At 56.4% G+C, this 230,686-nt stretch carries 209 protein-coding genes and 3 tRNA genes; 79 read left to right on the top strand and 133 right to left on the bottom strand.

The genetic code is table 11. From position 1 onward, the window contains the following. The first annotated feature begins 15 nt into the window (after positions 1-15). From ACFQUU_RS08535 to ACFQUU_RS08510, 6 genes are all read left to right on the top strand, one after another. Positions 16-942: a hypothetical protein gene (locus tag ACFQUU_RS08535; protein ID WP_382245498.1), complete on the top strand. Its 927-nt coding sequence runs from the start codon at positions 16-18 to the stop codon at positions 940-942. 287 nt (positions 943-1,229) lie between these two features. Continuing rightward, positions 1,230-2,024, top strand: coding sequence for a hypothetical protein (locus ACFQUU_RS08530; RefSeq protein WP_382245495.1), 795 nt, complete (start codon positions 1,230-1,232; stop codon positions 2,022-2,024). After that, a complete protein-coding gene (locus tag ACFQUU_RS08525; protein ID WP_382245492.1) occupies positions 2,021-2,734 on the top strand; it encodes a hypothetical protein in 714 nt (237 codons plus the stop codon). Before ACFQUU_RS08530 ends, ACFQUU_RS08525 begins: the two co-directional genes overlap by 4 nt. Positions 2,735-2,759: 25 nt before the next feature. Continuing rightward, the gene (locus ACFQUU_RS08520) at positions 2,760-3,350 is read left to right on the top strand and encodes a hypothetical protein (protein WP_382245489.1); all 591 of its coding nucleotides are present in this window, start codon (positions 2,760-2,762) and stop codon (positions 3,348-3,350) included. 19 nt (positions 3,351-3,369) lie between these two features. Beyond that, on the top strand, positions 3,370-3,597 hold the full coding sequence (locus ACFQUU_RS08515) for a DUF4224 domain-containing protein (RefSeq protein ID WP_382245486.1): 228 nt from the start codon (positions 3,370-3,372) through the stop codon (positions 3,595-3,597). Beyond that, positions 3,563-4,756 (top strand): hypothetical protein, encoded by a 1,194-nt coding sequence (locus ACFQUU_RS08510; RefSeq protein ID WP_382245483.1) that lies wholly within the window; start codon positions 3,563-3,565, stop codon positions 4,754-4,756. The genes ACFQUU_RS08515 and ACFQUU_RS08510 overlap by 35 nt, the downstream gene beginning before the upstream one ends. Before the next feature lie 8 nt (positions 4,757-4,764). Here the strand turns inward: ACFQUU_RS08510 and ACFQUU_RS08505 are convergent, their stop codons facing one another. From ACFQUU_RS08505 to ACFQUU_RS08495, 3 genes are all read right to left on the bottom strand, one after another. Further along, positions 4,765-5,688, bottom strand: coding sequence for a hypothetical protein (locus tag ACFQUU_RS08505; protein ID WP_382245480.1), 924 nt, complete (start codon positions 5,686-5,688; stop codon positions 4,765-4,767). Positions 5,689-5,784: 96 nt separating this feature from the next. Beyond that, positions 5,785-6,756: a hypothetical protein gene (locus tag ACFQUU_RS08500; protein ID WP_382245477.1), complete on the bottom strand. Its 972-nt coding sequence runs from the start codon at positions 6,754-6,756 to the stop codon at positions 5,785-5,787. Positions 6,757-6,998: 242 nt separating this feature from the next. After that, positions 6,999-7,074: transfer RNA gene (locus tag ACFQUU_RS08495), tRNA-His, on the bottom strand. Positions 7,075-7,253: 179 nt separating this feature from the next. On the opposite strand from ACFQUU_RS08495, the gene ACFQUU_RS08490 reads away from it, so the two are divergent. The 3 genes from ACFQUU_RS08490 (at position 7,254) to ACFQUU_RS08480 (ending at position 8,325) form a co-directional block, all read left to right on the top strand. After that, the gene (locus ACFQUU_RS08490) at positions 7,254-7,457 is read left to right on the top strand and encodes a hypothetical protein (protein WP_382245474.1); all 204 of its coding nucleotides are present in this window, start codon (positions 7,254-7,256) and stop codon (positions 7,455-7,457) included. A gap of 5 nt (positions 7,458-7,462) precedes the next feature. After that, positions 7,463-7,681: a hypothetical protein gene (locus ACFQUU_RS08485; RefSeq protein ID WP_382245471.1), complete on the top strand. Its 219-nt coding sequence runs from the start codon at positions 7,463-7,465 to the stop codon at positions 7,679-7,681. Between the two features lie 239 nt (positions 7,682-7,920). Then, on the top strand, positions 7,921-8,325 hold the full coding sequence (locus ACFQUU_RS08480; RefSeq protein WP_382245468.1) for a hypothetical protein: 405 nt from the start codon (positions 7,921-7,923) through the stop codon (positions 8,323-8,325). Between the two features lie 62 nt (positions 8,326-8,387). Here ACFQUU_RS08480 and ACFQUU_RS08475 read toward each other — a convergent pair whose 3' ends face one another. Then, on the bottom strand, positions 8,388-9,518 hold the full coding sequence (locus ACFQUU_RS08475) for an alanine racemase (protein WP_382245465.1): 1,131 nt from the start codon (positions 9,516-9,518) through the stop codon (positions 8,388-8,390). A 182-nt stretch (positions 9,519-9,700) separates the two neighbouring features. Here ACFQUU_RS08475 and ACFQUU_RS08470 point away from each other — a divergent pair, with 182 nt between their 5' ends. Further along, the gene (locus ACFQUU_RS08470) at positions 9,701-11,968 is read left to right on the top strand and encodes an ATP-binding protein (protein WP_382245462.1); all 2,268 of its coding nucleotides are present in this window, start codon (positions 9,701-9,703) and stop codon (positions 11,966-11,968) included. Between the two features lie 80 nt (positions 11,969-12,048). Here the strand turns inward: ACFQUU_RS08470 and ACFQUU_RS08465 are convergent, their stop codons facing one another. The 6 genes from ACFQUU_RS08465 to ACFQUU_RS08440 all read right to left on the bottom strand — a co-directional run bounded on the left by ACFQUU_RS08465 (position 12,049) and on the right by ACFQUU_RS08440 (position 18,769). Further along, the gene (locus ACFQUU_RS08465; RefSeq protein ID WP_382245459.1) at positions 12,049-13,707 is read right to left on the bottom strand and encodes a hypothetical protein; all 1,659 of its coding nucleotides are present in this window, start codon (positions 13,705-13,707) and stop codon (positions 12,049-12,051) included. Between the two features lie 85 nt (positions 13,708-13,792). Further along, positions 13,793-15,202 carry a glycosyltransferase gene (locus ACFQUU_RS08460; protein ID WP_382245456.1) on the bottom strand — a complete coding sequence of 470 codons (1,410 nt, stop codon included), beginning with the start codon at positions 15,200-15,202 and terminating at the stop codon, positions 13,793-13,795. Next, positions 15,199-16,248 carry a HEAT repeat domain-containing protein gene (locus ACFQUU_RS08455; protein ID WP_382245453.1) on the bottom strand — a complete coding sequence of 350 codons (1,050 nt, stop codon included), beginning with the start codon at positions 16,246-16,248 and terminating at the stop codon, positions 15,199-15,201. The genes ACFQUU_RS08460 and ACFQUU_RS08455 overlap by 4 nt, the downstream gene beginning before the upstream one ends. Beyond that, entirely contained in the window at positions 16,229-16,999 is a 771-nt protein-coding gene (locus ACFQUU_RS08450) for a YaiO family outer membrane beta-barrel protein (protein WP_382245450.1), read from the bottom strand. The genes ACFQUU_RS08455 and ACFQUU_RS08450 overlap by 20 nt, the downstream gene beginning before the upstream one ends. Then, a complete protein-coding gene (locus ACFQUU_RS08445) occupies positions 16,996-17,391 on the bottom strand; it encodes a response regulator transcription factor (protein WP_382245447.1) in 396 nt (131 codons plus the stop codon). The genes ACFQUU_RS08450 and ACFQUU_RS08445 overlap by 4 nt, the downstream gene beginning before the upstream one ends. 208 nt (positions 17,392-17,599) lie before the next feature. Further along, positions 17,600-18,769 carry a PilT/PilU family type 4a pilus ATPase gene (locus ACFQUU_RS08440; RefSeq protein ID WP_382245445.1) on the bottom strand — a complete coding sequence of 390 codons (1,170 nt, stop codon included), beginning with the start codon at positions 18,767-18,769 and terminating at the stop codon, positions 17,600-17,602. Between the two features lie 516 nt (positions 18,770-19,285). On the opposite strand from ACFQUU_RS08440, the gene ACFQUU_RS08435 reads away from it, so the two are divergent. From ACFQUU_RS08435 to ACFQUU_RS08420, 4 genes are all read left to right on the top strand, one after another. After that, a complete protein-coding gene (locus tag ACFQUU_RS08435; RefSeq protein WP_382245442.1) occupies positions 19,286-19,687 on the top strand; it encodes a YqjD family protein in 402 nt (133 codons plus the stop codon). A 132-nt stretch (positions 19,688-19,819) separates the two neighbouring features. Continuing rightward, entirely contained in the window at positions 19,820-20,191 is a 372-nt protein-coding gene (locus ACFQUU_RS08430) for a phage holin family protein (RefSeq protein ID WP_382245439.1), read from the top strand. After that, positions 20,188-20,628, top strand: coding sequence for a hypothetical protein (locus tag ACFQUU_RS08425; protein ID WP_382245436.1), 441 nt, complete (start codon positions 20,188-20,190; stop codon positions 20,626-20,628). The genes ACFQUU_RS08430 and ACFQUU_RS08425 overlap by 4 nt, the downstream gene beginning before the upstream one ends. Positions 20,629-20,751: 123 nt before the next feature. Continuing rightward, positions 20,752-20,856, top strand: coding sequence for an entericidin A/B family lipoprotein (locus tag ACFQUU_RS08420; protein WP_382245757.1), 105 nt, complete (start codon positions 20,752-20,754; stop codon positions 20,854-20,856). Positions 20,857-21,019: 163 nt separating this feature from the next. Here the strand turns inward: ACFQUU_RS08420 and ACFQUU_RS08415 are convergent, their stop codons facing one another. Then, positions 21,020-21,688, bottom strand: coding sequence for a hypothetical protein (locus ACFQUU_RS08415; RefSeq protein WP_382245433.1), 669 nt, complete (start codon positions 21,686-21,688; stop codon positions 21,020-21,022). A 316-nt stretch (positions 21,689-22,004) separates the two neighbouring features. Here ACFQUU_RS08415 and ACFQUU_RS08410 point away from each other — a divergent pair, with 316 nt between their 5' ends. The 4 genes from ACFQUU_RS08410 to ACFQUU_RS08395 are packed head-to-tail and all read left to right on the top strand — an operon-like array spanning position 22,005 to position 26,234. Continuing rightward, the gene (locus ACFQUU_RS08410; protein WP_382245431.1) at positions 22,005-22,739 is read left to right on the top strand and encodes a hypothetical protein; all 735 of its coding nucleotides are present in this window, start codon (positions 22,005-22,007) and stop codon (positions 22,737-22,739) included. After that, entirely contained in the window at positions 22,736-24,199 is a 1,464-nt protein-coding gene (locus ACFQUU_RS08405; protein WP_382245429.1) for a RimK family protein, read from the top strand. The genes ACFQUU_RS08410 and ACFQUU_RS08405 overlap by 4 nt, the downstream gene beginning before the upstream one ends. Then, a complete protein-coding gene (locus ACFQUU_RS08400; RefSeq protein ID WP_382245426.1) occupies positions 24,196-25,452 on the top strand; it encodes a glutamate-cysteine ligase family protein in 1,257 nt (418 codons plus the stop codon). Before ACFQUU_RS08405 ends, ACFQUU_RS08400 begins: the two co-directional genes overlap by 4 nt. Positions 25,453-25,460: 8 nt before the next feature. Further along, entirely contained in the window at positions 25,461-26,234 is a 774-nt protein-coding gene (locus ACFQUU_RS08395; RefSeq protein ID WP_382245423.1) for an N-formylglutamate amidohydrolase, read from the top strand. A gap of 158 nt (positions 26,235-26,392) precedes the next feature. Here the strand turns inward: ACFQUU_RS08395 and ACFQUU_RS08390 are convergent, their stop codons facing one another. Beyond that, positions 26,393-27,280: a succinylglutamate desuccinylase/aspartoacylase family protein gene (locus ACFQUU_RS08390; protein WP_382245420.1), complete on the bottom strand. Its 888-nt coding sequence runs from the start codon at positions 27,278-27,280 to the stop codon at positions 26,393-26,395. Positions 27,281-27,403: 123 nt separating this feature from the next. Further along, the gene (locus ACFQUU_RS08385; RefSeq protein ID WP_382245418.1) at positions 27,404-27,541 is read right to left on the bottom strand and encodes a hypothetical protein; all 138 of its coding nucleotides are present in this window, start codon (positions 27,539-27,541) and stop codon (positions 27,404-27,406) included. A gap of 148 nt (positions 27,542-27,689) precedes the next feature. Here ACFQUU_RS08385 and ACFQUU_RS08380 point away from each other — a divergent pair, with 148 nt between their 5' ends. Together ACFQUU_RS08380 and ACFQUU_RS08375 are read left to right on the top strand one after the other, a co-directional pair. After that, positions 27,690-28,364 (top strand): glutathione S-transferase family protein, encoded by a 675-nt coding sequence (locus ACFQUU_RS08380; protein WP_382245415.1) that lies wholly within the window; start codon positions 27,690-27,692, stop codon positions 28,362-28,364. Then, the gene (locus ACFQUU_RS08375; RefSeq protein ID WP_382245412.1) at positions 28,361-28,672 is read left to right on the top strand and encodes a 2Fe-2S iron-sulfur cluster-binding protein; all 312 of its coding nucleotides are present in this window, start codon (positions 28,361-28,363) and stop codon (positions 28,670-28,672) included. Before ACFQUU_RS08380 ends, ACFQUU_RS08375 begins: the two co-directional genes overlap by 4 nt. Positions 28,673-28,868: 196 nt before the next feature. On the opposite strand, the gene ACFQUU_RS08370 is transcribed toward ACFQUU_RS08375, so the two are convergent. The 7 genes from ACFQUU_RS08370 to ACFQUU_RS08340 form a co-directional block, all read right to left on the bottom strand. After that, a complete protein-coding gene (locus ACFQUU_RS08370; protein ID WP_382245409.1) occupies positions 28,869-29,471 on the bottom strand; it encodes a dienelactone hydrolase family protein in 603 nt (200 codons plus the stop codon). Between the two features lie 602 nt (positions 29,472-30,073). Next, complete coding sequence (locus tag ACFQUU_RS08365; RefSeq protein WP_382245406.1) at positions 30,074-31,645, bottom strand: FAD-dependent oxidoreductase; 1,572 nt, start codon at positions 31,643-31,645, stop codon at positions 30,074-30,076. Between the two features lie 14 nt (positions 31,646-31,659). After that, complete coding sequence (locus ACFQUU_RS08360) at positions 31,660-31,923, bottom strand: hypothetical protein (RefSeq protein ID WP_382245403.1); 264 nt, start codon at positions 31,921-31,923, stop codon at positions 31,660-31,662. Positions 31,924-31,943: 20 nt separating this feature from the next. Next, the gene (locus tag ACFQUU_RS08355) at positions 31,944-32,984 is read right to left on the bottom strand and encodes a UDP-glucuronic acid decarboxylase family protein (protein WP_382245400.1); all 1,041 of its coding nucleotides are present in this window, start codon (positions 32,982-32,984) and stop codon (positions 31,944-31,946) included. Next, on the bottom strand, positions 32,981-34,147 hold the full coding sequence (locus tag ACFQUU_RS08350; protein ID WP_382245754.1) for a glycosyltransferase family 9 protein: 1,167 nt from the start codon (positions 34,145-34,147) through the stop codon (positions 32,981-32,983). The genes ACFQUU_RS08355 and ACFQUU_RS08350 overlap by 4 nt, the downstream gene beginning before the upstream one ends. Beyond that, positions 34,147-35,862 (bottom strand): carbamoyltransferase, encoded by a 1,716-nt coding sequence (locus tag ACFQUU_RS08345; RefSeq protein WP_382245397.1) that lies wholly within the window; start codon positions 35,860-35,862, stop codon positions 34,147-34,149. The genes ACFQUU_RS08350 and ACFQUU_RS08345 overlap by 1 nt, the downstream gene beginning before the upstream one ends. Before the next feature lie 224 nt (positions 35,863-36,086). After that, a complete protein-coding gene (locus ACFQUU_RS08340; protein ID WP_382245394.1) occupies positions 36,087-36,467 on the bottom strand; it encodes a hypothetical protein in 381 nt (126 codons plus the stop codon). A gap of 296 nt (positions 36,468-36,763) precedes the next feature. On the opposite strand from ACFQUU_RS08340, the gene ACFQUU_RS08335 reads away from it, so the two are divergent. From ACFQUU_RS08335 to ACFQUU_RS08320, 4 genes are all read left to right on the top strand, one after another. Next, on the top strand, positions 36,764-38,566 hold the full coding sequence (locus ACFQUU_RS08335; RefSeq protein WP_382245391.1) for an ABCB family ABC transporter ATP-binding protein/permease: 1,803 nt from the start codon (positions 36,764-36,766) through the stop codon (positions 38,564-38,566). Between the two features lie 173 nt (positions 38,567-38,739). Continuing rightward, positions 38,740-39,876 carry a glycosyltransferase family 2 protein gene (locus tag ACFQUU_RS08330; RefSeq protein ID WP_382245388.1) on the top strand — a complete coding sequence of 379 codons (1,137 nt, stop codon included), beginning with the start codon at positions 38,740-38,742 and terminating at the stop codon, positions 39,874-39,876. Between the two features lie 145 nt (positions 39,877-40,021). Continuing rightward, positions 40,022-40,969 (top strand): glycosyltransferase, encoded by a 948-nt coding sequence (locus ACFQUU_RS08325; protein ID WP_382245385.1) that lies wholly within the window; start codon positions 40,022-40,024, stop codon positions 40,967-40,969. Positions 40,970-41,012: 43 nt separating this feature from the next. Then, complete coding sequence (locus ACFQUU_RS08320) at positions 41,013-41,510, top strand: hypothetical protein (protein ID WP_382245382.1); 498 nt, start codon at positions 41,013-41,015, stop codon at positions 41,508-41,510. A gap of 81 nt (positions 41,511-41,591) precedes the next feature. Here the strand turns inward: ACFQUU_RS08320 and ACFQUU_RS08315 are convergent, their stop codons facing one another. The 4 genes from ACFQUU_RS08315 to ACFQUU_RS08300 all read right to left on the bottom strand — a co-directional run bounded on the left by ACFQUU_RS08315 (position 41,592) and on the right by ACFQUU_RS08300 (position 44,427). After that, positions 41,592-41,891, bottom strand: coding sequence for a PRC-barrel domain-containing protein (locus ACFQUU_RS08315; RefSeq protein ID WP_382245380.1), 300 nt, complete (start codon positions 41,889-41,891; stop codon positions 41,592-41,594). A 56-nt stretch (positions 41,892-41,947) separates the two neighbouring features. Beyond that, positions 41,948-42,793 (bottom strand): hypothetical protein, encoded by an 846-nt coding sequence (locus ACFQUU_RS08310; protein ID WP_382245377.1) that lies wholly within the window; start codon positions 42,791-42,793, stop codon positions 41,948-41,950. 227 nt (positions 42,794-43,020) lie between these two features. Continuing rightward, the gene (locus tag ACFQUU_RS08305; protein WP_382245374.1) at positions 43,021-43,821 is read right to left on the bottom strand and encodes a mechanosensitive ion channel family protein; all 801 of its coding nucleotides are present in this window, start codon (positions 43,819-43,821) and stop codon (positions 43,021-43,023) included. 108 nt (positions 43,822-43,929) lie between these two features. Beyond that, a complete protein-coding gene (locus ACFQUU_RS08300; protein WP_382245371.1) occupies positions 43,930-44,427 on the bottom strand; it encodes a glycine zipper 2TM domain-containing protein in 498 nt (165 codons plus the stop codon). Between the two features lie 438 nt (positions 44,428-44,865). Here ACFQUU_RS08300 and ACFQUU_RS08295 point away from each other — a divergent pair, with 438 nt between their 5' ends. The 6 genes from ACFQUU_RS08295 (at position 44,866) to ACFQUU_RS08270 (ending at position 50,667) form a co-directional block, all read left to right on the top strand. Next, positions 44,866-46,149 (top strand): glycosyltransferase family 4 protein, encoded by a 1,284-nt coding sequence (locus ACFQUU_RS08295; RefSeq protein WP_382245369.1) that lies wholly within the window; start codon positions 44,866-44,868, stop codon positions 46,147-46,149. A 185-nt stretch (positions 46,150-46,334) separates the two neighbouring features. Continuing rightward, complete coding sequence (locus ACFQUU_RS08290) at positions 46,335-47,099, top strand: SDR family oxidoreductase (RefSeq protein ID WP_382245366.1); 765 nt, start codon at positions 46,335-46,337, stop codon at positions 47,097-47,099. 152 nt (positions 47,100-47,251) lie between these two features. Next, positions 47,252-47,854, top strand: coding sequence for a D-glycero-alpha-D-manno-heptose-1,7-bisphosphate 7-phosphatase (locus tag ACFQUU_RS08285; RefSeq protein ID WP_382245364.1), 603 nt, complete (start codon positions 47,252-47,254; stop codon positions 47,852-47,854). 50 nt (positions 47,855-47,904) lie between these two features. Then, positions 47,905-49,026, top strand: a complete 1,122-nt coding sequence (gene waaF, locus ACFQUU_RS08280; protein WP_382245361.1) for a lipopolysaccharide heptosyltransferase II — start codon at positions 47,905-47,907, stop codon at positions 49,024-49,026. A gap of 226 nt (positions 49,027-49,252) precedes the next feature. Further along, positions 49,253-49,855, top strand: coding sequence for a hemerythrin domain-containing protein (locus ACFQUU_RS08275; RefSeq protein ID WP_382245358.1), 603 nt, complete (start codon positions 49,253-49,255; stop codon positions 49,853-49,855). A gap of 62 nt (positions 49,856-49,917) precedes the next feature. Next, complete coding sequence (locus ACFQUU_RS08270) at positions 49,918-50,667, top strand: Ku protein (protein ID WP_382245355.1); 750 nt, start codon at positions 49,918-49,920, stop codon at positions 50,665-50,667. Between the two features lie 267 nt (positions 50,668-50,934). Here the strand turns inward: ACFQUU_RS08270 and ACFQUU_RS08265 are convergent, their stop codons facing one another. The 4 genes from ACFQUU_RS08265 to ACFQUU_RS08250 form a co-directional block, all read right to left on the bottom strand. Beyond that, a complete protein-coding gene (locus ACFQUU_RS08265) occupies positions 50,935-51,429 on the bottom strand; it encodes a DUF421 domain-containing protein (protein ID WP_382245352.1) in 495 nt (164 codons plus the stop codon). Between the two features lie 307 nt (positions 51,430-51,736). Beyond that, positions 51,737-52,309: a PRC-barrel domain-containing protein gene (locus ACFQUU_RS08260; protein WP_382245349.1), complete on the bottom strand. Its 573-nt coding sequence runs from the start codon at positions 52,307-52,309 to the stop codon at positions 51,737-51,739. Positions 52,310-52,537: 228 nt separating this feature from the next. Continuing rightward, positions 52,538-55,156, bottom strand: a complete 2,619-nt coding sequence (locus ACFQUU_RS08255; protein WP_382245346.1) for an FAD-dependent oxidoreductase — start codon at positions 55,154-55,156, stop codon at positions 52,538-52,540. An 890-nt stretch (positions 55,157-56,046) separates the two neighbouring features. Further along, positions 56,047-56,556: a hypothetical protein gene (locus ACFQUU_RS08250; protein WP_382245343.1), complete on the bottom strand. Its 510-nt coding sequence runs from the start codon at positions 56,554-56,556 to the stop codon at positions 56,047-56,049. A 161-nt stretch (positions 56,557-56,717) separates the two neighbouring features. On the opposite strand from ACFQUU_RS08250, the gene ACFQUU_RS08245 reads away from it, so the two are divergent. Further along, entirely contained in the window at positions 56,718-59,441 is a 2,724-nt protein-coding gene (locus ACFQUU_RS08245) for a PAS domain-containing protein (RefSeq protein WP_382245340.1), read from the top strand. Positions 59,442-59,637: 196 nt separating this feature from the next. Here ACFQUU_RS08245 and ACFQUU_RS08240 read toward each other — a convergent pair whose 3' ends face one another. Both ACFQUU_RS08240 and ACFQUU_RS08235 read right to left on the bottom strand, forming a co-directional pair. Then, positions 59,638-61,035 (bottom strand): sigma-54-dependent transcriptional regulator, encoded by a 1,398-nt coding sequence (locus ACFQUU_RS08240; protein WP_382245337.1) that lies wholly within the window; start codon positions 61,033-61,035, stop codon positions 59,638-59,640. A gap of 649 nt (positions 61,036-61,684) precedes the next feature. After that, positions 61,685-61,897: a hypothetical protein gene (locus ACFQUU_RS08235; protein ID WP_382245334.1), complete on the bottom strand. Its 213-nt coding sequence runs from the start codon at positions 61,895-61,897 to the stop codon at positions 61,685-61,687. A gap of 614 nt (positions 61,898-62,511) precedes the next feature. Between ACFQUU_RS08235 and ACFQUU_RS08230 the strand changes: the two genes are divergently transcribed. Continuing rightward, positions 62,512-63,462, top strand: a complete 951-nt coding sequence (locus ACFQUU_RS08230; protein ID WP_382245331.1) for a sigma-54 interaction domain-containing protein — start codon at positions 62,512-62,514, stop codon at positions 63,460-63,462. A gap of 78 nt (positions 63,463-63,540) precedes the next feature. Here the strand turns inward: ACFQUU_RS08230 and ACFQUU_RS08225 are convergent, their stop codons facing one another. The 3 genes from ACFQUU_RS08225 to dusA form a co-directional block, all read right to left on the bottom strand. Continuing rightward, entirely contained in the window at positions 63,541-64,401 is an 861-nt protein-coding gene (locus ACFQUU_RS08225) for an SDR family oxidoreductase (protein WP_382245328.1), read from the bottom strand. Positions 64,402-64,438: 37 nt separating this feature from the next. After that, positions 64,439-64,633 carry a hypothetical protein gene (locus ACFQUU_RS08220; RefSeq protein WP_382245325.1) on the bottom strand — a complete coding sequence of 65 codons (195 nt, stop codon included), beginning with the start codon at positions 64,631-64,633 and terminating at the stop codon, positions 64,439-64,441. Positions 64,634-64,765: 132 nt separating this feature from the next. Next, positions 64,766-65,791 (bottom strand): tRNA dihydrouridine(20/20a) synthase DusA, encoded by a 1,026-nt coding sequence (gene dusA, locus ACFQUU_RS08215; protein ID WP_382245322.1) that lies wholly within the window; start codon positions 65,789-65,791, stop codon positions 64,766-64,768. A gap of 137 nt (positions 65,792-65,928) precedes the next feature. On the opposite strand from dusA, the gene ACFQUU_RS08210 reads away from it, so the two are divergent. After that, on the top strand, positions 65,929-67,281 hold the full coding sequence (locus ACFQUU_RS08210) for an aspartate aminotransferase family protein (protein WP_382245319.1): 1,353 nt from the start codon (positions 65,929-65,931) through the stop codon (positions 67,279-67,281). A gap of 11 nt (positions 67,282-67,292) precedes the next feature. Here ACFQUU_RS08210 and ACFQUU_RS08205 read toward each other — a convergent pair whose 3' ends face one another. From ACFQUU_RS08205 to ACFQUU_RS08160, 10 genes are all read right to left on the bottom strand, one after another. After that, positions 67,293-68,216, bottom strand: a complete 924-nt coding sequence (locus ACFQUU_RS08205; RefSeq protein WP_382245316.1) for a DMT family transporter — start codon at positions 68,214-68,216, stop codon at positions 67,293-67,295. Positions 68,217-68,478: 262 nt separating this feature from the next. Further along, the gene (gene typA, locus ACFQUU_RS08200) at positions 68,479-70,314 is read right to left on the bottom strand and encodes a translational GTPase TypA (protein WP_382245313.1); all 1,836 of its coding nucleotides are present in this window, start codon (positions 70,312-70,314) and stop codon (positions 68,479-68,481) included. A 179-nt stretch (positions 70,315-70,493) separates the two neighbouring features. Next, positions 70,494-71,420, bottom strand: coding sequence for a tRNA pseudouridine(55) synthase TruB (gene truB / locus ACFQUU_RS08195; RefSeq protein WP_382245310.1), 927 nt, complete (start codon positions 71,418-71,420; stop codon positions 70,494-70,496). 51 nt (positions 71,421-71,471) lie between these two features. After that, on the bottom strand, positions 71,472-71,879 hold the full coding sequence (rbfA, locus tag ACFQUU_RS08190) for a 30S ribosome-binding factor RbfA (protein WP_057292821.1): 408 nt from the start codon (positions 71,877-71,879) through the stop codon (positions 71,472-71,474). 402 nt (positions 71,880-72,281) lie between these two features. Next, positions 72,282-75,113, bottom strand: coding sequence for a translation initiation factor IF-2 (gene infB, locus ACFQUU_RS08185; RefSeq protein WP_382245306.1), 2,832 nt, complete (start codon positions 75,111-75,113; stop codon positions 72,282-72,284). Positions 75,114-75,163: 50 nt separating this feature from the next. Continuing rightward, positions 75,164-76,723, bottom strand: coding sequence for a transcription termination factor NusA (gene nusA / locus ACFQUU_RS08180; protein WP_382245303.1), 1,560 nt, complete (start codon positions 76,721-76,723; stop codon positions 75,164-75,166). After that, positions 76,720-77,205 carry a ribosome maturation factor RimP gene (gene rimP, locus ACFQUU_RS08175; RefSeq protein ID WP_382245300.1) on the bottom strand — a complete coding sequence of 162 codons (486 nt, stop codon included), beginning with the start codon at positions 77,203-77,205 and terminating at the stop codon, positions 76,720-76,722. Before rimP ends, nusA begins: the two co-directional genes overlap by 4 nt. 271 nt (positions 77,206-77,476) lie before the next feature. Beyond that, positions 77,477-79,060 (bottom strand): 23S rRNA pseudouridine(2605) synthase RluB, encoded by a 1,584-nt coding sequence (rluB, locus tag ACFQUU_RS08170; RefSeq protein WP_382245297.1) that lies wholly within the window; start codon positions 79,058-79,060, stop codon positions 77,477-77,479. A gap of 10 nt (positions 79,061-79,070) precedes the next feature. Further along, positions 79,071-79,919: an SMC-Scp complex subunit ScpB gene (gene scpB, locus ACFQUU_RS08165; RefSeq protein ID WP_382245294.1), complete on the bottom strand. Its 849-nt coding sequence runs from the start codon at positions 79,917-79,919 to the stop codon at positions 79,071-79,073. Positions 79,920-80,077: 158 nt separating this feature from the next. Beyond that, positions 80,078-80,154: transfer RNA gene (locus ACFQUU_RS08160), tRNA-Met, on the bottom strand. Positions 80,155-80,373: 219 nt separating this feature from the next. Here ACFQUU_RS08160 and ACFQUU_RS08155 point away from each other — a divergent pair. Beyond that, positions 80,374-80,949 (top strand): NUDIX hydrolase, encoded by a 576-nt coding sequence (locus tag ACFQUU_RS08155; RefSeq protein WP_382245291.1) that lies wholly within the window; start codon positions 80,374-80,376, stop codon positions 80,947-80,949. 55 nt (positions 80,950-81,004) lie between these two features. Here the strand turns inward: ACFQUU_RS08155 and ACFQUU_RS08150 are convergent, their stop codons facing one another. Continuing rightward, a complete protein-coding gene (locus ACFQUU_RS08150) occupies positions 81,005-82,303 on the bottom strand; it encodes a cation:proton antiporter (protein WP_382245288.1) in 1,299 nt (432 codons plus the stop codon). 218 nt (positions 82,304-82,521) lie between these two features. Here ACFQUU_RS08150 and ACFQUU_RS08145 point away from each other — a divergent pair, with 218 nt between their 5' ends. The 3 genes from ACFQUU_RS08145 (at position 82,522) to ACFQUU_RS08135 (ending at position 87,654) form a co-directional block, all read left to right on the top strand. Continuing rightward, positions 82,522-84,612 (top strand): EAL domain-containing protein, encoded by a 2,091-nt coding sequence (locus ACFQUU_RS08145; RefSeq protein ID WP_382245285.1) that lies wholly within the window; start codon positions 82,522-82,524, stop codon positions 84,610-84,612. A 150-nt stretch (positions 84,613-84,762) separates the two neighbouring features. Next, on the top strand, positions 84,763-87,234 hold the full coding sequence (locus ACFQUU_RS08140) for an EAL domain-containing protein (RefSeq protein ID WP_382245282.1): 2,472 nt from the start codon (positions 84,763-84,765) through the stop codon (positions 87,232-87,234). Positions 87,235-87,471: 237 nt separating this feature from the next. Then, on the top strand, positions 87,472-87,654 hold the full coding sequence (locus ACFQUU_RS08135) for a hypothetical protein (RefSeq protein WP_057292830.1): 183 nt from the start codon (positions 87,472-87,474) through the stop codon (positions 87,652-87,654). Positions 87,655-87,686: 32 nt separating this feature from the next. Here ACFQUU_RS08135 and ACFQUU_RS08130 read toward each other — a convergent pair whose 3' ends face one another. Beyond that, on the bottom strand, positions 87,687-87,965 hold the full coding sequence (locus ACFQUU_RS08130; RefSeq protein WP_382245279.1) for a hypothetical protein: 279 nt from the start codon (positions 87,963-87,965) through the stop codon (positions 87,687-87,689). A gap of 569 nt (positions 87,966-88,534) precedes the next feature. On the opposite strand from ACFQUU_RS08130, the gene aat reads away from it, so the two are divergent. From aat to ACFQUU_RS08110, 4 genes are all read left to right on the top strand, one after another. Beyond that, on the top strand, positions 88,535-89,257 hold the full coding sequence (gene aat, locus ACFQUU_RS08125; RefSeq protein WP_382245276.1) for a leucyl/phenylalanyl-tRNA--protein transferase: 723 nt from the start codon (positions 88,535-88,537) through the stop codon (positions 89,255-89,257). A 103-nt stretch (positions 89,258-89,360) separates the two neighbouring features. Then, positions 89,361-90,095 carry an arginyltransferase gene (locus tag ACFQUU_RS08120; protein ID WP_382245274.1) on the top strand — a complete coding sequence of 245 codons (735 nt, stop codon included), beginning with the start codon at positions 89,361-89,363 and terminating at the stop codon, positions 90,093-90,095. A gap of 87 nt (positions 90,096-90,182) precedes the next feature. Then, positions 90,183-91,226, top strand: coding sequence for a quinone-dependent dihydroorotate dehydrogenase (locus tag ACFQUU_RS08115; RefSeq protein WP_382245272.1), 1,044 nt, complete (start codon positions 90,183-90,185; stop codon positions 91,224-91,226). A gap of 69 nt (positions 91,227-91,295) precedes the next feature. Next, positions 91,296-92,339 (top strand): aldo/keto reductase, encoded by a 1,044-nt coding sequence (locus tag ACFQUU_RS08110; RefSeq protein ID WP_382245270.1) that lies wholly within the window; start codon positions 91,296-91,298, stop codon positions 92,337-92,339. A gap of 170 nt (positions 92,340-92,509) precedes the next feature. On the opposite strand, the gene clpA is transcribed toward ACFQUU_RS08110, so the two are convergent. Both clpA and clpS read right to left on the bottom strand, forming a co-directional pair. After that, complete coding sequence (gene clpA, locus ACFQUU_RS08105) at positions 92,510-94,810, bottom strand: ATP-dependent Clp protease ATP-binding subunit ClpA (RefSeq protein WP_382245267.1); 2,301 nt, start codon at positions 94,808-94,810, stop codon at positions 92,510-92,512. Next, a complete protein-coding gene (gene clpS, locus ACFQUU_RS08100; RefSeq protein WP_382245264.1) occupies positions 94,807-95,121 on the bottom strand; it encodes an ATP-dependent Clp protease adapter ClpS in 315 nt (104 codons plus the stop codon). Before clpS ends, clpA begins: the two co-directional genes overlap by 4 nt. A 347-nt stretch (positions 95,122-95,468) precedes the next feature. Here clpS and ACFQUU_RS08095 point away from each other — a divergent pair, with 347 nt between their 5' ends. From ACFQUU_RS08095 to ACFQUU_RS08085, 3 genes are all read left to right on the top strand, one after another. Beyond that, positions 95,469-95,672, top strand: a complete 204-nt coding sequence (locus tag ACFQUU_RS08095) for a cold-shock protein (protein ID WP_057292838.1) — start codon at positions 95,469-95,471, stop codon at positions 95,670-95,672. 254 nt (positions 95,673-95,926) lie between these two features. Beyond that, a complete protein-coding gene (locus ACFQUU_RS08090) occupies positions 95,927-97,282 on the top strand; it encodes a cache domain-containing protein (protein WP_382245260.1) in 1,356 nt (451 codons plus the stop codon). A 14-nt stretch (positions 97,283-97,296) separates the two neighbouring features. Further along, positions 97,297-97,926 carry a response regulator transcription factor gene (locus ACFQUU_RS08085; RefSeq protein WP_057292840.1) on the top strand — a complete coding sequence of 210 codons (630 nt, stop codon included), beginning with the start codon at positions 97,297-97,299 and terminating at the stop codon, positions 97,924-97,926. A 130-nt stretch (positions 97,927-98,056) separates the two neighbouring features. On the opposite strand, the gene icd is transcribed toward ACFQUU_RS08085, so the two are convergent. Then, complete coding sequence (gene icd / locus ACFQUU_RS08080; RefSeq protein WP_382245256.1) at positions 98,057-99,310, bottom strand: NADP-dependent isocitrate dehydrogenase; 1,254 nt, start codon at positions 99,308-99,310, stop codon at positions 98,057-98,059. Positions 99,311-99,649: 339 nt separating this feature from the next. Between icd and ACFQUU_RS08075 the strand changes: the two genes are divergently transcribed. Then, the gene (locus ACFQUU_RS08075) at positions 99,650-100,207 is read left to right on the top strand and encodes a pseudouridine synthase (RefSeq protein WP_382245253.1); all 558 of its coding nucleotides are present in this window, start codon (positions 99,650-99,652) and stop codon (positions 100,205-100,207) included. A 40-nt stretch (positions 100,208-100,247) separates the two neighbouring features. Here the strand turns inward: ACFQUU_RS08075 and ACFQUU_RS08070 are convergent, their stop codons facing one another. Both ACFQUU_RS08070 and ACFQUU_RS08065 read right to left on the bottom strand, forming a co-directional pair. Further along, the gene (locus tag ACFQUU_RS08070; protein WP_382245250.1) at positions 100,248-101,375 is read right to left on the bottom strand and encodes a HupE/UreJ family protein; all 1,128 of its coding nucleotides are present in this window, start codon (positions 101,373-101,375) and stop codon (positions 100,248-100,250) included. Next, positions 101,372-102,550, bottom strand: a complete 1,179-nt coding sequence (locus ACFQUU_RS08065; protein ID WP_382245247.1) for a tetratricopeptide repeat protein — start codon at positions 102,548-102,550, stop codon at positions 101,372-101,374. Before ACFQUU_RS08065 ends, ACFQUU_RS08070 begins: the two co-directional genes overlap by 4 nt. 308 nt (positions 102,551-102,858) lie before the next feature. On the opposite strand from ACFQUU_RS08065, the gene ACFQUU_RS08060 reads away from it, so the two are divergent. Next, positions 102,859-103,074 carry a hypothetical protein gene (locus tag ACFQUU_RS08060; protein WP_382245751.1) on the top strand — a complete coding sequence of 72 codons (216 nt, stop codon included), beginning with the start codon at positions 102,859-102,861 and terminating at the stop codon, positions 103,072-103,074. A 91-nt stretch (positions 103,075-103,165) separates the two neighbouring features. Continuing rightward, the gene (locus tag ACFQUU_RS08055) at positions 103,166-103,615 is read left to right on the top strand and encodes a DUF192 domain-containing protein (RefSeq protein WP_382245244.1); all 450 of its coding nucleotides are present in this window, start codon (positions 103,166-103,168) and stop codon (positions 103,613-103,615) included. A gap of 254 nt (positions 103,616-103,869) precedes the next feature. Here the strand turns inward: ACFQUU_RS08055 and rpsT are convergent, their stop codons facing one another. Then, complete coding sequence (gene rpsT / locus ACFQUU_RS08050) at positions 103,870-104,133, bottom strand: 30S ribosomal protein S20 (RefSeq protein WP_057292846.1); 264 nt, start codon at positions 104,131-104,133, stop codon at positions 103,870-103,872. 207 nt (positions 104,134-104,340) lie between these two features. Between rpsT and murJ the strand changes: the two genes are divergently transcribed. After that, positions 104,341-105,891: a murein biosynthesis integral membrane protein MurJ gene (gene murJ / locus ACFQUU_RS08045; RefSeq protein WP_382245240.1), complete on the top strand. Its 1,551-nt coding sequence runs from the start codon at positions 104,341-104,343 to the stop codon at positions 105,889-105,891. Positions 105,892-105,995: 104 nt separating this feature from the next. Continuing rightward, positions 105,996-106,835: a SirB1 family protein gene (locus ACFQUU_RS08040; RefSeq protein ID WP_382245237.1), complete on the top strand. Its 840-nt coding sequence runs from the start codon at positions 105,996-105,998 to the stop codon at positions 106,833-106,835. Between the two features lie 56 nt (positions 106,836-106,891). On the opposite strand, the gene ACFQUU_RS08035 is transcribed toward ACFQUU_RS08040, so the two are convergent. Further along, positions 106,892-108,820: an ATP-binding cassette domain-containing protein gene (locus ACFQUU_RS08035; protein WP_382245234.1), complete on the bottom strand. Its 1,929-nt coding sequence runs from the start codon at positions 108,818-108,820 to the stop codon at positions 106,892-106,894. A 153-nt stretch (positions 108,821-108,973) separates the two neighbouring features. On the opposite strand from ACFQUU_RS08035, the gene ACFQUU_RS08030 reads away from it, so the two are divergent. After that, positions 108,974-109,048 (top strand) — tRNA-Arg (locus tag ACFQUU_RS08030). A gap of 99 nt (positions 109,049-109,147) precedes the next feature. Here the strand turns inward: ACFQUU_RS08030 and ACFQUU_RS08025 are convergent. Next, positions 109,148-109,675 (bottom strand): MgtC/SapB family protein, encoded by a 528-nt coding sequence (locus tag ACFQUU_RS08025; RefSeq protein ID WP_382245231.1) that lies wholly within the window; start codon positions 109,673-109,675, stop codon positions 109,148-109,150. A 16-nt stretch (positions 109,676-109,691) separates the two neighbouring features. Beyond that, positions 109,692-110,009 carry a DUF3135 domain-containing protein gene (locus ACFQUU_RS08020; protein WP_382245229.1) on the bottom strand — a complete coding sequence of 106 codons (318 nt, stop codon included), beginning with the start codon at positions 110,007-110,009 and terminating at the stop codon, positions 109,692-109,694. Between the two features lie 428 nt (positions 110,010-110,437). On the opposite strand from ACFQUU_RS08020, the gene ACFQUU_RS08015 reads away from it, so the two are divergent. Together ACFQUU_RS08015 and ACFQUU_RS08010 are read left to right on the top strand one after the other, a co-directional pair. Next, on the top strand, positions 110,438-110,611 hold the full coding sequence (locus ACFQUU_RS08015) for a hypothetical protein (RefSeq protein WP_382245227.1): 174 nt from the start codon (positions 110,438-110,440) through the stop codon (positions 110,609-110,611). Positions 110,612-111,154: 543 nt separating this feature from the next. After that, positions 111,155-112,006, top strand: a complete 852-nt coding sequence (locus ACFQUU_RS08010; RefSeq protein WP_382245224.1) for a fumarylacetoacetate hydrolase family protein — start codon at positions 111,155-111,157, stop codon at positions 112,004-112,006. A gap of 157 nt (positions 112,007-112,163) precedes the next feature. Here ACFQUU_RS08010 and maiA read toward each other — a convergent pair whose 3' ends face one another. The 8 genes from maiA to ACFQUU_RS07970 all read right to left on the bottom strand — a co-directional run bounded on the left by maiA (position 112,164) and on the right by ACFQUU_RS07970 (position 119,548). Then, complete coding sequence (maiA, locus tag ACFQUU_RS08005; protein WP_382245221.1) at positions 112,164-112,820, bottom strand: maleylacetoacetate isomerase; 657 nt, start codon at positions 112,818-112,820, stop codon at positions 112,164-112,166. An 82-nt stretch (positions 112,821-112,902) separates the two neighbouring features. After that, entirely contained in the window at positions 112,903-113,598 is a 696-nt protein-coding gene (locus ACFQUU_RS08000; protein WP_382245218.1) for a fumarylacetoacetate hydrolase family protein, read from the bottom strand. Between the two features lie 142 nt (positions 113,599-113,740). Further along, complete coding sequence (locus ACFQUU_RS07995; protein ID WP_382245215.1) at positions 113,741-114,466, bottom strand: ABC transporter ATP-binding protein; 726 nt, start codon at positions 114,464-114,466, stop codon at positions 113,741-113,743. After that, a complete protein-coding gene (locus ACFQUU_RS07990) occupies positions 114,466-115,236 on the bottom strand; it encodes an ABC transporter ATP-binding protein (protein ID WP_057292913.1) in 771 nt (256 codons plus the stop codon). Before ACFQUU_RS07990 ends, ACFQUU_RS07995 begins: the two co-directional genes overlap by 1 nt. A gap of 9 nt (positions 115,237-115,245) precedes the next feature. Beyond that, a complete protein-coding gene (locus ACFQUU_RS07985; protein WP_382245210.1) occupies positions 115,246-116,466 on the bottom strand; it encodes an ABC transporter ATP-binding protein in 1,221 nt (406 codons plus the stop codon). 17 nt (positions 116,467-116,483) lie between these two features. Next, on the bottom strand, positions 116,484-117,413 hold the full coding sequence (locus ACFQUU_RS07980) for a branched-chain amino acid ABC transporter permease (RefSeq protein ID WP_057292915.1): 930 nt from the start codon (positions 117,411-117,413) through the stop codon (positions 116,484-116,486). Positions 117,414-118,126: 713 nt separating this feature from the next. Further along, positions 118,127-119,059 carry a 4-hydroxy-3-methylbut-2-enyl diphosphate reductase gene (ispH, locus tag ACFQUU_RS07975; RefSeq protein WP_382245207.1) on the bottom strand — a complete coding sequence of 311 codons (933 nt, stop codon included), beginning with the start codon at positions 119,057-119,059 and terminating at the stop codon, positions 118,127-118,129. A gap of 33 nt (positions 119,060-119,092) precedes the next feature. Beyond that, positions 119,093-119,548, bottom strand: coding sequence for a peptidylprolyl isomerase (locus ACFQUU_RS07970; protein ID WP_382245204.1), 456 nt, complete (start codon positions 119,546-119,548; stop codon positions 119,093-119,095). Positions 119,549-119,738: 190 nt separating this feature from the next. Here ACFQUU_RS07970 and radC point away from each other — a divergent pair, with 190 nt between their 5' ends. The 3 genes from radC to rpmG all read left to right on the top strand — a co-directional run bounded on the left by radC (position 119,739) and on the right by rpmG (position 120,981). Beyond that, positions 119,739-120,413 (top strand): DNA repair protein RadC, encoded by a 675-nt coding sequence (radC, locus tag ACFQUU_RS07965; RefSeq protein WP_382245201.1) that lies wholly within the window; start codon positions 119,739-119,741, stop codon positions 120,411-120,413. Positions 120,414-120,553: 140 nt separating this feature from the next. Then, the gene (gene rpmB / locus ACFQUU_RS07960) at positions 120,554-120,790 is read left to right on the top strand and encodes a 50S ribosomal protein L28 (RefSeq protein ID WP_041296590.1); all 237 of its coding nucleotides are present in this window, start codon (positions 120,554-120,556) and stop codon (positions 120,788-120,790) included. 23 nt (positions 120,791-120,813) lie between these two features. Continuing rightward, complete coding sequence (rpmG, locus tag ACFQUU_RS07955) at positions 120,814-120,981, top strand: 50S ribosomal protein L33 (protein WP_057292919.1); 168 nt, start codon at positions 120,814-120,816, stop codon at positions 120,979-120,981. Positions 120,982-121,228: 247 nt separating this feature from the next. Here the strand turns inward: rpmG and ACFQUU_RS07950 are convergent, their stop codons facing one another. From ACFQUU_RS07950 to ACFQUU_RS07870, 17 genes are all read right to left on the bottom strand, one after another. After that, the gene (locus tag ACFQUU_RS07950) at positions 121,229-122,422 is read right to left on the bottom strand and encodes a fatty acid desaturase (protein ID WP_382245748.1); all 1,194 of its coding nucleotides are present in this window, start codon (positions 122,420-122,422) and stop codon (positions 121,229-121,231) included. A gap of 121 nt (positions 122,423-122,543) precedes the next feature. Continuing rightward, entirely contained in the window at positions 122,544-123,881 is a 1,338-nt protein-coding gene (locus tag ACFQUU_RS07945; RefSeq protein ID WP_382245197.1) for a mechanosensitive ion channel family protein, read from the bottom strand. Then, entirely contained in the window at positions 123,878-124,459 is a 582-nt protein-coding gene (locus ACFQUU_RS07940) for a phospholipase D family protein (protein WP_382245194.1), read from the bottom strand. Before ACFQUU_RS07940 ends, ACFQUU_RS07945 begins: the two co-directional genes overlap by 4 nt. After that, a complete protein-coding gene (locus ACFQUU_RS07935; protein WP_382245192.1) occupies positions 124,459-125,721 on the bottom strand; it encodes an RsmB/NOP family class I SAM-dependent RNA methyltransferase in 1,263 nt (420 codons plus the stop codon). Before ACFQUU_RS07935 ends, ACFQUU_RS07940 begins: the two co-directional genes overlap by 1 nt. A gap of 15 nt (positions 125,722-125,736) precedes the next feature. Next, positions 125,737-126,366, bottom strand: coding sequence for a phosphoribosylglycinamide formyltransferase (purN, locus tag ACFQUU_RS07930; protein WP_382245189.1), 630 nt, complete (start codon positions 126,364-126,366; stop codon positions 125,737-125,739). Positions 126,367-126,455: 89 nt separating this feature from the next. Further along, on the bottom strand, positions 126,456-126,914 hold the full coding sequence (locus ACFQUU_RS07925) for a barstar family protein (RefSeq protein WP_382245186.1): 459 nt from the start codon (positions 126,912-126,914) through the stop codon (positions 126,456-126,458). An 11-nt stretch (positions 126,915-126,925) separates the two neighbouring features. Continuing rightward, complete coding sequence (locus tag ACFQUU_RS07920; protein ID WP_382245183.1) at positions 126,926-127,300, bottom strand: ribonuclease domain-containing protein; 375 nt, start codon at positions 127,298-127,300, stop codon at positions 126,926-126,928. 333 nt (positions 127,301-127,633) lie between these two features. Continuing rightward, the gene (locus tag ACFQUU_RS07915) at positions 127,634-128,857 is read right to left on the bottom strand and encodes a patatin-like phospholipase family protein (RefSeq protein ID WP_382245180.1); all 1,224 of its coding nucleotides are present in this window, start codon (positions 128,855-128,857) and stop codon (positions 127,634-127,636) included. A gap of 121 nt (positions 128,858-128,978) precedes the next feature. Then, the gene (gene ggt / locus ACFQUU_RS07910) at positions 128,979-130,799 is read right to left on the bottom strand and encodes a gamma-glutamyltransferase (protein WP_382245177.1); all 1,821 of its coding nucleotides are present in this window, start codon (positions 130,797-130,799) and stop codon (positions 128,979-128,981) included. A 173-nt stretch (positions 130,800-130,972) separates the two neighbouring features. Next, positions 130,973-131,731, bottom strand: coding sequence for a 3-hydroxyacyl-CoA dehydrogenase (locus tag ACFQUU_RS07905; protein ID WP_382245174.1), 759 nt, complete (start codon positions 131,729-131,731; stop codon positions 130,973-130,975). Positions 131,732-131,949: 218 nt separating this feature from the next. Beyond that, positions 131,950-134,073, bottom strand: a complete 2,124-nt coding sequence (locus ACFQUU_RS07900) for a sodium-translocating pyrophosphatase (RefSeq protein WP_382245171.1) — start codon at positions 134,071-134,073, stop codon at positions 131,950-131,952. Positions 134,074-134,417: 344 nt separating this feature from the next. Beyond that, positions 134,418-135,074: an adenylate kinase gene (adk, locus tag ACFQUU_RS07895; RefSeq protein ID WP_057292928.1), complete on the bottom strand. Its 657-nt coding sequence runs from the start codon at positions 135,072-135,074 to the stop codon at positions 134,418-134,420. 138 nt (positions 135,075-135,212) lie between these two features. After that, a complete protein-coding gene (gene kdsB, locus ACFQUU_RS07890; protein ID WP_382245168.1) occupies positions 135,213-135,971 on the bottom strand; it encodes a 3-deoxy-manno-octulosonate cytidylyltransferase in 759 nt (252 codons plus the stop codon). 110 nt (positions 135,972-136,081) lie between these two features. Continuing rightward, the gene (locus tag ACFQUU_RS07885) at positions 136,082-136,270 is read right to left on the bottom strand and encodes a Trm112 family protein (protein ID WP_057292929.1); all 189 of its coding nucleotides are present in this window, start codon (positions 136,268-136,270) and stop codon (positions 136,082-136,084) included. Beyond that, positions 136,251-137,267, bottom strand: coding sequence for a tetraacyldisaccharide 4'-kinase (gene lpxK, locus ACFQUU_RS07880; protein ID WP_382245165.1), 1,017 nt, complete (start codon positions 137,265-137,267; stop codon positions 136,251-136,253). Before lpxK ends, ACFQUU_RS07885 begins: the two co-directional genes overlap by 20 nt. Then, entirely contained in the window at positions 137,264-137,698 is a 435-nt protein-coding gene (locus tag ACFQUU_RS07875) for a biopolymer transporter ExbD (RefSeq protein ID WP_057292931.1), read from the bottom strand. The genes lpxK and ACFQUU_RS07875 overlap by 4 nt, the downstream gene beginning before the upstream one ends. 9 nt (positions 137,699-137,707) lie before the next feature. Next, positions 137,708-138,313: a MotA/TolQ/ExbB proton channel family protein gene (locus tag ACFQUU_RS07870; RefSeq protein WP_382245161.1), complete on the bottom strand. Its 606-nt coding sequence runs from the start codon at positions 138,311-138,313 to the stop codon at positions 137,708-137,710. Positions 138,314-138,625: 312 nt separating this feature from the next. Between ACFQUU_RS07870 and xseA the strand changes: the two genes are divergently transcribed. The 4 genes from xseA (at position 138,626) to hpaI (ending at position 142,412) form a co-directional block, all read left to right on the top strand. Beyond that, positions 138,626-139,987, top strand: a complete 1,362-nt coding sequence (gene xseA / locus ACFQUU_RS07865) for an exodeoxyribonuclease VII large subunit (protein ID WP_382245158.1) — start codon at positions 138,626-138,628, stop codon at positions 139,985-139,987. A 165-nt stretch (positions 139,988-140,152) separates the two neighbouring features. Next, on the top strand, positions 140,153-140,731 hold the full coding sequence (locus ACFQUU_RS07860) for a superoxide dismutase (protein WP_382245155.1): 579 nt from the start codon (positions 140,153-140,155) through the stop codon (positions 140,729-140,731). 507 nt (positions 140,732-141,238) lie between these two features. Then, the gene (locus tag ACFQUU_RS07855) at positions 141,239-141,478 is read left to right on the top strand and encodes a hypothetical protein (protein ID WP_382245152.1); all 240 of its coding nucleotides are present in this window, start codon (positions 141,239-141,241) and stop codon (positions 141,476-141,478) included. Between the two features lie 127 nt (positions 141,479-141,605). Continuing rightward, on the top strand, positions 141,606-142,412 hold the full coding sequence (hpaI, locus tag ACFQUU_RS07850) for a 4-hydroxy-2-oxoheptanedioate aldolase (protein WP_382245149.1): 807 nt from the start codon (positions 141,606-141,608) through the stop codon (positions 142,410-142,412). Between the two features lie 62 nt (positions 142,413-142,474). On the opposite strand, the gene ACFQUU_RS07845 is transcribed toward hpaI, so the two are convergent. Beyond that, the gene (locus tag ACFQUU_RS07845) at positions 142,475-143,437 is read right to left on the bottom strand and encodes a LysR family transcriptional regulator (RefSeq protein WP_382245146.1); all 963 of its coding nucleotides are present in this window, start codon (positions 143,435-143,437) and stop codon (positions 142,475-142,477) included. 128 nt (positions 143,438-143,565) lie between these two features. Between ACFQUU_RS07845 and ACFQUU_RS07840 the strand changes: the two genes are divergently transcribed. Both ACFQUU_RS07840 and ACFQUU_RS07835 read left to right on the top strand, forming a co-directional pair. Continuing rightward, entirely contained in the window at positions 143,566-144,360 is a 795-nt protein-coding gene (locus ACFQUU_RS07840) for an HAD hydrolase-like protein (protein ID WP_382245143.1), read from the top strand. 83 nt (positions 144,361-144,443) lie between these two features. After that, positions 144,444-145,748 carry an NAD(P)/FAD-dependent oxidoreductase gene (locus ACFQUU_RS07835; RefSeq protein ID WP_382245140.1) on the top strand — a complete coding sequence of 435 codons (1,305 nt, stop codon included), beginning with the start codon at positions 144,444-144,446 and terminating at the stop codon, positions 145,746-145,748. 114 nt (positions 145,749-145,862) lie between these two features. Here the strand turns inward: ACFQUU_RS07835 and folE are convergent, their stop codons facing one another. Both folE and ACFQUU_RS07825 read right to left on the bottom strand, forming a co-directional pair. Next, on the bottom strand, positions 145,863-146,432 hold the full coding sequence (gene folE / locus ACFQUU_RS07830) for a GTP cyclohydrolase I FolE (protein ID WP_382245137.1): 570 nt from the start codon (positions 146,430-146,432) through the stop codon (positions 145,863-145,865). Positions 146,433-146,527: 95 nt separating this feature from the next. Continuing rightward, positions 146,528-147,409: a helix-turn-helix domain-containing protein gene (locus tag ACFQUU_RS07825; RefSeq protein ID WP_382245134.1), complete on the bottom strand. Its 882-nt coding sequence runs from the start codon at positions 147,407-147,409 to the stop codon at positions 146,528-146,530. 194 nt (positions 147,410-147,603) lie between these two features. Here ACFQUU_RS07825 and pobA point away from each other — a divergent pair, with 194 nt between their 5' ends. The 3 genes from pobA (at position 147,604) to ACFQUU_RS07810 (ending at position 150,634) form a co-directional block, all read left to right on the top strand. Next, entirely contained in the window at positions 147,604-148,785 is a 1,182-nt protein-coding gene (gene pobA, locus ACFQUU_RS07820; protein WP_382245131.1) for a 4-hydroxybenzoate 3-monooxygenase, read from the top strand. 181 nt (positions 148,786-148,966) lie between these two features. Then, positions 148,967-150,151 (top strand): ABC transporter substrate-binding protein, encoded by a 1,185-nt coding sequence (locus ACFQUU_RS07815; RefSeq protein ID WP_382245128.1) that lies wholly within the window; start codon positions 148,967-148,969, stop codon positions 150,149-150,151. A 177-nt stretch (positions 150,152-150,328) separates the two neighbouring features. Further along, complete coding sequence (locus ACFQUU_RS07810) at positions 150,329-150,634, top strand: hypothetical protein (protein ID WP_382245125.1); 306 nt, start codon at positions 150,329-150,331, stop codon at positions 150,632-150,634. Between the two features lie 67 nt (positions 150,635-150,701). Here ACFQUU_RS07810 and ACFQUU_RS07805 read toward each other — a convergent pair whose 3' ends face one another. From ACFQUU_RS07805 to ACFQUU_RS07750, 12 genes are all read right to left on the bottom strand, one after another. Beyond that, positions 150,702-151,895: a sensor histidine kinase gene (locus ACFQUU_RS07805; protein ID WP_382245122.1), complete on the bottom strand. Its 1,194-nt coding sequence runs from the start codon at positions 151,893-151,895 to the stop codon at positions 150,702-150,704. A gap of 457 nt (positions 151,896-152,352) precedes the next feature. Beyond that, positions 152,353-153,573, bottom strand: a complete 1,221-nt coding sequence (locus ACFQUU_RS07800; RefSeq protein WP_382245119.1) for a CynX/NimT family MFS transporter — start codon at positions 153,571-153,573, stop codon at positions 152,353-152,355. Positions 153,574-153,661: 88 nt separating this feature from the next. Further along, a complete protein-coding gene (locus ACFQUU_RS07795; RefSeq protein ID WP_382245116.1) occupies positions 153,662-154,363 on the bottom strand; it encodes an ABC transporter ATP-binding protein in 702 nt (233 codons plus the stop codon). Then, the gene (locus tag ACFQUU_RS07790) at positions 154,356-155,108 is read right to left on the bottom strand and encodes an ABC transporter ATP-binding protein (protein ID WP_382245113.1); all 753 of its coding nucleotides are present in this window, start codon (positions 155,106-155,108) and stop codon (positions 154,356-154,358) included. The genes ACFQUU_RS07795 and ACFQUU_RS07790 overlap by 8 nt, the downstream gene beginning before the upstream one ends. After that, positions 155,105-156,148, bottom strand: a complete 1,044-nt coding sequence (locus ACFQUU_RS07785; RefSeq protein ID WP_382245110.1) for a branched-chain amino acid ABC transporter permease — start codon at positions 156,146-156,148, stop codon at positions 155,105-155,107. Before ACFQUU_RS07785 ends, ACFQUU_RS07790 begins: the two co-directional genes overlap by 4 nt. Beyond that, positions 156,145-157,011 carry a branched-chain amino acid ABC transporter permease gene (locus ACFQUU_RS07780; RefSeq protein ID WP_382245107.1) on the bottom strand — a complete coding sequence of 289 codons (867 nt, stop codon included), beginning with the start codon at positions 157,009-157,011 and terminating at the stop codon, positions 156,145-156,147. The genes ACFQUU_RS07785 and ACFQUU_RS07780 overlap by 4 nt, the downstream gene beginning before the upstream one ends. A 215-nt stretch (positions 157,012-157,226) precedes the next feature. After that, on the bottom strand, positions 157,227-157,625 hold the full coding sequence (gene pcaC, locus ACFQUU_RS07775; protein ID WP_382245104.1) for a 4-carboxymuconolactone decarboxylase: 399 nt from the start codon (positions 157,623-157,625) through the stop codon (positions 157,227-157,229). 1 nt (position 157,626) lies between these two features. After that, on the bottom strand, positions 157,627-158,412 hold the full coding sequence (gene pcaD / locus ACFQUU_RS07770) for a 3-oxoadipate enol-lactonase (RefSeq protein ID WP_382245101.1): 786 nt from the start codon (positions 158,410-158,412) through the stop codon (positions 157,627-157,629). A 2-nt stretch (positions 158,413-158,414) separates the two neighbouring features. After that, positions 158,415-159,791: a 3-carboxy-cis,cis-muconate cycloisomerase gene (locus tag ACFQUU_RS07765; protein WP_382245098.1), complete on the bottom strand. Its 1,377-nt coding sequence runs from the start codon at positions 159,789-159,791 to the stop codon at positions 158,415-158,417. Positions 159,792-159,832: 41 nt separating this feature from the next. Further along, positions 159,833-161,035 carry a 3-oxoadipyl-CoA thiolase gene (pcaF, locus tag ACFQUU_RS07760; protein ID WP_382245095.1) on the bottom strand — a complete coding sequence of 401 codons (1,203 nt, stop codon included), beginning with the start codon at positions 161,033-161,035 and terminating at the stop codon, positions 159,833-159,835. 22 nt (positions 161,036-161,057) lie between these two features. Further along, positions 161,058-161,702: a CoA transferase subunit B gene (locus tag ACFQUU_RS07755; protein ID WP_382245092.1), complete on the bottom strand. Its 645-nt coding sequence runs from the start codon at positions 161,700-161,702 to the stop codon at positions 161,058-161,060. Next, the gene (locus ACFQUU_RS07750; protein ID WP_382245089.1) at positions 161,699-162,370 is read right to left on the bottom strand and encodes a 3-oxoacid CoA-transferase subunit A; all 672 of its coding nucleotides are present in this window, start codon (positions 162,368-162,370) and stop codon (positions 161,699-161,701) included. The genes ACFQUU_RS07755 and ACFQUU_RS07750 overlap by 4 nt, the downstream gene beginning before the upstream one ends. 231 nt (positions 162,371-162,601) lie before the next feature. Here ACFQUU_RS07750 and ACFQUU_RS07745 point away from each other — a divergent pair, with 231 nt between their 5' ends. Further along, the gene (locus ACFQUU_RS07745) at positions 162,602-163,444 is read left to right on the top strand and encodes an IclR family transcriptional regulator C-terminal domain-containing protein (protein WP_382245086.1); all 843 of its coding nucleotides are present in this window, start codon (positions 162,602-162,604) and stop codon (positions 163,442-163,444) included. Between the two features lie 111 nt (positions 163,445-163,555). Here ACFQUU_RS07745 and ACFQUU_RS07740 read toward each other — a convergent pair whose 3' ends face one another. Next, a complete protein-coding gene (locus tag ACFQUU_RS07740) occupies positions 163,556-163,831 on the bottom strand; it encodes a hypothetical protein (protein WP_382245083.1) in 276 nt (91 codons plus the stop codon). Then, complete coding sequence (locus ACFQUU_RS07735) at positions 163,828-164,286, bottom strand: DUF2778 domain-containing protein (RefSeq protein WP_382245080.1); 459 nt, start codon at positions 164,284-164,286, stop codon at positions 163,828-163,830. The genes ACFQUU_RS07740 and ACFQUU_RS07735 overlap by 4 nt, the downstream gene beginning before the upstream one ends. Positions 164,287-164,682: 396 nt before the next feature. On the opposite strand from ACFQUU_RS07735, the gene ACFQUU_RS07730 reads away from it, so the two are divergent. Continuing rightward, positions 164,683-167,232, top strand: coding sequence for an ATP-binding protein (locus tag ACFQUU_RS07730; RefSeq protein WP_382245077.1), 2,550 nt, complete (start codon positions 164,683-164,685; stop codon positions 167,230-167,232). 127 nt (positions 167,233-167,359) lie between these two features. Here ACFQUU_RS07730 and ACFQUU_RS07725 read toward each other — a convergent pair whose 3' ends face one another. Further along, positions 167,360-167,662, bottom strand: a complete 303-nt coding sequence (locus tag ACFQUU_RS07725; RefSeq protein WP_382245745.1) for an HU family DNA-binding protein — start codon at positions 167,660-167,662, stop codon at positions 167,360-167,362. A gap of 356 nt (positions 167,663-168,018) precedes the next feature. Here ACFQUU_RS07725 and ACFQUU_RS07720 point away from each other — a divergent pair, with 356 nt between their 5' ends. Then, the gene (locus ACFQUU_RS07720) at positions 168,019-169,152 is read left to right on the top strand and encodes a glycosyltransferase family 4 protein (RefSeq protein ID WP_382245074.1); all 1,134 of its coding nucleotides are present in this window, start codon (positions 168,019-168,021) and stop codon (positions 169,150-169,152) included. Positions 169,153-169,177: 25 nt separating this feature from the next. Here ACFQUU_RS07720 and ACFQUU_RS07715 read toward each other — a convergent pair whose 3' ends face one another. After that, the gene (locus ACFQUU_RS07715; RefSeq protein ID WP_382245071.1) at positions 169,178-169,711 is read right to left on the bottom strand and encodes a glycine zipper 2TM domain-containing protein; all 534 of its coding nucleotides are present in this window, start codon (positions 169,709-169,711) and stop codon (positions 169,178-169,180) included. A 215-nt stretch (positions 169,712-169,926) separates the two neighbouring features. On the opposite strand from ACFQUU_RS07715, the gene ACFQUU_RS07710 reads away from it, so the two are divergent. After that, positions 169,927-170,859: a YihY/virulence factor BrkB family protein gene (locus ACFQUU_RS07710; protein ID WP_382245069.1), complete on the top strand. Its 933-nt coding sequence runs from the start codon at positions 169,927-169,929 to the stop codon at positions 170,857-170,859. Positions 170,860-170,880: 21 nt separating this feature from the next. On the opposite strand, the gene ACFQUU_RS07705 is transcribed toward ACFQUU_RS07710, so the two are convergent. From ACFQUU_RS07705 to ACFQUU_RS07695, 3 genes are all read right to left on the bottom strand, one after another. Then, a complete protein-coding gene (locus ACFQUU_RS07705; RefSeq protein WP_382245066.1) occupies positions 170,881-173,148 on the bottom strand; it encodes a CHASE2 domain-containing protein in 2,268 nt (755 codons plus the stop codon). Between the two features lie 51 nt (positions 173,149-173,199). Beyond that, positions 173,200-174,831 (bottom strand): GAF and HD-GYP domain-containing protein, encoded by a 1,632-nt coding sequence (locus tag ACFQUU_RS07700; RefSeq protein WP_382245063.1) that lies wholly within the window; start codon positions 174,829-174,831, stop codon positions 173,200-173,202. 63 nt (positions 174,832-174,894) lie between these two features. After that, positions 174,895-175,662, bottom strand: coding sequence for an MBL fold metallo-hydrolase (locus tag ACFQUU_RS07695; RefSeq protein WP_382245060.1), 768 nt, complete (start codon positions 175,660-175,662; stop codon positions 174,895-174,897). 440 nt (positions 175,663-176,102) lie between these two features. Between ACFQUU_RS07695 and ACFQUU_RS07690 the strand changes: the two genes are divergently transcribed. After that, complete coding sequence (locus ACFQUU_RS07690; RefSeq protein WP_382245057.1) at positions 176,103-178,469, top strand: ATPase, T2SS/T4P/T4SS family; 2,367 nt, start codon at positions 176,103-176,105, stop codon at positions 178,467-178,469. A gap of 183 nt (positions 178,470-178,652) precedes the next feature. Here ACFQUU_RS07690 and ACFQUU_RS07685 read toward each other — a convergent pair whose 3' ends face one another. The 3 genes from ACFQUU_RS07685 to ACFQUU_RS07675 are packed head-to-tail and all read right to left on the bottom strand — an operon-like array spanning position 178,653 to position 186,354. After that, positions 178,653-179,534 carry a FecR domain-containing protein gene (locus ACFQUU_RS07685; protein WP_382245054.1) on the bottom strand — a complete coding sequence of 294 codons (882 nt, stop codon included), beginning with the start codon at positions 179,532-179,534 and terminating at the stop codon, positions 178,653-178,655. Then, on the bottom strand, positions 179,503-184,743 hold the full coding sequence (locus ACFQUU_RS07680) for a filamentous hemagglutinin N-terminal domain-containing protein (protein ID WP_382245051.1): 5,241 nt from the start codon (positions 184,741-184,743) through the stop codon (positions 179,503-179,505). Before ACFQUU_RS07680 ends, ACFQUU_RS07685 begins: the two co-directional genes overlap by 32 nt. A gap of 18 nt (positions 184,744-184,761) precedes the next feature. Continuing rightward, positions 184,762-186,354, bottom strand: a complete 1,593-nt coding sequence (locus tag ACFQUU_RS07675) for a ShlB/FhaC/HecB family hemolysin secretion/activation protein (RefSeq protein ID WP_382245048.1) — start codon at positions 186,352-186,354, stop codon at positions 184,762-184,764. A 508-nt stretch (positions 186,355-186,862) separates the two neighbouring features. On the opposite strand from ACFQUU_RS07675, the gene ACFQUU_RS07670 reads away from it, so the two are divergent. Then, positions 186,863-189,901, top strand: coding sequence for an EAL domain-containing protein (locus tag ACFQUU_RS07670; RefSeq protein WP_382245045.1), 3,039 nt, complete (start codon positions 186,863-186,865; stop codon positions 189,899-189,901). A 21-nt stretch (positions 189,902-189,922) separates the two neighbouring features. Here ACFQUU_RS07670 and ACFQUU_RS07665 read toward each other — a convergent pair whose 3' ends face one another. Further along, positions 189,923-190,522: a DUF938 domain-containing protein gene (locus ACFQUU_RS07665; RefSeq protein WP_382245042.1), complete on the bottom strand. Its 600-nt coding sequence runs from the start codon at positions 190,520-190,522 to the stop codon at positions 189,923-189,925. A gap of 48 nt (positions 190,523-190,570) precedes the next feature. Further along, complete coding sequence (locus ACFQUU_RS07660) at positions 190,571-191,467, bottom strand: Mut7-C RNAse domain-containing protein (RefSeq protein ID WP_382245039.1); 897 nt, start codon at positions 191,465-191,467, stop codon at positions 190,571-190,573. Positions 191,468-191,672: 205 nt separating this feature from the next. Between ACFQUU_RS07660 and ACFQUU_RS07655 the strand changes: the two genes are divergently transcribed. The 3 genes from ACFQUU_RS07655 to cydB all read left to right on the top strand — a co-directional run bounded on the left by ACFQUU_RS07655 (position 191,673) and on the right by cydB (position 195,084). Next, entirely contained in the window at positions 191,673-192,509 is an 837-nt protein-coding gene (locus tag ACFQUU_RS07655) for a universal stress protein (RefSeq protein WP_382245036.1), read from the top strand. Between the two features lie 176 nt (positions 192,510-192,685). Then, a complete protein-coding gene (locus ACFQUU_RS07650; RefSeq protein WP_382245033.1) occupies positions 192,686-194,080 on the top strand; it encodes a cytochrome ubiquinol oxidase subunit I in 1,395 nt (464 codons plus the stop codon). Next, positions 194,077-195,084 carry a cytochrome d ubiquinol oxidase subunit II gene (cydB, locus tag ACFQUU_RS07645; protein ID WP_382245030.1) on the top strand — a complete coding sequence of 336 codons (1,008 nt, stop codon included), beginning with the start codon at positions 194,077-194,079 and terminating at the stop codon, positions 195,082-195,084. The genes ACFQUU_RS07650 and cydB overlap by 4 nt, the downstream gene beginning before the upstream one ends. Before the next feature lie 55 nt (positions 195,085-195,139). On the opposite strand, the gene ACFQUU_RS07640 is transcribed toward cydB, so the two are convergent. Continuing rightward, positions 195,140-196,837: a methyl-accepting chemotaxis protein gene (locus ACFQUU_RS07640; RefSeq protein WP_382245027.1), complete on the bottom strand. Its 1,698-nt coding sequence runs from the start codon at positions 196,835-196,837 to the stop codon at positions 195,140-195,142. A gap of 379 nt (positions 196,838-197,216) precedes the next feature. Then, the gene (locus ACFQUU_RS07635; protein ID WP_057292970.1) at positions 197,217-197,543 is read right to left on the bottom strand and encodes a hypothetical protein; all 327 of its coding nucleotides are present in this window, start codon (positions 197,541-197,543) and stop codon (positions 197,217-197,219) included. 789 nt (positions 197,544-198,332) lie between these two features. Between ACFQUU_RS07635 and ACFQUU_RS07630 the strand changes: the two genes are divergently transcribed. Both ACFQUU_RS07630 and ACFQUU_RS07625 read left to right on the top strand, forming a co-directional pair. Beyond that, positions 198,333-198,602 carry a DUF2188 domain-containing protein gene (locus ACFQUU_RS07630; RefSeq protein ID WP_057292972.1) on the top strand — a complete coding sequence of 90 codons (270 nt, stop codon included), beginning with the start codon at positions 198,333-198,335 and terminating at the stop codon, positions 198,600-198,602. Between the two features lie 288 nt (positions 198,603-198,890). Then, complete coding sequence (locus ACFQUU_RS07625) at positions 198,891-199,160, top strand: GlsB/YeaQ/YmgE family stress response membrane protein (RefSeq protein WP_057292973.1); 270 nt, start codon at positions 198,891-198,893, stop codon at positions 199,158-199,160. A 309-nt stretch (positions 199,161-199,469) separates the two neighbouring features. Here the strand turns inward: ACFQUU_RS07625 and ACFQUU_RS07620 are convergent, their stop codons facing one another. The 7 genes from ACFQUU_RS07620 to ACFQUU_RS07590 form a co-directional block, all read right to left on the bottom strand. After that, the gene (locus ACFQUU_RS07620; protein WP_382245022.1) at positions 199,470-201,182 is read right to left on the bottom strand and encodes a long-chain fatty acid--CoA ligase; all 1,713 of its coding nucleotides are present in this window, start codon (positions 201,180-201,182) and stop codon (positions 199,470-199,472) included. Positions 201,183-201,309: 127 nt separating this feature from the next. Next, positions 201,310-202,074 (bottom strand): SDR family oxidoreductase, encoded by a 765-nt coding sequence (locus ACFQUU_RS07615; RefSeq protein WP_382245019.1) that lies wholly within the window; start codon positions 202,072-202,074, stop codon positions 201,310-201,312. An 8-nt stretch (positions 202,075-202,082) separates the two neighbouring features. Then, a complete protein-coding gene (locus tag ACFQUU_RS07610) occupies positions 202,083-203,300 on the bottom strand; it encodes an acyl-CoA dehydrogenase family protein (protein ID WP_382245016.1) in 1,218 nt (405 codons plus the stop codon). 83 nt (positions 203,301-203,383) lie between these two features. Next, positions 203,384-203,836 (bottom strand): PaaI family thioesterase, encoded by a 453-nt coding sequence (locus ACFQUU_RS07605; RefSeq protein ID WP_382245013.1) that lies wholly within the window; start codon positions 203,834-203,836, stop codon positions 203,384-203,386. A gap of 29 nt (positions 203,837-203,865) precedes the next feature. Then, positions 203,866-204,696 carry an SDR family NAD(P)-dependent oxidoreductase gene (locus tag ACFQUU_RS07600; protein ID WP_382245010.1) on the bottom strand — a complete coding sequence of 277 codons (831 nt, stop codon included), beginning with the start codon at positions 204,694-204,696 and terminating at the stop codon, positions 203,866-203,868. Between the two features lie 217 nt (positions 204,697-204,913). Continuing rightward, positions 204,914-205,684, bottom strand: coding sequence for an SDR family oxidoreductase (locus ACFQUU_RS07595; protein ID WP_382245007.1), 771 nt, complete (start codon positions 205,682-205,684; stop codon positions 204,914-204,916). 7 nt (positions 205,685-205,691) lie between these two features. Next, on the bottom strand, positions 205,692-206,399 hold the full coding sequence (locus ACFQUU_RS07590; protein WP_382245004.1) for a histidine phosphatase family protein: 708 nt from the start codon (positions 206,397-206,399) through the stop codon (positions 205,692-205,694). A gap of 105 nt (positions 206,400-206,504) precedes the next feature. Here ACFQUU_RS07590 and ACFQUU_RS07585 point away from each other — a divergent pair, with 105 nt between their 5' ends. Continuing rightward, the gene (locus tag ACFQUU_RS07585) at positions 206,505-207,407 is read left to right on the top strand and encodes a LysR family transcriptional regulator (protein ID WP_382245001.1); all 903 of its coding nucleotides are present in this window, start codon (positions 206,505-206,507) and stop codon (positions 207,405-207,407) included. 40 nt (positions 207,408-207,447) lie between these two features. Here the strand turns inward: ACFQUU_RS07585 and fumC are convergent, their stop codons facing one another. Together fumC and ACFQUU_RS07575 are read right to left on the bottom strand one after the other, a co-directional pair. Then, the gene (fumC, locus tag ACFQUU_RS07580) at positions 207,448-208,839 is read right to left on the bottom strand and encodes a class II fumarate hydratase (protein WP_382244998.1); all 1,392 of its coding nucleotides are present in this window, start codon (positions 208,837-208,839) and stop codon (positions 207,448-207,450) included. A gap of 183 nt (positions 208,840-209,022) precedes the next feature. Further along, a complete protein-coding gene (locus ACFQUU_RS07575) occupies positions 209,023-211,911 on the bottom strand; it encodes an EAL domain-containing protein (RefSeq protein WP_382244995.1) in 2,889 nt (962 codons plus the stop codon). Positions 211,912-212,440: 529 nt separating this feature from the next. Here ACFQUU_RS07575 and ACFQUU_RS07570 point away from each other — a divergent pair. Then, positions 212,441-213,064, top strand: a complete 624-nt coding sequence (locus ACFQUU_RS07570; protein ID WP_382244992.1) for a sodium:proline symporter — start codon at positions 212,441-212,443, stop codon at positions 213,062-213,064. 67 nt (positions 213,065-213,131) lie between these two features. Here ACFQUU_RS07570 and ACFQUU_RS07565 read toward each other — a convergent pair whose 3' ends face one another. From ACFQUU_RS07565 to rpsP, 7 genes are all read right to left on the bottom strand, one after another. Continuing rightward, positions 213,132-213,467 carry a DUF3579 domain-containing protein gene (locus ACFQUU_RS07565; RefSeq protein ID WP_382244989.1) on the bottom strand — a complete coding sequence of 112 codons (336 nt, stop codon included), beginning with the start codon at positions 213,465-213,467 and terminating at the stop codon, positions 213,132-213,134. Positions 213,468-214,005: 538 nt separating this feature from the next. Then, the gene (locus tag ACFQUU_RS07560) at positions 214,006-214,962 is read right to left on the bottom strand and encodes a CobD/CbiB family protein (protein WP_382244986.1); all 957 of its coding nucleotides are present in this window, start codon (positions 214,960-214,962) and stop codon (positions 214,006-214,008) included. Positions 214,963-215,044: 82 nt separating this feature from the next. After that, positions 215,045-215,716, bottom strand: a complete 672-nt coding sequence (locus ACFQUU_RS07555; RefSeq protein ID WP_382244983.1) for a CoA pyrophosphatase — start codon at positions 215,714-215,716, stop codon at positions 215,045-215,047. Between the two features lie 417 nt (positions 215,717-216,133). Further along, positions 216,134-216,520: a 50S ribosomal protein L19 gene (rplS, locus tag ACFQUU_RS07550; protein ID WP_057292987.1), complete on the bottom strand. Its 387-nt coding sequence runs from the start codon at positions 216,518-216,520 to the stop codon at positions 216,134-216,136. 108 nt (positions 216,521-216,628) lie between these two features. Next, positions 216,629-217,378: a tRNA (guanosine(37)-N1)-methyltransferase TrmD gene (trmD, locus tag ACFQUU_RS07545; RefSeq protein WP_382244980.1), complete on the bottom strand. Its 750-nt coding sequence runs from the start codon at positions 217,376-217,378 to the stop codon at positions 216,629-216,631. Between the two features lie 68 nt (positions 217,379-217,446). Beyond that, positions 217,447-217,998 carry a ribosome maturation factor RimM gene (rimM, locus tag ACFQUU_RS07540; protein WP_382244976.1) on the bottom strand — a complete coding sequence of 184 codons (552 nt, stop codon included), beginning with the start codon at positions 217,996-217,998 and terminating at the stop codon, positions 217,447-217,449. Then, complete coding sequence (rpsP, locus tag ACFQUU_RS07535) at positions 217,999-218,253, bottom strand: 30S ribosomal protein S16 (protein WP_382244973.1); 255 nt, start codon at positions 218,251-218,253, stop codon at positions 217,999-218,001. Between the two features lie 231 nt (positions 218,254-218,484). On the opposite strand from rpsP, the gene ACFQUU_RS07530 reads away from it, so the two are divergent. After that, positions 218,485-218,835 (top strand): NINE protein, encoded by a 351-nt coding sequence (locus ACFQUU_RS07530; RefSeq protein WP_382244970.1) that lies wholly within the window; start codon positions 218,485-218,487, stop codon positions 218,833-218,835. 10 nt (positions 218,836-218,845) lie between these two features. Here ACFQUU_RS07530 and ACFQUU_RS07525 read toward each other — a convergent pair whose 3' ends face one another. The 9 genes from ACFQUU_RS07525 to ugpQ all read right to left on the bottom strand — a co-directional run bounded on the left by ACFQUU_RS07525 (position 218,846) and on the right by ugpQ (position 228,596). After that, the gene (locus ACFQUU_RS07525; RefSeq protein ID WP_057292992.1) at positions 218,846-219,064 is read right to left on the bottom strand and encodes a DUF1059 domain-containing protein; all 219 of its coding nucleotides are present in this window, start codon (positions 219,062-219,064) and stop codon (positions 218,846-218,848) included. A 510-nt stretch (positions 219,065-219,574) separates the two neighbouring features. Further along, positions 219,575-220,012: a DUF4864 domain-containing protein gene (locus ACFQUU_RS07520; RefSeq protein ID WP_382244966.1), complete on the bottom strand. Its 438-nt coding sequence runs from the start codon at positions 220,010-220,012 to the stop codon at positions 219,575-219,577. Between the two features lie 153 nt (positions 220,013-220,165). Then, a complete protein-coding gene (locus tag ACFQUU_RS07515) occupies positions 220,166-221,956 on the bottom strand; it encodes an acyl-CoA dehydrogenase (protein ID WP_382244963.1) in 1,791 nt (596 codons plus the stop codon). Positions 221,957-222,111: 155 nt separating this feature from the next. After that, the gene (locus tag ACFQUU_RS07510; protein WP_382244960.1) at positions 222,112-223,041 is read right to left on the bottom strand and encodes an electron transfer flavoprotein subunit alpha/FixB family protein; all 930 of its coding nucleotides are present in this window, start codon (positions 223,039-223,041) and stop codon (positions 222,112-222,114) included. A gap of 39 nt (positions 223,042-223,080) precedes the next feature. After that, entirely contained in the window at positions 223,081-223,830 is a 750-nt protein-coding gene (locus tag ACFQUU_RS07505) for an electron transfer flavoprotein subunit beta/FixA family protein (protein ID WP_382244957.1), read from the bottom strand. Positions 223,831-224,091: 261 nt separating this feature from the next. Next, the gene (locus ACFQUU_RS07500; RefSeq protein WP_382244954.1) at positions 224,092-224,319 is read right to left on the bottom strand and encodes a sulfurtransferase TusA family protein; all 228 of its coding nucleotides are present in this window, start codon (positions 224,317-224,319) and stop codon (positions 224,092-224,094) included. Positions 224,320-224,472: 153 nt separating this feature from the next. Next, positions 224,473-224,988, bottom strand: a complete 516-nt coding sequence (locus ACFQUU_RS07495; protein WP_382244951.1) for an NUDIX domain-containing protein — start codon at positions 224,986-224,988, stop codon at positions 224,473-224,475. 25 nt (positions 224,989-225,013) lie between these two features. Further along, positions 225,014-227,641, bottom strand: a complete 2,628-nt coding sequence (alaS, locus tag ACFQUU_RS07490; RefSeq protein WP_382244948.1) for an alanine--tRNA ligase — start codon at positions 227,639-227,641, stop codon at positions 225,014-225,016. A 196-nt stretch (positions 227,642-227,837) separates the two neighbouring features. Beyond that, positions 227,838-228,596 carry a glycerophosphodiester phosphodiesterase gene (gene ugpQ / locus ACFQUU_RS07485; RefSeq protein ID WP_382244945.1) on the bottom strand — a complete coding sequence of 253 codons (759 nt, stop codon included), beginning with the start codon at positions 228,594-228,596 and terminating at the stop codon, positions 227,838-227,840. A gap of 82 nt (positions 228,597-228,678) precedes the next feature. Between ugpQ and ACFQUU_RS07480 the strand changes: the two genes are divergently transcribed. Further along, positions 228,679-230,583, top strand: coding sequence for a diguanylate cyclase domain-containing protein (locus ACFQUU_RS07480; RefSeq protein ID WP_382244942.1), 1,905 nt, complete (start codon positions 228,679-228,681; stop codon positions 230,581-230,583). Positions 230,584-230,686: the final 103 nt, after the last annotated feature.

Genomic DNA, 230,686 nt, shown 5'->3' with positions numbered 1-230,686 from the left:
AATAGGTGATCGAGAATGAACGCTTCAATAAACGAGAATAAGAGCAGCCAACCTCTATTTAATGAACAGGCAGACTTGCGCGAGCAGTTCGAGGCTTGGCACGCAAAGAAATACATCAGCTCAGAAGAACTTGAGTGGGATGGTGATGGATATGCCGACTTTGACCACAACTGCGCATGGAAAGCGTACCAGGCCGCCGCCCTAGCGCGGGAATCCGCCCCTGTAGAGCAGGCTGAACTTGTAGCCGCACAACGTGCGCCACGAAAAACATACGAACAGCAATTGGCCGAACTGCCGACGCTTCCAATCACGCATTACAACGGATACGCCGATGGAAGTGAGCCGCTTTATACCGCAGAGCAAATGCATGATTACGCGCTTGCAGCTATCGAAGCTGCCCCATCAGTAGGAACAAAGCCGGAATTTACGGTTTCGGACATTCTCGACCTTGCCATGCATTCGAATCTCGGCGTTGTGCAGCAAGGCTTGTGGATTGCGTTTCAAGCGCATCGGGAATGGGTACTGAAGTTCGCACTCGCCCTACTCCGCCAATCGCAACCAGTACACAGTGATGCAAAGGATGCGGAACGGCCGGTTATCAGAGAAATCGCGGCAGAGCGAGAGCGGCAAGTTTCGGCAGAAGGCTGGAGCGAGACGCATGACGATGAGCACGGCGATGATTCACTGCTGATGGCTGCTATCTGCTACGCAATGCCAACGGAACTCCGTCAACCTGTGAAGCCGCAGCATGTCGTAGTTGGTCGAGTAAGCACCCCTTATGCAGTGCCAATTTGGTGGCCGGAATCGTGGTGCGCCACTTGGTGGAAGCCGAAAGATCGCCGCCGCGACTTAATTCGCTCCACTGCATTGATCGTTGCGGAAATAGAGCGCATCGACCGCGCTGCCATTGCTACCGCTACTCAAGGGAGCGGGACACCATGAGGGCTGAAACCAAATTGCTTATCGAAGCCAGGACTGCTGAGGACTTGGTTAGCGATGCCGAACTTGATTCCGCATGGGGAAATGCCAACTTCGGCGGCACCCCTAAGCGTGAAGTTATCCGGCTAGGTACATTGAAGTGCTTGGCGGGATGGCATCAAGGCCATACCAGCCAGACCATTTGCACCGAACTTGGTTTGATCAATACCAAGTACCAAGTCACGGCGAAAGGCAAAGCATATCTTTGGCTTTCGTGTGCGGCAGGCAGCAACTTTTAGGGGATCAGGCAAATGAATGAAACCACATTAGATGCGCTGAAGGATGTCGATCGTCTTTTTGAGATGGCAAACCAGACGCCGATGAAGACCAATGCCAAGGCGCTTATCAGCGTCTACGAACTGGACGCCATCGCAAGCAGATTGCGGCTTGCATTACAGGCTATCGCTTCCCATGCCACTGCACCGACACAAGAATGCCATGATTGCCGCGTCACTCCCGAAGGTAAGCATGAGGCGCATTGTCCTGAAACCGCAGCCCGCAATCTTGATGCTATTAACGATCCTGACGATGACACCGCGTTCTGCAAATGGCGTGAAGATCACAATATCGACTTGGGCGACAAGTGGGTAGCGTGGGCTGGATGGTGCGCTGGCCGTGCGTCGATGGTGGCGCCGTCAGCACAGCCAGTAGACTTGATCTTGCATTGCCCGAACTGCGGCTTGCAGCATGTGGATGAGCCTGACGAGCGTACGCCTGGCTGGCAGAATCCCGCGCACCGCTCGCACCTGTGCCACGGCTGCAAACACATCTGGCGACCGGCAGATGTAGCCACAAATGGTGTTCGGATCATCAACACCAAGGGCAAGAACGATTGCGAAGCTACGCTGCAAGCAGAGCCGGCATTGCCAAAGCTGCCGCAAAGCTTGTTGAATCTCATAGGCGAATATGGAATGGCGAGGACCGACGGCGTGAATCAACTGGAGATCCAGCATCGTTGGTTAAGCCTGATCGACGGGATTAAGGGATATGCACGGAATGTTGCTGCTACACCTGACTCCGCCGCACCAGCAGAGGGGAAAGTATGAAAGAACGCCCTATTCTTTTCAGCGCCCCGATGGTGCGCGCACTCCTCGACGGGACTAAAACACAGACTCGGCGGATCGTGAAGCCACAGCCAGTTCTTAACGGTCATTTTTGGGAGCTTTTTGGCGCCGGTTGGTCGGATCGCATAACGAGTGTTCCTGCAGTGCCAGGCCATTCGCTCGCTGCAAACTGCCCCTATGGCCAGCCAGGTGACCGGCTTTGGGTGCGCGAGACATGGATGCCGGATCCGGAAAACGACGGAACTTGGGCGTACACCCAATGGGCAGGGAGCAAACACTCGCCGTTGTCTGACATCCCTAAACGATTCCAGACGCCGGAGCACTGCATCCATCGTGCCAGTTGGACAGGAAGCGAAATGGTTTGGACGCCGTCTATCCACATGCCGCGATGGGCAAGCCGCATCCTCTTGGAGGTGACCCGCGTGCGCATCGAGCGATTAGAAGAATGTAGCGAGAAGGACGCACGCGCGGAAGGCATTCATCGATACGAGTATTTCTGGCGGGATTGTGAGCATCCCCTTCCCGACATTGCATATCAGGCCACGAAAGACAGCAAGATTCGCTACTCGAATCCGGTCGACGCCTACCGCGAACTTTGGGAACAGATCAACGGAGCCGGCAGTTGGGAAGCGAATCCATGGGTTTGGGTCGTAGAGTTCCGCCGCCTCGACTCAAGAAAGCCCTCCATTTGAATTCGCGTAGTAAAGGAACATTGAAATGAGTGAATTAAAAGCCTTCCATGCCCAAGGTGACGAATACGGAAAGATCATCTTCGCAAAGAGCCATGTGGAAGCTCGTCGTCTGGCGGCCGGAGAACTCGGGTGCGAGTTTCAAGAGATCGAAAGTTGCCGCCGGATTCCGTCACTGGATCAATATGCAGCCACAGGGAAAATCCCGGCCAAAGACCTTATTGAGGATCACGGATGGTGGTTTGAATGCGCCGGCTGCAGTACGCGTGTCGATTCCGACAATTTCGATTACGCGAACGAACAGCGGAGAGAGGCTGTGTATGTCGACGATGTCGTCTACTGCTGCCAAAGCTGCAAGGCCAGCGAAGACGCTCGGGTAGCTGAAATTATGCGCCTCGAAGACGAAGTCACAGCGACTGCCCTCGAAAAGTGGCCTGGAATAACCATCGTGCATGCAAATGGCCATGTAAATAGATTTCAGAATGCCTTTGTCGATTTCAGTTACCCGGGAGGTAAATATTCGGCCAGATGGAACCTGGGTGAAGAAACGGTCAGTGTTGTGGCAACTGAACTAGAAGCATGGAATGCGTTTGCGTCCCGCCTGAAGCGCGCCGCTTAGCAAGCAACAAGGAAATGAAATGAGTGACAGGTTAAGCGCCAATGAAATTGCCGACCTGGTTGGCTGCAAACCAAACCAGAGATGCCGTATGGCTGCCTGGTTAAGAAAGAACCATTGGAAGCATGAGATTGACGGCAATGGACTGCCGATCGTCGCCCGGGCTTATCGTGATCGTAAGCTCGGGATCTCCGAAGACAAAAATCAGAGCAAATATGCCGACGCGCCAAACCGCCAAGCCTTCGCGTAAAGAATCGACTGGCGTCGACCGACTGTACAAGTACGTCGGAAAGACGAAGGTCTCCTTCTATTACCAATATCCAAACGGGACCAGCGAGACACTGGCCAGCGCCAAACTAGGCGATCGGCAAGCGATTATGGAGGCCGAGCGCACGGCGAAGCGCAAGGCCCTCGACATCCAGCAGGGCGTCATTGTTGCCGGATCCGTCGCCGACATGATTGATCGGTTCAAAACCGACATTGCACCGACCCACTACCGGGACCAGACCAAGGATGGCTTAGCCGTGCGCGAAAGTGCGTATCGCAACCTGACGTCCTTTTTCGGGAAGATGTCGCCAATGAACCTGAAGACGGTACATGGCTATCAGTACCTGGATGACCGGGCCAAGGCCGGCGCGCCTATCAAAGCCAATAAAGAGCTATCACTACTGTCGACCATCTGCCGATACGCGATTAGGTGGGGCGTTATGGAATCAAATCCATTCACGGAAATGATGCAGAACAAAGGAGACCGTGTCGTGCGTGCGGTATCGCGCCGGCAGATCGTCCAGTTCTATCTTTGGTCTCTCCGCCAGACTGCGACTATCCGCAATCTAGGATGCGCCGCGATGTTCACCTATTTGACAGGATTTCGAGCTGCCGAGGTGCGGCCGTTCCGAATTGCGGGGCTGACCCCTGATGGGGTCCGCGTGGTGAGCGCTAAGCGCAAGAAAGGCGAAGCGGAAATTGTTAAGCATCGGGACTGGTCCACCAGGCTGCGGGTTGTCGTCACTCGAGCAAAACAAACCTACAAGACAGAACGGATGTACCTGTTCGGCAACGCATCCGGTGGCCCGTACACTAGGAGCGGCTGGGGATCGGTCTGGCAGGACGCGATGTTCGAATGGATAGCATCTTTCGACAGCGTGGCTGCGGTGGCCTGGTCTGAATTGAAGGATTGGGAAGCGAAGCGCCGGGACGGGAAGGTCAATGGGAAATACGTCTCTACCTTCAAACTAGTAGAACATCCTGAGTATTTTTCGCTCTTAGACGTACGGCCGGCCGCCATCACAACGAAGATCGAAAAGCGCTCTGCGGATGCGTATGACTTTGCGGCACACGCAAACCCAACGACAACGCACAAACATTACGACAGGCGCAAAATAAAACGCGCCAGTGCGACAGAGTAGTAGCAGCGCTATTTTGATAGACCTGAATACAGAAGTATTGCCTGCGTTACAACCCCTGCGACAACTTCTGTAGTAAGGCCACCTAGGTGTTGCGCAGCCTTTATTTGAAGATCACCGAGCCAGTGCTTGACGCGAGCACCTAAACCTTTGCTTGATCCTGTGGATTCCTGTTCATCGGAATCGATCGCTGCGGATAGAGCCTGTAAATCTTCATCCTCTACACCCGCGCCCTTAAGAGATTTGAGAAGTGCACTTTTGTCACCGGGCGATATATGGAGATTTGCTGATTGTGTGACGTGGTTACTACCCGCAGCGAAATTCTGAACCGTACCGTGAATATGTGTCGTAATAATATGGCTCATTGCGGATTGACTTATGTTTAGATTTGTCGATGGGACATCACCGGCATTAGGGTCAGCAACTTCCAGATCCAGCGCCATAGACAAAATACGGGTCTTTACGGTATCAATTGCGCCAGCAATAAATGATGGATTGAGTTCTCTCCATGCTCTTACGCACTGCAGCTCAGAAACTTTCTGGGCATATTGTAGCGCTACGACCGGCCAAGGCAGCTGTAGTTTATTGTTGTTTTCCTTGCTACGGGCAAGCATGTCGATCAATTGGTTAATGGGCTGTTGCAAGATGGCATGTCTGAATCTCTCTTGATACTCTTCAGGAAGTACAAAAACAGGAACTTCAAGCGTTGCCTGTCCAACGAATCGATCGAAGAAATACCCGTACGACATTACGGTGGTGCGTCGGTATTCAGGCACTGATTCGGTATCTGGATAACCATTTAGCTCGTGACTAACCCAAGCTCGCAATTCATCATTTCGAAGTCTGGCGCCAAGCGCAAGAGTTTTCCGAAGGAGAGACGGTACATCGCACTCCGCACGTGTGGCTTCAGAAATAATTTCTTGTAGCAGCGCCATTCAATAATCCCCAATCCTGTAAAAATCGATCAGCAAAAGCGACCTGGTAGAAGCCGATACCACTTAGGCACCAATTTTAGTGACTTTGAAAGATGCTCATCTCGTGGCGGACAACTTCTGAGGTTTTTCTTTTGATACGGGTCTATCCATAAGCTCCTGCCCTTTTTTCTGTGCTGCTATGAGGGCCTGCAAGTCTTGATGAACCTGTTGAAGCTGCTCTTCTGTCTTTTTACCGCCTTCGCGTGCTTCTTTGAGTGTAATCCACGAAAGATAAGCAGAAACTAACAAACTGGCGGCGGCGATAAACGTTGCAATGAAAGTCGCGCGTCCAGATTTCTTGTTATTTACAACATAGTCTGTCTGCAGTGTGACGGCCGTGTCGTTTAGCGATTTAATAATTTGGGCGCTCTCGATTAGCAACGTCCGTGTTTCCCTGTGGTGCTCCAAAATCTCTTCGAGAGTGCCATTTGTTTGAGCGAAAGCACTACGAGGGGCGGCCGGCAGGTCACGGATTTTGACCGATCCATGCGCGGTTGAACGCATACCGTCAATAGTGCGTCCAAGGTTCTCAGAAACAGCCTCGTTGATCTTTAACGCTGCCAAACTCGACGCGGGGAGGACTTGCCCAAGGAATCGGCTCGCCATACCTTTAAAGTGCGTCTCCTTGTCTTTCCCGTAATGACGATATGCATTTACAAGAAAGTCCATGTTCGACTCATTAGGCTTCTTCTCGAGCTTCCCAAGAGTTTGGGACTTGAGCATGTAGCGACGGTGCTCGACAAATTTTTTGCAAAATGTGTCCAGTTCTTCCCAGGTCACGGAACCAACTTCCTCTTCGGTGAGAGCGTCACCCTTAGCATGTTTATCAAGCTTCTCGTCGCCAGTTCGCTTCCGTGCAGAGAAGGAAAACAGTTTCGAAGCGAATGAAAAGCTATCTAAATCGTTGCGGCGCAGTTCTTCATCAATCTCTTTTTGCTGCTCCTTGTCAGGCGTGGTGCAGCGAAGTTTTCCAAGACTTTGAGTATCAAGGTCGAAATTCTGAAGGGCAGCGAGTTCTCTAATGTCCATATGAGCCAAAAGCGACTGGTTTTTCCGAGGAAATTTTATCCCGGCATGGGTGGCCGTTGGAGATCGTTGCACACTTGAAAACCGGCTTGTGCAAGAGACGAAACGTACGGTATACGAAGGTTCAGAGATCTATGAAGATCTCACTTAACGCGTTACGCTCATTGGAAAATCGGCGACTGCGTTGGAAAATGTGGATAACTTACTTATCCACAGGCAGCAAGTGCCTGATTTGGAAGGGGAAATGGGGTGGCTGACGGGACTCGAACCCGCGACAACAGGAATCACAATCCTGGACTCTACCAACTGAGCTACAGCCACCAATGGAACTGCTTGCTTGAAGTGACATCAAGCAAGCCCGCCATTATACAAACTTCACTTCAAACTGGCAAATCCAATTGCGCCTCTTCCATCATTGCGCAAACTAACGGCCTTTCCGGCGCAGAACCGCGCGCGCTTCGCCGCGTCTAATGTTGATAAATTGTCTTTCCGGAGATGCCATGATTACCAGAATACTTGCAGTCGCTCTTGCCATGATCCTGGCCGGATGCGCCACCGCGCCGAACGGCGACAACCCGAGTCAGGGCGCCAACAGCGTCTACAACGATCCGACCTATCCCGGCGCCGGCGCCCGTATCGGCATAGGCGGCGGCACGTGGGGCGGTCGTAGTGGTGGTGGCATCGGTATTGGCCTGGGCTGGTGAACGCCATGACACGCCTGTTGCTGCCACTGGCCCTTCTTGTCACACTCAGCGCTTGCATGATCACCCGCGACGGTGCCCAGGTCAGCCAGCCACCGCCTGCGGTCCAGGGCTCCAATGATGTACAGGGTAATCCCCTGTCTACACCGGGAGCTGGCATGGGCGTCGGTTCCGGGAACCCCGCGGGGCCCGGCCCGAGCGGTCTTGGCGGCTCATCCAGGAAGTAAATTTCCGACCCCTTGCCTAGCGTTCCGGCTCGGTTGACGGGTAGATCGTACAGGTTGCCGCTAAGGCGCCGGGACGAATCATGCCCGAACGCATGCGACTGCCGTTCCCACAGGAAGTGCGGCGGCATCCCGGCGACAAACAGTGCCGGCAAGGCGGGCACTTATCACTTTCGCCATAGTCACACAAGTTCAGCTAAAGGCAACACGCCGGGCAAACTTGAAGAGGCAGGAGTACGACTATGGGAAATACACTGGTACGCGTTTACGATCATTTAGCCGAAGCAGAACAGGTACGTCAGCAACTATTGGGCAAAGGTTTTCCGGAATCCAGCGTTCATCTCAGCGCTACAGGAGATGAGGCGGGCGCCGTACAAGGCAACTTTGTTGTTGACCGGAAGGAAGACATGAATCCGGACAGCATGAGTTTTCTGGATAGGTTGCATGGCACCGATTCCGATGGAGGAGATAACATCAGCCGCCGGCCGGATACCAGCGCGCCGCAGGAAGCAGTCTACCGAGGCAACATCGTCCTGACCGTCGATGCTGAAACCGACGAGCAGGAAAACCAGGCAACCACCATTCTGAACCGCTCCGGCGCCGTGGACGTCGATGAACTGGTCTACCGCAGGAACCGCGAAGGCTGACTATGGCTTGCTGCGGCTCACCGTAACTGGCTCGGCGCTTATCGAAGGGTAAGCGATACGCTTTACCAGCCTGTTGCCTTACTCCATGTCTGCAAGGAGTGGCCATCGATGACGTGATAGGCATCGTAAGGCGCGACCGTCATGCATGCATGGTTTGGCAATACACGAAGGCGCGCGCCGACAGGAAATCGTTCAAAGTCCGGTACGCCGTTGACGCTTTTGACAAAGCCATGTTCCTGGTGCGCATCGGCGACATACATACCAGGAAGAGGACGACCGTCCAGGTCGCAGACAAGGCCATAGCCGACATGGTCATGAAACTCGCTGGCGCTCACGTCCTTGGAAAGCGCCAAGGCGCCGGCATCGATCAGCAAATGCCCTGCCTCGCGATGATGACCGATCACGGTTGCCAGCACACTCACCGCGATATCGTCGATGTCGCAGACACCCAGTGCGGCCTGTGCCAAATCAAAGAATACGTACACGCCGGGTCGGATTTCAGTGACGCCGTCTAGCGGGATGTCGGTCAGTGCCGTCGGTGTAGAACCAATGCTTACAGTAGGGCAGTCATGGCCAGCCGCGCGCAAGCGTTGCGCGGCCAGAACCGCAGCGTCGCGTTCAGCGATAGCGATCGCGGTCCTCGAGGCTGTATCGTTGGCATGATAAGAATGTCCGGCATGCGTAAGCACACCATCAAGCACCAGGTTGGGAGCGGATGCAATATGCTCGGCAATGGCGAGCAACTGTTCGCCTTGCGGTGAGACGCCGGCACGATGTCCGCCGCAATCGATCTCGATCAGCACCGGCATCTTATACCGCGAAGGCCGCTCGGCGAGCGCCGTAACGGCTTCCACAGAATCAAGCACGATACGAATCCGGGCACCCTGCCCGACCAGGCTTTCTATACGCTCCATCTTTCCCGGAACGATACCGACCGCGTAAGTCAGGTCGCGGTAACCGGCATCAAAGAAATACTGCAACTCCGCCAGCGTGGACACGGTAATCCCGCCACCCTGGCCTGCGGTTGCCAGCGCGGCGACTTCCGCGCATTTGGCGGTCTTGAGATGCGGCCGCAACTGCACCCCTGCCTGGCGTGCACGCGCGTTCATCCGTGTACAGTTGGCTTGCAAACGTTGCTTGTCCAGCAGCACCGCAGGCGTCGAAAGTCCGGAAAGTAACTGAGGAAGGTCCATGGATAGGCTCGTTGAACAAAGAAGGATGACACCTGCATCACAAGCACATGGCAAGTACATTGCAGGCACCTTGCATGGCGATGCTAGCATGACTTCGCTGCATCCGCGGCACGGCATCGCACTACAACGCTGTGCTACGCTATGCCCCTTCCCCGATGCCTGAAAATGCCTCCGCTTTTTGCATGAATATCAAAAAATCCATCTATGATCGCGGCCTCGGCGCCTATCTGGCGCTAGCGTTTTCTCTCATGACGGTCGTCCTCACCCTGATACTGGTGGAAGTGATCGGCGTATTCGCTACCCAGCAAGTGAAGTCGAATATAGGAAACGGGCTGGCGGAACTGGCATTGCAGACTTCGGACAAGCTGGACCGTGGCATGTACGAACGTTTCCGCGAAGTGCGCCTGATGTCGCTGCGCAGCGACCTGACATCAAGTCAGGTGGACGTAGCCGAGAAACGCCAGGTACTCGATGAACGGCAGCAAACCTACGGCTACTATGCATGGATCGGGCTCACCGATATCAACGGGAAGGTGCTTGTATCGACCCGGAAGATGCTGGAAGGCGCGGATGTATCGCAACGGCCATGGTTTCGCAATGCGCTGCAAGGCAAGAACGTCGGCGATGTGCATGAAGCCGTCCTGCTGGCCAAGCTGCTTCCCGACACAAACAATGAACCGAAGCGCTTTGTCGACGTGGCCTTTCCCTATGCCAACAGGGATGGCCAACCGCTCGGCGTGCTCGGCGTGCATCTTTCCTGGCAATGGGCACGCGAAGTCGAACAATCCATCATGCAGCCGCTTGCCACGCGCCGCCAGGTGGAAGCCCTCATCGTCAATGATAGCGGCACGATCTTACTCGGGCCGACGAGCTTGCGTGATACGCAGATCAGCATGGAGCCGTATGGGATAGCGAGCGATCTGAGCAGTGGTTTCCGGGTATTGAAATGGAGTGATGGTCGTGAATACCTGGTAGGGTTTAGCAAGAGTCAAGGCTACGCTGATTATCCGGGTCTCGGGTGGACTGTACTGGTCCGGCAAAACATTGATGATGCGTACGCGCCGGTCAAGCGCATACAGCGCAGGGTGCTGTGGAGCGGTATCGCACTGGCGTTACTGTTTTCACTCCTCGGCTGGGTAGTGGCGCGCCGTATCGCCCAACCGATGCGCGCGCTGGCGGATTCCGCGCAAAAGGTGCAGCTGCGCGAAGCTACCGAAATAGCAGTGCTTGATGCGAGCTATTCCGAAGTGCATCAGTTGACGGCCTCGCTGAATGCACTGGTCGACAATCTGCTGCACAAGGAAGCGGCGCTGAAGGAACTGAATCAGTCACTGGAACAGCGTGTCCAGCAGCGCACGCGGGAACTTGAAGACGCGCTCGCCAGCGTGCGGGCCAACGAGGCGCGTATACGCACCATCATCGAAACGGCGCAGGATGCCTTTGTCGGTGTTGACCTGAATGGCAGTATCACCGACTGGAACTCCCGGGCAGAACAGATGTTCGGCTGGACGAGCAAAGAAGCGATTGGCCGTCCCCTGATACAACTGGTGGTACCGGAACGTTTTCGAAACAGCTATGCCGGCGCGATGAATATTTTCCATCGCACCGGCGAAATCAATCTGCTCAACCAGCGGCTTGAACGGCTCGTGGTCAATCGCGATGGCAAGGAATTTCCGGTCGAGGTGACGATCGGTCTGGCAGGCGAAAAGGACACCGCTTTCTTCAGCGCCTTCCTGCATGACATTTCCGAGCGCAAGAAGGTCGAGCAAATGAAAAATGAGTTCATCTCGACCGTATCCCATGAATTGCGCACGCCACTGACGGCGATCCGGGCATCGCTGTCCATGCTGGTCGACGGCATGGCGGGCGAGTTACCGGCTGATGTGCAGGGTTTGCTCGACATTTCCTACAAGAGCTGCGAGCGCCTGGTACGCCTGGTCAATGACGTGCTCGACATTGAAAAGATCGAGTCGGGAAACATGGAATTCCATATCCGCAAGCAGCCCTTGCTGCCAGTGGTGCGACACGCCATGGAAACCATCGATGCCTATGCCAGGCAATATCGCGTGAATGTGCAACTCGATGCAGATATCGAGATGGACGTGCCGGTCGACCACGACAGAATGATCCAGGTCCTGCACAACTTGTTATCCAACGCCATCAAGTTCTCGCCGCCGGAAGCAACCGTGCAATTACTGATCAGGCAGATGAATGACCGTGTTCGGCTGTCCGTCATCGACCATGGTGCCGGCATTCCTGCCAAGTTCCGCAATCGCATCTTCCAGAAATTCGCACAGGCGGATTCGACCGATTCACGTCAGAAAGGCGGCACGGGGCTGGGACTCAGCATATGCAAGAGCATCGTCGAAGAGCATGGCGGGACGATCAGTTTCGAGAGCGAAGCGGGACAAGGAACCGTGTTCCATGTCGACCTGCCGATGGCGGTATAAGAAAAAGCATGCGCATGCCGGGTCGCTCGTTTACCGACTGCTTTCCGGCCCACCCCGGATCGTTCGGCGCGATCGCGCCGCTATTTCAGTTCATGCAGTGCCATGCCGGCAAATCCGGACCACGCCGAGAAATCACTTTCCAGCGTGGGCAGCAGATCCAGCATGCGGTCCGGATTACGATGAAACGTCGTCGCCGACCCGTCAATCACGCTACTCGATAGGAACCGAAACCCTCTCCCCGCCGGCAACGACTGCGGCTGCTTGAACAACACCAGGACCGGCGTCTGTTTCATCAGCTCCGTCTCTCCTAGTTGCAGCAGCCACAACTCCCCTGTGGACGATTTGCCATAACGGCGCTGCACTTCAGCTTCGATCGGCCCGGCTTCCAGCGCAATCCGTACCCGCTTGCCATACTTCGATGCCCAATCAAGGAAGGGTATGCCAAAGCGCAGTATCTGACGTTCATCGGTCCGGTAATCCATTACCGTCAGACCGGCGGCAAATGGTGCAACACCAGCCAGCAATTCGCTCTTGTCGGCCCACCAGAACGGCACAACGAACTCCAGCGGCATTCCCGATGCGACCTTGTTCAGTGTGCGGGCAAGTTCAAGGTAGCGACGATCCAGTTCGGCTGCAGCGGTCTCATAGCCGTCGATCAGGTAATGTTCGACATCGAGCTGCATGCCACGTAAGCGGGCGTCAGCGGCTACCGCATTGTTGTAGGAGACATAAGCACGCACACGTGCGGCCGCCGCAGGATGCTCTGACGGCAATACCATGCGCGGATCACCGTCGACGCTCCACACCTCGACACCTTCACGTCCCGCTGCCTGTGTGAAACTGGCCAGCCGCACCGGATCGGTTACCGCACCATTCGTTACCGGCACGGAAATGAAAAGTGTCTTGATCCCATGCGTGCGGGCATGCGTCAGCACAGCTTCGCTGCGCTGCTGCCAGTCAGCCGGCTTCCAGACCCAGGTCGAACGCCCCGTTGCCACCGTCGGCCCCGCGCGCGGGATCAGTTGCATGACATCGATCTCCAGTTCGGCCTTGTCGCGAGGGCAGGCAATGGAAAACGATTGCCATTTCTCCCGTTCAAATCCAGAGTCCGGCACGGCAAAACCTGATGACTGCCGCGACGGTGTGGCATTGAACTGCCCCAGCGTGGTTGCCGTACCCTTCGCCGCGGCATGGGCGTCCTGCACCTGCACTTCATAACGGCCAGTGCCTTTTGCTGACACCAGCAGTTCCGCACGCGCCCGGCTCATTGTCCAGGGTGCACTGAGAATGACGCCGGCGGGCTTGTTTCCGGCACGGCAATCCAGGTACAAGCGACCGTTGGCCTTGCGCGCCTGTATGCGCTCCTCGACACCGAAGGTGCGCACGCTCATTCCGGCGAGCAGGTTCTCACGCAGGGGCATGAGAGTGAGTCCGGGCTTCGCTGGCGCAGCGGTACCGCTGACGCTGCTGATCGTGAAACGCCCTTCCCGTTCCGGGCCCTGCAACAACACGGTGTCGCCGAGGCCGGAAGCCATGTCGGACGATATCGGCCGTACCGCGACAATCTCTTCGATGCCGACCGGGAGGGTCACGCTACGGCAACCGGGCGCAGCCGAGGCAGTCACGGACAAGTGCATGACCTTGCCGTCCGGCAGGCGCACCGTATTGGCATGCGCGTTCTGCGTCGCCTGCGCATCGGCGGGGCAAAGCTGAAGAACGGCTGCTTCAGAACTGCTCATAAGCGACAATCCAGGCAGCGTGGCAAGCAGAACCAGGACAAGACGGATCAGGCGCATGGGTTACAGCCATCCTGTGCAGCATCGCTCACTTCCTTTGCCAGGATCCCTTGCGCGTCATCGCGCCCCAGCTTGCTTCTTTTTGACGGGCCCAGCGCCATAATCCGACCAATCGCCAGTAACTGTTCAACTGGCGATACCCGAAGTTTTCGAGAATCACGATCAATCCCAGCCATGCAAGATGACGTCCTTTCGGATAGATATGAAACGACAGTTCTTCCAGCAGTATTCCCGACGCGGACAACAGGATGCCCAGTCCAATAGCGACAAACAGGAATACTGCCGCGGCTTCCCACGACACCCAGCCAAACACATAGGCAAGCGCCATGAAGATGTACCCGCCCAGTTCCATCAACGGCCCCAGCCATTCGAACAGCACCATGAAGGGAAACGCAATCCAGCCCGGCGTGCCGCCGTTGCGGTTGAACATGAGACCCCAGTTCGCGGACAGGCTCTCGGACAATCCGCGCTGCCAGCGTATGCGCTGGTTTTTCAGCGTCTGAAAATCCTCGGGCGCTTCAGTCCAGCAAACCGGGTCAGGCACGAATTCGATTCGATAACGCTGCTTGCGTTCACGCAGGATGCGGTGCATCCGCACGACAAGTTCCATGTCTTCCCCGATGGTCTTGGGCTTGTAGCCGCCGGCCATGATCACCGTATCCTTGCGGAACACGCCAAAGGCACCGGAAATGATCAGCATGCCATTGATGGTCGACCAGCCAAGCCGCCCGAACAGAAAGGCGCGCAGGTATTCAACCACCTGAAACAGCGCCCAGATATTATTGGGCAAGCCAACACCGGTGAGGAAGCCGCCCTTGACATCGCAGCCATTGGCGACGCGTACGGTGCCGCCGGTTGCCACCATATCGGGATCGTGGAGAAACGGTTTGACGACGCGCTGCAGGCTGTCGCGTTGCAGGATGGAGTCGGCATCCACACCGCAGAAAAGCGGATAGCGGGATGCATTGATGCCGGCATTGAGCGAATCGGCCTTGCCGCCGTTGACCTTGTCGATCACGCGCAGGTTGGGATAACGCCTGGAACGATAGATCCCGTTGATCGGCTTGGTCTCGATCTGCACACGATAGGCTTCCGGGAAAGGCAACAGCGAAAATTCCTCCTTCAGCACCTCCAACGTCCCGTCTTTGGAGCCGTCGTTGATGACGATGATTTCCAGTTCGGAATATTGAAGCTGCAACATCGAGCGGACCGACGCGGCGATGGTCGCCTCCTCGTTGTATGCAGGCACCAGCAGGCTGATCGGCGGTTCCAGTCCGGAATAGACCTGCGGCAAATTGTCGAGGATCTTTTCCTGCCCCTTGCGGCGCAAGGTCAGGATGGACATCAGGTTAAGCAGGAGATAACCGCAGTTCAGCAGGATGAAATAACAGATCACGAACCAGGTGATGAACGAGACAACGAGCTGGTGAGTGGTCATGCCGGCTCCTTTTCCGCAATGACCTGGGCCAGCATGTCGGCGGCGTAGCGGTCGGTGATGGAAGCCCGTAGGGAGTCGATTTCCGCAGACCGCAGAAAAGGCAATGCAACCAGGGCCTGGGCGGCACGGTAGCGCACCCACCATTGTGTATCGCCAAGCATGCCCATCAGCACGTCGATATCGGCGCGCTCGCCGATGCGGCCCAAGGCCTTGGCGACTTGCACACGCACCCGCCAGTCGTCATGTCCAGCGTAGATACGGATGTCCGGGAGCACGGCAGGTGTGAACGCTATGCGCAAGGCCGAAACCAATACATCCACCGAAGGATGACGGAGCATGGCTGCCAGCATCGCCGGCGGCAATTCGATACGTAGCGCTTCAGCCACATGCAAGGCACGCGGCAGACGCTCGGCGGGCAGGCCGGCAATATTGGTGACCAGGATATCGGCGCAGGCATCGCGTGCCCCCTCAAGTATCGCGACCACCTGCGACAGCGCCCAGTCGTTGCGCTCAATAAAAGCGCGCGTCATGGATTCAGCTGCTGTACGCGGGTCGACCTGCACCATCGCCCACAAGGCATGCAGTGATGTCGTACTGTCCCTTGCCGAGGCCTGGCGCAACAACTGCGGCCAGGCCGTCTTGTCGCGCAAGTGCCCGAGCGCCAGGATGGCGAGCAGGCGTTCGGCACGGTTGCGGCTGTTGACGAGATCGCGGGCGAGGCTGTCGCATTGCAGGCGGTAGCCCACCTCATTGAGCGCCTCGCTGGCCTGTCCGCGCACCGACTGATGCAGGTGAACCCAGTATTTGAAAAACATCAGGCGTTCGCTCTTGCGCAAGCGCGGCAGCGTGCCGGGCATGTCACCGACAACTGCGGCGTTCAGGATCGGACGCCATTTTGCAATCGTGGCTTGCTCGCGTCGCTCCCGCCTGCGCAGGGCCATGCGTAGATTGACGACTTCGCCGGCCAGGAGCAGCGTCAGTGCCAGTGCACCAAGCCCGGTCCAGAACGCGACGATCAATATCGGATCAGAAAGCGTATTGAACACCGAGCGTCATTCCGTTGCGAACGTAGAAATCCCCCTGTCGGGTGGAGCCGATGCCGTAATTGAGCGCCCATTCGCGGTTCAGCCAGTGCCGTCCCACGACGGCAGCGGAACGCAGATCGGTCAGCGTCACAGCATTGCCGATATTGGCTGCTTCCTTGCCGCCGGCGAGGATCACGCCGATTGTATTTTTATCGCCATAGTAATAGCTGGCTCGCACTTCGGCACTGTTGGCGTTGGTACCGAAAGCATGCGCGGGTCGCCAAGCAACTGCCCAGCTGAAGTTGGAAAAATAATGTTCCAGCATCAGCAGCGCCTGGTTGACGCGCACCGTATCGTAGCGGGTAGTCTTGACACCGCCGTGCACCAGCCATGCGGGGGCAAATTCGTATTGCAGTGTGGTGCCAAATGCGTTGCGTGCCAGCACTCGATGGGTGGAACTCGCGTTGGCCTCCAGCGAACCGGTCAGTTCCCTGGACAAAGGGGCGACATACAAGGCGCTGAGCTGCCGGTCCCGCAGGTCGAAACGCTCGGTGCGGGCGACTGCCAGCTCGAATGCGTGGCGCGGTGCCAGCGTATAGTTTAGTCGGACCCCGGTCTCGTTCCAGCCGGGAGAGCCATTATTGAGATGTTCATGATTGAACAGCATGCCGGCGGTTCCGGATGGAGCTGGGCCAGCGGCCGATGCCGCGGACATCACGGATGCCGCACTCACCATGCCGATGCACAGTGAGAGAACGACAAGGCGCGTCATTTATTATCTTTCAGGAAACGCCGGATACGCGCCAGCAGTTCATTTGGCTGGAAAGGCTTGACGATATAGTCGTTGGCGCCGGCATCCAGCGCACGCACGATATCCTGCTCCATGGTCTTGGCAGTCAGCATCAGGATGGGAAGCGTTTCCCAGCCAGGCTGTGCCCGGGTGATGCGTACCAGTTCAAAGCCGTCGATGTAGGGCAGCATGACGTCGAACAGCGCCATGCGGGGAGGAATACCGCCGCCCTCGATTGCAGTGCGGGCAGCCAGCCCGTCGGTGAATAAATTAACCTGATAGCCCTGGCGTTCGAGCATGAACTTGAGAACCTGGCCGATATGCTCGTCGTCTTCGACGACAAGGACGGTGCTGGATGCCTGATCTGTTGACATAGGGAAGCTAATAACGCAAACCGTGCCATCTTACCGAAGAATGCCTCGGCACGGCTTGCGTAGATCGGACTATGGACGATCAAATAACGAGCAGACAGGTGCAAGCAAGCTTGAAACGTGATCCACACCTGGTTTCGAAGGAGGTTTTATTAGCCGCGCTTGATTAGCCGTGCCTTGACTTTTACGCAACGGACAGCGGACCGGCAGTTCACTTCTTTTCTTCCTCGGCTTCCTTCTCTTCATCGATCGCGAGATTGAAGCCGGAAGCTTCTTCCCGCTGACCGCGCGTGGCGCGCAGCTTGATCTGCAGGCGCAGCTCGTTGGCCGAATCAGCATTGCGAATCGCCTCGTCGTAACCGATGTGGCCGGCGTTGTACAGATCGAACAGCGCCTGATCAAAGGTGCACATGCCGAGTTCGCGCGACTTGCCCATGATTTCCTTGATACCCTGGAACTGCCCTTTCAGGATCTGCTCTGCAATGGTCGGCGTGTTGAGCAGTATCTCGATGGCGGCCCGGCGGCCCTTGCCGTCCTCGGTACGCACCAGACGCTGCGAAATGATCGCGCGCAGGTTTGACGACAAGTCCCCAAGCAGCTGGTTGCGCCGTTCTTCCGGGAAGAAGTTGATGATGCGGTCAATGGTCTGGTTGGCATTGTTTGCATGCAGGGTACCGAGGCAAAGGTGCCCCGTTTCCGCAAAGGCGATGGCATGTTCCATCGTTTCGGTGTCACGAATTTCGCCGATCAGAATCACATCTGGCGCCTGCCGCAAGGTATTTTTCAAGGCATGGTGCCAGGACAGCGTGTCGACGCCGACTTCGCGATGCGTGATCAGGCAGGATTTGTTTTTATGGACGTACTCGACCGGGTCCTCGACCGTAATGATATGGCCGGAAGAGCTGGCATTGCGATGATCGATCATCGCCGCCAGCGTGGTTGATTTGCCGGAACCGGTACCGCCCACGACCAGCACCAGCCCGCGCTTGGTCATGATCACATCCTTCAAGACTTCGGGCAGCTGCAGCTTTTCAAAGTTGGGGATCTCGGCGGCGATCGTGCGAATCACCATGCCTGTCTGTTGCTGCTGCACGAAGACATTGACCCGGAAGCGGCAGACATTTGGCAGGGAAATCGCGAAGTTACATTCCAGCTCGGTCTCGAATTCATTGCGCTGTTTATCATTCATCAGACTTAGCGCAAGCTTCTTTGTAATATCACCGGTAAGCTTTTGCTGGCTCAGCGGTTTCATGGCGCCCTGATGCTTCATGCTCGGTGGGAAGTCTGCGGAAATGAACAGATCCGAGCCTCCCTGCTGATGCATTACCTTGAGCAGTTGATGCATGTAGTTACGCGCTTCGTCAGGGCCGAAGGTAGACATAAGTGCAGCCTTTCAATGCGGTGTGATTATCTGATTCAACAATTATGTTTCCTGGTGGCCATACTCGCAAGGAGTTTGTCCCGCGTTCTGTCCGACCGCGAGGCAACAAAGTCACATGCATAGGGCAACAGGTTGCAAGAATTACATGGCTTATGTACAAAAATAATGGTGCCATTTTTACATTCCGGTCGTTCAGAAAGGCAAAGCATGTTCTTTTTTCCGGTTTGCCCGGTGATCGCTGTGTTTGCTCAAATGTCCACACCATGGCACACCGTTTGCTGAGTCAAGCGGTGGACATCAAGGCGCCGGAGGCCGATGCTGTCTGCACCGTTGTAACGAATGATCACCGGGCTTGTGTCCTACAAGCTTCGGTATCGACGGTGCAGCCGGAATCGCAAGCTTGTGTCTCTCGTTTTTGTTGCGTTCCCCGCAGACATCCCCTGCGGGCCTGGCACGGTGACTGAGTTTTCTTTCATCGTCTTTCAAATCTGGTCAAACCTCGTCAAGGAGCGATTCATGGAAACTAATCCCACTACTTCAACAACCGGCAACGGTAGCGACAAGGCGTCGGCAACGATGCAATCAATGAAGGGCTCGATGAATGAAATCAAGGGCACTACCCAAAAATCGGCTGCATCGCTGCGCAGCGATCTTTCTAACCTAAAAAGCGATCTGGACTCCCTGGTCAACCGTTCAGCCAGCCTTTCCGATGATGAACTGACACAGGCCCATGCACAACTGATGGCGAAATTCAGCTCGGTACGTTACGCCGCCAAGGGCATCGCCAACCAGGCAAGCCAGCAACTCAATCGCGGTATGGAAACCACCACCGAATATGTAAAGGACAAACCGATGCAGTCAGTAGCCGTTGCCGTAGGCACCGGCCTGCTGCTCGGTCTACTGTTCAAACGTCGCTGATCGGTACCGCCGCGCTCCCTGGTTAGCCACAGCGCGGCCATTCATATCGCCGATGATTCTGGAGCCTACAGCCGCGCTTCGGAATCACTGGTATCCGATCGATTTTTGCGACCACCTGAAAGGACGACCGCGATGTTTGCAGCCCTTCAAAAATCCAAACAGCTTTACCTGATCACGCTTGATCGCATCGGGGATTACATGGACCTGTTGCGGGTGGAAATGAAGATCCGCGAACAGCAGCTTGCAATCCGCATCGCGGGCTTTACCGTCGCCCTGTTGTTTGCGCTGCTGGCAACCGTCTTCCTCGGACTGGCCATCATCATCAGCTTCTGGGACAGCGACTATCGCGCGTTGGCGGCCTGGTTCGTCGTCCTCCTGTATGGCGGCATCGCCGGCGCTGCAGTGGCGGTTTGCATGAAACAGTTCAAGTCACCATCATCGCTGACCAGCACCATCCGTGGTGAGTTGCAGCGTGATATCGATGTCATCAAGGGGAGCATATGAGCATACAGTCACTTGAAGCGGAAAGACAGGCAATCCTCGAGCGGATGCGCATGCGGCGCGAGAACTATCGCCGCATGCTGACTGATGGCGATGAGCTTGGCCAAATACCCGTCGGCCAGGCCATCCAGGTCGATCATAGCTTTGCACATAGCTACACGCCCGCATTGCGTCCCGTGGCGGCGCATCAAACGGTGCCTGATGTTTTTCCACGCAGCACTGTTGTACGTACACTGATGCAACATCCGATGTACATTGCCCTCGGGGTCGCGGTCATTCTTGCGATTGGCCCGAAACGCATCATGCGCACGGCCGTGACCGGTGCCACCGCCATGGCAACTTTGACCGCGCGCAACGAATCGAACGCAGACCTTGTTGGTCGACTCATAACAATGGCAGGGGCGTACTTGCAAGGCCATAGCAATTCCCAGTCGCAGTAGTGTTGCAGGGGAGCATGCTGAACGGGTTGAGCATGATCATTGCAGCGTTTTAGAAAACCCGTCTTTTTATTAACCTGAAAGGAAAAAATCATGAAAAAAATTATCTCCGTACTGAGCATCCTGATGGTCACTATCGGCCTGTCCGCTTGTAACACTATGTCTGGCTTCGGCAAAGACGTTGAGCGCGGCGGCGAGAAAGTTCAAGGCGCTGCTGAAAAGAACAAATAAGCCAGTCCTGGCTGTGAGGTAAAGGGCAGGGTCGGCCACCATCGGGCCGGTCCTGCCTTTTGTGTTTCAGGGCGCCACCGCTTCGCGTCTGTGGCGGCAATGAGACGCAATGAATAAGCAATGACGCACTACGCGACCTTAACCTGCGTCGTAGTGCCTTATTTCATTTTGTTCCCGTTCCGGTGTTACCCTGCGCAGACCCGGATTCACCCGACGTTACTGGCCCTGCCGGTGCCTCGGCCACCTGTTGCGGCCATACCAACACGGCCTGCGTAAGATGTCGACTGCCCTTTCGCTTCGCATCCACCTTCACCTGGCGCTGCAGCGAATGACCAGCCGCATCGGCAGTCACACGATAGCTTCCGCTTTTCGGAAGGTCTACCAGCAGGATGGGCGAATCACAGCGTGCCTGCAGCAACGAAGCGCCGTTCGGTCCGCTGATCGTCACATTGACATCGGCGAGATAGGCACCGTCGCGCGCGGCGAAAGTCAGCATCAGGTCATAGCCTTTCGCCTCCTGCTTCATGAAATTGGTTTCTTCCTCGCCTATACCACCGCACAAGTATGTAATGTCATTGGTCACTACCGGTTTAAGACGGTCTGTCGGCGATGGCAGCGTGGCCGTGTCGACGCCGGCTTCGGAGTTGGTTGCGTTGGCGCCACCCGACGACAATTCACGACTCGGCTCGGGAATGCCTTGCGATGTAATACCTGCTGCCGATGATTCTTCTGCAGGCGCAGGGACCGACGGCGAACCAGTTGTCGCCTGCGCGAGCGCAAACACGGGAGTCGCAAGCCCGATCATCATCAAACCGCGCATTCTTTCTCTCATGAGGCACCTCCGATCATTGTTGTGGCTGTCCAGCGACATCAAAGCACCATCCATGCCGTGTTGAACACTACGCCGTATCAGGCATGCGGCAGGGAGCGAGCAAAGACTTGCCATCGGCGCTTGCCATCGCTGGAAACTTTTACATGCGACCGGTATCAGTAGCCAAGTACATGAACTACGTAGGCCGCTCTGTCACCAAGCGTAATCGCGCATCCATGGGCCTACTTTGACTGGCACCAAAAATGCTACGTGCTAAGAAGGAGTGCCTGTTCCCATGAGACAGCTTAACCACCAAGACAGCCCAGCACAATTTCCCGTGAGCCATGCAATTTTGCAGTTGCCGGTAAACATCCTGCCGCAACCGGACGAAACCACCTGTGGTCCCACGTGCCTGCACGCCCTGTATCGCTACTGGGGGGACGATGAACCCTTATCGGAAGTTATCGCGCGTACCGGCAGGCTGGAGCACGGCGGCACCTTTGCGGTTTTTCTTGCCTGCGACGCGCTGCGCAAGGGATACATGGCCAGCATCTATACGTACAACCTGACGGTGTTCGATCCGACCTGGTTTACCGAACCCGGCGTCGATATTGCAGATCGGCTTCGCAGCCAGCGTGAACACAAGATGGATTATCGCCTGCAGCATGCGACCAACGGTTACCTGGAATTTCTGAACCTGGGCGGGCGACTGCGCTTGTTTGACCTGTCGCGCTATCTGATACGCAATATCCTACTGCGCAGAATGCCCATCATTACCGGGCTTAGTTCCACTTTCCTATATCGCGCAGCACGAGAATTCGGGCCTGAAGATGAACCTGATGATGTCCGGGGCCTGCCATCGGGCCACTTTGTCATTATCGGGGGCTACGACAGCGAAAGGCGCAAGGTGCTGGTCGTCGATCCCTACCAGGCGAACCCGTATGACAGCAACCATGCCTACTGGTTAAGCGTGGATCGTGTTGTCAATGCTGTGCTGCTCGGCATTGTCACCCATGATGCCAACCTGCTGATCATTCACCCCAAGCGCAAGCCGCGACAGGAAACGTCATGAACATTCTTTTCGTTGTGAGTCGAGAGCAGGACTGGCCCAACGACATTCCGGGCGTCACAGTCATACCCGCCCAGACCTATCTGATGGATCCCGCCTACGGCGACACCCGTTCCACCAAAGTCTTCAATCTCTGTCGTACCTACCGTTATCAAAGCAAGGGATACTACGTATCCCTCCTGGCGGAAGCGCGCGGGCACCAGCCCCTGCCGGATGCAGAAGCGATGAAAGACCTGCATTCGGAGACGCTGGTGCAGGACGTGTCGGACAAGCTTGGCAACCTGATCGATTGCTCATTCTCACGGACGGAGGAAGAGATGGTCGATCTCAATATCTATTTTGGCCGCGATGCCGACGGAGCGCATCAGCATCTGTGCGAACAGTTATTCAAACTGCTGCGCACGCCGGTGCTGCATGCGCGCTTCGAGCGCGCCAACGATCGTTGGCATCTATGCAGCATTCATGCTGGAAGCATCTGCGATATTCCTCCGCATCACCATGATCTGGCAACACGTGCTGTGATCGAGCACCTGAAAGAACAAAAGATCCGGACCAGCACCGCGTCGCGCAAGCCTTCGCTGGCGATACTGCACGACCCGCAACGTACCGAGTCGCCATCGAACGAAGAAGCGATGCATAAATTCCTGGATGCGGCCTCGCTGCTTGGCATGGATGGCGAACTGATCACGCCGAAAGACATGCGCCGCCTGACGGACTTTGATGCGCTGTTCATTCGCGACACAACCAATGTCGATCACTACACCTATCAGGTTTCGCGGCAGGCCGCCGCCGCCGGCATGGTGGTAATCGACGATCCCGATTCCATCCTGCGCTGTACCAACAAGATTTATCTGAACGAACTGTTGACGCGCCACCATGTTCCGACCCCGAAAACACTGGTGGTTCATCAGGGTAATGTCGATCAGATTGTGTCGGCGCTAGGTTTGCCCTGCATACTGAAGCAACCGGATGGCGCTTTTTCACTGGGCGTGGTGAAGATCGAATCGGAACAGGACTTGCTGGTGAAAGTGAACGAACTGTTGCAACAATCCGAATTGGTGCTGGCGCAGGAATATCTGCCGACGGAGTTCGACTGGCGCATCGGTGTGCTGGACCAGCGCGTCCTCTTCGTCTGCAAGTACTACATGGCTCCCGGCCACTGGCAAATCATCAAGCATGAACATCACAATACCAGCGAAGGACGCACGGAAGCGCTATCGGTCGGCGAAGTGCCGGACGACGTCATAAAGATCGCCTTGCAAGCCGCCAACCTGATCGGTGACGGCTTCTATGGCGTGGACCTGAAACAGGTTGGATCGCAGTACTACGTCATCGAAATCAACGACAACCCCAACGTCGATGCCGGCAATGAAGATGCCGTGCTCGGCGATGCGCTGTACCGCGAGGTCATGGGAGTGTTTCGCAAGCGCATCGAATCCCGCAAAGGAAACTGCACGCTATGAATGACGACGAAGAGGGGGAGCCCCCGTTATTGCACGCCTTCATGGGCTATGGCATTGAACTGGAATATATGATCGTCGACCGCGACAGCCTGTCAGTGCTGCCCTGGTCGGACCGGCTGCTGCGCGATGCACCTGGCAGCGAAAACAATGAAATGCGGCGTGGCCGCATGGGCTGGTCCAACGAGCTGGTGATGCATGTCCTGGAGGTCAAGAACCTGCGCCCTACCGTGTCGCTGTCCATGTTGCCGGAAGCATTCGATACGGAAGTGCGCGAGATCAACCGTCTTCTTCAACCCATGAACGCCAGGCTGATGCCAACGGCGATGCATCCCTGGATGGACCCGGTGCGCGAAACGCACTTGTGGCCGCATGGCAACGAAGAAATTTATCGCGCCTACGACCGCATCTTCAATAGCAAGTCGCATGGGTGGGCCAATCTGCAAAGCATGCATATCAACCTGCCGTTTGCCAATGACGATGAGTTCGAGCGGCTGCATGCGGCGATACGCCTGGTGTTGCCAATCCTTCCGGCACTCGCGGCCAGTTCCCCGTTTGCCGATGGACGCGCTACCGGCATGGCGGATTACCGCATGCATGTGTACAGCAGCAATGCGAATGCGATTCCTTCCATCGCCGGCAACGTGATTCCCGAAACGATCACCAGCTGCGCGGCCTATGAACAGCGCATCCTTACGCCAATGTACCGGGATATTGCTCCTTACGACCCCGAGGGGGTGCTCCAAGAAGAATGGCTGAACTCGCGCGGCGCCATTGCGCGCTTCGACCGTAACGCCATCGAGATCAGGGTCATCGACACGCAGGAATGCCCGCGTGCCGATCTTGCAGTGGCAGCCGCCACTGTCGATCTGGTGCGGCGCCTGTATCGCGTGAGGCGGGAAGAACTGCTCGCGCAGCAAGAGATGTCCACCGCCGCACTGGCGGCCGTGCTGCATGCCTGCATACGCGATGCCGAGCAAACGGTAATCGACAACGCTGCCTACTTGCGGCTGCTGTCCTATCCGGGCCAGCGCTGTACGGCACAGGAACTGTGGTATCACCTGATCGGAAGGATGCTGGACGAAGACGATGCCCATGCCAAGCACTGGAGCGTCCCGCTGCAGACCATGCTCGAGCGTGGACCGCTGGCGCGCAGGATACTGCGGGCAGCCGGAGATGGATCGGCCAGACAACTCCACGCGGTCTACCGGGAACTGTGCGACTGCCTGCAAGAAGGGAGGATGTTTCTGGCATAACGATCAGTGTGATTTCAACTTCAGCGATTGCTGGGTCATCCCCGGCCTGCGATTACGTCAACCGTGACATCAACTTGAGCCGACCCGACTTCTATCTCATCACCTGCGAACATGGCGGCAATCGCATACCGTCCCGTTACCGCGACTTCTTTCGTGGTCGCGAAGAGGTATTGCGCACGCACCGCGGTTACGATCCGGGCGCGCTGCGCATGGCACATGACATGGCAAGAACGCTCGGGGCGCCGCTGGTCGCCACAACCGTCAGCCGCTTGCTGATCGACCTCAATCGCTCGATTGGCCACCCCCATGTGTACTCGGAAATGACGCGCGCCGCCGAGCCGGAATTGCGCGAAGAGATTGCCCGGCGCTATTACCAGCCTTACCGTACCAAGGCCGAAAGCCGCATCCGGCAAGCGATCGAGGGTGGCGCGCGGGTGGTGCATGTGTCCTGTCACAGCTTTACGCCAGAGATGAATGGGGAAGTACGCAATGCGGATATAGGGTTGCTGTACGACCCCGCGCGCGTTGGCGAGGCGGAGCTATGTCGGCGCTGGCGTCAAGAGATGCGCGACACCTTGGCGGAAATGAAAGTGCGAATGAACTATCCGTATAGCGGAACGGCGGATGGGTTTACCGTGCATCTGCGACGGAGGTTTGCGGCTGGGAGTTATGTGGGGATCGAGCTGGAGATGAATCAGAAGCACGTATTTGAACGTGGGCGGCATTGGCGAGACTTACGTGCCGGGGTGATTGGAGCGTTTGTGCGGGCTTTGGGTTTGTAGTGGGTTTGGGTATGTTGCTTTCTAGGTTGAGCAATTGCAGTCGGCTGATCGACCTTCATGCCCCCACCCTAGCCCTCCCCCTAAAAGGGGGAGGGAATGTTACGGCGCGTGTGCGTGTGGCCGCCGTCACTATTGATCGTATCAATCGGTCGCCCGGCCTACTCAGGATACGCGGTCGCCGTCCCGAAGTAAAACCACTCTCCCCCTGTTGCCGCCGCTTCCTTCGGCAATACAATGAACCCGTCTTCCGGCGCTACCAGCTTCTCGCCATTGGCATAGCGTGCAATCGCCTCGCCTTTGGCAACCGCATCGAAATGCCGCCACGGCTTGCAGAAGCTGGCCCCCTCATCCCGGTAAAACACGCTTTTCATGCGTACGCAACGCAGGTCGGCTACCGCTGCGGGTTGACCCAGGCCGGACGCTGCCGGGCAGGATGGTTCCAGCATGTCGAAGTGTGCCAACGCCATCAGGATCGCGCGGTAACCGACGTCGGCCGCGTCCGCATTCAAGTGCTGACCGCATTCCAGCGTCACAGCCAGTGCGCCGCGCGTGCGGGCATACTCGGTCGTGCCCTGCGATTCCTTGCTGTCGCCGCCACCGTACGCTTCCGCCCAGCCATAGACGAAATCCGACACGCCAAGCGACTTGGCATAAGCCAGTTCATCGGGATTTTTTCCACTCAGGAAAATGAAGGGCCCGCCCGGCGACGCGAAGGAATGCAGGTCGAGCAGCACGTCGGTCCGGTCGAGCAGGCCGCACACTATCGGGTCGAGATGATCTTCGTAGTGGACTTTTTCGTCCTTAGGATACAACTGGCGGTTCAGGTTGCGTTCAACGAAGCGGACGTTCTGTGCATAGGCTTTCGGATTCACGACTGGCATCAGCTGCAAGCTGCCACGACTTAGCGCGACGGTGCCGTCTTCCACGTCGCCAATCAAGCGGCGGATGGCTTCGGGGCCGCAGCGTTCATTGCCATGAACGGCGCCCAGTACGGTCAGTGCGGGCCCGGTTTCCAGTGCATGAAAGACAACGGTTTTGACGGTCATGGTTTTCCTTCCCTTGCTTGTTCGGTAATGTTGCCTTTGCCGGTTTGCTAGGATGCGACAGACCGGTGGCGGGTAAAAAGGCGCATTGTCGCATTCCTTGGCAACGCCCGTCCAACCATGCCGCTAGAGCGCTTTCACCCTGACCGTACCGACGATGCCGGATGCTTTGTCCGCGGCACGGCGTTGTCGCGGGGCCGCCGAGGCCTCCTTGCCATGGCTCGCCATGTCGCGTCGGCGCGCCTTGTTCCGCAGCCAAATCACCTCAGCCTCGTCTGGCCCGGTCAGGGTGAAAGCGCTCTAGCGAAGCGGCGTGCCGGATGCGGGCAATGTCGCTGGAAACGGCGTTACAATTTCGCAAAACCTTTTTCAGGAGAGCCATTGTGTTATCCCGTGTAAGCCGCAGCACCTCATGATGATCCTCTATCACTGCATCAGCGCACGTTCCTTCCGTCCCTTATGGGCATTGGAAGAGCTGGGGCTGCCTTATGAACTGAAGATGCTGCCGTTTCCTCCGCGCGCGCTGGCACGGGAATACCTGGCGGTCAATCCGCTCGGCACCGTACCGGCACTGTTCGACGGTGAGCTATGCATGACGGAGTCAGCAGCGATCTGCCAGTATCTGGCGTCCCGCTTTGGCAAGGGCAGCCTCGATGTCGCTCAGGACAACCCGGATTACGGCCGTTACCTGAACTGGCTGCATCTGGGTGAAGCCACGCTTACCTTTCCGCAGACGCTGGTATTGCGTTATGGCCGGTTTGAAACACAGGATCGCAAGCAGCCGCAGGTTGTGGAAGACTACAGTCGCTGGTTCCTGGCACGGCTGCGTGCGGTGGACGCGGTAGTGGCGCACCAGGAATTCCTGTGCGCGCAGCGCTTCACGGCAGCCGATATTTCAGTTGGCTACGCGCTGATGCTGGCCGACTATCTTGGCATGGCAGAACGTTTTCCCGAGGCCGTGCTGCGCTACTGGCAACGCCTTCAACAACGGGACGGATTCCAGCGTGCGCTCGCCGCGCAGGAAAAAGCCGCGCTGGCCCAGGGCGTCTCCCCGGTCCCGGCACCGCTCGCCGGCCCCGCGGCATGAACAGTGACAAGCCCACCCGGCAATTCTCGGTATGTATCGAACCTTCCGGATGGCGCTTTACAACACCGCCGGACGGCTCCATCCTGACTGCCGCACGTACTGCAGGCATCGACCTGCCCGCCTCATGCCGAAACGGAACATGCCGAACCTGCCTCTGCAAACTGGTAGACGGCCGCATCCGCTACAGCATCGAATGGCCGGGCGTCAGCCCCGAAGAAAAGCGTGATGGCTACATTCTTCCCTGTGTTGCGGTAGCGGAATCGGATCTGGTCATCCATGTGCCGCATGCACGGCGTCTGCCCGGTTAGACGACTATTTTTTGTCGTCTTTGCGCCGTGCAATATCAACTAATGCCAATTGATACCAAGGCGGCCCATAACGCAACATGAAATCCTATTGATTTCATGTTGCTTTGCAGGTTGGCGCCGACATAGATCCCGCCGTGGAGCGGAAGCGATTACCGACGTCGCCGTCCGGATTTACACAACCGGCATTTAGCCAGCGTTACACCAAGGCGAAATGCGTATGCTGCAAGAACCAGCCACGCGCAAGTCTGGCCACCACTTCCAGGCTTCCCGGTTCATCGAACGAATGTGTGGCGCCGGGAATGATCTCAAGTCGCTTCTTGCACTCCAGTGCTGCGTACGCACTCCGGTTGGCATTGAGCACGCCGTCATCCAGGCTGCCGACGATCAGCAGTGTCGGCGCAAGGACTTTGGCCAGCGTCTGGCTGCCAAGGTCCGGTCGCCCTCCGCGCAACACGATGGCGCAGATATCACGCTGTCGTGACACCGCCAACTGCAGCGCCGCGGCGGCACCATAGCCGGAGCCGAACAAGGCAATCGGCAGCTCTCGTGTCGACTCATTAAGTTGCAGCCAGTCGCAGGCAGCCTGAAGACGCTCCGCGAGTAGAGCCACGCTTGGGCGAGGCTGATAGGTGCGGCGCTCATCCAGTGTGACCATGTCCAGCCACAGCGTGGCAAGGCGGGCATTGTGCAGGACGCTGCCGACATAGTCGTACGGCGGCTTGAGTCGGTTGCTGCCGCTGCCATTGGCGAATAACACAACGCCGAGATGATTCTCGGGAAGCCAGAGTGCGCCCTCCATGTGTATGTCTCCGCACGGGACGTGGATCGCCGTGCTTTGCATTGATAAAGCCATTGTTTTTCTCCAACAGGCCAAGGCCTGTGAAACGCGAGGATGACGGGCAGGACTGCGCTTGCCCGTTTGAGTTGTAGACGAAATGCCCGGTACCGACGGCTCGAAACTGCTGCACGGTGGAATGCAGCTGCCGAAACGGTTATACAGGCGTGTATGGTGTTGCGCTGCTGCTGCAGCACCGGGGCGAGGGACAAAGCAGGATATTCCCTGACAACTGAAATTCCTGCCGTCGCTGTGCGACGATTACATCGATCTGCCATTGCGCAAACAAAGGTATTTCTTCACGGTCTGCGATAACGCAAAGTTTGTGCCACCAGGACAAGGATGGACATAGCTCGGGGCGTCAGGAGCATGAATCGCTTGCGACGGGCGCAGTTGAAAATGGCGTGAGATGGAATGGAGTGTGTTGCAAGTCCGACGCATTCATCTGCTCGGCCCGCCAGCTCTCCTCCTGATGACCAGGATGGAGAGATGTTTTATGCTTCAGCAATGGAATCAGGGCCTCATGTCCAGGCAAGACATGCACACCTCATCATGATTATTTCCAACTATTCGCCGACTGTCCCCCCGCTCGGCTTCACCGGCTCCTCAGGCAATGCCAGCTTTTTCAGTCCGGATAAGGCCGGCCCCTCAAGCACCGTACCCTCGACCGAGAAGCGGCTGCCATGACATGGGCAGTCCCATGTGCGCTCGGCCTGGTTGAAATGCACCAGGCATTTCATGTGTGTGCAGACCGGGGAAACCACATGCAGCTGATACGCCTCGTCGCGATAGACTGCCAGCTTGTTGCCGGATACTTCGACAATTCGCCCTTCTCCCCGAGCGACTTCGGAAATCTCCTTGGCTTCCGGTGCCTTCAGGTAGTCCTTCACGTAATAGCTGGCGACGTTAAGGTTTTCCTTGATGAAAGTCGGTGCCGCCTTGATCGGATTGAAACGACGCGGCGTGTATAGCTCGGCGTATTGATTGTTCACCCCATTGATGTCGTCGGCGATCATCATGGCGGCAACGGTACCGTAAGTCAGTCCATCCGCGGCAAAACCGGTCGCATGCAGGAGTCGCGACCCGCTGGTCATTCTGCCGATGTAAGGCAGGCTGTCCGCCGGCCGGTATTGCTGTGCCGACCAGCGATAGGCGACGTCGCCGATATTGAAATTCCGGCGCAGCACCGCTTCAAGCTTCAGGTATTCTGCCTGCGCATCTTCCTTCTGCCCGGTCTTGTGCTTGCCACCGATAATCAACACATGCGGTGTGCCGCCAATGTCGACCAGGCGTGTTGAATGCTTCTCCGGTCCGGCACTCCAGAAAATGCCGCCGGAGAGCTGGGCTTCGCGCAAGGGCGCCGCAACTGCATACTCCCGGTACACGCCCAGCTCGGTATGCAACAGACTGATGCCCAGCGGGGTATGCGTTGCCATCACGATATGCTGCGCATGCACCCTGCCCTGCAGTGTCTTGATCAGGCCGGTGGCTTCATCGACATCGGTGACCGGACTCATTTCATAGATTTCGCAACGCCCCGACCGGATCGCCGACGCCAGTTGCCGCACATAGCTGAGGGGATGGAATTGCGCCTGGTTGGAGACGATCAGTGCCTTGTGCACAGGATAAGGAACCGGCAGGTCATTGCTGATCCTTGCTTGCAGGCCAAAACGCATGGCCGCCTGATATTCATGTTCAATGGTGTCATTGGCGGTCGGATCGGCATCCATGCTGTAGAGCGTCCATGGTTGCCGTGAAAAGCCGCACTGAATGTTGTGCTGCTGCACCAGGCCCTCGACCAGGTCAACCGCGCGGCGGCGCGAATCGACCACTTGCCGCGTCTTGAGCTCTCCCCATTTGGCGCTCAGCTTATGAAGATTCTGGTCGACCGTCGCATACAGGTTGCCGGTCGAGTGGCCGGTCGTGCCGGAGCCGATCTGCGCAGCTTCCAGCAATGCGACTCGCAGATTGGACTGCGCCAGCAAGGCGGCAGTCGTCATGCCGGTTATCCCGCCGCCAATAATCGCCACATCAACGTTGATCTCCGCCGCCAATGCGGGAAAATCAGGCTTCGGCGAAGCTGCTTCCCAGATCGGCCTGCGGGCCAGGGCAAAGCCGGTATTGTCGTCAAGGTCCATGATGTTTTCCTTGTTCAGATTAAACCAGGCACCCGGGGCATTGGCCGTGCGGGCACAATGAACGGTACGGTGACCACCTCGCCTTCCGGCACGCCGTTGTCATCGTCATCATCATCAATAGCCGGGATATGTACCGTGGGCCGTGGCATGGCCTGCGGTAGCGGCGGATCGGTCGGCGGCTCACTGCATGCGACGGTTGCCAGCGCCACTGCTGCAAGCAGAAGCAAGGACTTCCAGCTGATCTGATTTTTCTTCCAGGGGTCGGGGGAACGTTTCATGAGCTAGCCTTGCACTCTCGTTAAGCGGGTGTAGGTGATCCGCCATGCAAGCCCTGTTCCTGCATGCTGGACGCGAAGTCGGCCGGGACGTCAACGTCCTCATCATCGAGCCCGGCACGCATTCCCTTGAAGTAATCAATCGTGCGCCGCAATCCTTCATCGAGGCTGACCCCGGGCTCCCATTCGAGCATGCTGCGTGCGAGCGAGATGTCCGGCTTGCGCCGCACCGGGTCATCGCTGGGCAAGGGTTTGAACACAATGCTCGAGCGCGAGTTGCTCAGGGCAATCACCCGCTCGGCCAGTTCCAGCATGGTGTGCTCGGTCGGATTGCCCAGGTTGACCGGGCCGCAAAAGTCACCGGGGCTATTCATCAACTTGTCGAATGCAGCGATCAGATCATCGACATAGCAGAACGAGCGCGTCTGCGATCCGTCGCCGTAGATCGTCAGCGGCTCATTGGACAATGCCTGCATGATGAAGTTGGACACGACCCGCCCATCATTGGGGTGCATGCGCGGACCGTAGGTATTGAAGATGCGCGCGATCTTGACCTGGAGATTGTGCTGGCGCCGGTAATCCATGAACAGGGTTTCCGCGCAGCGCTTGCCTTCGTCATAACAGGAGCGGATGCCGATCGGATTGACATGCCCCCAATACTGCTCGGTCTGCGGATGCACTTGGGGATCGCCATAGACTTCACTAGTTGATGCCTGCAGGATCTTTGCCTTCACCCGCTTGGCGAGGCCCAGCATATTGATCGCCCCGTGTACGCTGGTCTTGGTAGTTTGTACCGGATCGTTCTGATAATGCACAGGTGACGCCGGGCAGGCCAGGTTATAAATTTCATCGACCTCGACGTACAGCGGAAAAGTGACATCGTGCCGCATCAGTTCAAATCGCGGATGCGCAAGCAGATTTGAAATATTGTGCTTGCTGCCAGTGTAAAAATTATCGACGCACAACACGTCGTGGCCCTGGCGCAGCAGGTATTCGCACAAATGCGAGCCAAGGAAGCCGGCGCCGCCGGTCACAAGAATACGTTTGCAGTCGGCTTCTTTCATGAATGCATTTCCCTTAGAGCGGATTTTGATGGGCCTGTTGAATCCAATGTGTTCAATCGGTTGGCGGGACTTGACAGGGTCGCCTGCTGATCAAGAAGACTGGCAGCCATCCCGATAACCTGGTCGGCAGTGACATCCTGCGCGCACTGGTGTCCGATCGGACATACCAGATGCATGCATGGCCGGCATGCGACCGGCGCCGCGATGACACGATGGCGCGAGCGGTCGAGCGGCGCCCAGCGGGCCGCATCCGAGCCGCAGGACACAATGACGCTGGGGGTCGCCACCGCCACCGCGACATGTGAAATGCCGGTATCGTTGGAAACCACCAGCCGCGCTTGCGAAAGCAAGGCGGCAAGGCCGCCAAGGTCTGTTTTGCCGCAGAGATTGCGGGCAGGCAAACGCATGGCGCGCTGCACGGCGTTGACCACCTCTGCCTCATCCGGCGATCCGGTCAACACCACCTGCAGTCCGGTCAGTGCGAGGCGATCGGCCACTTCCGCAAAACGCTGCGGCAGCCAGCGCCGCGATGGCAGCCGCGCACCGGGATGGACACAGACATAGGTGCCCGGCGCCGGCAGATCCGATACGCTCTGCTGCAAGGAATTGACATCAGTCTCGGTCAACGGAAATTCCAGCTGCTCACCCTTTGCCGGCGCACCAAGAAAGTCCATCAGGCGCAAGAACCGCAAGACCTCATGTTCGCGTTCATCCCACAGCGCGAAAGTTTGCGGGTCCGGACAATACTGGCCGGGCGCGATATAACCGGCAGTACGCTTCGCACCCATCAATACCGTCAGCGGATTGCTGAGGCCGCCGCTGCCATGCATCTGGATCGCCAGATCGAAGCGCCTGGCCTGCGCGTCGGCAAGGAAGGCGGGGAAGAGATCGATGCGGGCCTCCTGTTCCGGGAAACCCGGATAGCCGGGGAACACCAGCAGATCGTCGATGTACTGGCTGAAGCGGCTGACAAAGCTCTTGGCCCACGGCATCCCGATCAGCGTAATGCGTGCATCCGGCGCTGCTGCACGCAACGCACGCAAGGCCGGCACGGTGCATAGCATGTCGCCTAGCTGCAATGCACGGAATACCGCGATGTGCCGTACGGACGGATCGAATACCGCCTGCCTCTCCGGCAGGTCGATAATGTGCGTCTTCCCCATCATGGTTTCTGCACGATGAAGGAGCCGATGGCCAATGCATCGAGCGGTGTCGTGCAGAATGATTCGACCGCATCGCGCGGACTGCATACCACCGGTTCGCCGCGTGTATTGAACGAGGTATTGATCAGCACTGGCACGCCCGAACGTTCGGCAAATGCCGTGAGCAGATCGTAATAGGCCGGATTCTGCGAACGATTGATGGTCTGGATGCGTGCAGTGCCATCGACGTGACGCACCGCCGGAATCTTGTCTTCCTTGTCGGCACGCACGTCATACACAAAGACCATGAACGGCGATACATTGCCGTCGACAAACCAGTTGGCGGCTTCCTCCTCCAGCACCACGGGTGCGACGGGGCGGAAGTCTTCCCTGTCCTTGATGGTATTGAGGCGCTGCTGCATAGCCGGATCGAGTGGTGAGGCCAGAATGGAACGCGCACCGAGCGCACGCGGACCGAATTCCATGCGGCCCTGGAACCAGCCAATGACCTTGTTTTGCAGCAGCAAATCGGCAACTTCCTTCGACAGGTTATCGGCACGCCGGTAGCTGAGCTTGGCCTGCTTCAGGAATTCCTCGATTTCATCATCGTCATACGATGGGCCAAGGAAGGCATGGTCCATCTGCCAGCTACACTTGGACATGCCGCGCTGCTGGCCATCGATCCACAGCGCGGCACCCAGCGATGTACCCGAATCTCCCGATGCCGGCTGCACCCATACCTTCTTGAAAGGTCCGCGGTCGCGAACCCGCGCATTCATCACGCAATTGAGTGCGACACCGCCCGCCATCGCGAGATGCTCAGCGCCGGTTTCTTCGTGCAGCCAGTGCACCATCTTCAGCACCGTTTCTTCGAGCACGATCTGCAGCGATGACGCGATGTTCATGTGATGCTGGGTAAACTCCGCGCCGCGTTCGCGTGCCGGACCGAAAAGCTCGGCCCATTTCGCGGGATGGACTTCGTAGTCGCCATCGCCGCGATACTGCAGGATTACGTGAAACTGTTCGGCGAACACCGGCTTGCCGTAAGAGGCCAGCGCCATGACTTTGTATTCGTCGGAAGAATGCAGGAAACCGAGGTAGTCGGTGACGTTTTCGTAAAGCAGGCCTAGCGAATGCGGCAGGTTGACCTGCTTGAGCCGGTGATAGCGCCGGTCCTGGTAATAGCCGTAACTGGTGGTCGCCAGTTCGCCCCGGCCATCCATGGTAAGCACCGCGCATTCGTCGAAGGGAGCGGCAAGGAATGCGCTCGCCTCATGCGCAAGGTGATGTTCGACGAAGTGCCATTTGAACGGGCCATCATGCTGCACATCGCGAAAACGTTTGCGGATGTGATGGGGTGCACCGCTTGCCAGCTGGCGCGGCGCATTGACGATGGACGACAGGAACAAGGGATCCCAGGGCGACAGCCAGTCGCTTTTGTGCGCGGAGGGTTCCAGCGGCAGTGTGATGGTTTCATCACCCTTGCGTTCACCGAGCAGCAGCCATGGATTGTACGAATAAGCGACATGGTCCACATCAGCCAGTGCGATACCAGCTTCCTTCAGGCAATAGTCGATCGCATGGAAAGGGAGCTGCCATGTTGAAAACGGCACAGGTCGTTTGCCGTGCTTGATGCGAGTGAAGCGTTCCTCTTCCGCAGCGGCGATGACTTCACCATCGCGAACCAAAGTAGCAGAACAATCATGGTAGGCAGCATTGATTCCAAGCGTATACACATTTCCCTCCGGAGTTGGATTTGCCGTACAGGTAGTGCCCAGGCGACAGGATGCGCAGAGCCGACGGCGTGATGCAGGACGTCGCAATTTGTGAGCAATTAAGCAAGCGATATACCTATGCCGAAGGTGCGCCCTGCACCCATGGAATGCTCACCATCAGTCATGCGGCAGGCGAAATTTGCGCGTAACTTCTACAGGCGCATGTAATTAAGACCTCGTGGCATTTACCTCCCGGCTGCATGCACAGCGCCAGAAGGTTTTTCCTGGATAGTAGCCTGCCGCTGGGCATGTCGCTTGTTGCTGAGATAGATGATTTCACCCACGACGGCGGTCAGGAACATGAAAAAGTTAGTGAAGACAAACACCCAGTTATCCACTAGGTAACTGTAAATCGTAAAGCCGAACGATGCACTCAACTGACCAATAAATAGCCACTTCGATACACCATCCACACGCTTGGTGCGCCACTGTGTATAGACCTGCCTGGAAATCGTCGACACGAGTACGAGCGAACTGATCCAGCCGACAATATCGGCATTCATTGCGATTCCTTTCAAAAATGGAAGAGCTGATAACTTATCTGGCGTGCGCACCGCAATCGTCATGCCTGCTTGCCAGGTTTGCCTGAGGGAATGGTTTCCGTTATGCCCGTCCTGCAGTCCGTATCGGCTTCACGGACACACGATGACGTATAGAAAAGCAGGGGCTAGGAACTTGTGTGCCTGCACAAGTATCCCATTCCCTTGACCGGCGCCCACCCTCAATACCTGCCCTGCCTTAGCTTGATCTGAAATAGTTCCGGAAGAAATTTCAGCGCCCAGGTGTAAGGATTACAGTGATCATTACAGTTATCAAACCAGGGCGGCGAGCCGGAATTGCCACCCTGAAGGACACAAGCCTTATGTCGGATGCAAGCACGGAAAAAGGCGGTGATATCAACGTCGTGAAAGACCTGTGGCGAGTAGTGTCCGCCTTTCGCGGCAGGATTTTCCTCGCACTTTTTTTCCTGATCCTCGCCAAGCTGGCGGTCGTGTCGGTTCCACTGGCGCTCAAGCGCATCGTCGATGAACTGTCGCGGCCCGAGCATATCGTTGCCCTGCCTGTCGTCCTGCTGATCGGTTATGCGCTGCTGCGCTTTGCCAGCACCCTGTTCAATGAACTACGCGACCTGTCATTCTCGCGGGTGACCCAGCATACGGTAGCCACCTATGCACTGAATACCTTTTCCCATTTACATGCGCTCGGCGCGCGCTTCCATGCAAAGCGGCGGATCGGCGGCCTGCTGCCCGACATCGATCGCGGCACCAATGGCATCGCGTTTCTGCTCGGTGTCGGCCTGTTCACACTGGTGCCGACCCTGCTCGAAATCGGCATGGTCATCGCCATCATGACAGCCCGGTACAGTGACTGGTTTACCGTGATTCTCGGTGTGACCTTCCTGATCTATTGCGGTTTCACGCTGATCTTTACGCAGCGTCGTTCGATCTACCAGCGGCGCGTGAACCGGCTCGACTCGAATGCAAAGAGCTTGCTGGCCGACAGCCTGATCAACTACGACGCGGTCAAATACTTCACCAATGAGCGCGGCGAAGCACAACGCTTCCAGCACATCATGGATAACTGGGCAGAGGCAGCGGTGACCAACCAGCGTGCCTTGTTTATCCTGCATGTCGGCCAGAGCGCGATCATTGCAATGGGCGTTGCCTCTGTGATGCTGCTCGCAGGAAAATTCGTCCTCACGCGTGAGATGACTGTCGGCGACCTTATTCTGATCAATGCCTATGTGATCCAGGTCTGTCTTCCGCTCAATGCGCTCGGCTTCGTCTACCGAGAAGCAAAAGATGCACTGGTCAATGCGGAAAAGCTCTTCCAGCTGCTACGTGAAAAACCGGAAATCGATGAAGCACCCGGCCTGCCTTCACTGAAAGTTTCGCGCGGCGAGGTCGTCTTTGACAACGTCGTGTTTGCCTATGAAGCGGCGCGTCCCATCCTGCATGGCATCAGCTTCCGCATTCCGCCCGGCGGCACCGTTGCCGTGGTCGGCGGCAGCGGCTCGGGCAAATCCACGCTGGCGCGCCTGCTGCTGCGCTTCTATGAAGTCGGTGGGGGAAGCATCAGCATCGATGGCCAGGATATTCGCGGCGTCAACAGCAGCAGTCTGCGGCTTGCCATAGGTGTGGTTCCGCAGGAAGCACTGCTGTTTAACGATACCATTGCATTCAATATCGGCTACGGACGCAACGGCGCCACCATGGATGAGATTGTCGCCGCCGCCAAGGCCGCGCATGTGCACGAATTGATTGACTCCCTGCCGCACAAGTACGAGACCCAGGTTGGCGAACGTGGCGTCATGCTGTCAGGCGGCGAGAAACAACGTATCGCCATTGCGCGCGCGATCCTGAAAAACCCACCCCTGCTCATCTTCGACGAGGCGACTTCCGCCCTCGATACGGCATCGGAGCAGGCGATCCAGCATGAGCTGGACCAGCTTTCAGAGAACCGCACGACTCTGGTCATTGCGCACCGGCTTTCCACCGTTGTAGATGCCACGGAAATTCTGGTCATGGAACGCGGGCGCATCATCGAACGCGGCACTCATGCAAAGCTGTTGCAGCAAGGCGGTGCTTACGCGCGACTATGGCAATTGCAACAGCGCGAGGATGACCAGCAACGCATCGACCAAGTCATGCATTCAATGAACTGAAAGTTTTTCCCTACTTGCCTCGCATCCATGGGATTTGAGGCGGGTCAACACTGTGTAATGGAACAGGAATTGCATGTCAAACAAATCAACGTACAGCAGCGCACCGGCTCGACCGGCACCTTTCATAATTGATTGGCGTGACCCCATTTAATGGTTCTTGCAGGACAGATTCCATGTCAAAGATAATAGCTTTCGATCGAAACCGTAAGAACATTGCTGCCGAACATACAGATCGCGGCTTGCAAGCCGGCGGCGTGGTCATGCGTCGCCGTAACGGCGTGCCTGCAGTAACGCCGATCAACATCGGCACGAGCCAGGATGGAGCGACGGCCAGTATTGCTGCATCGATCGTGGTGCCGACACGCGGCCGGCCGCAACTTCTTAACCGCTGCCTTGCCAGCCTGGTACTGCAGAGCTTCGAACCCGATCGATTTGAAATCATCATCGTCGATGACGGGCCGAGCAACGACACCCGTGAAGTGGTCGCGGGCTGGGCCGCGCATACCGAAGAAAAAGGTGGTCCGCAGGTCACCTACATTCCGTCCATGGGTCCACACGGTCCCGCCGCCGCCCGCAACCACGGCTGGCGCGCGGCACGTGGCACGATCATCGCCTTTACCGACGACGACACCATTGCTCGCGCCGATTGGCTGCGTAACGGCCTGCAGGCATTTGCCGACAATGTGCATGCCGTCTGTGGCCGCATAGTGATGCCGCTCGAACATACACCGACGGATTACGAACTCGATGCGAAGAATCTTGAAACCGCGGAGTTCGTCACCGCCAATTGCTTCTGCCGCAAAAAGGTGCTTGAAGACCTTGGCGGTTTCGACGAACGTTTCAGGTTTGCCTGGCGTGAGGATTCAGACCTGCATTTCAGGCTGCTCGATTACCAAGCCAACATCGTACGCGAGCCCAATGCGGTGATGATGCACCCGATACGTCCCGCTGGCTGGGGCGTGAGTCTGCAGCAGGTAAAGAAGGTACAGTTCGACGCCCTGCTCTACAAGAAGCATCCAACGCTGTATCGCCGCAAGATCCGCGGCAATCCACGCTGGGATTTCTACCTGACAGTCGGTGCGCTGCTGGTCATGCTGGTGTCGCTGCCAACCGATGCCAAAGGTGTGACTGTCCTGTCCGGACTGGTGTGGGCATTCATGACGGGCCGTTTCTGCGTGCAGCGCCTGCGCAAAACCTCGAAGGCGCCAGGCCATGTCCTGGAGATGGTCGTCACTTCCGCATTGATCCCGCCCATGGCGGTATTCTGGCGCGCGGTAGGCGCCTTCCGTTATAAGGTGGGCTTCCTTTGAACTGTGCCACGCGGTCCGGCACGACGAGCCGGACCATCGACTGATCTTGCTCATCATCGCCGAATCGCCGTAACACCCCAACATGTGTCCGGCGCGATGAGCTTGCCGATTGAATTGCAGCTTCTGAATCACGGATATCCGGAACATGCAGCGACGACTCAAAATCCTCACTTGGCATACCCACGGCAGCTACCTCTACTATCTCACCCAGGCACCGCACGATTTCTATGTGCTGTCCAAGCCTGACCGCCCGCCCGGCTATGGCGGGCGCTGTGGACATATCCCCTGGGGCGATAATGTCATCGATATGCCGGTCAGCGAGGTCAAGGACCATGAGTTCGACCTGATCCTATTTCAGGATGACGACCAATACCTGAAGGACCAGCATTCCTATCTGAGCGAAGCGCAACGCTGCCTGCCCAGGATCTATATCGAGCACGACACGCCGCGCGAACACCCCACCGACATGCGGCATCCGGTTGATGATCCATCGATCCTGCTGGTACATGTCACGCCCTTCAATGCGCTGATGTGGGATAACGGCCGCACGCCAACCCGCGTGGTTGAGCACGGAGTGATCGTTCCACCGGATGTGTCTTATCGTGGCGACCTCGATCGCGGCCTGGTCGTCATCAACAACATCGCCACGCGCGGACGTCGTCTTGGCTATGACGTCTTCAAGCAGGCCCGGGAAAAAGTGGCGCTGGACCTGGTTGGCATGGGCGCACTTGAAGCGGGCGGTATCGGCGAGATTCAGCATGCGCAGCTGCCGGCGTTTTCCGCGCAATACCGTTTCTTCTTTAATCCCATCCGCTATACCAGCCTGGGGCTCGCCGTGATCGAGGCGATGATGATAGGCATGCCGATTGTCGGCCTGGCGACCACGGAGATGGCCACCGTCATCGATAACGGTGTCTCCGGCTATGTCAATACCGATGTGAATATTCTCATCGCACGTATGCAGGAGATGCTGGCCGATCCGAACCATGCGCGGCGATTGGGCAAAGGTGCACGCCGCTACGCCTGCGAGCGTTTCCACATCGATCGCTTCGTCCGTGACTGGAACGATACCTTCTATGCGGTGACGATGTAATACCCGCATTACCACTTTTCAGCAAGACATCAGAAAGGACAGCATGACAGCAAACAGCAGTTATCTCATCGATCGCGCCGCTGCCGAAAAGGCGGTGCGCCTGAGTCTGCCCATGATTGAAGAAGCTATGACACTCAAGGAAGTCGGAGAGAGCGGCTTTCTGTATATCGTGGTGATGGATCCGCTGCGCACACCGGCGAATTCGTCGTTCGAGGAAGCCGTTCTGTATGAACACGCAATCGGCGACCGCGAAAAATGGGATGCGGATTATGCAGGTTTTGCCCGGGCAAAGGCGCTGGTCGCCTGGCGTACCGGAATGGATAGTCACAAGGTGCAGGAACTGCAGCCTCACTTGCTCGCGGCTAAGGATACGGTCCTGTGGGGTAGCGTCGTGGTCGATGGCATCGTGGTTGGTGTGAGCGGTGCAAACGCCTGGTATGACGAGGCGTTTGCAGGGACGGTGGCGATGTGCCTGCGTGCGCTGGCGAAGGCCGGCGTTGTGGAAGCGCGAAAGTCCGGACTGTTCCTGTCGCCGCGCTGATTGGCTCTGTGGCTTATTCCGTAGCTTGACAAGAACTTCAACAGGCTTGCATCTTTTGAATGGGAGCAAGCCTGCCAACCTTTATCCCAGCGTATAAAACACCAGCCTCGCATTCGCCGCGTCAAAGTACAAGCCCTGCCAGGGCAACGCCACCACGGCACCGCTGCGCCTGCGCGACAGAATGACATAACGCAGCTGATGCGTTACCGCATCGATCATCAAATGATCGACATGTCCTATTCTTTCTCCACTCGCGGTCACGACTGCGCAGCCGGCCAGCAATTCCGCCGTGCTCGAATCCTGTCCCGACAGCCGCACGAAGCGCTTCGGCCCATTCCTGGGCGGATCATTCCGGGAACGGCCACATAAAGTACGCAACATGTCTGGCTCCTTGTCATTCACTTCGACGCTTTCCTGCCCTGCATTTTCTTGCGATTTCAGGCCCGCGGTCCTGCTCCGCCCGTTCCACCGGACCCGCCCGACCAGCTTACGCGACGTGAGCCGGCAGCGCCGAGCGCACCGCCGCCGATACCGATGGCAAGCGCCAGGGCAACCGCAAGAAAAACCACCCATGCCGCCGTTCCGGCATTCTGCATTGCGGTCTCGGCTTTTGCCTTGCCCTGTTGCGATGCGGCACCGGCTGAACCGGACACAATCAGTGCCTGGTCGACGATCGCTTCGGCACGCGCCTGCTCCACACCCATGGTGCTGGTGACCAGTTGCACAGCCTGGTCACGCTGGCCGTTCTGTATGTATTGCTGGAGCTGGCGCATGGCCTGCGGATCGACACGCCCACCCTGTGCGCGCATCATCGCCGCAAGGGGAGACTCGCCGCTGGCGCCACTGACCCTGGCCAGCTGACTCATGTTATTGAACACACCGCTGACAAGCGTGCCACCGATCGATGTGGCCAGTATCGCAAACATGATAGTGGTGACTGCCCACGATACGGCGCCGTGCAGAACGCCATCCGCCTTGCGTTTCAGGCCTGACATCCTTGCGGCAACATAGCCGCCGAAGAAGGCGGCGACCAGCATGCTGACGCCAGCCCAGATCAACGGTCCCATGCCGAAGGATTCACCTTCGGTGACTTCAATCGATGATAAACCAGTGGCAATGCCGAGCAGGGTCAGCGCAAGTTGCACGGAGATGCCAACCGCTACGCCCGCAAGCACTGCGCCCCAACGGATGGCCGGAAACACCTGCCGGCGCATGCCGTAATTGGCGACGTCGACCTGATGCACTGCCTCGCCATGAGGCGGACGCGGATCGTTGATTGCCATTTTTTTTACTCCTTATTAGACGTAACACCACCAGGACATACAACGACCGTATGCGCAGCACGCATACGGTTCCCCAAAGTGCCCTGGCGTCATGATGAAAACGCAACATTCATGCCCAGTCGTTGGGCGCAATGTTGTATGCAGTCCCTTCATGCCGCTGCATGCAAATTCGCCGCGAGGCTTTTACATACCCGGTAAAGACTTCTTACTTTTCCAGTGCATCAACGTCAGCTTGCAGTCGCCGGCGGTGCTTCTTCAACGGTATCGATCGCCTGCTTCATACGACGCAGAAACTCGCGCCGCACTTGCCATTGCTTGCCTGGCTGCACTTTCAGCCTGCAGCGTACCGTCACTGCCGCATCCTCCAGCTTCTCGACGCCGGCAATATCGATCTCATCCTGCATCAAGGGGCCAAGTACCGGATCCCTGCGCATACTTTCATCCACCTTGTGCATGAGATCAAACACGCGGCCGAGGTCATCTTGCCGCTTGACGTTGATATCCACGATCGCATAACCGAAATCACGGCTGCGGTTGGTAACAACGGTGATCATGCCGTTAGGAATAAAATGCACGCTGCCGTCGTCGTCGCGCATGCGAATGTGGCGCAAGGTGACTCGTTCGACGTAGCCGCTCTTTCCAGCCGCGTCGATGATGTCGCCTTCACTGACCTGATTTTCAAGGAGCAGGAACAGACCGGTAAAAAAATCCTTGACCAGGCTCTGCGCGCCAAAGCCGATGGCAATGCCCGCCACGCCAGCGGTCGCCAGAATCGGTGTGATAGAAATCCCAATCAGCCCGAGGGTCAGCATGATCGTAAGGCCAATGATCACGATATTCGCGGTATAGCGAAACACGTTCATCAATGTCTCTATGCGGCGCGAATCACGTATCTTGTCCGCATGCCGCAACACGTGCGCGTGCAATAGCCGAAGTACACGGCGTATCAGGCGCAATGCCACCCAGGCGAGCACCCAGACCAACAGCATATTGAACCATGGTCGAAGTGCATCGACCCATTGCTTCATGGTGTCCGGTTCAAGCGTCATAGTTTGGAAAGATAAAAGACATCGGCGGCGTACGCGTGTAGCACCTGCTGCACGCGTACGTCGCCTGCGACCGCAAGGATCGGGAGATTAACGGAAACGTTCGACGATTACACCATTCTCAAGGCGCACACGCTCGCCGACCTGTACGCCCGGTTGAACATCTTGCGACAGAGTCTGGATCGATCCATTGTCCATGCGTACTGCAACCCGGTATGACTGGGAGGTACTGGCAGCGCGGGAATTATTTTCCATGGCACGGCCTGCCAGTGCACCGCCGGCAACACCGGCAACCGTTGCTGCAGTACGTCCGCTTCCGCTACCGACCTGGTTACCAAGTACCCCACCTACGACTGCACCGGCGACAGTGCCGACACCGACGCCATTGGATGCCTGCTGGCCAGGGACAACATCAATTGCCTGCACCACGCCATAGCCGGTTGCGCTGCTCGCTGTCGTAACCGGGATCGAACTGGTGGTGGTTACTGGAATCGAGCTGTTGTTCGTGGTGGTTGGTGTGCTGCCGCAAGCGGCGAGCATGGCTACGGTGGCAACAGAGGCAGCAATCTTCATTTTCTGGATCCACATATTGATCTCCTTATTGTTAAAAGTCGAAAGCGGTTTCGATTCAGGTTGTATGCAACTCCGGCACCTGCCGAATGTGGCAGTTTCGCTCTGTAAGCGAAATGAATGATGCCGGTCCGGAAATGCTAAACATGCACTTCCTATGCCAGATCGCAAACACCGCTTGTCAAGACGACATCAGAATCGACACCATGATTTGCCCATGCACGGCATATCTTTTCATTTCTACACAGCTGTTGTCGCACTTTTTACATGGTCGCGTATTTCTTACTCGCATAAATTGCGAACGGCCAAAGAGAAACCAAGTGCCGATGAATTAAACACAAACGACTTCCTACACTTTGCCTTGCACTCACATCGAACGAGTATGGGTACATCATTTGCTTAATAAACAAGGTAGCAAAAAGCTGCATTTCGACAATTCGAAGAATCATCAAATCTATGCGAAAAATTGCCCTTATCAGCGAGCATGCCTCCCCCCTTGCCCAGATCGGCAGCACGGATAGTGGGGGACAAAATGTGTACGTTGCGCAGCTTGCGAGGCATCTCGCACGGCTTGGTTACCTAGTCGATATTTTTACCAGGCGTGACAGCGAAACACAGGAACAAGTCGTCGACTGGTATCCCGGCATCCGTGTCGTCAACGTTCCGGCAGGCCCCGCACATTACATACCCAAAGAGCAGATGCTTCCCTTCATGGAGCAGTTTGGTCGGTTCATGATCCGCTTTGCACGAAGACAGAAGCTGCCTTACGACCTTGTCCATGCCAATTTCTTCATGTCCGGCATGGTGGCGCGCCAGGTGCGCGATGCGCTCGGGATTCCGTTCGTCATGACCTTCCACGCATTGGGACGGGTACGCCGCTTGAGTCAGAAGGAAGCCGACGCATTTCCGGATGTGCGCTTTGCGATCGAAGAACGGCTGATGCATGAGGCGGACCGGATTGTTGCCGAATGTCCGCAAGACCAGCGTGACATGGAGCAGCATTATGGCGCGCCGAGCGATCGCATCGACGTCGTGCCTTGTGGATTTGATCCTGAAGAATTCTGGCCGGTCACCCTCGATGCGCGTCAGCAACTGGGGCTGGACCGCAGTGAATTCATAGTCCTGCAACTGGGGCGCATGGTGCCGCGCAAGGGTGTCGATAACGTGATCCGCGCGGCAGCGATCCTGCGCCATCAATACCAGGTAGCGGTACGCCTGTTGATCGTCGGCGGCAATGCGGAACAGCCCGACCCGGTAGCAACGCCGGAGCTTGGCCGCCTGATGGCACTGACCCGCGAACTCGGCATCGAACAATGCGTGACGTTTACCGGACAGCGCCAGCGCGGCCAGCTTCGTTATTACTATAGCGCCGCCGATGTATTCGTCACCACGCCCTGGTACGAGCCTTTCGGCATTACGCCGGTCGAAGCAATGGCTTGCGGCACACCTGTCGTCGGCACTGCGGTCGGTGGTATCAAGACCACCGTCGTCGATGGTGAGACCGGTTATCTTGTCCCACCCAACGATCCCGAATGCCTGGCCGAACGGCTCTTTGCGCTATACCAGAATCCGCATATGGCGCAACGCATGGGATGGGCTGGTATGCGCCGGGCCTATCAGCACTTTACCTGGCGCAGCGTGGCGAGCAACATTGCCGCCGTGTATGAAAACGTGCTCGAACCTGCAACGCAGTTCATGCATCGACCACTCGCTTCAGGAGAAATGAGCCTGCGTAGTTGATCAGCGGGAAAGCGTTTCAGACAAGAGTCGCAAGCTCAACCGGCCAGCGGTGTCTGCATTATCTGCCGTCTCTTGCCGGACCGTTCAAATGTCACATCGATACCGTTTGCATCAACAACGGCTGCGCCAATGCGGCGTAGCCTCAATGCGATCTTTACGATATATCTAACTTTACGGAGAGGGAATTGAGCAACGTGCAAGTATCCAGTTATGTAGCAGACCCGGCCGAGGCAAACCAGCTTACGGGCAAGACCATTCTCGTCACTGGCGGCGCCAGCGGCCTTGGCGCAGCGCTGTGTCACGTGCTGTCCTCGTCCGGCGCCAACGTGGTGGTCGGTGATCTTAATCTCGACAAGGCGCAGACCGTAGCGTCGCTGCTGGCAGAAGCAGGCGGCAAGACCCATGCACTCGGCTTCAATGTCGGGGACCCGGTGGCCGCCGAGCGAGCGATTGCGCAGACAGTCGAGCGCTTCGGTCAGATCGATGTGCTGATCAATAACGCCGGCACCGATGTCACCCAGTCCATTGATGAACTCTCCATCAATGACTGGGACCGCGTGATGCGTACCAACCTTTACGGTCCCTTCCTGCTTTCCAAGTTCGCGGCCCGACAGATGCAGAACGGCGGGCAGATCGTCAACATTGCATCGACCGCCGCCAAGCGCGCATGGCCGAATGCATCGGCTTACCATGCCAGCAAATGGGGGCTGCTCGGTCTGTCGCATGCATTGCATGCCGAGCTCCGTCCTAAGAAGATCAAGGTCACCGCGGTTCTGGCCGGCGGTATGCGCACGCCTTTCCTGCTTGACCGTTTTCCTGACATCGACATCAATACGCTGCAGGATCCGGTCAATGTCGCCAAGGCGGTCAAGTCGGTCCTGCTCCTGCCCGAACAGACCGTGATTCCGGAAATCATGGTACTGCCGATGCAGGAATCGTCCTGGCCGTGATCAACGGTGGAGACCGCTTCGGACAAGCCGCCATAACCTATGGCGGCTGCATCAAAGCACCGAGGCCCTCAGCAGCCGCAACGCTCGAAACTTCGATTATGCAAGGCTCGCGCTTAATGCAAAGACCTGCATGACTTCACCTCGGAATCCCCATGCGAGCAATATTTCTGGATAAGGACGGCACCCTGGTTGAAGACGTTCCTTACAACGTCAACCCAGGCCTCATAGAACTGACCTGGCACGCCGGCCAGGCGCTGCAACTGTTGCAACACATGGGCTATGCCCTTTTTGTCGTTTCCAACCAGTCAGGCGTTGCCAAGGGCTTGTTTACCGAAGCGGCTCTGAACCCCGTACATCAACGCCTGACGGAACTGCTCGCGCAATACGGTGTGGAACTGAGCGGCTTCTATTATTGCCCGCACTGTCCCGATGGTGTAATCAGCCGCTATGCGATTCCCTGCACCTGTCGCAAGCCGATGCCGGGCATGCTTTACCGCGCGGCGCACGAGCACGATATCGACCTTTCCCAATCATGGATGATCGGCGACATCCTGCATGATGTTGAAGCAGGTCGCCGTGCAGGATGCCAGACCATTCTGATCGATAACGGCAACGAGACCGAATGGAAACTATCAGCACAACGCACACCGCACTTCAAGGCATCGGATCTGTATGCCGCCGCTACCATCATCGCGGGCATGGAGATCGGACCAAGGGCCATGGGCGGCATGGACAGCATGATCCAGCAACTCTGACCGGCGCAGCGAAACAAAAACTGGAAATTTCAGACAGCAGAACCTGAACAATGAGCATGAAACCCTGGCATGACGTTCGGCGGATCCTGTGCATCCGTCTCGATTATCTCGGCGACGTGCTGATGAGCACACCCGCCATCCGCGCGCTTAAGCAGTCGCATCCCGGAAGTCACATTACACTATTGACCTCGGCAAGCGGCGCCGTCGCTGCACGGCATGTTCCGGAGATTGACGATGTCATCGAGTACGCGGCCCCGTGGATGAAGAGCAGCAGCCCCCATGAGCCTGCATGTGATCACGCCATGATCGAACGTCTCGCCGATGCCGGATTCGATGCGGCGGTGATCTTTACCGTCTATAGCCAGAACCCGCTGCCCGCTGCAATGCTGTGCTACCTCGCCGGCATCCCCTTGCGGCTTGCACACTGCCATGAGAATCCCTACCAGCTGCTGACGCACTGGGTACGCGATCCCGAACCCGAAGAGCGCATTCGCCACGAAGTGCGACGTCAGCTGGACCTGGTAGCAACTATTGGCGCCCATACCGATGACGAGCGCATGTCGTTCAATGTACCCTGCGACGATATGCGAGCTGCACGCAATCTGCTGAGCGCCATCGGGGTGGATTCAGAGCAGCCCTGGATTGTGCTGCATCCCGGCGCCACCGCCCAATCACGACGCTATCCGCCCGAGTACTGGCGCGAGGCCAGCCGCACCCTTGCAAGCAAACTCGGATGCCCGCTGGTGTTCACCGGGGGCAAGGATGAAACGGCGCTTGTCGAGCAGATTCGCGCCGATATCCCACATGCTTTCTCCCTGGCCGGCAAGTTGACGTTGGGAGAACTCGCGGCAGTCATCACTCTGTCGCCTTTACTGATTTCCAACAATACCGGCCCGGCGCATATCGCTGCTGCAGTAGGTACACCGGTCGTCTCCCTGTATGCGCTTACCAACCCGCAGCACACCCCGTGGCAGGTGAATAGCAGAGTTCTCTTTCAAGATGTCTCCTGCCGTTTTTGCTATAAGAGCGTGTGTCCGCAAGGACATCATCGTTGCCTCACAGGTGTAGCGCCACAGCAAGTCGTGGATGCGGCAGTCGAACTATTGCAACTGCCGCCTGCCGCGCAATCGCTTGTTACGTCGGAAACAATTATGTTTTTGCAGGTCGTCTGAACACGTCGTCTGTACGATTTACAGCGGATTGCAAAAACGGAATGAGGGCGTGCGGATGGCAAGGATTTGCCGTGACATCATACGGGAATCAATCCATCGCAAACCGGCGTATCGACTGGGATTGAATGCCGTCCGCCCTGTTGAATACTTGGTTGAACGCTTCCTTCACCGCTTGGCATAGAGCTTGCGATACTGCGAGCACGTAGCCAACCATAAGGAGATCACCATGCCACGTAACGCGACCTCAAAAACTTCTTCCAAGTCGACCAAGGCCGCACCTCGCGGCACCAAGGCTTCCGCGACCAATGCCATCAAGCTGCTCACCGAGGACCACAAGAAAGTAAGCGAGCTTTTTGACGAATTCGAAAAAATGAAAAAGAAAGGCGATGATGACGAAGAGGCAAAACAGCTGATCGTCGAGACCGTTTGCGCAGAGCTGACCATCCATGCGCAAATCGAAGAAGAGATCTTTTATCCGGCAGCACGTGATGCGATCGACGACATGGACTTGCTGGATGAAGCCGAAGTCGAACATGCATCCGCCAAGCAGCTGATCAGCGAACTGTCTGCCATGCAGCCTGGCGATGAACTGTACGACGCTAAATTTACCGTGCTGGGCGAGTATGTGAAGCACCACGTCGAAGAAGAAGAAAAGGAAATGTTCGCGAAAGTGAAAAAATCCGATCTTGACCTCGAAGAACTGGGTGCGGAACTTGAGCAGCGCAAGATGGAACTGCGTGAAGAGCTCGGCCTTGTATCCGACGATGAAGAACTGGAAGACGAGGAAGGCAGCGCCACGAAGTCCACTTCACGCAAGAATGTGCATTGATCCGCGACCGATGACATGCACAAGGTGACATCCATGTAAGTACGGGAGTGCAGTACGCCGCCATGCGATGCGGCGTACGAGCGCAAGTCGACGTAAAGGCGCGCCGGCTTGGGCTTCCATTTGCTATCTCTCATGTAGTAGACATTCCAGAAAGGCTTTTTGTGATTTCGCCAGATACGCAACGATACACGACCGCATCGCGAGCCACCCATGCCGTGGACATTCTCGCCTTCGTGGGAGCCCAGGAAATTCCTTCTGATTATTATGAAACACCGTACTATCTTCAACCTGCCCCGGGCGGGGAGAAGGCTTATGCGCTATTACGTGAAACGCTGCGCGAGAGCCGCAAGATCGGCATCGCCTATGTAGTCATCCGCGCGCGTCAGCACCTGGCAGCGCTGGTCCCAGAAGGACAGTCGCTGGTGCTCAACACGCTGCGTTGGGCAAGCGAATCCGGATCGGCGCAACACTTTGGCTTGCCGGAGGAAGAGGTGCTAGTCGCGCAAGAGCTCGCGATGATGGCCGCGCCGCTGGATACAGCGAGCTATCGCGGAAGCCTTGATATCGACGCGGCGGATCGGTCGCCGGACATGAATGCCTTTGTCGAGCAATCGGCGCTCGCCGGCGATGCGCCGGAAATCGTTGTAGAAGAACTGGACGACATGGTGGAAGACAACAACATGGCAGACGACTATCTTGCCTACGTGCTGAGCAGCAGCATCCATCCTCGCGGTGTCAGCGCGCGGCGTGACAGAACCTCTCATCAGCCCGCTTCGACTGTGCGCCGCAGAATGACCTCAAGACGTGGTTGAGCAGTGACCTTGTCCGCTTTATCAGTAACGGATCATCGTTTATCGGCCGCTTTAAAAGATGGCTGCGTTGGTGCGGTTTGGTTAGGCTTAAATGCATTTGATTCGGGCGTGAAATATGCTTGATCTGAGTTTGAATGAAGTTTGACGTGAGTTGTACCTAGGCGAAGCTGTGTGATGTTCGGCTTGCAGGGCGATGAAAATTGCCCTGCTTTTTTTGGCCGCCACATTGGCCGCACAGTCAAGGTAAGAGCATTATCGATGAGCTCATTATTTCTTTATCACGCTAATCTGGCCATCCGATTCCATATATGCCGTTTTGACCTCCTCAATAGATTCGATGCCATTCTCTCGAAGCTTGCTCCATAACTCGCTTTCGGTGATGAGTTCCCTACGCATATTGTGCTTGAGCATGCGGCCACTCTGGACCAATGGTAGCGGTCGTGGCTGTGCCAGCCTCTGAATCGCCGGAAACCGGAAGCTTAGCCAGTCCAGTAAAACATTCCAGCCAATCAGTGTCGAAACGAGAATCATGCCGTCTGTGATGGACGTGTATTCTCCTGACATGCCGTTTTGCGCGGCATCGGCAACGATCACGAGTACCAACAAATCGGCGATGCCAACAGCACCGACGTCTCGCCGTATCACAAAGCGGAACAACAAGAGCAGGAACCAGTACATCGCGGTACCGCGTATCAGAATTTCGGTGACTGGCAGACTTAGCCCAAACAAGGCATCCCAGTCAACGGACGTAAAAGCCTCCATGCGGCCTCCTGTATGCTGGTGTGCATTCGCATCTGTCGCAACTGCTGATCGCCAGCGACGAAGTGCGGATTGAGAATGCGGACGCAAACGTTCAGGAAAGGCAAGCCAACCGCTCGCTCCGGAACGTCCAATCAATCCATTGAAACATACTTGCCTCGGTACGGATTTGAAATGCCGCAGTCGAGGACAACAACATCGGAAAGCCCGCGCCTCGCAGGCAAAGGATTAATACGGATTGAAATGGCTCGCAGGACGTTGATGAACGGCCTGCTGAATAAGGCGTTGCAGCTGCTGCAAAGCAGCTGCTCTAGCGCCCGCTGCTCTGCATGTCGCTGCGCGGACCTGTGCCGACGCCGGTAGCCGGTGCATTGCCAGAGGCGGGTGCGGGATTGGGAACGCCGGATGTCAGTTTGTTGGTACCAAACGTACCTTTACCAACCATACGGCTCCAGTATCGGTCGATCTCGGCGCTCCACTTTTGGTCCGACATGTCCGGCCATCTTCCCTTGTCAAATGCCGGTGCCTGACTGATCGTTTCCCGATCCGCGTGGAGAACATATTGCCGAAGCTTGTCGCTCGGCTCCAGCGCCTGCCACGGCACCGCATGGAACTTGGGTCCAAGGCCCATGACGCCGCCAAAACTCACCACGGCATACGCGACTTCACCACGTCCGGCATCCAGGATGAGATCCTGGATGACGCCGATTTTCTTATCCTTGGCGTCGCGCACAGTGGAACCAATGATTTTCGATCCCCGATAGAGTTGTGCTTGCGGAGCACTCTCAGCCGATTGAGTAGCTGGCAGACTATCTGCATCAGCCGCACAGGTGGTTAGCGGCAGCAGTCCCGCGAGCAGAACCGCGGCAATCCCGGACTTCATAGTCCCTCCATCTCTCCAGACATCGATGAAATGTACTGCATTATTGCAATGGAAAACCGCAATGGAAGACGGCCATGCATCGCCGGCGCGTAGGGCGACCGGTTAGCGATCCTTCGCCACCGTCCAGAATTCGACCGTCTGAAAGCAACACCGTTCCCGGTGTTCGCCAGAAGCCAGCGTCAACAAGCAAACTGCCTGTCCAATCTGGCTCCCGGCACATACACCTGGCTACTCGGCCGCCAGAGCGCTTTTCTTTTCCACCCACTTCACGGCTTCCGCCGCCTTCTTGCCTGCGATGAAAGCATGGTCGGAGTTGTAGTACTCCCATTCGCTGTAGCGGCCTGCCAGGATGACGTCATACATCGCCAGCCACGACTTGATAGTCTCGACGTTCTTTGCCCGTGCATGGTCGTAGACCACATAGGCATAGGGCATGTCGACCTCGTTGGCGGCAATGATCTTATCGTCTTCCTTCAGCATGCCGACCTTGATGCAGTCGGCGATGCAGCGTTCGATCAACGCCTGTCCACTCAGCTGCAGCGGTTTCCATATCGGCGAGTAAGTGATCTCGCAGGTGATGCCGAAACCGCCGGGTGGGTTGCATTCAGGGCTGGCATTGCCCTGCACAAAGATACGATGAAAGATCGAGTCTTCCGGGTAGTAGATCCAGTGCTTGTCCGTGATGTTTTCCCGTGCGATCCCGAGGTTCACGCAGCGCACCGAGATATGCTTGAGCCCGGCGGCGGCCTCGCGCACTTCTTCCGGCGCTTCATCGCCGATCATTTTCACCAGTTGCGGCAATGGCATCGTGCTGATCAGGTTTTCATACTCGTAGCGCCGGCCATCCGCCAGCGTGATCAGGTGCTGCTTTGGCGATACCGCCACCACGTCGGCATTCAGTTCGATTGTTCCTTTGATATGCGGAACAAAGCCCGACATCAGCGCCTGAAATCCACCGCGCAAGGGATAACCGAAACGTGCATTGGGCCCCATGGGCTTGCCTGCCGGCTCAAGTGCGCCGCTGATCATTTCTTCCAGATTAGGCAGGGGCACACGTCCGCCCAGCCAAGAGGTTTCCATTTCGGTCAGTGGCACCGCCCATAGCTTGCGGTTGTAAGGAATAGCGAAATGCTTGGCTATGCCTGCACCCCAAACCTGATAGATGAACTCTTCAAAATTGGCCGGGCCACGCTTCTCAAGTGCGGCGACGTTCGATCCCGGCAGCGTGACGCCGCCATCGGCGCAACAGTCGCCGGCCCTGGCCGCGGTCGGCACAGGCGCCTGCCCGGGCTTGCCGCTACCATAGCGCGCCTCAATGGCGCCCATGATGCACTCCTTGATCACCTCGGGCGGAAGGCCGTGCAGTGCTCCCTGAAACGGGTAGCGCGTATAGACGTTCTTGCTGTAAATCCATGCTTCGCGATCCTGCCAGTGCATGTTGGAGCCAAGCAGAATGTCGTACAGTTCCAGCACGTAAGGGTCATTCGAAAACATGATGTGACCGGCATGATCGAAGGTAAAGCCGTTGTCCTTGATCGAACGGCACCAGCCGCCCACCATGTCACTCTTCTCCAGCAAAACCGCGTCATGGCCGAGATGATATGCGGCCGACAAACCGGTCGGCCCGGCGCCGATGATCGCCGTCTTTGCATAGCGGTTTGCGTCCTGCTGGCGCAAGCGGTTGACGTTAGGCGTCACATCAGCGACAGCCAGCGCTTCGACGTCGGGTTGCGGCAATGTCGCATCCTGCCGGCGCGGTGTTGTGTCAAGCAGTGTGCGCATCTGCTCGACGGTGGAATCCCAGGAGGTGGCCGCCAATACCCGGCGCATGCCGTCGACCCGGCGCGCGTGCTCTTCCGGCGGCGCCAGTAACGCCGCTTCGCAGGCCGCAATAAACGCATCGGCATCTGCCGCAATCGCAACAATATCGCTGTAGCAGCTGGCAACGTCCGCCACTGGTGTACTTACGATAGGCAACTCCGCGGCCATGTACTCCAGGGTCTTGGTTGGACTGATGAATCTGGTGGACTCGTTCATCGCGAACGGCAGCAGGCATACGTCCCAGCCGGCAAGAAACTGCGGCAATGCCTCATAGGGTTGCTGGCCGAGGTAATGGATGTTCGCGCGCTGGGGCAGCGTCGCCGGATCAATCTTGACTACCGGCCCCACCAGCACGATCTGCCACATCGCATGGGCATCGGCCAGCCTGCCGATCAGGTCGACATCAAAGCGTTCATCGATCACGCCAAAGAAGCCAAGCCGCGGCCCGGGAATTTCACGGTGCGCGGGATGCGAATTGGTACGATCGAGTGCCTGCAGGAAGTGCGCGGAATCAACGCTGCTGGGGAAACAATGGACGTTCGGATGTCGATCGCGCTTGGAGCGGTACAGGCTTTGCCCGCCTGTAAAGACGATATCGGCCACCTTCAGCAAGGCGCTCTCCCGTTGCAGGAGTTGCTTGGGCGCGTTCTTGAAAGAGGCCAGTTCATCCATGCAGTCATATACCACCAGGCGCGGTTGCAATTCCTGCAGCAGCGGCAACGCCATCGGCGTATAGAACCATGCCATGTGGTCGGGATAATCGCGCACCACCTGCTTCAAAAGCTTTTGCAAGTGCGGCAATTGATCGTCATGAAAGCCCGGCATGTTGACCGGCGTGTGCGGCTGGCATACAAGGACGTTGGGGATGGGTGAATACGTCTTCAGATAGGTACGCTCGGCATCATAAACCGGCTCTTCCACGATGACGACCGGATAATGCCTGGCCATGCGCGATAGCAGATGCTGTGGACGCTGAAACACGAAATCCCAACGCAGGTGTGAGAACACAATGATTGCAGAAGCCATGCTATCTCCTTGCCGCTAGGGCTTGAATTTGGGTTGAGAATGTCTGAGTGGACATGAGCTGGCAGAACGCGCCGATGGCATTTGCCGCTTCCCGCCGATGCTGTCGGCCATCGCACTCAGTCTTTTGAACGCAAGTCGGTCGAATGGAGAATGTCGTTGTCATTTCGTAGGCATGTGAGAACTTCCAAGTTGCGTGTTCGTGGCATCGGATGAATTGCGCTTACCTCCTCTTGCTGTCCTCCTGCTGAATTGTCGCGCTGCCGGCCTTACGGTTTTCGTACGATGCCACTACGGCATCGCTACTGCCTAATCGCTACTGCGTAATCGCTTCAATCTCGCGATCGTTGACGCAGGCGCGTTCGACGCATTGCTCTATACGAGAGCCTGTCTGCAATGCGTTGCTTTTATCACGTGCTGCGTTACAAGCTTGCGCGGAGCGCAGATAACGCATTACGACAGGCCGACGCAAAAGCTATGCCGACAACCGGACTTCGTGCCCTTGCACAGCGTGCAAGAAAACAGGATGACAAACGGCGTCGTGAAAGAATAAAGTGGGTAAATCGGAAATGCGCCGGCAAGTGGAATCCAGCGACAAGGACGGCCTGAACGGAGGCGATTGCCGGGATGGTAAGGATGGACGGGCGAAGCTTGCAGCAACTCAGCAACATGAAAGACGTTTTCCGAATCGGGTCAGGCAATGAGGCATGTTTCGATAGGGCCGTAATCGTGCAAGCCTTAAACCTGCAGTTGGGAATACCTTCTTCAGGCGTCTTGTACGAACTGCACCTACTATACGGAGCACAGGGGGAAGCGCGCTGATCTTTCTCAAACCAGCAATGGCGCAGACACCCGATAAATCATGCAATTTGCCTGCTCGGCATGTTTCGTGCTCAGCACTGACCAAACTCTTTCCTCGGCAAATCTGCCCTTTGGCCATTACCTGTGGCCATGCCGAAAAGCAATGAAATAACCATGTAAAAATGGCAAAACGGTGTAATCGTTACGTCATGGATCATGGCGTTATACCGAAGCCAAAGCGAGAAGGGTATGAACAGACTATGAAAATCATCAACCGACAATGACACACCAGACATGCGACAGACGATCTGCAAGCACAATGCACTAGGACTTCCCTTCCGGCGAAAGGAGCGCTTCTTGCTGACGCCGACGAGGAAGTCACCGCTTGACCGGCACAGCCACCCACCTACGATAGTGGAAAATATGGGCGTCGCCGGGCATGCCAATGTTGTTACTTTGAAGAACATCAAACGTGCTTCTGGTCTTGTGAATTTATTCCTGTGCTCAAGCAAGGCGGCACTTTCCCGGAGAGCTAGGATACGCTGGGGAATTACTCGCGGTTCTCGCACAAGGAAGGGAATCGGCACGTACTGTGCGGACATACCCTCCATCGTAGATGGAAGTCATCCCATGAGGCGGAGAAGAAAGCGTTTGTCAAAAGGAGTCGGTTTACATCATGGGTATATCGAGCAATCAACGATACACAATTCGCCGCGACGGTACCCCTTCTACGGCGTCGCAGTTGCATGCGATGCATCAGACAATGCCGCCTTTATTGGTTGAAGATACGCCGCAACAGCATGCGGAACGCCTGGGAAATTTGCTTGAACGCTGTGCCGACGCGATTCTGCTGATCCGCGATGGCCGCATTGTTGGGTGCAACCAGGCGGCGGGAGAGATGTTTTCGCCTGCCGGGAGCCATCTTGAAGGCCATACGCTAGACGAAGTCGTCAACGCATCGGAGGATGGCATACCTTCGCCTATCGCCCTCGCCTATTGCCCTGCCACCATGCATCGCACGCTGCAGCTGGCCGACGGAAGTCCTATCGACGCGGAAGTCACCGTATCGCCCTACATCGACGTCACGGTTTCCGATGGCAGGCTGCTGGTCATCCGAGACGTCAGTGCGCGCAAGCGTATTGCCGCTACGCTCCTGCAGCAGGACAAGTACATCCGCCTGATAACAGACACCGTGCCGGCTTTGATCGCGTACGTTGATAATGAAGAATGCTATCGCTTCGTCAATGCTGCTTACCAGCAGTGGTTCGGACGTCCACGTAATGAAATCGTCGGACGCAAGGTATGCGATGTTCTTGGCACGGCTTATCCGGCTGCAAAGCCTTTCATTGCACAGGCATTGAAGGGCCAGCCCGTCCATTTCGAGCTGGCGCTTGACAGCGTTGCCGGCGAACGGCATGTGATGGTGGTGTATAGCCCGGATCTGCAGGCGGATGGCCGCGTTGCCGGATTTTCCGCAATGGCCACCGACATCACGGACCGGCGCGACCATGAACAGGCACTGCGCGCGCAGGAACGCCAGTTGCGCCTGATTACCGAGGCGCTGCCCGTCTTCATTGCGCAATGCGACCGAGACTATCGACTCACATTCGTCAACAAGACCTATGCGGATCGCTTCGGTTTCCACCCCAAGGAGATCGTCGGCAAACGGATTCCCGAAATTGTCGGTGATGAAGCGTTTTCGACTGTACGTCAGTATATCGATGCCGCCTTGCGCGGCCAGCCGCAAGAACATGAAGTCAATGTTCCCTTGCCCAATGGGGGAAACCAGTTCATGCAAATGATGTATGTGCCGGACTTCGATGAGGAAGGCAACGTACGGGGACTGCTAGCGGCAATCAGCGACATCACGCGATTGCGCGATACCGAGGAGCAGTTGCAGCGCCGTGAGCTTGAGTTCAAAACCCTGGTAGAGAATTCGCCTGACATCATATCGCGCATTGATCGCAAGATGCGCCATCTCTACGTGAACCCCGCGGTCACGAAATTGGCGGCGCTGCCGCCGGAAGCGTACATCGGCAAGACGAAGGCTGAACTCGGCCTGCCAGAGACGGTGGTACGGGCATGGGACGAGGCCGCGTACGCCGCTTTCGACACAGGCACCGAACAACGACTGGATTTCGATCTGGAGATCGAGGGCCAGATCCACTACTTCTCCGGGCGCATTGTTCCGGAAGTCGATCGCTGGGGACAAATCGATTCAGTGATCGCCATTGCCTATGACGTAACCTCTCGAGCCCGCATGGAAAAGGAGCGCGACGAGTTGCTTGCCCGCGAACGCAGCGCACGCATCCAGGCAGAGACGGCTGCCAAGGCCCGCGATGAATTCCTCGCCATCGTATCGCACGAATTGCGCGCCCCGCTCAATGGCATTCAGAGCTGGGCCCATGTCCTGGAAAACTATGTACAGGATGTGGTCACGGTGCCGCTTGCTCAACGTGCCCTCCAGGGAATCAAGACTGGTGTGAATCAGCAGGTGCGGCTGATCGAAGACTTGCTTGATGTTACGCGCATGATGAGTGGAAAATTCCGGTTGATGAAGCAGCCGCTAGCGCTTCTTCCTGCCTTGCAGGCGGCGGTCAACAGTGTGCGCGCAATGGCGACATCGAAGAAGATCAGCCTTAGCTGCAATTACCGCATCACCAGCGAGCAGATCGAGGGGGATGCGGATCGCGTACAGCAAATTTTCTGGAACCTGTTGTCCAATGCCATCAAGTTTACGCCCGAAGGCGGCCATGTCTGGCTGACCGCATCGATCGCCGGCGAGCAGATCTGTGTGACGGTGCGGGATGACGGGGCCGGGATCTCCCCGGCTTTCCTGCCTCATCTCTTCAATCGTTTCAGCCAGGAAGACACGTCCAGCACACGTGATCATAGCGGATTGGGGCTGGGACTGTTCCTGGTACGCCACCTGGTCGAAATGCACAACGGCCAGGTCAAGGCGGACAGTGAAGGTGAAGGCAAGGGAACAACCTTTAGTGTGTACTTCAAGCTGCGCCCGCGTACCGAGCAATATCTGACGGTCGGCCCCGCCGAACCCGCTTCGAACATGCCGCTTCCCTCATTGGAAGGACGTTGCGTACTGCTTATCGACGACCAGGCCGAAGCGCGGGAATCGTTGACCGTGGTGCTGAGCGCCGCCGGCGCCGATGTGTTCGCTGCCGCTACGGCGGGTGAAGCAATTGAATGGCTGTCCGGGCTGGCACCGGATCGCTATCCGGACGTGCTGATTTCGGACATTGCGATGCCTGGCGAAGACGGTTATGCGGTATTGAGACGCATCCGCGCCTGGCAGGCACCGAATGGCAGCACCCCCCTGCAACGCCTGCCAGCCCTGGCACTGACTGCATTTGCAGAACGCGAGGACCGAATACGCGCACTGACTGCCGGCTTCCAGATGCACGTCACCAAGCCGGTCGCTCCCGAAGAGTTGATCATCGTGATCGACACGATGGCGGCACGCGATTAAAGCGAAACGGCACGAAGCGTGCATGAGTGAAAAGGGTGGAATACGCTAATTGCGTATTCCACCCTTTTCCGTTCCTTTACCGTTAGCATTGTTACCTGAAGCAGAGCCTCTTATTCTGTTCCGTCGACAGGAGACGGCTGAGGTCTGTCTCCACGCCACAGATGCTTAGAGCACTGTGGCCCTTAACAGAAGTCTGTTAGTGATAAGAGTCGCTGCTGCTACCCTGCATTGACGACTCGTCTTTCTTCTGTATTCCCTCGTAGGGTCCGTATTCCTCCAGCCGGTTATAAAGCGTCTTGAGACTGATTCCAAGAATATCCGCGGCACGCTTCTTGACACCGCCGCAGAGTTCGAGCGTCGCATAAATCAGCTTGCGGTCGACATCGGCAAGCGATGTGCCGACCGGGATCGCCAGAGTCAATCCGACCGGAGACTGAGTGGTGATCACTGGTGCCAGTGCCGCGGCATCAATGATATGGTCGGACAGAATGAAGGCGCGTTGCATGTAATTACGCAGTTCACGCACATTCCCCGGCCAGTGATAATTACTCAGGCAGGCAAGTCCGTCAGGAGACAACAGCTTGTTCGTGCCATGTGCGGCGTTAAGGTCATCCAGGAAGTGCTGCGCGAGCAATTCAATATCCGCACCACGTTCACGAAGCGGCGGGATCTTTAGCGGGAAAACATTCAGGCGATGGTACAGGTCAAGCCGGAGCTTGCCTTCCGCGACCGCGGCTTCCGGATCACGATTGCTCGCGGCAATGACACGCACATCGGTCTCGATTTCCTGGTTACTGCCGATTCGCATGAAGGAGCCCGTCTCAAGAACACGGAGCAGCTTCACCTGCAGTTCCACCGGCATTTCAGTGATTTCATCCAGGAAAAGCGTTCCGCCATTGGCACGTTCGAAATAGCCCTTGTGCTGGCGATCCGCACCGGTAAAGCTGCCCTTCTCGTGACCGAAGATTTCGCTTTCGATCAATTGCGGAGAAATGGCACCGCAGTTGACGGGAAGGAAGGGATGTTTCTGGCGAAGACTGAGGTCATGAATGGTCTGTGCTGCCAGTTCCTTGCCAGTGCCGCTCTCCCCTAACAGGAGCACGGTTGCTTCGGTAGGCGCAACGCGGCCGATGTGGTTGTAGAGCTTTTGCATAGCCGGTGCAGCGCCCAGCATCTGGCCGAAATGACCGAGGCGGCGCAATTCGCTACGCAGAACACCAATTTCTTCCTTCAGATCCACCGTGCGCGGAATGCGCGCCAGCAAGGACTTCAGGCGACGGAAGTTGATCGGCTTGGTCAGATAGTCGGCCGCGCCAAGGCGCAACGCCTCCACTGCCGTTTCGACACTGGCGTGTCCAGTGATCAATACGATTTCAGTGGTCGCACGGGACTCGATATCATTGAATAAATCCATCCCGCTGCCGTCCGGCAATTTAAGGTCAATCAGTACGACATCCGGGCGCTGTCGCATGATCTGTGTCTGAGCATCGCGAATATTGCCTGCTACGGCAGTGGTAAATCCTTCGGCCGCCGTAATTTCCATCAGCGCTTCGCGCGTGTTCACGTCATCGTCAACGATCAATACATGTGGCATATATCACTGTCTCGTACGGTGTTAATCCGAACGGAGATTGCCTATTGCTGCTTGCTGATTGCAATGGCAATACCGGTCGGCAAAAGCAGCAGGCGAGTCTTCATGAATTGAATCATGTCGGTAGCCCGCTGTCGTCAGAAAGCGATGGTGTTCGGGATGGCAACACCGTTACGCGCTTTCTGTGGCAGCCATTGCCGTCGTGCCCTGGGGTACGAACGTCAATATGCGTAAAAACAGTTATTGGAATTGTTCGAACTAGTTGACTCTGCTTTGGACAGCGATTTCAACAGAATATTCAGCATATGTCTTCGACTCTTATTGTCGGAGCACGTATGCATTTTCTTATTGAGCCAAAACAGTGATCCATGAAATTGCCTTCGTGTTCCCGCAATGAATTTAATGATGAGGGATACGCTTGCGGTTGCCACGTTGTGCAGCCTGACGGCTTGAAGCTATGGATCTGTTTGAACCGGTTGAGGAAGGTGCTGTACGCCAATACGCCCTTCAGCATTAGAGTAGATATGTAACGCTCGTGACGTGATAGCGCATTCACCAAGCGTTACGTATCCGGGTATGCCTACAATGCGCAAGTGGTCTGCTCGACCAGCTTGCGCACTACCTTGCGGCATGACGGAGTGCCTTGGGCGTATTACTTCGAACCAGTACCGCCCGAACCAGTTGTGCCGGAGCCGCCTGCGCCGCCCGAGCCGCTGGAACCCATGGAACCTGCACCACTGGAGCTGCTGCCTGTGGCGCCGCTTCCGCCCGAGGTGTCACCAGCGCGACGGTCACAACCCACTGCTGTCAGGCTCAGTGCAGCGACAACCAACAAAACTTTCGATGTCGTCTTCAGTGCATTCATTCTTGTTCCTTTCAAAAAAGTTAACGTTGTCTGTCACGTTCTTGACCGTACCTTTTGCGATAAGTTCTATGAAGCTTTTCGCAAGGTCAGATTCGATCTGACGCAGATTCCATGCCATCGCCTGCTGATGTAAAGCAAGTTCAAGCCTATCCCAGTCTCAGCTATACCCTGGATGGGTCCTAAGCGAGTGATCTATCCAGTGCGTGCATGGCTGGCAGAGGGCATCAAAGCCGGGGTAAAACTTACAGCGGCGACGTAAGGCTTACAGTTTTTATAATGAGAGTCATGACGTCGTTACATCGCAATAATTGCCGGCCATAAGCTTTGTCCGGTTCATTTTGAGTGAATATCAATCCTTGTAAGTAGCACACACACCACCACTTAGTTATCGTGTATCTTGAAGCTTGTCGTTCTTGTCGACCATCGATGCGTAACGCCGAGAGCAGGAGTCAGGCTGTACCGCATGCACCTTCAACCATGACTGGTTTGCGCACCGGAACTGAAATAGCGCAAGTGAGTCTTCACGCTTTGATGTAAAAATCATGACGTCTTCTTCGACGCTCACGCCTGAGCGCTACGACCGGCCACACGGGAGTGGCCAAACGGAACCACACATGGCCCTCGAAAAATCACTGAAGCACTTCGGCATCATGCACGGCACATCGCCGATCATGGAGCGGCTCTACCAGCAGGTGGACAAGGTGGCTGCAACCGAAGCAACTGTCCTTCTGGTGGGCGAGAGCGGGACCGGCAAGGAAGTCATTGCCAATGCGCTTCATCACTCCAGTGCGCGAAGCGAGCAGGCTTTTGTTGCCGTCAATTGCGGCGCGATTCCAGCACATCTTATCGAGGCTGCGTTGTTCGGCCACGAGAAAGGCAGTTTCACCGGCGCAGTACGCCAGCAGATCGGTTATTTTGAGCATGCATCCGGCGGCACCCTGTTCCTCGATGAAATTACGGAGATGCCGGTCGACATGCAGGTCAAGCTCCTGCGGGTGCTGGAGTCCGGCACCTTTCTGCGCGTCGGTGGCGATGAGGAGGTAAAAGTCGATGTGCGCCTGATAGCAGCAACCAATCGCGATCTTGATACTGCGGTCAAGCAAGGCAACTTGCGCGAGGACTTAATGTACCGGCTTGCCGTGTTTCCGATTCGGATTCCACCTTTGCGCGAGCGTGGCAATGACATCGAAGCGCTTGCCAATCATTTCCTCTCTGAACTGAATGAGAAAGACAAGGCAAACAAGGTGTTTTCCAAAAGCTCCCTCGACGTCATCCGTTCCTATTCCTGGCCGGGCAATGTACGTGAGCTGAAAAATGTCGTGCAACGTGCCTATATCCTGGCTACCGATACGCTCAATATCGAAGACTGCATTTCTGACCTGTCGACCAAAAAGCCGACCGTGCATGAAGGCTATCTGAATTTCTTCGTGGGAACGCCACTTGCCGATGCGCAAAAAGAAATCATCCTGGCAACGCTCAAACATTACAGCGGTAACAAGCGATTGACAGCCGAGGCGTTAGGGATCAGCTTGAAGACACTCTATAACCGCCTGAAAGAGTATTGAGCACATCGATTATCCGTTGCATGCCAGCACGTGCCAGCGCAATGCCGAAAACCGTACGGCATTGCGCTGACGGATGCGTCAGGCGTTGACGACTTCACCGCCATTCGGATGCAGTACCTGTCCCGTCATGTACGACGTATCCTCCGAAGCGAGAAACACATAGCAGGGCCCAACTTCATCCGGCTGTCCGGCCCGGCCCATGGGTGCCTGTTGTCCAAAAGTTGACACCTGTTTTTCGTCGAAGGTTGCCGGAATCAGCGGAGTCCATATCGGTCCCGGCGCGACCGCATTGACCAGGATTCCGCGCTCGATCAACTGCTGCGACAGGGAACGGGTAAAGGCGACGATTGCCCCCTTGGTCGACGAGTAATCGAGCAGATGCGAGCTGCCGCGATAGGCAGTCACCGATGTGGTGTTGATGATGCGGGCACCGGGCTTGAGATGGGGCAACGCCGCCTTGACGGTGAAGAACATTGAAAAAATATTCGTGCGGAAGGTTTTCAGCAATTGTTCTTCGGTGATGTCTTCAATGCTTTGTTGCGGATACTGCTGGGCTGCATTATTGACCAGAATGTCCAGCTTGCCGAATGATGACACCGCGGTGTCAATCATCTTGCTGCAAAATGCCGCATCGCCAACATCCCCCGCAATCAATACGCATTCACGGCCTTCCGCCTCGATATAGCGTTGCGTTTCCTTCGCGTCCTCATGCTCGTCGAGATAGGCGATAACGACATTCGCTCCCTCTTTGGCAAAGCCGATCGCCGCAGCGCGGCCAATGCCGCTGTCGCCACCAGTTACCAATGCCACCTTGCCTTTTAATTTTCCACTGCCTTTGTAATTTCGCATTTCGGCCTGCGGCTTCGGTGACATAGCCTGCTCCGAGCCCGGTTGCTTGTCCTGATGCTGTGGCGGGAAGGATTGATCCTGTGAAGCCATGATGTTCCTTTCAATATTAAAGCGTTCTGGTCCCAGCTTAATGTTTGGTCGATTTCGACTGCGTGCGGCTCTTGCCTGCTTTTTTCAGGGAGATCGCGACCGCCTGTTTGACAGCCTTCTTTTTGGAGTCGGGACGGCTGTTGCCTATGGTGCCGTCGTGTTCGTACTCATGCACGAGCGTTTTGATATTGCTTTTCACTGTTTGGTGACTCTTTCCGCCTTTCAATGGCATGGCATCCTCCTGTGTTGGTAGGTGAACGGTGTTGCCAATCAAAGATTGACATTGAAAGGTTAAAAGGCGAGCAGATTCTGTGCCATTTGCGATATGGCACAGAAGCTTATTGAAGGGGAATGAAACGCGGAATCAGGCGGCGATGGGCTGCGTTCTGGCGAACGCTTCCATCAATAAGGCGGGATCGCCAGCGGCGAGTTTTTTAGAATCGGACAAGGTCTGCCGGAATGCGCGTGCGCCGGGCGAGCCCGCCATCAGGCCGAGCATATGGCGGGTAATGCTATTGAGGCGCAAGCCACCGCCGACACTGCCCTTGCCATGGCGCGCAAGCTGATCGGCGATATATGGCAGCATGGCCTGCAGCACTTCGGCGCGCGACTTGACGGGAGACGTGTCACCGTAATAGCGGGCATCGAAGCCGGCCATCAGATACGGGTTGTGATAGGCTTCGCGTCCCAGCATGACACCATCCACATGCTGCAGATGCGCATCGATTTCCGCGACGGTCTTGATACCGCCGTTGATGATGATTTCGAGTCCGGGAAAGTCGCGCTTGAGTTGATAGGCGTAATCGACTTTCAGCGGCGGAATCTCGCGATTTTCCTTCGGACTCAGGCCCTTGAGGATAGCGTTTCGCGCATGCACGATAAACGTATTGCAGCCGGCGTCCGCAATGGTGCCAACAAAATCGCGGACGAAGTCATAAGACTCCACGTCATCGATACCGATGCGGTGCTTAACCGTCACATCAATCGAGACGGTATCGCGCATTGCCTTGACACAGTCCGCGACCAGTTCAGGTTCCGCCATCAGGCAAGCGCCGAATGCTCCCTTTTGAACCCGCTCAGACGGGCAACCGCAATTCAGGTTAATCTCATCATAGCCCCAGGTCTCGCCCAGCTTAGCGCTTTTGGCGAGGTCGGCAGGTTCGCTGCCGCCAAGTTGCAGTGCAACAGGATGTTCTTCGTCATTGAAGTCAAGATGGCGCGGCACGTCGCCATGGAGCAAGGCGCCGGTCGTCACCATCTCCGTGTAAAGCCAGGTATGCCGGGTAATCTGGCGATGAAACAGGCGGCAATGACGGTCGGTCCAATCCATCATCGGAGCAACCGATAGACGGCGGGCGGGTAACTTGGCGGAATGTGGAGAGCGGATCATAATAGGACGACATTTTACCGGGATGGCTTCCGGTACGTAACAAAGGTAAAAAGCTGCATAACCACGGGTCGGACCTTCCCGCCGCAAGCGGGCGGTTCGGGCAACAAACAACAATTTCTCCAAAAGGGAAACACGCTATGGCCAATACTCTGGACACCTCGCATTTCTGGATGCCATTTACGGCAAACCGCCAGTTCAAGAATAAACCGCGCTTGCTGGCTTCCGCTTCCGGCATGTATTACACATCGGACGACGGCCGCAAGATTCTCGACGGCACTGCCGGCCTGTGGTGCGTGAACGCGGGCCACTGCCATCCCAAGATTACGGCTGCCATCCAGCAGCAGGCAGCAACCATGGATTTTGCACCGACTTTCCAGATGGGCCATCCGAAAGTCTTTGAAGCGGCAAGCGCCCTGGTTGCAATTGCGCCGGAAGGCCTCAACCGCGTTTTCTTTTGCAACGACGGCTCAGAATCGGTGGATTCCGCGCTCAAGATTGCCCTCGCCTATCACCGGATGCGAGGCGACGGCTTGCGCACACGCCTGATCGGGCGGGAGCGTGGCTATCACGGCGTCGGCTTCGGTGGCATCGCGGTCGGCGGCATCGCCGGCAACCGCAAGCATTTCGGACCGACGCTGGCCGGTGTCGATCATTTACGGCATCCGCTCGATATCGGCAAGAATGCGTTTTCGCGCGGACTGCCAGAGCATGGTGCAGAAATCGCCGATGAACTCGAACAACGCTTGCTGGCTTTGCACGACCCCGCCACCGTTGCCGCAGTGATCGTGGAACCGATCCAGGGTTCTACTGGCGTTATCCTTCCGCCCAAGGGCTATCTGCAGAAATTGCGCAGCATCTGCGACAAGTACGGCATCCTGCTGATTTTCGACGAAGTTATCACTGGTTTCGGCCGCCTCGGTAGCGCATTCGCCGCCGACTTTTTCGGCGTCGTGCCGGACATGATTACCTGCGCCAAAGGTTTGACCAATGCTGCCGTTCCGATGGGCGCGGTCATCGTACGCCAGGACATCCATGACACCTTCATGGATGCGGCGCCGGAAAACGCCATTGAATTCTTCCATGGCTACACTTATTCCGGTCATCCTCTCGCCGCGGCAGCCTGTATCGCCACCCTCGATGTGTACAAGGAAGAAGGCCTGTTCGACCGCGCAGCCTCCATGGCGCCCTACTTTGAGCAGGCCGCTCACAGCCTCAAGGGCCTGCCTTACGTCAAGGATGTGCGCAATCTTGGTCTGGTGTGCGGTATTGAACTGGAAAGCGTGCCGGGCAAACCGTCGGCACGCGCCTTCGACGTATTCCAGAAATGCTTCTGGGACAAAGGCGTTTTGATCCGCACGACAGGCGACATCATTGCCTTGTCGCCACCGCTGATCATCGACAAGCAGCAGGTTGACCAGTTGTTTAGTGCCATTGCGGACATCCTGAAGAGCCAACAAGCCGTGCCACAGTCCGAACCTGCGGTCGCTTGAACCGCATCTTGTTACACCGTCGGCTCGACCCCCGGTCCGACGGTTGCCTTCTTGGCGCCTTGCGTTCGCAGGGCGGCAATCTCATTCAGTACCAACGCCGCCATCACTACACCGCCACCCAGCAAGGTTTCCCGGGCGGGAATTTCGCCGGCACCCAGCCATGCCCATAACGGGCCGAGCAACACTTCCAGCAACGATAACAACGCCACCTCCGGTGCGGACAGGCTTTTGGTTGCCTTGACCATCAACAGGCAGGGAACGCCAAGCTGAAAAAATCCGAGCACCGCCAATAGCCCGACGTCATGCAGGGATGCCTCCAGTGGCCAAGCGAATGGCAGCATGAGCAACGCGGAAAAAACACTTCCCAAAAATACGGCGGGCATCAGGTCAATGCCCTGTCCGGCACGCTTGAGAATAATGAGATTGACGGCGGAGGCGACTGGCACGGCGCCCCCGATCAGCATACCGATAAGGTGCTGCCCACCAACATTGCTCATGCCGTTGACGAACATCCACAAGATGCCGATGAATGCCGCGGCAATCGCCAGCCAGGTACGCTGGGGAATGCGCTGTTTCAGCACCACCCACGCAAGAAATGCCGTCAGCAATGGCGCGACGCTCATGACGATCAGCGTATTAGCCACCGTCGTCTTGGTAAGCGCAATCATGAAGCAGACAAACATCACGCACCACATCATGCCGCTCAGGACGCCGGTCAGGCCGGCAGAACGTATGGTGTTGGCCGCCCTGGCGACGCCTTGCTGACCGACCAAAACGATGGCGACCGCCATGGCTGAAAACAGGCTGCGCCAAAACGTTACTTCAAAACCACGTGCGGCGTCGAGGTGGCGCGTGATGACACCGGCGATACTCCAGAGTGTCGGCGCAATAATCATGAGCAGCAATGCCCGCTGATGAGTCGTCAAAAGTGACATGGAACAATTGACAAAAGTTTAGTTTGAAAAAACTTGGCCCGGCCCTCCAACTGGAGGACCGGGCCTTGGTATATCAATTCAGCTTAAACCAATCCAAAATGCGTTGCAGTTGCACCTTCGGTCATACGCATGTAGTACGTGCGCCGGTGCACCTGCCATCGTCATTTTGATCGACACGCTTGGCCAGAGCCATAGCGTGCGCCGCAAGCCGAATGCCCTGTTCCGCGGAACTTGCAAGTCAGGCTTGAAAGCATTGATGTGCTTATGCTGCTTCGCGCGACGCCTTCTTGCGCTCGTGCTCCTTCAGGAAACGCTTGCGCAGACGAATGCTCTTCGGCGTGATTTCAACCAGTTCGTCGTCCTCGATAAATTCAACTGCGTACTCCAGTGTCAGCTGAATCGGCGGGACCAGGCGCACTGCTTCGTCGGTACCGGATGCGCGCACGTTGGTCAGCTGCTTGCCTTTGATTGGGTTGACAACCAGGTCATTTTCACGCGAGTGAATGCCGATGATCATGCCTTCATAGACCGGATCGTTGTGGCTGACGAACATGCGGCCGCGATCCTGCAGTTTCCATAATGCATAGGCAACCGCAGCGCCATCGTCCTGCGAAATCAGCACACCGTTGCGACGGCCTGCCAGTTCTGGCTTGTTGCTGTCAATCGGCGAATATTCGTCAAAAATGTGACTCATCAGGCCGGTGCCGCGTGTCAGCGTCATGAATTCCGACTGGAAGCCGATCAGGCCCCGTGCAGGAATACGGTATTCAAGGCGCACACGGCCCTTGCCGTCCGGTTCCATGTTTTGAAGGTCGCCACGACGGCGGCCGAGTTCTTCCATCACGCCGCCCTGGTGAGAGTCTTCGACGTCAACGGTGAGCAGTTCGTAGGGTTCACACTTGACCCCATTCACTTCCTTGAACACCACGCGCGGACGGGAAACGGCGAGTTCGTAACCTTCGCGGCGCATGTTTTCCAACAAGATGGTCAGGTGCAGTTCGCCACGACCGGACACTTCGAATGTCGTATCGTCACCAGTATCGGTCACGCGCAACGCCACATTGGACTTCAGTTCGCGGTCAAGACGATCACGGATCTGACGGCTGGTGACAAACTTGCCTTCACGACCGGCCAGCGGGGAATTGTTGACCAGGAAGTTCATCGTCAGCGTCGGCTCATCAACCTTCAGCATTGGCAAGGCATCAGGCTTGTCAGGCGCGCACACGGTAGTGCCGATGCCCAGCTCTTCGATACCGTTGATCAGAACGATGTCGCCAGCGGTGGCCTCATCGACCAGCACGCGTTCGAGACCCTTGAACTTCAGTACCTGGTTGATCCGTGCCTTGGTCGGTGTCGAGTCGGGGCCATTCATGATGATCACATCCTGCAGCGCCTTGACACGGCCGCGGCTGATACGGCCGATACCGATCTTGCCGACATAGGAAGAGTAATCAAGCGAGGAGATTTGCAACTGCAGTGGGCCGTCCAGATCGTCGTCACGTACCGGGACATTTTCCAGTACGGAGTCAAACAGCGGCTTCATCGTGCCTTCGCGTACGTTCGGATCGAGGCTGGCGTAGCCATTCAGCGCCGAGGCAAAAACAACCGGGAAGTCGAGCTGCTCTTCGGTCGCACCGAGCTTGTCGAACAATTCGAATGTCGCGTTGATAACCCAGTCAGGGCGCGCACCCGGACGGTCGATCTTGTTGACCACAACGATAGGTTTGAGGCCCAGGCCAAGCGCCTTGCGGGTCACGAAACGGGTCTGCGGCATTGGGCCCTCGACCGCGTCGACCAGCAACAGTACGGAATCAACCATCGACAGTACGCGCTCGACCTCGCCACCGAAGTCAGCGTGGCCAGGAGTGTCGACGATGTTGATATGAGTGCCTTCGTATTCAACCGCGCAGTTCTTGGCGAGAATCGTAATGCCGCGCTCTTTTTCCAGATCGTTGGAGTCCATCACGCGCGTATCCACTTGCTGGTTTTCGCGGAAGGTGCCGGACTGACGCAGCAGCTGATCGACCAGAGTGGTTTTGCCGTGGTCAACGTGAGCGATGATGGCGATGTTGCGCAGAGCGCGTTTTGTGTTTGACATGGTGTGTGAGCGCGAGATTCGATGAACCGGAAATTATAGCATGCTGCGACGCAAGAAAATAATCAAAAATTCTTGTATTTCAATGGCTTGCGTCGGACGAAGAGGTATATGGACAAACAGAGTGTGAAAAAATTCGCGAAAATTCCATGCAATTTTATGTGTGTAATTTACACATTGAATCACATGGCGATGAGGCGCTCGGGAGCAAGAACGCCGTGGGCCAATAGCTGCGCGGTACCGAGTAATTGTGCACCTTGCTGACGGTAGACGCGTACCCTTCCCGGCCTGATATGTAAGGGATCATGGGTTTTGCCTGGCGGCAGTCGCTGCCCATGTATAAACCGCTCCGCAAGCTCTTCAGGCAAGGATACCGCTGGGAAAGTAGACAATAACGCGTCAACGGGTGCCAGCATGCTGGCCCGCTCTGGCTCTGTCGTTGCGGACAAGCGTTCGATGGTGACTGCATTATCGAGTGTAAGACCGCCCACTTCAGTACGCCGCAATCCTTGCAAATGGGCACCGCATCCGAGTGCATCACCGATATCCTGGCCGAGGACGCGGATATATGTTCCTTTGCTGCATTTCACGCGTAAGGTCAGCATCGGCGCCTGATAATCCAGAAGTTCCAATGTGTGGATGATTACCTGCCGGGCTTCGCGTTCCAGGGTAATGCCGGCACGTGCATATTCATACAACGGCTTGCCATCGCGCTTGAGCGCGGAATACATAGGCGGCACCTGGTTGATCGGCCCGCGAAAACGAGCGAGAACTTGTTCGATTTGCGCCAGATTGACCGCAACAGGACGAGTCTCCAGCACTGCACCTTCAGTATCGCCGGTTTCGGTGGTGATACCAAGATGAACTACGGCTTCGTAGGTTTTATCGGCTTCCAGCAAATCCTGGGAAAACTTTGTCGCTTCGCCAAAGCAAAGTGGCAATAAACCGGTGGCAAAGGGATCAAGCGTGCCAGTGTGGCCAGCCTTCTTCGCACTCAGTAGCCATTTGGCCTTCATCAGCACATCATTGCTGGAAGAACCGGCTGCCTTGTCGAGCAAGAGAACGCCATGCACGGGGATGCGAATTTTTTTCGGCTGAGTGGAAGCCATGTGAGCGGATAGATAATGTCGTGATGAACTAGCCGATGCAGGATGAAATGCTTATTCGGGCTTTGAATCTGTCTCGTTGTCCGCGTCCGCGGCACGTGTGGCATTGGCCTCATCGATCAGTTTCGACAGTGCCATCCCGCGTGCGGTGGAACGGTCATGGACGAAATGCAGCTCGGGTGTGGTGTGGATGGTGAGACGGCGCCCTAACTGACCGCGGATGAAACCGGATGCTTTTTGCAATCCGGACAAGGTATTCTGAATTGCTTCGTCGTTATCAATCAGTGTTGTAAAAAACACTTTTGCGTGAGCGTAGTCGGGCGTCACCTGTACTTCGGTGATCGTAATCATGCCTACACGCGGGTCCTTCAGTTCGTAGGCGATGATTTCAGCCAGGTCGCGTTGTATCTGGTCTGCGACGCGAACACCACGACCCGGAATCGATTTGCTGTGTTTAGCCATGCTTTGCTACTTTCTTCTTACTTTTATTGCTTATCAGTCGGAACGCACTGCGCGGTCCGGGTATGTGGCGGTTTGCGATGCGGTTGCCGTATAGGCATTGTGCGTCTACCCGTCACACCTGGACGGCGCAGTCTGAATCGAGAATTAGCCGAGGCTTTTTCTTGTGACCGGTAACAGTCCCCAATGTTGCATGGCGCTGCTTATGGTTTTTGGCGAATTGACCTATCGGGCTTCGAATTTTGCCGAAGTTTAAGGCATCGTCAAAGATGCAACTCTTGTACATCGATCTTCTTGAAACACAATGCGCCGCCGCACTTGTAGTACGGCGGCGCATTGGAGAAACAGCCATCATGCGTTAGGTATTACGCTCGGCGGCGTGCAGTGCGTTTCTTCCAGACTCGATTACAACGTACGTGCCACTTCCTGCACCTCGAAAACTTCCAGCTGATCGCCTTCATGGATGTCATTGAAGTTCTTCAGTGACAAGCCGCATTCAAATCCAGCCTTCACTTCCTTCACGTCATCCTTGAAGCGTTTGAGCGAGTCAAGTTCGCCTGTCCACACGACCACGTTGTTGCGTAGCAGACGTACCGAGGAACCACGCTTGACCAGTCCGTCGAGCACGTAGCAACCGGCGATCGAGCCAATTTTGCTGACATGGAACACCTGGCGAATTTCCACCAGGCCCAATGCCTGCTCACGCTTCTCCGGAGACAGCATGCCGGACATCGCTGCCTTGATTTCGTCTACCGCATCGTAAATGATGTTGTAGTAGCGAATGTCGATGCCGCTGGTTTCCGCCAGCTTGCGTGCCGAAGCATCGGCGCGCGTGTTGAAGCCAATAATGACTGCCTTCGAAGCGACCGCGAGGTTGACGTCGGATTCGCTGATACCGCCGACTGCTGCGTGCACGATCTGTACGCGCACTTCGTTGGTGGACAACTTTTGCATCGAATGCACGATCGCTTCTTGCGAGCCCTGTACGTCCGCCTTGATGATCAAAGGCAGATTCTTGACTTCGCCTTCGGCCATCTGTTCGAACATGTTTTCCAGCTTTGCTGCCTGCTGCTTCGCCAGCTTGACGTCACGGTATTTGCCCTGACGGAACAGTGCGATTTCACGCGCCTTGCGCTCGTCGCCCATGACCATAACTTCTTCACCGGCTGCCGGCACTTCGGTCAAGCCCTGGATCTCGACAGGGATGGATGGACCTGCTTCGTTGATTGTCTTGCCATTCTCGTCCAGCATTGCGCGAACACGACCGTACGACGAACCGGCAAGCACAACGTCGCCACGCTTGAGCGTACCGGATTGGACCAGCACGGTTGCAACCGGACCGCGACCTTTGTCGAGCTTGGCTTCGATGACCAGACCCTTGGCATGCGCGTCAACCGGCGCCTTCAGTTCCAGCACTTCAGCCTGTAACAGCACGTTTTCCAGCAAATCGTCGATGCCTTGTCCGGTCTTTGCCGATACCGAGATGAATGGCGATTCGCCACCATAGGCTTCAGGCACAACTTGTTCCGCAATCAATTCCTGCGTGACGCGCTCGGTATTGGCACCCTGCTTGTCGATCTTGTTGATCGCGACGACGATGGGCACACCTGCAGCCTTCGCGTGAGCAATCGCTTCCTTCGTCTGCGGCATTACGCCGTCGTCAGCCGCCACTACCAGGATGACGATGTCGGTCGCCTTCGCACCACGGGCACGCATTGCAGTAAATGCCTCGTGACCCGGCGTATCGAGGAAGGTGATGATGCCACGTGGCGTTTCGACGTGATAAGCGCCGATGTGCTGTGTAATGCCGCCAGCCTCGCCTGCCGCGACTTTGGCACGACGGATCGAGTCAAGCAACGAGGTCTTGCCATGGTCAACGTGACCCATGACCGTGACGACCGGCGCACGCGGCACTGCTTCGCCTTCGGCAGTTGCGCCAGTTTCCTCAAGCAGTGCTTCCGGATCATCCAGCTTGGCGGCAAATGCCTTGTGCCCCATTTCCTCGACCAGAATCATGGCCGTTTCCTGGTCCAGCACCTGGTTGATGGTAACCATCTGGCCCAGCTTCATCATGTGTTTGATGACCTCAGATGCCTTGACCGCCATCTTGTGCGCCAACTCGGCAACCGTGATGGTTTCAGGGACATGCACGTCGCGCACGACAGCTTCCGTTGGCACTTGGAAATTCGATTCATGACGGTCATCGCCATGAGAGGAGCGACGGCCTTTCGGACCACCACGCCAACCATCGCGTCCACCAGGCGTCGTCGAGGCGCCACCACCGCGTGTTTTGATGCCACGCTTTTTAGCGGCGTCGTCCTGCCATGTCGACGAAACGTTAGCCGACTTGATGGATTTCTTGTCGCCCGGCGCGGGCTTCTTGTCCGTGGGCTTTTCTCCTACCGCGGGTTTTTTGTCGGTTGGCTTGTGCAGCGTCCCTTCGGCGGCCTTGGCAACGGGAGCCGGTGCCGGCTCGGGAGCCTTTACCACCTTGCGCGGCTGGCTCATCATCGCTTTGATCTGAGCAACCTCGTCCGCTACGGCCTTGCGTGCGCGTTCGGTCGCGGCGGCACGCTCGGCGGCCTCCTTGGCCTCCTGCTGGGCGGCCTTCTTCTTCGCCTCGTCGTCGTCCGCACGCTTTTTCTCTTCAGCGACGGTCAGGTCAGCCTTGGCAGCCTGGGCAGCCTGCTCAGCAGCAGCCTTGGCAGCCTGTACCTTACGAGCTTCTTCGGCTTCGCGCATAGCCTTCGCTTGCGCTTCCTTCTCCGCTTCGAGTTTAGCGAGATGCTCCTGCTTCTCACGCAGCTCCGCTTCCTGTCGTGCAACCAGTTCAGCCTGACGGCGTGCTTCTTCAGCCCGGCGCGCTTCTTCGGCCTCGTCGACGACAGGGGCAGCCGGTGCTGGCGGCGCAGTATTTTCTTCGACTGCCGGCTCGTCGCGCTTGATGAAGGTGCGCTTCTTGCGCACTTCGACCTGAATCGTGCGCGACTTGCCTGTGGCGTCGGCCTGCTTGATTTCTGTCGTTTCCTTGCGCGTCAGCGTGATTTTCTTTTTCTCGCCATCCGGTATGGTGCCGTGCGAGCGACGCAGGTGGTTCAACAGCTTGTCCTTGTCTTCTTTGGACAAGGCATCGGACGCCGAACTTTTCTCGACGCCGGCAGCGCGCAGTTGCGTTAAGAGCAAGTCTGCGGGCATCTTCAGTTCGGTGGCAAATTGGGCTACGTTGTTACTCGCCATTCAGTCCTCTTTTCTATGTGGCACGACAGATGATATTGGAGCGTTCGCGATCATTTAGCTTCTGCCAGCTCCCGCGCTTTGGCTTGCAACGCCCGAGCACGATCGTCGTACTTGGCGTCGATCAGGCGCATCTCATCATCGGTCACATCTTCAAATTGGTTTTCAATCAGCTGACGGGCGCGTTCGATCGGCAATGCCAGGATCGAACCAAACTCGTCATAGGCCAGCCCGGCGAACGCGTCAAGCGTCTTGATACCGGCCAGGCCCAGTTTTCCTGCTGTCACGCGATCGATACCGTCAAGGTTGACCAGGGCATCATCCATGCCTTCCAGTCCTTCTTCGGAAGCGATCGCTTCGGTTACCAGCGCATCGCGTGCGCGGTTGCGCAGCTCGTTGACGGTGTCTTCGTCAAATGCCTCGATGTCGAGCATTTCAGTGATCGGTACATAGGCAATTTCTTCAAGACTGGAGAAACCTTCATCAACGAGGATGTCGGCCACTTCCTGGTCTACATCAAGCTTTTCCATGAACAACCCACGGATGACCGCCGTTTCAGCCGCAGATTTGTCTGCCGACTCTTCGGCTGTCATGATATTGATTTGCCAGCCAGTCAGTTCAGATGCCAGGCGTACGTTCTGTCCGCCACGGCCGATAGCGATCGCGAGGTTTTCCTCATCGACCACAACATCCATTGCATGCTTTTCTTCATCCACAACAATCGACGATACATTTGCTGGTGCCAGAGCACCAATCACAAACTGTGCCGGGTCTTCAGACCACAATACGATATCGACACGCTCGCCACCGAGCTCTCCAGTGACAGCCTGCACACGCGAGCCGCGCATGCCGACACAAGTACCGATCGGGTCAATCCGCTTATCGTTTGTAAATACTGCAATCTTGGCGCGTATGCCCGGGTCGCGTGCCGCTGATTTGATCACCAGCAAACCTTGCTCGATTTCAGGCACTTCCAACTCGAACAGCTTCATGATGAATTCTGGCGCGGTGCGTGACAGGATCACCTGCGGACCACGCGCATTGCGGTCGATGCGCAGAATGTACGCGCGAACACGATCGCCAATACGAAGGTTTTCCTTCGGAATCATCTGATCCCGTGGCAGACGAGCTTCAATCTTGCCCGATTCAACAATCGCGTCGCCACGCTCCATACGCTTGATGGTGCCTGTTACCAGCGCATCGCCGCGTTCCAGGAAGTCTGCAAGAATTTGTTCGCGCTCGGCATCACGAATACGTTGCAGAACGACCTGCTTGGTGTCCTGTGCAAAGCGTCGCCCAAAGTCGACCGATTCAATCGGCTCTTCGATGTAATCATCCACTTCAATATCAGGGATCTGCTCTTTTGCCTCGAAATGCAACACTTCCTGATCAGGCAACTGCAGGCCCGCTTCGTCCGGCACTACATGCCAGCGGCGGAAGGATTCGAATTCACCAGACTCGCGATCAATGGAGACGCGCACGTCCACTTCGCCGTCGTAGCGTTTCTTGGTCGCTTGTGCGAGCGCATGCTCGAGCGCTCCGAAGACGATTTCTTTATCGACATTTTTTTCTCGTGCCAGCGCATCGACCAACAACAGTACTTCGCGACTCATGCTTTGCGACTCCTAAAGTCCACTTTCGGCACCAACCGTGCCTTATCCACATCGGCAATAACAAATTCCAACATCGCCGGCCCATCTTTTCCTTCAAATTCCAACTTTAGCTTGTCGCCATCGGGCTCATGCAAAATCCCTTGAAAAGACTTGCGATTTGCCGCACCAGGCATCGGCATGCGCAGCTTGACGATCGCCTCCTGCCCGGCAAACCGGGCATAGTCGGCAGGCTTCTTCAACGGCCGGTCCAGGCCGGGCGAAGAGACTTCAAGCCGTTCGTAAGTTGCATTTTCGACCGTCAGCACATGGGAGAGCTGATGACTGACCTTTTCGCAGTCTTCGACCGTAATGCTCCCCCTTTCCGCCTCTTCTGGCGGAAAGTCAATGTATACGCGCAGCAGGCCATGCGCCGCCTGCTCCAGGTCAACCAGCTCATAGCCCATGCCTACAACGGTTTTTTCAACCAGTTCCAGCAACCGCAAACTTATTTCTCCATAAAAACAGGATAAACCCGCAATCTTCGCAAAGTGTTTAACAAAAAAAAAATGGGCATGTGCCCATCTCTTTTTATCGTTCCACCGCTTTGCGCGGCGCTCCCAACAAGGCGCACACTTGCGGATGCGACCTTTGTTAACTCTCTAATTATAAACAATTATTTAGCGCATCGCAATGCTAGAGCCGTCCTGCCGGCCTATGCAAGGCAGATATTTCCTTCGGCGAAACGATTTCAGGCTGCTCGAACTGGCCTTGCGATCAGCCGCGAGAACGTCTACGTGGCAAACCTTGCATTGCGGTCATGCCGCGACCCGGCGTCGCAGGCCCACGGCGTCGATGCTGACCCGCATCCGGAAAGCCCAAAGCGGTTTGCAGTGGATCCGGTTGACGGCTGCGAGTCTGACCTTGCTGCCCCTGTTGGCCTCGAGGGTTAGTCCGTCCTTGTTGCGGCTGACCACGCCTGCCGGGCACCGCTTTTTCGACGACATTGCCATTGCGCTCACCACGCGACTTGCCGTTTTGCATCGGCACCACACTCTTTTCAAGGCCGCTAAGGCTCATGAGCCCGCGCACCGCATTTTCATCCAACTCTTCCCATCGTCCCCGCTTGAGGTTACTTGGCAATGTCAGCGCACCATATCTGGTTCTGATTAGACGAGAAACGGTAAGACCGATGGCTTCAAACATACGCCTGACCTCCCGGTTGCGTCCCTCTCCGATCGTAACGCGATACCAGCGATTGACGCCTTCGCCGCCGCCGTCCGCAATTTTAGAAAATTGCGCCACGCCATCGTCAAGCTCCACTCCGGACAGTAGCTTTTGTCGCATACCTTCTTCGAGTTCGCCCAAAGTACGGACGGCATATTCACGCTCGATGTTGTAACGCGGATGCATGAGGCGATTCGCAAGGTCGCCTGATGTAGTAAATAACAGCAGACCTTCCGTATTGAAATCAAGCCGTCCGACCGCCAGCCATTTACCGGCTTTCATTTGGGGTAGACTTTCGAACACGGACGGACGGCCTTCTGGATCGTCATGGCTGACAATCTCTCCGGCCGGCTTGTGATAGATGAGCACACGCGGCGGGCGCTTGCTTACCTTACGCTGAATCAGTTTGCCATTGATGCGCACCTGATCTGTCGCCAGAATACGCTGGCCGATGTGCGCCGGCTCACCATTCACGGAAACGCGCCCGGCGATAATCAACTCTTCCATGTCACGGCGCGAACCAAGCCCGGCTTCCGCCAATACTTTGTGCAATTTCGGTGCGTCATCTTCTGCGGTCAGATCACGCCGTGCCGACTTGCCAGGCGCCGACCTGCCGTCGCGTCGCGCCTCGCCATCAACGGATGCATCGAACGCTCCCGAGGTAACCAATGCAAAAATGTCTTCCGCCCCGCCACTTCCGCCCCTTGCTTGGGGCTTGCCCGGCACATTGCCTTTTCGTCCGCCCTGCCTCGGCTTTTGCCCCTGGCCGCTGGAAGTATCCCTATGGCTGTCTTCGCGTCTGCCGGAATCGGCATTGCGGCGTGGGCGCTGGCTCTTCTCGCCACTGCCGGAACGGACAGGCATGTTGGCGCCACTTTCTACCTGAGCCGGGGCGGAACCGGCTTCAGTAGTAACGCCATCGGCGCCCCCATCCTGCTTCGGTACACGTGTACGTCTTAGGCTGCGCGGCCCTCGAACACCACGCTTTACCGGCTTTTTCTTGCCCTCCTCACCTTGGACGCCTTGAACATCAACAGTTTCAGAAGCCGATGTTGGACGTTCGCCGGACTCCGACCTTTGGTCGGCATCAGCAGCGACAAGCGCTGTTTCATCATTGTGGGAAGGCAGATTCATTGTTCGGTTCTTAGTTTTGCTGGCTTGGCGTTGCGTCATCCTGTGCTTCCGTGGCGGGTTCGGCCTCAAACGAGGAAATTCCGGTGTCCGCCTCCGGAATGACATCTTGAGATGCCGCGGGAACGGGGCTTGATTCGTTGTGCGTTTCAGCGTTTTCTGAAGCGGCTGGATCTGATACAGCGGCATCCCCAGAAAGTGGCGTCGCTTGTGCGGCCTGATCCGCTTCCACGTGTGCATCCGGGTTAATCGCTCCCGGGGCAAGCGTCGCTTGGATTTCACTCTGGAGAGCCTGCATCTCGGGCAGCATGCCACCCTGCATTTCTTCCTTTGTGACCTGCTGCAGTGGTGGCAACTGGTCCAGTGACGTCAATCCGAGATCATCAAGAAACTGCCGGGTTGTTGCGAACAATGCCGGTCGACCAGGAACATCTCTATGTCCGATAGCCTCAATCCAGCCTCGGTCTTCGAGCATCTTTATGGTTTGCGAGTTCACTGTGACGCCACGGATTTCTTCGATGTCTCCGCGCGTCACGGGCTGGCGGTAAGCAATAATTGCCAGTGTCTCGAGCGTGGCGCGCGTGTACTTGGGCGGCTTTTCGGGGTTAAGCCGCTCAAGGTATTTCTTCATTTCGGGACGACTCTGGAAGCGCCATCCGGTCGAAAGAGTGACGATTTCGATACCCTTGTCGACCCAATCGTTCCGTAACTCTTCCAGCATTGCCTTAATGGTATCGCCACCTACTTCTTCATGACCCTCGCCATCTTCCGCGAAGAGCTTTTTCATGTCATTGATGGACAGCGGCTCATGCGCGCAAAGCAACGCGGTTTCGAGGACTTTCTTAGCCTCAATAGTATTCATGTTTTTTGCGTATTGTTCTTCACTAACTCAGTGCAGAAGTTATCGTCAACGACAGGCGCCGCGAGACGCAGTCCGGCCAGAGAAAACCCGTTGATGCTTTCCGACGCCCGATTTATTGGAGTATTTATGAGGGCGGGAATAATAAGACTTAAAAGACTTGGTTGCGGGGACAGGATTTGAACCTGTGACCTTCGGGTTATGAGCCCGACGAGCTGCCAGACTGCTCCACCCCGCGTCTGAAGAGAAGAAGTATATCCTGTATCGACTAGCAACGCAAATGCAATCATCCCGGGCAATGATACACTTGGGCTGTGCATGCGCTTGTCTCAATTGTGTGAAACTTGATACAACAGATTCAATTTCGCTGCAAAAACCGGTATACACAACTCCGTGTAGCTGAATCATTTGTCAACCAGGCTTACCCAGGCCTTTCATCTTTTCGCGTCCGACCTTTATGAAATTCTGTTCTGAATGTGCGCATCCTGTGTCATTGCTGGTTCCACCGGATGACAACCGTCCGCGCTTCGTGTGCGAACAATGCGGCACCATCCACTATCAGAATCCGAAGATGGTGATTGGCTCCATTCCTGTATGGGAGGAAGATGGGACGACCCGCGTTCTTCTCTGCAAGCGCGCGATAGAGCCACGCTATGGTTACTGGACGCTACCAGCCGGCTTTATGGAAAATAATGAGACCACCACGGAAGCGGCACTGCGCGAAACGTTTGAGGAAGCCGGGGCACGCATCGAATTACATGGCCTCTTCTCGCTCCTGAATGTCCCGCACGTCCACCAGGTACACATGTTCTACCGCGCTACGCTGCTTGACCTCGATTACGAGGCTGGAACCGAAAGCCTCGAAGTGGGATTGTTTGCCGAGGAAGATATCCCGTGGAGCGATATCGCCTTTCCTACCGTCGGGCATACACTCAAGTCATTCTTCACGGATTTGGCACGCGTTCGCAGCGAAGGCGGCAATTATGGTTTGCACACGGAAGATATCCGCAAGCCGATGCGCCAAACCGATTGAGGTAATGCATAGGTGGCAAGGCGTCTAACTTACCCGCCCATTACTCATGGTTGTGCTAGTTTGAGCGCCAGAACCTGTCCATCAAAGGCTTGACGCTGGTTCCATGGATAAAGATTGACATCACTATGACGACGAGCGTGATGTGAGTCAACTCACGTCCGAGGTCATGCGGCAATCCATGCTGAATCGCATACATCAAGTAATAGACGGAACCAATACCGCGCACGCCAAACCAAGCGGTAATATTGCGTATGCGCCGGGTGGTGCTGGTTCCCGCAAGTCCGATCAACACGCTGACCGGGCGCGCCACCAGGAACACAAACAGGGCCACCCCAAACGATCGCCAGTTCCACGCGTCCAGCGATAGCATACCGCCCAATAGCAAGACCAAGGTCAGCTCCGACAACCGCTCCAGATGCTCCTTAAACACCAGCGCCCCCAGACTGACGGTAGGTGGCGCCTCGTTGGTCGGACTGTTGATGGCGGCCACCGATTTTGACGTATCCCCTTCCAGCATCCCCTGGCGATTTTTGGGTGCACCGGCCAGGGTGAGTTCGGTCTGGCGCAATGCCACTCCGGCAAAGAACACGGCAAGAAACCCCCATGCCTTCAAGCCAACGCTCAGGCCATACACCACGGCAATCAATCCTAGGCCGACGAGGTCGTCCAGCACTTCATGCTTGCTCTCACCGCTGCGCAACTTCCAGCCTAACTTTCCGAGAAGGGAACCGCAGAGCCAGCCGATCAGCACCGCGCCAAGCGTCGCCCAAATCACATCCACTATCACCCATTTTCCGCCGAAGGATCCGATCTCATGTAACCCAAGCAGACCAAGGCCGAGCATCACAAAGGGAAATGCGCTGCCATCGTTCATCCCCGCCTCACTGGTCAACGTGAAGCGCAACTGATCCATATCGCCCGGGTGACGGATCTGCACATCAGTTGCCAGCACAGGATCAGTCGGTGCGAGGATAGCGCCGAGCAGTATCCCGGCGCCAAGCGGCAAGCCGAGAACAAAGTAAGAAAAGACAGCAATCAGACCGACGGTGATGGTCATTGACACCCAGGCAAGCCTGATGGGAGGCCCCCAGCGCTTCAATGTCACGGGCACTGGCATCTTGACGCCTGCCGAAAACAAAGAGATCAACACAGCAATTTCTGTCAGCACTTCCAGCAGCGCGGATTGTTCCAGCGGATCGAAATTGAAGATGTTGAGAACTGTCGGTCCCAGTATGAGTCCTGCGGACAGATACACAATTGCCGAAGTAAAGGGCAGCCGAGCGATTGTTGTTGCGGCAAGCCCTCGTGCCAGCATCAGGACGCCGATCAAGAGAAACCATTGTGTATTTGTCATATTTTCAAATTAAGCCATTGGCACGTGGTTTGATCGTAGACCTTATCCATGTCAACTTATTCACTTTTGCTCGGCTTTCATTTCTAAAGCTAATTCCATCCATACGTGCGCATGGTCAGTTTTGCGCAAGCTTTGCGTCATAAAGTGTTTCATTAGCGAACTTAGCCTCTCGCCATGCAGTCGAATTGCACTGGAGTTACTTCGCCAGGATGCCGTCTATGGAAACATTACTCGACATGGATTTCAGCATTGCAGAGCACGCTGCCGACTCGATTTTTATCACTGATACTGAAAGCCGTGTCATCTATCAAAACCCGGAAGCCCGCCGGATGTTTCAGCTGGACGATAAGGAGATCCTTGGGTACTCGGTCATCGAAAAACTTCACCAACATCACCCCGATGGAAAGCCAATTAACCGTGAGCAATGCAAGGTATATCGCGCGGCTGCGTATGGCGAATCCGCTCGCGACTTTGTGTGGTTGATTTCTCGCGACGATGGATCACAATTTTATGTATCCGGCACTGCATCTCCTCTCTATGCAGATGACGTACGGATCGGCGCGGTGTTTTTCGGAACCGATATTACTGCGCGGCAAAATGCGGAAGATGCCTTGATTAAAAGCACCGAGAAACTGCAGCTAGCCATCGAAGCAGCGGAGTTGGGCATGTTTGACTTCTACCCCCAAACCGGCGAAGTCGTATGGTCCGAAAAAATGCGGGAGCATTTCGGTTTACCTCCGGACGCGTCAGTCGATGCCAACACTTTCTATTCGGGTATACATCCAGATGACCGGGAACGTGTGCGTGCAGTTATCCATGAAGTATCGCGACCCGACGCCAGTGGACGTTATCAGCTTGAATTCAGGACGATAGGTCTGATCGATGGCAAGGAGCGATGGATTTCACTGCGTGGACAAGTGCACTTTGATACAGATGGCAATGCGATTCGTCGCGTGGGTGTGACGGTTGACTTTACTGAAAAGCACGAAGCAGAAAAAAGAGTGCAAATCGCTGCGCAACACGACAGCCTGACAGGCCTGCCCAACCGCGCACTCTTGTTTGAATATTGCGAACATCTGCTAGCGCAGGCACAACGTATTGGGGCCAACAGTGCAGTCTTGTTCGTCGACCTTGATCGCTTCAAGCCGATTAACGATCTGTACGGCCATGAAACTGGTGACAAAGTGCTCCAGGAAGTTGCGCGTCGGCTCCTGCACTGTACGCGCAAAGAAGACGTGGTCAGCCGCCTGGGTGGCGATGAATTCATTGTAGTCCTGCCACGTGTCCATGGCACCGAAGATCCGGAAACCGTCGCGCAGCATATCCTTGATACCGTTTGCAAGCCCATCCGCGTCGAATCACTACATCTCACGGTGTCACCCTCGATCGGCATCAGCTTGTTCGAGAAGCATGCCAGCGATCTGGCTGGATTGATTCGTTGCGCCGATCTGGCGATGTACGCCGCAAAACGCGCAGGCCGCAATACCTTCAAGATTTACTCGCCTGAGCATCAACAGTTTGCGATCGAACAGGTCAAACTTGAACAGCATCTGAAGGAAGCGCTGGATGCGAACAAGCTTACGCTGCTTTATCAACCGGTCATCGATATTGCCACTGGCGAGGTGGTCGGTGCTGAAGCCCTGATTCGCCTGCCGGACGCGAACGGGACACTGTTGGGTCCCGATCAGTTTATTCCGATTGCAGAATCGGCCGGCTTGATTGACAGGCTTGGCCTGTGGGTGACACGGGAAGCCTGCCGTCAACAGCAGGACTGGACAGAATCGGGACTGACGGTACCAAGCATGGCCATCAACGTATCGGCCTCACAGTTCCGGCATCCGGAGTTTGCCTCGCAACTAACCAAGGCGATCGACGAATCCGGCATGGATCCCTGCCACCTGGAAATCGAGTTAACCGAAAGTACCGTAATGGACAATATTCCGGAAGCCATTGCAAAGCTGACGCACCTCAAGTCGCGCGGTGTGCGTATCGTGCTCGATGATGTGGGGACCGGTTACTCCAGCCTCAGTCACCTGAGCAACCTGCCGCTTGATAAGCTGAAGATCGACCGTTCCTTTACAGACAATCTGGAGTCCAATCAATCGAGTCAGTCCATTGCAGACACAATCATCGGCCTTGGGCGCGCTCTCAACCTTGAAGTCGTCGGAGAAGGCATCGAATCCGAGGAAGCCATGAGTTACCTGCGTCACCACGGATGCGATCAAGCACAAGGCTACCTGTTCAGCAAACCGCTCTCCGCCCATGACTTCGAGTCATGGTGTCGATCGCGGACCGGACATTATCACTGATTGCCCGGCGGGTGTTTTCCGCGGGACTGGCAACAGCAAGCCAGCTCAAACCTCAAACACGACACACTCCGATTCATCGCAACTGGCACCTGGAATCGGAATCATGCACCACTCATTTTCGTTTGCATGCAGTCATTAACGAAAAGACATATGAAACTATTGGAAACAATTGAAAACCGCGAGGCTTTGCTTGATGCAATGGTCCACAATGCATTGGATGGAATCATCGTGATCGATGCGCACGAGATTGTCCATGCATGGAACCCGGAAGCGGAACGCATCTTTGGCTGGCCGTCCGAAGAGGCAGTCGGCAAGGCCTTGAATGCTCTCGTGGGCCTATCAGGATTGTCGATGGGGAAGCGCCGCGATGCAGGTTTCGATCCGAGCAAACGCATGCACGCAGCAGCCCGCCATAAAGACGGGAAACCGCTAACGGTCGAGCTTGCTATTGCATCCGTAGATGTCGGTGCCCAAACGCTGTTTTGTATTGCGATCCGCGACATGACCCTGGCGATGGTGGCTGAAGCGAGGCTTCGGAACAATCACGCCCAACTGAAGCAGGAACTGGACGCGTGTCAGCGCATGCTTGATACCACCCCGGACGTGATTTGCGCCATCAATGCATCCGGCGCATTTGTGCAGGTCAGTGCGGCATCGCAGCGCCTGTGGGGTTATGCGGCGACAGAATTGATTGGCCGGCCGGCGTTCGAACTGGTACATCCGGAGGATCGCAAGAAATACAACGACACCATCCGCAGGCTATGCCTGGGTGAGACGACGTCGATACAGCCTTTCGAGAATCGGTTCGTTCATCAGGATGGCCATCCTATCCACGTAAGCTGGACCGCAAACTGGTCGGAATCCGACCAGCATCTGTATTGCGTTGCGCGGGATATCACCGAACTCCGACATTCGACGCGCCGGCTTGCTGAGCGGGAGCAGCGTTTTGAATCCTTGTTCGAGCATCATCCGGATGGCGTATTCGCATTTGATATCAATGGAAATCTGATATCGGCCAACAAGGCCTTCGCTCAGCTAACGGGTTATTCTGCGGCCGAACTCTCGACAATGTCATTGCGTGCCATGGTAGCGCCGGAAAGCCTGAAGATAGTTGATCAGCATTTCATCGAAGCAACCGAGGGCAATGCATCAAGCTTTGAAACGATGGGGTTACGTAAGGACCATAGCAAATACGACGCGCACATCACGGTGGTGCCGATTATCGTTGACGATGCAGTAGTCGGTGTTCATGGCGTCGCACGCGATGTCACGCACAGCAAGGATTATGAGCGCCGCATCGAGCATCTTGCCACTTATGATGGTTTGACAGGCCTTCCGAATCGCAACTTGCTTGATGACCGTATCAAGCATGCGATTGTGCAGGCCGAGCGTCAGGGTGGCCGGGTTGGTGTCCTGTTTCTTGATCTGAACCGGTTCAAGATCGTCAACGACAGCCTTGGCCACGATAAGGGCGATATCCTGCTGCGCATCATGGCAGACAGGCTGAAACAGTGCATACGTGAATCAGACACGGTGGCAAGACTTGGCGGCGATGAATTTGTCATCGTTCTTGAAGATGTGCGCTCACCGGAAGACGTGATCGGCATCGCACGCAACCTGCTCACCGTGATCGAAAAGCCCGTGACGCTTGAAGGTCACGACTTCAGTGTTTCCAGCAGTATCGGCTGCAGTCTCTACCCGAAAGACGGCAACGACGCGGCGACTTTGCTAAGAAACGCCGACCTTGCGATGTATGAAGCCAAAGCAAGTGGCGGCGGTTCTTTCAGGTTTTACAAGGCCGACATGAATGAGCGGGTCAAGGCACGGCTGATGCATGAACGCCAGCTTCGCCTTGCACTGGAGCGTGAAGAGCTGGTCGTCTATTACCAACCCCGCGTCGACATCAACAGCAATAAAATCGTCGGTGCTGAAGCTCTGGTTCGATGGCATCATCCCGAACGTGGCCTGGTGCCGCCAAATGAATTCATCCCGCTCGCAGAAGAGGTCGGCCTCATAAACGAACTGGGTGAATGGGTTTTGAAGACCGCATGCCAGCAAAACCGTTTTTGGCAGGAGGCGGGTTTGCCTGGTCTCAAGGTATCCGTCAATCTTTCTCCCTATCAGCTGGCTCCCGATTCGACCATTACCCATGCCGTACGTAAGTCGCTTACGCAGAGCGGTCTCGATGCGCGCTGGCTCGAACTCGAGATTACCGAAAGCAGCTTGATGCAAAATGTCGAATCGACATTGACCAAACTGGCTGAGATACGAGATGCCGGCGTATCGATTTCAATCGATGACTTTGGCACCGGTTATTCGTCTCTCAGTTATCTGCGTCGATTACCGGTAGACACCCTCAAGATCGATCAGTCTTTTATCCGGGATATTTCCGGAAGCCGGGACGATGCCGCAATTGTGTCGGCAACCATTGCACTGGCGCACACTATGCAGTTGAAGGTTGTGGCAGAGGGCGTGACGAGCGAAGAACAGATCCGGTTTCTGGAAGAACATGATTGCGACGAGATGCAAGGTTTCTTTCTCAGCCCTGCAGTTCCTCCCGATGAAATGCAACGATTATTGCACCGTGGCCGCGCCCCGTCAGTACCACGGGCGCATCGATAAGATCGTGGGTGCCGTTTAGCGGTATTTGCATCCCGTTTGAAAAATATAGCCGACTAAGGCCCGGTGAATGCTGCGGTACCAGGGGAAAAAGGACGTGATAAGCGTGGGTCAGGACTGGATAATGCCAATATCTTGGGCGATGCAGCGCCGATACTGAAGGCGAGGCGCAATACTCCCCCCCTCGGCACAGGACTTGCTCAAGACTGACGCATTATTCAATTTCCTCAGAAGACCGATATGTGCGCCTCAGATGAAATGATCGAATCGATGGTCGCTTCCTTGAGCGAAGAAGCAAGTGACACGGACCGGCGGCTCTTCAAGCATGCATTGCGGCAACTGGTGAAGGTAGCCCGCGAGGAACAGCTGGAAGCGATTCAGGAAGATTTTGACGTTGTCTACAACGTCCTCCGCTTTCGCTGAACAGAATCCCAAAAAGTGGGAAGTCGCCAGTATCAGACCACGGAACGTCGACAAGACGGGGAGCGCGAGAAGTAGCGGTGTGTCTGCTCACGTCTTGCCGGTCCGGCAATTAGCTCAATGGTATGCCTGCCTGCTACCAGTTGGTTTCGCTTTCGGCAGCAGAACTGATTTGGTGCTCCAGAGGTCGGCGCCATCGAATTCCTGTTCGGGATCGAGACGAATGCCACCAGCTTTTTCAGTACGCCATACCTGAGGGCATCTCCCAGTGCGGCAATGGCAATTCCCAGCAGCGCACTGATCAACTGCGACATGAGGACACGCCGCCGATGCCGCCAAGGGACGGTTGGCCAAAGATGCCAGCTGCAATTCAGCCGCAGGCTCCGCCCAGGTCGCGCAACGGTCATACATCCGACAACCCAACAGGCCGTCAATCTTCCATTTGTTTTGGGTAAGCGAAACATCCAGACGAGTACTGCGCCAGCGATGCCGTCGCTCAAGGCCATTTATTTTGTCGAGGGTCTGTGCACTCATGACGTTACAGCGAAGAAAGCCGTTTTTCTCGGCGAATAGGGACGCACCAGCCAAGAGGTGCAAACCACAAGCAATCGCATAGCCAACAAAAATAGGCAGTTGTCGTAACTGCAAAATCGACTAAGATTTGGACGAGCGCGCCGAGCGTATGAACAGTGCATCCATGCAAGAGTGCTCCCTGTTAATGTGCAATGTGCAAGAATGTCATTTCCTTGTAGCAAGAAATTCCAATTTGGTGCATTTTGCTAAATCTTGATCCCATGGCGCTACAATTCAGGGCCAAAAATAAAATAGCTTTTCATTTCTTACCGTTACCGTACAAGCCCGTGAACCAGTTTGAGGAAACTGCATGATTCCATGGCTGGAACCCGATTCCCCTTTTCCCGATGTCGCTTTTGCACTGACCGAAGAAGATGGCGCGGCTGGGCTGCTTGCTGCAGGAGCCGACCTGTCGCCAGAACGCTTGCTGGACGCTTACCGACATGGAATCTTTCCATGGTTTTCCGAAGGCCAGCCTATCCTGTGGTGGAGTACCGATCCTCGGATGGTGTTGTTTACTGAACGCTTTTCGGCCTCGCACAGTCTGAAAAAAACACTCAGAAAGGTACATAAGAGCAGCTTGACGGATGGGCGCTGGCAGATTCGTTTTGATAGCGCGTTCGAAGACGTGATGCGGGCCTGTGCTGCGCCGCGTCGCGACGGCGCAGGCACCTGGATCTCGGAAGAGATCGTTCGTGGTTATTGCGGCCTGCATCACCGCGGTTTTGCGCACTCGTCTGAAGTCTGGCTGGATGGACAGCTGGTGGGCGGTGCTTACGGTGTTTGTATCGGCAGAATGTTCTATGGCGAGTCGATGTTTGCCCGCAAATCCGATGCTTCAAAGATCGCCCTGGCTTATCTCGTGCACTTTTTGCACGCGCACGGAGTCGAGATGATCGATTGTCAGCAAGAGACTTCCCATCTTGCTTCACTCGGCGCCAGCCCGATTCCGCGTAGCGAATTCATTGCGCACTTGAAAAAAGCGACGCGGCAGGCCCCGATCATCAGATGGGAGCCCCTTGCTTTATTTTGAACACTGTCGAAAAAATTGTTATGCCGCCCGGGCATACGGTGTAAATTAGAAAGGCGCACTTGTCTGCAGCCTTCGAACCACATCGCAGTCGGGCATTACGTATATGACGCATTTAAAAGACCTGCCTTTCGCCACCCTGCAGTTTTACGCCACAGCGCCTTACCCGTGCAGCTATCTTGAAAACCGGCAGGCACGATCGCAAGTGGCGACGCCCTCGCATCTGATCAATGCCGATGTCTATTCCGAGCTGGTAAAGAATGGCTTTCGCCGCAGTGGCATTTTTACCTACCGCCCTTACTGCGATGGCTGCCAGGCATGCATCCCGGTGCGGGTGAAGGCAAATGAATTCATTACCAATCGCAGCCAGCGCCGCGCCTGGAACAAGCATTCGAATCTGGAAACCTGGGTCACAACGCTTGCCTACGTGCCGGAGCATTACGAACTTTACCTGCGGTACCAAGCGGCCCGTCATGCCGGCGGCGGCATGGATCAGGATAGCCGCGACCAGTATGCGCAATTTCTCCTGCAAAGCAAGGTCAACACCCGACTGGTGGAATTCCGTGAAGCCGACGGCACGCTGCGCATGGTCAGCATCATTGATGTGCTCAATGATGGCCTGTCCTCGGTGTACACCTTTTACGATCCCGACGTGCTGGGTGCCTCCTATGGCACCTATAACGTCATGTGGCAAATCGAACAGGCACGAAGGTTGGAAATCCCCTACGTGTACCTGGGTTACTGGATTCGGGACAGCCAGAAGATGGCTTACAAGGTCAACTTCCGTCCACTCGAAGCACTGCGGCATGGCACGTGGCAGGACTGGCACCCTGACCTTTGACCGGGTTTCCGTTTATCCCCATGGCTGGCAAGGGTAAAATAGCGCCTTTTTGCAAGGCCGACCCGGCCGCGCGTCTTTTCCACTGCCATGTCCGACAAACTTCTCTATTCGCTTGCCCGCCCTTTCCTTTTCTCGCTGGATGCGGAGGCCGCCCATAACCTGACCTTGCCTGCGCTGCGGCGTGCGGCGTCACTTGGATTGACCGGCGCGATTCCTCGACCGAAAAAAGATGTGCGCACAGTCATGGGCATTGCATTTCCAAACCCGGTTGGTTTGGCTGCCGGTTTGGACAAGGACGGTGCCTACATTGACGGACTTGCGGCATTGGGGTTCGGCTCGATTGAAATTGGCACGGTGACGCCACGTGCCCAGCCCGGCAATCCTATGCCGCGCATGTTCCGCCTTCCTGCAGCGAACGCGATCATCAACCGAATGGGCTTCAACAACGGTGGCGTGGATGCCTTTGTGAAAAATGTACAGGCATCAAAGTTCTATCAGAACCAGGAAGGCGTGCTTGGCCTGAATATCGGCAAAAACGCCGATACGCCAATTGAACGGGCAGTCGACGATTATCTGCATTGCTTGCAAAAGGTCTATCCCTATGCCAGCTATGTGACGATCAATATTTCCTCGCCCAACACAAAAAACCTGCGACAGCTCCAGGGCGCATCCGAACTCGATACCCTTCTGTCGAGCCTGAAAGAAGCCCAGCGGCGGCTCGCGGACCAACATAAGCGCTACGTTCCCATCGCATTGAAAATTGCACCCGATATCGATAGCGAACAGATCAAAACCATTGCCGACGCACTGATGCGACACAAGATGGACGCCGTGATTGCCACCAACACGACAATCACGCGCGATGCAGTCAAAGGCTTGCCGCACGCGGAAGAAACAGGCGGCCTGTCGGGAGCGCCGGTATTCAAATTGTCCAATGACGTGATCCGCGCGTTGAAAGCAGAGCTGGGTACGGCCCTGCCCATCATTGGCGTCGGCGGCATTCTCTCCGGGCAGGATGCGCAGGCAAAAGTTGACGCCGGCGCGAGCCTCGTTCAGCTCTACACCGGCCTGATCTATCGTGGCCCCGCGCTGATCCGGGAGTGCGCGGCAGCGTTGCGAAAATCGGTTTAAAGTCTGAAGTGCGCTTTGCCTCGAATCCGGCCGAGCACCTGCCAGGAGGGGCATACCAACAGGAGACGTATGGAAAAAATACAACTGGGAGACAGCGACCTCGCCGTGTCGAAAATCTGTCTCGGCACCATGACGTTTGGCGAACAGAATTCTGAAACGGAAGCGTACAGCCAGCTGGACTATGCGCTCGAGCGCGGCATCAATTTCATCGACACGGCGGAAATGTATCCCGTGATGCCACGGGCAGAAACCCAGGGTCGAACCGAAAGTTATATCGGCAGCTGGCTGAAAAAATCCGGCAAGCGCAGCGATGTCATCCTGGCCACCAAGGCGGCAGGACCTTCACGCGGGATCAGCTGGATACGTAATGGGCAAACGGATTTTGATGCGGCCAACCTGAAGATTGCCGTGGACGGCAGTTTGCAAAGGCTGCAAACTGACTACATCGATCTTTACCAGTTGCATTGGCCCAGCCGCAATGTGCCCATCTTCGGCGCCATCTCGTTCGATCCGGAAAAAGAGCATCCCCATGCTGCCATCGAAGACACGCTGGCGGCGCTCGGCGACCTGATCAAAGCCGGCAAGATCCGCCATATCGGTGTGTCGAACGAAACTCCGTGGGGCGTTTGTGAATTCACCCGGCAGTCTGAAGCACGTGGACTGCCGCGCATCGTGTCGATCCAGAATGCTTATAACCTGGCTAACCGCAGTGTTGAGGCAGGCCTGGATGAAACCTGTTTTCGCGAACGGATCGGATTGCTTGCCTACAGCCCTCTCGCCTTCGGTCAGCTGACCGCGAAATATATCGACGACCCGAAGGCAGCAGGACGGCTGACCAAGTTCCCGCCGACCTGGAGCCCACGCTATATGCGCGCATCGGTCCTTCAAGCCAGCCGGCGTTATGCCGACCTCGCGCGTGCCAACGGCATGTCTCCGGCTACCCTTGCGCTGGCATGGTGCTACAGCCGCTGGTTTATTGCTTCGACAATTATTGGTGCGACGAGCTTGCAGCAGTTGCAGGAAGACATCGATGCGCTGGCCGTTCAGTTGCCGGATGAAGTCATTGCGTCGATCAATGCTATCCATACCGAAATGACTAACCCGGCGCAGTAAGCAGCTGGTCGACAATGCAGCAGTAGTCGGAACACTTCTATGACCACATCACCATAGATTACACCAGCGTTCTCGAGGTGCCATCGGCACCGGATTCATAAAGAAAAAAGCCCGAACCATTCGTATGGTTCGGGCTTTTTTGCCGGCAGGGTTCACTACCGGTGTATCGCTTATTCGACTTCCAGCGTTTCTTCCGGAGCCGGAGGCGGGGTCGGATCGCCCTCGGTAAAATCGAGTTTGATCTGCTCGTTTTCGTCCATATCGACCGTAACACGACCACCTGTCACCAACTTGCCAAACAACAGCTCGTCGGCGAGCGCCTTGCGGATCATGTCCTGAATCAGGCGTGACATCGGGCGTGCGCCCATCAGTGGGTCGAAGCCCTTCTTCGCGAGGTACTTGCGCAAGCTCTCGGTAAAGACAGCTTCCACTTTTTTCTCGTGCAGTTGCTCTTCCAACTGCATCAGGAACTTGTCAACCACACGCAGGATGATCTCTTCATCCAGTGCCTTGAAGCTGATGATCGCATCCAGGCGATTGCGGAATTCCGGCGTAAACATACGCTTGATATCCGCCATCTCGTCACCGGCTTCTTTCTTGTCGGTAAAGCCGATCGAACGCTTCTGGAGACTTTCCGCACCTGCGTTTGTAGTCATGACAATGATTACGTTGCGGAAGTCAGCCTTGCGACCGTTGTTGTCAGTTAATGTGCCATGGTCCATCACCTGCAACAGGATGTTGAAAATATCCGGATGGGCCTTTTCGATCTCGTCAAGCAGCAATACAGCGTGCGGCTTCTTCGTGATCGCTTCGGTCAGCAAACCGCCCTGGTCGAAACCGACATAGCCCGGCGGCGCACCGATCAGACGGCTGACCGCGTGACGCTCCATGTATTCGGACATATCGAAGCGGATCAGCTCGATGCCCATGATAAAGGCCAGCTGCTTCGCCACTTCGGTTTTGCCGACGCCGGTCGGACCGGAGAACAGGAAGGCACCAATCGGCTTGTCGGTCTTGCCGAGGCCCGCACGTGCCATCTTGATCGCCGAACCGAGCGCTTCGATCGCCGGGTCCTGACCAAATACCACATTCTTCAGATCGCGGTCGATCGTCTGCAGCTTGGCTCGGTCGTCCTGATTGACCGACTGCGGAGGAATACGCGCAATCTTCGAGATGATGTCTTCGATTTCGGATTTGCCGATGGTTTTCTTCTGCTTCGACTTCGGCAGGATGCGCTGTGCGGCACCAGCTTCGTCGATCACGTCGATCGCCTTGTCGGGCAGGTGACGATCATTGATGAAGCGCGCGGCCAGTTCTGCCGCCGAGGTCAATGCGGACGACGAATACTTTACGCCATGGTGCTCTTCGAAGCGCGATTTCAGGCCGCGCAGAATCTGCACTGTCTGTTCGACGGTCGGTTCGTTGACGTCGATCTTCTGGAAGCGCCGTGACAAAGCATGGTCCTTCTCGAAGACGCCGCGGAACTCGGTGTACGTGGTCGCGCCGATGCACTTGAGCTGGCCGCTGGAAAGCGCCGGCTTGAGCAGGTTCGATGCGTCCAGCGTACCACCCGATGCCGAGCCGGCCCCGATGATCGTATGGATCTCGTCGATGAACAGAATACCGTTCGGGTTTTCACGCAGTTGCTTGAGTACGGCCTTCAGGCGCTGTTCGAAGTCACCGCGGTATTTGGTACCGGCCAGCAGCGCACCCATGTCGAGCGAGTACACCACTGCGTTCTGCAGCACTTCGGGCACATCGCCCTGAGTGACGCGCCATGCCAGGCCTTCTGCGATTGCCGTCTTGCCGACACCGGCTTCACCAACCAGCAACGGGTTGTTCTTGCGCCTACGGCACAGGGTCTGGATTACGCGCTCGACTTCGGATTCGCGGCCGATGAGCGGATCGATCTTGCCCTCGGCAGCCATCTTGTTCAGATTCTGGGTGAACTGATCAAGCGGACTTTCCTTCTGCTGGCCTTCAGCCTGCGCATCTTCCGTACCTTCCGGCGATTTCTGCGATTCCGCCTGCTGGTCCTTTCGGACGCCGTGCGAAATGAAATTCACCACATCCAGACGAGTGACGCCCTGCTGATGCAGATAGTACACAGCGTGGGAATCTTTTTCGCCGAAGATGGCGACCAGCACGTTGGCCCCGGTAACTTCCTTCTTGCCGTTGGAAGCCGACTGCACATGCATGATCGCGCGCTGGATTACACGCTGGAAGCCGAGTGTCGGCTGTGTATCCACTTCGCTGGTTCCGGGAACGGTCGGCGTGTTGTCGCTGATGAAGTTCGTCAGCGTCTTGCGCAGATCCTCGATATTGACTGCGCATGCACGCAGCACCTCTGCTGCCGACGGATTGTCGAGCAACGCGAGCAACAAGTGCTCGACTGTAATGAACTCGTGACGAGCCTGGCGAGCCTCGACAAAAGCCATATGCAAACTTACTTCAAGTTCCTGCGCAATCATGCTTCCTCCATCACGCATTGCAGGGGATGTCCTGCTTTTCGAGCGTGGGTTAACACTAATTCTACTTTAGTGGACGCTATGTCTTTTGGATAGACGCCGCACATACCTTTTCCGTCACGATGAACCTTGAGCATGATCTGCGTTGCGGTTTCACGATCCTTATTAAAGTACTCCTGAATGATCGCAACCACAAATTCCATCGGCGTATAGTCGTCGTTCAATAAAAGGACCTGATACATCGGTGGAGGCTTAAGCTTCTGCTCTTGCCTAGCAAGTACCGTACCGTTTTCATTGTCATGCTGAGTTGCCATTCGTTTATTCTAAAACGTTTAACCAGGCGCAACGCGCCCAAGTAAGGGAAATTCGAACTACATATGATCTGCATCTTGATCTTACGCCCTTTCTTTGTAGTTCGCAGATGATGCTCCTTCGCTGAATTTCAAGAAATCTATTGTGCATTACGCTTGTAAAAACTCAAAAACGCTCTGGGAACTACCTTGACTTTTAGATTTTTTGCAGGAACAATGGTATTTATTGACAATTCGAGCATTATCGTATTGTCAATATGAAGTGAGCAAGTTATAAGAGGGGGCAGCGTGTCGCGAGGCTTCTTGCTTTTACGGCTCGTGTGATTAGTTATTATTTGAAAGACGCTTTTATGGCAACAGGTACCGTCAAGTGGTTTAACGATTCCAAAGGCTTCGGATTTATCACTCCGGATGACGGCGGTGAAGATTTGTTCGCCCACTTTTCCGCAATCCAAATGAATGGCTTCAAGACTCTCAAAGAAGGTCAGAAGGTTTCGTTCGAAGTCACGCAAGGCCCGAAAGGCAAGCAAGCTTCCAATATCCAGGCCCCCTAATCACGTCGATTAGCAAGAGCACAAAAAGCCCCGCCCTGCGGGGTTTTTTTTCGCCCCGGGTAATTCCACTCCTTCCTATTACTGTATCGATCGACGTCGGCTGCAGAGCCACCCCGGGATATCCTGCACACATCATCACCCTTTTTACACGCTAGTGGTATTCCCGACATATGGCGCTTGTGAGGACGCCCTTTCGTGCCATCGGTAATATCCCGTACCCGATAAGTGCGAAAATAGCTGTAAAGTAACATCCTATGAAGCTCCGCCAGAAAATCCTGTTCCTTGCGATCGCACCGTTGATCGTTGCCCTGCTTGCCATTGCAATGGCTGTTCGGTATCAGGCTAACCTTCTGGCGCATCAACAACGTGCTTCGGTTGAAACTGCCTATCTCGTTAGCAAGGAAGCAGAACTCAATCATTACGTGACCCTTGCGTCCAGATCAATCGCTCATTTGTACGATTCCGGCCGTGACGATGACGCAACACGCCTGGAAGCTATCCGCATATTGTCAAAGCTCGACTATGGCGATGACGGTTATTTCTTCCTGTACGATCTGAACGGCAAAAACCTCATGCATCCCCGGCAGCCAGAGTTAGTCGGCAAAGATCTCTGGGAGTTGCGTGATACCGAGGGAAATCCAACAATTCAGCGACTTATTTCGCAAGCCAAGTCCGGCGGGGGACTGGTTCGTTACCTATGGGAAAAGCCATCAAGCAAGAAAGTGGCGCCGAAGCTTGGTTATGTCGTCATGCTGCCACGCTGGGGCTGGATGCTGGGCACAGGAATTTACCTCGATGACGTCGATAATGCACTTGCCAAGATTGACACCCAGATTCTCGCAAATATACGAAGCACGATGATGTGGATCGCCGGAATTGCCATTGCGAGCGCCATGGTTGTCGCCTTATCCGGACTGGCGCTAAATATCAGCGAGTACCGTGTTGCCGATGCCAAATTGCGCGTCCTTGCGCAACGCGTCGTTCGTTCGCAAGAAGAAGAGCGGGCACGCCTGTCACGCGACTTGCATGATGGAATCAGTCAATGGCTGGTATCCATCAAATTGCAGATTGAGTCAGGCATTGCCAAACTGGCAACGAACACCTCAAGACCCGAAATTGCCAAGGCATCATTCGACCGCGCCGCCGGTCAGCTCAACGATGTGCTCGGTGAAGTCCGCAGAATTTCACATGACCTGCGCCCCGCCCTGCTCGATGACCTAGGCCTCGCCGCGGCGCTGGATCACCTGACGCGCGAATTCACTGAACACACTTCCATTACGACACATTTCCACTACGATGGCAGCGCGGATGGCTTACCGGATGTCGCCAATACCGTGATGTTTCGGATTGCCCAGGAAACCCTTACCAACATTAAACGGCACGCCAATGCATCCACGGTCCAAGTAGAACTGCTTGGTTACAAGTCCGAGGTCAAGCTCATCATCGCTGACAACGGCATTGGTTTTGACGTAGCCGGCATTTCTCAGCATCCGAAGCGCGGCATTGGCTTGCGCAACATGCACGAACGTGTCAGCGCCGTGGGTGGCAAGCTTGAGCTGACATCGTCGAGTGATGGAACCCATGTCGTTGCCACATTACCTCGAGTTTAATTTATCCTGCTGACATGCTGACCGTACCTTTTGTTCATATTCTTCTGGTGGACGACCACCCTCTGGTGCGCGATGGCTTAAGAGCGCGCCTGGAAACCATTCCTCATTTCAGTGTGGTCGCAGAAGCCGGCAATGCGGCGGAAGCTCTCGATGCAGCATCACGAGAGACCATCGATCTCGTGCTGATGGACATTAATCTATCGGGGATGAATGGCATAGAACTTACGGGGCGCTTCAACACCCTCTATCCGGAAATTGCCATCCTGATGCTCAGCATGCACGACAAGGCAGAATACGTGATGCAGGCAATCCAGGCAGGCGCCCGTGGCTACGTTTTGAAGGATGCACCGGCGATGGATATCATTACCGCCATCGATACGGTAATGTCTGGCGGAATTTATTACAGTGCCGGACTGGCGAAACAGCTTTCCCGTCCCATGCCGCCTGCATTGTTGCTCACACCAAGAGAACGTGAGGTCCTGCAGTGCATTGCCACCGGCAAATCCAACAAACACATCGCGCGTGACATGGACCTCAGCGTACGTACGATCGAAACGCATCGGCTTAACATCAAACGCAAGCTGGGCATTGAAGGCCAGGCCGACCTGATTCGCTTCGCACTCGAGCAGACACAAATCAAATGACGATAATTCACCAAGGCATGTGCTGAAGCCTGTTTTGCGGCTTTGGACGTAGACTTGCCGCGCAAAGCATTCCAAAAACAAAAGGCCGGAATTTATCCGGCCTTTCTTTTTACTGCAGTATCACGTTAGATTACATATTGGAAATCATGACGTCGCCGAAGCCCGAGCACGATACCTGAGTTGCGCCTTCCATCAGGCGCGCGAAGTCATAAGTGACTTTCTTCGAGGTGATCGATTTTTCCATTGATGTGATGATCAGGTCAGCTGCTTCGGTCCAACCCATGTGACGCAGCATCATTTCGGCGGACAGGATAAGCGAGCCCGGATTCACATAGTCCTTACCGGCATACTTCGGTGCGGTGCCGTGGGTTGCTTCAAACATAGCGACGGAGTCGGACATGTTCGCGCCCGGTGCGATACCGATACCGCCGACCTGTGCTGCGAGCGCGTCGGAGATGTAATCGCCGTTCAGGTTCAATGTCGCAATCACGCTGTACTCATTCGGACGCAGCAGGATCTGCTGCAGGAACGCATCAGCGATTGAATCCTTGACCGTGATTTCCTTGCCAGTCTTCGGATTCTTGAACTTGCACCATGGGCCGCCATCGATCAGTTCAGCACCGAATTCCTTCTGAGCCAATGCATATCCCCAATCACGGAAGCCACCTTCGGTGTACTTCATGATGTTGCCTTTGTGAACCAGAGTCACAGACGGCTTGTCGTTGTCGATCGCGTACTGGAGCGCCTTGCGCACCAGACGCTCGGTCCCTTCACGGGACACCGGCTTGACGCCGATACCGGAAGTGTTCGGGAAACGGATTTTCTTGACGCCCATTTCCTTGACCAGGAATTCGATCAGCTTCTTGGCGCCATCGGAACCTTCTTGCCATTCGATACCGGCATAGATGTCTTCGGAGTTTTCACGGAAGATCACCATGTCGGTCTTCTCCGGCTCGCGTACCGGCGACGGAACGCCTTTGAAGTAACGGACCGGGCGCAAGCAGACGTACAGATCGAGTTCCTGACGCAGTGCCACGTTGAGCGAGCGAATACCGCCGCCAACCGGTGTAGTCAGCGGGCCCTTGATGGACACAACGTAATCTTTCAGGACTTGCAGGGATTCTTCGGGCAGCCACACATCAGGGCCATATACTTTGGTCGACTTTTCGCCAGCGTAGATTTCCATCCAGCTGATCTTGCGCTTGCCGCCGTATGCCTTAGCAACCGCTGCATCAACCACCTTGATCATGACCGGGCTGATGTCCACGCCAGTGCCGTCACCCTCGAGATACGGGATGATCGGATTGTCTGGCACATTCAAGGAAAAGTCGGCATTGACGGTAATTTTTTTGCCGTCGGCAGGCACTTTGATATGTTGATACATCGTAGGCTCCGGGGGTTAGGAGGAAAGGAAAAGACCGTCTCTTACTTTAAATTTTTGTTTTAAAGCGCAGTTTCAGTCTTATATAAGACATAAGACTACATTTCGTATTATGCACCACTATTTTACTGGATGCCATTGTTTTTGCCTTCGAACCAATTGCGCATCCTTGGCAAGCAAATCATTGATGCATGGCCGCCAATATATTGCGGCGACCCTATTCCCGATACCGGTTGTATTGCGAATACCAGATTAGTGCTAAAGCAGCGGACATACAAAGCGTAAAATACCGGCTTCCCGGGATCGCCGCCGCGATCCGCTATCTATCTGCTGCGAGCTTGCGTGCCACTGATTCTGTTTAACAAACCTTTCCAGGTGATGTGCCAGTTCTCCGCTCACGAGAGCAGGAAGACACTCGCCGACTATCTTGATATCCCCGGAATTTATCCTGCCGGCCGGCTCGATGCCGACAGCGAAGGATTGGTATTGCTAACTGATGATGGGAAATTGCAGCATAGGATCAGCCACCCGCTCAGCAAGCAGCCAAAGACTTACATTGTTCAAGTGGAAGGTACTGTGTCGGACGACGCGTTGGCGCGCCTTGGCGGACCACTCAATCTAGGCGATTTCGTCACCCAGCCCTGCGAAGTACGGCGCATCGAGACACCAGGCTGGTTATGGGAAAGAGACCCTCCCATACGGCACCGGGCCAATCTGCCAACCAGCTGGCTCGCCATCACGATAGCGGAAGGAAAGAATCGACAGGTCAGGCGCATGACGGCAGCGGTGGGATTGCCGACGCTACGCTTGATCCGCATTGCTATCGGTCCATTTGCACTGAGTACGCATCCACTTTGGCCGGGCGAATGGCGAGAAGTATCCGCCTCGGAACTGGCCTGATACTGCGGCGCTCATACCGAACGATCTCCCCGGCTTCTGATCAATACGGCAGCACTTTCATGTCGAATGCACGTTCGGCCAGCCAGATTGCAGCAAGCGTCGCGATAAGAAACGATCCACTAATGAGGACGATACGGCGGTAGAAAATCGTCCTGCGAAGAAGATAGGCAAGGGGTAGAAAGCCGGCCACGATGGCAAGTTGCCCCGCTTCGACGCCAACATTAAAGCCTACCAGTGCCAACACCAGCGTGTCGCCCGGAAGGCCAAGATCGGATAGAACGCTGGCAAAACCAAAACCATGGATGAGCCCAAATCCAAACGCCATGGCCCAGCGCCTGTCCCGGAACAGGGGGAATATGTTGTTAAGCGCCGCGATGATGACGGATGCCGCAATGACCGACTCGACCCATCGTGATGGCAAGCTGACCAAGCCCAGAGTGGCCAGCGACAAGGTGATTGAATGTGCAAGGGTGAACGCGGTGACGATTTTGAGAACACTGAAGAACGCCGGCTTCAGTCCATCGACAGCAAACCATTTTCCGTCCCGCCGATAGACAACCGCGGGTAACAAGAGCGCGAGCAGAAAAAGAATGTGATCAAATCCAATCCAGATATGCCACACTCCCTCGTGAAAGTAATCGACGAATTGTGCGAACTTCCCGACTGAACCCATCGCAAATTCCTGGCTTGCGCTTTCCGGCGTAAACACACCGGTCCGGGTAGAACCTTCGTACTCAAGTCGCAACAGGCCCTTGTGCTGTGGGTCGACATCGAACAGCAGCGAATACCTGGCCTGCAATCTGTCAATCGCCTGGCCGCAGTCAGCATTGAATCTCAACACTGCATAGGCGCCGTCAGTATGATCGTCGATCAGATGGTCAGTCACTTGTAGCGGACAATTATGTCCATCCGCGGCTACCGCCAGCCGTGAAAAGGCATACGCCGCAATGTCGTTGTGTTTCGCCTTGACCTCGCCCCAGGTGATATCGGCGTCTCCGTCGGCATCAAGCCCAATCGCAAAATCGAGGTCGCGTAGCGCAATATCCCATTGACCGTCGATCACCGAACCCGACACCTTCAAGCTAAGGTAACTATCGCTCGGTTTATGCGCATGGGCACTGCAGGCGAAGAACAAGCCGATACATAACAGGAACAGTTGCCTCATCATGGCCGGACTCCCCGCAACTGCTGTCCGAGTCGCAGGAGATGGGGATCTTCTATCTTGCTGTCATCCAGCCACTTCAGCACGGGCGTTGCCGATTCCCGGTCCTTCATGGCGATAGCAGCGCGTAGAAAAATCTCCGCGTCCCGTGGCTCGCGTTGAACCTTCCAGTTTTCGATCGCCAGGGCGAGAGACCCTTTTGCATCGCCTTCGACATCCAGCGCAAAGCGTGCCTCTTCCTGCTGGTGCACGGTTTCTCCGCGCATCTGCGCAGCAGCGTAGCGGGCCGCTAGGGTATTCTCCAGTTCTTTCGCGGTTGGCAGTTTGAGCGCTCGCTCGGCAAAAACCAGGCGCAGCAATAAGACGTCCGAGCGAGTCCGGTCCTTTAAGAGATTCAGCACGTCGCGCGGTCGATTTTGCGCAAGCAACAGATCGGCATAGGCTGCCAACAGAAAGGTATCGGTAATGCCCAGCGAGAGCGCTCGTTTGAAATGCATTTCCGCGCGGTCTGCCCGGCCCTGACGCTCCGCCAGCTCGGCAAGGCGGATTTCAAGCCATAGCCTTTTACTGGGGATAAGAGATGTCGCGCTTTCAACTATGGGATTAAGTGCGGCATATGCAGGGCCGGCTTTCCCGGTGAGGCCATCAACCATGGCTTCGCAGCCCTGTGCAATCAACGGATCGCCGCTCTGGTGCAACGCGCGGCAATCGGCCATTCCCTGTAGATACCGAGCCTGCACTATGTGAATGACGGCGCGTAACGAAAGCGCTTGCGGATTGTGCGAGTCACGCTGAAGTACTTCATCCAGGTCAGCGACCGCACCGCTGAAGTTATGGAGGAATTGCCTGAGACTGGCGCGCAAGATCTGGATATCCACGGGTGGGGTGGGCATGTCCCACCATGGTGCCAAGGCCGCCTGCGCATAGCCCAGATAACGCGGGTCGCCTTCTTCCGACACCATCTCGTAATAGCGGCGCGCCAGTCTGACCGCGACTTCCGCGTTGCGCGGATTGCGTTTTAGCTCTCCCCTCAGTTGCGCCAGCTCGCGCGCAATCGGGTCATTTGGTTTGAATGGGAGTCGCTCCAGCACCTTGGCATTGGAATCGGGGACGTAGGGTGCGGCGACGCCTTTCATACAGACGAGCGACGCGAACAGCACTGCAAGAAGACGAATGGGCATCAACGGATCCAAAAATAGGCGCCAAGGGAGCCAGTCCTCAAACTGAACAAGCAGGACAAAGACTCGGGATCATAGCAACAATGACATCAATTCCGCAATTAACCATGTCGCCGGCAGGAAGTGATAATGATCCAAACCGCGATTCATGTATTCCGTATACGGCGCGACCGTATCAACGGATGCGGGGCCGGAGGATATTTAGGCAATCTCGCTGCTCTCGGTGTCAACCATTGCCGTTGATGGTCGTTAATTCCATTGATTCGACCGAATCGCCGAGTTACTTACATGTCAATCTGAAGGACTATAAAATGAAAAACCTGATCGCTGCTCTCGTTGCTGGTTTGTTCGCTGTTTCTTCCTTCGCCGCTAGCCACGCCGCTGCACCGGCTTCGGCAGCACCTGCACCTGCTGCAGCGCCTGCACCTGCTGCTTCAACGGATGCTCCGGCCCCCAAGAAAAAAGCCAAGAAAGCAAAAAAAGCCAAGAAAGCCAAGGCCGCTGCCGCTCCGACCGCATCGAAGTAAGCAACACTTCGGATCTAATCAAGGCAGGCTCGACCTGCCTTTTTCTTTTTTATCGGCTAAGCTTCCTGTTTCGTCACTGTCCATACGTCCCATGAATCCAAGGATCTTCGTCCAGGCAGCCGTTGCAGCGCTGCTGTTTTCGGCTCTCCCAGCCATCACCTCTGCCCAGCAGGTGGCACGCTTTCCCACCATTTCGCTAACTGCCGGGATTCACGTCATCAAGGCGGAAGTCGCCGCGCGCGATGCCGATCGTCAGCAGGGTCTGATGAACCGCGAAAAAATGGGCGCCAATGAAGGCATGGTCTTTTTGTTCGACGCGCCGGCAAGCGTCTGTATGTGGATGAAAAATACCCTGATTCCGCTCTCGGTCGCCTTCATCGATGAAAATGGAAACATCGTCAACATCGAAGACATGCAGCCGCAAACGACCGATTCGCATTGCGCGAAAAAGCCGGTCCGTTACGCGCTTGAAATGAACCAGGGCTGGTTTAAACAGAAAAATATCAAGCCAGGCACCAAGATTGAAGGCCTGCCGAAGTAAGCGCCCAGTTACCACGCGGAGTGCCCAAAGCGCTCCTATCGCAGGAACACAAATATGTCGCTGCGCACGGCTCTCATCTGCGTGTTTCATGCCTGGCGTTGAATGAGGATTCCTCCTTGAATACCATCGCGGTCCTTTTGTATTAGGACAGACATCCAATACGCATGGACGAAAAAAACCCGCACAACACGTATGTCATGCGGGTTCTTAATAAATCTTCAGTGGCCGGCATCAGCCGGCTCACAAGCAACTAATTAGGCCAGCGCCTTCAGAGCTGCAGCCAGACGGCTCTTATGGCGAGCTGCCTTGTTCTTGTGAATGATCTTCTTGTCGGCGATACGGTCAATCGTCGAAACGGAAGACAGGAATACTTGCGACGCTGCGGCTTTGTCGCCTGCTTCAATCGCCTTGCGAACGGCCTTGATTGCGGTACGCAGGGTCGAGCGCTGGCTGGAATTGTGTGCGTTTTGCTTGACTGCTTGACGAGCACGTTTGCGCGCTTGTGCGGTATTTGCCATGAATATTTCCTAATTCGAAATCGGACTGCGTTCGCGGATTGCGAGACAGAATTCTGTAAAGCTGCGGATTATAACGCAGATTTTAGGGATTGATCAATCATTCCCGCAGATTGTCCGCGATGGCCTGTTTGTCCATCATTCCATGGCCACAGATAAACCGGTTCGAGCCATCTGCCCTCGGGAAACCAACGGCTATAATGGCGCCCCATGAATCTGCACAAAACGCTAGCCACCGTCTCCGGCATGACCATGCTTTCGCGTGTGACGGGGCTGCTCCGTGAACTCCTGTTCGCGCGGGCTTTCGGCGCATCGGCCTATACCGATGCTTTCAATGTGGCATTTCGTATCCCGAACCTGTTGCGCCGGCTTTTTGCCGAAGGCGCATTCTCACAGGCGTTTGTACCCATTCTGGCTGAATACAAAAGCAAGAAAGGTGAAGCCGCAACCAAGGAATTGGTCGACCACGTTGCGACCATTCTCATGTGGGCTTTGTTGCTCACATGCATAATTGGCATCATTGGCGCACCGATTGTCGTCTATTTTATTGCGACCGGACTCAAAGCCGACCCGCACGCTTTTGACGCGTCAGTGCTTATGACCCGGATCATGTTTCCCTACATTGGCTTTATGGCCTTTGTCGCGCTGTCCGGGGGCATCCTCAATACCTGGCGCCAATTCCGCGTGCCGGCCATTACCCCGGTGCTATTGAATATCTCTTTTATTGTTGCGTCGTTGTTCGCCGCACCATATATGCGCCAACCGGTGTATGCGCTGGCGGCAGCAGTAGTATTTGGCGGCATACTACAAGTAGCGGTGCAGTTTCCTGCATTACGTAAGATCGGCATGTTGCCCCGCCTCGGCATTAACCTCAAGCTGGCCTGGAGCGACCCGGGTGTGCGCCGCGTCCTGCGCCAGATGGTTCCGGCAACCGTTGCAGTATCGGTTGCACAGATCAGCATCATTATCAATACCAATATTGCATCTCGGCAGGTAAGTGGCAGCGTGTCTTGGCTGACCTATGCCGACCGCCTCATGGAGTTTCCGACCGCGCTGCTGGGCGTCGCGCTCGGTACCATTTTGCTTCCCAGCTTGGCCAAGGCCCATGCGGATGGGGACCCGGAAGAATATTCCTCTCTATTGGACTGGGGCTTGCGACTGACTTTCCTGATCGCCTTGCCATCGGCGGTCGGCCTGATTACGCTCTCCGAACCCTTGACCGCCACCTTATTCCACTATGGAAAATTTGACGTCCAGTCGGTCAGGATGACCGGCCAGGCCTTGATTGCCTATGGCGTCGGATTGATCGGACTTATCCTAGTCAAAATTCTCGCGCCCGGCTTTTACGCAAAGCAAGATATACGCACGCCGGTAAAAATTGCCGTGGGCGTATTGATCGCCACGCAACTCATGAACCTGATGTTCGTGCCGCACTTTGCCCATGCGGGGCTCGCGTTATCGGTAGGGATTGGCGCCTGCCTGAATGCGGGCTTTCTGTATTTTGGCCTGAAGCGACGCGGTATCTATACGCCAGCTCGTGGCTGGGGTGTTTTCATGCTGAGACTCTGCGGCGCCCTCTTCCTGCTTGCCGGCGTGGCCTTGTGGACTGCCGCGCAATTCAACTGGATCGCCTTGCAGGCCCAACCCTTGCTACGTGCCGGGGCACTGACCGTCGTCATGGCCGCCTGCGGCGTTACTTACTTCGGCGCACTGCTGGCGATGGGATTTCGATTCCAGGACTTCAAGCGTACGTCGAAGTAGCGGCGAATCCGAGTCCAAGTCTTGCGCAGCCCGGACGATGGAATGCAAGAACATTTCCATCCTGTCCTTTAATTGACGGCAGCATGGTTTATTATGGTCCTTGTATGGTGATCCAATCCCTTGAATATTTCGCGTCCCTGGTCCAACAAGACGATTCCATTCCGCTGTTTGAGGCGGCACTGGCCATCGCACAGGACGTGGAACCCCAACTGGACTTATCAGCAACCCAGGCTGAAGTCGATATTCTTGCTGCGAGGCTGCAGCGGCGACTAGCAGCGGATGCGTCCAATGTACAGAAGCTGCGCCTGTTAAATCATTTCTTTTACCGTGAGCTTGGGTTCGCCGGCAACGTCAATGACTATTACGACCCCGACAATAGTTACCTGCACCGCGTGATCAAGACCCGTCGCGGGATTCCGATTTCCCTGGCCGTGCTTTACATGGAACTGGCGCAGCAAATCGGTTTGAATGTCAAAGGGATTTCCTTCCCGGGACACTTCCTGATGAAGCTGTCCGTGCAATCGGGCGACATAGTGCTTGATCCGTTCAACGGTGCCAGTCTGTCACGCGAAGAGCTGGAAGAACGGCTTGAACCGTATTTTGAACAGCAGAGTTATCCAGGCGCCATTCCACTCTCGTATTATTTGCATGCGGCCCACCCGCGTGAAATTCTGGTGCGCATGCTACGTAATCTGAAGGCTCTGTTCCTTGAGCATATGCGTTGGCAGCGCCTGCTTGGCGTACAGCAGCGCCTGTTGATCTTGTTGCCGGATGAGGTAGCCGAGCGACGCGACCGCGGGCTCGCGTATGCCAATCTTGAGTGCCCCCAAGCTGCATTGGATGACCTTGAAGCTTATCTCGCTGAGCGTCCACATGCGCCGGACGCCGAGATGCTGCGCGAAAAACTTCCCGAGCTGAGAGAGGCAAGCAAGCGGCTCAACTGACCACTGCGTTGTGCACAGTTAACCCCAAGTCCGGATACCGCTTGCGCATTTCCCATTCAGGCTTTGGATTTAGCCTCGATCGCTTCCCATTTTTCCAGATTTTCCATCAACAGTTCATCAATCTCGGCAAAGCGCTGGTTGAGGCGCTTCACCTCGTCTGGTCGCTGACGATACAAGTCGGGATCGGCGAGCTGCTCCGAGATAGTTTTCTGTTCTGCCTCCAGGGAAGCGATGACACCGGGCAGAGTCTCCAGTTCACGCTGCTCCTTGTAGCTAAGCTTTTTCGCCTTGGTAGCACTGGAGGCATTCGGGCTATTCGCGGCCGGAAGTGCCTCCTTGACTACGGGTTTCGCCTCAGATTTTAGTGCTGACTTCGCCGACGCTGCGGCTGTATCGCGCACGCGTTCCCAATCGGTATATCCACCCACGTATTCGCGCCACATACCCTCACCTTCAGCGACAATTACCTGGGTAACCACATTATCGAGGAAAGTGCGATCGTGGCTGACCAGGAATACGGTGCCGCTGTACTCTTCGAGCAATTCTTCCAGCAGTTCGAGCGTATCAATGTCGAGGTCGTTGGTCGGTTCATCGAGCACCAGCGCATTGGCAGGCTTTGCAAACAGGCGGGCTAGCAGAAGACGGTTGCGCTCACCGCCGGACAAGGATTTGACCGGCGATCGCGCGCGTTCCGGCGCAAACAGAAAATCCGAAAGGTAAGTCATCACGTGTTTGCGCTGGCCGTTGATTTCAACCCAATCACTACCTGGTGAAATCGTGTCCGCAAGGCTGGCCTCTTCATTGAGCTGCGCACGCATCTGATCAAAGTAAGCAACCTGCAGGCGCGCACCTTGTTTCACTGTGCCGCTATCAGGCTGCTCTTCACCGAGAATCAGCTTGAGCAAGGTGGTCTTGCCTGCGCCGTTTGGCCCTATCAGTCCGACCTTGTCGCCACGCATGATGATGGCGTTGAAATCCCGCACGATGACCTTGTCACCGTAACGCTTGCTGATATCGACAAGCTCCGCAACGATTTTCCCTGATCGTTCGCCCGCTGACACATCGAGCTTGACCTGCCCTTGCTGGTCGCGTCGGGCAGTACGTGTTCGGCGCAATTCTTCGAGACGCTTGACACGCCCTTCGTTACGCGTGCGACGGGCTTCCACTCCCTTGCGAATCCAGACTTCTTCCTGGGCGAGAAACTTGTCGAATTTCGCGTTTTCAATTGCTTCAATTTCGAGCTGCTCCGCCTTGCGAGTCTGATAGGCGCTGAAATTGCCCGGAAAGGACAGGAGCCTTCCACGGTCGAGTTCAATGATCCGCGTTGCCACGTTATCGAGGAAGGAGCGGTCGTGAGTAATGAAAAGGATGCTGCCCTTGTAATCGCGTAACAGCCCTTCCAACCACAGGATGGAAGTGAAATCCAGGTGATTGGTGGGCTCGTCGAGCAGCAGCACATCTGGCGCACCAACCAGTGCGCAACCAAGCGCCACGCGTTTTTGCGTACCGCCAGAGAGCGTGCCCATCAAGGCATCCTTGTTCAGGTTCAGGCGATCGAGAATGGTTTCCACGCGATTGCCAATACTCCAGGCATCCGCCGCGTCAAGCCGGACCTGAATGGTATGCATGCGGTCCATGATCGCATCATCATCGGCGCCGCCCAGGCTGGTCGCCAGGTCGTTGTACTCGTTAAGCATCGCAGGCAGTTCGCCAAGTCCGGAGGCGACCGCATCAAACACCGACATCGTGCCCTCGAAATGGGGTTCCTGTTGCACGTAGGCGATTTTGATGCCCTGCTGCATCACTAGCAGGCCATCGTCCAGTTTGGACATGCCGGCAATGATTTTCAGGAGAGATGACTTGCCTGTGCCATTGCGGCCGATCAGGCCGACCCGTTCGCCGGCTTCCAGCGCGAATTCTGCATGATCAAGCAAGGCCACATGGCCGAACGCCAACTGGGCATTTGAAAGAGAGATGACTGCCATAGGAAAATGCGGTTGCAGCGGTTCGCGAAAAGCGTCCGCAAAATGAGAAGAAGCACGCATTGTACCCACTACTGCTGCAGGACAGGCATTTCATGCCCGGTCTCGGCTATAATCTCGGGCGGATGCAGTTCACGGCATCCATATCCCGCGTTTCTCGCCGTAGTTCAATGGATAGAACGAGTGCCTCCTAAGCGCTAGATACAGGTTCGATTCCTGTCGGCGGGACCAATCTGCGGCATCTACGAATAATCGCTGAAACCTTCCATGCGGCCCTACGGCTTACTTCTCTCGCGTTTTCGGCTTTTCCAGCCTTCTTGTTTTCTCCCTTCATTCCTTGTCAGTTGTATGTCCTGACATTGCGCCAGATTCATCGCTGCCCGGCTCCGGAATCTTTTTGCTATCCGTGTTTCTATGTGACAGAGCAAGAATGCATAAGGTAAGCAAAGTGCTCAGGATAGCGGTCGCTTCGCGCCCCATTCCCGCAGCAACGCCAATTGCGGCCGTGACCCAAATGGTTGCCGCAGTCGTCAGTCCGCGGATTTCCCGGTCCCGGGACAGTTTGATAATGGCTCCCGCACCTAGAAAACCGATGCCCGAGATTAATCCCTGCAGTACGCGACTCAGATCATCCACCTCCATACCGGCCTGCAATGGCACCAGGACAAAAAGTGCAGCGCCGAGCGCGACCAGCATATGGGTGCGAAGGCCGGCGCCGGTGCCTCGGTATTCGCGTTCGTATCCTAGTACCGCCCCGAGCAAAATGGCGACGAGGAGACGAACGCATACGCGGGTAAACTGGGTTAGATCCGGCAGATCGGAAAATTCCTGCTGCACCGTCACCCACACTTCATGCATAAGAATGCCTCGGCGATCAGTGACGCATACGGTCGAGCAGCAATGTAGTTTGCAATCCCGCAACTTCGTACATGGCCTTGTCCCAGGATTCGTGGAGAAGGTTCATGGAATCCTGCATCATCCGGAATGCGATGACTGCCGCATCCGCAGGGTCTTTGGCGCTGCTGCGGGCGACCTCGATCCGGTCGAGCAGTTTTTCGAGGGAGGGACGATGCTCGGCGGGTGCGGTATCGACCGCTTCACGCAGCAGATGCCGCCGAAATATTTCCAAGGCTTCCGGATCTTGCCGATGTAATGCTACCAAGGTATCGAAGTCGGGCATGGCGACGTTCATTGCGGCTCCAGTCAATGTCGAAGTTGTCGATATGACAGGTATAACCGTTTAGGGGCAAAAGCCTTTGTGACGGCTCAATGCCCTCCCCGACTCTCACTGTTACGCCTCAAACTTGCCAGCCTGAGGTGGTAATGTCAGGCTGTTTATTGCCGGTCCTCTATATCTTCGAGTCGCAGTAGCATATCGATGCAGGTTGCTGCCACAGCGCCAGCGCCTAGCATCGCCAACAAAGAAATAACAGCAATAATCATGATGATCCTCCGCGCAGTCTCAGCACATTGGAACATCCCTGGCTCAGCATTTCATTGACTCTACGCATTATCCGCATGTCCAGTTTTTATAGCCTTGGACACGAATGAGCAATCTCAACGTCGTTGCTTGCCAGGTAGGTAAGCTTTGAAGCATTCCTTTTACCAGCAGAGTGCGCGATGTCCAGACTGAATAATGATGAACATATCAGCCCCAATCCGGAAGATACCAAGCTGCCAGGGCAGGATCCGGTATCGGATCCCGACGATGAAGATGGCACTACCAATGTGTCGGATGTGACCATGCGTATCAATTTGCTTGGAAAACTGATCATCCCGCGGAATGCGCCCTGACTGAGCCTCACGCCATGTCACTCTGGCTCAATGTTTTCCAAAGAGGCACCAAGCCAGAGGTGTGAAATCAACTGCTAGTCACTTGCCCACAGCTATTGTGATTATCGTTGTGGATAAGTGTCTCATTGCTTTTCCAACGTCATGATTCTTAATGGAATTACTGCACTGCCCAATTTAAAGGCAGGCGGACTGTGGTCGATCACACTACGTGTGCGCCACCAGACGACGGCAATGTTCCGGTCAGGGTTAGCGGGCCGATTGTAAAAGATGCCAGCACGGAACCGAGCGGCTGCACGAAAGAATTCAAGTCCAACCTGCGAAGCGACCTGGCTCAAGCCAAAAACGCTTGTCAGCGTCAAACACGTCGGCAAATATTGTCATCCCCACTGAATTGATAAGCAGGTCTGCACGCTGATCAGTGTCTAGCAGCGGTGCCCCGGCCAGCGCAGACCTGTGGACAAACTTGCGTCGCCCACATATATTGCCAACTCCCCCTATTTTCCTGCGCGCAAGATCGCAGGCAAGACACAACAAGGAGATTGCATGAAGCTGGCGCGCTACGGCCGCATTGGCAAGGAAAAACCCGCATTGGTCGATGACCAGGGAAGACTACGTGATCTGTCAGCCATCGTAAATGACATTGGGCCTGAACAGCTTTCCCCGAAAATGCTGGCACGACTTGCAAAACTTGACCCGGAAAAATTACCCCTTGTACGCGGCGCGCCGCGGCGCGGCGTTCCGGTGAGCGGCGTCGGAAAGTTCATCGGAATCGGCCTCAACTACTCCGACCATGCGGCAGAGGCCGGAATGCCGATTCCCAAGGAACCGATCATCTTCATGAAGGCCATTACCTCCTTGTGCGGAGGCGATGATCCGGTCATGCTGCCGAAGGGCTCCAAGAAAGCGGACTGGGAAGTAGAACTTGGTGTCGTCATCGGCGGTGTTGCACGCTCCGTATCCGAGAAGGACGCCCTTGACTACGTTGCAGGCTATTGCGTCGTCAATGACGTTTCAGAGCGTGAATATCAGCTGGAGCGCGGAACACAATGGGATAAGGGCAAGGGTTGCGACACCTTCGGACCCGTTGGCCCATGGCTCGTTACCAAGGATGAAGTGCCCAACCCCCAGCGCCTTGAACTTTGGCTCGACCTGAACGGTGAGCGCATACAGACAGGTAACACGAAAACCATGATTTTTTCAGTCGCCAAGATCGTCAGCTATGTCAGCCGTTTCATGACGCTGATGCCAGGCGACATCATCACAACGGGTACGCCTCCCGGTGTCGGTATGGGCATGAAACCACCGCGCTTCCTGAAGCGGGGTGACGTCATGACATTGGGGATCCATAGTCTCGGGGAGCAGCGACAGGAGGTGATTGCTTTCCAAGCGCCTTAATTGCGCGGGAGCGATCGGAAAGACGCGCTTCCCAAAGCTTCCACATCCGCATGCCTCCAGATTTCGTTGTGCATGGAGGCATGCCGACACTCTCTTACCCTGTTTGAAATTGCATGTTCAACAGGCGATTACGTAAGTTTGCGCAACCGATGCAGGCCTATTCCGCGTCTGGCTGTTTTGCGGGAGACGCATTCACAAACGCGTCCAACGCCATGCACGCATCATGAATGCGCATGACGGTAGGCATCTTCGATAGATCGCTGTTGAGCCGCTGTGCATTGGCAATCTGTGGAACCAGGCAGCAATCAGCCAATGTTGGTGCATCACCATAACAAAAGCGCCCAACGCGTTTATCCGTCGACAGGGTTTGCTCAATCGCGGCAAGCCCTTGTTCACACCAGTGCCGATACCAAGCGTTCTTGTCGTCTTCGCTGACCTTCAGATTACGCACCAGGTAGCGCAATACCCGCAGGTTGTTGATAGGATGGATATCGCAAGCGATCGACAAGGCGATGCTGCGCACAAAGGCTTTATCCAATGGACTCTGGGGCAACAATGGTGGTTGCGGATGTATTTCGTCGAGATACTCGATGATTGCGAGAGACTGCGTCAGTGCAATCGAATTGTCAGCCTGTTCATCCACGAACGCAGGTACTAAACCATCGGGATTCAACTTTCGGTATTCCGGTGTCAGGTGCTCTCCGCCGTTTTTCAAAAGATGTACCGGTATGGTCTCGTAGGCGAGGCCCTTCAGATTGAGAGCAATTCGGACACGATAGGATGCTGAACTGCGAAAGTAACTGTATAACTTCACGCGATGTCCCGATATCAGGTTAAGGGATGGTCGCTGGCATGGATCAGCCATGCGACCAGCGAGGGTTGAATCGACAAAGTCTTTAGACGATCTTGACCTTGAGTTCACCGAGGCCGTCAATCGCTCCTTCCAGCACATCACCCTGCTTGACGGCGGCTACGCCTTCCGGTGTCCCGGTAAAGATAAGGTCACCCGGTTGCAGCGCAAAATACTTGGACAAATGTTCGATCGTTTCAGAGATATTCCAGATCAGCTTTTCAATACTGCTTTGCTGGCGCTCTGCCCCATTGACCTGAAGGCGGATCGAGGCGTGGGCAATATTACCGGCCTGAGCCGCCGGGTAGATCGGACCGATCGGCGCGGACTTGTCGAAGCCTTTACCGGTTGACCACGGACGCCCCTGTTTTTTTGCTTCACCCTGCAAATCACGGCGCGTCATATCTAGACCAACTGCATATCCCCAGACGTATTGCAGCGCATCGGCCGCTGCGATATTCGAACCGCCTTTACCAATGGCTACAACCAGCTCGATTTCGTGGTGCAGCTCGTTTGTCATGCCAGGATAGGGCATTTCCCCTATTGTGCCAGCTGGCACCGGGAGCACGGCATCCGCAGGCTTCATAAAAAAGAATGGTGCCTCTCTGCCCGTTCCTCCCATTTCTTTTGCATGCTCAACGTAGTTACGGCCAACGCAGTAAATACGATGTATTGGAAAGACGGACTCACTACCGGCAACCGGAACGGTGGCAATTGAAGGTTGGGGTATGGCAAATTGCATAGCTGTCTCCTAGATGTTTGGCAAATTATGCCATTGCTTGCCGAGGCATGCCTTCGCCGGTCTGCATGTGTGGATCAGAAGTAAAAAACGCCTTGTCGATGAATCGAACAAGGCGTTTTTTGTCAATGACAAGCAGAAAGAATCAGCCTTCGCCGAGGTAAGCTTCCTTGACCTTTGGATCGTTCAGCATATCCTTCGCGTTACCACTCATGGTGATGAGTCCGGAGTCCATCACATAGCCACGATGGGCGGCCTGCAATGCAAGTTTCGCGTTCTGTTCAACGAGCAAAATAGTGACGCCTTGTGCAGACACGTTGCGAACAACCTCAAAAATCTTTTCCACCATGATTGGCGACAATCCCATCGATGGCTCATCCAGCAATAACAGCTTCGGATGGCTCATCAGCGCACGAGCCATTGCCAGCATTTGCTGCTCACCGCCGGACAAAGTGCCAGCGAGTTGTGATGAACGCTCCTTCAAGCGGGGAAACACGCCGAACCATTTATCGATGTCAGCCTGAATAGCGGCCTTGTCATCACGGATGTAGGCACCCATGAGCAGGTTTTCATGGATGGTCATGCGGGTAAAGACCCCACGACCTTCCGGCACCATAGCAAGATGCTTCTTGACCAGAGAGAAGGATGTCGTGCCTTGAATCGGCTTACCGGTGTAATGAATCTGTCCTTCAACCCTGCAACCTGGCAGCGTATTGGTAATTGCCTTCAGGGTCGTGGTCTTGCCAGCACCATTGGCACCAATGAGCGTAACCAGCTCACCTTTATTGACTTCCAGGTCGATGCCTTTGACAGCCTGAATGCCGCCGTAAGCGATTTTGAGACCGCTGACCTTCAGAATATTTTCGTTCATTAATGCCCTCCTCCCAGATACGCCTCGATAACTGCCGGGTTGCTTTGCACCTCGGCCGGCACGCCTTCTGCAATTGGCTTGCCGTAATCGAGAACCGTAAGGCGGTCGCAGAGACCCATCATCAATTTCACATCGTGTTCGATCAGCAGAATTGTCTTGCCCTCTGCCTTGATCTTGACCAGCAATTCACGCAGCGCGAGTTTCTCGGTCGCATTCATCCCGGCGGCCGGTTCGTCGAGTGCCAGCAACTGAGGATCGGTTGCCAACGCACGGGCGATCTCCAGGCGGCGCTGGTCGCCATAAGACAGATGACGCGCAGTGCGATGCGCAAACTGGCTGATGCCGACGAAATCCAGCAACTCCATGGCGCGACGACGAATCGCCGCTTCTTCTTCGCGTGCCGCCTTGTGATGGAACACCGCACCAAACACGCCCTGATGCGTACGGACATGGCGGCCGACCATCACGTTTTCGACAGCGGACATCTCACCGAACAGGCGAATGTTCTGGAACGTACGTGCAATACCCGCCTTCGCCACTTCGTGTGGTGCGGACGGCGAATATGGTTTGCCACCAAGTTCAAAGGTACCAGTGTCGGCCTGGTACAAGCCGGTGATCACGTTGAAGAACGTCGTCTTGCCTGCACCGTTCGGGCCGATGAGACCGTAAATCTGCCCGCGCAAAATCTTGATGCTGACTTCCGATAACGCCTGCAGGCCGCCGAAACGTTTATTGACGCCCGCAATCTTGAGAATAGTTTGTTCGCTCATGAATTTTCCTTATGCAGCCAGCGCAGCAGGTTCTTTGTCGTCAAGACGCTTCTTCGCATTTGCGTCCATGCGGTCTTCATGCTTGGGCGATGGCCACAGACCTTCCGGACGGTAAAGCATGATGACAACCATGGCCAGACCGTAAAGCAGCTGACGCAGCACTTCAGCGTCGATCAGCACTGTGCCAAACAGCTGACGCTGCAGCGGTTCAACGACGTGACGCAGCACCTCAGGCAAGGCAGCGAGAATCACGCCACCCAGCACGACGCCGGGGATGTGGCCGATACCGCCAAGGACCACCATGGCCAGCACAGCGATCGACTCTGTCAGCGAGAACGATTCTGGCGACACGAAACCCTGGAAGGAAGCAAACATTGCACCGGCAACACCGCCGAAGGAGGCGCCCATGGCAAATGCGAGCAGCTTGATATTACGGGTGTTGATACCCATGGCTTTTGCAGCGATCTCATCTTCGCGAATGGCGACCCATGCACGACCGAGACGCGAATGCTGCAGACGAATCGAAATGAAGATAATTACCGCACACAGGAACAGGAACAGGAAGTAATAGGCGTTCACCGATGGCATGCCCCATTCGCCGAAATACACCGTCGCACGTGAACCTGGTTCGCCGGCAAGTGACACACCGAAAATGCGAATCGGATCGATCATGTTGATACCTTGCGGGCCGTTGGTGATGTTGACCGGCGCATTCAGGTTGTTCATGAAGATACGGATGATTTCGCCAAATCCGAGTGTCACGATTGCAAGGTAGTCGCCGCGCAGCTTCAGGGTTGGCGCGCCGAGCAATGCGCCGAAGAACGCTGCCAGCGCTGCACCAAGAGGCACGATCAGCCAGACCGACAGGTGTATCCCGTTTTTGGCAGCCTCCTCCCCGACTATCCATCGCAAGCCGTCGCCAATCAATGGATACTGATTGACGAATGACTCGAGCACGGTGGCGAATTGCGGCGATGCGAGCAGGCCTGTCATGTAGGCGCCCAGTGCATAGAACGCGATATAACCCAAATCCAGCAAGCCTGCCATGCCGACCACGATGTTCAGGCCGAGCGCCAGCATGATGTAGAGCAGTGCCAGATCCATAATGCGAACCCAGGAATTACCGAAATTGGACGCAATAAACGGAAAAGCGATCAGGACGATGCCAAGAATTGCAAAGCTGGTGTAGGCCTTGCGCGGGTTATGTTTGACGTCAAATAGTGCTGACATGGTTCTCTCCTTTTCGCTTAAGCACGATCCGCAACACGCTCGCCCATGATGCCGGACGGACGCAGTGTGAGCACGATGATAAGCACGATGAATGCAAAGATGTCCTGGTAGTGGCTGCCGAGGAAGCCGCCTGTAAGGTCGCCGATGTAGCCGGCGCCGAGGCTCTCGATGAGGCCCAGCAGAATGCCACCCACCATCGCGCCGTAAATGTTGCCGATACCACCAAGCACCGCAGCGGAGAACGCTTTAAGGCCGGGCACGAAGCCCATGGCGAATTGTGCGGAAGAGTAGTTTGCGCCCCACATCACTCCGGCGACAGCGGCAAGTGCGGCACCAATGGCAAACGTCATGACAATCACCTTGTTGGAGTCAACGCCCATCAAGCCGGCGACGCGGGGGTTTTCTGCGGTTGCTCGCATGGCACGCCCCATGCGGGTACGTTCAACCAGCAAGACCAGGCCAGTCATCGCCGCGGCAGCGAGCACAAGCAGCATGACCTGTGTCTGCGAGATCAATGCACCACCAACGTTGAAGGATTCTGCTGGCATCACCTGAGGGAAAGGGATCGGGCTGCGTCCCCAAATCATCATGGCGAAAGTCTGCAGGAGGATGGAAACACCAATAGCCGTGATCAACGGCGCCAGACGAGGCGCGTTACGCAAGCGTCGGTAGGCGACGCGCTCGATGATGACGTTGACCAGAATACATACCGGGATCGCCCCGATAATGGCAATGGCGAGCTTGACAACGCCCGGCAGGTCCGGAGCCACTGTTTGTACGATCTTGAGGATGGTGACGCCCACCATGGCACCCACCATCAAAACGTCGCCGTGAGCAAAGTTAATCAGGTTAAGGACGCCGTACACCATGGTGTAACCAAGCGCGACCAGCGCATACATACTACCGAGCACTAGTCCATTAATGATTTGTTGGATAAAGGTATCCATAGTTTGCCTACTCTCTATAAGGATCGTTCAAATCGTTTTACAAATTCGCTGCAAGAGTTAATGTGCGATGCAGCAAAACCTTTTCAGATAATAAAAACGGCACCCGGATGAAATCCTCAGGGGTGCCGCTTGGCGTAAATTATTGTTATCGGAAGAGGCATGCCGCGGTCTTGCGAGTGGCTCGGGCGTTAGTCATGCTCATATTCGTGTCTCCTGTTCCCGTTTTTGGTAAAAACTTTTTATAGTTGTATAGCCTTGTAAGCTTAACCCTAGTCGGGCGGCATTATACCCAACATGTTCCCCAAAGAAACGTCAATGTATTAGCTGACTGTTTTCATTTAACGACATCAGCCGCAAACCGGCAGCTCCTGATGACATAAGGTACGGATTTACACTCAAAAATATCAATGCCTGTGACAGCTTCGTAAACTTGGCTGACCTTAACAAGGTACTGTTTCGGAAGAAGGACAGGAATGTTTACGTTATAACCAAAATGGCACAAAAGTACTTGAAAATTTACAGGGGAGACTACAGGAGGCTAAGCCTTGACTGCTTTACCTGACAAATTCAATTTTTGAATTCGTTTTCAATCACCATCGTTGCCGGCAGCAATCATAACGAGGAAAGGAAAAAACAATTAATGGAAAAAAAGGGCGGGGTCTGAATATAATTCCGGGTATCCGTACGGTAACTTTTTATTCCTTAACTTCCATTCAATTTACCGATAGGCCTTTAGGCATTGGGAATGTGACATTTTCTTCTACCCCAGGCAAAGGCCGCACGCTCCGCGCGCCGAGCTCTTTCAGCCGGTCAATAACCGCCTGCACCAACACTTCCGGCGCGGATGCACCTGCTGTGACACCGATACGGCTTTTGCCCTCCAGCCAGTCCGGATTGATCTGGGCTGCATTGTCGACCATATAGGCCTGAGCACCCTTTTTCTGCGCTACTTCACGAAGACGATTGGAATTGGAACTGTTGGGGCTACCGACCACGATAACGACTTCGACCTGTGGCGCCATGAACTTGACTGCTTCCTGGCGATTGGTGGTCGCGTAGCAGATATCCGCCTTTTTCGGTTCGGCGATGTTCGGGAATTTATGCTTGAGCGCAGCAATGACGTCCGCCGTATCGTCGACGGAGAGTGTGGTTTGCGAGACGTACGCGAGCATGTCGGGATCGCGCACCTGCAGTGCCTCGACATCAGCCACAGTCTCAACCAGATACATGCCCTCTTCGGCCTGGCCCATCGTGCCCTCGACTTCGGGATGACCATCATGGCCGATCATGACGATTTCGCGGCCTTCGCGGCGCATTTTGGCGACTTCAACATGCACTTTGGTCACGAGCGGACAAGTTGCATCGAACACGCGCAAGCCGCGCCGGCTTGCTTCTACCTGCACCGCCTTGGATACACCGTGGGCAGAAAAAATGACCGTGTTACCCGCAGGGACCTCATCGAGTTCTTCCACGAAAATTGCGCCCTTGCTGCGCAAGTCCTCGACCACATAAGCGTTATGCACGATTTCATGTCGCACATAGATAGGGGCGCCGAATTGCTGGAGCGCGCGCTCTACAATATCGATCGCACGATCTACGCCGGCGCAAAAGCCTCGCGGTTGGGCAAGCAGGATTTCCTTATCCATGTTCTGTCCTTGAAACGATAGGCGCGAGCGCAGTTAAAGTATGCCAATAATTTTTACTTCAAACTTTAACGGCTGTCCGGCCAGCGGATGGTTGAAGTCAAATAGAGCGGTTTCGGCATCAATGGCACGCAAGATACCTGCAAAGCGGCCACCACTGGGCGCGGAAAATTCAACGAGATCGCCGATGACGTATTCTTCGCCAAAATTGGAGTTCTCAGTCAGCGTTGCCCGAGATACATGCTGGATCAGTTCCGGGTTACGTGGACCAAAAGCCTTTTCCGGAGGAAGCTCGAATGTTTGGTGCGTCCCTTCCGGCAAGCCGATCAAGCATGCTTCGAGAAACGGCGCAAGTTGACTCGTGCCGAGCTGCAGTGTAGCGGGATTGTCCTCAAACGTGCTGACGATATTCGTTCCATCCATCGCCGCAAGACGGTAGTGCAAGGTCAGGTAAGCGGATTCGGTGACGACGGGGTGGATAGCGTTCTGCATGGCATATTTGACTCAAAAGATAACCCGTTATTGTAAGCCACGACGGCACCGAATGCTTCGCCCTAAAGGGGGTGTGCCGTGCTGTGATGATGATAAAAATGGTCTTTAAACAGGGCAAATATTGCAAATTTAATAATTTTCCACTTTATAATCGCAGGTTGACTTAGCAAGCCTCATTAAACGGAATCACATGGCAATCAATCACTGGCCGGAAGACCAGCGTCCACGCGAAAGGCTCATCCGCTTCGGCGCGCAGCACCTATCTGATGCTGAACTCCTCGCGGTTTTTTTGCGAGTTGGCGTAAGCGGTAAAAGCGCGGTCGACTTGGGTCGTGACATGCTCAGCCACTTTGGCTCACTACACGGCCTCTTCAGCGCCTCGCTAGATCAATTTTCCCTGGTGAATGGACTTGGCCCGGCAAAGTTCGCACAGCTACAGGCAGTGCTTGAACTCGCTCGTCGCTCGACCAGCGAAGAACTAAAAAGAGGAGACGTCCTGAGTTCGCCGGAGGCTGTCCGTCAATACTTGCAGCTCATGCTTGCAAAGAAAGCATATGAATCCTTTGCTGTGCTGTTCCTCGACGTGAAAAATTGTCTCATTACTGCAGAAGAACTGTTTCGAGGGAGCCTCATGCATACCAGCGTCTACCCGCGCGAAGTCGTCAAGGCTGCACTGTCACACAATGCAGCCGGTGTCATCATCGCGCACAATCACCCTTCCGGCAGTCCTGAGCCTAGTCACGCTGATCGTACGTTGACAAAGGCTTTGCAGCAGGCGTTGGGCTTGATCGACGTTCGGGTGCTCGACCATTTTGTGGTGGCAGGCAGCCGTGTTTATTCGTTTGCTGAACATGGCGAAATCTGACCGGCAAGGCAAGCCGATGAGAATGTTAAAAGCACGAATTCATATAAGACACAATTGTTTTTCGCAAGTCATTGAAAATTCACATTTTTTTGGCTATACTCTCGTTTTTTCCAAATCTGGAATATTTTAAGGAGTGAACCATGGCACGTGTTTGCCAAGTGACCGGGAAGGGGCCGATGGTCGGCAACAACGTTTCCCATGCTAACAACAAGACTAAGCGTCGCTTTTTGCCAAACCTGCAAAACCGCCGTATCTTCGTTGAATCCGAAAACCGTTGGGTTTCCCTGCGCCTCTCGAACGCCGGCCTGCGCGTTATCGACAAGATCGGCATCGACGCCGTCCTCGCCGATATGCGTGCCCGTGGCGAAAAAGTCTAAGCGGACATCTTTAGGAAATTATCATGGCAAAATCTAACCGCGACAAAATCAAGCTGGAATCGACTGCAGGTACAGGTCATTTCTACACCACCACTAAAAACAAGCGCACCATGCCTGAAAAAATGGCGATCATGAAGTTTGATCCCAAGGCACGCAAGCACGTTGAATACAAAGAGACCAAGATCAAGTAATCTTGCCTTTGCAATTTTTAGTGCAACAGAAAAGCCGTTCGATTGAACGGCTTTTTTATTTTCTCTCTCCGTCTTTGGTAAGTTAGGGGAACGCTTTGCCGATTTACAAGCAGATAACTAATTGGTGCGCCAAGAAAACCCAATGCAAAGGTGTCGTGGATTTACGCCACGCAAAAAGAAAGCGGCCCCTAACGAAGAGGGGCCGCTTGTTTTTATACTGGGACGCAGTCCCTTATATATGACTACTTTATGCGTAGCTACGCAGGCGACGCGAAAATTCCTGCAAAGCGCGAATACCCGAAGCTTCTGCACGCGCACACCAGTCCTGCAATTGCTGTAGCAACTGTTCACGACTGGAGTTGGAACGCTCCCATATCGCACCGAGCTCGACACGCATTTCATGCATGGTCTGTAATGCCTTGCTGTGCGCGAATAATTCGCTCAATTGCTGTTTCTGCGGCGCGCCAAGTTTCGCCGGCTCACGCTGCAACAGTTTGCGTGACGATTTCAGGCGCTTGTATTCCAGCTTGCCCTTGCTCGCCAAATTTTCGGATTCATCACGCCATGCACTTTTCACCGATTTTGCGTACTTGGCCATCACGTCATAGCGATTAGCAATAACGGACTGCAGCGTATCAAAGTCGGCCACACTCTTTTCACGATTGAATTTCGGCTCTGGGGCCACCTTCTTGACCTTCGCCAGACCGACTGTTTCCAGGATACGGATATACATCCAGCCGATATCAAATTCGTACCACTTGGAGGACAGTTTGGCGGATGTACCAAAGGTATGGTGGTTGTTATGCAGCTCTTCACCGCCGATGATGATACCGATCGGGAAGATGTTGGTCGCGGCATCGGCGCAGTCATAATTCCGATAACCCCAATAATGGCCAATACCGTTGATGATGCCCGCGGCGGTCACTGGGATCCACAGCATCTGCACTGCCCATACACTCAGACCGACTACGCCGAACAGCATGAGATCGATAATCAGCATCAAGCCGACGCCCTGCCAGCTGTATTTGCTGTAAAGGTTGCGCTCGATCCAGTCGTCAGGGGTGCCGTGGCCATACTTTTCCATAGTCTCGGCGTTTTTGGACTCGGCACGATACAGCTCGGCGCCTTCAAAGAAAACTTTCTTGATGCCACGTGTGACAGGACTATGCGGGTCCTCTTCGGTTTCGCATTTCGCATGGTGTTTGCGATGGATGGCAGCCCATTCCTTAGTCACCATGCCGGTAGTCAGCCACAGCCAGAAACGGAAAAAATGGCTGGGGATCGCATGCAACTCCAGTGCGCGGTGTGCCTGGCAACGATGCAGGTAAATGGTAACAGCGGCAATCGTGATGTGCGTTGCAATCAACGTGAATGCAACGACTTCCCAACCGGAAGCACCGGAAAGGCCGTTGGAAAGAAAGTTAAGTACTGCGTCAAGCATGGTGGTTTCGATGATGGTTACTCCAGTTGAATACATCGGGGTTCTTGCTATTCATGTATTTACCGAGGTTTTTACTTGGAAAACAAGATCCTATCCGCATTTCGCAGCAGATTGTACGCTGTTATGGCGCCTCGGTGACGGGCATTTTGGGGGAAATCCTGGGTTCAATTCCAGGAGGCAGATCAAGGATACGCACTTCATGCTGCGGAGAAGGCACTTCGATGTGATGCTTTTGAAAACTTTTCCAGATGGCCCGGTTCAGATCAGACAGTACATTTGCACGTCCGTTCTCGGGATCCGCAATCCAGAAACCCAGCTCGAGTTCGATTCGGTCGACATCAAAACGACTCAGCAAGCCTTGTGGTGCCGGTTCTTTCAGAATTCGCGGAATACCGATTGCCGCGTCCTCAAGCAGTTTCAGCACCATATCGATGTCCGTTTTATAAGGAACCCCTATACGTGTAGCAAGACGCAGGCTACGGTCGGTCAACGAATAATTTTGAACCGGACTGGACAACAACATGTCGTTCGGGACGACAGTTTCAATACCATCAAAACTCCTTACCACCGTGTAGCGGGTATTTATTTGCGTTACCTGTCCGAAATACTTGTCAACATTGACAATGTCACCGATGGCGAGGCTGCGTTCGATCAAGATCACAAAGCCGGAAACATAACTGCTAACAATCTTTTGGAGACCCAGGCCGAGGCCGACACCCAATGCGCCACCAAAAACTGACAGCACCGTCAAATCGATACCGACCAATGAAAGACTGATCAAAACGGCAAGCAGGATCAATACGGCGCGTCCCATGCGCGCCATTACGGCACGCAAGGAGGAATGCACGCTATCCATTCGCATCAGCCGTTCTTCGAGCGCTGCGCCTGCCCACAGCGCGAACATCAGGGTAACCACTACCGATGCCGCGGCCTGTGTTACTACCAGCAGCGATGCCTTGTGTCGCCCGACCGGGATCATCGTCTGTTCGAGGTAAGCGATCAGTTCCGGCCAGAGCCCCGTAACATAGAGTGCGACCCCACTCCACACGACGGCGGCGAATACTTTTTCAAACAATGAAAGCAGCGCTCCGGCATCGCCACTGCGGGCAAACACACGACGCAAGACGTAGAAAGCGAGGCGAATTAGCGCAAAGGAGCCTACCAGCGGGATTGCGAGGCGCAATAAATTGACATGTATCGACTGTTCCAGCACCAACTTGGACACTGCGATGAATGCTAACGCAAGCAGCGGTGCGAGCACGCGGGAAAAGCTTTCCGCGCCCAGCCGCATGACACGCAACTGCACATCATGCGCCGTCAGACGTCCTCGCAGTACCCGGGCAAGCATCCACCCAAGCGCCAGACTTCCGATAAGTGCGATGACTTGCCAGAGCAGGTTGGGATCATGAAGGTCGGCCCAGAGATCCGACAACAGGCTGGAAAGCAAGTTTTGTTTCATTTCTTATAAGGTATTGCCTCGTTTTTATGGCGCTCCCAGTTGCTGGCGTAGCGCTCGGCTAGTGCCGGATTATTCCGCACAATCAGCAGGTTTTCCGCATTCTTATGTTGAGCTGTCCAAGTGAAGTTGAAACTGCCGGTGATAACTACTGCCTTCGGGCTGGCAGCATCGATCACCATGACCTTATTGTGCGCATTCTGGTATTTGGTCTCAAGCCAGACGGGAATACCGCCAGCGGCCAGTTTAGGTGCTACTGAGGAATCGACTCGTTCCAGCTGATCAGCATCGACCAGCACCTTCACCTCAACGCCGCGTCGATGAGCTGCGAGAAGCGTAGTGGCGATTTTCTTGCTGGTCAACAGGTAGGCCTGGACGAGAACCTGTTGGCGAGCGCTGGCGATCACCTCGATGATCGCCGCCTCAATGTTGTCCCAGGGTGCGAAAAGCGGTTGCAGGGTTCCATGCGCTGCAATGGGTGGCGGCGCCTCAGTAGCCGTTGCAGCGGCCGCTGCGTCCAGATGAAGGGCATTCAGGGCAAGTACCCATCCGATGGCGCAGCGCATCAGGCGGTTTTGCATCAGGCGACTTTTTTCCGTTGGAAGACAGCGGCAAAGAAGCCATCAGTATGATGAATGTGCGGAGAAAGCTTGAGATAATCCTGCATCTCCAGCGCCACTTTTTGCTCTTCCAGGATATCTTTCATCGGCACCAATTCAAATCCTTCATGGGTAGCCAGGAATTGCTGGGCGACCGCTTCATTTTCTTCATCCAGCAGGCTGCAGGTCGCATAGACCAACCGTCCTCCGGGTTTGAGCAGCCGCGCGGCACTGGCGAGAATGGACACCTGCTTCGCATTGAGTTCGACAATCGATTCCGGCGTCTGGCGCCATTTCATATCCGGATTGCGGCGTAATGTACCCAAACCGCTGCAGGGCGCGTCGACCAGGACACGATCAATCTTCGATACCAGGCGTTTGACCTTGGCATCGTTTTCATGGGCAATCACCACCGGATGCACATTCGACAGGCCGCTGCGAGCGAGTCGCGGCTTGAGCTTGCTGAGGCGCTTTTCCGACACGTCGAATGCATACAGACGACCGGTATTACGCATCGCTGCGCCCAGGGCGAGCGTCTTGCCGCCCGCGCCGGCGCAGAAATCCACCACCATTTCGCCCCGCTTCGCCCCCAAGATCTGAGCGAGCAACTGGCTGCCCTCGTCCTGCACTTCGATTGCGCCTTCCTTGAATAGCGGAAGATTTTGCAATGCCGGCTTTTTCATGACACGAATGCCGAGCGGCGCATACGGTGTGGGCTCGCACAGGATCGGCGCCTTGGACAGTTCGGCGATGACGTCTTCGCGTTTCCACTTGAGCGCATTGACGCGAAGGTCGAGTGGCGCAGGACGGTTGAGCGCTTCAGCCAGTTCGAGCGTTGCTGCTTCGCCGTCGCGCTCGACCAGTTTGTCGAACAGCCATTGCGGCAAGTTGGCACGCAGCGTCACCGGCAGGCTGTTGCGGTCGATTTGTGCAATTCGTTGCAGCCATTCGGTTTCTTCCGCGGACAGGCTGCCCAGGTTGTCGACGCCGACTGCGTCCGCCAAACCAAGCAAGGTCAAGCGGCGCATCGCCGGGCCATGGCCGGATTCGGCAAAACTCGCATACGCAAGCTTGTTGCGCAATACCGCATAGACGCCTTCGGCTATAGCGTTGCGTTCACGCGAGCCGAGTTTGGGATGTTCGCGGAAATAACGGGAAATGATGACGTCGGCAGGGCCGGTGAAACGCAATACTTCGCGCAAAACCTCTTCGGCGGCGCCTACGACCGCTGGGTGCAATCTCATGGAATTTCTTTCTCTTTATGCGGGTTGTGCCGCATCTGCAATATGGACCACGCCGTTGTCAATCGACAGCCGGCCTTCGACGTACCAGCGCACGGCCTTTGGATAAAGCACATGCTCTTCGACCAGCACGCGATCCGCCAGTGTGTCTTCAGTATCGCCGGAAAGTACCGGCACCGTTGCCTGTGCGATGATAGGGCCGTGATCAAGTTCCGCAGTGACGAAATGCACGGTCACGCCGTGCACCTTGACGCCGGCCGCGAGTGCCTGTCGATGGGTCGCCAGTCCCGGAAAGCTGGGCAGCAGCGACGGATGGATATTCAACATGCGCCCAGCGTAATGCTCGACGAAGCCGGGAGTCAGGATGCGCATGAAACCGGCCAGCACAACGAGGTCCGGCGCAAAGCGGTCGATCGTAGCCTGCAACCGGGCATCGAAGGCTTCACGCGACGGAAAATCCTTGCTGACGACAACTTCGGTAGCGATGCCTTGCTGTGCCGCGAATGCAAGGCCTTCGGCGTCGGCGCGGTTACTGATGACTGCCGCGATGCGGCATGGCCAGCCTTCCGCTTTGGCCGCGCGAACAATGGCTTGCATGTTGCTGCCGCGTCCGGAAATCAGGATAACGATATTTTTCATGGCGCGCATTTTACCGTACCGGCCTACCTGCCCCACCTGAATGAAATAAAAAAGCCGACCTGCGGCCGGCTCTCCAATGATTAAAAACCAAACTCCAGCTACTGGAAAGAATAAAAGACACGAAAGGCAACTTTCTTTTCTGCCCAGAAGTCGGCTGCGTCCCGAAATACATCGAGCAGCGTTTCGCGCGCTTCCTTGTCAAATTTCGGCGTGTTAGGGAGTTGTTCAATCACGACCAGAAAACCCGGTTGCGGCCCGGCCTTGTAGGGTAGATCGGTCAGACAATCGCTGAGCGCGTCGAAATTCTTGCCGAAGTGTTTCGGGAAATGAAAGGCTTGGGCAATGCACGCCAATACTTGCTGTTTTGTCGTTGCATCAGCGCAATAAGCATAAAGAAAATGCTGACCAAGACGCGCGGCCTCTTCCTGCAATTCCGTCACCCGGAATGCGCGGATGGACTGCACCAAATTGGGTGGCACGGTTTTAAACAGGCTCATGTCTTCCTCGGTACGGGGAATGAGGTTCATGGATTCTCTGTGCGATGGCTCGAATAGCATATTCTTGCTTCTTACTCTTTGATACGCCGGAAGGTTTCGTAATGGTCATCGGTATAGTAGTACTCGCCCGACGATTGCGGATCTCCGCCACTGACAATGCGCCTTGCGCCGCGGTTGCGCGCGCCAGGGGTCTTTACCGTGAATTCGTGATAATAACCGCGCTTCTGCTTGGGTAAAACTCCTTCAAAATTCCTGAAAACGCGGCCGTCGTTCGGGTAGGGGAAGGGTCCGCCGCGCTTGATGAGTTCCAGTGTCTGACGCCCTTCCCTGGGTAAACCCTCAACAGGAATAATGCCGATCGGAGCCGGTCCCTTGGCAAATAGGTGAAGGGAAAAGAACAGCGTTGCGAGAAACAGCAACCATCTGCTCATCAACTGCCGGTTCATGAGGTACTTTCCATTTTGTGAAGGTTTGACAATTCCGGTATCGGATACCGTAGGGTAACTGCTTGTTAAATGCGAATCAACCCTGAATACCCTAAATGTGGTATGTGATTTTCCTGGATGAAACTTTAGCAACGAATATCGTGAGAAGCATCCCAATTTGGGCGTCGTAATCTAAGACGAAAGGTTTTACGCCTGTGATACGAGTTTGAAGTTTGCCCTTGTTACGAGAAAGTTTCGTTCCTTGCGAAAAAAGCATTGAAAACCCCATCGCTAGCAAGGCGATGGCTGGTCATAGGCCGGCCTCCGGCGGTTTTGATCAACGTGTTGCGAGTGTCAGGTACTCCCAGTACACCATGCTTTCTCTTCGTTTTTTTGCTGCTCCTGCTTAGCCATACCAAAGAAGGCAAGAACGTCGTCACGACGGGCAAGCGCATCTTTCCGACCTAGCCGGATCAGCTCGCCGGTATAACTGGATTCAAACAACAGATAAGACGCCAGCGCCGCACCGCGCGCCTCGGTTGCGCCGATTCCTCCCAACAGCATCCGTATCGGACGCGGCAGGCTGCCAACTCGTCGGCTGGCAATTTCGTCAAGGCGCTCCGACGGAGCAATGATCAGCATCTGGATGGGGCGCAGTGGTGTCCGCGCCCTCTGCTCTTCGGTCAGCATCGAAAGGGTAAGATTCACGCGCGTCATGCGCTCAATGTCCACGGCAAGACTGTCGAGGAAGATGCTGGACAGGGCGTGGCCGGCGATCTGTGCAAGACTGGGATATTGCGGCGGACCGGGATTCTCCTGGGCGCGTTCATTGAGCCGTCCCGCGCCGATGACCAGTACCTTGTCGGCTCCCAGATGGATCGCCGGCGAAATAGGCGCGAGCTGGCGCATCGAGCCGTCGCCGAAGAATTCTCGTCGACCTTCGCAGTAAAGAGGTGTCGCCGGAAAAATCAGGGGAATCGCCGATGAAGCCAGCAAATGCTCCACTCCGATCTGGCTACGTAACGCCATCCGCTGTGAGCGCACCCAAGGCTCGATCTCGGCTTCGCTTTGAAAGAAGGTAATGTGGCGACCTGCCGTATAAGACGATGCAGTAACGGCCAGCGCATGCAGCTTCCCATCCATCAGCGCCGCATCCAGCCGTGGGAAGTTGAGCATGCGGTTCAGCAGCGTCACCAATGGCGTGTTGTCAAGCAGCGCATTTGGCGGACTGGCTTTCCATTTACGCAAAAGCCAGCCGAAGGACATCAGCGACAGCCATCTGGCGCCCGATCGCAAGACGCCGAGCGAATCGGCACGGTACACCTGCTCCGCGGCGAAGTGCTCCCACACCTGCAGGACCTTGTGCAGGCCTTCTTCGAAGTTATCGGCATGACAAGCCAGCGCGGTGGCGTTGATCGCACCAGCCGATGTGCCGCAGATAATGTCATAGGGATTGCGCGACGTCTCCCATCCTGCGTCGCGCAGGATGGACGAGACGCCATCCAGTACACCAACCTGGTAGGCTGCCCGTGCGCCTCCGCCAGTCAGGACGAGGCCAGTTTTTTTGCTCTCACTCATGACAAGAGATTAGCAGGCGACAATGCCCTTTGGGAAACAGAGACGCCGGGACCAACCTGAAAACAACGCGGCGTCATGTCGACGCCGGTTCACTGCGCTGTCCTTCCATGTCAGAAAGACATTAGTCACCCTTGACGATACCTTCACGGCGTGGGTCGGCGCCACCGAACCACATCTCTTCGCCATGGATATTCATGCGCATGATGCCCTGCAATCCCGAGGTCTGTTCCATGACACGAACATTGTGCCCTTTGGCCTTGAGCTGTTCGACCAATGCATCGCTTACCCTGCCCTGCTCCAGTTCGGTCGGCCCGTTGCGGCTGCCAAAATTGGGCAGGCTGATCGCCTGCTGCACATTGAGTCCCCAGTCGAGCGTTCCGACAAGGACCTTGCCGACATAATTGATGATTGCAGATCCGCCCGGGGAGCCTGTTGAAAGCACCAGCTTTTTCGTGCCCCGTTCAAACACGAAGGTCGGAGCCATGGAACTGCGCGGGCGCTTGCCGGACTGCACCCGGTTGGCAACCGGGCCATTGGCATCCACCGGATCGAAAGAAAAATCGGTAAGCTGGTTATTGAGCAGGAAGCCGCGCACCATCTGCCTGGAACCAAAGGCGTCCTCGATCGTGGTGGTCATCGAAATGGCATTGCCCTTGGCATCGACGATGGAAATGTGCGAGGTGGACGGCAACTCCGGAGAATTGTCGATGCCAAGTGCGAGCGCGGTAGCCGGTGGCACGCCAAATTTAGCCACGCCCATTGACTTGTCCGTAATCAGTGCTGCACGCTCAGCCAGGTAGCCTTTATCCAGCAGCGCCTTCGGGGTATTGCCGGGCAAGGGCACGAAATCGGTATCGGCGACGTAGCGGCCACGATCGGCATAGGCGAGACGGCCCGCTTCGGCAAACAAATGAATTGCATCGGCGCTGAGCGCACCATTCACGGGTGCGAGTGCGCGCATATTCTTTGCCTCCAGCATGCCGAGCATTTGCGCGATGGCGATACCGCCTGAAGAAGGCGGCGGCATGCCGCATACGGTCCAGGTTTTGTAGTCGGTACAGATCGGCTCGCGCATCTTGGCCTGGTAGCCAGCAATATCGGCTGCGGTCAGCAAGCCTGGATTGGTAGGATGGCTCTTTACCTTGGTTTCGATATCGCGCGCAATCTGGCCTTTGTAAAACGCATCGGCACCGCCTTTGGCGATATCGCGCAGAACCTGCGCCAGCTCAGGGTTTTTCAACACATGGCCCACTGGCCGAGGGTTGCCATCCTTATCGTAAAAATAGGCAGCCGCGACCGTATCCTTTTTCAGGAATTGTTCAGTTTTCAGCATGGCGTTCAAGCGCGGACTGACAGCGAAGCCTCGCTCCGCCAGTGATATTGCAGGCGCGAACAGCGATGCCCAGGGCAAGATGCCGTACTGCTTGTGCGCCAGTTCAAGCATGCGCAGCACACCAGGCGCGCCGACCGAACGTCCGCCGACGACGCCTTCATGGAAACTCATGGCCTTGCCTTCGGCGGTCTGGAACAATCGTTCGGTTGCAGCGGCGGGCGCGGTTTCCCGTCCGTCGAAGGCCTTCACGGTATTGCCATCGAAATGCATCATGAAGGCACCGCCGGCAATGCCGGACGACTGCGGCTCCACCAATCCCAGCACCATCTGCACGGCAATCGCGGCATCGACTGCGGAACCGCCGGCACGCAATACCCGGTAACCAGCCTCGGTTGCCAAAGGATTGGCAGCAGCGACCATGAATTTTTTGGCGGCCCAACCCGGCTTATCGGTAAAGCCGGAAGCGCTTTCCGGGGCCTGCATGCCGGGAACCGGGCTAGTTGCAACGGTTGGAGCTACCGGGGCGGCTCGTTGTGCGGTCTGATTGCTGGCACAAGCAACGAGCAGGAGGGATGCCGTGACGAGCAGGGAAATTTTTGTCTTGATCATGGCCGACTCCAGGGGAAAGGAGTGGCTAGTCTAATTTGACTGTGCGTGGCTGTCATGCGCTTGCCATCGCTAAATGCCGGATACTTGAGGTCGCTCACCGTACGGAAAGCAATGCTGCCATGCAAAAGGGCAAGCGATACCGAGGCATCGCTTGCCCTTTTCATGGGAAACAATTACTTGGGCTGCATACGGATAGCGCCATCCAGACGAATGGTTTCGCCGTTCAGCATCGGATTCTCAATAATCGAGCGAGCAAGATGCGCGTATTCGGCGGGCTTGCCGAGCCGCGGTGGGAACGGGACCATGCGACCGAGTGCGTCCTGCACCTCCTGGGGCATGCCGAGCAGCATCGGCGTCTCGAAGATACCTGGAGCAATGGTCATGACCCGAATGCCGTTACGCGACAGATCGCGCGCCATCGGCAGTGTCAGGCCTACCACACCGGCTTTCGACGCGCCGTAGGCCGCTTGTCCGATCTGGCCATCGTAGGCGGCGACCGATGCGGTATTAATGATGACGCCACGTTCACCGTATTCGTTGCCCTCGGTTTTGGACATGGCATCCGCGGCGAGACGCGCCATGTTGAAGGTCCCAACCAGATTGATGCTGACCACGCGCTGGAATACCTCCAGCGGATGCGGACCGTCTTTTCCGACAGTCTTGACTGCGGGCGCGACGCCGGCGCAATTGATCAGGCCGCGTAAGGTGCCCATGCCGGTGGCAGCATCAACGACCGCCTTGCCGTCGGCTTCGGAGGTGACATCGCACTTGACGAAACGCCCGCCCAGTTCCGCCGTCAACTTTTCGCCGGCATCTACCTGAACGTCGGCCAGCACCACCTTGCCGCCGTTATCGACGATCATGCGGGCCGTTGCCGCGCCGAGACCGGATGCGCCGCCGGTAATAATGAATACGCTGTTCTGAATCTGCATGTTCTCCTCTTTTCTAAACGGAAAGGTGATTGAGGTCTACGTCCAATGCACAGACCTGTCGGACTGGATATGGATGACGTTTACGTAAACGTAAGTCGTGCGATTGTAGCGAACTTTTTGCCGAAAAAGCAAAAAGACGACCGCGGCCGCCTTTTTGCCTGCTTCACTATTTAGTGAGTCCTGAAAACTCCCTATGTACCCTTATCTATTGCGTTGTTTTACTGCTTCGGCGCTGCCGAGTCCGTTGTCGGCGGCGTGCCTGCCGGCGCCGTGATCGAAGCAGGGCCGTGCGCACCGCCTGCCTGCGGCGCAGTTGCGGGAAGCAAGGGCACCAGCAGTAGTGCAACGATATTGATGATCTTGATCAGTGGATTGACAGCAGGCCCCGCTGTGTCCTTGTACGGGTCACCCACGGTATCACCAGTTACCGCCGCCTTGTGCGCTTCTGACCCCTTGCCGCCATGATGGCCGTCTTCAATGTACTTCTTGGCGTTATCCCAGGCACCGCCGCCAGTGGTCATCGAGATCGCAACGAAGAGACCGGTAATGATGGTACCCATCAGCAGTCCGCCAAGAGCAGCCGGTCCGAGCAACATGCCGACAAGAACCGGAACCACGACGGGGAGCAGCGATGGGATGATCATTTCCTTGATGGCCGACGCGGTCAGCATATCCACTGCCTTGTCATATTCCGGCTTGCCCGAACCATCCATGATGCCCTTGATGTCGCGGAACTGGCGCCGCACTTCGATAACGACGGCGCCTGCGGCACGTCCCACGGCCTCCATGGCCATTGCACCAAACAGGTAAGGAATCAGACCACCGATGAAGAGTCCAACGATGACCATCGGGTTGGACAGGTCGAAGGACGTACTCTTGCCAACCGAGTCAAGCGCGTGAGTATAGTCGGCAAACAGTACCAGTGCGGCAAGACCGGCGGAACCGATGGCATACCCTTTGGTGACTGCCTTGGTGGTATTGCCCACCGCATCGAGCGGATCAGTGATCGCCCGCACGGAATCCGGCAGTTCGGACATTTCGGCAATTCCGCCGGCGTTATCGGTAATCGGACCATAGGCATCGAGGGCAACGATAATGCCGGCCATCGACAGCATGGCAGTTGCGGCGATCGCGACGCCGTAGAGTCCTCCGAGCCAGTATGCGACGAGGATCGCCACGCAGACAGACAGCACCGGATATGCAGTCGATTTCATAGATACGCCAAGGCCGGCAATGATATTGGTGCCGTGGCCGGTGGTGGATGCTTCGGCGATGTGTCGGACCGGTTTGAAATCGGTTCCGGTGTAGTACTCGGTGATATAAACCATAAGTCCGGTCAGGACAATGCCAACCACCGCCGAACCCATCATGGGAACACGCATCGATTCGGGGAGAACCATCCAGGTGACGACGGCAAAGCCGATCAGCGACAGGCCGGCGGCCCACCATAATCCGGTATATAGCGCAGACATGATTTTCTTGCCAGGCTTGGCCTTGACCATCCAGCAGCCGATGATGGACGCCGGGATCGACACCGCAGCCAGGAGCAATGGATACAGCACCGCCTGCATTTCGGCGCCCTTGATCACCAGCGCACCGAGCAGCATGGTGGCGATCAGCGTGACGACATACGTTTCAAACAGGTCGGCCGCCATGCCCGCGCAGTCGCCGACATTGTCTCCGACGTTATCGGCGATGACCGCCGGATTACGCGGATCGTCTTCCGGGATGCCGGCTTCGACCTTGCCGACCAGGTCGGCGCCGACGTCCGCACCCTTGGTAAAGATGCCGCCGCCTAGACGTGCAAATATCGAGATCAGGGAGGCGCCGAAGCCAAGACCGATCAGCGGCTTGAGCACATCATGAACGGAGCTCGCATTTGCCCCCGAACTGGTGAGATACCAGTAGAACAGCACCACGCCTAGCAAGCCCAAACCGGCCACCAGCATGCCCGTGATCGCACCGCCACGGAAGGCAACGTCCAGCGCTTCATTCATGCCTTTGGTGGCGGCCTGTGCGGTGCGGACGTTCGCACGTACCGACACGTTCATGCCGATGAAACCGCAGGCCCCCGAGAGGACGGCGCCGATCAGGAATCCGGCTGCGGTTTTGAGGCCAAGGCCGGGAAGGATGGCTATAAGGATAAACAGGACAACGCCGACGATAGCGATGGTACGGTACTGTCGTCCGAGATAAGCGGCCGCACCCTGCTGAATAGCGAGCGCAATTTCCTGCATGCGGGCATTGCCGGCATCCTGTTTCAGGATCCAGCTCCGGGACATCAGTCCGTAGATGACGGCAAGCACACCGCATGCTACGGCAAACCACAATCCTGTTGCCATATCGACTCCTCCATATTGTTCACGACAAAGTTAAAACAACGACGACGTTCCGGAGGAGTACGACATTCGATGACGGCTACTTCAATAGCCGTTGTCTTATCCTTCGGGTACTACGCACTGCAAACTTTTACGCAACCTTTTGAAGCTCATCGCATCGGCAGCAAAACCTGCTCACTATTCAATATTCATTGCCCACTGTTCGCTGCCCGACAATCGTGTTTCAATTCCTCGCTGCACCCATCTCTAGCGGGCCATGCATGGCCGTTCCATTTTGGGCTCGATTGCTCCGATTAGGTTCAGCATGCCGAAAACAAAAAAGCGGACAATTGTCCGCTTTTTGATTCTTACTCAGCCAATGCTGCGAAGGCTCTGTCCCGGATGGTTTCAACCGGTCCGACTCCTTCAATTTTCCGATACTTTGGTGCGCCCGGCTGGCCAGACTTTGCCCATTTGTTGTAGTAGTCGACAAGAACTTCAGTCTGCTCGTGATAAACGGAAAGGCGCTTTTGCACGGTCTCTTCCTTGTCGTCATCGCGCTGGATCAGGTCCTCACCGGTGATGTCGTCCTTGCCGGCCACTTTTGGGGGATTGAAGGTGACATGGTAAGTACGGCCGGACGACTGGTGAACACGGCGGCCGCTCATGCGTTCGATGATAGCCGCATCAGGCACATCGATTTCAAGCACGAAGTCGATGGCCACACCGGCCTCCTTCATCGCGTCCGCTTGCGGGATGGTGCGCGGAAAACCGTCGAACAGATAACCATTAGCGCAGTCTGCCTGCTTCAGGCGATCCTTCACGAGGCCGATGATGATGTCGTCCGAAACCAGACCACCGGCATCCATGACTTTCTTCGCTTCGATACCGAGCGGCGTACCGGCCTTGACGGCGGCGCGCAACATATCGCCGGTCGAGATCTGCGGGATGTTGAACTTTTCCTTGATGAAATTCGCCTGGGTGCCCTTACCGGCACCGGGCGGTCCTAACAGGATGAGACGCATGACATTTTCCTAGACTGGTTTTAAATTTGGTGCAGTGCGAGATACGTTTCGTATGAAACAGCATGTTTGTATCACGCCAACTTTTCATGAAACTTACCACAGAATCTTGTTTAACCGGCAGGCTTGCCCGGAATTCTTCTATTTTCCTTGACCAAAATAAGCCTGTACTCTGGCGAGATCTTCCGGGGTATCCACACCTGCTGCAGGTGCGCCTTCGGTCACGTGGACCGCGATCGAATAGCCGTGCCACAGAACCCGCAATTGTTCGAGTGCTTCGATCTGTTCCAGCGGCGATATCGCCAGCCGAGGATAGGCCTGCAGGAAGGCATTGCGGAACGCATACAGGCCGATATGGCGCAGCGGCTGGTAACCCGGTGGGACGATTTCCCTGGACTGCGCGAAGCCATCGCGGTGCCAAGGAATGGTTGCGCGCGAAAAATAGAGCGCCCTACCCGACTTGTCGAGCACGACCTTGACGACATTAGGATTGAAGATGTCGGCAGGGTCATCAATTGCATGGGCCGCAGTCGCCATCGGCACATCGCTCTTGATCAGCTCACCGGTGGCCGCGATCAGTGCCGGAGAAATCAGCGGTTCATCGCCCTGGACGTTGACGATAACAGCATCGTCGCCAAGACCCATGGTGGCTGCGACTTCTGCAATACGGTCGGTTCCGGATGGATGGTCAGGGCGGGTCAGATGAACTTCAATACCGTGTGCCCGGCAAGCCGCAACGATGTCCTGATGGTCAGTGGCAACGGCGATACGCGCGGCACCGGATTGCGCTGCGCGTTCTGCGACGCGCACGACCATCGGTTTGCCGCCGATGTCGGCAAGCGGTTTATTGGGCAGGCGCGTGGAAGCTAGGCGCGCAGGAATAATGACGGTAAAGGACATGGGGGCATTTCCGGTAGACAAACCAAACGGATCGTTGGCGGAGCACCGTGCACCGGCGCATTCCGTCCAATATGCGGCTGCAGCGCCGGATTGATTGACCTGCCGTAGCGTTAGCTCGCCGCCGGCGTGCGGGGCGCATTGAGATCACGGGCTTCATCCGCCCACATGATCGGTATGCCATCCCGGATCGGATACGCCAGTTTGTCGGGGTTGCAGATCAATTCCTGCGCAGTCTTGTCGTACTCGAGAGGCCCCTTGCAGAGCGGGCAAACCAGGATATCAAGCAGTCGGGCGTCCACGACATTTCTCCACTATTCGTTTGGCGAGCGCACCGTCGACGCGCGCTGCCACAGGTACGACCCACAGGCGTGGGTCACTCTTTATCGTATCAATTTGGGTACATTTTACTGCATCCTTCTCCGTGACCAGGATGATATCGGCGGGAGCCTTCGCAAAAGGATTGTCCGCATAATCATAGTGATCCGGCAAGGGCAACGTCTGTATGGCAAGACCGGTCTTTTTCAGCATGGAGAAGAAACGTTCCGGATTGCCAATACCGGCTGCAGCAAGGATCCGTGGTGCGCGGATATTCGACAGCGGCACGGAATGCGATGGATCGGACAAGCGCACTGCGGAGTCGCCGGAGAGTTGCATCCGGAATGCCGGCTCGATCACCCGGGGAGGCAAATGTGGTGCATTGACGACCGTGAAGTCACGCGTCCGGCTGGCCGGTTCACGCAAGGGTCCGGCGGGAAGCATCCAGCCGTTGCCGTCCCCGCGTTCATCGCACAGTACGATTTCAATATCACGCTGCAACGCGTAATGCTGCAAGCCGTCGTCGGAAACGATGACATCGACGGACGGATGGACAGCAAGCAAAGCCTGCGCGGCAGCGACCCTGTTGCGCCCGACCATGAGCGGGCAGCCTGTGCGTAGGGCGATCAGCGTTGGCTCGTCGCCGACCTGGACAGGGGTGGTCCTTGCGGTCACTTCGACCGGACTTTCCGTGCTGGCGCCATAGCCGCGAGAAATCACGCCGGGCGTGAACCCCGCTGTGCGCAATTGTTCAATCAGCCAGATCGTGAATGGCGTTTTCCCGGTACCGCCGACAAATACATTGCCGACCACGATCACGGGCACCGGCAGCCGGGTACTGCGCAACCACCCGGCCCGGTATAGGCGCCGGCGCACCGAGACAAGCACACGAAACAGCAGGGAGACTGGCAGCAGCAGCCAAGCAAGCAAACCGCGCCGGCGCCAGGTGCGTGTCAGGAGTGATTCGGCAGCCGAGCTCATTTCCTGCCGCTGGTCTGGGCGGCGAAAGTAACTCTGTCGAAGCCGGCGATACGTGCCGCTTCCAGCACGTTGATCACAGACTGGTGCGCCGCAGTCGCATCGGCGTTGATGATGATCACGGGATCTTTTTTGGACTGGCCATGTGCATTAGATGCATTCTTCAGCTCTTCCGCGAGAGCTGCTGCATCGCGTGCGGCCACCTTGGTATTGTCGACTGCATAATGTCCTTGCGCGTCAACGCCGACGTTGATCTCCTGCGGCTGTTCCATGGCCTTTTCGGCGTCTGCGGTCGGCAGCGTGATTTGCAGCGCGGTGAATTTGCTGTAGGTGGTAGTCACCATCAGGAAAATCAGGATGACCAGCAGTACGTCGATGAAGGGAATCAGGTTGATGTCCGGTTCTTCCCTGCCCTTGCCTTTACGAAAATTCATGGCGCAGCCTTATTTGCGATTGCCGTGGACGATGTCGACAAATTTGACGGCCTGCTGTTCCATGTCGACGATAAAGCTGTCGACCAGCGCACGGAAATGACGATAAAACACGAGTGTCGGCATGGCGATGGCCAGACCGAAACCAGTGTTGTACAGGGCCACCGAAATACCATGCGCAAGTTGCGCAGGATTGGCGCCAGCCGCATTCTGCGACGCAAAGATTTCGATCATGCCCACCACCGTGCCGAACAGGCCCATCAGCGGTGCCAGCGTAGCGATGGTGCCGAGCGTGGTGAGAAAGCGTTCCAGCTCGTGGGCCGTGCCGCGTCCCGCTTCTTCTATGGTTTCTTTCATCACGTCGCGCGGCGCGTCGACGTTGCGTAGTCCGGCAGCCAGCACGCGGCCCAGCGGCGAATTCTGTTCAAGGTTCGCGATGACTTCCGGACCTATCTTGCCATTGTGATAAACACGGATGACGTCGCCGAGGAGATTGGCGGGAATGATGCGGCTGCGGCGCAGGTACAATACCCGCTCGATGATCAATGCCAGTCCGATAACGGAGGCAATTAGCAGCGGCCAGATGGGCCAGCCGGCAGCTTGAATAATGGCGAGCAAAACAGACTCCTGGTGTTCAATTCAGTCGGATGCAGAATGTATCGTGTTGAGCCTTCGCGGGCAAGGGCAAGGCCGTGGTAAAGCCGTCCTGTCGTTCGACCGAAGGTGTGGATAACTTTGTGAGTAAGTCTGTGGAATTTCGCAAAAGTGGTTGATTTTTAAGACTTTTTTCTTTCTTTGTAGAAATTTCCATGAATTAAGCATTCCTTACAAATCAAAGACTTAAGGATGACGAAAGTTGATTGTAACCAACTGTGACAGCAAGATGACGGTTTGGTGCGCCTGTGGACAGGTTTTCGTCTGGAGAGCCGCATGAACATTGACTCTTTAAACGAAGATACAAGCGCGGCGCCGTCCGTGCTCACGGTATCGGCATTGAACCAGGCCGTTGCACGGATGCTGGAGCGCAGTTTTCCACTGGCCTGGGTCTCCGGAGAGATCTCCAATTTCACGCGGGCAGCCTCCGGCCACTGGTACTTCACCCTCAAGGACGAAGGCGCCCAGGTACGGGCGGTGATGTTCCGTGGACGTGCGCAGTATGCCGGTTTCATGCCGCGCGAGGGCGACAAGGTCGAAGTCCGCGCCCTCGTCACACTGTATGCACCCCGCGGCGATTACCAGCTCAATGTCGAAGCGATCCGTCGCGCCGGCGTCGGCAACCTGTACGAAGCGTTTCTGCGCCTCAAGGACAAGCTGAATGCTGAAGGTTTGTTCGATCCGGCACGCAAGCGTCCGCTCGCCCTGTTTGCGCGCGCCATCGGCATCGTAACCAGTCCACAGGCGGCGGCGTTGCGGGACATCCTGACGACGCTGCGGCGCCGGGCACCACATGTCCGGGTGATCCTTTACCCGACCCCGGTCCAGGGCGAAGGCGCAGCCGACAAGATTGCCCAGGCGATCGCCACCGCCTCAGCACGTGCTGAAGTCGATACCCTGCTGGTGTGTCGGGGCGGGGGCAGTATCGAAGACCTGTGGTCCTTCAATGAAGAAGTGGTCGCTCGGGCCATCGTGGATTGCGCAATGCCGGTCATTTCCGGCGTCGGCCACGAAACCGATTTCACGATTGCCGATTTCGCTGCCGACTTGCGTGCGCCCACCCCGACCGCAGCCGCCGAAATGGCGGCCGCACCGCGCGCGGACTGGCTGGCCATGCTGGAATCCCATGCCGACGACCTGACGCGCGCCCTGCGCCGTCTCCTCTCGGATAGTTCCCAGACGCTCGACTGGCTGTCGCATCGGCTCGTGAGCCCGTCTGCGCACATCACCCATGAGCGACTGAAACTGCAGGGATTGCAGACCCGGCTTGCCCATGCCACGCGCACTCCCTTGCGGCAGGCACGATTCGCTGTCAGCCAGTTGCAAACCAGATTGAACGCACAACTGCCGCGTACCGGGCCGGTTCGCGCAAAGTTGACGGATGACGCACGACGGCTGGCGACGCGGATGACCACATTGACAATGCAGAGGCGACAGGCATTGGCCGCTCTCAGCGCCCAGCTTGAACTGCTCAATCCACAACGCACGCTCGAGCGCGGCTATGCGATGGTGTTGGATGGCAAGGGACGGATCGTGCGTACGCCGAAAGATCTTCGTCCGCGTGACGTCGTGACGGTAAGACTCGCCGACGGCGCAGCCGAAATCGGCATTGCCAGCGTCCAACCGACGCTGGAGTAAATAAGCGAATTGATCGGCCCATCTACCGCAAATCCGCGGCAAAAGTTGATGCAAACCTATTGGGGATGTATCAATACGCGCACATATGCAGGCTTGCCGCATCCGACATACAATTGAGCTCTTTCAAAAACAACATCAACCGCCCGAAAACAGAAAGGAAGCCAAATGGAACATACCCTGCCACCTTTGCCTTACGCGATGGACGCACTGCAGCCGCACATCTCCAAGGAAACGCTGGAGTACCACTACGGCAAGCACCACCAGGCCTATGTGACCAACCTGAACAACCTGATCAAAGGCACCGAGTTTGAAAACGCCTCCCTCGAAGACATCATCAAGAAGTCGTCGGGCGGCGTGTTCAATAATTCCGCTCAGGTCTGGAATCACACTTTCTTCTGGAACTGCATGAAGCCGAACGGTGGCGGTGCACCGACCGGTGCCGTGTCGGACGCGATCAACGCCAAGTGGGGTTCGTTCGACAAGTTCAAGGAAGAATTCACCAAATCCTGCGTGACCAACTTCGGTTCAGGCTGGACATGGCTGGTCAAGAAGGCTGACGGTTCGGTCGACATCGTCAACACATCCAATGCCGGCACACCGCTGACCACAGCAGACAAGCCGCTGATGACCTGCGACGTCTGGGAGCACGCTTACTATATCGACTACCGCAATGCCCGTCCGAAGTTTGTCGAGGCATTCTGGAACCTCGTGAACTGGGACTTCGTTGGAAAGAACTTTGCCTGACAAATCCTGATTGCCTATTGCCAAGGTAATAGACACGGGCCGGTGCCCTGAGGAACGACAGCGCGCCATCCCTATCCATGCCGCCCCGCGAAAGTCGGGCGGCATTTTATTTCGTGTCCCATTCCATTGACCCGGCCATCGATCTGACAGTACTCATAGAGTGGTGGATACTCTACAAATCCGCGTAGAAAATTTGTCGTTCATCGTTTGGGGCTTTATGGCATAAACGCAATTTATTGACGTTTGACGTAAAGCAAGCTTGCCAGCCGCAGCTACTGGCGACCTTCAATCGAAGGCTACCTGTTGTCGGCGCCAAAGCCGCCAATTCGCTGACGATAATGTTGGAAGCACACTAGCGGCTGGTGGCGTCATGGCCATAATGGAATGGAACTTGCACCGGTGCCGTATATGCCGGTAGTGGACGAGCTCAGGCAGAACTTTGTGATGGTGATGCAACTGGCGACCGGTCCGCGTCCTTTGATTCACTTTTAATAAGGAGTTAGTGCCATGGCTACGCAAGAACCGGGGGATAACCCTGCTCATTCCCCGCCTGAAGTCCCGGTAACGCCGAATCCGGCACCTGAGATCGCACCGTCCACCTGGCCGCAACCCGAAATTGTGCCGCCACAGGATCCGACAGGACCTACTGGACCGCAGGGTCCGGAAATCATTCCCGATCCTGCCCCACCGGAGTTTCCAACGACAATCGGTCCGGTTACCGCCATGTCTGCACCGGAAAGCAAGTAAGTCACGACGTTTCCCGCAGAGCGCTGGCAAGCCCATTGCCGGCGCTGCCGGCATAAGGGTGTAAAAGTTTCAATGCACTTACACAGTTCTCTATCGTTACAGACAGACAGTACAGACAGGCTCTCACATGCAAAATCCCGTCAACGCATTCAAGAAGGCTTTACAACAGCGGCAGGCCCAGATAGGCCTGTGGCTTGCCCTTGCCGATCCATACTGTGCGGAAATCTGTGCGGGCGCGGGGTTTGATTGGCTGCTGCTCGACGGAGAGCATGCGCCCAACGATGTGCGTAGCGTACTGGCACAATTGCAGGCGGTAGCTGCTTCGTCTTCGCATCCGGTGGTCCGTCCGCCGATCGGCGATACGGTGATGATTAAGCAGTTGCTCGATCTGGGCGTACAAAGCCTGCTGGTTCCTATGGTGGATACTGCGGAGCAGGCCGCCGCGCTGGTTCGCGCGACACGCTATCCGCCGGAAGGCGTACGTGGCGTTGGCAGCGCGCTGGCACGTGCATCCCGCTGGAGCCGCATACCGGATTATGTCGATCAGGCCAATGCGGAAATCTGCCTGCTGGTGCAAGTCGAGTCGGTAACCGGTCTGAACAACTTGGCCGCGATTGCGGCGGTCGATGGTGTCGATGGGGTATTCATTGGTCCGGCTGATCTCTCCGCATCCATGGGCCATCGCAGCAACCCGCATCATCCCGAAGTCTTGCGCGCCATTGATGACGCGATCAAGCTCATCATCAATTCAGGCAAGGCGGCAGGCATCCTTGCATCGGATGAAACGCTCGCCCGTAAATATCTTGAACTGGGTTGTGCTTTCGTCGCGGTCGGTGCTGATGCGACCCTGCTCTCGCGCGCCAGCAGCGCGCTGGCCGCCCGCTACAAGGAAACCGCCACGGCTACCACCTCGACCGGCAATTCGGTATATTGAATCAAGCTTCTTTCATTGCCGTTCATGGCGATCAATTGTGATTGATTATGATCGGTTGCGGCTCAGCGTGCCTTGCGCGTTCGATTGCGCCGCGTCGCATCTCGATGAAACGCTTCAAGCTGTTGGCGCACCACGGCCTGACCGTTTTCAATGACAAAATCCTGAAACGCTGCTGCCACCGTCGGAATCGGCTTGTCAGTCAGATGCATCACATACCAGTCAGCCTCCACTGGACTCTCGGTCATGGGCAGCATGCATGCGAGACCCGCCTCGAATTCCAGCGTGCAGGCATGCACCGACAGGAAAGCCACCCCGAGTCCTGCGACCACCATACGCTTGATCGCTTCATTGCTCGACATCTCGGAACCGATGCGCAGTGGATAGGATGCCTCCTTGAACAAGCGCTCCACCGCCGTGCGTGTGCCCGACCCGCGTTCGCGCACCAGCAGGTTAGCTTCCATGATATGCGCCAGAGAGACGCGCTTAAGCTTCATCAATGGATGATCAGGACTGGCGATGAAGGCCATCGGGTGCTTTGCAAACACCGCTGCATTAGTCCGAAGTTCGCGCGGCGGTGTACCCATAATGGCAAGATCGATTTCATGCCGGCTCAGCAGGCTGATGATTTCGGGACGGCTGCCGACCTGAAGCTTGATACGCACATCGGGACGCTCGGTGGTGAACTGCACCAGCATCGGCGGCAATAGATATTCCGCCGTGGTCACAGCACCAATGCGCAAGGTACCGCTGATCACGCCCTTCAGTGCAGCGACTTCATCAGTCGCCTCTTCCCACAGCCGAAGTATCCGGTCAGCAAAATCAACCATCACTTCACCGGCAGCAGTCAGCTGAATACCGCGACCCGATTTTCGGGTCAGCGGCGTGCCGGCCGCTTCTTCCAGCATGCGCAGCTGGAGCGAAACAGCGGGCTGCGTCACATGCAGCGCATCAGCCGCGCGGGATACGCTTTCATGTCGTGAAACGAGCAGTAGCGCCTCAAGCTGTTTAAAGCTCGCATGATTCATAAGCTATGCCTTATCAAATTTACAGAAAAATTAATTTTTCTTTTCAATTGCCTGCGCATATATTAACAGCCAACAGACGCACATAACGCACTCCCGCCTTCATTGGCGCAACCTAACCGCGATATCTTATGGGAATTGATTTGCTTATATTCGGCCTTGACGGCGTCATGTTCGACACAGACGAGGCACAGGTTAATGCATGCAACGACGCCTTTGCGCATTGCGGTATCGCGTTTCGCTGGACTACCGCCCAGTATCGTGAAGCGGCGCGTGCCCACGGTGCGTTCAATGCCATCTCCGCGATCATTGGAGGCATCGTTCCGTCACTAACAAACCGACAGTTTGATGAGCTTGTGTGCGAGAAAAATCGTTTGCTTCACCAATACGTGCTGGCAGGCATGGCGAAGCCGCATCAAGCTTGTGTGAGTCTCGCCAGCGAAGCTCATGCAAGCGGTTGCAAGCTTGCAGTCGTAACCGACATGCCGGCGCGCACCACGACCGTATTGCTGGAACAGAGCTTTGGGAATACGGTCACCGATATGTTTGCGGCCGTGGTCAGTGGTGCGGTATTCAACGACGCTGCCGGGAATGGACCGCACCATCTGGCGATGCGTACAGTCGGCGTCGACGGATCTCACAGCGCCGCCATCGATACAACGGCACCTGCCCTGCATGCCGCGCAAGCAGCCGGTATCTGGACCATTGCCGCGACACCGTATGCGAAAGACGTGGCACGCATTGCCGGCGCCGACCTATGGTGCCCGCAATTACAGGAACTGCGTGACCTGATCGGCCGGAAGCAAACACCGCGTGAACGCAGCAAGCATTTCGTCACATTCGATTCGCTGCGCGTGCTGAAGAAAAACCAGCTAGACGGACTCCCGGTCCTGCGTCCGACCTTGCCGATTCGCTCTAATGCCTGAAACCTAATACCTGATGCCTGATCGGCAAAGCGACGTGCGCAAGCTGTCTCATCACGAATTGTTAATCTGTCTGGAGGTACGAGATGCATACCATAGTCATTGCAGGAGGAGGAGCCGGCGGGCTTGAGCTCGCAACGCGGTTGGGCGACAGTCTCGGCAGGAACGGACGCGCTCGCATCATTCTCATCGACCGCTCACCCACCCATTTCTGGAAGCCGCTGCTGCACACAGTCGCGTCAGGCAAGCGCGACCCGCTAATGCACGAAGTCGCCTATTCGGCACAAGCAGCAGAGCATGGCTTCCAGTTTGTCTGCGGCGAAGTGCTGAGCGTGGACCGCACCCACCGTACCGTCAGCATTGGCCCTTTCCGCAGCGACGACGGACAGGAAATCTTGCCGGCGCGAAGCCTGCACTACGACAAACTGGTGCTTGCATTCGGCGCCGTCACTAACTTCTTCAACATCCCCGGTGCAGCCGAACACTCAATGACGCTCGACAGCGTCTGGCAGGCCGAGCTTTTCCGCAAGCGTTTTCTTGCCAACTGCATGCAGGCGAGTAGTCGCCGCCTGGCAGGCGCGAGCGAAGGCACGATTGTCAATATCGTGATCGTCGGAGGCGGCGCCACCGGTGTGGAGCTGGCCGCGGAACTAAGTCATACGGTACGCACGCTGGCGAAGTACAACGTGCATACGCTCGATCCCGATCACGATGTGCGGGTCAGCGTCGTCGAGCGCGGCGAACTCTTGTTGCCGCATCTGAATCCACGCTTGTCCAAGCGTGCTGCACGTTATCTGCGCTCGCTCGGCGTGGAAGTATGCACATCGACCACCGTGGCGCGCGTCGATGCGGATGCGGTGCTGGATACCAACGGAATAAGGCATGCAGCAGACATCACTCTATGGGCCGCGGGTGTAGAGGGTCCTGCGGTCTGTGCGACGCTGGGACTGCCGATGAATCGTATCAGGCAGATCATCGTCAACGCCGCTTTGCAAACGCCGGACGACGCCAGTGTGTATGCGATCGGGGATTGTTCGAATTATGTCTGCCCGGAGAAAGGCGCAGCCGTTCCACCGCGCGCCCAGGTCGCCCATCAACAGGCAATGTATCTCGCCGAGGTGCTGGCGAAAGAACCCGGCATCAAGAGTCCCGCCTTTCAGTATCGCGACTATGGCTCACTGGTTTCCCTTGGTCCTTTCGCCGCAGTGGGCAGTCTGCTGGGGGCTGCTCCGGGACGCGAGATGCTCGTAGGCGGTGTGATCGCACGGGTGTTGTATGCGCTGATGTACCAGAAGCATGTGATGGCCCTGCACGGCTTCATTCGCATGGCTGCACAAACAGTGGCGCACTGGCTACGCAGCAAGGTATCGCCGTCGGTAAAGCTGCATTAGAGATGAGTTGATCAAAAGATCATCTTTCAGCAGGCCTGCAGACATCAACGCCTGCGGCCGCTGTGAAGAGTCAAGGGACTGCCGCGGAAATACCGCCGTCCCGCATCGCTGACCTTAATCCTTTTCACGCGCCAGCGAAAGAAACTCGGTACGCAGGCCGAGATTGGTACGCATTTCACCGAGCAATGCGGAGGTGACGGTTTCTTCGCCCGGCGTCTGGATGCCGCGACTCTCCATGCACATGTGACGGCAACGCACCACAACGCCGACTGACAGTGGCTGGACATGTTCCATCAGCGCATCCGCGACCTGGATGGTCAAGCGTTCCTGTACCTGGAGTCGCTTCGAGAAACACTCGACAAGACGGGTCAGCTTGGACAGGCCGACAATCCTGCCATTGGGGGTATATCCCACGGTAGCGGTCCCGAAGAACGGCGCCAAGTGATGCTCGCAATGGCTATAGACAGGAATCCCGCGTACCACGATCAATTCATTGTATTTCTCGGCGCCATCTTCAAATACCTTCAGGATTTCTGCCGGGTCCTGCTTGTAACCGGATGTCCAATGCTGCCATGCCTTGTCGACGCGCTTGGGCGTTTCCAGCAAGCCTTGGCGCGCCGGGTCTTCGCCGATGTGGCGCAACAGGCGGCGCCAGTCTTTTTCGGAAAAGTCGTTTTCATCCATTTTCGGACTCCTTGATCGTGAAGGACGCATTGTATCTAACGTGCGCCGGCGCTGCTTGCCACGGGTCACCAAAAAAGATGTCTTTTTTTCACTTTTCAGGTGCCGGCATGACGTCGGAAGTCCTTTGGCGACTGACCTGTGCCTCGCTTGAAGAAACGCGTGAAATAGGCGGGGTCGGAGAAACCGATGGCGTAGGACACTTCGCTGATTGTCATCGAGGTATACACAAGGTTGCGCTTGGCTTCCAGCAAGACACGCTCATGAATCATTTCCAGTGCTGACTTTTGGATGGTCTGGCGACAAAGCAGGTTCAGGTGTGCAGCGGTAATGCCAAGCTGTTTTGCGTAATAGGCAACCGGAAAATGCTGGGTGTAATTGTCTTCGAGCAATTCAGAAAAGCGGACAAGGTGGCGGCTGCCGCGTACCGCCTCTTTCGAGCGCGCCGGAAGCGCCTGCATTGCGTGGCGGGTCAACCAGACAAGGATAGCACCCAGCAGTGCTTCAATCAGGATGTCGCGGTGTGGCGCCGCGCCACGGTATTCGGCATCAAGAGCTGAAAATGCCATGCGTATATGCCCACTCTCTTCGTCGTCGCCCAGCGTATGCATGCTGGGCGCGGTCAGTGCAGCCAGTCCGTCGGTCATCTGGCGCGTCAGCTTGCTGATCAATGGATAGGCCAATGTCACCACATGGCCGACGGTGTTTCGGGAAAACTCGAAGCCATGGATGCAGACCTGCGGCACCATCAGTACTTGCCCGGCGTGCATGGATCGGTGCGTGTCGTCGAGCTGGATGCGCGCACTGCCCTGGTCAAGGTACAGGATCTGGAACAGGCCATTGTGCTGATGCGGCTTGATATGCCAATTGTGCAAACGGCTGCGTGCCGCTATCGACTCGCAATGCACCATTTCCGGCGTCGGCCAAGGTGCGTGTTCACCGTACAGCTTGTAGACAGGGATCGTACCTACGTTGGCCATGGATCGTCGAAATGTTGGAGTGTTGCTCAGGAATGAACGAATCCTTATCTTAGCAAAGTCGGCCCAATAAATATGCGAAAAGTCCAATTTTTTCCTTGGAAAATCCATTCCCTGTGCAAGCACTGTGGACGAAGATACGTTGATATCACTGCTCAGACCACAACAATACGGATTCAGGAAGTCAGGAGACCGTCATGAAAACTCAGGTTGCCATTATTGGTGCCGGCCCGTCCGGCCTGCTGCTCGGCCAGTTGCTGCAGCGCCAGGGTATCGACAACGTGATTCTCGAAGTCAAAACGCCGGAATACGTCCTTGGCCGCATCCGCGCCGGCGTGCTGGAACAAGGCACCGTCGATCTGATCCGCGAATCTGGCGCAGGTGCACGTATGGATCGTGAGGGGCAAGTACATGAAGGCGTTACGTTAGCCTTCAGCGGCCGCCGTGAACGTATCGACCTGAAAGGCCTCACCGGCGGGAAGACCGTGATGGTGTACGGCCAGACCGAGGTCACGCGTGATTTGATGGAAGCACGGGCCGCCGCTGGGGGCATCAGCATTTATGAAGCACACGATGTCGCACTGCATGATTTTGAAGGTGAGCAGCCACGCGTGACCTTTGTGAAAAATGGTGAAACCGTGACACTGGAATGCGAGTACATTGCCGGTTGCGACGGCTTCCACGGGGTGTCGCGCAAGTCGGTCCCCAAAGACCAGCTTAATACCTTCGAACGGGTCTATCCGTTCGGCTGGCTCGGCGTGCTGTCGCGCACACCGCCGGTCGCGCATGAACTGATCTATGCCAATCATGAACGGGGTTTTGCGCTCTGCAGCATGCGCTCCGATGTACTGAGCCGTTACTACGTGCAGTGCTCGCTGGACGACAAGATCGAGCAATGGCCGGATGAGCGTTTCTGGAATGAATTAAAGTCCCGTCTGCCGAACGATGTCGCCGCCTCGCTGGTAACCGGTCCGTCGATTGAAAAAAGCATTGCGCCGCTACGCAGTTTCGTGGCCGAGCCGATGAAGTTCGGCCGCATGTTCCTGGTTGGCGACGCCGCGCATATCGTACCGCCCACCGGTGCAAAGGGCCTGAACCTGGCTGCCAGCGACGTCTATACGCTCTACCATGTGCTGCGCAAGGCGTACCACGAGGGCCGCACCGATTTGCTCGACAGCTATTCCGATATCTGCCTGCGCCGCATCTGGAAGGCGGAGCGTTTCTCATGGTGGATGACCTCGATCCTGCACAAGCTATCCGACGACCCATTCGGTCAGCGCATACAGCTCGCGGACCTGAATTACTACACCGGCTCGCTGGCGGGACGTACAACGATCGCGGAAAATTACGTCGGCCTGCCTTATGAAAAAATAGAGTGAGCAGATAGTTGTCAGAAGCCAGCGGCCGGCAGCGGCCTTACCCTGGAAACTGTTCGGCAACCGAACAAATCGCTATTGAGCGAACCGCTATTCAGTTATGATCGTTTTGACAGTGGCATTGACAGGCCAGTCCTGCCAATGCTGATATGAAGAGCTAACCGGCCACATACAGGAGACAAGCATGAAGTTCAGCAGGATACTGGCATCCATTGCCGCCATTGGCACCATCGGAACCCTCGGTTTGACCTCATTCAGCGCCTATGCACAGGAAACCATCAAGGTCGGCCTGATTGCACCTTTCTCCGGCCCCTTCGCCGATTATGGCAAGCAGATGGAAGGCGGCATCAAGGCCTACATGCAGCAATACGGTGACAAGGTCGCCGGCAAGAAAGTCGAAATCATCATCAAGGATACGACCGGTCCGGTACCCGAAGTTGCCAAGCGCCTCGCACAGGAACTGGTGGTGCGCGACAAGGTGGATTTCCTTGCGGGCTTCGGACTGACACCGGAAGCATTGGCGGTCGCACCGATCGCCGAGCAGGCGAAGAAGCCGATGATCATCATGAATGCGGCGACCTCGATCATCACGACCAAGTCGAACTACATCGCGCGGGTCTCGATGACACTGCCGCAGATATCCGCTCCGATGGCCACCTGGGCGGTCAAGAACAATATCAAGCGCGTCGTCACCCTGGTCGCTGACTACGGCCCCGGGATCGATGCGGAAACCGCCTTCAAGACCAATTTCGTCGGCGGCGGCGGACAAGTGCTGGAATCAATCCGCGTACCATTGCGCAACCCTGAATTCGCACCCTTTATCCAGCGTATCAAGGATGCCAAACCTGAAGCGGTGTTCATCTTCGTGCCGGCGGGCGAACAGGGTATCGCCTTCATGAAGGGCTATCGTGAACGCGGCCTCGCGGAAGCCGGCATCAAGGTCATCGCCACCGGCGACCTGACTGACGACCATGTGTTGCCGGCAATGGGCGATGCGGTGTTGGGTGTTATCACCAGCTTCCATTATTCGGCTGCGCACGAATCGCCGGAAAACAAAACCTTCCTGAAGAACTTCGCCGCTGCCAACCCTAACGGCGGGCGTCCGAACTTCATGGCCGTGGCTGCCTATGACGGCATGCATGTCATCTATGAAGTGTCGAAAAAGTTGAATGGCAAGATTGATGCCGATAAGGCGATGGCTGCACTCAAGGGCATGAAAATCAACAGTCCGCGCGGACCGATCACTATCGATCCCGCAACGCGGGACGTGGTTCAGACCGTGTATATCCGCAAGGTCGAGAAACGCGGCAATGAAGTCTACAACATTGAATTCGACAAGTTTGCGGATATGAAGGATCCCGGCAAGTAAAGGCCGGTCGTGGGCTGGTGGTCGGATGGAACCTGGAGCACCTAGCCTGCAGACGCAGGATTGAATCAAATGAATGAGAAGGGCTGGCCATTTCTGGTCAGCCCTTCTCATTCCTGCCAAGTAACCGGTTATACCAATTCCAACCTGTAACGTGACAAATGAGATCGATGGATTTTTTTGACTGGCAAGGCGCAGGAGGAGTCAATAGCCTTGCTATTGATGACGAGTGCAACGCAGGCAGGCGGAAAAAGACGCGATGTCATGGTGCGTTATGGGTTGGGATTGGTATTAGACCTCACCAAACCGATTCTCCCCAATTTATGGACCAACAAGCAATATTTCAGCCTGCCCGCCCGCGCCTCTACCTGGCTACCCATCCACGCTTTACCATCCCCTCCAAGCTTACATCCTCTGATCAAGCGCGAAGACCATGGCGGTCCGAAAACGCTTGGCAGCATCAATTCATGCTTCATGGCTCTTTAAACCAATCGGTTTTGTCCAGGTTAACTGACTATTGAGATCGTGCTCTGCGCAAGTTTGCAAATACCTTTTATGTGCCTTCCGCCGCTCGTGGCAGCTGCACCGTAAATACGGTGCCCATGCCTTCACTCGATTCTGCACTGATGGTGCCACCATGCGCGACCGTGATTTCGCGAGCTATAAATAATCCCAGTCCCAAGCTCGTTCTCGGCCGACCGTCGGGCTTGTCCTCTACCGCAAGCTGAACCAACGGGTCGAAGATTGCCTGAAGTGATTCCGAAGGGATGACCGGGCCATGATTTTGCACATGAATGGTAATCTTATCGCTCTCGCCTGCTGCAAAAAGCACGACCGGATGCTCTTTCCCCCGGTATTGGGCAGCATTACTCAATAAATTAGTCAACACTTGCTGAAGCCGTACCGAATCGAAGGAGCCAACCAGATCTCCTGACATCGCCAGCTCGAACGAACATTCCGGGCGCGCTGCGCCAACATCATGGAGCGCTGCCCTGCATACATCCTCCAGATCCACTTGACGACGTACTATCGGCATACTCTCACCAAGCTGTGTCCGGGAATATTCAAGCAGATCATGAACCATTGATGTCATGGTAGCGGCGCTTGTCTTGATGACGGTGCCTGTTTTCCTGATTCGTCCGGTTTCCATCTCCGCCGTCGTGAGCAAGTCGCCGGCCATTGTCATTGCAGCGAGCGGCGTCCTCAGATCATGTCCAAGGATGGCCAGGAATGTATCGCGCGTCCGGGCGTTCCGATCGGAATAGGTTACGGCGGACTCTGCCAGCGCTTGGTCGATCGCTTCATTGAAGCGGAGCATGTCGGTCGATGTCGCTTCGGTAAAGTGTTGAATTTGGGGCAACCACAACCGCAGGACGGTAGCACGGAGCGCGCGGAATTCTGCAAGAAGTTGGGGCAGCGAGAACCCGCTGTTTTCACGAAGCGTGCCATGTGTCGCTGCTGCCGTTACCTCATCGGTAACAGCAGGGTCAAGGCCCTTGGATTTGTTGTACTGCTGCTTTGAGCTTTGCTCGGTTTCGATATCCAATGCGATGGTTTCAAGCATCTGTTTCGCGTGGTCGCGAAGCGCAAGGTCCGACATGCCTGTTGCGGCAGGGAGTTGCGTCCGGGCAAACGCTTCCCATTCCGCGAGGATTTTCTCCATGTTGGTGGTAATAAACAGGGCTATTCTCATGGAGTCCTCGGATGAAGTTTTTGAACCAAGGTTCAGCATTTTTTGCACTAGCATGGCAGTTCAGGGGTCGCGATTATCCGCGATGCCTGATCGACCTTTAGCCCATAACCGGAAACCAATGAAGCCAATCGCTAACTGTCCGTTATAGCAGACGTTCGTGCAATCTACCTAGCGGGCAATGGTTCGCGTGCGGCATCTCTCGTCTTTTTGTTCGAAGGACCGCTCCCCCGCTCTTTTCCAGACATAAGCCCTTTTCCTGGATAGCCCAGCGCCGGAATCAGAATCTATTGAGAGTCGCCAATTGCATTTACATGGCGCCGGATCAGGTAAGTTGCACAAGTTTCAGTTCCGGTTGCTACATCCTGTAGCGCGGATGCTATTAAGTGTTTGATACCCTTGAATCGGAAAGTTGCGACTGTCAGCTCAGCAGCACCTTCCCATGCGGTGGAGCCGCGTGACACCTTGCTGAGCAACTACGTCAAGGATGCCCTAAAGAAAGGCTCGTTGCGTACTACGACGCCGCAATCTCTTCGACCTTCGCCTGTACATACACGCACTGCCCAGCGCCGATGCCCATCAACAAGGCTGCGACCGCCGTCACCATGAAGAACCCCGCCGCAAGATCCCAGTTGCCGGTCGCATCCCGCATCACACCGGCGACGAAGGGTCCAACCGCAGCCAACAGATAACCCACCAGCTGTGTCATGCCGGATAACGAGGCGACGATCTGCGCGTTCGGCGAACGCAAAACGACCAGCATCATGCCGACACTGAAGGTGCCGCCCTGCCCCAGGCCAAGCACCACGGACCAGAACCAGATCTGCGAAACCGGTGCATACATACATCCCATCAGTCCGGCCGCCGTAAACAACAACATCACCGTGACGACGAGTCGCTGGTCCTTGCCGCGGCTGGCCAGCGATGGCCCACCCAGGGCCGTTAGGAGTTGCGCCGCGATCGACGCCGACAGGGCGGCACCAGCGACGAGCGGCGTGAATCCACGATCGATCAGGATGGTGGGAAGCCAACCGAATACGCAGTACGCGAGCATCGATTGCAACCCCATGAACAGTGCGACGTACCCGGCGATACGGCTTGCGCGCAGACCGGTCACGCGATAACGCTTTTGCACAGAGGCCGCATTGCCATGCACACCGAATACACCCCAGGCGACCGCGCCAAGCAAGGCGGGTAATACCCAGAAGGCCAGCGACACGCGCCAGTCGCCATCTGCCAGTTGCTGAATTGGCACAGCAACGCCGGCGGCAACCGCCGCGCCAAGGCTCAGGCCCATGGTGTACAAGCCGGTCATGATGCCGGCGCTTTCCGGGAAATCCCGCTTGATGACACTCGGCAACAGGACCATGACTACGCCGATGCTCGCTCCTGCCAGAAAGGTACCGGCGAACAATCCTGGCAGGCCAAAGAAAACGCGCAGCACCACGCTGGCGGCGAGCGCCAGAAGGCCGAAAAGGATGGTGCGCTCCGCAGAATAACGTCCCGCCAGCAAGGGGCCAAGCGGCGCAATCACGCCGAAGCAAAGCACCGGCAAGGTCGTCAGGCTCCCTGCACCGGTGGCTGACAGGCCGGTCGTCGCACGGATCGCGGCAAGAAGCGGCGCAACACCCGACAGTGCGGGACGCAGATTGATGGCGACGAGAAAAAGGGTGAATGCAAGGAGCAGCGGTGACGCCGGACGGCTCGCCGTATTGCTGTTGATCGATGTTGTCATGGCCGTATTGTCCCGCACATCGGCATGATGTGCAGGAAAGTGCCTATCCGAAGTTCCGCCCTGCCCGGTGTCAGCGGCCCGGACAGAATCAGGCCACGGCCACCAGGCGGTTCAGCGTCTCCGGATCTTGCATCAGACTGCTGCTATCCGACTCGTGCACGATGCGTCCCCTGTCGAGAACGATCGCACGCTTGGTCAGTGACAACGCCAGTCGGGCATGCTGCTCGACGATGATCACCGACATGCCGCGGTCAGCGACCAGGCCCCGAATCACGCGGGTCAGTTCCTGCACGATGATGGGGGCCAGTCCCTCCATCGGTTCATCGAGTAACAAGAGTTTCGGATTGACCATCAGTGCACGCGCAATCGCGAGCATCTGCTGTTCACCGCCGGATAACTGGTTGCCCATATTGGAGCGCCGCTCCTGCAAACGCGGAAAAACGTCATAGATCTTTTTGACATCCCATTCGCCGGGGCGGGCCACGACCGTCAAATGTTCTTCCACTGTCAGTGAAGGAAACATGAAGCGTTCCTGCGGCACCCAGCCCAGGCCCGCATGGGCCCGCAGATGCGTGGGCACGCGCACAATGTCGCTGCCCTGCCAGCGTATCGCACCGCCATGCATACTCGTCAGCCCCATCAGCGTCACGAGCAAGCTGGTCTTGCCGACGCCATTGCGGCCCAGCAATGCAAGGCTGTCGCCATCCTGCATGGTCAGTGAAATGCCTTCGAGCACCACCGACTCGCCGTAACCTGCGGTGACGTTGTCAAGTGCGAGCAACTCAGCCATGTTCTGCTTCTCCCAGATAGACTTCCTTGACGCGCGGATCGGCCGCGATGTCAGTGGGCGTTCCTTCCGTCAGCACCTTGCCGCCGACCATGACCGTAATGCGTTCGGCAAAACGGAATACCAGTCCCATGTCGTGTTCGATGAACAGGATGGTGACATCGCGTGGCAGTTTGGCGATCACGTCGAACAATTCCTTGCTTTCAGCGGACGGGATGCCGGCCGCGGGTTCATCCAGCAGCAGCACCCGAGGTTTCGTCGCCAGCGCCAGCGCAATTTCAACCAGGCGCTGCTTGCCGTAGGGAAGACTGCGCGTCACGGTCGTCGCGTCACGCTCCAGCTTGAGCATGCCCAGCAAGGCCATTGCTTCGTCGATTTCCGCATGCTGCTGCGCGACGGTTTTGTACCAGGTGAAATGCTTGCCTTCACGTTCGCAGATCGCCAGCACCACCGATTCCAGCACGGTGAGCCCCGCAAACAATGTGTTGATCTGGAAGGTCCGCGTCATGCCGCGCTTGACCCGCTTGTGTTGCGGTAGCGCGGTAATGTCTTCCTCACCAAAAAATACCTTGCCGCTGGTCGGCGCGAGGCTACCGGTCAACAAATTGATAAAGGTTGTCTTGCCCGCGCCGTTCGGCCCGATCAACGCATGCCGTGCACCTGGTGTAAACGTCAGGCTGACATCGCTGTTGGCTTTAAAAGTACCCCATTGTTTCGACAAGCCCTGTGTGCGTAGGGTCGTGTTCATGACTTACCCTCCTTGTTGCGGGCCGATGTTTTTGTCATGTTGACCAGGCGTTCAGCGCCACCCAGAATGCCGCCGCGTGCGAACAGCACGATAACGATCAGCAGCAGGCCAATCCAGAATTGCCAGTAAGCCGGATTGAGGCCCGCGATGTAATCCTGCGCCAGCATGAAGACCAGCGCGCCGATGAGAGCACCGTACAGGCGGCCGGTGCCGCCAAGCACCAGGATGATCATCAGTTCCGCCGAGCGTGCGAAGCTAAGCGAATCAAGACCGACGAATTGCGTGGTCTGGGCAAGCAAGGCACCGGCAATACCGGCCACCGTTGCACCGACCGTGAAGATGACGGTCAGTCGCTTGTTGACATCGGCCCCGATGGCGGGCATGCGCTTTCCTCCTTCGCGAATGCCTATCAGGCCGAGCCCGAATGGTGAATTGACCATGCGGCGCAGCAGCACAAAGATGATAAAGAGCACACCAAAACTGTAGAAGAATGCAGTCTTGCCGTACAGGTCGAATTCAAACACCCCAAACAGCTTGTTCATCGACACACCGGACAAGCCATCGACACCGCCTGTCAGGAAGGCTGCCTTGTTGGCAGCCTCATATAACATCAGGCCGACGCCAAGCGTGACCATCAGACGTGTCAGGTCCTGTCCACGTACCACCAGAAAGCTGACAAGGAAACCAAACAGGCCCGACACGACAGCGGCAATCAGCAAGCCGCTGATCGGTTCGCTCCAGCCATGCACCGACAGCAAACCGGCGGTGTAGGCACCCAGGCCAAAGAATGCCGCATGTCCCAGCGACACGATGCCCGCATAGCCCAGAATCAGATCCAGCGATACCGCAAACAAGCCGACAATCATCATCTGGCTGATCAGTACGAGGTAGCCTGGAAACAGGAAATACGATGCCAGCGGCAATAGCCAGAACACGATTTCCAGTGGCTTCCAGCGATCGTTGGGCAGTGGGTGGCGAATCGGTTTTGCAGGCACAACCGGTTGCGGCTGGGCCGGGGCTGCGTAGGGAGCAGGTTTCATGAACGCCTCCCGATCAGTCCGGTGGGGAATAGGAACAGCAGGACCACCATCAATGCATAAATGACGAATGCGCCGACCGACGGGACATAGTATTTGCCGGCGACATCAAATACGCCGAGGATGATTGCTGCCAGCAGCGGCCCTTTGATGGTCCCTGCGCCGCCTACCGCGACGACGAGCAGGAAGTACACCATGTACTTGATTGGAAAGGTCGGGTCGAGGCCGAGTACGTCGATACCCAGGCCACCGCCGAGGCCCGCGAGACCGGAGCCCAGCGCGAATGTCAGGCTGAATACGCGATTGACATTGATACCCAGTCCGGCCGATGCCGCCTGGTTGTCGACCGAGGCGCGGATCTGCGCGCCGAAGCGGGTACGCTCGATCAGGTATCCCAGCGCCAGTGTAATGACGATGACCACCGCGATCATGAATAAGCGGTAAGCGCCCAGATCGAGACCGAATACCGATACCTGTCCGCGCAACCAGTCGGGCAAGGATACCGGCTGTTGCTGCGGGCCCCAGACATACGTCGCCATGGCGACCGCCATGAAAGTAAGGCCAATCGAAAACAATACCTGATCAAGATGGCTGGCCTTGTACAGGCGGCGATAAAGACTGCGCTCCAGCACGAAGCCAACTGCGGCGCTCGCAATGAAGGCAACCGGCAGCGATAGCAGAAACGGCAAGCCCATGCGCAGCATCAGCGTGACGCAGACATAGCCGCCCAGCATCGCAAACGCGCCGTGCGCGAGGTTGACGAAATTCATCAAGCCCATTGTGACCGACAGGCCGACACTGATCAGAAACAGCAGGCTGCCGTAGGCGATACCGTCAAACAGCACGCCGATGAAATTGCTCACCATGGCTGCCACCTCTGTCGTGTGGGATGCCGCATGATGTGTCTCCTTCTCTGTGATGACTGGAATGGCTTATTAATATATTTAACGGTACTGGTTATGCGGCATCTCTGTTCGATGTACTGAGTAGTCAGCGCGCATGGATAACTCCACAATCGTGTTAACAGACAGGATGTTGATTCAGGTTCTCTGATTCAAGGAGCTGAATCAACATCTCTCAGTCACCCGGCATTCTCGGCATCTACCTGCCGGAAAACTTCCTGCGCCATATGAAACGCTGAATTGGCCGCCGGCACGCCGCAGTAAATCGCCGCCTGCAGCAACACTTCCTTGATCTCGTCGCGCGTGACGCCATTGTTGGCCGCCGCACGCAGATGCAACTTGAGTTCTTCTTCACGATTCAGCGCCACCATTGCCATGATGGTCAGCAAACTCCTCGTATGGCGTGGCAAGCCGGGGCGGGTCCAGATTTCTCCCCATGCATAGCGCGTGATCAGATCCTGGAATTCGGCATTCAGTGCATTGGCATTTGCATTGGCTTGAGCGCGATTCACATGCGCGTCGCCCAGTACCGCCCTACGGATTTCCATGCCTTTGGCATGGCGTTCGCGCTCATCCATCTCAGGCTCCTTGCGTGAGGAAGTCGACCAGCGTGGCTGTAAAGCGCTCAGCCTGCTCCCAGTTGGAAAGATGGGCCGCATCCAGTTCTACATAACGGGCACCCGGAATGCTGTCAGCAACGGCCTTGCCATCCTTTGCGGGCGTGGCAAGGTCATGCGTGCCGGCAATGACAAGCGTCGGCGCCTTGATGCCGGCGATATCTGCGCGCTGATCCATGTCCCGTACCGCGGCGCAATTCGCGGTGTAACCGTCTGCCGGTGTCTGCAGCAACATGTCGCGCACCTGGGCAACTTCCTGCGGTGCACGCTGCTGGTAGGCAGGCGTAAACCAACGGTCGATCACTGCCGGCACAATAGCATCCATGCCTTCGCTATTCACTTTGGCGATACGCGTATTCCATACCTCGGCAGGACCAATCAGTGCAGAGGTATTGCACAGCACCAGCCGATCGATACGCTCGGCTGCATGTACGCCGAGCCACATGCCGGTCATGCCACCCATCGACAGGCCGCAGAAATGCGCACGTGCAATACCGAGCTCATCCATCAGGGCGACGACATCGCGTCCCAGTTGTTCGACGCTGTACGGTCCTTCCGGTACCGCCGACATGCCGTGTCCCCGTGTGTCATAACGCAGCACTCGGAAGCGACTGCGTAGCGCTGCCATCTGTGGTGCCCACATTTCCAGGTGGGTGCCGAGCGAATTCGACAGGATCAGCCAGGGCCTCCCCTCCTGTCCATCGACTTCGTAATGCAGGCGGGCGTCATTGATATCGATAAAAAGCATGCTTATTGTTCTCCTTTGCGTTGGCGGCCGCGGCAGGATTGCAGCACACGGTCGACAAAATAGCCTGCTTGTCCAAGGTAGTGAGCGGGATTGAGCAACTCATCGATCTTTGCCGGTGGCAGCACCTCAGTGATGGACGGCTCATCCGATAACACTTCACGCAGGTCTTGCCCGGTGCTTGCAGCTTTCCGGCAAGCGGCTTCAACCACCTGATGGGCAGCGAGCCGTCCCATGGCATTGCCAAGCGCCAGCGTGACTGCCTCGGCCATGATGAGGCCGTGGGTAAGGTCCAGATTGGCGCGCATGCGCTCCCCATCGACGCTCATCCCTTCCGCGATTTCACGCGTCTGCTGCAATGCCGCGGCCGATAACTGCACGATCTCCGGCAAGGTATCCCATTCTGCTTGCCATCCGCCGAGTGCACGCTCATGTTCCTGCACCATGCCCGACAGCATGGTCGATACCAGTGCCGGTACTCTCGTCGCACATGCGAGTATTGCGGCGCAACCAACAGGATTGCGTTTGTGCGGCATGGTCGAAGAGCCACCACGCCCTTCACCAGTAGGCTCGGACACTTCGGCGACATCGGTTTGCATCAGCAGCGAGATGTCGCGTGCCATCTTGCCCAGCGAGCCGGTCAGCATGCCGAGCACGCTTGCACACTCGGCCATGCGGTCGCGTTGCGTGTGCCATGGCGTGTCCGGCAGTTCCAGTTTCAGTTCTTGCGCCAGTGCCTCGGCGACTTGTGTGCCCTTGTCACCCAGGCTTGCCAGCGTGCCGGCCGCACCGCCGAACTGCAACACCAGCAAGCGCGGCCGCAAGCTCGCTATTCTTTCTTCATGGCGTAACAATGCATCGAGCCATCCGGCAAGTTTGAGTCCGAAGGTGATGGGCAACGCATGTTGCATCCAGGTGCGCCCGACCATGACCGTGTCTCTGTGACGCGACGCAAGACTGGCCAGTGCTGCGATAAGGCGGTCGAGATCTGCATCTAGCAGCTCAAGTGCGCCACGCAATTGCAGTACCAGTCCGGTATCGATTGCATCCTGGCTGGTTGCCCCCCAGTGTACGAACTTGGCGGCGTCCTTGTCGTAGGCGGCAACGGCTGCAGTCAGTTGCCTGACCAGGGGTATTGCTAGATTGCCGGATGTTGCAGCGTCTTGCGCCAGCTTACCGAGGTCGATCACCGATGCGTCGCAACCGCGGGCGATCGATGCCACGGCGCTGCCGGGTATCACACCGACATGCGCCTCTGCACGTGCCAGCGCGGCCTCGAAATCCAGCATGCCCTGCACGCAGGATGCGGCGCTGAATACCTGCTGCATCGCGGCAGTCGAAAACATGGTCCCGGTCAGGCTGGCAAGTGGCGATTCGGTCATGGCTGCAGGAAAATTAGGGTGGCGATGAGAGGAGAATACGCTTATACCCTCTCGATCACCATCGCAATACCTTGCCCCACGCCGATGCACATGGTGCAGAGTGCAAAGCGTCCATTCGTGCGGTGCAGCTGGTACATCGCCGTGGTGACCAGGCGCGCGCCGCTCATCCCGAGCGGATGGCCGAGCGCGATTGCCCCGCCATTGGGATTGACGCGCGGATCGTTATCCGCCACACCGAGTTCACGCAATACCGCCAGGCCCTGCGACGCAAAGGCTTCGTTCAGTTCGATCACATCCATCTGATCGATTGTCATGCCAAGCTGCTTTAACAGCTTCTGGGATGCCGGCGCCGGGCCGATGCCCATGATGCGTGGCGGAACGCCTGCGGTGGCCATGCCGACGATACGGGCACGCGGTGTCAAGTCAAAGCGCTTCGCGGTGTCTTCATTTGCCAGCAGCAGCGCACAAGCGCCGTCGTTGACACCAGACGCATTGCCAGCAGTGACGCTGCCATCCGGGCGTACCACGCCTTTCAGTTTGGCGAGCGCTTCGACGCTGGTGGCACGCGGGTGCTCGTCATGGTCAACGATGATGGCATCGCCCTTCTTTTGCGGAATGGTGACCGGTGTGATTTCCTGGGCGAGGTTGCCGTTCTTTTGCGCAGCGGCTGCCTTGTTCTGGCTGGCGACGGCAAACAGATCCTGGTCTTCGCGGCTGATCTTGTAATCGACCGCGACGTTCTCGGCTGTCTCCGGCATTGAATCGACACCATACATTTCCTTCATCAGCCTGTTGACGAAGCGCCAGCCGATGGTGGTGTCGTAGATCGCCGCATTGCGCGAGAACGCGCTGTCGCCCTTGCCCATGACAAACGGTGCACGCGTCATCGATTCGACGCCGCCGGCAATCATCAGGCTGGTCTCGCCGGCCTTGATTGCGCGGGCGGCGGTTCCGATCGCATCCATGCCGGAACCGCACAGGCGGTTGATGGTCGCGCCCGGCACGTCCTGCGGCAACCCTGCCAGCAGCAATGACATACGTGCCACGTTGCGGTTGTCTTCGCCGGCCTGGTTGGCGCAGCCGTATAACACGTCCTGTACCTGAGTCCAGTCAACGCCCTTGTTGCGCTCCATCAGCGCGCGCAGCGGCACGGCGCCGAGATCGTCGGCGCGCACATCCTTGAGCGCGCCGGCATAGCGGCCAATCGGGGTACGAATCGCGTCACAGATAAATGCGTCAGTCATGATGTGTCCTTGGCAGAAAAGGTCAGAGCCGGGCCAGCGTCAGTGGAACGCCGGTGATGCGTTGCAGGTCTTCAAATGGCAGTTCGTCGATGATCTCGCGCACCAGCAATCCCTGTGGCGTCACATCGATAACTGCGAGGTCGGTGAAGATGCGGTTGACACAGCCGATGCCGGTCAGCGGATAAGTGCATGCTGCGACGATCTTGCTTTCGCCGGCCTTGGTCTGGTGTTCCATCATCACAAACACTTGCTTGGCGCCGACTGCAAGGTCCATCGCGCCGCCGACGGCAGGAATCGCATCCGGCGCGCCGGTATGCCAGTTGGCCAGGTCTCCCTTTGCGGAAACCTGGAATGCGCCGAGCACGCAGATATCCAGATGTCCGCCTCGCATCATCGCGAAGGAATCGGCATGATGAAAATACGCGCCGCCGGTGAGCAAGGTAACCGGCTGCTTGCCGGCATTGATGAGGTCTTCGTCTTCCTCGCCGGGTGCCGGTGCGGGACCCATGCCCAGCAAGCCATTTTCGCTGTGCAGGAAAATTTCCCGTTCCTTTGGCAAGTGGTTCGCCACCATGGTAGGCAAGCCAATGCCGAGATTGACGTATGCGCCTTCCGGTATATCTTTCGCCACGCGTGCGGCGATCTGGTCGCGGCTGAATCGTTTCATGCTGGTTTTCCTTCCTGGACCACACGTTGCACAAAGATCCCTGGCGTGACGATCGCTTCCGGGTCCAGTTGACCGAGGTCGACCACTTCTACTACCTGCGCGATGGTGCATTTGGCCGCCATCGCCATGATCGGGCCGAAATTGCGTGCGGTCTTGCGATAGACAAGGTTACCCCAGCGGTCGCCGCGCAAGGCCTTGATCAGCGCAAAGTCTGCATGGATGGGGGTTTCAAACACATAGTTGCGACCGTCGATGACACGCGTCTCCTTGCCCTCGGCCAGCAAGGTGCCATAGCCGGTGGGAGAAAAGAAGCCACCGATACCAGCGCCGGCCGCGCGAATGCGCTCCGCAAGATTGCCTTGCGGCGTCAATTCAAGCTCGATTTCGCCGGCCCGGTAAAGCGCATCGAACACCTGGGAGTCCACCTGGCGCGGGAACGAGCAAATGATTTTGCGCACCCGCTTTGCCTTGAGCAGCGCTGCCAGTCCGGTCTCGCCATTGCCTGCATTATTGTTCACGATGGTGAGCTCGCGTGCGCCCTGCTCCAGCAGCGCGTCGATCAGTGCCGAAGGCATGCCGGCATTGCCAAAGCCGCCGATCATGACGGTCGCGCCGTCGTGGATATCGCTCACTGCTGCGTGCAGCGAGTCGCAAATTTTATTGATCACGTTGGTTCCTGTTGATGATAGGAAGCTTGCGTTGACTTTGTGCGATAAACGAACTAATGTCTGTTTATAGAACAACCATTGCAGTGTAGCTATCACGATTGGCAAGCGTCAAGGCGGGTTATACAAATGTGTTCGGTGGCCGAACGGAATACGCGATACGTATAACGGCAGAGCAATTGTCCGTTGGACAATACGGCAATGCGCTGCAGGCAGTAAACTTGGGAAAACAAGATGACAAGCAACAATCCGCGGACCGCTGAGGACAGCAGGGAACATGGCGGCAAAAAGGTATTGACCATCGCCGAAGAAATCGACGCGCTGACCGATCCCAGCTTTATGACTTCGCTGGCACGCGGGCTTGCTGTGATACGCGCCTTCAGCGATCAGCGGCGCAGCCTCACTATCGCGCAGATCAGTCACCGTACCGGAATTCCGCGAGCGGCCGTCAGGCGCTGCCTGCATACGCTGAGGCAACTCGGTTATGTCGATTCGGAAGCAAATAATTTTTCGCTCAAGCCCAAGATCCTGACGCTGGGTTATTCCTATCTGTCATCGACGCCATTGACCGTTTCGGCCCAGCCCTGCCTGAATGCCATCAGTCGCGCCCTCAATGAATCGTGCTCGCTTGCCATGTTGGATGAGGGCGAAGTGCTCTACGTATCGCGCTCAGCGACGGCGCGCATCATGTCGGTCGCCCTCAATACCGGCAGTCGCCTGCCCGCCTATTGCACATCGCTTGGCCGGGTCCTGCTCGCGCATTTGTCCGACGAAGCCTTGTCCGCTTACTTTGCCCGGGTGGAACTCAAGGCCTATACCGACAAGACCGTGGTATCGGAAGCGCGGATTCGCGAGATCCTTGCGCAGGTAAGGAACAGTGGATATGCACTGGTGGAAGAGGAACTGGAAATCGGTCTTCGCTCGATTGCAGTGCCAGTGAACGGCGCTTCGGGGAATGTGATTGCCGCGCTGAACATCGGTGCGCAAGCGACCCGCGTCAGTGCAGCGAAGATGCGGGAAGAATTTCTTCCGGCGCTATTGCGGGGTGCACAGGAGCTGTCGATCTTGCTGCCCTGAATATGGAATTTGCTGCGGACCTGCATTATGTATGTTGAAGAGCTTATATCCGACTCTAAATTTCCGACATTCCTTACAGCAGTGAAACGGTGCGTGGACCGCACCTTATGTTTACTGCAGTTGATGCGATCGCACGAAACGCAAAGCGCAGAAGGCCAGTACACTGGCAACAGCCAGCACGACCAAAGCAATCGTGAATCCGACCAAAAATTCCAGATCCGCGACCTCCTCCGCATTGCTGGATCCGTAGATTCCGTCCAGCCATTGCCACCACGACGCAGGCAGAGATAGTCCCGTATCTGGATTGCTCAGCCAAAGACGCGTCAAAAAAAGTGCCCCCGCTGCCCAGATCACAAGGGCAAACAACGCTTTCGCCACGCGCTTCATCTGACCTCCACCTTCCCGTAGGCCATATGCTTCGTACCCGGGATGGTAATCGGCCTGACACTTTTCAAAACACTTCTGACATGGTTAAAGTGGGCGCGATTTACCATCACAATGCAACCTTTGCTTAAACCACTTGGCCCCTTGGGGTGAAGGCGGAAATTTCCTCGCTCAACCTCCTTGCAATAGGTACGATCGTCGATGACGCTGTCAATCGCGTACAGCGCGAACCAGTCGGTTCGGCCCTTGATTCTGTCCCACAGCGGACCAAGCAATCCTCCTGACTCGCGATCGACGATGTAGTAAGTACCAACCGGAATCGGCCCGAGGTTTTGGAGGCATGCCGCACTGCGTTTATTGACTTCCCCTCCAAGCCCAGAAAATGCTGGATAGGATGCCGTGAGGATTTGAAACTTACTCATCGGCTGGTTGTTGAGCTCAAATCTGCAATCAAACATGGATTTTCTCTTAAAGCGACGTGTGAGTTAAAAGCAGCTTGGCAGTCTACAAAGGCATTGTGGAATTGTCTATTTGATAAATATAAAAAGCTTCATCAGAGGTGCCGACTCGATTCCGCCTGCTGAGTCGGCTCATCCTAAATATGCTGTGTTATGCGCAAAGACGTTCAGGGTGCAACCGTGCTTGCAGCGCCAGACATCGCCGAATCGGAACCCGAATCGGTGTAAAGACCTTGCGTAAAGAATTCCTCATCTCTATTTGGGCGCACCGGAGCTGTCGATCTTGCTGCCCTGAATATGGAATTTGCTGCAGAATAACGTATCTCAATTTGCACTCCGATTCCGTGATGCAACACTTGCTGCGAACTTTGTGCCATCCGTTGGAGCAGACCCGTTTTGAATAGCATTTTCATTGGCAATTTCGACTTCCTTTCAGGCGACGGCAAAATGCGCGCATTGATGCGCGAACATGACTGGAGCAATTCGCCACTCGGTCTACCGCAGCACTGGTCCCCTGCGTTGCGCACGGTGACCGGCTTGATGCTTGATTCCAAGTTTCCAATGTTTCTTGCCTGGGGTCCCGAGCTCGGCTTTCTCTATAACGATCCGTATATCGAAGTGCTCGGGGCCAAACATCCGGACGCACTGGGCCGCCGCTTCGAGGTTATCTGGACTGAGATCTGGCCAGTCATCAGTCCATTGATCGAGCGTGCTCTTGCCGGCGAAGCGACCTTCAACGAAAACTTGCCGCTGCTGATGCTGCGCAACGGGCATGAGGAGCAGACCTGGTTCACGTTTTCCTACTCGCCGGCCCGCGACGAAAACGGCAACATCGCCGGCATGTTTTGCGCCTGCACCGAAACTACCGCACAGATCCTCGCGGAACGCCGGCAAGCCTTTGAACTGAAGATCGCCGACCTGTTGCGCGACCTGGATGACCCTTACGAAATTACCGAAGTCGCCGCAGCAGCGTTGGGACAACATCTGCAAGTATCGCGCGTAGGTTACGCAGAGATCGATGCAAGCGGCCAGTTCGTCTCCGTCGCTCGTGACTGGACCGCGCCGGGGGGTACTAGTCTGGCCGGAGAAACTCGCCCGTTAGACAGCTTTGGTCCCGACATCATTGCCGAACTGCGTGCAGGGCGTGTGCTGCGGCTGGATAATATTGCAGACGACCCACGGTCCGCCCCCTATGCGGCGGGCTACGCCAGTATTGACACCCGTTCCCTGCTGATCGTCCCGCTGATCAAGGTAGGTCGCTTGACCGCACTTCTTTATCTGCATGAGCCGGGCACGCGTCGATGGACCAATGAAGATCAGACGCTGGCAGAGCACGTCGCCGAACGCACTTGGGCTGCCGTCGAACGCGCGCGTGCCGAAGAAAAGCGGCGCGCCGCGGAAGAAGCGCTGAGTTCACAACTGGCAGCGGAAGGCAATCGACTTCGCGCATTATTTCAGCAGGCACCGGGCTTCATGGCGGTGTTGCGCGGTCCCGATCATGTATTTGAACTTGCCAATGCGGCTTACATGCGCCTGATCGGCGCACGGGATATCATCGGCAAGCCGGTACGACTTGCCCTGCCCGAGATCGAAGGACAGCCCTTCTTCGCCAGGCTCGATCATGCGTTTTCTACCGGTGAGCCCTTTTTTGCGCAGCAGGAACGGGTTGTCTTGCAGAGAACGCCCGGCGGTCCGGCGACCGAGCGATTTGTCGATTTCATCTTTCAGCCGGTGATTGATACGGATGGAACGGTCGCAGGCATCTTTGTCGAAGGCTACGATGTTACCGACCGCAAGCTTGCCGACGAAGCCTTGCGTGCCGCCGATCGCCGCAAGGATGAATTTCTGGCGATGCTGGCGCATGAGTTGCGCAATCCGCTGGCGCCGATCAGCAATGCCGCACAAATTCTGAAAATGCTTGGCGCTGACCAGCCAATGGTACGCAAGGCCAGTGACATCATCGCCCGCCAGGCCGAACACATGACGAGCCTGGTCGATGATTTGCTGGATGTGTCCCGCGTGACCGGTGGACTGGTCACGCTGGAAAAGACAGTACTGGATTTGCATGATGTCGCAGCAGGCGCCATCGAGCAGGTGCGAACGCTGATTGACGCACGTCGGCACAGGCTGAAACTCGACATTCCGGACCACGCGCTTCTGGTGGTGGGTGACCGTACGCGGCTGGTCCAGGTGCTGGCAAACTTGCTGAACAATGCGGCGAAGTACACACCGGAAGGCGGCGAAATTCAACTCCGCATGCACGAAGAAGCAGACAGGATCGTCGTCAGCGTACGAGACGATGGTGTCGGAATCGACGCCAAACTACTGCCGCATATCTTCGAGCTTTTTACCCAGGGCGAACGTTCTCCTGATCGCGCTCAGGGAGGCCTCGGCCTGGGGCTCGCACTGGTGCGCAGCCTCGTTACGCTGCACGACGGCACAATCGAGGCAAGCAGCGGCGGTCAGGGACACGGCAGCACATTTACATTCTGCCTGCCTCGGCACGACGGAGCCGGCACCGGCGAGCGGACAAGGACAAAAGGCGCGATTCCTTCAGCGCCGCAGACTGGCCTGAAGGTCATGGTGGTGGATGACAATATTGATGCCGCGGATACACTTGCCATGCTGCTCAATGCCAGAGGCCATCAGGTCTACGTTGCGTATTCAGGCGCCGAGGCAGTGCAAAGTGCAAGGCAACAGAAACCCCAGGTATTTCTCCTAGATATCGGCTTGCCGGATATAGATGGTTATGAGCTGGCAAGACGCTTGCGCGAAGAGGAAGGTGGTAGCGAAGCAGTGCTGATTGCATTGAGTGGCTATGGCCAGGCTCAGGATCATTCGCGCTCGAAGGCGGCGGGTTTCAACCATCATCTGGTCAAACCAGCTGGCGCACTCGAAGTCACGGCCTTACTGGAGCAATTGGCTACGGATAAGGTGGGAAGATAAAGTGATTCAGCAAAGGTTCAGCAGGGATATCGCGAAATAAAACTGAAGCGGTTGTTCGCGGATACCTGCGTAGATGCAGCAGGCCCCGGAAAGCGGCGAGAACGCCCGAGGCGTCTCGCCCGAAGGATCAGCCGTTGACGGCGTCCTTGAATGCTTTGCCTGCGGAGAATTTCACAGTCTTTGCGGAAGCGATCTTGATTTCTTCGCCGGTACGCGGATTACGGCCGGTGCGTTCTGCACGTACGCCGCTACCGAAGCTGCCGAAACCGACCAGCTGGACGGTCTTGCCTTCTGCAACAGCTTTGACAATGTTGTTGATCACCGAGTCCAGTGCGCGTTGCGCAGCGGTTTTCGACAGATCGCACTCTGCTGCAATTGCATCTACCAGTTCAGTTTTGTTCATCGCATTCCTTTCAGAAAAGGAGCAGATTCTAACAAAAGAAATGGCGTCTGGCTGCGGGTTTGCGCGGAAAATTACTTTCTGGAACAAATAAATTTGCAATTGTGTGGGCTTTACACCCCAATCAAGTCAATCCTGTGTGATTTGGTGGTTTTTACCCTTACAGATCAACCCGAATCTGGTAGGCAGCTTCGTGCTGACCGTGTAACACCGGCATGGTGGCACAACCATTTGCCCCAAATTTGGGCAGTGGCGGTTTGCGGGTTGATATATCTCTGCCTTCGGGAGTGAAACATTGAACAAGCCGAGATAAACACGATCACACGTACTGCTTTTTGCAGGTGTTCACCGGAACAGTCGCCTTTCGCAATATGAACAGGTCAACGATGTTACGCATCTCTCTTGTTTCCAACGAATTACCGCCTTACCGTGTGCCGTTCTTTCAGGCGCTGGACCGCACACCGGGCGTCGCGCTGCAAGTCTTGTTTTGCACACGGCGCGAGCCGAACCGCCGGTGGGAAATTCCTTCGCTTGACTTCGGTCATGAATTCCTGCGCGAACGGATCATCACCATTCGCGGACGTTACATCCATAACAATCCCGGCGTCGTGCCTGCACTGCATCGCTTTGCGCCGCATGTCGTGGTCACCGGTGGTTTCAATCCCACACACTTGTATGCCTTTGCCTATTGCTTGGCAAAACATATTCCCCATGTCGCGATGACGGACGGCACAGATGTGTCGGAAAGGGGCTTGGGCAAGTGGCACAAGGCAGTGCGTCGCCTCGTGTATGCACGCAGTGCGGCTTTTGTATCAGCAAGCTCTGGCGGCCGCCGCTTGCATCGCAGCTATGGCATTGCCGATGAAGCCTGCTTCCGCTCCTGCCTGTGCATTGATAATGCGGTATTCGCGACTTCTGAAAACGCGCAGGAACGGGAGGTCGACTTTCTGTTTTGCGGCCGAATCGAGCCGGTCAAAAATCCCATGTTTGCATTTGATGTTGCCTTGCACACGTCGCGCAGGTTGGGGCGGAAAGTCAGCATCCTGTTTGTTGGCACTGGCGAACAGGAAGAGGCACTAAGGGCGCATGCCGCGCAGCATGCGGCGCAGGTCGATGCGCGGTTCCAGGGCTTTGTTGCGCATGCAGTGCTGCCCTCGCTCTATCATTCGGCGAAGATCTTCCTGTTTCCAACTCTGTGGGACCCTTGGGGTGTAGTGGCCAATGAAGCCTGTGCCGCCGGGTTACCGGTATTGGTCTCGCCACATGCCGGCGTGGCCAATGAGCTGATCGTACATGGCCGTAATGGATTGGTGGAAAATCTCGACACCGGCGCCTGGAGTAAGGCAGCCGCAATGCTGCTATCGGATCAATCAGCCTGGGAAAAGTTTTCACGTGCAAGTGTCAGTATGGCGAGCGACTACACTTATGCAAGCGCGGCGAGCGGGCTGGTGGCCGCCTGTCGCTATGCGACATCGAACACCAGCCGTCCATCAGCCTCGATGAATCATCGTGTCACTTAAAGTTTGTTAGCTCAAAGCTGATTTTCTATTGACGATACGCACGGTCGTTCTCGATACGTACCCGGCCACCCACGTACAGATCGGCGACATTGTCCTGCACCACGGTGCGGTAACTTCCGTTATCCATCCTCACGCCAACCTGATAGGCGTCGCGCGCTTGCCCATTGCGCTGTTCCATCTGGTTACCCACGACCGCGCCGCCGACAACACCCGCGACAGTCGCCGCTTTCCGGCCACTGCCGCTACCAACCTGATTGCCTAACAGACCGCCAACGACACCGCCTACTACCGTACCGAGGCCGATACCGTTGTTTGCGGCCGGCGCACCTTGTACAACCTGAATCGAATCCACGGTTCCATGACTATAGGCATAGGAGGGCGACGTAGCCGGGTAAGGCCTGGAAGGAGATGTTCCGGAAGGATAGGTTCCAGCCGGATAGCCACCTGCGCTCGATGGATAAGGTTGGGTAGCAACCGGGCCATAACCGGGGCTTGCGCAGGCGGTAAACATTCCGGCTGCGAGCAGGGAGGCGAGAGCTTTGGTAACGAAGGTTTTCATGATTTGTTCTCGGTAGAATTGATAAGCCAATTAAACGACAAAGCACGGTGTGACTCCAGTGTCGGCTCGTAATGGTTGCAACAAGTTGTATCCGCTTCGGCATGCGGCATCCGGTAGGGATTCACCTGTACAAGCTTGTGCTGGCGCATGGCAATGCCCATCGACCGCGCCATAATTGAACCAGGCTAATCCTTTCCAATTTGGCGCATTGACGCATGGAATCAGCAAACCTCGCTCCTCCTGCCAGTGTCCTTTCAAGACTGCGCCCGATGGTTGTAGGCGCAGTGGAGAACTGGGTCAGCGACCGCGCATCGAGCAAAGGTGCGGCGCTGGCCTTTTATACCCTGTTCTCGCTGGCGCCGGTGCTGGTAATGGTTCTCGCCATTGCCGGCGCGATTTTTGGCGAGGAGGCAGCGCGTGGCGCCATTTTCCATGAACTGGACGGTCTAGTCGGGAAGGCTGGCGCAGAGGCAATCCAGCTTCTGCTTGCCAGCGTACGCAACCCAACTAGTGGTCTGGTTGCTTCAATGTCGGCATTTGTTCTGTTGCTGGTCGGTGCAACCACCGTGTTCGGCGAGCTGAAGGACAGTCTCGATGAAATCTGGCACACCCCTCCTTCGCGCCAGTCAGGGATCGTGGCCTTCATCCGTACCCGGATACTGTCATTCAGCCTGATTCTGGTCCTGGCTTTTCTGCTGCTGGTATCACTCTCGATCAATGCGGCGTTGGCGGTACTGGAGAAATATGTCGGTGGCTACTGGGCCGACGCATCGGCCATTCTGCTACCGATATCGTCCGTCGTATCATTCGGTGTCATCACCAGCCTGTTCGCCGCCATCTTCCGGCTGCTCCCTCAGGTAAGGCTGCCGTGGCGTGATGTATTGATTGGTTCGCTGGTGACCGCCGCACTCTTCATCATCGGCAAAAATCTCATAGGCGCTTATCTTGGAAGCAGCAAGGTTGCGAGTGGTTACGGTGCCGCCAGTTCAATGATCGCGCTGCTGTTATGGGTCTATTACTCTGCGCAGATTTTTTTCCTCGGCGCGGAGATCACCCATCAGTACGCGCTCTGGTTTGGCAGCCGGCAACGGGAGCGAACACGACCGCAGCGATCATCGCAGTCCGAGCCTCGGTCGCTGCCGACTTGATTGCTTTCATTGCGGACCCGCTTATTTTGTTTCGAATGTCGTCACACCATCCCAATCCGGACCCGGCGGATGCTGTCGATAATACGCAACCCGCTCTAGGTAGAGCTGGTAGAGCCCGTTCTGCGGATCGCCTGTCAGCAGGCTCTGCAATGATTGTTCCGCGCTATCCCACTGCTGGCTGCGCACCATCGCGAGGGTGGCATGCCATTGATCCAGTTCTGCTCGCGTTGCTTCGTCGATCTCGGACTCCAGCGCAACCGGTTCGAAGATCGGCACCGGCTCGTTCTTCCCCTTGACACGCACGCGATCAAGTTCCCGATACGCGAACGCTGGAGCCGCAGCGCGAGTTACCGCGCCGACTGCAATGCCGACTCCATAAACCTTGGTAATCCCTTCGAGACGGGAAGACAGGTTCACCGCATCGCCCATCACCGTATAGGCGCGCCGGATTTTGGATCCCATGTCGCCGACCCGCATTTCTCCGGTATTGAGGCCGATGCCGATTTTCAGCGGCGGCCAACCGCGTGCCAGAAAGTCCCGATTCAGGCGGTGCGCGGTCTGCTGCATATGCAGTGCGCTGGCAACCGCGCGTTCAGCATGGTCCGGCAAGGCCACAGGAGCACCCCAGAACGCCATCACCGCATCGCCGATGTACTTGTCGAGCGTGCCACGGTTGCCGCGAATATCTTCGGACATCGCGGTCAGATAAATGTTGATGTATTCGCGCAAGGCGTTCGGATCCAGTCCTTCGGAAATCGTCGTGAATCCACGTACGTCGCAGAACAGTACCGTTAATTCGCGGCTTTCACCCTCCATGCTGTAGCTCTGTGGATTGGCGGCCATTTCAGCGACGAGTTCGGGCGCCACATATTCGCCAAAGAGGTTAACCATCGCCCTGCCCTTACGGTATTCGAACAGATAACCCCATGCAAGATTGAACACAAATAATGCGCCGATCAACAACAATGACACAGCGAAAGGAACGACCCAACTGAAAGTCTGGTACATCAGGTAGTTCCAGCCCACCACGGCAGCGGCGGCAAGCAAGGAGACAAAAATCGACAGTACCGGTGTCAGCACCGGCAACAGCAAACCAAGGAAAAGTCCGATTGCCACAACCTGCAGCAGTTCGATGGCAAAACTGAAATCGGGGGTCTGCTTGAAGTCTCCATCAAGGATCGAGGAAATAATATTGGCATGCAGTTCGACGCCGGGATAGTCGATATTGACTGGTGCCGCTCGCAGGTCCTTCAAACCTGCGGAGGTGGTACCCACCAGCACGATGGCGTCAGCAAGAGGCTCGCCTGGTGCCGTGCCGTTGATTACATCGACTGCGGAGATATAACGGTACTGTCCGCCCTGCGGCCCACCGGGCCCGCGGAAGTTGATCAGCGCAGTGAGGTTGCGTTCCAGCGGCACGATAGTGGTGTGGGGTTTGCTGTTCATGCGGATTGCCTTCAGCGCCCCGTATTCCTGGCTGATGCTGTCCGAAAACAGGGTTTCATCGCTGGAAAAGAAAACCGGCCGCACCACGCTCGCACCCAGTGCGACGCGCGCAGTCGCCAACGCCAGCGATTCATAGTAATCGTCGCCGACTCTTGCCAGCAGCGGCAGGCGACGGATCGTGCCATCGGAATCCGGCGTCGGGTTCATGAAACCGCCTGCCTTGGCCGCACGCTGCAATACGTCGAGGTTGCCGCTATAGGATGTATAAACGGAAGAGTCGATCTCCCTGCCCTTCAGATGCTGCTTGCTGAATACCGGCTGGGGTAGCAGTCCCTTGGTGACGGCGCTGCTTTCGTTGGACAGGTAATAACCGAGGACGGTAGGACGATCCCGCAATGCGGCGGCCATGCGTCCGTCATAGTCGAAACGTGGCTTAAGGGCACGGATGCGCGCTCCGAAACCATCGACATCCTTGAGTTCCTTCCTGGCCAGCGATTCCAGCGTTGCGTAACCAGAGCTGGTATCCGGCTCGGAAAAGATGACGTCGAAGGCAATGGTGCGTGCATGATATTGCTGGTCGAGCTTGTCGATCAGATTTGCAATGATGTCGCGGCTCCAGGGCCAGCGGCCAACTGTGGCCAGACTCTTTTCATCGATATCGACAATGACGATGCGCGGATCGAGTTCCCCCTTCTGCAATCGGAGCCGCACGTCGTTGGCGAAGACATCCATGCGGTCGACGATTTCGGTTGGCACGTAGTGCAGGATTTCCGCCGCCGCAAGCAGCGTCAGCATCATCGCGACAAACCAGCGTATGCCGTAGCGGAGCAGGACACCCCGCATACCTATGCTCCGCCCCTGTATCGGAGTGACAAAGTCGGCACAGTCCTCACCTCAAGGCACATAGCCCGGGATCTTGCTTTCGTCGACATGGTCAATCTGTGCCGGATCCATGAAGCGCCGCGCGTAATCGAGGTAAACCTTTTCGCGGATAAACACATCAAACAAATCCGGATCGATATGGTTGCGCAGCTTGAAGCCGCCGAGGATCTTCAGCGATTCGGACAGGCTCTTGCCTTTCTTGTAGGGACGGTCCTTGGCGGTCAGCGCTTCGAAAATATCCGCGATCGCCATCATGCGCGCCTGCACCGACATCTGCTCCGCGCGCAAGCCGCGCGGATAACCCTGGCCATCCATGCGCTCATGATGGCCGCCCGCATACTCGGGAACATTCTGCAAATGCTTGGGCCACGGCAGTGATTCCAGCATCCGTATCGTCACCGAGATATGGTTGTTGATGATGTCGCGTTCCTGCGCATTCAGGGTACCTGCGCGGATGTTGAGGTTGCCGACTTCCTCGTCATTGAGCAGATCCTGTTCCTCGCCATCCGGACCGATCCAACGATACCTGCGCGCAATATCGATCACGCGCTTCTGATCTTCGGCCGACATGCTTTCGCCACCGATATTGGCTTGTCGCAGAAAGCCGCGATCGCTGTCGATGGCAGCCAGTTCCGTGCTCAAGCGCTGGTTGATTGCGTCGTGGTGGCGCGTATCGCTGCCATAGGACAATTTTTCCTTGAGCGCGCGGATCTCGACATCACGTTTAAGCACTTCAAAGCGCGCATCGATCAGGTGAATCCGATCGAAAATGGTTTCCAGCTTGGTGGCCTTTTCAACGACATGCACCGGCGTGGTGATCTTGCCGCAATCGTGCAGCAGGCCGGCGATCCACAATTGCTTGCGGTCGCGGTCGGTCATGCGGAAGTCCGCGAAGGTGCCCCGCTCCGTCCTGTGCACGGCATCGGCCAGCATCATGGTCAGTTCAGGCACCTGTTCGCAATGACGACCGGTATGCGGCGACTTTTCGTCGATCCCAATATTGATTAGCTTGATGAAGGATTCGAACAGATTTTCGAGACGGGCGATGAGCTGTGAGTTGGTAATGGCGATCGCCGCCTGTGATGCCAGGGCCTCAATGAAGCGCTGGTCAGTGTCCGTAAAAGCGCGTGTCTTGCCGGTCGCCGGGTCTTTGGCATTGATCAGCTGCAGCACGCCGATGACTTCTTCCTCGTGGTCCAGCATGGGCACGGTGAGGAAGGATTGCGAGTGATAACCGTATTGCTGGTCGAAACTGCGCATCGCGGAAAAATTAAAGACGTCGACCTGGTAGACGTCCTGGATATTCACCGACACCCCCGTGTTGGCCGCGTACGCTGCGACCGCCCCGAGGTTCTTGCTTCCGCTTGCGGTGTACAGCGGGATGTCGGGAATATCGACCGAATGCCCGCTGGTGCCGCCCTGGTACATGCCAAGCGAATCATTGATCGAGATATGGAAGCTCAGGCTCTTCTTGTCCGCGCTGGTACGGTAAAGCGTACCGCCGTCGGCGTGAGTCATGCTCTTTGCCGCCTTCAGAATGCGCTCCTGCAGCAAGGCGATATCGTGGTTGGTGCTCAGCTCGACGCTCAGTTCGGTAAGCTGCTCTAGCCTTAGGGCAATGTCGGTGTAACTGGGATCGCTCATTGTTTTCCGCTGACGATACGTTTCTGTTTCTAGTGCCTGATGCCCTGATACCCTGATGCCTGCTCAGAATTCGAACACGTCTCCGCATTTCAGCGCGCGAAACGGACGCCCGCCCCCGCCCGTCTCGAGTTCCTGCATGATCAGATCTTCCTGGCCTGGTTTGAGATGGTAAATCAGGAACTCGATCGCGTCGTTCATCGCATGAATGTCTTCGATGAGCGAGGCCGGACAGAAATGCATCGATTTTTCGGCCAGCCAGCGTTCGGCATTGGCAAATGAACAGTCGACGATCACCTTGGACAATTTCACTTCATTGCCGATCGCGGCCCAGAGTTGCGGCGTCGATGCCATATCCCCGGTAAACAGGAAGCCGGAGCGGCCGTTCTGCACGAGATAGGCCGCCGATCCGACGGTGTGATTGACTGCGTGGGACGTCAGGCGCCGGCCACCGAGTTCCACCGTGTCGCCATGCCCGACTACCTTCCATTGCAAGGCCGGATGGGCGGCATCGGGAATCGTGGCGAAATCGGGCCAGAGGATCCAGTTGAACAGGTGCTGCTTCAGCGCGTTGATAATGGTTTCGGTGGCGTGGACGACAATCGGTGCGTTGCGCCTGCCTTGTACGGCATCGACCAGCAATGCCAGACCTGCCACATGATCGAGATGGCTATGCGTGATGAAGACATTATCGATGCGCGCCAGTTGGTCGACGTCCAGGCTGGTGAGTCCCGTGCCTGCGTCCAGGAGGAGATTGTCATCGACGAGCAGGCTGGTGGTGAACCGTTCACGGCCCCCTATGCCGCCTGCACATCCAAGTACTTGAAGCTTCATCGCGCAATGCCCGGCCGGTCCGGGCGGAATGGTAAGTACGGTGTAGTTACTGTCCGGGCGGTTTCATCCGGACCCCTGACTACTGCCGAAAGCATCCTCATGTACCACCCTCCCTTTGCTTTTTTGAATGATTGTAGACTGAATCGACTAAATTGCGGCTTTTTAGTCGTCACAAAGAGAGCGTGGAAAATTATGCCTGCCGCGGTGATACATTTACGCAACGCGATCAATTATGATTGAAGGCATCTTGTTACCGAGTGTCTGCATGGATTCAGCACGCCTGAAAACGCGGATCACGGATTTCACCAATCGAGCAGCAACACGATGACAAAACACCAACACTGGACTTTGCGAGGCTGCGCGGGTTTCGCGCGCAAGGAGACCTGCCAGGTGAGCTCATCTGTTGATTTTATTGAAACACACCGTATGAACGGGACCACATGAGCGCGGTTCTAGGCACCTCCAAGACTGCCGGCGCGGACGACACCAATGTCCGCCTTATTTTTTTCAAGAAGCTGCAGGCTGTCACCAACAAGATCCATGCGACCAGTAATCTCGACGAGCTCATGCTCGACCTGTCGCAGGACCTGTGCGACCTGTTTGATTGCGATCGTCTGACACTGTACGCGATGAGCGAGGATAAGACCTGCATCGTCTCACGGGTCAAAACCGGCCTGAATTCCTTCAGGGATTTCCAGTTGCCCCTGTCGCCGCAAAGCATTGCGGGTTATGCGGCACTGTCGCGCCGGGTAATCAACCTGCGCGATGTTTATGACGAAAGCGAACTGAAGTCGCACTCGCCCGAACTGCACTTCCAGCGGGGCGTGGATCAGCACACCGGCTATCGCACCAAGCAGATGCTGGTCGCGCCGCTGATCGATGCGCAGAGTAATGCTCTGCTGGGCGCCATTCAACTGATCAATAACCGCACCGGCGAAGCCTTTTCGGCGGTCGCCGAAGAAGGCATCAGGGAACTGTGCAAGACGCTGGCGATTGCCTATGCGCAGCGCCTCAAGCCGGCTCCGCTGATCCGTTCCAAGTACAGCGCACTGGTCTCGGAAGCGGTGCTGTCCGCTGCCGAACTCGAACTGGCCACGCGCTCCGCACGACGCAAGAGCGATGACATTGAAGAAATCCTCATCAAGGAATTCCAGGTCAAGCCGCAGCTGATCGGTCAGTCACTGGGCAAGTTTTTCGGCGTACCTTATGAGCCGTACAAGCCGGACCGGGTCAAGCCGGTCGACTTGCTGCGTAACCTGAAACGTGAATTCGTCGAGCAGAGCCAGTGGCTTCCGATCGAGGAAGGCTCCGAGGGCGTAGCGATCCTCGCCATCGATCCCGAGCATGTACGCAATGCACGCGTGATCAACAACGTATTCCCCAAAGCAAAGCTGACCTACCGCGTCACCACCATGCGCGAATTCCGGCAGACGATCGATCTTTTCTTCGGCGTCGAAGGCGATCTCACCTCCGTCGGCGACTTGTTGTCGGGCATGGAAGGTGAGGACGACGATGGTGTCGAACTCTCCGAGGCTGACTTGTCCGCCGCGGCGGAAAACGAATTGGTCAAGCTGGTCAACAAGGTGATTGTCGATGCCTATCGGCAGGGTGCCTCCGATATTCATATCGAACCACGTCCGGGTAAGGAAAAAACCGTCATCCGTTTTCGCAAGGATGGTTCGCTGGAACCCTATATCGAGATTCCGGCCAGCTACCGCAATGCGATTTCCGCGCGGATCAAGATTATGTGCGACCTTGATATTTCCGAGCGCCGCAAACCGCAGGACGGCAAGATCAAGTTCAAGAAATTCGGCCCGCTCGATATCGAACTGCGCGTAGCAACCATTCCTTCCGCTGGCGGCGTTGAAGACATTGTGATGCGCATCCTGGCGGCAGGCGATCCGATTCCCCTCGACAAGTTGGGTGTGCTGCCGCATAACCTTGAGCGCTTGCGTGCCGCCGTCAGCAAACCTTACGGCCTGTTCTTCGTATGCGGCCCGACCGGTTCAGGCAAGACGACAACCTTGCATTCGGTGCTGCACCACCTGAACACGCCGGAAACCAAGATCTGGACGGCGGAAGACCCGGTCGAAATTACGCAGAAAGGTTTGCGCCAGGTGCAGGTCAACCGCAAGAGCGGACTGGACTTCGCGACGGCGATGAGGGCTTTCCTGCGAGCCGATCCCGACGTCATCATGGTCGGCGAAATGCGCGACAAGGAAACCGTGTCGATGGGCATCGAAGCATCACTGACCGGCCACCTGGTATTTGCGACCCTGCACACAAATAGTGCGCCCGAATCGATCGTACGCCTGCTGGACATGGGCATGGACCCGTTCAACTTTGCCGACGCGCTGCTCGGCGTACTGGCGCAGCGCCTCGCCAAGCGCTTATGCGCCAATTGCAAACAGGCATATGAACCCAGCGCTGAAGAACTGCAGCTGCTGCTGGCCGAATACTGCGAAGAACTGCGCAATACCGAGACCTTCAAGAATCCGAAGGAAGGCCAGCAACGCGTCATCGAGGAGTGGACCGGGAGGTATGCGGACAGCAATGGCAAATTCAGGCTGTACAAGGCGGTTGGTTGCGATCAGTGCAGCGGCGGCTACAAAGGCCGTGTGGGCCTGCATGAACTGATGATCGGTACGGACAAGCTGAAACGCCTGATCCAGGAACACAGCCGTGTTGCAGTGATGCTGGCCGCTGCGCTCGAAGACGGCATGCTGACCTTGAAAATGGATGGTATTGAGAAAATCCTGTCAGGGATTACCGATATCAAACAAGTGCGGGCGGTGTGTATCAAGTAAGCTGGTGCAGGACTCTTCGACATGGTCGACACGTTCGACCGGGCAGGTCCTGCGTCATCAGCTATTAGATATTAGGCAACCCAGACCTGCAAGATCTGCTTACACCCTGCTCTACCGCCGGGTGCATCGAAAGCACCCGACAAGTCCTTGCAGCAAATTTTCATCGAATATTATTGCTCACACTCACCTGACTTCGCAGTCCACGTCATTGCTACCGAGTGGCGTATTGCCACGTCCAGGCTGCGGCCCTGTCGACAACGAGAATACCGGCGGTGGCGAGAACTGGATTCCCGGATTGCTCGGCACGATGATCGGAGGCAGCGTGTGGCTGCCTGAAAAGCCGAATTGTCCGCTGCTGAAATTCATGGCGCCGCCACGATTAGTCAGGTTAATCATACCATCCAGCACCTGCACATACAGGCCGGGCGGGCGCCCGCCGGGCGGTGCCTGGGCAACGAGTATCGATCCCGTGCCTCTGGCTGGCAGGACCGTCAGCGGAGCGCCAGACGTCGGCATATCGCTGACCGGCAGGTTATTTGCATATGACCGATCGATGGCCGCGACGCTGGCAGCCGCGTAAGAAGCTACATCTGCCTGTCCGCCCGGAATATATTCCGCGATAAAGGTAGTGCCACGAATACCGATTGTCGCGGTCGGCGTATTCATGCCAAAGCGCTCTTTGTTGCGCTTGCCCAGTGTCCCGGTAATTGCGCGCAACCCACCCTTGACCAAGTTGAAGGTCGCGCTGTCGTTTTCCGGTTTGTCTTCGTCGAAGGAAAAGCTGTCGATCTTCATCTGCGTACCTGGCCGCAACGTCATCTCGCTGTCGTCGGTGAACTTGATCCGTGCGTAGGTATCCTTTTCGGTGATCAGGGTATCGCCTTCTTCCACTTTCGACTTGGTGGAAAGCACCTTGACCGTACCGTCCGGCTTTTTGGCGATCAGCGGTCCGCTCAGGTGGGTCACCGTGCCAGCGACCTGCGCCGCGAACGCAAGCGCTGTCGCACCCAGAGCTCCGAGGAAAACCGCAGCCTTAGTTGCAGTAAAGTTTTTTTGCAATCTCATTTTTCTTTACTCCGTTATCGTCGGTACTGGCACTGGTTTTCTTATCGTCTTTCGCATCACCCTTCTTGGCCGACGTGGCGCTCGTCGACCCGCCCCCGGATTGAGACTGAGACTGGGATTGGGATTGCGTACTGACGGGTGACGATCCGGTAGTGGCGGTTGTGATCATCGTCACCAATGTGTTGGAAGTCGTTGTCACAGTGCTAGTCAGCGCGCTACGCATTATCGGCGGCACGGTTGGCAAAACGGTCTCACAGCCTTCCGCGGATGGGTTCGTCGTGCACTGGTTCGCAATCGGCAAGACGACCGAGCAGCCTTGCAGGGTTGGTGATGCCGTGCATTGCGCGAGGCTCGGCAGTACTGTGCTGCAGCCTGCAGTGGCCGGATTGCTGGTACAGGCTGACAAGGTCGGCAACACGGCGCTGCAACCGGCGGTGGACGGTGTGCCGGTGCACTGGCTTAACGTCGGCAACACGGCGCCGCAGCCAAGTGTTGCGGGTGCCGATGTGCACTGACTGATTGTGGGCAGTACGGCCGAACAACCTGTCGTGGCAGGCGCGCTTGTGCACTGGCTCAGGGTCGGCAATACAACGCTGCAACCAGCGGTGGACGGTGCAACCGTACAAACTGTTAGAGGTGGCAATATCACACTGCAGCCGCTTGCCTGCGGGTTGGTAGTGCATTGGGCAACTGTCGGCAACACCACGGTGCAGCCCAAGGTCGTTGGCATAGCGATGCAAGTTTCCAGTTTCGGCAGGACGACATTGCACCCTGGAGCGGTCGGTGTACTTGCGCAAATTTCCGGCTTGGGCAAAACAGCAACGCAGCCCGTCGTATCAGGATTGGAAATGCATTGCTCGAGCTTCGGCAGAACCACACTGCAGCCTGCGGTCGAGGGAGCCGTGGTGCACTGGTTCACAGTAGGAAGGACTACGCCGCACCCCTCGGTTGAAGGTGAAACGGTACATTGTGTCAGGGTCGGCAGCACGACGCTGCAACCGGCCGTCGCAGGCGAAGCAGTACACTGCGACAGGGTTGGCAATACAACGCTGCAGCCTGATGTCGATGGCGCACTGACGCAGGCGTCGATCGTGGGCAATACCATACTACAACCCGGGGTCGTCGGAGCGCTTGTGCACTGACTCAACGTTGGAAGCACCGCGCCACATCCGGGCAACTGGGGATTCGAGACGCACTGCTCAATGCTTGGCGGCGCTGGAGGCGGCGCGCTGGGCGGCGGAGACACAACAGTGTTCTTGTTTGCATCAATCGTCACCACACCGGGCGAGCCTGTAGCCGGTGAATTGCCGCTAATGGCACCGCCTGCGCGCAATGTGATATTGCCCGTCGCTGATGACACATTACCGCTGACCGTGACCGTATCCGCACTGCTGCCGGTTGCCTTGGATTCAATCAGGATATTGCCGGATGTGGTGGAGACCGTATTACCGGAGTGGACAATAACAGGGCCGGTATTGTTTATCGTGATATCGCCCGAACCAGTCTGCGACACGTCATACAGATAGAGTATGGGGGTGGACGTATTGACAATATTGATAGGGGAACTGGCGCCCGTGTTCGTTGCCTTGAGCGTCCCGGCCTTTGTCGCAGCCAGCATAATACCGGACTGGGCACTGAGCTCAAGATTTGCCACGGTAATCAGGCCATTGCCGCTGATATTGGTATTGGCAATCAGCTTTACATCCGCCGAGCCAGCGTTGATGGGTGCATTGACGTTCACGCTGCTTGAGCTTTCAAGTTGCACACCAAGACCATTCGGCGCAGCGGTTTCAATACCGGAATACCCGTGCGTGGTATCGGCAACGACGACAATACCGTTGGTGCTCTTGTACTTGAACGCCTCGCCAGTCTCGATACCGGTTGTCTTGCCCGCAACGATACCGGTCGGATTAAGTTGCGTCAGGTCGACGCGGGCGCCCTCCGCGAAAACCGCTTTGCCGCCAATCGTACTGCCTACGCTTTGCGTAATCGCTCCGTTGCTCTTGAGCTTGATTACACCCGACGCCCCTGTGGCGTAGGAGCCGGATATGTTGATCGAGATACCGGGCATACCGTCGATACCATTTTTGACGTTCAGGGCAGCCGCCCCGTTTGAAAACGCAAAGGTTCTGTTCGGATTGCTGGCGTCACCGATCCATGCTGCAATATTGGCGACGTCATTGGCCTGTGTCAGCGTGACATCGCCAAGGGCACGGATGCCAAGATTAGTGGCGGTGATAATTTTTCCAGTGTCTTGCTTGATCAAGCCACCTGCCTGCAAAATGAGCATGCCGGCATTGGCTGCCGCGATGGAATCTACGATATCGATGTCGCCCGTGATGCCGGTGTCGCCGATTTTGAGCTTACCGGCGGTGATGGCAGCCAGTTCGGCATTCGACAAGCGAAGCGCGTCGTCAGGAGTATCAACGTTCGAACCTAGTTCGATTTTTCGTGCCACGCTCATATTCCTGATTGCGACGGTCCCTGAACCGGCATTGATAGAACTGCCGGACTGGATATCCATCCGGTCGGCGCTCAGGTCGATATTCGCTCCTGCCAGCACTACGCTACCTGTGCCAGGCACTGTCAGCAGTTTACCTGCGGACAGCTTGAGGTCGGATGTACCTGTATTGATCGATGTGACCGAGAGGTTGTCGGACGCGCTAATCGCTACAGGGGCATTCGCCCCGATAAAAGACGATGCCAGCGTTGCTGCTCCGGTGTGGTTGATATACACCTTGTCTGGAGCGCCTCCAGCACTGCCAATATTGAAATCGGCATTTGCGGCCACACCGCCGATGCTTGCCGTGTGCAAAGGCGTGGTGGAAAGACCGATTCCGCCAATGCTGCCGCTTTGCAGATTAAACGTTTTTGCGCTCAGAGTGCCGGTCCCGCTGATTGCCCCGGAACTCCCGGCAACGATGTTCAGGGTCGAATTCGTTCCACCGGTGACGGCGCCGTTCACGTTGATGTTGTTGGCACCGGTGGTCGACAGGGAAATGCTGGCCGCACCGGTAGCTGCCTGGGTTATCGTCCCCAGCGTCAGCGCAGAGTTATTGACGAAACCAATATCACCGGCGGTACCGTCTGTCTGCGAAGCCGTCAGGATACCGACTGCATTGGCCGTTCCACTAAGATCGATGCCGGTTGCTGCCGTGACGTTCAGGGTACCGGTTGTCACCAGTTTGCCGGTCGTCTGCTGAACTTTCCCGGTATTCGCCACCAGCGTGATATTGCCTCCGCCAGTGGTGCTGACACCATAGCCAACAGTCCCGGATGAAGAATCCTCGATCGTGATATCGCCAATCAATGACGTCAGGCTGACCGGCTGATTGACCGAACGGATACCAAGCGACATGCCAGCCAAGGTGGTCGACACGGTATCTACTGTAAGCGAGCCATTATTCTTGAATGAAAATCCGCCGCCGCCTGAATATCCCGCAAGGGTTCCCACGGCATTGGTACTTGTGCCAAGCGCGACTGAACCTAACCCTGAATATGCCACCAAGCTGTTGGCAGTAATGGTACCGCCGGTTTGCGACACGTTGCCGCCGCTACCATCCGCCCTTAGTCCTAACGTGCCAGCGTTGATGGAAGCGTTCACCGTAACAGCATTCCCCTTCAGGTCAACTGTCCCGCTGCTACTGATCGCACCATTTACCAGCACATTCCCTGTGGTCTGTGCGCTTAACGAGCCTGGTCCGGTAGACACGGTTCCATTGATAATGACGTCGTCGCTTGCATTCAGGATTAGCTCCCTGATGCTGCTCCACGCCAAGGGATCGGTAATTTGAATCTTCCCGCTGGACGTTACGTTCACATTATTTAACGCAAGCGAATTCTGCAGGGTGGTTGTGCTGAGCCATGAATCACCATTGGTGGAACCAGTAAAACTGGTGCCTGGGCCGCTGCCAAGATTAGTGGACGAACCGGGATCAGTATCGGCAATATAAACGTCCATCGGGTCGAGCAATAACAAACCGGACTGACCATTCGGTGCACTGGTATCTACGCTTGCCTGCATATCGAGATAGTGCGCTGACGTTTCTACAAACCCGCCATTTCCTGTCTTCGCCCCGCCGCGCGCGCTGATCGCACCATAAGCCTGGGTCGATTGATCGCCCCAGGCAATGACCTTGCCGCCATTGCCATTCTGTATCGCATCGGCCTTGACGACCGATTCAGCGGACAGCAAGGTTTGCCGCGCATTCATGATCGCCGGATTTTTGCCCTGGTAATCGCCACCCAGCAGCACTGTTCCGCCGCCGGTGTCGCCGCTCACATCGATATGCGCATCACCGAGCAGCCCGACACGATCGCCTTGCACAATCACTTCGCCACCCTTGCTAGCACCACGCGCCGTGGTACGGCTGCCGGCTTCCAGCAAGGCATCGCCGCTGGCCTTGAATACCACCTTCCCGTTTTCGCCAATGACCGCGCTGTCTGCACTGACCACACCACGCTGGCGAATCAGCGATCCGAAGATACCGGCCGTTCCGCCCTGCGTGAGTACCTGACCGAGATTGAGTGCTTCATTCTCTGGTGCGCTCAGGACAACCTGCAGATTGGGGTCTAGCGAATCGACCAGCTGCACGGTATGTCCTGCTGCCAGCAGCACTTCACCCTTGGGGGACGTGATGATGCCGCTGTTCTCCACGTTTGGCGCAATCAGGTAGACCTTGCCGCCTGCGGGCGTGGTAATCGCACCCTGGTTTTTCAGGCCGGCGGCCTTGTCGCCGGTCTTGAACGACATGCGTCCGTTGATGAAGTCGTCGTTGCTGATATTGAGCGTCGATGCGACCAGGCCGTTGACATCCACCTGCGCTCCCTGGCCGAACAGGATGCCGTTGGGATTGACCAGGAAAACACGTCCGTTGGATTGCAAGGCACCCAGGATCTGCGACGGGTCCTGACCGACGATGCGATTGAGCACGCTGCTGTGTGGATTCTGCTGGATGAAGCGCGTGACTTCGCCGGGGTTGATGGAGAACGCCTGCCAGTTGATGATGGCGCCCGGTGTATTGGTGATCGAAAGGATATTTCCCTGGCTACTGAAGCTGGCGTTGCCGTTGACGACTTGCGGGCCGAGCGGATTGGCCACTGCCGCTGGAATAAAGCAGCCTGCGACCATCAAGGGAAGCAGCCTCTGCTGCAACACGGCGCGTGACGCCGCTTGTTGCCGGCGACGGAGAATGGCGTTGTTGTTCATAGATCTACCCTGCTTCCTTTAGTACGTCATCCCGAGCCGGACGTGCAGCCGGCTGTCGCCCTTTGCCTGTGTTACGCCGCCATCGATCACGCGCCCATAATCCATTTGCATGTTGAGGGACTTGCCCATGCTGAGTCGAAAACCGAGGCCCACGCTGGCAATCGAGGCACGCGTGTCTTCTCCGGGCAATGCCTTGTTGCGGCGAACATGAGCGGCATCGTAGAAAACAAGGACACGGCATTGCGTCGACACCGCGCTGATGCCCGCGCAATAGTTCGGGGTGAGCAGCTCGGCGCTGATCAGGTGTCCTGTGTCGTTGGATACGTCACGCTCGTTGAACCCACGGACAGTGGTCGCACCGCCGGCACCGAATTGCTCGCCGGGCACGAGTGGATCATTGGTGTGCTGGCCGGATAGGGCCACGCGCATCTGCCAGTCCCTGAACAGCGGGCGCGCATAGCCAGCGTTGTACCGCAGGATGGTGTAGGCGGCAGGCGCATTGGCGCGCACTCTCGCAAAATCGGCATTGCTGCCACGGTCACCGCCTGGAATATTTCTCAATCCGGTGACATTGAACGCGATTTCGCCTTGGCCGGCAGTCCAGTTGCCGCCATATCCGATGCTCAGTGGATGTACCGTGACGTCGTTGCCAAGTTGTACTCCGCTTAAATCGACATTGTTCTTGTAAGCCTTGTAATCCACACCGTAGATGATGCGTGATTCGTAGTCGCCCACGCGTTGCAGATTCTGGTTATAACGCGCTCCAACGACTGTTCCACGGCCGCTGACCTGCAGATTGAAGATACCGGCCAGCACAGATCCGGAATCAACATCGGAATAACTGGCAAACATATCAATCGAATCGCCAAGCGCATACAAGGGAATGTGGTAACCGACGCCGTATACGCTGACCTGGCTGGGTTTTTCCAGGGTGGTGGTGTATTGCAGGCTCAACACCTGGTCCAGTCCGGCAACATTGGCATACTGGAACTGCGTAGTGAATTGCGATCTACCGGTTGACTCGTTGCCGCTGTTATCAAGGGTAGCGGCCAACTTCCAGGGTGCTTCGTCGCTGACCTTGAGCACCGCATTGACTTCATCGTCACGGTCGCCGCCCTGTAGTTGCAGCGCGGTCTTCTTGGATGGGTTTTCATTGGCCAGTTTCAGACTGGACGACACCCTGCCGATGTTGGGCGACTCGCCTTCCCGCAGTCCGGGCAGGCTGCGCCGGATATTGGCTTCGTCAAATGTTGTATTGCCTTCCACACGTACCTTGCCGAGCCGGATTTCGTTTACCTGCAGGTGAACCACCCCGTGGTTGAGTTCCTGTTCGGGCAGGACTACCTGTACAACGTTGTAGCCACGCGCATGATACGCAGCTTCAAGGGTTTCCAATGCGCGCTGCACGTCACCGAAGTTGCGCTCTTTGCCGGTGTAGGGAGCCAGAATTCTGTTGATGTCGGGAGTTGCAAGCAAAGTATTGCCGTTAACCTGAAAACGCGTGATGTCGAAACGACCTATGCCGTCCGGTTCTTCCGCTGCCATGGCGGCCATCGATATCGCGGCAAGCGTAGCGCTTAAGGTCTTGAGACAGAATAGAGGTTTCTTCATAGGAGTCTTCTTGAAACAATGCTGCTTTCCCGCTTCCTGCCCGAGTCAATGTGAACCCGCAAGCACCAAGGATGGGGATTTCCAAGTAGAAACTATAGCTTACCGAATTGATAAAAATCAAAATAGTTGCATCATTGGAAATATAAATCTGCGTGCCGTTGTTGCGCTTAGTTGCGTCAAGGCTAGAACTTGCGCAAGCGCCAACACTGTCTATCAGGCGTCACGTTGACTTTCTGGCAATGTGACGTTTTGGCGGAGGGAAGTTGGTAATGCCGTGGAACCGTGAAGAAGTTAAAAAGTCCTACGTCGGATAGAGGTGCACAACATTCGCTTGAGAAGATTCAAACAGCCACGTCACTGCGGTGGCATAGTGGCTGCATGACTGCCGTCCTGCCTGCGCAGTTGGACTCTTCATGACTTCTCCAACGGAAGGCTTGAGATGGAGCGGATCAGCATCCTAAAAAATCGTACGGGCAGTTATACCTGGCGGGAGATTTTTACAGGCGGCATGTCTTACTTTGCCACGTTTTGCCTGCTGGCCGCCTTCTATTACTTAAGCTGTCAGATTTCTACCAAACTGGGTATGTTGCCCGGTACGGTCAGTCCTTTATGGCCACCCGCCGCCCTCGGCGTGTGGGCGGTACTCAAGCGCGGCCTCTGGATTGCCCCGGCCATTCTGCTGGGCGCACTGCTGAGCGTTTTAAGTACCGGCCTCCCCCTCCAATCCGCGCTGCTGATCGGACTTGGCGGCGCCCTGGAAGCTTGCGCAACGGCATTGCTGCTGAAAAGGCTTTACAACACGACACCCGGTTTCATACAGCGTGGGCCCATCTTCCGTTTTGTTGGCATTGCTGCCGCCTGCTCGGTCATTGGCGCTATCTTTGGCGTCACCGCCGTATCGCTGGCTTATCCGCACACCCCAAGAATGCTGACAGTCAGCTGGCTGACATGGTGGCTCGGCGACGCCACCGGCATGATCGTCGGCATTCCGCTCCTGATGGCATGGAATCCGTTTTCCGGCATGCGATTCAAAACGGCAAGAGTGGTCGAAGGGTTGGCGTTTTGTATCTTGTTGTTGGTCGTCAGCCAAGCAGCCTTTGGCGGTGCGCTTGGCAACCTGCCGGTTGCCTTTGCACCCATTCCTTTTATGTTATGGGCTGCGTTTCGATTTAATTTTTCGGCAGTCAGCTGGGCAACTGCCGCAATCTGCAGCATCGCCGTATGGAACACCGGACGCGGCCTGGGACCTTTTACGCTGGCTTCTGCACTTAATGTTTCAAGCAATGCGTCATTGACCTTGCTGATGGTCTACGTCGCCATCATGGGCATCACCGGGCTTGCACTGGCAAGCCTCGTCTACCGCAATCAATTCACCCAACGCGAACTGCGCGCGGAGCGTGACAAGCTCGAACAGCGAGTGGCCGAACGTACCGAAGAACTACTCAGCGACATCGAAGCGCGCAAGCAAGTCGAAAATATGCTCGCGATGCGCGAACGTCAGCTCGCCGATGCGCAGCAACTGGCAAAGCTCGGCAGCTGGAACTGGAATCTGCAAACGCGGGAAGTGACATGGTCGGACGAGCTTTATCGCATTATGGGAGTCGACAAGGAGTCATTCCAGACCACGCCGGAAAATTGTCGGCGCCCGGTGCACCCGGACGATTTCCCTGCGGTACAGATGGCCATCCACACTTGTCGCGCCACCCGCAAACCGTTTTATCTTGAACATCGCTTTCTTTTGCCAAACGGCGATGTCCGTTACATCGCCGCACATGGGAGATGCATCATCGACCCGGATGGGCACGTACGCGAGATGGCAGGCACCTTGCAGGACATTACCGATGCCAAGGCAGCGGAAAACCTGCTGCGTGAAGCAAACGAGCGCTATCGCACGGTGGTGGAATTATCTCCCGATGCGATTCTTGCACAGCAGGACGGCCGGTTTATTCTTGCCAATCGGGCCGCCATGAACCTCATCGGCGCGACGCGCATGGAAGACATCATTGGACACTCGGTGTTGTCCTTCCTTGATCCGCGCTTTCACGAACTTGTCCGCACGCGCATGAGGCATGTAAAAGAAGGGCAAGCGCTGCCCCCGGCCGAAGTGACCCTGGTGCGCTTTGACGGAACGACAATCGACGTGGAGATGAGCTCGTCAACCTTTATGCATTCCGGCAAGTTTGCATCGATGTTCTTTATCCGCGATATCACTGATCGCAAGCGGACGCAGGAACAGATGGCTTATCTCGCCCACTATGATTCGCTGACAGGCTTGCCTAACCGCGTGCTGTTTTACCAGCGGCTGGAACATGCACTCACGATTGCGGAACGGCCCGGCCGTTCACTGGAAGTGCTGTTCCTGGATCTCGACCGCTTCAAGCTGATCAATGACACCCTCGGCCATGCGATTGGCGACCTGGTGCTGAAGGAAACGGCAAAGCGCCTGCAGCACATCCTCCGCGAGTCGGATACCGTCGGACGGCTCGGCGGCGATGAGTTTGTCGTGCTGGTGGAAAATGTCGATGAACCGCATCGAGGTGGCGTCATTGCCGAAAAGATACTGTCCGCATTCAGGCCCCCGTTTGAAGTCGGACAGGAGCCGCTGCGTATCAGTACCAGTATCGGTATCAGCAGTTTCCCAAGCGATGGCGTCGACGCCGATACCTTGATCAAACATGCCGACAAGGCGATGTACTGCGCCAAGGCGCTAGGACGCAACAGTTATCGCTATTATTCGCCCGCGATGAATCGTGATGCGCAGGAACGGTTCGCGCTCGAATCAGCCCTCAGTACGGCAATCGAAAGAAACGAGCTGTCCATTTATTATCAGCCGAAGATCGACGTGCTAACCAATCGCATCAGCGGCATGGAAGCCTTGCTACGGTGGCGGCACCCGACACTGGGTGCGGTGCCGCCGCATCGCTTCATCCGTCTGGCCGAGGAAACGGGCCTGATCCATTCGATAGGTTACTGGGCGATTCGCACAGCCTGCGCACAGAACAAACAGTGGCAGCTTTCCAGCAGTGCACGCCTGAAAGTAGCGGTCAACCTCTCTTCACGCCAATTGGCGGATGACCGTCTGATCGAAAACCTGTCCGACATCCTGCGCGAGACCGGACTCGAAGCGCGTTATCTGGAACTCGAGATTACGGAAAGCGCGATCATGAGCGACCCTGAAAATGCGATCGATGTCCTGAACGACTTGCAGCGACTCGATATCAGCGTCGCCATCGACGATTTCGGCGCCGGCTATTCTTCGCTCTCCTACCTCAAACAGTTTCCGATACGCGCCGTCAAGATTGACCAGTCGTTTGTGCAAGGCTTGCCTTACAGCCGCAGTGACTCGGCCATTACCAAGGCCATCATCAGCCTGGCGCACAGTCTGGAATGCAGCGTGATTGCCGAAGGGGCGGAGACGCAGCAACAATTCGATTTCCTGCGCGAGAATGCCTGTGACAGCGTGCAGGGATATTACTTCAGCGAACCGATGCCGGCGGAAAATTTTGGCGACCTGTTACGTGCCCAGTCAAACCTGCATCTGCATTGATTGCCAAAGCCCGCGTTGCCATCAAGATGATCGTTTGCGAAAAACCAGCAGCCGGTTATTTGCCGGCATCGCATGGTCGTCTTCGAGATGCATGCCCTGCGCCGATGCGAGCGCCACAATCTTTTCGATATCCCGTATGCCGCGATGCGGCACCTGCGCACGCAACATCGCATCGAATTGCGCATTGCTTTCGCTGGTGAAGCGCCCGTTATAGTTGAACGGACCGTATATGCAAAACAAGCCACCTTCCGGCAACAGGTGCCCAGCCCCGGCAAACATGGCCTCTACGTCATCCCACGACATGATGTGACAGGTGTTCGCGGTGTAGACCGCATCGAAACCCTGCAGCGGCCACCCCTGCCCCGACGCATCGAGCAGCAGCGGCGGCAGGACGTTCGGCAGCCCCGCTTCATTTAGCCACGCGAGGATGCCCTCGTGGTTTTCAGGCAGATCGCTGGTTTGCCATACCAGGTGTGGCAAGGCCGCACCGAAATACACAGCATGTTGCCCGGTACCGCTGCCAATCTCAAGGACATGCCGGCAATCCCGCAAGGCCTCTTGCAGCACGACAAGGATAGGATCGCGATTGCGTTCGCAAGCGACGGAAAAGGGTTTATTCATCACGGGCAGGACGGATAGTCGAAACCTTGGTTATACCAAAAATAATTTCTACCCGTCCGTGCCCGGGGTGCCAAGCATCTTTTCTACCCGTTGCCGCATGCGCGTAACGTGCGAACCCTCCCAGTACACTTGCAAACATCCCTGACATTCGTAGAAGCGGTCATACACCATCCGGCTATGCAGCGGCACGCGGTGTTCGACATCGCGCTTGGGCACAACCTGCAGCAAACCATTGCAGTTGAGGCAGCGACTGAACGCTTGCGCCGAGCGCGCCAGTTCGAGGCGGGTCAGCACTTCAGCCAATTGTTCTTCGCAGCCGACCGAGTGCAAATAACAGCCATGCACAATTTCCTTCCTGATCAGCAGGTCACGGTCGCGCGTCAGCACCACCCGGTGTTCGCCGGCAGCGATGCGCGCCACCTCCGCATCGCTGTAATCATTGCGATAGAGGACATCGAAGCCCAGCATTCGAAGGTTGCGCGCAAGCTGACCGAGATGGGCATCGGCGATAAACCGCGCGGGCCTCGTATGCGGCGGACGCAAGCGAACCAGGGGGCTTACGTCAATGGTATTGAATGCGGGATAGACACTGACAAATTCACCATCCGCAAGTCGATGCGAAAAGTCAACCGAGAGGCCGTCGACAAGAATAAGCTCCACTTCGGTGTGCGGCACGCCGAGTGCCTCGATCATGTGTTTGACACTCGCATCGCGCGAACAGGTCTGGCTGAAGACTCTCGACCGCTGCCACGGCGCAAGAAAATCGTTCAGTTCGGCGTAGAACCGGAATTGCACCGTTGTCACCGACGGCCACCCGCTGTGGGTGCCGGGTGCGGGCGGCGTTGACTGTTTGGCCGGCACACAGGAGACATTGGAGGTACCCCGGACGGCCTTGCTGTTGCGCCTGGATTTGAGTTTGTCATGTTCATAATGGTCCACTTTCATTCTATGGTGCATTCACCTGAATTCAAGTGTTGCCACGCCGCAGCCTGCGCATCGTACGAGATGCATGAATACATAGCAGTAACGCTCGCGGAACTTTGACGCGAATCAATGGCGAGCGTATCCGTTCCGGCATTCGATTATCCATCCTGTCTAATTCCCCGAGGTGGCGCGACAGCCTCATTGCCTTCGTGCGAAAGAGAGCACCATGTCCTACAAAACAATCCTTGTCCATGTCGACGAGTCGACACGGGCGGGGGAACGCATCAAACTTGCGGCCGCTGTTGCCATGACGGAAAACGCGCACCTTATAGGCACCGCGATGACCGGCGCATCGCGGTTCCTGGTACAGGCCCGACTGCTGGTGGAGCTTGACCCGAACTTGCGGACGCACCTCGATTTTCTGCGTGAGCGCGCACGGCGGGGACTGGAGGACTTTGACGATACGGTGCAAAAACTTGGTCTTGCCTCATTTGAGAAACGCCTGGTCGATGACGAAGCCGGCGGCGGCATTTGCCTGCAGGCACGTTATGCGGACCTTGTCGTGATTGGCCAGAATGATCCAGGTGAAGTATCGCCGGTGGTAATGCCGGATTTTCCGCAGTACGTCGTATTAAATTCATCCCGTCCGGTGCTGATCGTACCGCACGCCGGACGTTTCGAGAATATCGGAAACCGTGTGCTGATCGCCTGGGATGCAAGCATGGAAGCAGCGCGCGCCGTGTCCGCCGCTCTGCCCTTGCTAAGGCGTGCGCAGCATGTCGATGTGGTGATATTCCGGACAGGGGCTGCAAGCCCGCACAGCGTTCCTGCGGGAAGCGAAATCGCCCAGTATCTGAAACGCCACGGCGTCCGCACCGAGACCCTGCAACGCAACGCTGTGTCGCCAGTCGGCGAGTCGCTCTGTTCGCTGGCGCTCGAAGCGGGTGCCGACCTCATCATCATGGGTGGATACGGGCATGCCCGCTTTCGGGAATGGGTGCTGGGTGAAGTGACACGCAACATGCTGGAAGCGATGCCCGTGCCAGTCCTGATGTCGCATTGATGCATTAACGCGCCAATACCGCGCTGATTTGCCGGTGTAAGGATATTGATGACCTGGCGGCTTTGGGTCGTTAGTGTTTGTTTTTGCAGTGATCTGTTTTTGCAGTGATCTGTTTTTGCAGTGCACCTGCGGTTCGCCGCTTCGGCGACCACGTACTGTCATTTTCGGAGAGGATAATGGAAACAATTGCCGGTGTCGACGCGACACTGCTGGCGCGCATACAGTTTGCCTTTACGATCAGTTTCCATATCATCTTTCCCGCGTTTTCGATCGGTCTCTCCGCTTTCATCGCCACCCTGGAAATTCTCTGGCTACGCAGCGGCCAACCCCATTTCCATTTGCTGGCGCGCTTCTGGACCAAGATCTTTGCCGTTTCGTTTGCCATGGGCGTCGTCTCCGGTATCGTCCTGTCCTATCAGATCGGCACCAACTGGAGCCGCTATTCGGAAGTGATCGGCAATACGATAGGCCCCTTGTTCGGCTATGAAGTCCTTACCGCATTCTTCCTTGAGGCCAGCTTTCTCGGCGCGATGCTGTTCGGGTGGAACCGGTTGCCGCCGTGGATGCATACCCTGGCATCGGTGATTGTCGCTGCCGGAACCGCCCTTTCCGGCTTCTGGATCCTCGCGGCCAATAGCTGGATGCATACGCCCGCCGGTTTCGCAGTGCGCGACGGCATTACCTATCCGGTCGACTGGATGCAGATCATCTTCAATCCCAGTTTTCCCTACCGCTTTACCCATATGATGATTGCAACCTACCTGACGACCTCGCTGGTCGTGCTGGCGACCGGCGCACGTTATGTGCTGGCTGCCCGCTTCGAGCGCGAGGCGCGCACGATGATACGGATGGGCCTCGGCATGATGGCAGTGCTCGCACCGCTGCAACTCATCGTCGGCGATTTCCATGGCCTCAATACCTTGAAGCATCAGCCGGCGAAGATCGCTGCCATCGAAGCCCACTGGGATGGTTCCAAACCTGCGCCGTTTGTGATCTTTGCATGGCCGGACGCCCAGGCCGAACGCAATCATTGGGAAGTATCGCTGCCCAACGTCGGCAGTCTTTTGCTTACTCACGAATGGGATGGCAAGTTTCCGGGGCTGCTGGAATTTAAACCGGAGAACCGGCCGCCGATCATTCCGGTGTTCTTCATGTTTCGCCTGATGGTAGGCATCGGCTTGCTGATGATCGCAATTGGTTTTACCGGCGCCTTCCTGTGGTGGCGCAAGCGGCTGTTTGTCACTGACTGGTATTTGCGCGCGGTTGGCCGATGCTGGCCCCTGGGTTTCATTGCGATCCTGGCAGGCTGGATGGTCACCGAGATTGGTCGCCAGCCCTGGGTCGTCTTTGGCGTACTGCGCACTGCGGACGCGACTTCTCCGATTGCGGCATCGACTGTTGCGATCTCCCTGGCAATGTTCGTGCTGGTCTACTGCGTGGTGTTTTCTGTCGGCATACGCTATATCCATCGCATGCTGGTCAAGGGCCCGCAGGTCGATCCGCACGAAGCCGAAGCGTTGCCGAACCGGCCGCTGTCTGCAGTGCAACGCACGGAAGGGGGACCGGAATGAGCGACGATATGCTTCCTGTCATCTGGGCACTGATCATCGGCTTATCGGTGGCGCTCTATGTCGTGCTTGACGGACTGGACCTAGGCATCGGCATCCTGTTTCCGTTTCTCAAGGATGAAGCGGAGCGCGACCTTGCGATGAACTCGGTGGCGCCTTACTGGGACGGCAATGAAACATGGTTGGTGATGGGTGGCGTCGGCCTCTGGGTGGCATTTCCGAAAGCGTATGCCATCATCCTTCCGGCAGTCTATCTGCCGATCATCGTGATGCTGCTCGCACTGATCTTTCGCGGCGTCGCCTTTGAATTCCGCTGGGTGGCAAAACCCACGCATCATCACTGGGATCTATCTTTTACAGCCGGGTCGATAGTGGCAACATTTTCCCAGGGAGTGGTGCTGGGCGCCCTGCTGCAGGAAATTCGCGTACAGGATGGCCAGTTCGCCGGCGGTGCACTGGACTGGCTCAGTCCCTTCAGTCTGATGTGCGGCGCGGCATTGGTAGCGGGTTATGGATTGCTGGGCGCGACCTGGCTGATGATGAAAACCGGCGGCGCGGTCGCCGATCACGCACGCCGTCTTGGTGAACCGCTGTTGTTTGCCATGCTGGCCTTTGTCGCGGTGGTCAGCCTGTGGACACCCTTGCAGATCGACAGGATCGCGCAACGCTGGTTCAGCCTTCCCAACCTGTACCTGCTGGCGCCGATACCGATCGCGACCGCGATCCTCGCGTGGCTTTGCTGGCGCGGCATGCGCCGGCATCGCGATGTAATGCCATTCGCCTGTGCGGCCGGAATGTTCCTGCTTGCCTATCTGGGCCTGGTCATTTCAAATGCCCCTTACCTGGTGCCGCCGTCGCTGACCATCTGGCAAGCGGCGGCAGATCCTTCGTCGCAGTTCTTCTTTCTGGTCGGTGCTGTTGTACTGCTGCCCATGGTGCTCGGCTATACGGTATTCGTGTTCTGGTTGTTCCGTGGGCGGCTGCAACCCGGCGAGGGGTATCACTGAGCCGATCAGCAAATACTCGATTCAGCGACGACCAGGCGACTAAGTAGCTGTAACCTCAGAACTCTTCCCAGTCACTGCCGGCTGCCGGCGAAAGGTTTGCGACCCGCTGCGCACGTGGTGCGGGAGTGGCTACGGCTTTCAGTGCCGGTTGGCGCACCAGCGGCACCAGCGGCACAATGTTTGCGCTTGCCGCGGACGTGTTTGCTGTGAGTTTGAACACGCTGACCACATGCGACAGACTGACCGCCTGGTCCTGCAGGGAAGCTGCCGCCGCAGCCGCTTCCTCAACCAGTGCGGCGTTTTGCTGGGTGACTTCGTCCATCTGCGTAATCGCCTGATTGACCTGTTCAATACCGTCGGTCTGCTCTTTGCTGGCGACAGAAATCTCTCCCATGATGTGGGTCACGCGACCGACGCTGTCGACGATTTCCTGCATCGTGGCGCCGGCCTGGTCCACCAGTTTTGCGCCGAGATCGACCTTTTCCACCGAGTCGTCGATCAACTCCTTGATTTCCTTGGCGGCGGCGGCGGACCGCTGCGCAAGCTGACGCACTTCGGTCGCGACAACCGCGAATCCCTTGCCCTGTTCGCCAGCACGAGCAGCTTCCACAGCGGCATTCAGCGCCAGGATATTGGTCTGGAAAGCGATGCTGTCGATCACGCCGATGATGTCAACGATCTTCCTGGCCGACGCATTGATCGACCCCATGGTATCGACCACCTGCGATACAACCGCACCGCCTTTGATCGCCACTTCCGAGGCTGACACGGCGAGCGAGTTGGCCTGTTGCGCACTGTCTGCATTCTGCCGCACGGTCGAGGTCAGTTCTTCCATCGAGGAAGCGGTTTCCTCCAGCGACGCAGCCTGGGTTTCAGTCCGTGCCGACAAGTCGAGATTGCCCGAGGCGATCTGGCTGGACGCCGTCGCGATGGTCTCGGTGCCGCCACGCACTTCGGTCACGATGCGCACCAGACTTTGATTCATTTCCTTCAATGCCTGCAGCAATTGCCCGGTCTCGTCGGACGAGGTGACGACAATGTCCTTGCTCAGATCACCGGCAGCGACACGTCTTGCCACGTCCACCGCATCGGCCAGCGGACGTGCGATGGCGCGCACCAGCCAGACGCAGATGCAGGTGCCCAGCAGGACGGCGAACACCATGCCGGAAATGCAGGAATTACGCACCCAGACATAAATTTCCAGGTTTTTTTCATAGTCCTTCCTGGCGCTCTGTTCCTGGTATTGCATAAAGGCGTTGGCTGCCTCGGTCACCGCCTTCATCTGCTCGGCCATCGGGCCGCGCATCAAGCGCGTTGCCTGCGCGATGTCAGCCGCACGCAAAGCTGCAGTGGCCGGTTCCAGGCCTTGCTCGACATAGGTCTTGCGGCTGCTCACGAAGCGATCGGCCAGTGCCTGCTCCTCGGGCGTGATAGTGTCCTTCATGTCCTGCATCAGCGAGTTCCAGCCAGCGCTGACTTCTTCAATGCGCCTGTCAACGGCGTCCATTTCGGCAGTGATTGCGGATGGCTCCGATGTCAGTGCCTGTGCCACGGCAAAATGGTTTTGATCGATCATCCGTACCAGGCGATCAAGACGGGCCAGCGGCACGAGGCGATGTTCATAATTGCTTTCCAGACCCTCATTGGCAATCAACAGACTACTCAGGCCGATCACTGCGCCGGAAATACACATCAGCGAAAGAAATGCCACAACAAAGATGAGGCGCGATTTGATGGACAGATTGCGTAACATGGCTTTCCCTGTAAGGAACCGCGCGGTCTGCCAGCATGGCGACTATCGTTCCGGTTCAATGTACGAGGAAAGCAGGATAGGCAGGCGAGATGCTAAAAACCTTGATCTCGGTCAACATTTCAATGAAGCAAGAACAGGGGCAAGGGAGGCGCCCGTTGCGATAGCTCCAGGAACGTTGCGAGGAGATAACTGCAGGATTGGAAAAGAGGAGAGAGAGAAGCTTGTTACGTCGGTCACTGCGAGAGGACCGACGTGCACGCGCCATGCATCATTGCCTGAAGACGATCGATTCAGCAGCCGGCACGCGCTGCATGCCGGGGCTTCTGCCTTGCATCAGCCTGCGATGCTGTCACAGGGCTGGTGCAAGACGAAATCGTCCTTAGTGGAAGCTGGGCTGGTTTGGCTGGGGCGCGTCGGCAGCCGGCTTCGGTTTGCCTTGTGCGTCGCTCAAGCGATACTTGGTACGACGATCGCCCATCAGGTCGCGCAGTTCGCGAATGCTCATCCCTGTGGTTTCATGCATACGGATCAGCAGCGAAGCGCCGATCGGCAGACGACGGTGACGGATCTTGCTGATGACCGGTGGGGCCACTTCCAGCATGCGGGAAAGAGCAGCGTCGTTCTTGAGATTCATCTTTTCGAGCAGAGTGTCGAGCAGTCGATTGGGATCGTAGCTTTCTTGTCCTGCCAGCGCGTGTTCAGTCATGATTTACTCCTGTAGTAAATGTTGTAACCGATCGTACTCGGGTGTAACAAATGACAACTTGACCCTGATTAAGTTTCCTGCTGCGCCAAGATTTCAGAGAGATTTTCTGCCCTTCTGCGACAGCGCAAAATTCCATTTAAAAAATTTGTCTCCTGCACTCTTCGTTTCTTTTGGGGCAAGACAGTTCCCGAAATCATGCACATTCATGCCGACTAAATATTCCCCTACGGAATACTGATGCCTTGCCTGTATTGTTTTCAACTGCGCTTGGAACATTTACACGAGCAAATTGCCAAAAGAACTATCAGCGCAACAAATCCCTCCATTTCGACACGGGCACAGGATTTGCACTAGCTCTCTCAGGCTTCAAGAATCGACTGACGGGTCTATCCTTTACATGTGAAAGGAAATCGTTATGCAGTACGAGACCATTGCAGACGACCGCATGCCGGAAAAACGAAGAATGATAGAGCAGTGGAGTGTCCGTAACCGTACTTCCCTCGTCATGTTTGCGTGTCAGCACTCCAGGCTGGCAGGAATCCTGCAATACCGGACAAGCCTTGGTGACGATAAAGCCACCAGGCAACTATAGAGGCGTGCACCTGGATATCTTGACCAGGTATGTACAACGATGAGTGACAGACCGAAGTTGGCAAACGAAAAGCATCAACATCCTTAGCACGAATTTGTATGCACGGAAAAGCGGACAGGCAAGCGTATGCGCTTATGCCATTACGGTGCGGTCCGGATGTAAAGCTTGACCTTTGTTTAAAGGCAGGAGGACAGGGAATGAGATTCGAGCAGCAAGAGACATTGGTGATCTACGTGTCTCCTGGCCTACATGGTAAATGGGATGTCGCAGAAAAAGGCTTTGATCAACCACTCGCTTCGTTTAATGGAAAGGAGGACGCCTATGCCTATGCCGCGGCGCTAAGGAGCGCCACACCGGGAGCCACAGCTCTGGTCGAGGACGACGATGGATTTTCGCCGCTCCCGATGCAGATCGATGGTCAACGCAACCTGGACGGGGCAAGCCGTCCGGGTGACAGCACCGGTTGACTGTCCGGCGCGGAAGCCTGCCGTAAGCAGATTCGTATGAACGCCAACAGCACCCCATCGCACGTTACTTGCATCCCGTCCCACAGGACTGGTCATGTGCGATCCGATTCTCGGGTTACGGGAGTGCTCACCGCGTTTGCACAGTCTTTTCGCAGCGGTCATGAGGACACAATACATCGCGTTTTCATGACACTGAACAAACTGAAGGACGGCGCCGGTGCATGAACCAATTCATTAACAGCTAGTCTATTGAAGTAGCCAGTCTATCAACATACATAGGAGGTAAAAATGAATTTTATTATCTGGATTGTTGTCGGTGGTATTCTCGGCTGGCTCGCCAGCCTGGTGATGCGTACGGATGCCAGCCAAGGCATGTTCCTCAACATCATCGTCGGTATTGTAGGCGCACTCCTCGGCGGTTGGCTGCTCGCACCGCTGTTTGGAACCGGAACCATCAATCAGAATGACTTTAGTATCTCGTCGCTGCTTGTGTCGTTCCTTGGCGCAGTGATCCTGCTGGCCATTGTGAACCTGCTCCGTCGCGGGACACCCCGCTAAGAGAGCTGGATAACATCAGCTCTCTGTGTCACCCGTGATTCATGCAATATGAATCATGATTAAACGGATCGCCTGGCTTGCACTCCAGCGCTGATTCGATGGCGCAGGATACTGGTCTCCCGACAGTGTCCTGCGCCACCTTCCTTCCCCTTCCGTTCCTCTTCTCCTCTCGATTAGGTCTCTGAGTTCTTCTTCCTTCGCTCGCTTCGGTCGTAACAAGCACACGCAATACAGGCCCCACAAGGCACAAGCGGCAAGCTCATGCCTGCCGCTTGATCATTTGCGTGTGTTATTGCGATGTGTCCAAGCTCAGGATGCCGAACGCTTGCGCGCTTCTTCTTCGTACAGGTCTTTCTTCGACAACTTGCCGACCGGCGTCTTGGGCAGCTCCTTGCGAATCTCGATGTCCTGCACCATCTCGTGCTTGCCGAGCCTGCGTTTGAGGAAGCTCTTCAGTTCATCCAGCGTCAGCTCCGGCGCGCCTTGCTTGAGCGCGATAAATGCCTTGGGCGACTGACCTCGGTACGCGTCGGGTACACCAATCACGCTGACCTCCGCTACGGAGGGGTGCTCGTAAATCGCTTCTTCAATAATGCGCGGGTAGACGTTGTAACCGCCGCAGAGGATCATGTCCTTGGTGCGATCGACGATGAAAACAAAACCGTCTTCATCCATGTAGGCGACATCGCCGGTGCGGAAGAATCCGTCCTCGGTCATCGATGCCGCGGTCGCTTCCGGCCGGTTCCAGTAACCCTTCATGACGTTCGGTCCCTTGATGCACATTTCACCGCGTTCGCCCAGCGGGACTTCCTTGCGCGGATCATCAACATTCACAAACTTGAGTTCCACGCCGACTGTCGGCATGCCGCATGAGCCTACTTTTTGCACCCCATACACGGGCGTGAACGTGCCTGTTGGGGAAGTCTCGGTCATGCCCCATCCTTCCACCAGTGAGCAACCGGTCAGCCGCTGGAAGTTCTGGTTGACCTCGACGGGCAGCGGCGCACCCCCGGACCCGCAAAACTTCAGCGAACTCAGATCATAGTTGCCGATATCCGGATAGTTGATGATCGCCGTGTACATCGTCGGCACACCGGGAAAAACCGTGACCCTTTTCTCGGACAGATCACGCACCACCGCCTCGACATCGAACCTGGTATGCAGAATGATTTCCGCACCCATCTGGATGCCGAACAGCATGTTCACCGTAAGCGCATAGATATGAAACAGCGGCAGTACCGCGAGCACTCTCTCCTTGCCCTCCTCCAGCACCTTCGGCTCGCCGCTGACAACTGCCTTGATCTGGCTGCAGGCGGCAGTGAGATTGGCATGCGTAAGCATCGCGCCTTTGGGCAGACCGGTAGTGCCGCCGGTGTACTGCAGCACAGCGATGGTATCGCGCACATCGCCAATCTGGTGGGCGGTAAAGTCGCCATTGTTGTCCAGCAAGTCCGAAAAACCGAGATGCTGATCGTCTTTTTCAATCGTGGCCAGCAATCCGGCCTTGTTCATCTGTTCCTGCACCGCCGCAGGATGAGCAGACATTTCACCAATGCTGCCAATCACGAGCTTTTGCAGACGGGTCTTACCAAGCAGCTTTTGCATCTGCGGATACAGCACTGCCAGGTCGAGCGTGACGATGATATCCGTCTGACTGTCACCGACCTTATGTTCGAGCACCTTTTCCGCATCCAGCGGCGAATAATTGACGACGGTACCGCCAGCCTTCAGCACACCGAGAAAGCTGATGACGTAATGCGGCGTATTGGGCAGGAACAAACCGACATGAACGCCGGGCTTGACGCCTAGCGCCTGGAATCCTTTTGCTGCCTGGTTCACGAGCCGCAGCAGCTCACGGTAAGTGATCTTGCGTCCCATGAATTGAATGGCATCGTTCTCAGGCCATTTCTCTGCCGCTTCATCCAGCAGTTGTGGCACCGGCATGGTGGGCAGTGGAGCATCCCAGCGCACACCGGCGGGGTAGGATTTGATCCACGGAAAGGTAGTTGCTTTTGCTGTCATGCCTGCAGTCTCCTGAATTATCGTTTTGCAAAAAGCAGATCAATCCGGTCGCGATTGGCATCGCGACCGGATTGACAGGGAAAACAGCGCCTCATCCTCATTGGACGGGGCGTTAAACGATCTATCGTCAAATGGCCGTCAGCCCTCCATCCACGGCGAGTTGATGTCCGGTGACGAACGACGCGCTATCCGACAACAGCCAGAGCGCCGCATTGGCGATCTCTTGCGCTTCGCCGAGGCGGCCAATCGGATGGATCTTCTCGATCATCTTTTGCCGGCGCGGCTCGCGTTCAATCGCACGGTCCATCATCGGTGTGCGAATCACGCCGGGGCAGACCGCATTGATGCGGATACCTGCGCGTCCGTACTCCGCCGCAGCGGTCTTGGTCATGCCGACCACCGCATGTTTGCTGCCGGCATAGATGGGCTGCGTCGGTGCGCCAACCAGGCCCGCAACCGATGCGGTATTGACGATACTGCCTCCGCCCTGCTTCAGCATCTGTGCGATCTCGTGCTTCATGCAGAGCCATACGCCTTTGACATTGACATTCATGATGCGATCGAAGGTGGCTTCGTCAGACTCCGCCAGCGGCTGATGCTCGATTTCGATGCCGGCGTTATTGAACGCGCAATCCAGCCTGCCGAAACGCGATACCACTGCGTCGATCATGGCCTGCACCTGTGCTGACTGCGACACATCGGCGCGGATGAAGATCGCCTCGCCGCCAGCCTGGGCGACCAGCGACACGGTCTGTTCGCCACCAGTGGCATCGACATCGGACACTGCTACGCGCGCACCCTCTGCCGCGAAGGACAAGGCTGCGGCACGGCCTATTCCGCTTCCGCCACCGGTGACCAGCACCGACTTGCCTGCAAATGTCTTGCCTGTCATGTTGCTCCTTATTTGTATTTCTTCAGTTCGAGCTTGCCGATCTGGTTGCGATGGACTTCATCCGGACCGTCAGCCAGGCGCAGCGTGCGCGCCTGCGCATAAGAATACGCCAATCCGAAATCGCCGCTCACACCGCCGCCGCCATGCGCCTGGATTGCCCAGTCGATCACTTGGCAAGCCATGTTCGGCGCAGCGACCTTGATCATCGCGATTTCTTTCGCGGCAACTTTATTGCCAACCGTATCCATCATGTAAGCAGCGTTGAGCACCAGAAAACGTGCCTGGTCGATCAAAATGCGAGCGTCGGCGATACGCTCCAGTGTGACGGTCTGTTCGGCCACAGGCTTACCGAAGGCGACGCGCGTGAGCGTGCGCTTGCACATGTCTTCCAGCGCACGTTCGGCAAGGCCAATCAGGCGCATGCAGTGGTGGATACGGCCAGGTCCCAGGCGGCCTTGCGCAATCTCGAAGCCACGGCCTTCGCCGAGCAGGATGTTGGAGGCCGGAACGCGAACGTTTTCAAACAGTACTTCGCCATGGCCGTGCGGCGCATCGTCATAGCCGAACACCGACAGATGACGCAGGACGGTGACACCCGGCGTGTCGCGCGGGACGACGACCATCGATTGCTGCAGGTGGCGGTTCGGATTATCCGGATCGGTCTTGCCCATGAAGATAAAGACCTTGCAGCGCGGGTCGTTGGCGCCCGATGACCACCACTTGCGGCCATTGATCACATACTCGTCGCCGTCGCGTACGATCGACGCTTCGATATTGGTTGCATCCGACGAAGCAACCGCCGGTTCCGTCATGGCGAAGCAAGAGCGGATCTTGCCTTCCAGCAGCGGTTGAAGCCATTGCTGCTTGAGTTCTTCGCTGGCATAACGTTCCAGTGTTTCCATGTTGCCCGTGTCGGGCGCGGAACAGTTGAATACTTCCGCCGACCACAGCGCACGACCCATGATCTCGCACAGCGGCGCATATTCCAGGTTGGTCAGGCCGGCGCCGCGATGGGACTCGGGCAGGAACAGATTCCACAGGCCTTGGGCGCGTGCCTTTTCCTTCAGTTCTTCAATCACCACGGTAGGCACCCACTGGTTGCCCTTGTCGCGGTTGCCTTGTACTTCCGCATAGTACCTATCTTCATTCGGATAGACATGCTCATCCATGAAGGCGATCAGGCGTTTCTGCAAATCTTTGACTTTGGGGCTGTACTGGAAGTCCATGGCGTGCTCCTTGTAGGTTGCGCTTTGCGCGGAATTGAGTCGGTTGAATCCCAACAGATCGGTGAATCGTGTGGTACTTGCTGCTACTGTTTCAGTTCGATATTGCGTGCCGTTGCCAGCGCCGTCGCGCACAGGCTTTCTTCACCATTTCGCACCGAGTACACCTCGGCACTGCTGACCGTGATCAGCTTGCCTGCGTTGATGACGCGTCCGCGCGCCACAAGCTTTTCACCATTCGCAGGTCCGACAATCTTCAACGTGCAGTCAATGCTGGCATTGATCCATCCTGGCGCAAGCAAGGTTCCAGCCGCTGCAACTGCCGCAAAATCGGCTGCGGCAAAAATGGCGGTTGCCTGCAATTGCCCTGGACGAAAGCTGAATTGCTCTTGGTAAGGGATGTCGATTTCCACACTCCCCGGCGCCACGCTGGAAAACTGCAAGCCCAGCGCGTGAGCCATCGGCATGGCCAACACCGAGCGCGTCAGGGTTTCTGCATAGGCCGGGTTGAGCGGCTGAGGTGTGGCTGTGGCTTGCATAGTGTTCTCCTCTTGGTGAAGAAGATGAATCAGGGCGTGGTGCGGGTGGGGCTGCGTTCGTCGAGAATGTCGCGCATGCGGGTCTCGATGGCCCCCTTGATCTTCTGATGCGGAATAATGTAGAAACGCGCTTCCTTCACGGCATCGAGCGTGATGCGGGCGATGTCGCTGGCGCTGATTTTGCCGGCCTGCGTTGCCTTGCGAGTTTGCTCTTCGAATGTGGCGTTGAGCGGATTAGCTTCGCCCAACTCGGCGGGACGGTTGCGCGCGGCATCAGCAATCCCGGTTGGAACAAAGGCCGGGCACAATACGGAGACGCCAATCGACGCCTGTTCAGCGCGCAGTTCCTGATCCAGGCATTCGGACATCGTCACGACCGCGTGCTTGGTCGCACAATAAATGCCGCCGCTAGGCACGGACAGCAGACCGGCCACCGAGGAAGTATTGACGATGTGGCACTCGTCCTTTTGCTGCAGCATGCGCGGCACGAAGCTGCGGATTCCATGCGCTACGCCCATCACGTTAATGCCAAGCATCCATTCCCAGTCCTGCAGGGTGGCAGTCCACAAGGGACCGCCCACCAGCACGCCGGCATTGTTGAACAGCAGATGGGATGCGCCGAAACGTTCGTATGTCGCCACGGCAAGCTGCTCGACCTGATCCGCTTTGGCGACATCGCACTTCATCGTCAGTACCGGCGTACCGGGTGGCAGCATATCGACCGTCGCCTGCAGGTTCTTTTCATCGATATCCGTTAGCGCCAGCGACATGCCCTCCCCGGCACAGGCAATAGCCAGTTCACGCCCGAATCCGCTGGCGGCGCCGGTAATGACGGCGACTTTGTTCTGAAGGTTTTTCATGTGATTCGATCCTATGGACGTGCGAAACCGGCCGGCTTCTTTTAGTGGCCGATGCCTGTCATGTGCATTGAGTTACCAATTTGCCGAGTTACTGGCTTACCAAGAGATTGCAGTCGGGGGGAGTCGGCCTGGCGGGACAGGTTTCCCTGCCCGCTGCCGTTTTATTGTGTTGCTTTGTCTCCTGCCACACTCACTTCCTACTGCTGATTCAATAGACCTAGCCGAGCAAATATCCACCGTCGACGTTCAATGCCGTGCCCGTGGTGTAGCTGGACGCATTCGACACGAGGTAGAGCACCGCGCCAGCCATTTCATCGGGATGGGCGACACGGCGCATCGGCACGTGCGGCATCATCTTGTTGAGCACCTCGGGGTTGTGCACCAGCGCGGCGGCGAACTTGGTATCGGTTGCGCCAGGCAGCAAGGCATTGACGCGCACGCCGGATTGCGCGCACTCCTTGGCGAATGCCTGGGTCATGGAAATCACGGCAGCCTTGGTGATCGAATAAATGCCCTGCATGTCGCCCGGGATGACCCCATTGACCGAAGCGACGTTGACGATGCTGCCGCCGCCATTCTTTGTCATCAATTTGATGCCATTGACCGAGCTGTAGAAGTAGCCGCGGATGTTGACATCCAGGGTTTTCTGGAACGACGACAGGTCGGTGTCGACGATCGGGCCGAAATACGGATTGGTCGCAGCGTTGTTGACCAAAATATCGAGCCGGCCATGCTTTTCCCCGATGGCGGCGAAAACGGCTTCGATCTGCGCCATCTCGCCGATATGACAAGCCATGGCTTCGGCGGAACCGCCGGCGTCACGGATCGCGGCGACCACCGCTTCACAGGATTCCACCTTGCGGCTGGAGACGATCACATGCGCGCCGTAGGCAGCAAGCGTCTTCGCGATCGATTCGCCGATGCCGCGGCTGGCACCGGTAACAAGGGCGACTTTTCCGGACAGGTCGAACAGGTTTGCGTTTGTCATGCTGGTCCTAACGATAGGTAATGGTGTGAGGTTTACCCAGCCATTCAAGGTGGGCATAGTTATTGAGGGTGCTGAGGGTGACGCGGCCCGGCTGGAACAGCAGCTTGGTCACCGCGCAGTTCACCAGCGTCCAGTTGAGTTCGGCCACCTGTTTGTCCTGTAAGCCGAGCACATGCTGGCAGATCGTGGAGATCGTGCCACCCGAAGTGAATACAATGATACTCTGCGATTTTTCCGCGCTATCCATCACGCGACGCAATGCGCCGACGCAGCGCTGCTTGAATGCCGGCCAGGGTTCGCGATATTCACGGTCGTACTCGCCACTCATCCAGCGCGACATCGATGCCTGAAAGATATCCTGGAATGCGTATTTGGCCTTTGGGCTGGATGCCAGGAAGCGTTTCACCTCGTCCGGGTCGTCAAAATCCGGCCGGTGGCGCACCATGATCTCGTGGTGGTCATATTCGTTGAAATCGGGATCGGTCAGCCATTCGGTGTTGACCCGATAAGATTTGGGCAATGCCGCGAGGCAGGCGTCGGCAGTCTGGCGATGGCGCTTCATGCCGCCGGTAACGACACGATCAAAGGTCTGATGGGTACTGGCGAACCATTCGCCCAGCAAGCGGGCCTGCTCCTGGCCCAACTCGGACAACTGGTCGTAGTTCGCACTACCGAATGAAGCTTGTCCATGGCGGACGAGGTAGATCTGTCCCATTACGTACTTCCCTTGGCTAACCGCCTGAATAGCGGGTTGTGAAGAGCATATCGCTACGGTTAGAATCTATCAAATGAATAGTTATTATCACGGTCCATAAATTTCATGCATATATCCCGGGTCGACCTCAATCTGTTCATCGTCTTCGATGCGATCTATACCGAAGGCAGCGTGACACGGGCGAGCCAGAAGCTGAACCTGACGCAACCGGCGATCAGCCATGCACTGGGCCGGCTGCGCCAGATGTTCGATGATCCATTATTCGTGCGTCAGGGACATACGATGGTTTCTACTCCGCTGGCGCGGACCATCATCGATCCGATCCGGAGGTCGTTGCGGGGCCTGGAAGTCACCTTGAACGGGGTGCATAGTTTCGAGCCGGCAACCGCGCAGAAGCGCTTCAACATCGCCTTGCGCGATGTGCTGGAAGCCACCATCCTGCCTCCGTTGATGCTGCGCATGCGCGATAGCGCGCCAATGGTGGATCTTGCCGCCAGCCATGTCGAACGACGGGAACTGGAAACCGAGCTGGCCGCCGGCACGCTGGACGGCGCAATCGATGTCTTGCTGCCGCTATCGAGTGACATCATGCATACCCGCATCTATAGCGATGCCACGGTGGTGGTCGCGCGCAAGGGGCATCCCGACATCAAGGGCGCGCTCGACATCGATACCTACATGAAGCAGGACCATATCCTCGCAAGCTCGCGTCGCCGCGGGCCAGGACTGGAGGATTTCGAACTGAGCCGGATCGGCCTGGAACGGCACATCCGTCTGCGCTGTCAGCATTATTTTGCCGCTTGTCGTGTGGTCAGCCAGACCGACATGGTGCTGACCATGCCCGGCCGCTATGCGCATATCGCGAACCGACAGTTCGACAATCAGATCCTGCCATTTCCTGTTGAAGTACCGGCCTTCGATGTGTTCCTGTACTGGCATGCCAATGTCGACAAGGATCCTGCCAACATCTGGTTCCGCGAACAGGTGATGCAGTCGGTTCATGACTGAGCCTGCGTTATCTGCATCAGGTTGAAGCTGCCGCTCAGCTTCAGCGCGGGCCAATCATGTCTTCCGCCCTCACCCATTTGTCAAAATCCTGCTCGCTGACAAAGCCGAGCAGCAGCGCGGCTTCCTTGAGCGTCGTGCCGTCATGATGCGCACGCTTGGCGATCTGGGCAGCCTTGTCATAGCCGATATGTGGCGCCAGCGCTGTCACCAGCATCAGCGAGCGTCCCATCAATTCCGAGATGCGATCGCGGTTGGCTTCAATGCCACGCGCGCAATGCTCTTCAAAGCTCAGCATGCCATCCGCCAGCAAACGTACGCTTTGCAGGAAGTTATGGGCGATCATCGGCTTGAAGACATTCAATTCAAAATTGCCGGAAGCGCCGCCAAAATTGATTGCGACGTCGTTGCCAAACACCTGGCAACACAGCATGGTCATCGCTTCGCATTGCGTGGGATTGACCTTGCCGGGCATGATGGAACTGCCGGGTTCGTTTTCCGGGATAGTGATTTCGCCAAGTCCCGAACGTGGTCCCGAAGCGAGCCAGCGTACGTCGTTGGCAATCTTCATCAATGCAGCCGCCAGGGTTTTGAAGGCACCGTGCGCGGCAAGCATCGCTTCGTGTCCGGACAATGCGGCAAATTTGTTGGAGGCGCTCTTGAAAGGCAACTTGAGTTCGCGTGAGAGTTCGGCAGCGACGTGGTTGCCGAATTCGCGATGGGTATTGAGCCCAGTGCCGACCGCCGTACCGCCCACAGCAAGTTCATACAATGCCGGCAACATCGACGATACAAAAGCTTGCGCATGATCCAGTTGAGCAACATAACCGGAAAATTCTTGGCCCAGCGTTAATGGCGTCGCATCCTGCAAATGCGTCCGTCCGATTTTGACGATGTCGTTGAACGACGAAGCTTTGCGCGCGAGTGTGGAGCGCAACTGTTCGAGCGCTGGCACCAGTGTCGACGCAACGGTCGATGCCGCAGCAACATGCATGGCGGTAGGAAAAATATCGTTCGACGACTGCCCCATGTTGACGTCATCGTTCGGATGTACCAGGCGTTCCTGTCCGCGTTTGCCGCCTAATAATTCGGATGCGCGATTGGCAAGCACCTCGTTCATGTTCATGTTGCTCTGGGTACCGGATCCGGTCTGCCATACCGACAAGGGAAATTCTTTATCATGCCTACCGGCAATCACCTCATCGGCGGCTTCGATAATCGCTCCTGCCTTCTTCCCATCAAGCTGGCCAAGGTCGTGATTGACGACAGCGCAAGCGCGCTTGACCTGCGCCAGTGCCAGCACGAGACTGGACGGCATCCTTTCGGTGGATATATGGAAATGATGCAGCGAGCGCTGCGTTTGCGCACCCCATAACCGGTCGGCAGGAACATCGATCGGGCCAAAGGTATCGCGCTCGGTTCGCGTATCGGTCATGCTTGCTCTCCATTAAAGGTCCTGTTTCGATCCTTGCTGGGGCAACCCTGTTCCCACAGCACCAAAATATCCTAAGGTGGTATTTTCTTCCGGAAAAGCCCTTGAGTCTTATCTCATGCCGGAACAATAGGCACAGTATGCAATAGAGCGAGCGCGTCGAGGTGCTTGAATGACGAACCTGAATCAGCCGTCGATAGCAGCGGTCGGCAAGTCGCCTTCGCTCGTGATTAGCTTGTGTTCGGTTGCCGATACCGAAAATCTCTGCAGGAATTCTTCTGCTGGCAGCGGACGGCTAAAGTAATATCCCTGCATGTAATCGCAGCCATGCTTCTGCAGATAGGCAAGCTGCGCTTCCGTTTCCACGCCTTCGGCAATCACCTCCAGCCGCAGGCTGTGTGCAAGCGAAATGATGGAGAGCACGATGGCGGCATCGTCCGGATCGAGCGTGATATCGCGCACGAACGATTGATCGATCTTCAGCAGGTCGATGGGAAAGCGCTTCAGATAAGACAAGCTGGAATAACCTGTACCGAAGTCATCAATCGAAAGATGCACGCCGATGTCCTTCAGGTCACGCAGGATGGCAGCAGCCACCTCAACGTCGCTCATCATCATGCTTTCAGTCAGTTCAAGCTCGAGCAGTTGCGGCGGCAGGCCGGTTTCTTCAAGGATATCGCGCACAGTTGCGACCAGGTCTTGCTGGTAGAACTGGCGCGCGGACAGGTTGACCGCAATGCGCAAGTCGCCCAGGCCGGCACGCTGCCATGCCACGCCCTGCATGCAGGCGGTACGGAGCACCCATACGCCGATCGGCACGATCAATCCCATTTCTTCCGCCAACTCAATGAAGCGGCCCGGCGGCACCGTGCCCAGCATCGGATGCTCCCAGCGTATCAATGCTTCCGCACCGACCAGGCCACCGGTCTTGAGGTTGAGCTGCGGCTGGAAATGCAGCACGAATTCCTGGCGCTCCAATGCGTTGCGCAAATCGCCTTCAATCCGAAGCCGCTCCATCGCGCGCTCGTTCATCGCCGGCGTATAAAACTGGAAGTTATTGCGTCCAATTTCCTTGGCGCGATACATCGCAATGCCTGCATGCTTGATCAGGGTCTCGGCATCCCTTCCATCTGCTGGACACACGGCGATGCCGACACTTGAGTTCATGACGAATTCATAAGACTCCATCACGATGGGTCGCGCAACGGCGTCCATGATGCGCTGTACGACCGCAGCCGACAGATGCTCTTCGGTGCGCTCGGGGAGCACCAGTACGAACTCATCCGCACTCAAGCGGGCGATGGTGTCGGTTTCACGGACTGCGCCGCGTAGTCGTTCCGCCACGGCTTTCAGCAACTGGTCGCCGGCATGATGTCCGAGCGTATCGTTAACGAACTTGAAGCGATCGAGATTGAAAAACAGTACCCATACCGGATGGCCATAGCGTTCCGCATACGCGCTGGCCTGACGCAACCGGTCCTGCAGCAAATTGCGGTTGGCGAGACCGGTTAGCGTGTCGCGATTGGCCTGAAACTCAAGCTCGGCCTCATAGCGCTTGGTCGCGGTGATGTCGTTCAGGGACACCACGAAATGATTGATCTCGCCGGCATCATCGCGCACCGGTCCCAGATAGACGTCGCTCCAGAACATGCGACCGTTCTTGTCGTAGTTACGCAATGAAAAGCGCGATTCACGTTTTTCCCGGACGGCTGCTCGGATTTCCTGGATTGCGGGCTGGTCATGGTCATCGGCCCACAACAGGCTGCAGCTGCGGCCGATGACATCGCTCGATGCATAGCCGGTAATGCGTTCAAAGGCGGGATTGACGTACTGGATCGGATAATGAGGCGACTGCGCAGTCGTAATGATGATGGCGTTCGCACTGGCTTCAATCGCGCGTTGGCGCAAATTGAGTGCATCTTCGACACGGCGACGTGCAGCGATATCTTCTTTCAGCATGGCATTGGCCAGACTCAGTTCCGCGGTGCGCTGCTCCACCAGCCCCTGGACGCGCCGTGAGCGCGACGCCAGGGCATGCACATAGGCCGCAATCAGGAAACTGACGAGAATGCCACCGATCAGTGTCACCAGCGAGCCGTTATGGCGTTTGGTAAATAGCTGGGCGCTACGCGAAACGACAATTTTCCAGGGCCGCCCGGCAACATCGAAGTCATGGACGATTGGGTCGGGACGATCATGGAACAGCCAGTTAGGGATGCCGGCGACTGGCGACTGGCGGCTTTCGGTCGGGTCAGCAAGTTTACGGAACGCGAGGTGGCGGTCGTCCGCTTCACCATTCGCATAGACGCTGATATCCAGGGATGCATCGTTCAGCATGCCATTCTCGCCAAGAATCTTGTCAATCAGCGTGGCAGCATTGAAGACGGCGGCCGTGTCGCCAATGACGGCTTCGCGTCGTGCCTCAACGCTGTCAAGAGCGGCGCCATGCCGGTACACCGGCATCACGACCAGAAAACCGGTCGCGCCGCCTCCCTGGGCCAGCTTGAGGAGCGACGTGGCCGTCGGCTGCCCGGTATCGGTGGCCCACTGCACGGCTTCTGACAGATGGGCATTGCGCGTCACGTCCAGTCCAAGTGCAGCTTCATTGCCGGTGAGCGGCTCGATATAGTCGACCACGAGGTGACGGGCCGCGATTTTGGTGGGAACGGGGCGACCATTCTCAAGCTCGGTCATTATGTAGCCGGGATAGAGGCGGCGCATGCCTTCCTCGTAGGAGATGCGCTGATCTTCCGGCACTAGCCGATGGAAATTGAATGCCTGTACATAGGAATGCCGTTGCAGCAAAGGCAAGGTGAAGACACGAAACTGTTCACGGCTGACCGGCTCGAAGGTAGTGAACACCTGGTTAATCATCTTGACGACCTGTATGGTCTGGTCAACTTGCTGCTGGATCGTCAGTATTCGAACATACGCGCGCTGCTGGAAGTCGAGCTCGATCTTGTCATGCTCGAGACGCCGCATGCTGACAAACAGCGCTGTTGTGGCGATCAGCCCGACAACAAGTGCCAGCGTAGCCGCCGGAGCGAACGAAAATGACAGGCGCGGTCGGGGCATTCAATTTCCGGTTTGGTCTTGTGTCGGCGTGGGTCGGAGGCGGGTTGCTCAATTCACGGATCGCGTTTGCATTTGCAAGAGTAGCGGATTTATTACCGATCGGAAAGCCATTGACGGTTTTTCCTTCCACTTCAGTGAATTGGGCATTGAACGAGCGTCGTGGCCTTCCAACAATGTCGCGACTACTGGGAAATATTGGCGTTTTATGTTTATCTCTTTATGGCTTTTTCGTTACCTTTGATCGCGACAGAGTATGGCTGACTACCGGCTTTCTGCTACATGGCTGATTGAGGCAACCGCACAGCCAGTGATACAGGCCCTTTCCGATGCAAGCAGCAGGAGATGCTGGTGGCCCAGCGCATCGTTGTCATTGTCCAAGGATTCAGCCCAATGTGAATTGGGGAAGTGTCTGGCGGGATTACTGGATGGGGAACTCAGGGGAGACGCCCGCGTGTCTGTTGTGGAAGCTGGCACTGTGACAAGCATTCACCATGAATGGCAATTCACTACGCGGCGGCGGCGGATGAATATGGCAGCCCCGGTCGCACGCTGGTTTTTTCTACGCCGTTACAAGTCGATCCTGCGACAGGGTGCGGATGGCTTGGCGCACCATCTTGGCACGCGCTTGCTGGATGAATGGACAGATGAACTGCCTCCCCTGCGTTCAGGAAGGGCGCCACCGTTCGACCTTGCCGCCGCAGTCGGCGCTGGTTGCGCGGCTGGCATCTCCTCAACTTTCCTGCAGATGGGAATGTGGCAGGTGCTGTCCTACCCTGTCTGGAACATGCTACTGCGGGATAGCCGTCTCGCAGCAGCGATCGTGCTCGGTCCAGGTGTCCTGCCGCCGCCCCCCACTTTCGATCCGTTCATCATGCTGGTAGCGAGCGTCTTGCATTTTGCCCTGTCGGCGACGTATGGGCTTGCGATCGCGGCCTTGGTCAACCGAATGAAGATGACAACAGCGGTAGGCTTGGGAGCCATTTCCGGCCTGTTGCTGTTTATCCTCAATATGGGCGGGTTTACGAGTGTCTTCCCTTGGTTTGTTGCGAGCCGCGATACGGCGACTGCGGTCGCACATCTTGGCTTTGGAGTCACTGCCGCTGCGTGTTATCGATATGCACAGCCCTTGGGCATCAGAGCGCATTCGCACTGATTGCACCGTCGATGCGGATATTCTCTGAGTACCCCAGTGCGGACTGCCTGATGAGCCGATGCGCTGATCAGCGCGTCTTGGCATCGGGCAGCAGGCAGGCGTCGACTATTTGCAGGTCATTGTCCTTGGCAAAATTGACGACGAAATGATAAGCAAGCGGCTCGAGTTCGCGCAGTTGCTCATTCACGACGACAGACTTTACCCCGGCCAGCACGGTGGGACGGACATAGGGGGAATAGCTCAGGTGCGCATTGGGTCCGCCAGAGCCTTCAGGACGGAAGCAGGACATGACGCCACACAGGCGTTCAGCCCAGTCGCTGGGACGAAACTGTCGGCCATCGCTGGTGATGCCCTGGATGAAGAACTCGCGAGCGACAATCGTGGATTTTTTGAATTCGGCCATGTGTGCGGCTTGCCTTCTCAGCAGTTGCTAGCTGTTGCTGGCTGCGCAGCGGGTAGACGCGCAAACAGCCGTTTAGTGTGACGCCATTATGCGGCATCAGGCTTTCATAATTCTTGCATATTATATCTTATAGAAGACTTGGTGTGAAACAATATTTCGCAATGTGAAATATGCAATAGGAAATTGCAATCTTAACCTGCCGTAACAAATGAATTCGGTGGCTTTTCACTGGTAAGGTGAAAGTACAAATAGACGCGGTCCCATATTAAGTTTCGGGTCAGGATTGGTATAGGACGGGTATGTGCCGCTACGGTTTCGACTATTTGCAATTTCGCCTCCAGAATATGAGTGGCGAAACCGAAAAAATGATTCCCTCTTCCACCAGCGAAGACAGAACGTGAATAGTTTGATAATGACTTCGGATTGTTCGATCCAGAGTCATGGATTGCCCGTCAGGTAATGTCGGGTCCGGTTGATATTTCAGCCAATACGCATAAGCACTGCCTGAAGGTTATTGGCGCAGAGAATGTTGCGTCGATTAACCAAGCCATACCGCAAAGGACAGGAGCAAAAGCAACAGCATCCATAGCAACAACGCACGCCACACCAGACCGACGGTACTCTGCAATGCGCGCACCGTTGGCTCCTCGCCGGGTGCAATTTCCGGTTCAACGCTGATGGAATCCACGGTTGTCGCATCGGCAGTCGGCACGCTGGACGCCGTTTCGAAAGCGGTTCCCAATCGTAGGCCCATGGCGCCACCGCCGGCAGACAGGATAATCCCAATCGCTTCATCGGGCCAGCGATGGGCAAAATTGCGCCATGCATAAATGGCATCTTCAAAGTTGCCGACAATTGCGAACGCAATCGCGGTAAGGCGCGCGGGAACCCAGTCGATGCAATAGAAGGCTTTCGTCGCAAAACGGCCGAACGCTTCATTTTTCAAATGCTCAGGTTCATTCCAGGCACGTGCCAGGTATTCCGCCACGCGGTACATCACCGCGCCTGCAGGACCCAGCGGCATCGCAAACCAGAAAAACACGCCGAAAACGTTGCGATGGGTGGTGATCAGTGCTTTTTCGACAGCAACGCGCGAGACTTCCGCAACACTCATCGTCGTGGTGTCTTGCTTGGTCCATTCTGCGAGCAACCGACGGGCCGTTGCCTCATCGCCGCTATTGAGCGCCAGTTGAATCGATGTGAAGTAGTGACTGTAATGGCGAAAGCCGAGCGTTAGATAAACGATCAGGATGTTCCATAACAAAGCAGCTAGCGGGTTGATCCTGAGACATATCCAGTAGATCAGTGCCGTTGGTATCAACATCAGCAGCATGGTCACTATCCAGGCCATGCGACCATGCCTCTCCTGGCCAGCGTTGAACGTAGCCTCCATACGGGCGGCAAGCTGCTTGACTGCCGCATACATGGGATTATCCGCGCGCAGTGGCTTGAATTGCTCGAACAGCAGCGCGAAAAGAATGGAAAGAAAGGTCATCGTCCTGCCTTGTTAATCACACAGCCGCTACGATAGCGCAGCGCAAGACCTTAATCAAACTTCGTCGGCTCATCGAAGTATTTCAGGCGCGAAGGAAATGAAACAAGTTGCGCAGCATACCGGCTGTTGCGCCCCAGATGAAGAACCGCTCATAGGGCATTGTATAGAAGGTACGTTTCCCGCCTACTTCGGGAAACTCATAGGTGCGGAGCTGATGATTCCTGCCATCCATCAAGAAGGCCATTGGCACCTCGAAGATTTCTGCAACCTCGAACGGGTCTGCCAGCAGTTCGAATGGAGGCCGAACCAGGGCAACCACGGGCGTGACACGAAAGCCGGTGCCAGTAAAATAATCAGGCAAGGTACCAAGCACTTCAATATGCCTGCGATGCAGGCCAACCTCTTCCTCGGTCTCGCGCAGGGCCGTTTCAATCGCCGATGTGTCGACCGCGTCAACGCGGCCACCAGGCAAACTAACCTGACCGGCGTGATCATGCAGATGTGCGGTACGTTGAGTCAGTAGCATGGTCAGCCCGGACTCGTGCGCCACCAGGGGCATCAGCACCGAGGCCATCACCGGCTCACCGGTCAGCTTGCGCAGGTGGCGCTCATCGAATTCTTCACGTATCCAAGGTGGCGGGTGCGCAAAGCGCTGGCGCAACCAGTGAGCAGTCAGGCGCTCAGGTGGAACCGGCGGTTCGCCGGCCACTCCATCGACGGGCAGTGATTCAGGGTCAAATAGCAATTTGGACAAATTCGTTTTCCTCTGGCGGGATCTACAAGAGCATCGATCTCTATGAGTGACTTTGGCATGCCATTGGTTTTACGCGATGGCTGTTTATCCTCTGTATTAGCGCACTTCCATCCTGGCGCACCGTCAATGCCCGACACTTTGCCTGGCCGGGTCAAGGTGAAAACGCTCAAGGCATCCTGACATGTATCGGAACTGCAATGCAGCAAGCTTGTCATGCCGAACACGAAACCAGCACAGGCTCGCACAATGATCTGGCACGTGCTTTCCGACTGCGTAGATGGTGCAACGGCATTAGAAATACCGGACTCGGCAGCAAGTACCCACTTTCAATTTTAACTTGAATGCCGCCGGCTCTCATGTGACAGGCCAGAAATGAAAAAGGGCACCATACGGTGCCCTTTGTCTACAGATCCGCAATTACTCTGCAGCTTGAGTAGCAGCCACACGACGGTTTGGCAGCTTTTCCTTGATACGCGCCGACTTACCGGAACGCTCACGCAGGTAGTACAGCTTCGCACGACGCACATCACCACGACGCTTGACTTCGATCGAAGCGATCAACGGGGAATACAACTGGAAGGTACGTTCCACGCCTTCGCCGGACGAAATCTTACGCACGATGAAGTTGGAGTTCAGGCCGCGATTGCGACGCGAAATGACGACGCCTTCGTAAGCCTGTGCACGCTTGCGAGTGCCTTCAACCACATTGACGTTGACGACGACGGTGTCACCCGGTGCGAAGTCAGGGATGTTTTTGCCCAAGCGGGCGATTTCTTCTTGCTCGAGTTTCTGGATCAAGTCCATTTGTTAGCTCCTGATACCATCTTGCCGGCGCATGTGCTTGTACACAGAAAATTTGCCCGGTAGAGGATGGGGTTAAACATGCGGACAGACATCGTCCGCTCGATACTGCTACTGCATACTGCTCAAAAATTTTTCATCGGCCCGCGTCAGCAAACCAGCCGCCCGCGCCCTCAAGATCAGGTCAGGCCGCTTTTTTGATGTTGCCAGCAAAGCCTGTTCACGGCGCCACTTCTCGATCTCGGCATGATGGCCGCCCATCAGCACCGGAGGAACTGCGACACCCTCGTAAACCTCCGGCCGCGTGTAATGCGGGCAGTCAAGCAAGCCGTTGACAAAGCTGTCTTCAACAGCAGACACATCGTCGTTCAGAACCCCTGGCAACTGCCGGATCACTGCATCCATCAAGGCCATCGCAGGTAGCTCGCCACCGGACAGCACAAAATCACCAAGGCTGATTTCCTCGTCTACGCAGCGATCGAGAAGACGCTGGTCGACAGCTTCATAACGTCCACACAGCAAGACCAGACCGGGTTCTGACGTCAATTGCATCACGCGCTCATGCGTCAGTGCCCTTCCCTGCGGCGACAGGTAGACGACTCGCGGTGTTGGCAAGCCTTGCTCCGCCTGCCGGTCTTTAGCCGCCTCAATCGCAGCCTCAAGAGGCTTTGCCAACATCACCATCCCAGGGCCGCCGCCATATGGGCGATCGTCGATAGTACGGTAATTGTCAGTTGTGAAATCACGCGGATTCCAGAGCGACAGGCTGCATCGCTTTTGTTCAAACGCGCGACGGGTAATGCCGGACTGCGTTATTGCAGTAAACATGTCTGGAAAGAGCGTGACGACATCAAATTGCATCTTTGCTCATCCTCAACTTTTTACTGAACTAGTCTGCATGTCGCAATGCTGTCACCCAGCGTCAGGCATCAGAAGTCCAGACCCCAGTCTACTGTGATCTTCTTGCCAGCCTGATCAACCGTTTTGACAAACTGCTCGACAAAGGGAATCAGCCATTCCTTCGGCTTCTCGTCTTCAACTGCCGAAGCGGCGGTCACTTTCAGGATAGGATGCGCACCGTTGTCCATCAGATCGGCAACTTTACCCAGGGGTTCGCCCTGGAGGTTCTCGACTTCCAGACCAATCAGATCGATCCAGTAAAACTCATCGTCCGACAGGACCGGGAAATGACTTCGACGTACCTGGACGGTCGCGCCCTTGAGCGCTTCTGCCGCGTTACGGTCTGCCACCCCCATCAACTGGGCAACGACATCTTCGCCATGGATCTTTGCCTGCATCATGTCGACGTCACGGAGGACCGGCTTGTCTAGCCACCATGTCCTTGCATGCAACATTGCATCCGCATCCGACGAATAAGGCCTGATCCTGACCCAGCCTTGAATTCCATAGGCACCGGTCACATGACCCACCAGCACCAGATCATCAGGGACTGATATCCCCGAAGCAGTTTTCACTGACAATTAAGCAGCGGCCTTGTTGCCACCAGCTTTTACCAGACGGGCAACGGTCGGGGACAGTTGCGCGCCGACACCTTGCCAGTAAGCCAGGCGATCCTGAGTGATGCGGAAAGCCTCATCCTTGCCCGATGCTACCGGATTGTAGAAGCCGAGACGCTCGATGAAACGGCCATCACGACGATTACGCGAATCGGTTGCAACGATGTTGAAAAACGGGCGCCCTTTGGCACCGGCACGGGATAAACGAATAACGACCATAATTTGCTTCCAAAAATTGTTCGAGGGCGGAAAAAGCCGGGAATTATAGCCCAGTTTTTGATGTGCCGGCAAGTTTGGAAGCATTTGCCGCCCAGCGTTGCTTTGATGGACGGTCTCATGCACACTACGCGGCGGCCGATTGCACTGCCGCTCCACGGGCCTCAAGGGTGCCGGATTGAACTGCAATATAAAATGACTTGCCCGGCGCACATGCCGACAAGCTGACATCACATGAACGTTACACACAAGAATAAAACACTCGCTACTTTTCTCGCATCGATCTTTGGCGGTATTGGCGCACACCGATTCTATCTTTATGGCAAAAAAGACAAGCTGGCATGGCTTCACGTGGTGCTGTTTCCGCTATCGATATTTGCCGGCTTTATCGCGGCACTCGTCATCGGGCTTACCCCTGATGAAAAATGGGATGTTCAACACAATGCCGGTTCTGGACGGCAGTCCAATTCGGGCTGGCTAGTGATCATTCTTGTGGTGATTACCTTTGCCGGCGGAGCGATTGCCCTGATCGCGGCAATCGCTCGCGCCTTCGACCTGTTATTCACAGGCGGCGCCTACGGCTGAAGGGGCTTGATTACAGCATGTGAGCGGTTGGTCGCTCGACAGGTGGTGTGCCTTCCTTGAACAGGGATTTCAGCTGCTGGCGGAACTCCGGACTGTCCTCATGCTTGTGCACGCTGACCGCGTGTTGTACTGCGGCTTCCAGCAATTCTTGATCTGAATCGGCGGATATGGCGACCGAACAGCCGCTATCGCTTGGGAATTCTCGACAGTCAATAAATTTGCGTCCCATGATACTTACCTCCTGCAGGAGAAGTAGGTCGACACTGATGCTCTCAGTGGCCTGTGCAACCTGGAAGCCCGGCCGTGCATTACTGGACCTGCCGAACCTTGAATCTGGCGGCACGCTTCGTTATAGGCAGCTATGGGCGCCACATCAAGCTTCTCCGACATTCCTTCATGGATGGCGCAGGCTGCAAACAAATTTCCGGATTTTATGCAAAGCAGGTACGTGTTTATTGAAATGTTGCATGGCGCAAAATATGCAGCGTGGAATCATAGCAATCACCTAATGCGTACACCATGAACTTGTTCCGAATACAGTGAGAAGCTGCAAAGGGGGAGCTGGCACCGTGCCTGCTCCGCTTCCTTCGGCTGCCATGCCAGCAGTCGTGTCGACCGCTGCTGCTATCGACGATGCAGCCTTGGAACAGTGTCTTCGCTGAGTCGGGCAAACGCATGCGCGCACTGTCTGCATGTGTAATGATCAGCCGAACTCAATAGTAGATATTTGACTTGACGCTCAGATGGAAACGCTGGTTGTTTCCAGCAGCTGACAGCCGTCAATCTTCCAGCGACTGTCTTCACCTTCCTGCATCCAGAAGATGGCTACCCAAACCTTGCTGTTTTCATCAGTGACCCGCACGATCTGGATCGCGTTGCCATCGATGACTTCGGCACTGGAAAAAATCGCACGTTCGTAGCGGTATATTGGGTTGTACTGCTCCTTGATCAATCGCAGGAACCTGTCGGGACTGCCGATCAACATGCGCTTTTCCGGGGTGGCGAGTTCGAACGCTCGATCCGCGTCGTCGTTGGCGAGAGCTTCAAGTTGAAGCTGTACGGCGTCATGGATGGCTATCGCATCCGCCGTGGTGATGGCGTCGACCGCCATGGCGCTGGTCCACCATGGACCAGCAAATCCGATAAGCAGGGTTGCCGTAGCCAACAACCGTTTCATGATCGCCTCCCGACCAGAAACTACAATTGCACAATTGATTGCCCGATATGGAGGCAGAGTTGCAAAAGTGCCGAGAGTTCACGGCATACAAACAATAAAGGCAGCCCGCAGGCTGCCTTCTAGCGCTACATCAAACTGCGCAGTGCGTCGTTGTCAGAACTGCTCTTCCGCCAATGCCATGACGCCGGTGCTGCCATCAACAATCGCGGCACGATAACCGGCAGCCTGCGCCAGAAAGTGGTCGGCGAAGAAACGCGCGGTAGTAATCTTTGCCTGGTAAAACTTTGCATCGCCCTGTCCGGCGTCCAGCTTGCGCTGGGCAATCAATGCAGCACGTGCCATCTGCCAGCCGCCGAGAACGACGCCTGCCATTTTGAGATACAGCACGCTGCCGGCAAACACGCCCTTGATGTCGCTTTTCATGTTGCCGACGACATAATTGACGACTTCTTCCAGCGCTTGGGACCCGGCTGTGAGCTGATTGCGGATAGCGGCCAAGTCGCCCGTGGTGTAGGCCGATAATTCTTCCTCTGTACGGCGTACCTGGGACAGGATTGCCTTGGCGGTTGCACCACCATCGCGCACAGTTTTGCGGCCGACCAGGTCGTTTGCCTGGATCGCGGTTGTACCTTCATAAATCGGCAGGATGCGCGCGTCACGGTAATACTGAGCAGCGCCGGTTTCTTCGATGAAGCCCATGCCGCCGTGGACCTGCACGCCATTGGATGCGACGTCGATCGACAGTTCGGTCGACCATCCCTTGACGACCGGGACCATGAACTCGTAGAAAGCCTGATTCGCCTTGCGCACTGCGTCATCCTGATGATGATGTGCGGCATCATGGGCAGCGGCGGTGACGTAAGACAACGCACGTGAGGCTTCGGTCTGTGCACGCATGGACATCAGCATACGGCGCACATCCGGGTGATGGATGATCGCCACCGGTCCGCTTGAACCTGCGAGGTCTCGAGATTGCACCCGGTCTCGCGCGTAGCTCACCGCCTTCTGATAAGCGCGTTCTGCCAGGCCGATGCCTTGCATGCCGACCGCGAAACGCGCCGCATTCATCATGATGAACATGTATTCCAGGCCGCGGTTCTCTTCACCGACCAGGGTGCCAATCGCGCCGCCGTGATCGCCGAACTGCAGTACGGCCGTGGGGCTGGCCTTGATGCCCAGTTTGTGTTCGATGGATACGCAATGCACGTCGTTGCGCTCACCCGGCGAGCCATCGGCATTGACCAGGAACTTCGGCACGATGAACAGCGAAATGCCCTTCACGCCTTCCGGCGCATTCGGCGTACGTGCCAGCACGAGGTGGACGATGTTCTCGGCCATATCGTGCTCGCCATAGGTAATGAAAATCTTGGTGCCGTAAATCTTGAACGTACCGTCACCTTGCGGCACGGCGCGCGTGCGCACCAGGGCCAGGTCGGAACCGGCTTGCGGCTCGGTGAGGTTCATGGTGCCTGTCCATTTGCCGGAAATCAGATTTTCCAGATAGAGCTTCTTTTGCTCGTCGGTACCGGCAGTCATCAGCGCCTCGATCGCACCGTCGGTCAACAGCGGGCACAGGGCGAACGACAGATTGGCGGAATTGAGCATTTCGATGCAAGGCGTTGCCACGAGCTTGGGCAAGCCCTGGCCGCCAAACTCGACCGGATGCTGCACACCCTGCCAGCCGGCTTCACCAAAGGCCTTGAATGCTTCCTTGAAACCCTTGGTGGTAGTGACGTTGCCGTCTTTCCAGAAACTGGGCTCTTTATCGCCGATAACGTTGAGCGGTGCGACCACTTCGCTGCAAAACTTTGCGTTTTCTTCCAGCACCGCTTCCACGGTTTCCGGACTCGCGTCTTCACAGCCGGGCAAGGCATTCACTTCGGACAGGCCCGCGAGTTCGTTAATCACGAACAGCATGTCTTTCAACGGGGCGACGTAGCTCATTTCAGTCTCCAAAAAGAAGGGCAGGATGGCGGGCAGTATGACGAAGCCTGCGGAAAATTCCTGTCAGCTTCGCGACAAACCCGGCACATCTGCCCGGTATTTTCATCAATTTCTTTCGCGGGAATGGCGTGCTGCCATTCCGGCTATGCTGCGGTTTAACCCAGTTCGTTGACCAGTTGCGGTACGAGTTCGAACAGATCGCCAACGATGCCGTAATCGGCGACCGAGAAGATCGGCGCTTCCGGATCCTTGTTGATGGCGACGATGGTCTTCGAGTCCTTCATGCCGGCCAAATGCTGGATCGCACCGGAGATGCCGACCGCGATGTACAGCTGCGGCGCCACGATCTTGCCGGTCTGGCCAACCTGCCAGTCGTTGGGCACGAAGCCGGCGTCAACCGCCGCGCGCGACGCACCCATCGCTGCACCGAGCTTGTCGGCCAGCGGTTCGAGGATCTTGAAGTTATCGCCGGAACCCATGCCACGGCCGCCGGAAACGATCACCTTGGCAGCGGTCAGTTCAGGACGGTCGGACTTGGCCACTTCACGCGAGACGAAGGCGGATTTGCCGGCATCCGGAGCGGCAGTGATGGTCTCCACTGCGGCGTTACCGCCGGTGGCTGCCGCATCAAAGCCGGTGGTACGAACGGTAATGACCTTGACCGGGTCAGCCGACTGCACGGTGGCAATGGCGTTACCGGCGTAGAAAGGACGCTCGAAGGTGTCAGCTGAGACCACCTTGGTGATTTCGGACACCTGGCCGACGTCGAGCTTGGCAGCCACGCGCGGCAGGATGTTCTTGCCGTAGGCAGTCGCCGGGGCCAGGATGTGCGAGTACGCGGAAGCGATGGCGAGCGCCTGTTCAGCTACGTTCTCGGCCAGGCCTTCAGCAAAATATGGCGCATCGGCGACCAGAACCTTGGTCACGCCAGTGATTTTGGAAGCGGCTTCGGCAGCGCCGCCGCAGTTGGATCCGGCCACGAGCACGTGGACGTCGCCGCCGCACTGGGCGGCAGCAGTGATGGTGTTGAGGGTGCTTCCCTTGAGCGAAGCGTTGTCGTGTTCAGCGATGACGAGTGCGGTCATAATGGTTTCCTGATCTGAATAAGGTAAAGGCGCAAGCGCTTAGATGACTTTGGCTTCGTTCCTGAGCTTGGAGACCAGCTCGTCGACGCTCTTGACCATGATGCCGGCCGAACGCTTCGGCGGCTCGGACACTTTCAGCGTCTTCAGGCGCGGCGTCACGTCCACACCGATATCAGCCGGCTTGATGGTTTCCAGCGGCTTCTTCTTGGCCTTCATGATGTTGGGCAGCGTGACATAACGCGGCTCGTTGAGGCGCAGGTCGGTCGTGACGATCGCCGGCAGCGGCAGGGCCACGGTTTCCAGGCCGCCGTCGACTTCGCGTGTCACGGTTGCCTTGCCGTCTTCCAGGGTGACCTTGGAGGCAAAGGTTGCCTGACCCCAGCCCAGCAGGGCTGCCAGCATCTGGCCGGTCTGGTTGCAGTCATCGTCAATCGCTTGCTTGCCCAGGATGATCAGCTGCGGCTGCTCCTTGTCGGCCACCGCCTTGAGCAGCTTGGCGACAGCCAGCGGCTGCAGTTCGACATCGGTTTCGACCAGGATGCCGCGGTCCGCGCCAATCGCCATCGCGGTACGCAGGGTTTCCTGGCATTGCGTCACGCCGCAAGACACAGCGATGACTTCGGTGACCTTGCCGCCTTCCTTCAGGCGGGTCGCTTCCTCAACGGCGATCTCGTCGAACGGATTCATCGACATCTTGACGTTGGCGATGTCCACGCCGCTGCCGTCGGATTTCACGCGGACCTTGACGTTGTAGTCCACCACGCGCTTGACTGGAACCAAAACTTTCATAGCTTTGCCTTTGTAAATAAACAATTGACGTTAACGTAAACCAAACCGTGATTATAAAGAGAACTGGACTGGATGCAGAATTTAGCACGACCGTTCTATTAATTGGTAGAGAGTATGCACTAATTCACAGCAAAAATCCAAAAAAGCGGAGGTAAAGCTTAAAGCGTATTGCCTTGCAAAAGCATGGCCGCGCCTTGTACAAGCTGATGAGAATAACGCAATCAATGCGGCGCAACCTGCGCCGTATCAGGACAGATTAGACTATTTGCGCTTCATAAAGAAGGTGAATTCCTTATTGTTCTCGCTGTGGCCGACGAGTTCATTGCCCGTCTGGCGGGCAAAAGCCTGAAAATCGCGGACCGAACCGGGATCGGTTGCCGTGACACGCAAGATCTCGCCACTGGTCATTTCCGCCAGCGCTTTCTTTGCCTTCAGGATGGGCAGCGGACAGTTCAGGCCGCGAGCGTCAAGCTCTTTCTGGAATTCCATGTTGCTTTCTCGAAGGAAGACAGGGATTGGGAAGTAGCAAAAATTCTACCCTAAATATGGGAAGCTTGGTGCGTCGCAGCAAGCCGCACGGAAATTGTGCGATGTTCAGGAATGTTTTTTACGGAATTCGTTTAGATCAAGCAGAGCAGCGGATCAAGAAGACCAATCCAGAAATTCGACCGGCAGACCACGGGCCCGCATCCAGTCAGCCATTGCATAACCGGTACCGGCACGCCAGGGACGGAGTTTTTCCGGTGTGACAAGGCGGTAATCGACCAGTTCTTCGGACAAACGGATGTCGCCCGATGCCTTCACATGGTAGGCAATGATGAGTTCATTCTTGCGGATGAACTCGTATACACCGATAAGAGTAACCTCATCGGCGTCCAGATTGGTTTCTTCCTTGAGTTCGCGGGCAACACCCTGCTCCGGCGTCTCACCCCGTTCCATGAAACCGGTGATGAGAGCAAACATTTTCTCCGGCCAGGCGGCGTTGCGCGCCAGCAGGATACGGCCTTCGACTTCGACCAGGGCGGCCAGTACGGGGAGCGGATTGTCCCAATGCGTCCAATGCCCGTCGGGACAGGCAAGGCGGACCTTGCCGCCTTCGCCGGTATCCGCTCGCTGGATCAGCGGCGCGGCGCACATCGGACAGTATTGGTAATCCATGGCGAGCCCCTTGATAAATGCGCCTTTATGCGCGTTCGCGTACCCAGGCGGCAACGCCGTCGAGCGCCTTGGGCAATCCGCTTGGATCGGTACCGCCAGCCTGCGCCATGTCGGCGCGACCGCCGCCCTTGCCGCCCACCTGCTGGGCGACAAAGTTGACCAGTTCGCCGGCCTTGACCTTGGACGTGGCATCCGCGGTGACGCCGGCAATCAGGCTGACTTTGCCGTCATTGACCGCCGCCAGCACGATGGCTGCCGACTTCAGCTTGTCCTTCAGCTTGTCCATGGTCTCGCGCAATGCCGGCACATCGGCACCGTTCAGGGTTGCCGCCAGCACCTTGAGGCCATTGATATCGACGGCCTTGTTAACCAGTTCGTCGCCCTGGCTGGAAGCCAGCTTGCCCTTGAGCGCGGCGAGTTCCTTTTCCAGCGTGCGGACCTGCTCGAGTACGCTGCCAACGCGGGCATTGATTTCCGCCGGCGTCGCCTTGAGCGTGCCCGCGACATTGTTGACCGTCGTTTCAAGCGACTGCAGATAAGCCAGCGCATTCTCGCCGGTCACTGCCTCGATACGACGGACGCCGGCTGCGACACCGCCTTCGGCCACGACCTTGAACAGGCCGATGTCGCCGGTGCGCTGCACGTGGGTACCGCCGCACAGTTCGCGGCTGGAACCGATGTCGAGTACGCGGACTTCATCGCCATACTTTTCGCCGAACAGCATCATGGCGCCGGATTTCTGTGCTTCTTCGATCGGCATGACGCGTGCCTGGGTCGGATGATTGGCAAGGATCTCGGCATTGACGATCGCTTCGACCTTGCGGATCTGCTCCTGGGTCATCGGGCCGTTATGCGCAAAGTCGAAACGCGTACGCTCGGCATTGACCAACGAACCCTTCTGCTGCACATGTGCGCCCAGCACTTCGCGCAGCGCCTTGTGCATCAGGTGAGTCGCGCTGTGGTTACGAATGGTCCTGGCGCGCTTCTCGGCGTCGACCTTGGCATTGACGACGTCGCCGACCTTGATCGTGCCTTCGACGATACGGCCATGGTGACCGAAAACGGCAGCCTGGATCTTCAGGGTATCTTCAACCAGGAAGCGTGATGCGGCATTGCGCAGTTCACCGGTGTCGCCAACCTGACCACCGCTCTCTGCGTAGAACGGCGTATGGTCGAGTACCACGACGGCGTCATCGCCGGAATTTGCTTCATTGACCGCCGTGCCGTCGACATAGATTGCCGTCACTGTCGCCGTCTCGTGGATCAGCTTTTCATAGCCATGGAAGGTGGTCGGGTTGCCGCTGTATTCCAGGCCTTGCGCCATCTTGAACTTGCCCGCTTCGCGTGCGCGCTGACGTTGTTCATCGAGCAGCGCATTAAAGCGGTCTTCGTCCACTGTGACGCCGCGCTCGCGGCAAACGTCGGCAGTCAGGTCGACCGGGAAGCCGTAGGTGTCGTGCAGCTTGAATGCGGTATCGCCATCGATCTGCCTGGCGCCTGAAGCAAGCGCGCGCTCAAGGATTTCCATGCCGTTGGCGATGGTGCGGAAGAAGGCATCTTCTTCCTGCTTGAGCACTTCGGTCGCACGCTTTTCATTCTGGCGCAGTTCGGGGTAGGCGTCGCCCATTTCGGCGACCAGCGCTGGGACCAGCGAATAGAAGAACGGCTTGCGTGCGCCCAGCTTGTAGCCATGACGGATCGCACGGCGAGCGATGCGGCGCAGCACATAACCGCGGCCGGCGTTGCTCGGGATGACGCCGTCGACGATCGTAAAAGTACAGGCACGGATATGGTCGGCAATGACTTTCAGCGACGGCGAATCCTTGTCGCAGTCAGCGGCGCCGGCCGCATCGACGGCCTTCTTCGCGGCTGCCAGCAGGTTGACGAAGGTATCAATCTCGTAATTGCCGTGAACATGCTGCAGCACCGCGGTGATGCGCTCAAGGCCCATACCGGTATCGACGCTGGGCTTGGGCAGCTTGTGCATGACGCCCGCTTCGTCGCGATTGAACTGCATGAACACGTTGTTCCAGATCTCGATGTAACGATCGCCGTCTTCATCAGGCGAACCGGGGGGGCCGCCGGGGATCTCGGGGCCGTGATCGTAAAAGATCTCGGTGCACGGGCCGCAGGGACCGGTGTCCCCCATCATCCAGAAGTTGTCGGACGCATAGCGCGCACCCTTGTTGTCGCCGATGCGCACGATGCGTTCCGCCGGCACGCCGACAGTTTTGTTCCAGATATCGTAGGCTTCGTCGTCTTCCGCGTAGACGGTGACCCAGAGTTTTTCCTTCGGCAACTTGAAGACTTCGGTCAGCAATTCCCAGGCGTACTGGATCGCATCGTGCTTGAAATAATCGCCAAAGCTGAAATTGCCCAGCATTTCAAAGAAGGTGTGATGACGCGCGGTGTAGCCGACGTTTTCCAAGTCATTGTGCTTGCCGCCAGCCCGGATGCACTTCTGCGACGTCGTCGCACGGGTGTAAGGACGCTTGTCGAAGCCCAGGAAGACATCCTTGAACTGGTTCATGCCAGCATTGGTAAACAGCAGTGTCGGGTCATCCCCAGGCACCACCGGGCTGGACGCAACGATGGTATGGCCCTTGGATTCGAAATACTTCAGGAATTTTTCGCGGATTTCAGACGATTTCATGTTCGGTGGCGACTAGGGGTTAAGCTTGCAAACCGTTGATTATACGTGATATCCCCTCGGTGAAGCCGGGGCGGAATGATGTGCAGAACGCAACTGAAAAATACGCCGGGTAAAGGGGAGCGACATGGAACCGACACAGGATCGACGACCGGTCCGGATAGTGCCGGCAGATGCACCGGCGATCAGAAGTGCTTGATTATGCAGCGAAATCCGGCCCGATCAGGTCGAGCCGGTCGGTGCAAAACGCATCGACACCCCATGTCAGGATTTCCCGCGCGCGCTCCGGTTCATTGACGGTATAGCAAAACAACCCATAACCGGCTTCCTTGATGGCGCGTGCCAAGCTCGGGGTAAGCTTTTTGTGATTTGTATGCAGGGCGACCGCATCAAGACTGCGCAGTTTGTCGAGCCAGTCCGGCGGCACGATATCGAGCAGGAAGCCGCGTGGGATATCGGGTGCGGTTTCCCGCGCCGCTGCCAGGGCGTCGAACGAAAATGACGAGAACAATGGTAATTCCGACGGTACTGCGCCACCGGCAAGTTCCTGTGCGAACAATTTTCTTGTCGCTTCTGCAACCACGGTTCCGGTAATGGCTTCAAAGCCGGGAGAGGGCTTGATTTCCACGTTCATCCAGATGCCATTTTCCTTGCAGAAAGCCACAACCTGTTCGTACTTGGGCACAGGCTCGCCAGCGAACTCTGCACCACGCCAGGAACCGGCATCCATCCCAGCCAGTTCGGCTGCCATCGTCTTCGCGACCTCTCCATGCCCGGGAACTGTACGTCCGAACTGAGGGTCATGCATCAGGACCGGGATATTATCCGCAGACAGCATGACGTCGAATTCGACAGCCCGGAATCCATATGCCAGTCCGCGACGCATTCCGGCAAGAGTATTCTCGGGGGCAAGAATGCCGCCGCCGCGGTGAGCAACGATTTTTGGATAAAACCACATGGCTTGATCTATGTCTTGGAATGATATTCAACCAGTCGTAGTCTAATGCCAAACGTTAATTAAAGGAGAGCCGCTTTAGTTCATGTGTACACGCGCATGGGCGAGAGCGGTCGCTGCACACGACATGGCTTCCGACAATTCCTATAATTCGCCTTTCGACGCGTCCACCTTCATCATCCCTGAAGGATGGCACGCATTCTCGGACCTGCTTGGCGGGGTCGATACGGGCTTGCTCTTTCTGCGCGATGGCATGATCGTCCATGCCAATTCGACGCTTGCTACGCAACTTGGCTATACCGACGATGAACTGGCCGGACAACCGCTCGAAATACTGTTCCAGCCATCGGGCACTTCGACGCAGCCGGCCCAGCCATCAATGGAAGATGGCAGCGACATGTATTTGCGGACCAAGGGCGGCGCGCAGGTTCATTATCAACTGGTGGCGAACCGCGTCGATACATTCAGCGATGCCGGTTGCGTGATATGGGTATTGCAGCCGATGCTGTCGAGCGCAGAAGTCGACCAGCTGACCGGTGACGATGCTCCGCCCCCGACAGAAGCATCTTCGCTGACGGATCATCTGCCTGACTTGATCGCGGTCTGCACGCCCGATGCAAACCTGCGCTACAGCAACCGCGCTTTCCGTAATGCAGTCGGCACACACGCCGATATTGCCCAGCAAGTTCATGAAGAAGATCGCCCGCGTTTCGTCGAGTCGCTCGCACAGGCACAACCGGATGGACCGGCCGTGCCGCTTGCCTTCCGCCTGCGTGGTCAGGGAGGGTCGTACCGTCATGTGGCCGGCGAGGTGCGCAATCTGCAAAATCAAAAAGACGTCGGCGGATTGTTGCTCAGCTTGCGTGACGTTACCGACGACGTGCAGCGCCAGCAAGGCGTGGAGCTGGACAAGAAGCGCCAGCTTCACTATCTGAATCGCCTGATGCGCATCGCCCAGCATCCACATGCAAATTTTTCGTCGGCACTGAAAGTCATTCTGAAATCCGCCACCAAGGCCTTGGGAACGCATCGATGCTCGTATTGGGACGTCCATGATGATCCCCAGAAAACCCGTTGCATGCTGGCCTATGACGAATTGCGCCAGAACTATCATGAAGAGCAATTGAGCCTGCCGTCCGGCATGTCCCTGCATTCACTGCTGCAGCGCGTGCTGGGCAGCGACCATCAGCTGGTGGTCGCGGATGTGGATCAGGATCCGCGTGTCGCCGTCTATTGCGAATACTTTCACGCCAACCAGGTCAAGGCTGTGATCGCCATGCCGGTAAGGCATGGCGATGCCTATGCCGGCGTACTGTTGCTGTCGCATGTCGGCGAAGCCCGCCAGTGGCGGCGCGATGAATCCGATTTCGCCGAGATTGTCGCCGGCCTGATTGCGCTCATCCTGAAGGAAGTCGACCGTGTCCGCGCCGAGGCACAGGCCAAGCATTTTGCCCGCCATGACCGGCTGACCGGCTTGCCTAACCGCGATTCCCTGCTTGACCAGGCGGCTGACATCTTCCCCAAGATGACGACCCGTGCCAATACCCTCGCGGCATTCTTCATCGATCTCGACGGCTTCAAGGAAGTCAATGACACCCTTGGCAAGGACGTCGGCGACGAGCTGCTGAAAGCCTCGGCCATGCGGCTGCGCAACGTGGTCCGCAAGAATGACATCGTCGCCCGCCTCGGCGGCGATGAATTTGTTCTGCTGGCAGTCAACCTCAGCGACATGCGCATTGCCGACGACATCGCCACCCAGTTGGTCGATACCATGCGCGGCGCTTTCTCGGTCGGTGGTCATAAGGTACAGATTTCGGCCAGCGTCGGCATTGCCATCTACCCCTTTGACGGTACGGACCTCGACACGCTGATGAAAAAGGCAGACATTGCGCTGGTGGAAGCCAAGCGTTCGGGGCGTGACCAGTACCGGATGTTCCGTCCACAGCTCAACGATAGCACGCCGCCCACGCCGCGCACCGGGCGCAACTAACGTATTCGGCAGGTCAGTCAAGACAGAGGTTGCCGCATGCGGTTAGAATCAACCGCAGTTACCACGGCCACCCGATCCACCCGAGCGCCGGCGAAGCGTTCAT

This window comes from Herbaspirillum sp. GCM10030257 (assembly GCF_042666555.1).
Lineage (GTDB): Bacteria > Pseudomonadota > Gammaproteobacteria > Burkholderiales > Burkholderiaceae_D > Noviherbaspirillum.
This window is presented reverse-complemented; position numbering and strand designations above follow the sequence as displayed.

What these genes read in the sequence shown, in the direction of transcription:
- folE (WP_382245137.1), bottom strand. Translation starts at nt 146,432, where the DNA reads ATGGATGAAAACGACTTTTCCGAAAAAGACTGGCGCCGCCTGTTGCGC.
- ACFQUU_RS08440 (WP_382245445.1), bottom strand. Translation starts at nt 18,769, where the DNA reads ATGTCTACCTTCGGCCCTGACGAAGCGCGTAACTACATGCATCAACTG.
- purN (WP_382245189.1), bottom strand. Translation starts at nt 126,366, where the DNA reads ATGCGCGCCATGAAAAATATCGTTATCCTGATTTCCGGACGCGGCAGC.
- ACFQUU_RS07985 (WP_382245210.1), bottom strand. Translation starts at nt 116,466, where the DNA reads ATGTCAGCACTATTTGACGTCAAACATAACCCGCGCAAGGCCTACACC.
- ACFQUU_RS08305 (WP_382245374.1), bottom strand. Translation starts at nt 43,821, where the DNA reads ATGAAGCAATGGGTCGATGCACTTCGACCATGGTTCAATATGCTGTTG.
- ACFQUU_RS07700 (WP_382245063.1), bottom strand. Translation starts at nt 174,831, where the DNA reads ATGAGCGATCCCAGTTACACCGACATTGCCCTAAGGCTAGAGCAGCTT.
- ACFQUU_RS07925 (WP_382245186.1), bottom strand. Translation starts at nt 126,914, where the DNA reads ATGCTATTCGAGCCATCGCACAGAGAATCCATGAACCTCATTCCCCGT.
- lpxK (WP_382245165.1), bottom strand. Translation starts at nt 137,267, where the DNA reads ATGAGCTCGGCTGCCGAATCACTCCTGACACGCACCTGGCGCCGGCGC.
- ACFQUU_RS08025 (WP_382245231.1), bottom strand. Translation starts at nt 109,675, where the DNA reads ATGCATGAAGTGTGGGTGACGGTGCAGCAGGAATTTTCCGATCTGCCG.
- infB (WP_382245306.1), bottom strand. Translation starts at nt 75,113, where the DNA reads ATGGCGAGTAACAACGTAGCCCAATTTGCCACCGAACTGAAGATGCCC.
- ACFQUU_RS08155 (WP_382245291.1), top strand. Translation starts at nt 80,374, where the DNA reads ATGAAATTCTGTTCTGAATGTGCGCATCCTGTGTCATTGCTGGTTCCA.
- ACFQUU_RS07845 (WP_382245146.1), bottom strand. Translation starts at nt 143,437, where the DNA reads ATGAATCATGCGAGCTTTAAACAGCTTGAGGCGCTACTGCTCGTTTCA.
- alaS (WP_382244948.1), bottom strand. Translation starts at nt 227,641, where the DNA reads ATGAAATCGTCTGAAATCCGCGAAAAATTCCTGAAGTATTTCGAATCC.
- ACFQUU_RS08070 (WP_382245250.1), bottom strand. Translation starts at nt 101,375, where the DNA reads ATGATGAGGCAACTGTTCCTGTTATGTATCGGCTTGTTCTTCGCCTGC.
- pobA (WP_382245131.1), top strand. Translation starts at nt 147,604, where the DNA reads ATGAAAACTCAGGTTGCCATTATTGGTGCCGGCCCGTCCGGCCTGCTG.
- ACFQUU_RS08355 (WP_382245400.1), bottom strand. Translation starts at nt 32,984, where the DNA reads ATGAAAGAAGCCGACTGCAAACGTATTCTTGTGACCGGCGGCGCCGGC.
- ACFQUU_RS07520 (WP_382244966.1), bottom strand. Translation starts at nt 220,012, where the DNA reads ATGAAACGGTTGTTGGCTACGGCAACCCTGCTTATCGGATTTGCTGGT.
- ACFQUU_RS07625 (WP_057292973.1), top strand. Translation starts at nt 198,891, where the DNA reads ATGAATTTTATTATCTGGATTGTTGTCGGTGGTATTCTCGGCTGGCTC.
- ACFQUU_RS07610 (WP_382245016.1), bottom strand. Translation starts at nt 203,300, where the DNA reads ATGGACTTCCAGTACAGCCCCAAAGTCAAAGATTTGCAGAAACGCCTG.
- ACFQUU_RS07835 (WP_382245140.1), top strand. Translation starts at nt 144,444, where the DNA reads ATGCATACCATAGTCATTGCAGGAGGAGGAGCCGGCGGGCTTGAGCTC.
- ACFQUU_RS07740 (WP_382245083.1), bottom strand. Translation starts at nt 163,831, where the DNA reads ATGAAGCGCGTGGCGAAAGCGTTGTTTGCCCTTGTGATCTGGGCAGCG.
- ACFQUU_RS08060 (WP_382245751.1), top strand. Translation starts at nt 102,859, where the DNA reads ATGAAAAACCTGATCGCTGCTCTCGTTGCTGGTTTGTTCGCTGTTTCT.
- ACFQUU_RS07500 (WP_382244954.1), bottom strand. Translation starts at nt 224,319, where the DNA reads ATGGAATTCCAGAAAGAGCTTGACGCTCGCGGCCTGAACTGTCCGCTG.
- ACFQUU_RS08500 (WP_382245477.1), bottom strand. Translation starts at nt 6,756, where the DNA reads ATGGACATTAGAGAACTCGCTGCCCTTCAGAATTTCGACCTTGATACT.
- ACFQUU_RS07745 (WP_382245086.1), top strand. Translation starts at nt 162,602, where the DNA reads ATGACAAGCAACAATCCGCGGACCGCTGAGGACAGCAGGGAACATGGC.
- ACFQUU_RS08140 (WP_382245282.1), top strand. Translation starts at nt 84,763, where the DNA reads ATGAAACTATTGGAAACAATTGAAAACCGCGAGGCTTTGCTTGATGCA.
- ACFQUU_RS08420 (WP_382245757.1), top strand. Translation starts at nt 20,752, where the DNA reads ATGGTCACTATCGGCCTGTCCGCTTGTAACACTATGTCTGGCTTCGGC.
- ACFQUU_RS08320 (WP_382245382.1), top strand. Translation starts at nt 41,013, where the DNA reads ATGACAGCAAACAGCAGTTATCTCATCGATCGCGCCGCTGCCGAAAAG.
- ACFQUU_RS07795 (WP_382245116.1), bottom strand. Translation starts at nt 154,363, where the DNA reads ATGGCTGAGTTGCTCGCACTTGACAACGTCACCGCAGGTTACGGCGAG.
- ACFQUU_RS08285 (WP_382245364.1), top strand. Translation starts at nt 47,252, where the DNA reads ATGCGAGCAATATTTCTGGATAAGGACGGCACCCTGGTTGAAGACGTT.
- ACFQUU_RS08365 (WP_382245406.1), bottom strand. Translation starts at nt 31,645, where the DNA reads ATGGACCTTGACGACAATACCGGCTTTGCCCTGGCCCGCAGGCCGATC.
- ACFQUU_RS07875 (WP_057292931.1), bottom strand. Translation starts at nt 137,698, where the DNA reads ATGAATTTTCGTAAAGGCAAGGGCAGGGAAGAACCGGACATCAACCTG.
- ACFQUU_RS08015 (WP_382245227.1), top strand. Translation starts at nt 110,438, where the DNA reads ATGTCCAGACTGAATAATGATGAACATATCAGCCCCAATCCGGAAGAT.
- waaF (WP_382245361.1), top strand. Translation starts at nt 47,905, where the DNA reads ATGAGCATGAAACCCTGGCATGACGTTCGGCGGATCCTGTGCATCCGT.
- ACFQUU_RS07565 (WP_382244989.1), bottom strand. Translation starts at nt 213,467, where the DNA reads ATGGCCGAATTCAAAAAATCCACGATTGTCGCTCGCGAGTTCTTCATC.
- ACFQUU_RS07640 (WP_382245027.1), bottom strand. Translation starts at nt 196,837, where the DNA reads ATGTTACGCAATCTGTCCATCAAATCGCGCCTCATCTTTGTTGTGGCA.
- icd (WP_382245256.1), bottom strand. Translation starts at nt 99,310, where the DNA reads ATGTATCAACATATCAAAGTGCCTGCCGACGGCAAAAAAATTACCGTC.
- ACFQUU_RS07480 (WP_382244942.1), top strand. Translation starts at nt 228,679, where the DNA reads ATGTGTACACGCGCATGGGCGAGAGCGGTCGCTGCACACGACATGGCT.
- ACFQUU_RS08035 (WP_382245234.1), bottom strand. Translation starts at nt 108,820, where the DNA reads ATGGCAGTCATCTCTCTTTCAAATGCCCAGTTGGCGTTCGGCCATGTG.
- ACFQUU_RS08515 (WP_382245486.1), top strand. Translation starts at nt 3,370, where the DNA reads ATGAGTGACAGGTTAAGCGCCAATGAAATTGCCGACCTGGTTGGCTGC.
- ACFQUU_RS07940 (WP_382245194.1), bottom strand. Translation starts at nt 124,459, where the DNA reads ATGCAAAACCGCCTGATGCGCTGCGCCATCGGATGGGTACTTGCCCTG.
- ACFQUU_RS07765 (WP_382245098.1), bottom strand. Translation starts at nt 159,791, where the DNA reads ATGACCGAATCGCCACTTGCCAGCCTGACCGGGACCATGTTTTCGACT.
- ACFQUU_RS08300 (WP_382245371.1), bottom strand. Translation starts at nt 44,427, where the DNA reads ATGTGGATCCAGAAAATGAAGATTGCTGCCTCTGTTGCCACCGTAGCC.
- ACFQUU_RS07495 (WP_382244951.1), bottom strand. Translation starts at nt 224,988, where the DNA reads ATGGATTACCAATACTGTCCGATGTGCGCCGCGCCGCTGATCCAGCGA.
- ACFQUU_RS07785 (WP_382245110.1), bottom strand. Translation starts at nt 156,148, where the DNA reads ATGAAACCTGCTCCCTACGCAGCCCCGGCCCAGCCGCAACCGGTTGTG.
- ACFQUU_RS07705 (WP_382245066.1), bottom strand. Translation starts at nt 173,148, where the DNA reads ATGCGGGGTGTCCTGCTCCGCTACGGCATACGCTGGTTTGTCGCGATG.
- murJ (WP_382245240.1), top strand. Translation starts at nt 104,341, where the DNA reads ATGAATCTGCACAAAACGCTAGCCACCGTCTCCGGCATGACCATGCTT.
- ACFQUU_RS08095 (WP_057292838.1), top strand. Translation starts at nt 95,469, where the DNA reads ATGGCAACAGGTACCGTCAAGTGGTTTAACGATTCCAAAGGCTTCGGA.
- ACFQUU_RS07970 (WP_382245204.1), bottom strand. Translation starts at nt 119,548, where the DNA reads ATGCAGAACGCTATCCACCCCGTCGTCACCGAATCCGCTTACCTGACC.
- ACFQUU_RS07840 (WP_382245143.1), top strand. Translation starts at nt 143,566, where the DNA reads ATGGGAATTGATTTGCTTATATTCGGCCTTGACGGCGTCATGTTCGAC.
- ACFQUU_RS08130 (WP_382245279.1), bottom strand. Translation starts at nt 87,965, where the DNA reads ATGTCGCAGTTGATCAGTGCGCTGCTGGGAATTGCCATTGCCGCACTG.
- ACFQUU_RS08480 (WP_382245468.1), top strand. Translation starts at nt 7,921, where the DNA reads ATGGGAAATACACTGGTACGCGTTTACGATCATTTAGCCGAAGCAGAA.
- ACFQUU_RS07605 (WP_382245013.1), bottom strand. Translation starts at nt 203,836, where the DNA reads ATGCAAGCCACAGCCACACCTCAGCCGCTCAACCCGGCCTATGCAGAA.
- ACFQUU_RS08530 (WP_382245495.1), top strand. Translation starts at nt 1,230, where the DNA reads ATGAATGAAACCACATTAGATGCGCTGAAGGATGTCGATCGTCTTTTT.
- ACFQUU_RS08205 (WP_382245316.1), bottom strand. Translation starts at nt 68,216, where the DNA reads ATGTCACTTTTGACGACTCATCAGCGGGCATTGCTGCTCATGATTATT.
- ACFQUU_RS07695 (WP_382245060.1), bottom strand. Translation starts at nt 175,662, where the DNA reads ATGAAGCTTCAAGTACTTGGATGTGCAGGCGGCATAGGGGGCCGTGAA.
- ACFQUU_RS08465 (WP_382245459.1), bottom strand. Translation starts at nt 13,707, where the DNA reads ATGAGCAGTTCTGAAGCAGCCGTTCTTCAGCTTTGCCCCGCCGATGCG.
- hpaI (WP_382245149.1), top strand. Translation starts at nt 141,606, where the DNA reads ATGCAAAATCCCGTCAACGCATTCAAGAAGGCTTTACAACAGCGGCAG.
- ACFQUU_RS08370 (WP_382245409.1), bottom strand. Translation starts at nt 29,471, where the DNA reads ATGGAGGGCGCACTCTGGCTTCCCGAGAATCATCTCGGCGTTGTGTTA.
- rbfA (WP_057292821.1), bottom strand. Translation starts at nt 71,879, where the DNA reads ATGGCTAAACACAGCAAATCGATTCCGGGTCGTGGTGTTCGCGTCGCA.
- ACFQUU_RS08510 (WP_382245483.1), top strand. Translation starts at nt 3,563, where the DNA reads ATGCCGACGCGCCAAACCGCCAAGCCTTCGCGTAAAGAATCGACTGGC.
- ACFQUU_RS07905 (WP_382245174.1), bottom strand. Translation starts at nt 131,731, where the DNA reads ATGCAGATTCAGAACAGCGTATTCATTATTACCGGCGGCGCATCCGGT.
- scpB (WP_382245294.1), bottom strand. Translation starts at nt 79,919, where the DNA reads ATGAATACTATTGAGGCTAAGAAAGTCCTCGAAACCGCGTTGCTTTGC.
- ACFQUU_RS07815 (WP_382245128.1), top strand. Translation starts at nt 148,967, where the DNA reads ATGAAGTTCAGCAGGATACTGGCATCCATTGCCGCCATTGGCACCATC.
- ACFQUU_RS07595 (WP_382245007.1), bottom strand. Translation starts at nt 205,684, where the DNA reads ATGACAAACGCAAACCTGTTCGACCTGTCCGGAAAAGTCGCCCTTGTT.
- ACFQUU_RS07670 (WP_382245045.1), top strand. Translation starts at nt 186,863, where the DNA reads ATGTCTTACTTTGCCACGTTTTGCCTGCTGGCCGCCTTCTATTACTTA.
- ACFQUU_RS08310 (WP_382245377.1), bottom strand. Translation starts at nt 42,793, where the DNA reads ATGGCAATCAACGATCCGCGTCCGCCTCATGGCGAGGCAGTGCATCAG.
- ACFQUU_RS07860 (WP_382245155.1), top strand. Translation starts at nt 140,153, where the DNA reads ATGGAACATACCCTGCCACCTTTGCCTTACGCGATGGACGCACTGCAG.
- xseA (WP_382245158.1), top strand. Translation starts at nt 138,626, where the DNA reads ATGAACATTGACTCTTTAAACGAAGATACAAGCGCGGCGCCGTCCGTG.
- ACFQUU_RS08360 (WP_382245403.1), bottom strand. Translation starts at nt 31,923, where the DNA reads ATGAAACGTTCCCCCGACCCCTGGAAGAAAAATCAGATCAGCTGGAAG.
- fumC (WP_382244998.1), bottom strand. Translation starts at nt 208,839, where the DNA reads ATGACCGATACGCGAACCGAGCGCGATACCTTTGGCCCGATCGATGTT.
- ACFQUU_RS08375 (WP_382245412.1), top strand. Translation starts at nt 28,361, where the DNA reads ATGAACAGTGACAAGCCCACCCGGCAATTCTCGGTATGTATCGAACCT.
- ACFQUU_RS08040 (WP_382245237.1), top strand. Translation starts at nt 105,996, where the DNA reads ATGGTGATCCAATCCCTTGAATATTTCGCGTCCCTGGTCCAACAAGAC.
- ACFQUU_RS07900 (WP_382245171.1), bottom strand. Translation starts at nt 134,073, where the DNA reads ATGGCAACAGGATTGTGGTTTGCCGTAGCATGCGGTGTGCTTGCCGTC.
- ACFQUU_RS08250 (WP_382245343.1), bottom strand. Translation starts at nt 56,556, where the DNA reads ATGTCCGCACAGTACGTGCCGATTCCCTTCCTTGTGCGAGAACCGCGA.
- ACFQUU_RS07615 (WP_382245019.1), bottom strand. Translation starts at nt 202,074, where the DNA reads ATGACAGGCAAGACATTTGCAGGCAAGTCGGTGCTGGTCACCGGTGGC.
- ACFQUU_RS08255 (WP_382245346.1), bottom strand. Translation starts at nt 55,156, where the DNA reads ATGGCTTCTGCAATCATTGTGTTCTCACACCTGCGTTGGGATTTCGTG.
- ACFQUU_RS08445 (WP_382245447.1), bottom strand. Translation starts at nt 17,391, where the DNA reads ATGTCAACAGATCAGGCATCCAGCACCGTCCTTGTCGTCGAAGACGAC.
- ACFQUU_RS08115 (WP_382245272.1), top strand. Translation starts at nt 90,183, where the DNA reads ATGTCCGACAAACTTCTCTATTCGCTTGCCCGCCCTTTCCTTTTCTCG.
- ACFQUU_RS08390 (WP_382245420.1), bottom strand. Translation starts at nt 27,280, where the DNA reads ATGACCGTCAAAACCGTTGTCTTTCATGCACTGGAAACCGGGCCCGCA.
- ACFQUU_RS07680 (WP_382245051.1), bottom strand. Translation starts at nt 184,743, where the DNA reads ATGAACAACAACGCCATTCTCCGTCGCCGGCAACAAGCGGCGTCACGC.
- ACFQUU_RS07800 (WP_382245119.1), bottom strand. Translation starts at nt 153,573, where the DNA reads ATGACAACATCGATCAACAGCAATACGGCGAGCCGTCCGGCGTCACCG.
- ACFQUU_RS07630 (WP_057292972.1), top strand. Translation starts at nt 198,333, where the DNA reads ATGAGATTCGAGCAGCAAGAGACATTGGTGATCTACGTGTCTCCTGGC.
- ACFQUU_RS07915 (WP_382245180.1), bottom strand. Translation starts at nt 128,857, where the DNA reads ATGAGTGAGAGCAAAAAAACTGGCCTCGTCCTGACTGGCGGAGGCGCA.
- ACFQUU_RS07690 (WP_382245057.1), top strand. Translation starts at nt 176,103, where the DNA reads ATGAGCGCGGTTCTAGGCACCTCCAAGACTGCCGGCGCGGACGACACC.
- pcaF (WP_382245095.1), bottom strand. Translation starts at nt 161,035, where the DNA reads ATGACTGACGCATTTATCTGTGACGCGATTCGTACCCCGATTGGCCGC.
- ACFQUU_RS08400 (WP_382245426.1), top strand. Translation starts at nt 24,196, where the DNA reads ATGAATGACGACGAAGAGGGGGAGCCCCCGTTATTGCACGCCTTCATG.
- ACFQUU_RS07950 (WP_382245748.1), bottom strand. Translation starts at nt 122,422, where the DNA reads ATGCTTGACGCAGTACTTAACTTTCTTTCCAACGGCCTTTCCGGTGCT.
- ACFQUU_RS07660 (WP_382245039.1), bottom strand. Translation starts at nt 191,467, where the DNA reads ATGAAAGTGGACCATTATGAACATGACAAACTCAAATCCAGGCGCAAC.
- ACFQUU_RS07515 (WP_382244963.1), bottom strand. Translation starts at nt 221,956, where the DNA reads ATGAGCTACGTCGCCCCGTTGAAAGACATGCTGTTCGTGATTAACGAA.
- ACFQUU_RS08425 (WP_382245436.1), top strand. Translation starts at nt 20,188, where the DNA reads ATGAGCATACAGTCACTTGAAGCGGAAAGACAGGCAATCCTCGAGCGG.
- dusA (WP_382245322.1), bottom strand. Translation starts at nt 65,791, where the DNA reads ATGATCCGCTCTCCACATTCCGCCAAGTTACCCGCCCGCCGTCTATCG.
- ACFQUU_RS07685 (WP_382245054.1), bottom strand. Translation starts at nt 179,534, where the DNA reads ATGAGATTGCAAAAAAACTTTACTGCAACTAAGGCTGCGGTTTTCCTC.
- ACFQUU_RS07530 (WP_382244970.1), top strand. Translation starts at nt 218,485, where the DNA reads ATGAACGTTACACACAAGAATAAAACACTCGCTACTTTTCTCGCATCG.
- ACFQUU_RS07600 (WP_382245010.1), bottom strand. Translation starts at nt 204,696, where the DNA reads ATGAAAAACCTTCAGAACAAAGTCGCCGTCATTACCGGCGCCGCCAGC.
- clpS (WP_382245264.1), bottom strand. Translation starts at nt 95,121, where the DNA reads ATGGCAACTCAGCATGACAATGAAAACGGTACGGTACTTGCTAGGCAA.
- rpmB (WP_041296590.1), top strand. Translation starts at nt 120,554, where the DNA reads ATGGCACGTGTTTGCCAAGTGACCGGGAAGGGGCCGATGGTCGGCAAC.
- ACFQUU_RS08010 (WP_382245224.1), top strand. Translation starts at nt 111,155, where the DNA reads ATGAAGCTGGCGCGCTACGGCCGCATTGGCAAGGAAAAACCCGCATTG.
- ACFQUU_RS08525 (WP_382245492.1), top strand. Translation starts at nt 2,021, where the DNA reads ATGAAAGAACGCCCTATTCTTTTCAGCGCCCCGATGGTGCGCGCACTC.
- ACFQUU_RS07575 (WP_382244995.1), bottom strand. Translation starts at nt 211,911, where the DNA reads ATGCCCCGACCGCGCCTGTCATTTTCGTTCGCTCCGGCGGCTACGCTG.
- ACFQUU_RS07655 (WP_382245036.1), top strand. Translation starts at nt 191,673, where the DNA reads ATGTCCTACAAAACAATCCTTGTCCATGTCGACGAGTCGACACGGGCG.
- ACFQUU_RS07755 (WP_382245092.1), bottom strand. Translation starts at nt 161,702, where the DNA reads ATGAAACGATTCAGCCGCGACCAGATCGCCGCACGCGTGGCGAAAGAT.
- ACFQUU_RS08460 (WP_382245456.1), bottom strand. Translation starts at nt 15,202, where the DNA reads ATGACCACTCACCAGCTCGTTGTCTCGTTCATCACCTGGTTCGTGATC.
- adk (WP_057292928.1), bottom strand. Translation starts at nt 135,074, where the DNA reads ATGCGTCTCATCCTGTTAGGACCGCCCGGTGCCGGTAAGGGCACCCAG.
- ACFQUU_RS07720 (WP_382245074.1), top strand. Translation starts at nt 168,019, where the DNA reads ATGTTACGCATCTCTCTTGTTTCCAACGAATTACCGCCTTACCGTGTG.
- ACFQUU_RS07710 (WP_382245069.1), top strand. Translation starts at nt 169,927, where the DNA reads ATGGAATCAGCAAACCTCGCTCCTCCTGCCAGTGTCCTTTCAAGACTG.
- ACFQUU_RS08490 (WP_382245474.1), top strand. Translation starts at nt 7,254, where the DNA reads ATGATTACCAGAATACTTGCAGTCGCTCTTGCCATGATCCTGGCCGGA.
- ACFQUU_RS07995 (WP_382245215.1), bottom strand. Translation starts at nt 114,466, where the DNA reads ATGAACGAAAATATTCTGAAGGTCAGCGGTCTCAAAATCGCTTACGGC.
- ACFQUU_RS08450 (WP_382245450.1), bottom strand. Translation starts at nt 16,999, where the DNA reads ATGACGCGCCTTGTCGTTCTCTCACTGTGCATCGGCATGGTGAGTGCG.
- pcaC (WP_382245104.1), bottom strand. Translation starts at nt 157,625, where the DNA reads ATGGATGAGCGCGAACGCCATGCCAAAGGCATGGAAATCCGTAGGGCG.
- ACFQUU_RS07525 (WP_057292992.1), bottom strand. Translation starts at nt 219,064, where the DNA reads ATGGGACGCAAATTTATTGACTGTCGAGAATTCCCAAGCGATAGCGGC.
- ACFQUU_RS07570 (WP_382244992.1), top strand. Translation starts at nt 212,441, where the DNA reads ATGGCAGCCCCGGTCGCACGCTGGTTTTTTCTACGCCGTTACAAGTCG.
- pcaD (WP_382245101.1), bottom strand. Translation starts at nt 158,412, where the DNA reads ATGCTTTTTATCGATATCAATGACGCCCGCCTGCATTACGAAGTCGAT.
- ggt (WP_382245177.1), bottom strand. Translation starts at nt 130,799, where the DNA reads ATGATCAAGACAAAAATTTCCCTGCTCGTCACGGCATCCCTCCTGCTC.
- ACFQUU_RS08145 (WP_382245285.1), top strand. Translation starts at nt 82,522, where the DNA reads ATGGAAACATTACTCGACATGGATTTCAGCATTGCAGAGCACGCTGCC.
- ACFQUU_RS07560 (WP_382244986.1), bottom strand. Translation starts at nt 214,962, where the DNA reads ATGACCTTTCTTTCCATTCTTTTCGCGCTGCTGTTCGAGCAATTCAAG.
- ACFQUU_RS08325 (WP_382245385.1), top strand. Translation starts at nt 40,022, where the DNA reads ATGCAGCGACGACTCAAAATCCTCACTTGGCATACCCACGGCAGCTAC.
- ACFQUU_RS08085 (WP_057292840.1), top strand. Translation starts at nt 97,297, where the DNA reads ATGCTGACCGTACCTTTTGTTCATATTCTTCTGGTGGACGACCACCCT.
- ACFQUU_RS08000 (WP_382245218.1), bottom strand. Translation starts at nt 113,598, where the DNA reads ATGCAATTTGCCATACCCCAACCTTCAATTGCCACCGTTCCGGTTGCC.
- ACFQUU_RS08120 (WP_382245274.1), top strand. Translation starts at nt 89,361, where the DNA reads ATGACGCATTTAAAAGACCTGCCTTTCGCCACCCTGCAGTTTTACGCC.
- ACFQUU_RS08020 (WP_382245229.1), bottom strand. Translation starts at nt 110,009, where the DNA reads ATGAACGTCGCCATGCCCGACTTCGATACCTTGGTAGCATTACATCGG.
- ACFQUU_RS08430 (WP_382245439.1), top strand. Translation starts at nt 19,820, where the DNA reads ATGTTTGCAGCCCTTCAAAAATCCAAACAGCTTTACCTGATCACGCTT.
- ACFQUU_RS07505 (WP_382244957.1), bottom strand. Translation starts at nt 223,830, where the DNA reads ATGAAAGTTTTGGTTCCAGTCAAGCGCGTGGTGGACTACAACGTCAAG.
- ACFQUU_RS08090 (WP_382245260.1), top strand. Translation starts at nt 95,927, where the DNA reads ATGAAGCTCCGCCAGAAAATCCTGTTCCTTGCGATCGCACCGTTGATC.
- ACFQUU_RS07855 (WP_382245152.1), top strand. Translation starts at nt 141,239, where the DNA reads ATGGCTACGCAAGAACCGGGGGATAACCCTGCTCATTCCCCGCCTGAA.
- rpmG (WP_057292919.1), top strand. Translation starts at nt 120,814, where the DNA reads ATGGCAAAATCTAACCGCGACAAAATCAAGCTGGAATCGACTGCAGGT.
- ACFQUU_RS08225 (WP_382245328.1), bottom strand. Translation starts at nt 64,401, where the DNA reads ATGGCTTCACAGGATCAATCCTTCCCGCCACAGCATCAGGACAAGCAA.
- ACFQUU_RS08210 (WP_382245319.1), top strand. Translation starts at nt 65,929, where the DNA reads ATGGCCAATACTCTGGACACCTCGCATTTCTGGATGCCATTTACGGCA.
- ACFQUU_RS07620 (WP_382245022.1), bottom strand. Translation starts at nt 201,182, where the DNA reads ATGACAGCAAAAGCAACTACCTTTCCGTGGATCAAATCCTACCCCGCC.
- ACFQUU_RS08340 (WP_382245394.1), bottom strand. Translation starts at nt 36,467, where the DNA reads ATGACGATTGCGGTGCGCACGCCAGATAAGTTATCAGCTCTTCCATTT.
- ACFQUU_RS08335 (WP_382245391.1), top strand. Translation starts at nt 36,764, where the DNA reads ATGTCGGATGCAAGCACGGAAAAAGGCGGTGATATCAACGTCGTGAAA.
- ACFQUU_RS08315 (WP_382245380.1), bottom strand. Translation starts at nt 41,891, where the DNA reads ATGTTGCGTACTTTATGTGGCCGTTCCCGGAATGATCCGCCCAGGAAT.
- cydB (WP_382245030.1), top strand. Translation starts at nt 194,077, where the DNA reads ATGAGCGACGATATGCTTCCTGTCATCTGGGCACTGATCATCGGCTTA.
- nusA (WP_382245303.1), bottom strand. Translation starts at nt 76,723, where the DNA reads ATGAGTCGCGAAGTACTGTTGTTGGTCGATGCGCTGGCACGAGAAAAA.
- truB (WP_382245310.1), bottom strand. Translation starts at nt 71,420, where the DNA reads ATGGCTTCCACTCAGCCGAAAAAAATTCGCATCCCCGTGCATGGCGTT.
- ACFQUU_RS07825 (WP_382245134.1), bottom strand. Translation starts at nt 147,409, where the DNA reads ATGGCCAACGTAGGTACGATCCCTGTCTACAAGCTGTACGGTGAACAC.
- ACFQUU_RS07935 (WP_382245192.1), bottom strand. Translation starts at nt 125,721, where the DNA reads ATGAGATTGCACCCAGCGGTCGTAGGCGCCGCCGAAGAGGTTTTGCGC.
- ACFQUU_RS08295 (WP_382245369.1), top strand. Translation starts at nt 44,866, where the DNA reads ATGCGAAAAATTGCCCTTATCAGCGAGCATGCCTCCCCCCTTGCCCAG.
- ACFQUU_RS07590 (WP_382245004.1), bottom strand. Translation starts at nt 206,399, where the DNA reads ATGGGACAGATCTACCTCGTCCGCCATGGACAAGCTTCATTCGGTAGT.
- ACFQUU_RS08405 (WP_382245429.1), top strand. Translation starts at nt 22,736, where the DNA reads ATGAACATTCTTTTCGTTGTGAGTCGAGAGCAGGACTGGCCCAACGAC.
- aat (WP_382245276.1), top strand. Translation starts at nt 88,535, where the DNA reads ATGATTCCATGGCTGGAACCCGATTCCCCTTTTCCCGATGTCGCTTTT.
- ACFQUU_RS07715 (WP_382245071.1), bottom strand. Translation starts at nt 169,711, where the DNA reads ATGAAAACCTTCGTTACCAAAGCTCTCGCCTCCCTGCTCGCAGCCGGA.
- ACFQUU_RS07805 (WP_382245122.1), bottom strand. Translation starts at nt 151,895, where the DNA reads ATGCTAGTGCAAAAAATGCTGAACCTTGGTTCAAAAACTTCATCCGAG.
- rluB (WP_382245297.1), bottom strand. Translation starts at nt 79,060, where the DNA reads ATGAATCTGCCTTCCCACAATGATGAAACAGCGCTTGTCGCTGCTGAT.
- ACFQUU_RS08380 (WP_382245415.1), top strand. Translation starts at nt 27,690, where the DNA reads ATGATGATCCTCTATCACTGCATCAGCGCACGTTCCTTCCGTCCCTTA.
- ACFQUU_RS07945 (WP_382245197.1), bottom strand. Translation starts at nt 123,881, where the DNA reads ATGAAACAAAACTTGCTTTCCAGCCTGTTGTCGGATCTCTGGGCCGAC.
- ACFQUU_RS08485 (WP_382245471.1), top strand. Translation starts at nt 7,463, where the DNA reads ATGACACGCCTGTTGCTGCCACTGGCCCTTCTTGTCACACTCAGCGCT.
- clpA (WP_382245267.1), bottom strand. Translation starts at nt 94,810, where the DNA reads ATGATTGCGCAGGAACTTGAAGTAAGTTTGCATATGGCTTTTGTCGAG.
- ACFQUU_RS08240 (WP_382245337.1), bottom strand. Translation starts at nt 61,035, where the DNA reads ATGCCACATGTATTGATCGTTGACGATGACGTGAACACGCGCGAAGCG.
- ACFQUU_RS08260 (WP_382245349.1), bottom strand. Translation starts at nt 52,309, where the DNA reads ATGAAGTCCGGGATTGCCGCGGTTCTGCTCGCGGGACTGCTGCCGCTA.
- ACFQUU_RS08470 (WP_382245462.1), top strand. Translation starts at nt 9,701, where the DNA reads ATGAATATCAAAAAATCCATCTATGATCGCGGCCTCGGCGCCTATCTG.
- ACFQUU_RS08330 (WP_382245388.1), top strand. Translation starts at nt 38,740, where the DNA reads ATGTCAAAGATAATAGCTTTCGATCGAAACCGTAAGAACATTGCTGCC.
- ACFQUU_RS07510 (WP_382244960.1), bottom strand. Translation starts at nt 223,041, where the DNA reads ATGACCGCACTCGTCATCGCTGAACACGACAACGCTTCGCTCAAGGGA.
- ACFQUU_RS08235 (WP_382245334.1), bottom strand. Translation starts at nt 61,897, where the DNA reads ATGAATGCACTGAAGACGACATCGAAAGTTTTGTTGGTTGTCGCTGCA.
- ACFQUU_RS08435 (WP_382245442.1), top strand. Translation starts at nt 19,286, where the DNA reads ATGGAAACTAATCCCACTACTTCAACAACCGGCAACGGTAGCGACAAG.
- ACFQUU_RS07585 (WP_382245001.1), top strand. Translation starts at nt 206,505, where the DNA reads ATGCATATATCCCGGGTCGACCTCAATCTGTTCATCGTCTTCGATGCG.
- radC (WP_382245201.1), top strand. Translation starts at nt 119,739, where the DNA reads ATGGCAATCAATCACTGGCCGGAAGACCAGCGTCCACGCGAAAGGCTC.
- ACFQUU_RS08520 (WP_382245489.1), top strand. Translation starts at nt 2,760, where the DNA reads ATGAGTGAATTAAAAGCCTTCCATGCCCAAGGTGACGAATACGGAAAG.
- kdsB (WP_382245168.1), bottom strand. Translation starts at nt 135,971, where the DNA reads ATGTCCTTTACCGTCATTATTCCTGCGCGCCTAGCTTCCACGCGCCTG.
- ACFQUU_RS08135 (WP_057292830.1), top strand. Translation starts at nt 87,472, where the DNA reads ATGTGCGCCTCAGATGAAATGATCGAATCGATGGTCGCTTCCTTGAGC.
- ACFQUU_RS08220 (WP_382245325.1), bottom strand. Translation starts at nt 64,633, where the DNA reads ATGCCATTGAAAGGCGGAAAGAGTCACCAAACAGTGAAAAGCAATATC.
- ACFQUU_RS07635 (WP_057292970.1), bottom strand. Translation starts at nt 197,543, where the DNA reads ATGACTGAACACGCGCTGGCAGGACAAGAAAGCTACGATCCCAATCGA.
- ACFQUU_RS07780 (WP_382245107.1), bottom strand. Translation starts at nt 157,011, where the DNA reads ATGGTGAGCAATTTCATCGGCGTGCTGTTTGACGGTATCGCCTACGGC.
- ispH (WP_382245207.1), bottom strand. Translation starts at nt 119,059, where the DNA reads ATGGATAAGGAAATCCTGCTTGCCCAACCGCGAGGCTTTTGCGCCGGC.
- ACFQUU_RS08230 (WP_382245331.1), top strand. Translation starts at nt 62,512, where the DNA reads ATGGCCCTCGAAAAATCACTGAAGCACTTCGGCATCATGCACGGCACA.
- ACFQUU_RS07675 (WP_382245048.1), bottom strand. Translation starts at nt 186,354, where the DNA reads ATGAAGAAACCTCTATTCTGTCTCAAGACCTTAAGCGCTACGCTTGCC.
- ACFQUU_RS08415 (WP_382245433.1), bottom strand. Translation starts at nt 21,688, where the DNA reads ATGAGAGAAAGAATGCGCGGTTTGATGATGATCGGGCTTGCGACTCCC.
- ACFQUU_RS08245 (WP_382245340.1), top strand. Translation starts at nt 56,718, where the DNA reads ATGCCGCCTTTATTGGTTGAAGATACGCCGCAACAGCATGCGGAACGC.
- ACFQUU_RS07920 (WP_382245183.1), bottom strand. Translation starts at nt 127,300, where the DNA reads ATGAACCGGCAGTTGATGAGCAGATGGTTGCTGTTTCTCGCAACGCTG.
- ACFQUU_RS08150 (WP_382245288.1), bottom strand. Translation starts at nt 82,303, where the DNA reads ATGACAAATACACAATGGTTTCTCTTGATCGGCGTCCTGATGCTGGCA.
- ACFQUU_RS07650 (WP_382245033.1), top strand. Translation starts at nt 192,686, where the DNA reads ATGGAAACAATTGCCGGTGTCGACGCGACACTGCTGGCGCGCATACAG.
- ACFQUU_RS08475 (WP_382245465.1), bottom strand. Translation starts at nt 9,518, where the DNA reads ATGGACCTTCCTCAGTTACTTTCCGGACTTTCGACGCCTGCGGTGCTG.
- ACFQUU_RS08270 (WP_382245355.1), top strand. Translation starts at nt 49,918, where the DNA reads ATGCGATGCGGCGTACGAGCGCAAGTCGACGTAAAGGCGCGCCGGCTT.
- ACFQUU_RS08110 (WP_382245270.1), top strand. Translation starts at nt 91,296, where the DNA reads ATGGAAAAAATACAACTGGGAGACAGCGACCTCGCCGTGTCGAAAATC.
- rpsP (WP_382244973.1), bottom strand. Translation starts at nt 218,253, where the DNA reads ATGGTCGTTATTCGTTTATCCCGTGCCGGTGCCAAAGGGCGCCCGTTT.
- ACFQUU_RS07990 (WP_057292913.1), bottom strand. Translation starts at nt 115,236, where the DNA reads ATGAGCGAACAAACTATTCTCAAGATTGCGGGCGTCAATAAACGTTTC.
- ACFQUU_RS07735 (WP_382245080.1), bottom strand. Translation starts at nt 164,286, where the DNA reads ATGTTTGATTGCAGATTTGAGCTCAACAACCAGCCGATGAGTAAGTTT.
- ACFQUU_RS07980 (WP_057292915.1), bottom strand. Translation starts at nt 117,413, where the DNA reads ATGGATACCTTTATCCAACAAATCATTAATGGACTAGTGCTCGGTAGT.
- ACFQUU_RS08505 (WP_382245480.1), bottom strand. Translation starts at nt 5,688, where the DNA reads ATGGCGCTGCTACAAGAAATTATTTCTGAAGCCACACGTGCGGAGTGC.
- ACFQUU_RS08055 (WP_382245244.1), top strand. Translation starts at nt 103,166, where the DNA reads ATGAATCCAAGGATCTTCGTCCAGGCAGCCGTTGCAGCGCTGCTGTTT.
- ACFQUU_RS08275 (WP_382245358.1), top strand. Translation starts at nt 49,253, where the DNA reads ATGCCACGTAACGCGACCTCAAAAACTTCTTCCAAGTCGACCAAGGCC.
- ACFQUU_RS08535 (WP_382245498.1), top strand. Translation starts at nt 16, where the DNA reads ATGAACGCTTCAATAAACGAGAATAAGAGCAGCCAACCTCTATTTAAT.
- ACFQUU_RS07790 (WP_382245113.1), bottom strand. Translation starts at nt 155,108, where the DNA reads ATGAACACGACCCTACGCACACAGGGCTTGTCGAAACAATGGGGTACT.
- ACFQUU_RS08065 (WP_382245247.1), bottom strand. Translation starts at nt 102,550, where the DNA reads ATGCCCATTCGTCTTCTTGCAGTGCTGTTCGCGTCGCTCGTCTGTATG.
- typA (WP_382245313.1), bottom strand. Translation starts at nt 70,314, where the DNA reads ATGTCAAACACAAAACGCGCTCTGCGCAACATCGCCATCATCGCTCAC.
- trmD (WP_382244980.1), bottom strand. Translation starts at nt 217,378, where the DNA reads ATGCAATTTGATGTCGTCACGCTCTTTCCAGACATGTTTACTGCAATA.
- ACFQUU_RS08350 (WP_382245754.1), bottom strand. Translation starts at nt 34,147, where the DNA reads ATGGGGAAGACGCACATTATCGACCTGCCGGAGAGGCAGGCGGTATTC.
- ugpQ (WP_382244945.1), bottom strand. Translation starts at nt 228,596, where the DNA reads ATGTGGTTTTATCCAAAAATCGTTGCTCACCGCGGCGGCGGCATTCTT.
- ACFQUU_RS08265 (WP_382245352.1), bottom strand. Translation starts at nt 51,429, where the DNA reads ATGGAGGCTTTTACGTCCGTTGACTGGGATGCCTTGTTTGGGCTAAGT.
- rpsT (WP_057292846.1), bottom strand. Translation starts at nt 104,133, where the DNA reads ATGGCAAATACCGCACAAGCGCGCAAACGTGCTCGTCAAGCAGTCAAG.
- ACFQUU_RS07665 (WP_382245042.1), bottom strand. Translation starts at nt 190,522, where the DNA reads ATGAATAAACCCTTTTCCGTCGCTTGCGAACGCAATCGCGATCCTATC.
- rplS (WP_057292987.1), bottom strand. Translation starts at nt 216,520, where the DNA reads ATGGACTTGATCCAGAAACTCGAGCAAGAAGAAATCGCCCGCTTGGGC.